Source organism: Nocardia camponoti, from assembly GCF_014646135.1.
GTDB lineage: Bacteria > Actinomycetota > Actinomycetes > Mycobacteriales > Mycobacteriaceae > Nocardia > Nocardia camponoti.
In genome coordinates this window covers 458,321-689,006 of the sequence record NZ_BMMW01000002.1, presented here as the reverse complement: position 1 = coordinate 689,006, position 230,686 = coordinate 458,321, and the positions used below count along the sequence as shown (strand labels likewise).

Below are 230,686 nucleotides of genomic sequence, written 5' to 3'. Positions count from 1 at the left end.
AGGGCCTACTCGCCCCGCTCACGTTCATTTCCCTCGCCGGCTTGCTCGCCCAGCGCAAGTTGTTCGAACAGGTTGTCACCGGTTACGACCTGAGCCAGGTCATGCACACCGATCAGATTCTTGAGTTCCACCGACCCGTTCACGTTGGCGACAAACTCACCTGCGATGTGTATCTGCATTCCTTCCGCCAAGCCTTCGGCGGCGACATCATTGTGACGAAGAACATCGTCACTGCCCAAGACGATGAGCTGGTGCTCACGACCTACACCACGCTGGTCGGGCGCAGCGGTGGCGACATCGACCCGGAAATGTCGACCGCGGTTCGCAATGTGCTCATGCACGGCCTTGGCGAACAGAACGCGACGCCGGTCATCCCCATCGACGAGCACGCCGCTATCACGCCCGATCCGGTCACCAAAGAACCGGCGCCGACCGTCACAACGCACGCGCGCGCCTTCGACAGCGTCGCCGTCGGTGACGAGCTGCCACCGCGCAAAGTCCGCATCTCGCGCGGCGATTTGGTCAACTACGCGGGCGTCTCCGGCGACGCCAACCCCATCCACTGGTCCGATGAGGTCGTCAAGCTCGTCGGCCTCGACGACGTTGTCGCCCACGGCATGCTCACGATGGGCATTGGCGGCGGATTCGTCAGCTCGTGGCTTGGCGACCCGGGCGCGGTTCGCGAGTACAACGTGCGCTTCACGAGCCCGGTTTACGTCGGCGCGCAGACGCCAGCTGAGGTGGAATTCACTGGCAAGGTGAAGTCGATCGACCCGGAAACGCGCACGGCCGTCATCGCCATCGTCGCGAAGTCGGCGGGCAAAAAGATCTTTGGTCGCGCGACAGCCACCGTCGCGCTGTCGGCTTAGCCCGCTGACCAGGGTTTCGGCGAGCACGCGGCATCGGATTGGCAATTTCGGCGTCGCGTGCTCTACACTCGGAAATCTGGGGTCGAGCTCCTGCGCAGTACAAGCGCGGGTGCGAAGTCCCAGAAGCTGAGGCTGGATTTACCGCAAGCGGTTTATCCGTCCAAAGGGGCGTAGCTCAATTGGCAGAGCAGCGGTCTCCAAAACCGCAGGTTGCAGGTTCAAGTCCTGTCGCCCCTGCAACAATGCCTAGCGACGAGAAGGGATCGACGTGAGCGACGAGCGGGATACCGACGCCGAACAAGGCGACGACACCGCCGCTGCCACTCGGCCGAGCGGCAAGCGTGGCACCCGGCGGGTGCGCGGCTCCGCGTCATCGGACGCTGCGGATTCCGGCGCGGTCGCCACTCTCGACCGGCCAGCGCGGGCCAAGTCCGCTTCGCGCAAGGCCGCGAAAGACAAAGCAGCGCGCCGCAATCCGTTCGCGGCCCTCCTTGAGTTCCTGAAGCAAGTTGTCTCGGAACTGCGCAAGGTCATCTGGCCCAACCGCAAGCAGATGGTCACCTACACGACCGTCGTTTTGGTGTTCGTGGTCTTCATGGTCGCGTTCATCTACGGGATTGATGTGGCGTTCATCTCGGGTGTCGACTGGCTGTTCGGCTAACTGCCGAGCCCCGCGCACCGCCCGGTTCGCGATTTTCACGCGGATAATTGATGGAACTAGCGCGCCCGAAACCCAACGACGTACGCAGACGACACAGGAAGCGAGTGCCTCAGTGAGCACCCCGGAGAACGAAACCAACGACGAGTTCCCGGTCGACGACACCCTGGCCGACAACGCACTCCCTGAGGTGGAGACCACCGACGTGGTCGCCGAAGCCGAAGCGATCGAAGAAGAGGCCGCCCTCGTCGAGGACGTGCCGACCGAGGAAGATCCCGAAGCGGATCCGATCGCGTCGATGAAGCTCAAGCTGCGCCGCCTGCCCGGCGACTGGTACGTCGTGCACTCCTACGCCGGTTACGAGAACAAGGTCAAGACCAACCTTGAGACCCGCGTGCAGAACCTCGGTCTTGAGGACTACATCTTCCAGGTCGAGGTCCCGACCGAAGAGGTCACCGAGATCAAGAACGGTCAGCGCAAGAACATCAACCGCAAGGTGCTGCCGGGCTACATCCTCGTTCGCATGGAACTCAACAACGAGTCGTGGGGCGCGGTTCGCAACACCCCCGGCGTCACCGGCTTCGTCGGCATGACCGGCGGCGGTCCCGGCGCGAAGCCGACCCCGCTCACCATCACCGAGGTCGTGAAGTTCCTTGTCCCGGCTGCCAAGCAGGTCAAGAAGACCGCTGGCGCTACCGCTGGTGCCACCAACGAGTCCGGCGATGTGGCTGCCAAGCCGATCATCGAGGTCGACTTCGAGGTTGGCGAGTCGGTCACCGTCATGGACGGCCCGTTCGCGACGCTGCCCGCTTCGATCTCCGAGGTCAACGCCGAGCAGCAGAAGCTCAAGGTGCTCGTTTCGATCTTCGGTCGCGAGACGCCAGTCGAGCTCGGCTTCAACCAGGTCTCCAAGATCTAGTTTTTCCAAACTCCGCAAACGGCACCGCTTTTCGGCGGTGCCGTTTCGCGTTGCAAGACCCGATTGCTGGGTTTATGCCGTCATTCGGTAGAGTGTGATGGTTCGTGCTCTGATTCCCCGCACTTTTAGGCGGGTCCTGTCGTGCGCGGATACGAGGCTTACGGCACCCGTAAGGAACCGACCCAAGAAAGCCAAGGAAGAAAGATGCCCCCCAAGAAGAAGAAGCTCGCCGGGATCATCAAGCTGCAGATCCAGGCCGGCGCCGCTAACCCGGCTCCGCCGGTTGGTCCCGCGCTTGGTCAGCACGGCGTGAACATCATGGAGTTCTGCAAGGCGTACAACGCCGCGACCGAGTCGCAGCGTGGCAACGTCATCCCGGTCGAGATCTCGGTTTACGAAGACCGCACGTTCGACTTCAAGCTGAAGACCCCGCCTGCCGCTCGCCTGCTGCTCAAGGCCGCTGGTGTGCAGAAGGGCTCGGCTGAGCCGCACAAGACCAAGGTCGCCAAGGTCACGATGGACCAGGTCCGCGAGATCGCCAAGACCAAGGCCGAGGATCTCAACGCCACTGATCTCGATCAGGCCGCCAAGATCATCGCTGGTACCGCGCGTTCGATGGGTATCACCGTCGAAGGCTGAGCCTCGCGCTCATGTGGGAGGGCCGGCCAGGCCCGACGCAACCACGTCTGAACTCGAAACATTAAGGACAGAAAATCATGGCAAAACGAAGCAAGGCGTACCTCGCCGCTGCTGAGAAGGTCGACCGCGACGCGCTGTACTCGCCGCTCGCTGCCGCCCGTCTCGCCAAGGAGACCTCCTCCACCAAGACCGACGCCACCGTTGAGGTTGCCGTCCGTCTCGGCGTTGATCCCCGCAAGGCCGATCAGATGGTCCGTGGCACCGTCAACCTGCCGCACGGCACCGGTAAGACCGCCCGCGTCATCGTCTTCGCCGCTGGCGAAAAGGCGTCCGAGGCTGAGGCCGCTGGCGCCGACGCCGTTGGCGCTGAGGACCTGATCGAGCGCATCCAGGGCGGCTGGCTCGACTTCGACGCCGCGATCGCCACCCCGGATCAGATGGCCAAGGTCGGCCGCATCGCGCGTGTCCTCGGCCCGCGTGGTCTGATGCCGAACCCCAAGACGGGCACCGTCACCAACGATGTGACCAAGGCCGTCAACGAGATCAAGGGCGGCAAGATCAACTTCCGCGTCGACAAGCAGGCCAACCTGCACTTCGTCATCGGCAAGGCGTCCTTCGACGATGCCAAGCTGGTGGAGAACTACGGTGCCGCGCTTGAGGAGATCCTGCGTGTGAAGCCGTCGACCGCTAAGGGTCGCTACGTCAAGAAGATCACGGTTTCGACCAACACCGGCCCGGGCATCCCGGTGGACCCGAACCGCACCCGCAACCTCCTCGACGAGGATGCGTGAGCTTCTAGCTAGCGCCTAGCGTGAGCAGCGGAGCGGGCATGTGCTTTCGAGCACGTGCCCGCTTTCGCTTTCTCGGCGACGCACCAATCACGTTGTCGCGCATCAGTTTTCGCTAACGCGACCCCCGTTTTGGCAGATGGGGGTAGGTGCGGGTACAGTAGTCCATGGTCATACGGGATGTGCATACATCCTCGGAGACCAACCCATCGTTCTACCGAAGACCGTAGGTCGTTGATGTTCGGGTTCGCCCGAGATCAATCGAAGGTCCAGCGACATTGCTGGCGGCCCACGCAGGTTGAGCTGAGGCCGAGAATATTTCTTATTTTCACGCCCCGGTACGCCCTGCGTCCGGGGCGTTCGTTTTGTCGCTGGCCCCTGAAACTCGGTAGTGCACCACGAACCGACATCAGAGAGGAGGCGAAGTATGGCTAAGCCTGAAAAGGTCACCGCTGTCGCGGAGATCGCGGAGCAGTTCAAGAACTCGACGGCCACCGTTGTCACGGAATACCGTGGTCTTTCGGTCGGCAAGCTCACGGAGCTGCGTCGCGCGCTCGGCGCGGGGGCTACCTACTCCGTCGCCAAGAACACCCTGGTCAAGCTCGCTGCCGGTGAAGCCGGCGTCGTGGGCCTTGACGAGCTGTTCGTCGGCCCGACCGCTATCACCTTCATCGAGGGTGAGCCGGTCGACGCTGCCAAGGCGATCAAGCAGTTCGCCAAGGAGAACAAGGCCCTCATCATCAAGGGCGGGTACATGGACGGCAAAGCGCTGTCCGTGGCCGAGGTCGAGCGTATCGCTGACCTCGACTCGCGCGAGGTGCTGCTTGCCAAGCTCGCTGGCGCGTTCAAGGCCAAGCCCGCACAGGCCGCAGGCCTGTTCAACGCTCCTGCTTCGCAGATCGCCCGGCTCGCCCAGGCCCTGCTTGAGAAGCGCACGAGCGAGGGTGGCGCCCCTGCGGCCGAGCCCGCCGCGGCCGAATAAGACCACTAATACCCGCTTTGGGCCGTGTGTAGCGGCCCGAAGTACCACATCGGAAGGAACACCATCATGGCTAAGCTGAGCACCGAAGAACTGATTGGCGCTTTCAAGGAGCTGACCCTGCTCGAGCTCGCTGAGTTCGTCAAGGTCTTCGAGGAGACCTTCGAGGTCACCGCCGCTGCCCCCGTGGCCGTCGCCGTTGCCGGTGGCGCTGCCCCGGCCGAGGCCGCCGAAGAGCAGGACGAGTTCGACGTGATCCTCGAGTCGGCTGGCGACAAGAAGATCCAGGTCATCAAGGTCGTCCGTGAGATCGTCTCGGGCCTGGGCCTCAAGGAAGCCAAGGACCTCGTCGAGGGCGCCCCGAAGCCGATCCTCGAGAAGGTTGCCAAGGACGCCGCCGAGGCTGCCAAGGCCAAGCTCGAAGAGGCCGGCGCCAAGGTTGCGGTCAAGTAATTCCGCGCTTCGCGTTTTTCAAACAGGCGGTCCCATTTTTGGGGCCGCCTGTTTGTTATTCACCCCAACGTGCGAAAGTGATACACGCTGTACCGACCGGTTGGGGTTACCCTTGCGTCAAGTAGGGGTGTGCCGCGTCTCACCGATGGGTTACAGTGACCCGACCCACAGAGTCGTGACGCATCTTCATGATGTGAGCGCGCGGATGCAGGGTGGGGTGCTCGCAGGGATCAATGGAGGTAGTCGTGGGCGTCGAGGTCAGGACTGAGGGCGTAACTAAGTCCTTCGGTTCGCAGCGTATTTGGCAGGACGTGTCCATCACGCTCCCATCGGGTGAGGTGAGCGCGCTGCTCGGCCCATCGGGTACGGGTAAGTCCGTGTTCTTGAAGTCGCTTATCGGGCTGTTGCGTCCGGAGCGTGGGTCGATTTTCATCGACGGAACCGATATCACCACTTGTTCGAACAAAGAGTTGTACGAGATCCGTAAGTTGTTCGGCGTGCTGTTCCAGGACGGCGCGCTCTTCGGCTCGATGCACCTGTTCGACAATGTGGCGTTCCCGCTTCGGGAACACACTAAGAAGTCGGAGAGCGAAATCCGTCGCATTGTGATGGAGAAGCTTGAGCTAACCGGTCTGCTCGGTGCTGAGCACAAGCTGCCCGGCGAGATCTCCGGTGGTATGCGCAAGCGTGCCGGGCTGGCTCGCGCGCTTGTTCTCGACCCGCAGATCATCCTGGTCGACGAGCCTGACTCGGGCCTCGACCCGGTGCGTACGTCGTACCTGGCACAGCTGTTGATCGACATCAACGCCCAGATCGACGCGACGATCCTCATCGTCACGCACAACATCAACCTGGCTCGTACCGTGCCCGACAACATCGGCATGCTCTTCCGTCGCCAGCTGGTCATGTTCGGCCCGCGCGAGGTGCTGCTCACCTCCGAAGAGCCGGTGGTCAAGCAGTTCCTCAACGGCCGCATGATCGGCCCGATCGGTATGTCCGAGGAGAAGGACGAAGCTCAGATGGCCCGCGAGCAGGCCATGGTCGACGCCGGTCACCACCACGGTGGTGCCGAGGAGATCGAGGGCATCATCCCGCAGATGAAGGCAACGCCGGGTATGCCGGTTCGACAGGCGGTCATCCGTCGTCGGGCGCGTGTGCGCGAAGCGCTGCACACCCTGCCGCACGCCGCTCAGGTCGCGATCCGCGAGTCGCTTGAAGAAGACAACGACGACACGCAGGTGATGGCCGCTTACGGTAGCGACCAGTCGAGCATCTTGAACAAGGGTCACTAGTACCCGCTCATCGCCTCGCAGGCGCGTTTTCGCACGCGAAGGGCCCGTCGGTCACCAACCGGCGGGCCCTTCGCTGTGGGCGGCGTCTGTGTGAATTGCTCCGCCACTTGACGCGCCGCGCTGTAACCGTCACCCTATTCACAACAGCGACAGCTGTTAGCAGGGGTTCGGCGCCAAGATTCCTCAACGCAGCCAGCGATAGAGGACTTCGGCGCGTTAGCCGTGTGCTCGGCCACACGGATGGTATGTTGACACGCTCGTGTCAATAGGTGTAAGTTTGGACGTTGCGCTGGCTGCCTCCTGTCCACACCTTTATTCGCACACGAAAGTTCCACCCTTCCGGTGTTACTTCCGTTGCTGCTTGTTCTGGTTTCGTTCGGGCTGTCACCAGCGAGAATCTCAACAAAGTAGCAGGTAAGCGACGGTCGCGGACCACCACGCGACGCGCGTGAGGTGCTGGAAGGACGCATCTTGGCAGTCTCCACCCAGACCAAGGCTGGAATCCCCGGAGCCCCTGAGCGGGTTTCTTTCGCGAAAATCCGTGAGCCCTTGGAGGTGCCCGGACTTCTCGACCTACAAACAGATTCATTCGCCTGGCTGGTCGGTTCTCCCGACTGGCGTGAGAAGGCTGCCGCACGCGGCGACGTCGGCCTCGCCGGCGGCCTCGAGGAGGTGCTCGAGGAGCTCTCCCCGATTGAGGACTTCTCCGGCTCAATGTCGCTGTCATTCTCTGACCCTCGTTTTGAAGAGGTCAAGGCCTCGATTGACGAGTGCAAAGAGAAGGACATGACCTACGCGGCGCCGTTGTTCGTCACCGCGGAATTCATTAACAACAACACCGGCGAGATCAAGAGCCAGACGGTGTTCATGGGCGATTTCCCCATGATGACCGACAAGGGCACCTTCATCATCAACGGCACCGAGCGTGTCGTTGTCTCGCAGCTGGTCCGTTCCCCGGGCGTCTACTTCGATCACAGCATCGACAAGACCACCGAGAAGGACCTGCATTCGGTTCGAGTTATCCCGTCGCGTGGCGCGTGGCTCGAATTCGATGTCGATAAGCGCGACACCGTTGGTGTCCGTATCGACCGCAAGCGTCGTCAGCCGGTCACCGTGCTGCTCAAGGCCCTCGGCCTCACGTCGGAAGAGATTGTCGAGCGTTTCGGCTTCTCCGAGATCATGATGTCGACCCTGGAGAAGGACAGCACTCCCGGCCAGGACGAGGCGCTGCTCGATATCTACCGCAAGCTGCGTCCGGGCGAGCCGCCGACGAAGGAGTCGGCGCAGACCCTCTTGGAGAACCTGTTCTTCAAGGAGAAGCGCTACGACCTGGCGCGAGTCGGTCGCTACAAGATCAATAAGAAGCTCGGCATCAACCTCGACAAGCCGGTCACTTCCTCGGTGCTTACCAAGGAAGACATCGTCGACACGATCGAATACCTCGTGCGTCTGCACGCGGGTGATCGCACGATGACCGCGCCTGGCGGCGAAGAGGTTCCCGTCGAGGTCGACGACATCGACCACTTCGGTAACCGTCGTCTTCGTACCGTCGGCGAGCTGATCCAGAACCAGATCCGCGTCGGCCTTTCGCGCATGGAGCGCGTTGTCCGCGAGCGTATGACCACTCAGGACGTCGAGGCGATCACGCCGCAGACCCTGATCAACATTCGCCCGGTCGTCGCCGCGATCAAGGAGTTCTTCGGAACTTCGCAGCTGTCGCAGTTCATGGACCAGAACAACCCGCTTTCGGGTCTCACCCACAAGCGTCGTCTTTCGGCGCTTGGCCCCGGCGGTCTGTCCCGTGAGCGCGCTGGCCTTGAGGTTCGTGACGTTCACCCGTCGCACTACGGCCGCATGTGCCCGATTGAGACCCCGGAAGGCCCGAACATCGGCCTGATCGGTTCGCTTTCGGTGTACGCGCGGGTCAACCCGTTCGGCTTCATCGAGACGCCGTACCGCAAGGTTGTCGACGGCAAGGTCACTGATGAGGTCAAGTACCTCACCGCTGACGAAGAAGACCGTTACGTTCGTGCGCAGGCCAACTCGCCGGTCGACTCCGAGGGTCGCTTCATCGAGGAGAAGGTCCTCGTCCGTCGTGCGGGCGAAGAGGTCGAGTTCGTCACCCCGGCTCAGGTCGATTACATGGACATCTCGCCGCGCCAGATGGTGTCGGTCGCGACGGCCATGATTCCGTTCCTTGAGCACGACGACGCCAACCGTGCCCTCATGGGCGCGAACATGCAGCGTCAGGCTGTCCCGCTGATCCGTTCCGAGTCCCCGATCGTGGGTACCGGTATGGAACTGCGTGCCGCTGTCGACGCTGGCGACGTTGTCGTCAACGAGAAGTCGGGCGTTGTCGAAGAGGTCTCGGCCGATTACGTCACCGTGATGGCCGACGACGGCAGCCGCAAGTCCTACCGGATGCGCAAGTTCAACCGCTCTAACCAGGGCACCTGCTCCAACCAGCGCCCCATCGTCGATGAGGGTCAGCGCGTGGAGAAGGGCCAGGTTCTGGCCGACGGTCCGTGCACCGAAAACGGTGAGATGGCCCTTGGTAAGAACCTGCTCGTCGCGGTTATGCCGTGGGAAGGTCACAACTACGAGGACGCGATCATCCTGTCGCAGCGCCTCGTTGAAGACGACGTGCTCACCTCGATTCACATCGAAGAGCACGAGATCGATGCCCGCGACACCAAGCTTGGTGCCGAGGAAATCACCCGTGACATCCCCAACGTCTCCGATGAGGTCCTCGCTGACCTCGACGAGCGCGGCATCATCCGTATCGGTGCTGAGGTCCGCGACGGCGACATCCTCGTCGGCAAGGTCACGCCTAAGGGCGAGACCGAGCTCACCCCCGAGGAGCGCCTGCTGCGCGCGATCTTCGGTGAGAAGGCGCGCGAAGTGCGCGACACCTCGCTGAAGGTTCCGCACGGTGAGTCGGGCAAGGTCATCGGCATTCGCGTGTTCTCGCGTGAAGACGACGACGATCTGCCTCCCGGCGTCAACGAACTGGTCCGTGTTTACGTTGCCCAGAAGCGCAAGATCCAGGACGGCGACAAGCTCGCCGGTCGCCACGGCAACAAGGGCGTTATCGGCAAGATCCTCCCCGTTGAGGACATGCCGTTCATGCCTGACGGCACCCCCGTCGACATCATCCTGAACACCCACGGTGTTCCGCGTCGTATGAACATCGGCCAGATCCTGGAAACCCACCTGGGTTGGATTGGTAAGGCCGGTTGGGAAGTGCCGATCGGCGAAGACGGCTCGCGTCCCGAATGGGCCGCGTCGCTGCCCGAGGAAATGCTTGGCGCTCCTGCCGACAGCAACATCGCCACCCCGGTGTTCGATGGTGCCAAGGACAACGAGCTCACCGGTCTGCTCGGCTCGACCCTGCCGAACCGTGACGGTGAGCGCATGGTCAACGAGAACGGCAAGGCCACGCTGTTCGACGGTCGTTCGGGTGAACCGTTCCCGTACCCGGTCGCGGTCGGTTACATGTACATCCTGAAGCTGCACCACCTGGTCGACGACAAGATCCACGCCCGTTCGACCGGCCCGTACTCGATGATCACGCAGCAGCCGCTGGGTGGTAAGGCGCAGTTCGGTGGTCAGCGTTTCGGCGAAATGGAGTGCTGGGCCATGCAGGCCTACGGCGCGGCGTACACGCTGCAGGAACTCCTGACCATCAAGTCCGACGACGTTGTCGGTCGCGTGAAGGTTTACGAGGCCATCGTCAAGGGCGAGAACATTCCGGAGCCGGGCATTCCGGAGTCGTTCAAGGTGCTCCTGAAGGAACTTCAGTCGCTGTGCCTCAACGTGGAAGTGCTGTCTTCGGACGGCGCCGCGATCGAGATGCGTGATGGCGATGATGAGGATCTGGAGCGCGCCGCGGCGAACCTGGGCATCAACTTGTCCAGGAACGAAGCGGCAACCGTCGACGATCTGGCGAACTAGTTAGGCAACCGGGTCGGTGCGCGCAGGGATGTGAGCACCGACCCGACGCCGGGCCCCGAGCACGTGTTGCTCGGTGAGAATCTTATGAATGACGACCCGAATAGGGGAAAGGAAGTTACGTGCTAGACGTCAACTTCTTCGACGAACTCCGGATCGGCCTTGCCTCCGCCGACGACATCCGCCAGTGGTCCTACGGCGAGGTCAAGAAGCCGGAGACCATCAACTACCGCACGCTCAAGCCAGAGAAGGACGGCCTGTTCTGCGAGAAGATCTTCGGACCTACTCGCGACTGGGAGTGCTACTGCGGCAAGTACAAGCGCGTTCGCTTCAAGGGCATTATCTGTGAGCGTTGTGGCGTCGAGGTGACTCGCGCCAAGGTGCGTCGTGAGCGGATGGGCCACATTGAGCTCGCCGCGCCGGTCACCCACATCTGGTACTTCAAGGGCGTTCCTTCGCGCTTGGGTTACCTGCTCGACCTTGCGCCGAAGGATCTGGAAAAGATCATCTACTTCGCCGCTTACGTCATCGTCGGTGTCGACGAGGAGCTGCGTCACAACGAGCTCTCCACGCTCGAAGCCGAGATGGAGGTCGAGAAGAAGGCTGTCGCCGATCAGCGCGACGCCGACCTCGAGGCTCGTGCGCAGAAGCTCGAAGGCGACCTGGCTGAGCTTGAGGCCGAGGGTGCCAAGTCCGACGTCCGCCGCAAGGTCAAGGACGGCGGTGAGCGCGAAATGCGTCAGATCCGCGACCGCGCCCAGCGTGAGCTGGACCGGCTCGACGAGATCTGGACCACCTTCACCAAGCTGTCGGTGCAGCAGCTCATCGTTGATGAGGTGCTTTACCGTGAGCTCGTCGACCGTTATGGCGAGTACTTCACCGGCGCGATGGGCGCGGAGTCCATCCAGAAGCTGATGGAGAACTTCGACATCGACGCCGAGGCCGAAAAGCTGCGCGAGACCATTCGTAGCGGCAAGGGCCAGAAGAAGCTGCGCGCGCTCAAGCGACTCAAGGTCGTCGCGGCGTTCCAGGCCAACGGCAACTCGCCGATGGGCATGGTCCTCGACGCTGTTCCGGTGATCCCGCCGGAGCTTCGTCCGATGGTGCAGCTCGACGGTGGACGTTTCGCGACGTCGGACCTCAACGATCTCTACCGTCGCGTCATCAACCGCAACAACCGGTTGAAGCGACTCATCGACCTCGGTGCGCCCGAGATCATCGTCAACAACGAGAAGCGCATGCTTCAGGAGTCGGTTGACGCGCTGTTCGACAACGGTCGTCGTGGTCGTCCGGTTACCGGTCCCGGTAACCGTCCGCTCAAGTCGCTGTCGGATCTGCTCAAGGGCAAGCAGGGTCGTTTCCGTCAGAACCTGCTCGGCAAGCGTGTCGACTACTCGGGCCGTTCGGTCATTGTTGTCGGTCCGCAGCTGAAGCTGCACCAGTGTGGTCTGCCGAAGCTGATGGCGCTTGAGCTGTTCAAGCCCTTCGTCATGAAGCGTCTTGTCGACCTCAACCACGCGCAGAACATCAAGTCGGCTAAGCGCATGGTCGAGCGTCAGCGTCCCCAGGTGTGGGATGTCCTCGAAGAGGTCATCGCCGAGCACCCGGTGCTGCTGAACCGCGCGCCCACGCTGCACCGCCTTGGTATTCAGGCGTTCGAGCCCCAGCTGGTTGAAGGCAAGGCCATTCAGCTGCACCCGCTCGTGTGTGAGGCGTTCAACGCCGACTTCGACGGTGACCAGATGGCCGTGCACCTTCCGCTTTCGGCGGAGGCGCAGGCTGAGGCGCGCATCCTGATGCTGTCGTCGAACAACATCTTGTCGCCCGCGTCGGGTCGTCCGCTCGCCATGCCGCGTCTTGACATGGTCACGGGCCTGTTCTACCTGACTCGTCTCGACGAGAACGGTGCTGGCACGTACAAGCCTGCCAGCACGGATGAGCCGGAGCAGGGCGTTTACTCGTCGCCTGCCGAAGCGCAGATGGCGGTCGACCGCGGTGAGCTCACCGTGCGTTCGCTGATCAAGGTTCGCCTTACCGATCAGCGTCCGCCGCGGGAAATCGAAGCGGAACTGTTCCCTGACGGCTGGAACCGTGGCGACGCGTGGCTTGCCGAAACGACGCTGGGTCGCGTGATCTTCAACGATCTGCTCCCGGCCGACTACCCGTTCATCAACGAGCCGATGCCGAAGAAGCGTCAGGCAACGATCATCAACGACCTCGCTGAGCGTTACCCGATGATCGTCGTCGCGCAGACCGTCGACAAGCTCAAGGACGCTGGCTTCCACTGGGCTACGCGTTCGGGTGTCACCGTCTCCATGTCGGACGTTCTCGTTCCGCCGGAGAAGGCCGACATCATGGAGCGGTACGAGGGCATGGCCGATCAGATCGAGAAGAAGTACCAGCGTGGTGCTCTCGATCACCAGGAGCGCAACAACGCCCTGGTCAAGATCTGGCAGGAGGCCACCGAAGAGGTTGGTCAGGCGCTGCGCTCGCACTACCCGCCGGACAACCCGATCATCACGATCGTCGACTCCGGTGCGACGGGTAACTTCACCCAGACTCGTACCCTCGCGGGTATGAAGGGCCTGGTGACGAACCCGAAGGGCGAGTTCATCCCGCGTCCGATCAAGTCCTCGTTCCGTGAGGGCCTGACCGTGCTTGAGTACTTCATTAACACGCACGGTGCTCGTAAGGGTCTCGCCGATACCGCGCTTCGTACCGCGGACTCGGGCTACCTGACCCGTCGTCTTGTCGACGTGTCGCAGGACGTCATCGTTCGCGAAGAGGACTGTGGCACTGAGCGCGGCATTGTTGTGCCGATCGCTGAGAAGGCCGCTGACGGCACGATCATTCGTGACCCGCACGTGGAAACCTCGACCTACGCCCGCACGTTGGCGCAGGACGCGGTCGACGCGAACGGCAACGTCATCGTCGCGAAGGGCGCCGACCTCGGCGACCCCGCGCTCGAAGCGCTGCTTGAGGCCGGTATCACCGAGGTGAAGGTGCGCTCCGTGCTTACCTGCACCACCGGCACCGGCGTTTGCGCCACCTGCTACGGCCGCTCGATGGCCACCGGCAAGCTCGTCGACATCGGCGAGGCTGTCGGTATCGTCGCCGCGCAGTCGATTGGTGAGCCTGGCACCCAGCTGACCATGCGTACCTTCCACCAGGGTGGCGTCGCTGGCGACGACATCACCGGCGGTCTGCCGCGTGTTCAGGAGCTCTTCGAAGCCCGCGTTCCCAAGGGCAAGGCACCTATTGCCGAGGTCTCGGGTCGCGTGCGTCTCGAAGACGACGACCGCTTCTACAAGATCACGATCATCCCTGATGACGGGTCGGACGAAGTTGTCTACGACAAGCTCTCGAAGCGTCAGCGTCTGCGTGTCTTCAAGCACGACGACGGCACCGAACGCCTGTTGGCCGACGGTGACCACGTTGAGGTTGGTCAGCAGCTGCTCGAAGGTGCTGCCGACCCGCACGAGGTGCTGCGTGTGATGGGTCCGCGTCAGGTGCAGGTCCACTTGGTCCACGAGGTCCAAGAGGTCTACCGGTCGCAGGGCGTGTCGATTCACGACAAGCACATCGAGGTCATCGTGCGTCAGATGCTGCGTCGCGTCACGATCATCGACTCGGGTTCGACGGAGTTCCTGCCCGGTTCGCTCACTGAGCGTGCCGAGTTCGAGAACTCGAACCGTCGCGTTGTCGCTGAGGGTGGCGAGCCCGCTTCGGGTCGCCCGGTGCTGATGGGTATCACGAAGGCGTCGCTCGCGACGGATTCGTGGCTGTCGGCAGCGTCCTTCCAGGAAACGACTCGTGTCTTGACGGACGCGGCAATCAACTGCCGTTCCGACAAGCTGATCGGCCTGAAGGAAAACGTGATCATCGGCAAGCTGATCCCGGCCGGTACCGGCATCAACCGTTACCGCAACATCCAGGTTCAGCCCACCGAGGAAGCACGCGCCGCCGCTTACGCGGTGCCGTCGTACGACGACACGTACTACAGCCCCGACAGCTTCGGCTCGTCGACCGGCGCCGCAGTGCCGTTGGACGACTACGGCTTTAGCGATTACCGCTAACTAGGTCGTGCGAACGCCCCGCTCTTGCATCCGAAGAGCGGGGCGTTTGTCGTTTGTGGGTTCGGTATCGTTGGTGCTATGACAGCGGCATACGACCACTACCCCGAGCTGCACCGACTGGTGGAGCAGCTTCGGCCTGAGTCGGCACCCGCCGCGCGCGCGGCATTGCTGCGGTTAGTGAAAGAGCCTTCCACGGATCGGCTAGCTGCGTTGCCGATGTTCGATGGTCCTGAAGATCTAAGTGAGCGAATGGATGACGACCTCTTCGATGCGCGGTGACGCTCATCGTGGACGCCAATGTGCTTGTGGCGGTCATGAATCGCAAGGACAAGCGTCATAGCGAGATGCAGGCACTTCTGTCGGCCCGCACCGATGACTTCGTGGTAACGCCTTATGTCGTAGCTGAGGTCACGTATCTTCTGCAGAAATATGCGGGCGCACAGGCGGAGATCCAGTTTATGGAGGCGGTACGCGACGGGGTGTTCCGGGAAGAGTTCCACCCGGATGACGCGACACGCATCATTGAGCTGATGAAGCAGTTCGCGAGTTTCCCACTCGGTGCTGCGGATGCGTCTGTTATCGCAGTCGCCGAGCGCTTGCATGTGTCGGATATCGCCACGGCTGATCAGCACTTTCGGGCAGTCCGCACGGCGGGCCTGGACTACATCAACGTCATCCCTTAGAGGTTTGATCGTCGCGCTAGCCCCGAGTTGGGGCGCCAGCGGGCTTGAGGACTAGCGCACTCGGGGGCAGGGTTTGCCTACTACCGCGCAGCGGTCTTCGAAGCCTGCGGGGAGCCATACGCCCGACAGGAGTTGGGGGTGGTGGGGGAAGTGGGCGTGGGCGGCGACCAGGAACATCGTTGCCGCTAGTGGGCTCGCGATTTCCAGGTGGTGCAGCGTGCCCGCCGCGTCGGTGAAGTCGCAGCGTAGGCGGTCGGGGCGGGTGAGTTCCACGCGTTCGACGTCGGCCAAGGGGATGGGGGAGGAGCGGTGTGAGTTCGACAGGTGGAAGCGGTCTGTCGTCACAGTGACGCTGCCAGCGGGCTCGGGAATCCAGCGCGCGTCCATCGACCTGCGCTGTTCCGCCGCCGCTGCCGCGCTCGCGTAGTGCGCCGCTTGAGCCGCCGCCCAGGTGAGGCGGACCGCGGTGAGTTCGGCGCGGCGCTGCTGGTGGTAGGCGGCCGTGGCTTGCATGGTCTGCGCGCGACGAGCCGAATACCGCCCACGCGAGGCGTAAACGGCGGCCGATGCGGTGTTGATGGCGATCGGCATCACGGGCGGCGCGACCGGCGCGGGCGCGACTGGTTGCGGACTCGGTCGGCGAAACACCGCCCACGCGCCCGGCGCTTCGCCAACGCACACCTCGCTGGGTGACGTGCGAATGGCGGTGGCGACAGGGCGCAGCGCTTGGGTGCCGCCGTCGCGCAGCGCGGCACGCACGCCGCAGGCGTAGAGCAGATGGTCGTCGAGCCACGTCCACCCGACCTGGGCCGCGAGCACCCGATCGACCTCACCCATCGGATCAAACATCGCAACCACCACCTAGCCACCACGTAGCCATTCCCAATCGGAACTCCACGGTATCGGATGCCACCGACACGGGGCTAGGGTGGGAAATTACCTAGTCAGCCCGGTCAACGGGCTGTCCGGCGGCCAGCGGAACGGCAATCGCGACCGGTTCGCTCGGCTCGCCCAGTCGCACCGCGATCACGCCCGCGAGGATCAGCACGCCGCCTAGCAGCTGGATGAGTCCGGGTGCTTCACCGAGCAAAATCCAGGCGAACCCAAGCGCCGCAAGCACTTCCGTGAGTGCGATGAACGCCGCGAGGCGCGAGCCGAGTAGGCGTGTTGCTGCGATGCCGGTTGAGTAGGCGATGGCGGCGGTCACGATGCCGATCGTCAAAACCGGTGCCCACCACGGTGTTTCGAATGACTCGAACACCACGGTTGTCGTGGTTGCTTGAAGCGGGACAATCCCAACTAGCCCAGCGATGAGCAGCGTGACCCCGCCGACCAGCAAGCCGCCTGCGGCGAGCACGGTGGCCGGGAGTGTCGTCGGATGCGCTGACAGCACGAAATACGTTGCCGCTCCGAGCATTGCGAGCAGCCCCCACCCAACGCCAACCGCGCTCGCCGACATCCCAGCGCCCACGTCGAGCACAAGCAACAACCCGACAACGCCAAGCACGGCCCCCGCGACGGTCGCCGCCCCTGGCCGCTGCCGATGCCGCACCCACAACCACCCAACGACGGCGATGGGCGCGGTGTATTCGATGAGCAACGCCGCGCCAACCTGCATGTTCGCGACCGCGTTGAAATAGGCGAGCTGTGTCCCCGCGACGGCAATCAATCCGTAGGCGACGACAAGCGAGGCATTCGCGCGCAACAGTTCCCAGCGCCTGTCGAGCTGTCGAATTGCGAAGGGCAACAACACTATCCCCGCGAGCAACACGCGAACCACAACCACGGCGGCCGCACTCCACCCCGCGTCCATCAACCCACTCGCGAGCGCCCCCGACATCCCGAACGACCCGGCGGAAATGAGCGCGAGCCCAACCCCGACCCGCACCCGTCCACTCGTAGCGTCATGAGTCAACGTATCCATGAGTAATGACGGTAAGCGCTACCAGGTAAGGTGTCAATGTGGTTTTCGCTCATGACACCGAAGCAGCACTGCTTGCCGCCGTTGAGTTGGTCAATTCCGCCGAATCGCCGGATACGCTCACCGAGCCCGCGCAGCTCGCCGAGTTCTTCCGCAGGCACGACTACACCGGCGCGCATGGCGGTGACCGGCGCGAACTCGACGCCGTCCGCGCCCTGCGCCCAGCGCTGCGCGAGTTGCTCACCGCCGACCGCGACCGCGCGGTCGAGCTGGTGAACCAGACGCTGGCGATCAACCGCGCTCTCCCGCAACTCACCCGCCACGGCGACGTCGACTATCACGTCCACGCGGTCGCCGCCGACGCCCCGCTCCCGGTCCGCATCGCGGTGGAAACGGCGATGGCGATGATTGACGTGATCCGCGCCAACGACCTCACCCGCATCGCGACCTGCGCCGACGACACGTGCGACGGCATCGTCTTAGACCTGTCCCGCAACCGCTCGCGCCGCTACTGCAGCACAGCTTGCGGCAACCGCAACGCTGTCGCGGCGTATCGGGCGAGGCAAAAGTAGTTCGCTAGCCCCTTGATCAGGCCCGACGAACGCGCAATACTGAACTAGATGGTTCAGTATGACTTCCTAGACGCCTCCTTTGGAGCGCTCGCGGATCGCACTCGGCGCGACATCCTCGAGCACCTCGGACGTGGGCCTGCCAGTATCAGCGCGCTTGCTGAAAGGTTTGAGATGACGCTCACCGGCATCAAAAAACACATAGGCATCCTCGAAGCCGCGGGCATGGTCGTCACCGAGAAACGCGGGCGGGTGCGCGAATGTCGCATCAATGGCGACGTTTTCGATCGGGAGGTGGCGTGGATGCAGAGCTACCGGCGCATGCTTGAAGCGCGGATGGACCGTCTCGGAGAATTCCTCGAACGAACGGAGCCAGAGCAATGAGTACAGCAACCACCGACGTTGTGGTCACCCCCGTTTCTGACCGCGAGATCCACATGGAACGCGATTTCGACGCGCCCGTCGCCAAAGTCTGGGACGCGTTCAGTCGCATTGAGAAGCTGTCGCGGTGGTGGGGCCGTGGCCACACTCTCGACGTTGAGCGTTGGGAATTCCGTAAAGGTGGCCACTGGCGTTTCGTTGAACGCGTTGGCGACGAGGCATGGGGATTCGAGGGCCGCTTCGCCGAAATCACGCCCGAAAAGCGCATCGTGCAGACCTTCGAATACGACGGCGCACCAGGCCATGTTTCCGTTGACACAACAACATTCGTCGACCTGGGCGACGGCCGAACCCGCGTCCTTACCGACACCAGTTTCCATACGCCAGAAGACTGCAAGGCGATGGTTGACGCGGGTATGGCGACTGGCCTCAGTGAGGGCTACCGCGTGCTTGACGGCATTCTGGCGGAAAAGAATTAACCCCGTTTGCGCGGTTTCATCCGCAATGGCGGAATAGGTGGCGCGGGAATTCGCTGGTCGACCGTGTGCCCCGCGATATCGGGAAATCGGTCAATATCGTGGGCCTCCCACGCTAACCGCGCCGCGAGAATCTCCTCGTGACTTCGCGCGACGAAGTTCCACCACATCACCATTTCCTCCTCGAATGGCTCGCCGCCAATTAGTACGAAATGTGTACCGCCAGTGGTGGATACCGGAAGCGATGTGCGGCCCGGTTCGAGATACAGCAGTGGACCGGGACGTACCGGCAATCCGTCCACAACAACAGTGCCGTCAATAACAAGAACCGCGTATTCGAAGTCGGACCGCAGCGGAATATCAACGGCCGCACCGGGTTCCACCACCACATCGGCACCAACTAGCGGCGTGTACGCGGCGGCGGGCGACGTGACGGGTCCAAGTGAGCCCATCAACACCGTCGCCCGCAACCCCGGCAATTCGAAAACCGGAAGGTCCCGATGCTGTTCAAAGTGCGGCACCTGGTCGCGCGCCGACGACGGCAGCGCGATCCACAATTGCAAGCCATTCCCACTCGCCGCGCCCGGCACGCGATATTCCGAATGCGCGATCCCGCGCCCCGCCGTCATCAAATTCAGCTGACCGGGCGCGATTTCCACATCAGAACCAACAGAATCGCGATGCCGAATTCGACCATCGAAAGGCCAAGTGACGGTTTGCAATCCGATGTGCGGGTGCGGGTCAATGTCGTGGCTGGCACCTGGCGCGTCCGCCACCGAGCCAAATCGGTCGAGAAAACACCACGCGCCAACCGTCGGAAGTCCCATTTGCGGCAGGGTGCGTTCAACGTAAACGCCACGCACCCCGCCGAGCGGTACCTCGCGTTCGGGATAAAGCTTCACGACCCCGATGCTAGTCCCAGGCGCGCTATTCGCGGCCGGCCGAACTGAACGACATATCCGGGTAGCGCGTTCCCGCGACCTGCTCGGCGATCGGTTCGAGCAACGCCAGCTCTTCGGCGCTCAACACCACCGATGCCGCTGCCACGTTCTCATCGAGTCGGCTGCGCTTGCGCGTGCCGGGGATCGGCACAACCGAAAGCCCGTGTACCTCAGCCCGCGCGTGCACCCACGCCAACGCGACTTGCGCCTTGCTAATCCCGCGTGTCTCGGCAATGGCCGCGATCGGGGCCAGCAATGCGGCGTTGTGCTCAGCGTTCGACCCGGAGAAGCGCGGCTGATGCCGACGGAAGTCGTTGCTGGCCAGGTTGTCCGCGGTAAACGAGCCGGTCAAAAACCCGCGACCCAGCGGCGAGTACGGCACGAACGCGACGCCCAGTTCTGCGGCGGCAGGCACCGCGGTGCGCTCAACGTCGCGCGAGAACAGCGACCACTCCGACTGCACCGCCGCGATCGGCGCGACCGCATGAGCGGCGCGCAACTCGTCGCCGGTTACCTCCGACAGCCCAAGCTCGCGCACCTTGCCCGCTTCGACAAGCGACGCCATCGCCGCGACGGTCTCTTCGATCGGCACGCGCACGTCGCGTCGGTGCATGTAGTACAGGTCGATCGTGTCGATACCGAGCCTGCGCAAACTCGCATCTACGGCAGAGCGAATGTAGGAAGCGGAGTTATCGAAGCCGCGATAAGTCGGGTCGTCGGCCTTGCGCACAATGCCGAACTTCGTCGCGATAACCACCTTCTCCCTATTGGCCCGCACAAAATCAGCGAGAAACTCTTCGTTGTGCCCGTCGCCGTACATGTCAGCGGTGTCGAACATCGTGACGCCAGCGTCGAGCGCGTGATCGAGCGTCGCGCGCGATTCCGCCAGGTCAGAGTCGCCATAGAACTCGCTAATGCCCATGCAGCCGAGGCCCTGGGTGCCGACGGTAAGCGAGCCGATTTTCGTAGTGCGCATTACACAATTCCTTCGGTGTAGGCGGTAAGTGTTGCCGGTTTCGCGACGTCGGTTCGCCCTTCGTAGGTGGCGATCTTGTAGTCGAGAACGGCAACGGTCTGATGCAGTTCGGCGATTTTCTCCAGGACCTCGGCGCGCGTCTGACGGAACATGTCGAGGCGTGCGGGGAACGTCGCTGGCCCGCCGCGCACGAGTTCGGCGTAGCGGATCATGTCGGCGACCGGCATGCCGGTGAGTCGCAGCCGCCCGATCAGTGCGAGCCATTCGAGGTCTCGATCGGAAAATCGGCGGTTGCCGGTGTGGTCGCGGCCGATGTAATTCATCAGCCCGATGCGCTCGTACCAGCGCAGGGTGTCGCGACTCATGCCAACTCGGTCGGCGACTTCACCGATGGAGTAGCGGGGGCGCTCCCATTCGGTAGTTGCTGGCGCGATCACGTCGGGGTCCATGACTAAAACGGTAATCACCTGGAGTGCACTCCAAGCAAGCCGAGAACCGCTCCGAATGTCAGTGACTTTCCGTAGGCTGGATCACATGGCTGGTAAGGAGATCGACCGCATGCGGGCACGTTCTGCCTGGGAGACGGTCAAGGAAAGTCCGGTGATCACCGCCATCGCGGTCGCACCGGTTGTGCTCGTGCTCGGCGTGGTGTGGCTGCTCACCAATGGTTGGGTTGCGTTTTTGCTACTCGTGCTGCTTGGCGTCGGCGTTGTTGTTGGCGGCAAGTTCCTCCGCTGACGGTTCAACGGGCTGACGCTCAGCGCGGCACGTGGAAGTGGGTCAGCTCGCCCACGCCCTGGCGTAGCTGTGCCCATTCCCCGCCGAAGGTCAGCACCGCAAGCGCCGATGTCGGGAACTTACGCGACAACTCGATGGCCGCTTCGGAATCGTGATTAGCCGCGAGATCGTATGCGGTCCAAGGTATTCCGGGTACGTGCCCGACCATCAGCAAAGTTGAGACAGCTTCGTCGGTCAGGGTGATGAGTTCGATGAGCGCGGGCGCGTCCGCGTCGTAAATATCGTCGGTGAACACCGTCGGCGCGGTGATGCCGGTGGCCGCGAGGGTGTCGCGAGTGCGACGCGCGGTCGAGCAATAGACCGCGTCGATGGGTGGCTGGGTCGCGCGCAACCAGTCGCCTGCCAGCGTGGCTTCGCGTTCGCCGCGCGGCGCGAGCGGACGCGCGTGGTCAGCGACGTTGTCGGGATATGCCGATTTGCCGTGCCGCATCATGATCAGCGTTTTCACCATGGATTCCACCGTAATGTTGCCGCCCGGTGAGGGGGCGATCACACTCGAGGCACACTGAAACCTACGTCACATTCACAACCGTCTTCAGAGGATCCGCATCTATGGCCTACGTCATCACGCAGCGTTGTTGCAACGACGCCAGCTGCGTAACCGAGTGCCCAGTCGACTGCATTCGCCCAACGCCCGACGACCCCGCGTTCGTCAGCACGGAAATGCTCTACATCGACCCGGACACGTGCATCGATTGCGGCGCTTGCGTCGACGCATGCCCGGTTGACGCGATTTTCCCCGAAGACGACCTCACGGCGTCGCTGGCGCGCTACCGCGACATCAACGCCGCGTACTTCCAACGTCACCCGCTTGAGTCGAACTTCGACCCGCTCAAAGCGCCCGCGCGCCCGCCGAAAGAGCTGGGCACGCTGCGTGTCGCGATCGTCGGTGCCGGTCCTGCCGCCTGCTACGCCGCCGACGAACTGCTGCGCCGCAGCACGGTCGAGGTCGAGATGTTCGACCGACTGCCAACGCCGTGGGGCCTTGTGCGCGCGGGTGTCGCGCCCGACCACGCCCGCACGAAGGGCGTCGCCGAAATGTTCGACACGGCGTTCCGTCGCGACACGTTGCAGTACTACCTCAACGTCGAAGTGGGCAGCCACGTCACGCTCGACGAATTGCTCGCGCACCACCACGCGGTCATTTACGCCGTCGGCGCTTCGTCGGACCGCAAGCTCGACGTGCCGGGCGAAGACCTACCGGGCAGCCATTCGGCCACCGAATTCGTGGCTTGGTACAACGGCCACCCCGACTTCGCCGACCACACCTTCGACCTGTCGGGCGAGCGCGCGGTGATCATCGGCAATGGCAACGTCGCGCTCGACGTCGCGCGGGTGCTCACGACCGACCCCGACCAGCTCGCCAAGACCGACATCGCCGATCACGCGCTGGAAGCGTTGCGCGCGAGCAACATTCGCGAGGTGGTCGTCGTCGGTCGCCGTGGACCGCTGCAAGCCGCGTATTCGTCGCCGGAGTTCCTCGCGCTCGCGCACGTGCCGGGGCTCGACGTAATCATCGACGAAGCCGAACTCGCACTCGATCCGGTGAGCCAGGCCGAACTCGACGACCCGAACATCGAACCGTCGCTTCGCTTGAAATACGAACTGGCGAAAGAGTATTCGGCGAAGTCACCGGACCCGGTCAACAAGCGAATTGTGTTCCGCTACTTGGCAACTCCCACGCAGATTCTTGAGGAAGACGGCCGAGTCGGCGCGATCGAACTGGTCAGCAACGAATTGGTCGAAAGCAACGGGCAGTTGGTCGCTCAAGCAACCGACCGCACCGAAACCATCCCGACCGGACTTGTCCTCCGCTCGATCGGTTATCGCGGCCAGCCCGTCGCCGACCTGCCCTTCGCCGAGCGTCGCGCCGTTGTTCCCAGCGAGCACGGTCGCGTGCAGGACAAGCCGGGCGTGTACGTGTCGGGCTGGATCAAGCGTGGTCCGCGCGGCGTGATCGGGTCCAACCGAATCGATGCCGAGGAGACGGTCGAAGCGCTGCTCGCCGACTTCGTCGCTGGCAAGCTCGCAACGCCTTCGGGCGACCGCGCGGCCTTGCAAGCGCTTGTCGCCGAACGTCAACCCGACGTCGTCGATCGCAAGGGCTGGAAGACCATCGACCAGGCCGAGAAGGTCGCTGGTAAAGCCGCCGGTCGGCCTCGGGTGAAGTTCACGTCACTGGCCGACCTGCTCAAAGCGGCGAAAGGCTAGCTCGCTGGAAGCGGCATCACCCGCACCACCGTCGTGGTGATGCCGCCAACAACGAACCACAGTCGAAGCACGGGCGTGCCGTTGCGGTCGCCCGGCTCGTAGCGGCCGCGCACGGTGATGTGTTCGCGGGCAAGTACCGGCGCGACGTATTCGATGACCGCGCGGTGTGGGCTCGCGAGCAGTTTCGGATAGTCGACGAGGAACTGTTCGACGGCCTGCCAGTAGCACGCGCTGTCGACGTGGTTGTACTGGTCAATGTCGGTGGCGCGCACCGGGAATGGCAGGTCGGTGTCGGATTCGCGCGGCGCGGGGTCGGTGAGATACGGCCGCCACCGTAGTCGGTGTTCGTTGGTGGTGCGGGCCAGGTAGGCGAGGCCGTCGTCGCTGATGCGCGCCGGCAGGTTCGACAGTTCTGACAGGTTGATCCAGAACCCCTCGGTCTCGATCAGGCCGCCGCCGGGCGAGGTGATGCGAGTGCGCATGTTGGTCCAGCGCGTCGACATCGCCGAGCACCACCGGTGCAGCTGGACCTCGTCGGGCCACACCACCGGACGGTGCACATCGATGACGGTGCGGCGCACAATCCAGGTTGGGTCGGAGTCGTACAAACCGCTGGCGCGGGCCTCGTCGAAGGCGATGTCGGTGAGGTAGCGCGCGATCGCGTCGAGCCGGAGGCGGTGATAAGGGTCGACGTCGCCCGCCCGGACCGGCCACGACGCCGCGAAACCGCCACCTGATTCGGGCGGCAAGACCAGTGGCTGATCAAGTGACACATGTGCTCCTTGCAAGTTCTCCCATCGACTTTACGGGGCGGTGACGCGGGTCTCTCGCTGGTAACCTGCTTTAAATGGCGGGCGGCGCGTTATCGGGCTCGATGTTCGGGCGCTACGAGTTACGCAGACTCCTCGGAGTCGGCGGTATGGGCGAGGTCTACGAGGCGTTCGACACCTCAAAGAACCGAACGGTCGCACTCAAAGTGCTCAACCGTGAGTTCGCCGTCGACCCCACCTATGTTGAGCGATTTCGACGTGAGTCCTACGCGATGGCGTCGGTGTCGGAACCGCATGTGATTCCCGTGCATGACTGGGGTGAAGTCGACGGGATTCTCTACATCGACATGCGCCTCGTTGACGGTGGCGACCTCAAGGAACGCATCGGCCATCACGGCAAACTCACGCCGACCGAATCGGTGCAGGTGATTGAGCAGATCGCATCGGCACTCGACGCCGCGCACCGGCAGGGGCTCGTGCACCGCGACGTCAAGCCGGGCAACATCTTGCTCACCGGCGACCTCTTCGCCTACCTCGTCGACTTCGGTATCGCCCACGCTGTCGCCGATCCGCAGCTCACGTCCACCGGCAGCGCGGTGGGTTCGATGGCCTACATGGCACCCGAACGCTTCGACGACGTGCCGATGTCGGGCACCGTCGACACCTACTCACTGGCGTGCGTGCTCTACGAATGCCTCGTCGGCAGGGTGCCGTTTCCGGTGAATTCGCTTGCGGCAGCGATCGGTTCGCATCAAATGGCACCGCCGCCGCGCCCGAGTGCGGTTGATGAAGCGCTGTGGCCGTTCGACGCGGTGATCGAACGTGGCATGGCGAAGCGGCCGGAGGCGCGGTACGCGACAAGCGGGGATTTAGCCCGCGCGGCGCGAGCGGCGCTGGTGCAGATCGACCGTGCGTCGCCGAGCACGGTCGCTTCGCCCGCGATCGCGTCGTTGGAGCAGCGGCCGCATATTGAGGCCCCGGCGGTGCACCCGGCGAGCCCCCTCCCGACGGCCCCGAGCCCGGCGGTCGACGCGAGCGATGCGCGGCTTGACCTCACCAAACAGTCGGGACCACACGCCACTTCACGGCCAAGCGATGTACGCGGATCAGGTCCAATTCCTGTCTCCGCGTTCAGTCCCGTCGCGAATCTAGGTGTGCACCAACAAGATTCGCGTGCCGCCGCCACCAACCGTTGGACCGGCTCAGGTCCGGTTCCCGGTACCCGCGCCTACTCCGGCGACCACCCCTACGGCAGCAACTCCGGCGGTTTCCCAACGCACCCGTCGGCACCGTTTCCCGTTCGGCAGCAACGTGGTTCCGCAACGCCGATCCTCGCCGGTGCACTCGGCGCGTTGATCGTGATCGCGGTGGTTGGGCTCGTCGTCTGGGTCATGATGCTGAACTCCCAGGACAAAAAGGCGCAGGTCACCCCGACGATCGCGGGCCCAGGTCCGACGATTGTCACGGCGAGCCAGGAGACGCCGGGCACCTACCCGCAGGCACCGCCAGCACAGCAACCGCCGAAGGCGACGCAACCGGCGAAAACCACTGTGCCCGCGATGCAAGGTGCGGTCAGTGGTGCCGACGGCCAAGGCTTCACCGCCGGACCACGCTGCAACGACGACGATGCCGCGTTCACCGTTGCCCGCACAAGCAGTTCGCGGATCGTCATCTGCCACACCGGCGTCGGCCGCTACTACTACAAGGGCCTGCGCACCAGCGACAGCGCGGGCATCGAACTCGACGATCCGGTCCCCACCGGCGGCGGCGGATTCACCGCGACAAACACCACCGACAACACGCAATACCAGGTCACCGCAAGTGGACTCACGATCATGCGAGGCTCATCGGTGCTGGCCAGCGAGCCAATGGTGGAATTCGCCCACCGCTGACGCGCGGCCGCACTATGTTCGGTGCCAGTTCGATAGTGAAGGAAAGAGCATGCGCGCAGCACAGGTTTCTCGGCTGGATGGCCCGTCGGCGATCGAGATTGTCGACGTCGCCGAACCAACCGCGTACCCGGGCGGTGTCCTCATCGACGTGCACGCGGCGGGCATCGCCTTCCCCGACGTGCTGATGACGCGCGGGCACTATCAGATGAAGCCGGGCCTGCCCTACATCATCGGCGGCGAGGTCGCGGGGATTGTGCGCAGCGCGCCGGAAGGGTCGTCGCTCAAGCCAGGCGACCGGGTCGCGGCACTGACGATGCTTGGCAACGGTGTCGCTGAGGTGGCGGTCGCGCCGGAACAGGCCGTTTTCGTCCTACCCGACAACGTTTCGCTCGAAGCCGGCGCTGGCATTCTGTTCAACGACCTCACCGTCGAATTTTGCCTGGTCAAGCGTGGTCGCCTTGCCGAAGGCGAGACCGTCCTCGTCCACGGCGCTGCCGGTGGCATCGGCACGTCAACCCTGCGGATGGCGAAGGCCCTTGGTGCGGGCCGCGTGATCGCGGTGGTGAGCACCGAAGAAAAAGCGGGCATCGCGAAGGCGAACGGCGCGACCGACGTTGTGCTCGCCGACGGCTGGCTCGCAGCGGTGAAGGAACTCGGCGGCGGCGTTGACATCGTGGTTGACCCGGTTGGTGGCGACCGATTCACCGATAGCATCCGCTCGCTCAACCAGGGCGGTCGCCTGCTCGTCGTCGGTTTCACCGCGGGCGAGATTCCGACGGTGAAGGTAAACCGCTTGCTGCTCAACAACGTTGAGGTGGTCGGCGCGGCGTGGGGCGAGTGGATCATGACGCACCCGGGCTATCTCGCCGAGCAGTGGGCACGTGTGGCACCGCTGTTGGCGTCAGGTGCGATCACCGCTCCCGAGCCGACAACGTATCCGCTTGAGCAGGCAGCGGAGGCGGTCGCCGCGTTGGACAACCGCACCGCGCTGGGCAAAGTGGTCGTCAGCCTGCGCTAATGCAGGCGTGACGGCACATTAACTCCGCCGAAACACTCGTTGCCTAACTTAGCTACCACGACGTTCATGGCTGCAACGGACGACGTGTCACGCTGATGATGGCGGGCGAACCAGCCGCATCTACCGATAGGTGCGCGCATGCGAAGTTTCGTCCTGACCAATATCACCGCCTATCTCGAAAAGGAGTGGGCGCCAACCGAAGTCGTCGTGATCGACGGTGTGATCGCGGCCTTCAAAGCGGGTCCCGAGCACGCTGATCTGCCCCGCATCGACGGCGGCGACGGCCACCTCATCCCCGGTTTCGTCAACTCCCACACCCACCTCCAGCAGGCCATCCTGCGCGGGGTGGGGGAGGGGCTGCCGCTGCTTGAGTGGCTGCGCTGCGTCGGCGAACACACCGTCGCCGCCACCCCCGAGCAGACCTACCTTTCCGCGCTCGCTGGCGGTCTCGAACTGCTGCGCAGCGGCGTCACGACCGTGGTCGAGCACATGTGGCCCAACCCGTCCGATGACGTGCATCAGGCCATGATCCGCGCGCTCGACGAGCTTGGCATCCGCGTTGTCCTCGGTCGTGGTGTCGCCGATCGCGCCGACATCACCCGCAAATGGGGCCTCGACCCGCGCCTGATGCAGCCGCTCGACGAGGTGCTCACCCACATCGACGCCCTCGACAAACAGCTCACCGGCACTCGCATCTCGACCGCGCTCGCCGTGCCCAACCCGCGCTGCCTCACGCCCGACGGCATGGTGCAAGTGGGCGAATACGCAAGGGCCGCAGGCAAAACCGTGTCGATCCACGTGCTGGAAACGACAACCGACGACGACATGTGCCGTGCGAACGCGGGCCTGTCGGCCGTCGATTACCTCGACGCCAGCGGCTTCCTCACCGACCGCACCCTCGCCGTGCACTGCGTGAACCTCGACGCGCACGGGCAGCGGGTTTTCGCCGAACGTGGTGTCGCGGTTTCGTATAACCCGCTGTCGAACATGCGCCTTGGTAGCGGTGTCGCGCCCGTTCCCGCGATGCTCGCGGCGGGCATCGACGTGACGCTCGGCGTCGACGGCGCGGCAAGCAACGACACCCAAGACATGCTGCTCGCCCTGCGCATGGGCGCGTATCTGCAACGTGCCGCGCATAAGAAGGCCGACCTGCTCGGCATCGACGCGATGCTGCACATGGCAACCCAGGCATCGTCGCGCGTGCTCAATGCCAAGTCCGGCATCGCGATTGGCAACCCTGCCGATTTCACCCTGCTGCGCTTCGACCGCGACTTCGCGTGCCTGCCGGTGCTGCATCCGGGCGCGACCCTGCTGACCGCGGCGTCGTCGCGCGTTGTCGACACCGTCTGGGTCGACGGCGAGGCCGTGATCCGCGACGGCAACAGCACGCGCGTGGATGTCGCGGACCTCGTGCAGCGACTGCGTCACATGCGCTGACTGTTAATAAGGCCGAAACCAATCAAACATTGCATGTAATTCGGCGCGTTCACACTGTGAATATCCAGTAATTGCACGCAAGACTCGCAGGAGAAGGTGAACCACGGTGACGCTTCTGGACACCACCAACGACGCCGATGCGCGCACGCTGCTCACGGGCATGGAAGTGTCGTTCGCCGGCGTGAGCAAGCGCTTCGGCGAAGACACCCTCGCGCTGACCGACATCAACCTCGACATTCGCGAGGGCGAGTTCGTCGCGGTTGTTGGCCCGTCGGGCTGCGGCAAGTCGACGCTGCTGCGCTTGGCCGCCGGGCTTGAGCCGACATCGTCGGGAGCCGTTGCGGTACGGACGAATTCGATCGGCTTCATCTTCCAAGAGGCAACCCTGTTGCCCTGGCGCAAGGTGCGTAGCAACGTCGAACTGTCCGCCGAGCTGGCTGGCATCGACCGCAAGGTGCGTAAGGAACGCGTCGCCAAAGCCATCGAGGCGGTCGGCCTTGCCGATTTCGCCAACAAGCTGCCGAAACAGCTTTCCGGCGGCATGCGAATGCGCGTCTCGCTCGCCCGTGCGCTCACCCTCGAACCGCGACTGATGCTGCTCGACGAACCCTTCGGCGCGCTCGACGAGATGACGCGTCTGAACATGCAAGAGGAATTGCTCAAGCTCTACCGCGACAACGCCTTTACCGCGCTGTTCATCACGCACTCGGTTTCCGAAGCGGTATTCCTCGCGTCGCGCGTCGTTGTGATGTCGGCCCGACCGGGCCGCATACACGAGGTGATCGACATCGACCTGCCCTACCCACGCGACCGCGAACTGCGCTTCACGCCCGCGTTCACCGACCTTGTCGCGCGCATCTCGCGCACTCTGAAAGAGGCCGCATGATGGTGTCTGTTGCCGCTCTCCCCAAGACGCTGACCATTTCTCTGCCGACGGACCGGTTGAAGTCGGTTGGCAAATCACTTCTCGCCCCGGCTATTTCGCTCACCCTCGCCTTGGCTGCCTGGTACGCGGTCTCGATGTTCATGCTCAGCGAGAGTCGCCGCTTCCTGCTCCCGCCACCGCACGTGGTTTTCACTGAGGCGCTTGCCAATCCGGCCAAGCTTGAGGTGATGATGCGGGCGCTTGGCGTCACGGCGCGCGTCGCGCTTACCGGGCTCGTTTTCTCGGCGGTGCTCGGTGTCGCGATCGCGGTGCTGATGAGCCAGGCGAAGCCGATCGAGAACATCGTCTACCCGTATGCGGTTGTGCTCCAAGCTATTCCGGTGCTCGCTGTTGTTCCGCTCATCGGGCTCTGGCTCGGTTACGGTTTCTCCGCGCGAACCACCGTCTGCGTGCTGATCGCCATTCACCCCATCATCGCGATGACGCTGTTCGGCATTAAATCCGTCGACACGAACCTGCAAGAACTGTTCACGCTCGGTCGCGCTGGTCGGCTGCGTCGCCTGTGGTCGCTGCAACTGCCCGCCGCGCTGCCGTCGATCATGACCGGATTGCGCACTGCAGCAGGGCTTTCCGTCACCGGCGCGATCATCGGCGACATGTTCTTCTCGCAGGGCAAACCCGGCATCGGCACCCTGCTCGACACTTACCGCGCCCGACTGCAATCCGAAGACCTGATCGGCGCGCTGCTGCTTGCCGCCCTCTTCGGCGTCGCCGTGTTCACCGTTTTCACCGTCGTTCAGCGCATCACCGTCGGGCGCTGGCACACCTCCGCGCAGTAGCACCCTCACCACGCTCAAAGGATCGAACATGAGAAAACCCCTCCGCCGCTTAGGTTTTGCCGCCGCTGCGCTGCTCGTCGCGGCAACGGCAGCCTGTTCGGATGACGCGACCGAAACCGCCGCTGTCGCACTGGAGCCCGCGCCCGCCGAGCAGCAGCTCGCAGGCGTGTGTCCAAGCACCGTCGTCGTGCAGTTGCAGTGGTCGCCGGAAACCGATTCGGGCCCGATCTTCGGACTGCTCGGCCCCGGTTACAAGGTTGACCCCGACAACAACAAGACCACCGGCCCGCTCGTCATCAACGGCAAAGACACCGGCGTGAAGCTGGAAATCCGCGCGGGTGGCGCCGCGATTGGCTTCCAGACCGTGCCGTCGCAGATGTATGTCGACCCGAGCATCACCCTCGGCCTCGCCCACAGCGAGCAGGCCATCGCCGCCGCTGGTACCCAGCCGATCACCGCCGTCACCACGCTGCTGCGCAACAGCCCGCAGATCCTGATGTGGGACCCCAAGACCCACCCGGACTGGAAGTCGATCGCCGACATCGGCAAGTCGGGCAAGCCCGTCGTCGTGTCGAAGGGGCAGCTGTTCCCCGACTGGCTCGTCGCGCGTGGGCTGATCAAGAAGGACCAGATCGACGTTTCCTACGACAGCTCACCGTCGCGGTTCGTCGCTGACCCGTCGATCGCGCAGCAGGGTTTCGTCAACGATGAGCCCTTCATCTACGAGCACGAGGTCAAGGCGTGGAACAAGCCCGTCGCCTACCAGCTGCTCAAGGACCTCGGTTACGAGAACTACGCACGCACCGTGAACGTGCGCGCCGACAAGGTCGCTGAGCTGCGGCCATGCCTGAAGAAGCTGGTTCCGATGATCCAGCAGTCGACCGCGGCGTTCATCGCCGACCCGACGCCGGTTGACGCCAAGGTCGTCGACGTGGTCGCCAAGAACCCCAAGATGAGCCCCTACGGTGCCGAACTGGCCAAGTCCGGCTCGCGCGCCCTCATCGACGGTGGCCTGATGGGTCCCGACACCGACGGCGTGATCGGCAGCTTCGACGAGCCTCGCGTGCAGCGCATCATCGACGAATTCGTCCCGATTCTCCGTGCCGGTGGCGCGAACATCCCGGCGACGCTGGATGCGAAGACGCTGGTCACCAAGGAATTCCTCGACACCACCGTCACCAAGTAGGGAGACGCACATGACATCGAGTTACGACCTCGCTGAGGTCTCGCGCGAGAAGCAGATGGGCGGCCTTGGTCGCGAGACAACCGACCGCGAGATTCGCGTAATCGACCTGTCGGACTTCGAGAACCGTCGCGCCGAGATCACCGACGAATTGTGGTCGGCGGCAACCGAAATCGGCTTCTTCCAGCTGTCGGGTCACGGCATCCCGCAGGAACTGATCGACGCGATGTTCGCCTCAACGGCATCGTTCTTCGCGTTGCCCGAGGAGACGAAGGGCCAGTACCCGCTGGTCAAGCGCAACAACGCGGGCTGGGAGTCGCTCACGCAGGTGCGGCCGTCGATCGGGGTGCCCGATCAAAAGGAGTCGTACCAGGTCACTCGGCCGCACATGGACGGGTTGTGGCCGACCGACGACGAGCTGCCCGGATTCCGTTCGCGCGTACTGGATTTCGAGGAGCGGGCGTGGGAGGTCGCGATGCGGGTGCTTTCCTGCTTCGCCGACCGACTCGGGTTTGATCGCGAATACTTCACCGCCGCGCACAATCCCGAGTCCCCGCAGTACCAGAGCGCACTGCGTCTGCTGCACTACTTCGCCGTTCCCGAGGAACTGCGTGGGGTGCCCGGACGTTGGCGAGCGGGCGCGCACACCGACTTCGACTGCCTCACTTTACTTTTCCAGCGCGACGGTCAGGGCGGACTGCAAGTGTGCCCTGGCAAGGAAATGGACGAGCAGGAGTGGACGTCGATCACGCCGTCGTCGAGCCTGATCACCTGCAACATCGGCGACATGCTCACCCGCTGGAGCGACGACGCGCTGCCGTCGAACTTCCACCGCGTGCGCAGCCCGGGCGAAGGGGAGTACCAGGGCGAGCGTTACAGCATCGCCTACTTCGCCCAAGCTGATCGGGACGCGGTCATCGAGGGCCCAGCGGGCAAATACCCGCCGGTGTCGGCCGCTGACTTCCTTGCCCAGCGGGTCGCCGCTAACTATCAGGGATAATCACGCGGGAACTTAGGGAAAGGATGTGGCGATGAGCGCGGCGGCACTGCTCGGCGAATCGGTTTACCGGCAGCTCAGACAGCTCATCCTTTCCCGCGAACTCGCCCCGGGCCAGTCGTTGAGCGTGCCGGCGCTCGCGACCAGGCTCGGGGTGAGCCGCAGCCCGGTCCGCGAGGCCGTGCAGCAGTTGATTTATGAGGGCCTCGCGGTCAGCGTGCCGCATGCGGGCGCGAAGGTCGCCACCGTCGACGCAGCCCGCGTGCGTGACGTTTTCGCGGTACGCGCGGTGCTCGACGGCCTCGCCGCGTCGGCAGCGGCGACCCGCGTGACCGAGGGTGACCTCGACAAACTGGCGATGATCTTGGCCGCGCAGGAAGCGAACCTCGACGGTGGGACCGACGCGGCACGCGATGCGGCGTTGGACGTGGAATTTCACACCTTCATCCGCGAGGCGTCGGGAAACGTGTGCGTCGTTGACGAACTGTCGCGCTTGGAAGTGCAGGCACACCTGTACCGAGGCGACCTGTGGTGCTCGGCCCGCAACCGCCGAGTCGCGTTGCGCGAGCACCGCCGGATCGTTGAGGCATTGGAGTCCGGCGATAGCGCGTCGGCGCGAGTGGCGGCCGAGGCCCATGTGCACGGATTGTTGACCCGGCTCGACCGCGCGTGAGGCGGGGTGCGTGCTAGCCCGGAGTTGAGGCATAGCGGCCTGGAGGGCGGGTCGCATGCGGGCGGCGGCGTAGGCGGGAGTGGCATAACATCTGCGTGAAGCTGGGATAGTGAGGGATTCGATGAGTTCGGATGAGACTGATGCAGAACTGTGGGCCAAGGTAGTTGCGGCTGAACGAAATTATACTGACGCTAAGGCTGCCTTCTATCAGAACGTGAGTTCCAGGCGAGCACTGCTGAGTTCGGCGTTGCGTGGGCGGTCGGCGGCCGAGCGGGCAGCGGCGCTGGACTTCCTCGACGGGATACCGAAGGACGTTCCCCTGCTGGTCGATGAACTGATCGACCTTGCTACGCATACCGGATGGGCTCTGTACGCAAAGCGTGCAATCGGGCTCAATCGGGCCCGGCGTGAGGTTCGACGAAGTATCGAAGATCGGCTGCGCTCCGCCGATTCGATCGACTTTCGAAGGCTGGCCGAATTGCTGTGGCACATGGAGGATTGGGCGACCCTCCGCTACCTGACGACACAGGCCGCAGCGAGTTCGGACCCCGAAACCAGAGAGGTGGGGGAGGATTTCGACCGCCGATTGTCAGGTGAATGGTTTCGCCAGTAGTGAGCCCTTTTTATCCTCACGCAGCGGTCCGGAGTTCACGATGAACGAGACGATCATTGTGAATGTAATCCGATGAACGCCAACTACGTTCAGATCCAGGCGCGAATTCAGTTCATTCCCGATACGTGGGCGCGTTGGGGTGTGCGGGCCGACGTTGACTACCGCTTATGGCCAAACGTTCGTCGGTGCCTAAAGATGTTGACTGCATGGCAATCCGGATGACATCGACGATGCGGCTCTTGCTGCGGCACGGTATCTGTGTGCTTCGGGTGGGGATCTATCAACGGCGGCGTCGGGGTATAGCAAGAAGTGATATCACGGCAGCACAATGCGTTCGTATTCAGCCGATAACCGGTAGCTCCTTGCCCTCCGGGACGGATTTTCGCACATCAAGAATCCCGTCTCGGTCCAGCGGCGGGCCAGGGTGCTTGCCGTTCGCGGGGAAACGGCGAGGTGGGATGCGATGTCGGCGGTGGTGACTTCCCTACTCGCACGGAACAGTTCGAGGACGCGGCGTTGGCGCGGGTCGAGGGTGCGTCGTACAGCAGCGTCGTCGGCATGCCGCGCGGTTGGTGTGTTCGCAACCTCTGTCGCGCGGGCGCGCACTGAACCGAGGGCCGCTGCCATGCTCGTGCAGAAATAGTCGACGAACTCAGTGAGGTCGGCGTCGGCGCGACCGAGGTAGTAATTGTGCGAAGGCCCGACTGTCAGCGCTGTGTAGTAGTTAGTTAGATTTCGTGCGTAGTGCTCATCTAGCGAATAGATCCCTTTGAGCCCGTAGCCAGCCCGGTGCAGCACCAAGGTGGTGAGCAGCCGCGCGGTTCGGCCATTTCCGTCGTAATACGGGTGAATTGTGGCGTATTGGTAATGAATTAGCGCGGCGATCAGCGGGGCGGGTAGCACCCTCGCCGCTAGCTGCTCATTGAGCCAGTCGAACATTCCCGCCATCAGGCCGGGTACGTCCGCCGCTTCCGGCGGCATGTAAACAACTCGTCCGGTCGAGGCTTCGCGGATCACATTCTGCCCGTCACGGTAAGGTGTGGCCTTCGCCTTCCCGTGCATGACCAACCCGTGAATACGGCGAATCATCTCTTCGCTAATTGGGCCGGATTCTGTCGCGGCGGCTTCAATGTGCTCAAGCGCTCGGTAGTAATTTCGGACCTCGGCCTCGTCACGCTCCCTGCCAGGGAAGTGAGTGCCAGCGATTGCCTCGACCACCTGTGCCTGCGTGAGCCGGTTGCCTTCGATCTGGGTCGAGTAATGCGTTGCGATCAGGCGGGCGGTTTCGCGCAACCCTGCCAGAACGTCGACGTTGATGGGCAATTCCATGATCATTTGCCGGTCAGCTTCGATTGCCATGAGCGCGGTAGCGGTGGCAGGGCTGATCTGGAAGTTCGGCGCGAACATGCGTTGATCGTACAAGAAGGGGTAGATAAAGTGCGATTAACTGGTCATTAATTGCCGCAAGAAGCGCGGTAAGCCGCATGTCGCTACCGGCTTCGCGACGCGGAGGTGCTCAGGAGGTCGGTAGGAGACTGTGGGTGAATGCCGGTGGGGGCCAGTAATCTCTGCTCCATGCAGCTGTCGAATCGGGTGCTTAATCGCACGTTGCTTGCGCGTCAGCACCTGCTCGCGCGGTCGCAGCTTTCGGTCGCGCAGATGTGCGATCACCTTGTTGGGCTGCAAGCGCAAGATGTTCCGCCGCCGTTCATCGGATTGTGGAGTCGGATAAGCGAATTCGAGCCAGCCACCGTTTCCGACGGGCTCCTCGATCGGTCGCTCGTACGAATTACCTTGATGCGCGGCACAATTCACCTCGTCACCCCGCCCGACGCACTGCGCATCGCACCGCACATTCAGCCGGAGCTAGAGAAAATCCCGTTCCGCAAAGGGTTCAACTACGGCGGGATGGTCGGGCTTGATCCCGACGAGGTGCGCGCGCACGGCGAAGCGGTGCTCGGCGATGAACCCATGTCGGCAGCCGCTATGCGTGACGAGGCGGCCAAGCTGTACCCCGATCGCGACCCGGGCGCTGTTGTCCAAACCTGGCTCTACCAACTCCCCGTCCTGCAAACCCCGCCGCGCGGGCGGTGGCGCGACAACAGCCGTCCGGTGTGGTCACGCATCGAACCGTGGTTGGGCGCGCCGATCGAAACCGATTACCCCGTGGCCGAATTGATCATGCGGTACCTGCGCGCGTTCGGCCCGGCGACCACGATGGACATGCAGACGTGGTCGAAATTGCCCGCGATGAAGTCGGCGGTCAGCGCGCTCGGCGACCGCGTTCGCACCTACACCGACGAGCGCGGCCGCACGCTGTACGACGCAGCCGACCTCCCGCTGGCAGACCCCGATGAACCCGCGCCGGTGCGTCTCCTTGGCTGGTTCGACAACGCGTTCCTTTCCCACCAGGACCGCTCGCGCATCGTCGGCGCTGACGACGCCGTGCCCATCCGCTCGTTCGCATCATCGGTTTCGCCCGTGCTTGTCGACGGTTTCCTCGCCGGGATGTACAAGGTTTTCGTGAAGGGCGGAACGGCACGTTTACGCATCAGCCCGTTGCGGAAGTGGACTGCTGCTGAGGTTTCCGAGGTGGAAGCCGAGGCATCCGCCCTTCTCGCCTTCCTAGAACCGGAATCGACCCCGTCGGTCGAGATTCTCGCCGTTGGCGCGGACGTGCGACCCTAGCGATGCCGATACGCAGGCGCTTTCGCCGTCCCTTTCGGCGTCAGCGTCTGCAATAGCGGCAGCGTTCGGCGCGGCACAACCGTCGAAAGCACAACAACGCTGTGCGAACGCACCACCGACGGAATTCGGTCGATCGTCAGCAACACCGCTTGCAGCCCCGCATGCGAATCCGCGGCGATGCGGCACCAAATGTCGCCCGAACCCGTCGTCGCGTACGCCTCAAGAATCCCCGGCACGCCAGCCAATTCGGCAGCCACGTCGTCGAGCGCGCCCTGCGCGATTTCCAACGTCGCAAAAGCGTGCACATCGAATCCCGCTGCGGCGAAGTCGATTTGCGGGTCGTAGGAGGCGATCACTCCCGACTCTTCCATTCGGGTAATCCGCGCCTGCACAGTCGCGCGCGCCACCTGCGTTCGCCGAGATAGTTCGAGGATCCCCGCGCGCTGATACCGATGCATCGCGGACAGAATCGCGAGGTCAAGCTCATCCATATCGACTCTCAGACTCCCAGATCGACAACGCGCAGCTATTCACATTGTCTACCTTTTCGCTGATCAGCCGAGCAGGTTGTGTCGGTGTGTTCAGCAGTTCGGACACTGCTTGCCGGAGCGGTATCGGCGGCGTTTTGCTTAATCATGACCATCGAGCAGACAACTGAGCGCGAGCTGGTCGGCCTGATCGACCACGACGACAGCACCGACCCCTTCCCAGTGCTCGGCTTCGACAGCCTGGGCTGGGTTGTCGGCAACGCCACCCAAACCGCGCACTTTCTGCGCTCAGCGTTCGGCATGGAATTGGTCGCCTATTCCGGTCCCGAAACCGGTAATCGCGACCACAAGGCGTTCGTCCTGCGCAGCGGCGACGCGCGGTTCGTGATTCGCGGCGCGGTCGACCCCGACAGTGAACTGGTCGGTCACCACACCCGCCACGGCGACGGCGTTGTCGACGTGGCGCTCACGGTGCCCGACGTCGACCGATGCGTCGCGCAAGCACGCAAAGCGGGCGCGCGCATCGTGGTCGAACCGCATGACGAGACAGACGAATTCGGCACGATCCGCACTGCCGCATTGGCAACCTACGGCGAAACACGACACACGCTTGTCGACCGGTCGAACTATCACGGCCCATATTGGCCGGGCTTCGCCGCGACGCAAAGCACAAGCACCACACCAACTTTCGTCGCAATAGACCACGTAGTTGGGAACGTGGAACTCGGCATGATGGACCGCTGGGTCGAGTTCTATCAACGCGTCATGGGCTTCGAGAACATGGCCGAATTCGTCGGCGCCGACATCGCCACCCAATACTCAGCGCTGATGAGCAAGGTCGTCGCCAACGGCAACCACCGCGTGAAATTCCCGCTCAACGAACCGGCGGTCGGCCGCAAACGCTCCCAGATCGACGAATATCTCCAGTTCTATCGCGGCCCGGGCGTGCAACACATCGCGCTGGCAACCCCCGACATTCTCGCGACGGTCGACGCACTCAAAGCCCAGGGCGTCGAATTCCTGCCAACCCCCGCGAGCTATTACGAAGACCCCGAACTGCGCGCCCGCATCGGTCACGTCCGCGTGCCCATCGACGAACTCCACGAACGCGGCATCCTCGTCGACCGCGACGAAGACGGCTACCTCCTGCAAATCTTCACCCGCCCACTCGGTGATCGCCCCACCGTCTTCTTCGAACTCATTGAGCGACACGGCTCACTCGGCTTCGGGAAAGGCAACTTCAAGGCCCTTTTTCAGGCGATCGAACGGGAGCAGGAGGCTCGCGGGAACCTGTGAGCATGCGCGCGTTGCCATTACAGTTGCGAACATGCGGACCCCATCGGCGCTCATCGGCAGCGCCGTCAAAGGACTAGCCATCGTGGCAACGATCTCAGTGCTGTCGGCCTGCGGGTCGTCCTCCGACGATTCGCCCGGGCCGGTTCGGCAACCGCCCAAGGTGGCATCGCTTGGCCCGTTCGTCGGCGAGTGCGGACACGTCACCGACGACGAGGTGCGCTCGCTCGCCGGCATCGGCAGCATCGCCCGTTCGTTCAAAAATTCAACCGGGTGCAACTGGCAGGCCGCGGGGATGACGTCACCGAGCGTCACCTTCGCGTCCTACCGAGGTTCGCCAATCGAACGCGAGCGCGCGTGGGTTTCGAACGCGCAGCGCACCCCGAAAGCCATCCAGGTCGCTGGCAAGCCGGGCTTCGAGGGCCTCGACCCGAGCGGCGCGATCTGCGACTTGGCCGTGCAACTCGACGACGACTTCTTTGAGTGGTCGATGTCGTACGGGGCGTTCGGCAAGACCGGCAATCCCTGCGACAACGCGCGCAAGCTCGCCGAACTCACCATCGGGCGGCTGGGATGAAGCTGCGGCTAGCTAAGGCGGTCATCGTTGGGTCGGCGTGCGCGCTTGCCATCGCGGGCTGCGGCCAGACCATCGACGGCAACCCGAAGGCGTTAGGCGAAGGCGGCGGCCCGAGCGCCCCGATCAACACCAAGTTCGACAAGCTCATGCGCGAATGCGACGCCGTCGACGAGGCCAAGATCGGCGAGGTCGTCGGCAACGCCAAGCTCGTGCAAACCTCGTTTAGCGGCGCGGTCTGCATGTGGGACGTCGAAGATGCGCCTGGCGGGACCGCCATGGTCTCGCTCAACTGGTACGAGATGGGTACGCTGAACAACGAGAAGACCAATAACGACAGGTTGGGCTACCTCACCGGCGACGTCACCGTGCAGGGTCGGCGCGCGTTGCAAGTCCGTCGCCCTGGCGACAACGATTCCTGCGGAGTCACGGCACCGGCAGCCGATGTCGGCATTATCGGATGGTGGATCAACTATCGGCCGGGCTCTTCACACCCCGATCCGTGCGTTGGCGCGCAGAAGCTCGTCGAACTTACTTTGGATCTTGCCCGGTAGAAGCCTTGTTTAACCACCCCGCTTTGACCCTGATTCGCCATCGCGGGTAGTCTCGAACCCTGTGCCCGGATTGCTACGGGCAAGTTCGTGCGTGAACTTAGGCCAGCGAGAGCGGCCGATACGTTCCAGCGTGCCCTGAAAAGGGTTACGCAGCTGCGCCCGACACGCCCGACCGCGGGTCAATGGAAACGTGGCTGGACGTGCAGGTTAACAACGACCAACACTGAAATAGGGTCCCCAGCTCAAGTGGGGATGAGCCAGAAAGCCGGTATATGCCAACGATCAACCAGCTGGTCCGCAAGGGTCGCCAGGACAAGGTCTCCAAGACCAAGACCGCGGCCCTTAAGGGCAGCCCGCAGCGTCGTGGCGTGTGCACTCGCGTGTACACCACGACCCCGAAGAAGCCGAACTCCGCGCTGCGTAAGGTCGCGCGTGTTCGCCTGACCAGCCAGGTCGAGGTCACCGCCTACATCCCCGGTGAAGGCCACAACCTCCAGGAGCACTCGATGGTGCTTGTGCGTGGCGGTCGTGTGAAGGACCTCCCCGGTGTGCGCTACAAGATCATCCGCGGCTCGCTTGACACCCAGGGTGTGAAGAACCGCAAGCAGGCACGCAGCCGTTACGGCGCGAAGAAGGAGAAGAGCTGATATGCCACGCAAGGGCCCCGCACCCAAGCGTCCGCTGATCAACGACCCGGTTTACGGGTCCCCGCTGGTCACTCAGCTGGTGAACAAGATCCTGCTGGACGGCAAGAAGAGCACCGCCGAGCGCATCGTCTACGGTGCCCTCGAGCAGGCGCGCGAGAAGACCGGCACCGACCCGGTCGTCACCCTCAAGCGTGCGCTCGACAACGTCAAGCCCGCACTCGAGGTCAAGCCTCGTCGCGTTGGTGGCGCCACCTACCAGGTGCCCGTCGAGGTCCGTCCGGGCCGCGCCAACACCCTCGCGCTGCGCTGGCTGGTCAGCTACTCCCGCGCCCGTCGTGAGAAGACGATGATCGAGCGTCTCGCCCACGAGCTGCTCGACGCGAGCAACGGCCTCGGTGCTTCGGTGAAGCGTCGCGAGGACACCCACAAGATGGCCGAGTCGAACCGGGCCTTCGCGCACTACCGCTGGTAGCCCCAGTCCCGTCGCTTACAAGGGAGATTTTCGTGGCACAGGACGTGCTCACCGACCTGAACAAGGTCCGCAACATCGGCATCATGGCCCACATCGATGCGGGCAAGACCACAACGACCGAACGCATCCTGTTCTACACCGGTATCACGTACAAGATCGGTGAAGTTCACGATGGCGCGGCCACGATGGACTGGATGGAGCAGGAGCAGGAGCGTGGTATCACCATCACCTCCGCGGCTACCACTTGCTTCTGGAAAGACAACCAGATCAACATCATCGACACCCCCGGGCACGTCGACTTCACCGTTGAGGTGGAGCGTTCGCTCCGCGTCCTCGACGGCGCTGTCGCGGTGTTCGACGGCAAAGAAGGTGTCGAGCCTCAGTCCGAGCAGGTGTGGCGTCAGGCCGACAAGTACGACGTGCCGCGTATCTGCTTCGTGAACAAGATGGACAAGCTCGGTGCGGATTTCTACTTCACCGTGCAGACCATCAAGGATCGTCTTGGCGCGAAGCCGCTGGTCATCCAGCTGCCCATCGGCGCTGAGAACGACTTCGAGGGCATCGTCGACCTGGTCGAGAACAACGCCAAGGTCTGGAAGGGCGAGACCAAGCTCGGCGAAGAGTACGAGGTCATCGAGATCCCTGAGGATCTCAAGGAGAAGGCCGAGCAGTACCGTCAGGAACTGCTTGAGACCGTCGCCGAGTCCGACGAAGCGCTTCTTGAGAAGTTCTTCGGTGGCGAAGAGCTCTCGATCGATGAGATCAAGAGCGCCATCCGCAAGATGACGGTCAACTCGGAGCTCTACCCCGTGCTCTGCGGTTCGGCGTTCAAGAACAAGGGCGTTCAGCCCATGCTCGACGCCGTGATCGACTACCTGCCTTCCCCGCTGGACGTTGAGGCCACCACCGGCCACATCCCCGGCAAGGAAGAGGAGCTCGTCACCCGCAAGCCGAACGTCGACGAGCCGTTCGCGGCCCTCGCGTTCAAGATCGCGGTGCACCCGTTCTTCGGTGAGCTCACCTACGTCCGCGTTTACTCGGGCAAGGTCGACTCCGGCTCGCAGGTCGTCAACTCGACCAAGGGCAAGAAGGAGCGTCTGGGCAAGCTGTTCCAGATGCACTCCAACAAGGAGAACCCGGTCACCACGGCTTCGGCTGGTCACATCTACGCCGTGATCGGTCTGAAGGACACCACCACCGGTGACACCCTTTCGGACCCGCAGAACCAGGTCGTCCTTGAGTCGATGACGTTCCCGGACCCGGTCATCGAGGTCTCGATCGAGCCCAAGACCAAGTCCGACCAGGAGAAGCTCGGTACAGCTATCCAGAAGCTGGCCCGCGAAGATCCGACGTTCTCGGTCAAGCTCGACGCTGAGACCGGCCAGACCGTCATCGGCGGCATGGGCGAGCTCCACCTCGACATCCTTGTCGACCGCATGAAGCGCGAATTCAAGGTTGAGGCGAACGTCGGTAAGCCGCAGGTTGCTTACCGTGAGACGATCACCAAGCCGGTCGAGAAGCTTGAGTTCACCCACAAGAAGCAGACGGGTGGCTCCGGCCAGTTCGCGAAGGTCATCATCGCCGTCGAGCCGTTCGTTGGCGAAGATGGCGCGCAGTACGAGTTCGAGAACAAGGTCAGCGGTGGCCGCGTTCCTCGTGAGTACATCCCGTCGGTCGACGCGGGTGCTCAGGACGCCATGCAGTACGGCGTGCTCGCTGGCTACCCGCTGGTGAACCTGAAGGTCACCCTGCTCGACGGCGCGTACCACGATGTTGACTCGTCGGAAATGGCGTTCAAGATCGCGGGCTCGCAGGCCCTCAAGGAAGCGGCCCGCAAGGCCGGTCCGGTGATCCTCGAACCGCTTATGGCGGTTGAGGTCATCACGCCCGAGGATTACATGGGCGACGTGATCGGCGACCTCAACTCCCGCCGTGGCCAGATCCAGGCCATGGAGGAACGCAGTGGTGCCCGTGTCGTCAAGGCGCTGGTTCCGCTCTCGGAGATGTTCGGCTACATCGGTGACCTGCGGTCCAAGACCCAGGGCCGGGCCAACTACTCCATGGTGTTCGCCCAGTACGCGGAGGTTCCGGCCAACGTGTCCAAGGAGATCATCGCGAAGGCGACCGGCGAGTAATTCGCTTGCGGGGGCCAAGTACGCTAACTGCGGCTTGGCCCCGGCAAACCGGCGTCAGTACGACCCCCTTAATAACCGCACTGCTGCAAAAAAGCACGCACAAACTAGTCCAGGAGGACAACAGTGGCGAAGGCGAAGTTCGAGCGGACGAAGCCCCACGTCAACATCGGCACCATTGGTCACGTTGACCATGGCAAGACCACGCTGACGGCGGCGATCACCAAGGTTCTGGCCGACAAGTACCCCGACCTGAACGACGCGTTCGCGTTCGATCAGATCGACAAGGCGCCGGAGGAGAAGGCTCGTGGTATCACGATCAACATCTCCCACGTCGAGTACCAGACCGAGAAGCGCCACTACGCGCACGTCGACGCCCCCGGTCACGCCGACTACATCAAGAACATGATCACCGGTGCCGCGCAGATGGACGGCGCCATCCTCGTGGTCGCCGCCACCGACGGCCCGATGCCGCAGACCCGCGAGCACGTGCTGCTCGCCCGTCAGGTCGGCGTGCCCTACATCCTGGTCGCGCTGAACAAGTCGGACATGGTCGACGACGAGGAAATCCTCGAGCTCGTCGAGATGGAGGTCCGCGAACTGCTGGCCTCGCAGGAATTCGACGAGGATGCGCCGGTCGTGCGCGTCTCCGGCCTCAAGGCTCTTGAGGGCGACGCCGAGTGGGCCGAGCGCATCGTTGAGCTCATGAACGCTGTCGACGAGTCGATCCCGGACCCGGTCCGTGAGACCGAGCTCCCCTTCCTCATGCCCGTCGAGGACGTGTTCACCATCACCGGTCGTGGCACCGTCGTCACCGGTCGTGTCGAGCGCGGCATCGTCAACGTGAACGAGGAAGTCGAGATCGTCGGCATCCGCGAGAAGAGCACCAAGACCACCGTCACCGGTATCGAGATGTTCCGCAAGCTGCTCGACCAGGGCCAGGCTGGCGACAACGTCGGTCTGCTGGTTCGTGGCATCAAGCGCGAAGATGTCGAGCGTGGCCAGGTTGTCGTCAAGCCCGGCACCACCACCCCGCACACCGAGTTCGAGGGCCAGGCGTACATCCTGTCGAAGGACGAGGGCGGCCGCCACACCCCGTTCTTCAACAACTACCGCCCGCAGTTCTACTTCCGCACCACGGACGTGACCGGCGTTGTGACCCTCCCCGAGGGCACCGAAATGGTCATGCCCGGCGACAACACCGAGATGAGCGTCAAGCTCATCCAGCCGGTCGCCATGGACGAGGGCCTGCGCTTCGCGATCCGCGAGGGTGGCCGTACCGTCGGCGCCGGTCGCGTGACGAAGATCAACAAGTAATTCCTGCTTTTTAGGATTTACTGACGCAGACGGCGTCACTCCTTCGGGAGTGACGCCGTTTGTCGTTTGCGTGCACGACGGGATCGATAAGCGGGTTGCAGGACTGGTTGGTACTGACTGGGGTGAGAATGGACTCTTCTAGCGATGAACATGCTCTGCGCAGCCTTTTCAGCTCTGCGGAGTTGGCTGAAATAGACAGCCGATCTATCAAGCGGGAAAGCGATGGCTCTAAGGATGCGCTGTCGCTGTTGATCAATTGGCGTTCTCACATTGAAAAGATCGATCGCGATAGGGCATTGAGCTGGGATGATCGATCGGTCTGGAACCAGTATGATCTAGTAGCTGCCCTTACTATCAGGGATCATCTCCAGTGTGCATTGGAAGTGCTTCCAGCAGATGTACGGTCAAAGATTGAGAACTGGGTTCTCAAGGTTGACGAGAAATTCTCTGACTTTACGGTTTCCGACTCCGGTGAACGCATACAACGGGTGGTTGGCCAATCGATTAACGGCAGGCAGTGGTGGTGGTTTCGAATTCCTGCTGACGGCCCGATAGCGACTGATTTCGAGAGAATGGCGAAACAGGGCTGGAGCTAGTTATGGTTTCCTTCGCCTGACATGTTCGCTGATTGGCAGCCGGTGCGGCACCGTGAGGTGGATCAGTGGTTGCCGGGCGAGCCGGTCGCCATGGACGGGAGTCTGCGATTCGCGATCGGCATGGGGGTGACGCTGCTTACCGTTTTCACCCATAAAATCGCGCTGTGTCCACCAATTCAAGGATTACCTTCGACCCGAACCAACTAGGCGGCCGCCCGTGTATTCGAGGCATGCGCATCCGGGTCAAAGATGTTCTTGAGCTGCTCGCCGCGGGTGACAGTGAGGACGCGATCCTTGAGGACTATCCCTATCTTGGGCGCGAAGACATCCGCGCGTGTCTTACCTTCGCGGCAGCGTTAACGGATCAAGAGCGGTTGTAATTCGGTCGACAGCGAGTGCTTCGTCGCGTAGAACTTGTCGCATGGTTACAGCACCTCCGCAGCCGCGGTTCTAGTTCGCATCGGGTCCTCGGGCGCCGTTGCGGCGCCGCGTGATCCGACGCCCGTGCCGTTTCCGGAACGCCCAACTGGCGAGCGTCGATTCATCGACAAGAACCAGCCTGGGGGATTCCCATGACCAGAATCGATCTGGCCCGAATACGCAATATCGGCATCGCCGCCCACATCGACGCGGGCAAAACAACAACCACCGAGCGCGTGCTGTTCTACACCGGCGTCACTCGCACCATCGGCGAAGTACACGACGGCACTGCCGTGATGGATCGGATGATCCAAGAGCGCGAACACGGCATCACCATCGCCGCGGCGGCGACTACCTGCTCGTGGAACGAACACCAGATCACCATCATCGACACCCCCGGTCACGTCGACTTCACCGTCGAGGTGGAGCGTTCGCTGCGGGTGCTCGACGGTGCGGTCGCGGTGTTCGATGCCAAAGAGGGCGTTGAGCCGCAGTCGGAACAGGTGTGGCGGCAAGCCGACTCCTACGGCGTCCCACGCATCTGCTTCGTGAACAAGATGGACAAGCTCGGTGCCGATTTCGCGTTCACCGTGCGAACCATCGCGGAGCGACTTCGGGTGCGGCCGTTGGTTATTCAACTGCCGATCGGTGCTGAGCGCGAGTTCGAAGGAATCATCGACCTGGTCGGGATGAACGCGAAGGTGTGGCGTGGCGACACCGATCGCGGTTCGCATTTCGAGACGATCGACATTCCAGAAGACTTGCGCACCAAGGCGTTCCAGCATCGGGACGCGCTGGAAGCGGCAGTGGCCGAGGCTGACGAGGAAGTCCTTGAACGCTACCTCGCGGGCCAACCGATCACCGTCGACATCCTGAAGGCCGCCATCCGACGGATGACGATCGACGCAAGGGCCTACCCGGTCCTGTGTGGCTCGGCGCTGGCGAACATCGGCGTGCAACCGCTGCTGGACGCTGTCGTCGACTACCTGCCGTCGCCATTGGATGTGGTTGCGGTGCACGGCTTTTCGCCGGACGGTGAGCGCATCCACCGCGCGCCCGACGTCGCAGAGCCGTTCGCGGCGCTTGCGTTCAAGGTCGCGCTGCATCCGTTCTTCGGCAAGCTCGTGTATCTGCGGGTTTACTCCGGCGCCGCCGAACCCGGTGCGGCCGTTCTCAATTCAACCAACGGACGAAAGGAGCGTTTGGGCAAACTGTTCCAGATGCATTCGAGCACCGAGATCGCCGTCGAGCGGGTGCAGGCCGGGCAGATCTGTGCCGTGATCGGCCTGAAGGCGACGGGAACCGGCGACACCCTGTGCGATCGGGCCAACCCGGTCGTGCTGGAGTCGATGACGTTCCCCGACCCCGTACTCGCCGTCTCGATCGAACCGAGGACCCGCGCCGACCAGGACAAATTGAGCACAGCACTGGCTCGCCTTGCCGACGAGGACCCGACGTTCACCGTGGCTGTCGACGCCGAAACCGGCCAGACGGTCATTGGCGGCATGGGCGAACTGCACCTGGAAATCCTGGTCGACCGCATGAAACGCGAGTTCCGAGTCGACGCCGACATCGGCGCGCCACGCGTTGCCTACCGCGAAACCATCACTGCCGCAGTCGAATTGTTCGAGTACACCCACCGCAAGCAACAGGGTGGCAATGGGCAGTTCGCCAAGGTGGTGATCGCGGTTGAACCGCACGTGGCCGACGACGACGCCAGCTACGAATTCGAAAGCCGGGTCACCGGTGGACGGGTGCCGCGGGAATACATCCCCGCGGTGGACGCGGGCGCGCAGGACGCGCTGCGCGTCGGCCCGCTCGCCGGCTTCGGGCTGGTGAACGTGAAGGTCACGCTGCTCGACGGTGCCGCCCACGTGCAGGATTCGTCGGAATTGGCGTTCCGTCTCGCGGGTGCGGCGGCGGTGCGCGCTGCGGTCGCGAAGGCGAAGCCGGTGCTGCTCGAACCGGTGATGGCGGTCGAGGTCGTCACGCCGGAGGAGTACGTCGGCGACGTAATCGGTGACCTCAACGCCCGTCGTGGCCGGGTCACCGAACTCACGGAACGAGGTGGCGCGCATGTGATTCGCGCACTGACCCCGCTCCAGGAGATGTTCGGCTATATCGGGGATTTGCGGTCGAAAACCCGTGGCCGAGCGAACTATTCGATGGTGTTCGACTCGTACGCCCCGGTGCCACCGGGCGTGGCGGCGTCGATCATCGCGGGTAGCTGATCGAAACCGGTGACGTCGCGAGTGCGGCGTCACCGGCCGAACTAGCTGGCGTTCCGCTCGTAAACCTCGTCGAGCACCGCCGGGAGCGGAGTACCGATCGCTTCGCTCACCGCGACAAGCACCTGGAAGGACGGATTCGCCGGTTCGCGCGGATTCCGAGCCCGCAACCCCGATTCGAGCAGTTGGTAGTACTGCCTGCTCACCCCGGCCGCGTGCGCGACTTGCTCTTGCGTGAGCCCCTTCGCCCGACGTAACTCAGCCAAGTGCTGTCCCAAAATCGCCACGAGCGCGTTCTCAGCGGCGGATTCGGACACCACGTTGAGGTTTCCGACCGATCGCGTTCGCGTCGACCATCTATAGATGGCATTGTGTCGAGCTCGCGACGAAGCCCGACGTTGCGCCCTGCGTTGAATGAGCCTCTGGCGCATGACATGTATAGATGGCATCATTCTCGGCGTCGTAGTTATGCCATCTATAGATGGCTCGGGCGCTCGGAGGGTGGATGTCGGCGGGGGAGTGGCGGCCAGACGCCAGCGAAGAAGCGCGCATTGAGCAGGTCAACGCGCAGATGGACGCCATTCGCGGGTCGGCGTTCGCCGCCGACGGCAGCCTGAGCATCGAAACCGACCTCACCGGGCGCATCACCAGCCTGTGGATTGCCGAGTGGGCGATGGATCAGCACGGGCCGGGCGCGCTCGCCCGGTTGCTGCGGGAACGGCATTCGGCCGCGCTTCGCGATGCGCGGCAAACAGCGGAGAACACGTTTGAAGGGGTGCGTGGTGTCTGAATTCAATGTTGACCCAACGGAAATGCGGAGTTTGGCGCGAGAGTTGCGAGTGCATTCGGGAGTGCTGTCGGGCAAGCAGCCAATCGCTCAGTTGGGGCGCGATGCGGCGCGGCAGAAGATGATCGACTCCAATCTCGCGACAAAGGTAGAAGAGTCGCTCAGAGGGATGGATTCCGTCGTCAGATATCACGCCAAGCGAATGACGGAACAGGCGGACTTTCTGGACGCCGCAGCGACTGCTATCGAGCAGACCGACTCTGCATCGGCAACAAGCATCGCTCGGGTGGGTCGCTAATGCCAGAGCCGCTTACGGTCCCAGTCGTTCTGGCTTGGGAGACCAACTATCTCAGCGACTGTGTCGGGATCATGCTGGAAACGGCAAAGGCTATTGACACCGAAGCTATCGCCGCTGCCGGAAAGGTCGAGCGATCGACCGCCTACTTCGCAAGTGAGGCGGGCAATACTTCGCGGCAACGTGGCGCAGCAGACAAAATAGATACCCTTAAATCAGCAGATGTGCTTGAGGCGCTTGCTACGTCGCTGCGAACGTATGTGGCGGAGTTCGATTCCAATATCAAAATTATTCGTGAGCAGAAGAAGGAAGCGGAAGAGTCTGTCTGGGACCTTTACGTGACTGACGATGGTCAGGTGAAGTCGCGAAAATCTAACTGGGAGACCGGTCTCGAGTATGGATCGTTCGGTGCTGGCGCGATCGCGGCTAAAGAGTTCTGGATGACCCGTTACCAGAATCTAATTTCGGCAGCTTTGACGTGGATCAAACGCGTTGATCAGGAAGGTGCCGAGATATATGTCAAGAACCTCGAAGGGCTCACGGACCAGGTTAAGACTTCGGTCACGACGACGCCGAACGATCCCGAACTAGCGCGTATTCTGCGCGAGTATCAGACCGATGCGTCAAAAGACGCGCCGAGGCTCTGGCCGGTCGGTGCCGTCGCTGACGCGCTTAAGGCGATAGGAGTTAACCAGTCACCGTCTCTCCTGACAGCAGAGGAGATCGCTGCGATGGAGAAGCTGTATGCGACTCACGGCATCGGCGCGGTTGGTCAGGCGCTGACGTTGCCAGATGTCGCCAACGCCGCCGCTGACGAATACTCGCGAGGCACCAGAGCTGACGGTCAAGGCGATGCGTACCGCCACATGTATTGGAATGCGATGATGACGCAAAAGTTCGGCGAGGACTGGGCCCAAACCTACGCGACCGCACACGAGAAGTCAGCGGCCAATGACCCGCAGCGTGAAGCAATGGATCTTTGGAACAATGAGTTGGGCAGAAAGATCGGTGCAGCAAATCCCAACGCAAGCCCAGAAGAGTTGCAGGCGCTCGTCAGGCAGGAAGTGGAAAGTGGGCGTGCCGTTGTGATTACCGCAAAAGACACGAACGGGGATCCGCTCCCAGCGGAACAAACGCAGATTACCTGGAGTAGGAGTACTGATCAGAAAGTAACTGGGCCCCCGGCAGGCGTTGGTATTCCACTGCCCGGAAGGAAGTAAGTGAGCATCAAAAATCGACGTTGTCGGGCGGCAGTCGTGGCCTCTGCGCTACTCGCTGCAATTTCGCTCACGGGTTGTGGGGCCGACAGACCAATTGCGAAACCTGGCGATTGCCCCACATCGTTTGATTTCAAGTCGACCGATGCCCCACTCGGCAAAGTGACAAGTCTGCGTGCGACGGTCCGGACGTTGGCCCTTAGCGACGGACCGCTCGCAATGCGCGAAGTGACTAGCGCGGCCGGGCTTCGTGACGATTGGGACAAGATGCTGGTAGCAACGCCGGGAGTTAAGGGCCCGGAGTTAGAAGCGGGATTGGGCGGGACAAAGGTTTGCTGGAAGAACCTGCCCCGAAGCTACAACGACGATGTGCCACAAACCGCGTACTACTTATTCGCGCGGGGTGGAAAACCGCTTCAGGCGGTCAGATGGCTTTTTCCCACCGACAAAGAATTCGACAGCTCGGTCACTCGGAGCAGCGTGCTCACACCAGAAACCATGCTGGTCCCGGTGAAGGTTCCTGGCGTTGAGCCCTGCCTAAAGCTCGCCGAGCAACCCTAATCCCGTCGCAGATGAGACGGGACGTAAGTGAAGGTTTCGGATGAATCCGCGTCATCGCGCTCGTACGCGGAAGGCGAAGGGGCTGTCGATGTTTCGACTCGCCTATGCTGAAACGCAGCGAAAACCTGCGCAGCCCGTTCGTCGACGATATTCATCGCAACTCGATGCCGGTCGATGATCGTCGCCGCGAGGTGATCAGCCCCATCATCCATCGCATAATCCGCTAAATAGAGCCGAGTAATCTCACCGGTGGCATCCGTTTCAATCGAAACACTTCCGTCGGCCGCCCGTGCGATCCCGCGCAATGGCGCCAATTGTGCGGTGAGTTCATCCATTTGGGTCACGATGGACAGCCTATCGACGGCAGGCTGCCCATCGCCACCAATGTCGCGAAGAGATTTACTTCGTCGGGGTGACCAGTACCGTCACCGCGCCCTTCTCATTCTTGCGGGAAGTGGCATGCCCGGGAATGTCTTTCCCGTCGATACGCAAGGTGATCGGTGCGCCTTCGCCCGAAAAGTTGCGCCACCACTGCTTCTTGTCCGGCATCGCGACGCCGATCAAGTAGTTGTCACCTTTGCGCCGGTAATTCACCGGTGTTGTGAACGTTTGCCCGGAGCGTCGCCCCGTGTAGGTGATTTGGGCGAAAGCCTTGCCAAGCAGCCCGCTTAGGACAGGCAGCTCGGTGAGCTTCGCGACCACCTTGTTAATGCCTTCTGCGACCGGTCCGCCGAACTTCTTCGCCATGCGTGTCTCCTCCGTTGCGGTTTGTTAGCGAATCTACCTGTGCCGCAGCGTGATTGACTAGCGCAAACTCTCGCCGTACACCCGCTCGACGGACAGTTTTAACAGCACGCGGCGGTCGCTGACCATCACTTCGCGGTACTCCTGCCAGTCGGGGTGCTCGCCAGCGGCGGCGCGGTAGTAATCGACGAGCGCCTCAACCTCGGGGCCGTTTGGGTCGGTGCTCGGACCGATCAGCGTGGCGCTGCCTTCGGCGGTGGCCCACGACCAACCGTCAGGCGCGGTCGCTTCAAGTGCGGCTCGCGGATCGCGACGCAGGTTTGCCACTTTCGCGCGACCCTCGGTCATCGAGACATAAATGGTCTCGGATTCGAGGTCGTAATAGTGCGTGACCGGGGAAAGTTGCGGCATTCCGGTGCGCTTGATCGTGGCGAGGATGCCCAGTTTGGCGGTAGCGAGCAACGTGCGCGGATCGAACTCGGACATAGTTCTCCTAGGCGATTGAGGTCTTCACGCAGTAACTCCGCCTCGCGCCGATTTATGCCGGTTCGCAGACATCGGACAGAGCGGGCTTCCGGCTGGTACAAACAACAAGGGCCGGTCAGGCTCGTTATACGGCAGAAGGATTGAGCTATGAGCGCGCCCATCGTCATTGTCGGAGCCGGGTTGGCCGGATTGCGGACCGCTGAGGAACTGCGGCGTGCTGGCTACGAAGGCGACGTCGTGCTGGTCGGCGACGAGCCACGCCTGCCCTACGACCGCCCACCGCTGTCGAAGCAGTTCGTGCGCGGCGAAACCGACGACACCACCTTGCGCCCCGCCGAGTTCTTCGCCGAAAAAGCCATCGATGTGCGCGTCGGCAACGCGGTGACCAGCGTGGACACCGCAGCGAAGACGCTCACCCTCGCTGATGGCGACACCCTCGCCTACGACCAACTCATCATCGCGACGGGCCTGCGCCCCCGCACATTGCCCAGCCTGCCGCTGGTTCCCGGCGTGCACGTGCTGCGCGCGCACACCGACGCCGAAGCCCTGCGCACCGAACTCGCGACCGCGACCCGCGCCCTGATCATCGGCGCGGGCTTCATCGGCTGCGAGCTGGCCGCGAGCTTCCGCGCGGCCGGAGTCGACGTGACGCTCGTCGAACCGCAACCCACCCCGCTCGCCTCGGTGCTCGGCGCGGAAGTTGGTGAGCTGGTCGCGCGACTACATCGCGCCGAGGGCGTCGACCTGCGGACGGGCGTGGGCGTCGAAAGCTTGGTAGTCGAAGACGACCGCGTCCGCGGCGCGGTCCTCACCGACGGGACCGAAATCGCCGCTGACCTGGTGGTCCTGGGCGTCGGGTCCGTGCCGGTCACCGAGTGGCTCACCGACTCCGGTATCGACCTCGCCGAGCCCGCGAACGGGGGTGGCGTGCTCGCCGACGTTTCCGGTCGCACCAGCGTCGACGGTGTGTGGGCCGTCGGTGACGTCGCCGCATGGCAGCATCCCTCCGGCGCCCAGAAGCGCGTCGAGCATTGGACGAGCGCGGGCGAGCAGGCGAAACTGCTGGTCACGGCCCTGGTCGGCGGTGCGGCCCCCATCGCGCGCGGCGTCCCGTACCTGTGGAGCGACCAGTACGACCTCAAAATCCAGGCCCTCGGCACCCCATCGGCCGACGATGACGTCACGGTTGTCACCGACGACGGCCGCAAGTTCCTCGCGTACTACTCGCGTGACGGCGTTCTGACGGCGGTTCTCGGCGCCGGTATGACCGCGCAGGTCATGAAGCTGCGCGCGAAACTGGCAACCCCGACCCAGGTGGCCGAACTCCTGACGAACGCCTAGCGATTAATCAAGATCATCAGGCTCTCAGGGATTTTTCCACTCGACGTTTATTTACCTGAGAGCCTGATGATCACGTGTCCAGGTCGGCTAGCGGCTTCGTCTCGCCGTCGTTGCGTGTAATACGGTGGAGCGGTGATCGTCGCGCTCATCGATTCCGGCCTCGGCATGCTGCCTACGGCTGCTTGGTTGCGCCAATCGCGGCCTGAAGTCGACCTGTTGCTCCTGCTCGATCCAGAAGGCGCGCCGTGGGGCCCCAAGCCCGAGGATTGGGTTGTCGAGCGGGTCGTCTCCACCGCTCAGCAGGCCATTGAGCTCGGCGCCGAGGTGATCGTGTTGCCGTGTAATACGGCCAGCGTCACCGCCCTCGACGAGGTGCGCGCCGCGGTAGGCGACGGGGTTCCGGTGATCGGCACGGTTCCCGCAATCAAACCTGCTGCCGCGCAATGCAATTCGATCGCGGTCTGGGCCACAGCCGCGACCACCGCGAGTCGATACCAAGCCGACCTCATCGCCCGATTCGCAGGCGACGCGAAAGTTGTCGGGGTCGCCTGCCACGGGCTTGCCGACGCGATCGACCGAGGCGACCTCCCCGCGATCAGCGAATCCATCGCCGACGCCGCCGCGCGCACCCCTGCCGACGTTGAAGGCGTTGTCCTTGGCTGCACGCACTATCCGCTGGTCATCGACGCGATTGTCGCCGCGCTGCCGGCTGGCGTTCGGCTTTTCGACAGCGCGCAGGCCGTCGCCGCGCAGACGGTGCGCAAGATGGAAGGGCTTGGCCGCCCGACGGCCGGGACTGGCTCGGTCGCGGTGCGCAACAGCGGTAAACCGGGCGAATTGCCTTCGAGCGCGGCAGCTTTCGCGCCGGGACGACTACTCGGCGCTTTCGCGCACTAACCCGGTCGGGGCGGGGCGCGGCACCCACCAGCGTGCCCGAAATCTCCGACTGCGAAACTTGTCGTACCCCTGGTGTTGAATCGTAGATACCAGCTGACCTGCGAAATCTCGGAGGTGTGCGATCAACCCCAAACCTACGGCAGCGCAAGTTCGCAATGCGCTCGCCAAACGTGCCAATTCCACCGATGCCCACAACCTCCAGCGGTTCTTCAAAACCGGGGAGGGTGAGTACGGCGAGGGCGACGAGTTCATCGGCGTGCGCGTGCCCGCCACACGTGAGGTTGTTCGTGATTTCACCGAACTGCCGCCTGCCGAGGTAGACGAGCTGCTCGACAGCCCCATTCATGAGCACCGCCTTGCCGCGCTGCTCATCCTCAACGCACAGCAGAAACGGGCCGTGCAAGCGAAAGACCAACGGGCGCAGAAGGTTAACGTCGACCGCTATCTCGCCGCGCTCAAACGTGGTCGCATCAACAACTGGGATCTAGTCGACGCATCAGCCGAACACGTGATTGGCGTCTGGCTGCTCGACAAGCCGCGCACCCTGCTTTTCGAACTGGCGGAACAGGATTCGCTCTGGGACCGTCGCGTCGCGCTGTTGTCGACCTTCGCGTTTATCAAAAAGGGCGACCCGTCAACCACGTTCGAGCTCGCTACCCAGCTCATCGATGACCGCCGCGACCTCGTCCAGAAGGCCGTTGGCTGGATGCTTCGTGAAGTGGGCAAGCGGGTCGATCAAGAACAGTTAGCGAAGTTCCTCGACGCGAACGCGGCCGAAATGGGCCGCACCGCACTGAGTTACGCAACCGAACATCTCGACCCTGCCGAGCGTGCCGTCTATCGAGCCAAACGTTAGAACTGGATGCGCAGATGATCCGTCACTGGACGCGCCTGGCAGCCGAGAATGTAGCCATTCTCAATATCCTCAGGGTCAAGGATGTCGCATTGCGCCATCTCAACCTTGCCTTCAAGTACCGTGCACGCGCACGAACCGCATTCGCCTTCCTGGCACGAATACGGCACGTCAAGGCCCTTGTCGAGCATGATGTCGACGAGCGTTTGCTTACGCGGCCAAGCCAATTCGTGCAGTTGCCCGTCGAGTTCAACTTCCACGGTCGCGGCGTCGGCGGCTTCGGCGGCGGTCACCTCGACAACCTCGTGGTCGGCGAACGGGTCGCCGGAAAGCGAGTTGAACACCTCGGCGTGCGTGCGCGCGCGCGGCACGTCGAGGGCGGCCAGCGCGTCGTGTACAAGGTCCATGAACGGCTTCGGCCCGCACATGAAGGCCTCGTAGCCCGCGTACGGCGCGACAAGAGTGGCGACCATATCGGCCGACGGCAGCCCGAGCAGCGGCTCAAGCCAGTGCAGCACGGTCAGGCGCTGCGGGAACTTGCCGACGAGTTCACGCAGTTCAGCGGCGAAAATCACCGATGCAACGTCGCGGTTGGCGTAAACGAGCACCACCTTGCCCGTGCCCTGCGACAGCGCCGACTTGAGAATCGACATCACCGGCGTGATCCCGCTGCCCGCGCCGAAAAGCAGCAGGTCAGCGTCGAGATCGCGCGGGGTAAAGACGCCCGAAGGAGGCAGCACTTCCAACTCGTCGCCCGCGGTCACATTGTCGCAAAGCCAGTTGGAGCCGTAGCCGCCCTCGGTGCGCTTCACGGTCACCTTGGGTGCGTCGTCGGTGAACGGCGAGCTGGCGAGCGAGTAGCAGCGCGCGACGGACCCGGTCTGCTCGCTTGGCACCCGAATGGTGAGGAACTGGCCGGGGGAGTAGCTGAAACGGTCGCGCAGCTCGGCGGGCACATCGAAGACCAGTGAGTGGGCGTCGCCCGTTTCGGCGATCACCTCGGCAACGCGCAGCACGACGGAACGGCTACCGTGCGGAACCTCTGTGGTCATGGCGTCCTTTCGAGCAGGGGCAAAATTAGAACGTGTTTCAGTTTTAGGATAGTTCTGGCCGCGCTTGCAGGGCAAGCTGTGCTTCAAGTCCCGCGACCATGACCTCCATCCCGAAGTCATAGGCATATGCCCCGCGCAGGTCAGCAAGGTACTTCGTGGCCCGCGACACCGCCTCGGGAAGGCGCACATCGGCGGGCGCGCTCCGCTCGCGCGGGTTCACCCGGCTGCGGCCGAACAGGTAGGTGTGGATGGTCGCGTACGCAGAAAGCACGTTGCGCTCGCTAAACCCCGCGTCGAACAGGATCTCCATCACCGCGTCGATCAGGTCGAGCTGCTTGCCGAACATCCGCTCAAGCAAAATGTCGCCAAGGCCGGGGTGCCGTCGCAGTTTATCGTCAATCTGATCGATGAGTTCACGCAGCCGTTCCTGCCACGGACCCGACTCGGGCGCCGGTTTGCGCACGCCGATCAGCGCCGCGCTCGCGACAAGATCAAGTAACTCGCGTTTGTCCGCCACGTAGTAGTAGGGCGCCATCGGGGAGACGCCGAGCTCGCGCGAAAGCCTGCGCATCGACAGTTTCTCGACTCCGTCTTCGCGAACAACGCGCAGCGCCGCTTCGACGATCTCTGCCTCCGACAATGTGCTGCTGGCGCTATTCGACTGCATCCGCCCGACCACTCCCATGTCACCTCTACCGCCTGGGCCCGCCTGGCCCGTCGCCGTCCTGCCCCGGAAAGTCTAGAGCGGCTGTGGGAATGGAGGGGTGGTGTTCGTCCGAGCAGCGAATTTGCCGAAACCTCTTCTTTTTGTCAGTCCCTGACGTTAAAGTTCTACGTGACCGGCAACACATGAGGAGGCAGTCATGAATGAACGCAACGGCACCGCAGATGGCTCCGATATCGCTGAGGCGGAACTGGTTACCGAGACGCTGATCGAAGAGGTCAGCATCGACGGCATGTGCGGCGTGTACTAGCCATGCTCGACCTTGATGCTCGCTGGCAGCTGCACCCCCGAGTGGCGTTGCGGCCCGAGTCTTTTGGTGCGCTGCTCTATCACTTCGGCACGCGCAAGCTCTCGTTCCTCAAGAATCGCGAGCTAGTCGATGTGGTGCGGGCGTTGCCGTCGCATGTGTCGGCGCGAGAGGCATTGCGCGCCAATGGCTTAGGTGACGACTTCGCGAAGGCACTGGCGCAGCTGGCCGACACCGACATGATCGTGCCGTCGAGCGCGCCGATGTCCGCGCCGGTCGAGCCGTTGGCTGGTCCCCGCGACGCGGTGCAGGGTGGTCGACTCATCGACCGGTTCGAATCAGGTTTGGCCGCACCGATTTGCCTCACGTGGGAGCTCACGTACGCGTGCAATCTGGCTTGCGTGCACTGTCTTTCGTCGTCGGGCCGGCGTGATCCGCGTGAACTCAGCACCGAACAGTGCAAGGCGCTCATTGATGAGTTCGAGCGCATGCAGATCTTCTACGTCAACATCGGCGGCGGTGAGCCGACGGTGCGTCCCGATTTCTGGGAGTTGGTCGACTACGCAACGGCCCACAACGTGGGAGTCAAGTTCTCAACCAACGGAGTTCGCATCACTCCCGAGGTGGCGCAGCGGCTGGCGGCTAGCGACTACGTCGATGTGCAGATCTCGATCGACGGCGCAACGCCTGAGGTGAACGACGCGGTACGTGGTCCCGGTTCGTTCGACACCGCCATTCGCGCACTGGAAAACCTGGCGAACGCGGGGTTCACCGACGCGAAGCTGTCGGTCGTCGCCACTCGGCACAACATCGCTCAGCTCGACGAGTTCAAGGCCATCGCCGACCGGTATGGTGCCACGCTGCGGCTTACCCGGTTGCGGCCGTCGGGTCGCGGTGCGGACGTGTGGGACGAACTGCACCCGCTTCCCGAGCAGCAACGCGAGCTTTACGACTGGCTCGTGCGCAATGGCGAAGGCGTGCTGACTGGCGACTCGTTCTTCCACTTGTCCGCGTTTGGTTCCGCACTGCCGGGGCTCAACATGTGTGGCGCGGGTCGAGTGGTGTGCCTTGTCGACCCGGTTGGCGACGTGTACGCGTGCCCGTTCGCGATTCACGACAAGTTCAAGGCTGGGAACATCGTCGCCGACGGCGGCTTCGCCGAGGTGTGGGAGCAGTCCGCGCTCTTCGCCGAACTGCGCGAACCCGTTGATGGCGGCGCGTGCAATTCGTGCGCGCATTACGACTCGTGTCGTGGTGGGTGCATGGCGGCGAAGTTCTTCACGGGCCTGCCTGCCGACGGGCCCGACCCGGAATGCGTACAGGGCTACGGCGAGGCCGCGCTTTCGGCTCCGGGCCGCACCATTCCGCGTGCGGCAGTCGACCATTCACGACCGGTTTCGGCGCGGGCGCGAGTGGCGCTTCCGCTGTCGGTTCGCAAGCCGCCAGCGCGGGCGTGTGAACAGAGTCCGGTGGGGTAACCGAAAGTGCGCTGGCGCTCCGATTTTGGCGCGTCGGCGCACCGTAGGGCGGTCAATTCAGGGGGATTTTCCTCCTTTTTTCTGGGGTGATGGAGTCAGCGACCGCAGTGGGGCCTAGCATGCGAGGAATGCGCCATGATCGTCTGCCCGACGGCTTCGGGGTACGAATCGACCCTCGGGTGCGCGCATTTTCCGGTGGACGAATCCTGATTGGCGGGTCGCCTGCACGGATGCTGCGCCTGGCTCCCGAAGCTGCTGAACTCATCGGCGATGGGTATCTGGAAGTCACTGATCCGAAGTCGGCGATGGTGGCACGCAGGCTGCTCGATTCGGGGGTGGCAAACCCGCGACCGCAGTTGTTGCCTTCGATTGAAGACGTCACCATCGTTGTCCCGCTTTACAACAATGCTGATGGATTACTACGACTGCTTGGGAGCTTGCGCGCGCACAACGTGATCGTGGTCGACGACGGTTCCGACGAGCCGGTTCGCGTCCCCTCGCGGCCTGGGCGCGGGCAGATCACGGTGTTGCGGCACGAAACACCGCTTGGGCCAGCTGCGGCGCGCAATGCTGGATTACATGCTGCGACAACAGAATTCGTTGCGTTCCTAGATTCCGATGTGGTTCCGCGTACGGGTTGGCTTGAAGTGATGCTCGGCCATTTCAGCGACCCGCAGGTGGCGCTCGTCGCGCCGCGCATCATCGCGCTCGATTCTGAGTCGAATGCGCTCGCGCGCTATGAGCACACGCGTTCGTCGCTCGACCTCGGTCGTAGGGAAGCGGCGGTGCACGCGCGCGGGACGGTGTCCTATGTGCCGAGCGCTGCGCTGCTCGCTCGGCGCAGTGCGCTGCTTGATGTTGGTGGGTTCGACGAGTCAATGCAGGTGGCCGAGGATGTCGACCTGTGCTGGCGCATGGATGGGGCAGGGTGGCGGCTGCGGTATGAGCCTGCCGCGCACGTCGCGCACGATCATCGCGTCGCGTTTCGGGCTTGGTTTGGGCGAAAGCTGTTTTATGGGACCGGGGCAGCGCCGTTAGGTAAGCGGCATCAGGGGCTGGTTACGCCGCTCTCCGTGCCAACGTGGACGGTGTTGGCCACGTTGCTCTTCGCGACGCTGTCGCGGTGGGGAGTGCTCGGCGGGCTCGTCACTTTGGCGACGGCGTTGGTGCGGTTGCGTCGGGCTTTCACTGAACTCGACAATCCGACGCGAGTAGCGGCGGTGTATTTGGCACGCGGATTCTTCGCCGGACTATGGCGATTGGCTTCGGCAACCTGCCGAGACTATTGGCCGGTCACGTTGCTCGCGGTGATGTTGTCGAGGCGCATTAGGCATATCGCGTTGGCGATGGCGTTGGCCGATGGAGTCGCGGACTGGTTTACGCACCGCGATTCGGGCGGGTTGGATCCGGTGCGCTACGTGGCTTTTAAACGTCTCGACGACTTGGCGTATGGGTCGGGGTTGTGGATTGGTGCTTGGCGTGCGCGGAGTTTCGCGGCGTTGAAGCCGCAGGTGCGGCAGGGGTAAGCGGAAGTCCGGGGGCTCAGCGGAACGAAAACAATTGGGGGAGGGGCACATTCGTGACATCTGGATGCAACACGCTAATCGTTGGTGCCGGGTCCGCCGGGTGCGTACTGGCCGCTGAACTGAGCGCCAACCCCGACCATGAAGTTGTCATGCTCGAAGCCGGGCAAGTATGGGCGCGCCCCGCCGACATACCCGCACACCTGCTCGACCCCGCGCACCTTCCCCTCGGTCCTGAGTCAGCAGTGGTCAAGCGCTATGCCGATGGCGTGCTGCGCGGACACGTCGTCGGCGGTTCGGGTGCGATTAACGGCAGCGCGTTCGTCCGTGCCACCCCCGCAGACTTCGCCGAATGGGAAGCGATCGCGGGCCCGCGCTGGAGTTACGCCGCGATGCTGCCGTATTACGCACGCATCGAACGCGACCTGGACTTCGGAACGCATCCCGGTCACGGTTCGACCGGCCCGATCCCGGTGAGCCGCACAGCAGCTCCAACGGAGTTCACCACGAGTTTCGCCGCCGCCTGTCGCGCGATGGGCCTTCGCGAGGACCCCGACCTCAACGCCGCACAGTTAGCCGCCACGGGGAACTGGCCACCAGCTGATGGGTTCGACGCGCCGGCGACGGCAGGGCGTCCGTCGCACCTGGGCCCCAACGCCGAGCGGGCGGGGGACGCAGAGGGTTGGTCGCCAGCCGATGGGCTCGGCATGCCCGCTACGACAGCGCGTCCGTCGCACCTGGGCCCCAACGCTGCGCGGGCGGGGAACGCCGAGGATTGGCCGCCAGCCGATCGGCTGGACACGTCAGCTAAGGCAGGGCAGGCCCGGTCGCTTGACCTCAATGCCGCATCGATGGTCGACGCCGGGAATTCGACACTAGCCCACGGGCTCGATGCGCCAGCCAGCCCATGGCCTCCGCTGCCACGTGACCTCGATGCCTCGCGGACGGTCGGCGCGGGGAGCTGGCCGCCAGTCGATGGGCTCGACCCGCTGGCGGCGGCAGGGCGTCCGTTGCATATGGGCCCCAACGCCGCGCGGGCGGGGGACGCGGAGGATTGGTCGCCAGCCGACGGGCTCGACGCGTCACCTACGACGGGGCCGCCGCTGCGGGTGGACGCCGGTCGTTCGAGGCACACTCGCGCAACCTTCGATGCACACGCCGACCACGGCACGCCCGCGTCGGTTCCCCCCGCCAACCGGTTTGGGCCAGTTCCACTCGCGATCGAGAACGGGAAACGCGCTGGGCCAGCGCTCACGCATCTGTATCCGGCGCTCACCCGCCCCAACCTGCGCGTTTACGGGCACACGGGAGTAACCAGGCTCATCCTTCGCGGACGCAAAGTGATCGGGGTCGAGTGGGCGCGCGGACGGGAAAGGGGTGTCACTTACGCCGACCGGGTGATCCTCAGCGCTGGTGCGATCGAGTCGGCGGCCCTACTGATCCGCTCAGGGATTGGCCCCGAAAACCTCATTCGGTCGCTCGGCGTCCCGGTAATTCAGCCTGCTCCCGTCGGTCAATTCTGCACTGACCATCCCGAGATCGGCGTCGAAGTCCCGGCATCAACCACGCTCGGGGATGCGAGAACCCATCCGCGCGCCCGACCGACGAATAACGCGACAAAGGCCGAGAACGCGGGGCCGACCCACGACAGCGCGCCCATCCTCGAATACCTCGCCCACCTCAACGGCATTGAGGTCCGCCCCTACACCCCAACCACCTGGCGACCCGGCTACCACCGCATCGGCCTAGCCCTCATGCGCCCAACTACTTACGACCAGCTCACCCTTACCTCGGCGGACCCCGCCACCCCGGCACGCATCCACCGCAACACCTTCACGAGCGCCGCCGACCGCGAATCCCTGCGTGACGCCATCGAATGGACCGCCGACCTCCTCACCACTCTTCGCACCAGACCAACCGCTGGCCTGATTACGACCCAGGCCCCCGAAGCCACCACCCCCGCGCACGCATTCCGCATCGCGCATGACCGCGAATCCGCGACACCGGCCGCCGACCTACTCGGTCCCGTGGGCCCTGGATCACCCGCCGATCCGATCACGACCCCGGCGGCTGGGCCAACCGCGCACGGCCGCGAATCCACGACAACGGCCGACGACCCGCTCGGCCCCGTGAGCCCTAGACCAACCACCGATCCGCTCACGGCTCAAGCCACCGCACCAACCACGCATGACCACGACCCCAGCGCGCAAACCACCGACCTACGCGCAACGCCACTCGCACAATCGGACGACCGTTCCACCGCGAAACCCGCCCTCACCCTGCGCGAAACGATCGCCGCGCTCACCAACCTCCATACCTCGATCGCCCCCACGACCGCATCCCAACACCTAGCAGGCAGCTGTCGGATGGGCGCGGAAGATGATCCCCGTGCCGTCGTCGACGAGTTCGGTCGCGTTTATGGGATCGATGGCCTGTCGATAGCCGACCTTTCGATCGTCCCCGTACCGTTGAGCACCGGTCCGTATGCCACCGTCGTGACCCTCGCCGCACGCATAGCTGATCAACACAGAATGTGACGGGTTGACGTTTCATAACACTGTGTGACCTGCCGGACAAACCCACACTTCTGGGGTTTCGCCCAATAGCTGACCGGTACAGTTTGTAGCGGGAAAGAAAGGCAAATGGTCAGCAATCTTGCAGGTGGGAGGCCCCCACGGCAGGCACCGGAGTCGGGCGCGCAGCTCGGCGCTCTGGAAGCCTATGCCGCACAGGCCCATGGTTATCTCAGTGCCGGTGGTGAACAGCTGACTCAGCTGGCCGGTCTGCTGCGTCCGCTGGTTCTCGAATCGTGGTTACGCAGCATGCGCGGTGGCGTCGATCCTTCCGATGCCATCGATGGTCGCGGCTTGCGTGGTGCCGATCTCGCGCGCTATCGCGACGCCCATCCCATCGCAACGTTGATGCCGCTGATCGACAAACTGCTGGTCCAGGACGCGGCGCATGCCGGACTTATCGTCACGATCGCCGACCAGTTCGGTCGCGTGCTTTCCATTCATGGCAATGACGAGCAGATCGCGGCCGTCGCTGACATCGGCTTGCGCGAAGGCGACGACCTTTCCGAACGCCGGATCGGCACCAACGCGGTTGGCCTTGTCGTGCGCACGGGCCGCGCAACGTGGATTCACGGCCCCGAGCATTTCCTGCATCGCATGCACCAAATCACCGGTGCCGCAGCCCCGATTCACGAGCCAGATGGCCGCCTTGTTGGCGTGCTGATGATTGCCGGCGGGATGCGGGTGGCGAAGCCCGAAATCCTCGCTTTGGTGAAGGCGGCGGCAACGGCTGCCGAAATGGACCTGGTTTTGCGGGCGATGCGCGCGAGCCACGGCGCAAAACCTGAACCAACACCGAATGAGGAACCCGCGCGACTGGGCCTTGACGTGCTGGGTCTCGGCCAACCGCAGCTCAGCATCGGTGGCGACCGCGTGCAGGTGTCGCAACGGCATGCCGAGATCCTGTTGCTGCTCGCCGAACATCCCGAGGGACTTGGTGCCGACCACCTCGCCCTCCTGCTCGACGACACCGACCTCGACAACGGAACGATCCGCGCGGCGATGTCGCGATTGCGGTCGGTTGTTGGCGCGTCGGTGCTCGCGTCGCGCCCTTACCGTCTGCGGGTGCATGTCGCAACCGATGTGGAGGCGTTGCGTGCCGCGCTCGACTCCGGTGATGTTGATTCGGCATTACGCTTGTACGCCGGTCCGGCACTGCCACGCTCGACCGCACCGGGCATTTGCGACATCCGCGACGAGCTTCGCGTGCGCTTACGCACCGCGGTCCTCGCTTCCGGCGACGGCACGGTCCTACGCAAGTGGACATCGACGGCAGAAGGTCGCGACGACGCCGCCGCATGGTCGGCATATCGGGCCGCCGTCGACCGCGATTCACCCCTATATGCGCAGATCGAGGCCAAGATCCGGGTGCTCGACCGCCGCCTCGGTGCGGATGCAACGCAGATGCAACGTTTCGGCCAATAGTGTCACGTTCTGAAAGTGTGGTAGGTCACAACTCGCGCCGAAACGTGGTGTGAGCCACACTTGTGCCCTGGTTGCGGCAATGTTTCAAAACCTTCTGGACGCTCGTCCGAAGTTTTTGGGGGAAAAAGTTTCTTTTTATTAACTGAGCGCCTACTGTCCTCAATGCGTGGCGGGCAGCCATGTGATGCAAGTGACAATGCTGAGGGTGGCTAACCGCCTCAGCCGCGATGTTGGAGGAACGATCAAAAGCTAGGCCGACGACCCACAGCGGGTTCGTCCACATCTCGTCCACATGATCTGTCGGGGATCTTCGCGCGGACGTTGGCCATCGGTGCCCACCGCGCTCATATCGAAAACTCTCAGGCTCGCCGAGGTCTATTTCGTGCTGCCTAAAAGTGTTCGATCAGCTGTTTTTGCGATACGAGGAGGCTCTGGTGCACGGTACGGAGTTGGGTGGGTTCAGCGCGCTACCGCAGGACGTCGAGGTGTCGACACCATTCCCGCTGACGCCAGCGCAGCTTGGCGTTTGGTACGCGCAACTGCTCGATCCCGACGTCCCGATCACCATCGCCCAGTACGTTGACCTGGTCGGCGACCTCGATGTCGACCTGTTCCGTGCCGTCTCAACCGAAGCCGCTCACAGCTACGGCTCTTCGCTCATTCGCCTCGGTGAAGCCGACGGTGTGCCGTTCCAGTACATCGACCACACCATTCGCATCGAAGATGACCTCCCGCTGATCGACCTGCGCGATTACGCCGACCCCATCGCCGCCGCCCACGACTGGATGCGCGCCGAGTTCGGTGCCCCGATCGACATGCTGGTTGACCGCCTCGTCACTGGCGCGATCCTGCGCGTCGCCGACCAGCGCTGGTTCTGGTACCTGCGTGGCCACCACATCGTGCTCGACGGATACGGCGCGTTCACGAACTCATCGCGCATCGCCGAGCTTTACACCGCCCGCACGCTTGGCGTTGACCCGGCGCACGTGGTTCCCGGCGCGCTTGCCGACCTCGTCGACGGTGAACAGCGCTACCGCGATTCGACGCGTTTCGTCGCCGACCGCGCGCACTGGGCTGAGCGCATCGCTGGCGTCGACAGCCCGACGTCACTCGACCTGCGCACGGCCCCGCGCTCGGCGAACAACATCGTTTCCGGTGGCGTGCTGAGCACCCGACTGGTTGAGCGACTAGAAACCATTGCGGCAAGCGATGATTCCGCGCTGTCAGTTGTGCTGCTCGCGGCCTTCGCCGCCTACCTCGGTCGACTAACCGACCGCCCCGACGCCGTGTTGAGCCTGCCGGTGACCGCGCGCACCACCGCGGTGATGCGTCGTTCGGCTGGCATGTTGTCCAACATCGTCCCGCTGCGACTACCCACCGGTGGCGCTGGCGACGAAACGACGTGGCGCGAACTACTGCGCGCCGCACGCGTCGAGGTTGCTGGAGCGTTGCGGCACCAGCGTTACCGCGCCGAAGACATCCGCCGCGACGCCGAAGACGACGGTCGCCCGGCCCGCCGCGCGCTGTTCGGCCCGCTCGCCAACTTCATGCTTTTCCGCAGCGATCTGACGCTCGGCGACGTGACCGGCCGCTACCACGTGCTGTCGACCGGCCCGATCGAAGACCTGAGTCTCAACGTCTATTACGGCGACCGCGACCGCGTCCACCTCGACTTCGAAGCCAACCCCAACCTCTACGACGCCGACACCCTCGCGCGTCACCACAGCCGCTTCCTCGCGTTCCTTGACCGCCTCGCCGCCGCCGACCTGGCTACCCCGCTTGCCGACATCGCCGTCGCGACCGAGCTTGAGTCGCTGGTCAGCACGCGAATCTGGAACGCGACGAACTTCGACGTCGCCGCCGCCCTCGACGCTGACGGGGTCGCTGACCAAACCCTCGCAGCGATGTTCGTCGCGCAGGTCGCACGCACGCCGGACGCCGTCGCGATCCGCATGGGTGACGAAAACCTCACCTACCGCGAACTCGACGCCCGCGCGAACCAGCTCTCCCGACACCTACGTGATTCGGGAATCGGCCCGGAATCGCTTGTCGCGCTGAGCATTCGACGTTCGGTCGACCTCGTTGTCGCCATGTACGCGGTGGTCGCCGCTGGCGCTGCTTACGTCCCGATCGACCCGGACCACCCCGCCGACCGCATCGGTCACATCCTCACCACCGCCGCGCCTGCCGCCGTGCTTACGACCACCCGCGACGGACTCCCGGTCGAAACCTCCGCGCCGGTCATCGCCGTCGACGCCGTCGACCTGACCGCGTACGCGACCACCCCGCTCAACGTCGCGCTGCATCCCGACAACACCGCCTACGTCATCTTCACCTCCGGTTCGACCGGTATGCCGAAGGGCGTCGCCGTCACGCACGCCGCGATCGTCAACCGGCTGGTGTGGATGCAGCGCGCGTACCGCCTTGGCGGCAACGACGTGGTGTTGCAGAAGACCCCGATGACCTTCGACGTTTCGGTGTGGGAGTTCTTCTGGCCCTTGCAGATTGGCGCGACGCTCGCGCTCGCCGAGCATGACGGCCACCGCGACCCCGCGTACCTGCGTCAGGCCATCGCCGACTACGGCGTCACCGTCGCGCACTTCGTTCCGTCGATGCTTGATGCCTTCCTCGCCCAGGGTGAGATCGGCGAAACCTCTTCGCTGCACACGGTTTTCGCGTCCGGCGAAGCCCTGCCCGCACCGCTCGCGCAGCGCCTCCGGTTGCTGACCGGCGCGCGACTACACAACCTGTACGGACCGACCGAAGCCGCCGTCGACGTGACCTTCCACGAGGTCACCGACGCCGACCGCGTCACCGTGCCCATTGGCGCGCCCGTGTACAACACGCGCCTCCATGTTCTCGACTCGCGGCTGCGGCCGGTTCCGATCGGGGCTCCGGGTGAGCTGTATCTGTCGGGGGTACAGCTCGCTCGGGGATACTTCGGCCGACCCGACCTTACCGCTGGTCGTTTTATCGCCGATCCAAGCGACGCGTCAGCGCGCATGTACCGCACCGGCGACCTCGTTCGCTGGACCGCCACCGGCGAGCTGGAATACCTGGGCCGCACCGACTTTCAGGTGAAGTTGCGTGGCTTGCGCATCGAACTTGGTGAGATCGAAGCGGTGCTTGAGAGCGTCGACGGTGCGGCCCGCGCGGTCGTGCTCGTGCGTGACGACGCTGGCGTCGGCGAGCAACTTGTCGCCTACGTCGTGGCTGCCGAACCCGGCGCGGTGACGGTCGATGAGTTGCGTGACGCGGGCCTGCGCGCCCTGCCCGCCTACATGGTTCCCGCCGCGTTTGTGCTGCTTGACGCGCTGCCGGTGAGCGCGGCGGGCAAGCTCGACCGCAAGGCGTTGCCCGCGCCTGAGCGTGTTGTCGTCGCGTACGCCGAGCCGGTTGGTCCGGTGGAAGAGGCCGTCGCGAGGGTGTTCGCCGAGGTGCTTGGTGCTGAGCGAATCGGTCGCGAAGACGATTTCTTCGTCCTCGGTGGCAACAGCCTTGTCGCCACTCAGGTCGCCGCGCGACTCGGCGCTGACCTTGGCTGCCAGCTTGGCGTTCGTGACCTGTTCGGTGCGCCGACCGTCACGCGACTCGCCGCCGTGCTCGCTGAGCGTCTCGCCGACGGAGTCACGGCCGACCTGCCCGCGCTCGTCGCCGGTCCGCGCCCCGCGCTCATCCCGCTTTCCCCTGCACAGCAACGCATTTGGTTCATCAACCGCTTCGATCCGTCCGCGCCCGGCTACAACATGCCGTTCGTCGTGCGGATCAAGGGCAGCACTGACCTGAGCGCGCTCAACGCCGCGCTCGCCCAGGTCGTCGCTCGCCACGAGGCGTTGCGGACGGTGTTCCCTGCCGTGACCGGTCCCGAGGTCGCGGAACAGGTTGTGCTGCCTGCCGATTCGATGAGTTTCGGTGCGCCGATTGTCGCGGAAGACCTCGATGCCGAGCTGACTCGGTTCGCGAATCGTGGCTTCGATCTGGCCGTCGAATCCCCGTTCCGGGCACAGGTTTTCGTCACCGACTCCGAGTGCGCCCTCGCTGTCGTGTTGCATCACATTGCGGCAGACGGTGTTTCGCTCCAGGTGCTAGTGCGTGATGTGCTCACCGCCTATCGCGCCGTCGTCGACGGGGTCGCGCCCGCGTGGGCTCCGCTGAGCGTCCAGTACGCCGACTACTCCCTCTGGCAGCGCGCGCTGCTCGGTTCGGAAGCTGACGCTGGCTCGCTTGCTTCGCGCGAAATCGCTTTCTGGGAGCGCACTCTCGCGCACCTGCCCGATCAGCTTGAGCTTCCGTCGGCGCGCACCCGCCCGACCGAGCCGACGCTGCGTGGCGCACGCCACCACTTCACCATCGACGTCGACCTCCACCGCGACCTCGCCGCACTCGCCGCCCGCGAAGGCGCGTCGCTGTTCATGGTCCTGCACACCGCGCTCGCCGTGCTGCTCTCGCGCATGAGCGGCACCGCCGACATCGCGATCGGCACCGGCGTCGCAGGCCGTGGTGACCGGGCGATCGACGACCTGATCGGCATGTTCGTCAACACCCTCGTGCTGCGCACGGAAGTCGACCCTGCCGCGCCGTTCACTACCGCGCTCGGGCACACGCGAGAGGTCGATTTGGCCGCGTTCGCGCACGCGACCGTGCCGTTCGACCGGCTCGTCGACGTCGTTAACCCGGCCCGTTCGCAGTCGCGGCACCCGCTGTTCCAGGTCGCGTTGAACTTCCAGGCCGTGCTCGATACCAGCTTCGACATCGACGGTGTTCCGGCGCAGGTGCACGAGATCGCGCTGGACACAACGAAGTTCGACTTGCAGTTCACGCTTGCCGAGCATCGCACCGACGTGCCATCGGGTATCGATGCTGAAGTCCTTTACGCCACAGACCTTTTCGATTGCGACGACGTTGCCGCGCTCGGCACGCGCTTCGTCGAGCTGCTGACGGCGGCCGCCGCCGCACCGCACACCGCGGTTGGTGACCTCGCGCTGCTCTCGGAAGGCGAGTACGCGCGACTCACCGCGATGAGCGGCGGCCCCGTCAGCGCCACCGGTCTGCTTCCTGACCTACTCGCGGCTGCTGTCGCCGCCGATCCCGAGCGCGTCGCGGTGACCGACGGGGTGCGTTCGCTGAGTTACCGCGAACTCGACCGCGCATCGTCGCGTCTTGCCCGCGTCCTCATCGATGGCGGTATCGGGCCCGATGACATTGTCGCCGTTGGGGTTCCGCGGTCGATCGAGTCGGTGCTCGCGGTGTGGGCGGTCGCGAAGTCGGGTGCCGCGTGGCTGCCCGTTGATCCGAGCTACCCGCTCGACCGGATCACGCACATGATCACCGATTCCGGTGCGCGCGTTGGACTTACGGTGCTTGTGTCGGCAGGTTCGCTGCCGGACTCGATCGAGTGGCTTGTGCTCGATGAGCTCAAGCTGATGGCTGAATGTGCCGCTCGCGCAAGCGATCCGGTTGCCGATGCCGAGCGGGTGCGCCCGCTGCGCGCAGGACAGCTCGCTTACGTCATCTACACGTCCGGCTCCACCGGGCTGCCCAAGGGCGTGCTGGTCACGCAGGCCGGTATCGCCGGGTTCGCCGCCGAAGAATCCGACCGCATGTTCGGCACCCCCGACGCGCGCGTGTTGCAGGTCGGGTCCCCGTCGTTCGACATCTCGGTGATGGAACTGCTGCTCGCGGTGAACTCCGCTGCGACGCTGGTGATCGCGCCTACCGGTCAGCACGTGGGTGCTGAACTGGCGCAACTACTTTCGACGCAGCGCGTGACGCACGTGCTGATCACGCCGTCGGCGTTGTCGGTGCTTGACCCGGCGACGCTGCCCGACCTGCGGATGATCATGGTCGGTGGCGAAGCGTGCCCGCGTGAGCTGGTTGGGCGCTGGACCTCCGGTGGGGTTGAGCGCGCGTTCGTGAACGCGTACGGGCCGTCGGAGACGACGATCGCGACGAACATCTCCGCCCCGTTGACCGCGGATGCCGAACTGACACTTGGTCTTCCGCTTCGCGGCATTCGCGAGTGGGTACTCGACAGCCGTTTGCAGCCGGTCCCGGTTGGTGTGGCGGGAGAGCTGTACGTGGCGGGCGCGCAGCTCGCACGTGGTTACCGCGACCGCGCCGACCTGACCTTCGGTCGCTTCGTCGCGTGCCCGTGGGCACCGGGCGAGCGGATGTACCGCACCGGCGACCTGGTCCGCTGGACCACCGAAGGGACGCTCGAATACCTCGGCCGCAACGACGACCAGGTGAAACTGCGCGGCTTCCGTATTGAGCTGGGCGAGATCGAGGGTGTGCTCGCGGCCCAGGATGCGGTGCGCTCGGCGGTCGTGGTCGTGCGCAGCGACGCGCACCGAGGCGACCACTTGGTTGCGTACGTGGTGCCGAATGCGCGCGGGTCGCGCATCGCTCGGCCTGATCGCGTGGCGTTGGTGGACACGGTCGACGGCAGCACGCGCGTCACGGCGGGCGTTGACGGCGTGATGTCCGTGGACACGGTCGACGGCAGCACGCGCGTCACGGCGGGTGTTGACGGCGTGGCGTCCGTGGATACGGTCGACGTCAGCACGCGCGTCACGGCGGGCGTTGACGGCGTGATGTCCGTGGACACGGTCGACGGCAGCACGCGCGTCACGGCAGGTGTTGACGGCGTGGCGTCCGCGGACACGGTCGACGTCAGCGCGCGCATCACCGCCGGTGCTGGGTCGGCTGGCGGTGCGGAAGCCGCGGGCAGCGGTTCGCTCGACGTCGATGCTCTGCTCACCGCCGTGCGTGGCCGTCTCGCCGCGCACATGGTCCCGTCGGCGGTCGTCGTGCTCGACGAACTGCCGCTTACGCCCAACGGCAAGCTCGATCGTCGCGCGCTGCCCGAACCCGTCTATGCCGCAACGGAATTCCGTGCGCCCGCGCCCGGTGTTGAGACCGTTGTCGCCTCCGTGTTCGCCGACGTGCTCGGCGTTGAGCTCGTCGGTGCTGACGATGACTTCTTCGCCCTCGGCGGCAACTCGCTGATCGCGACCCAGGTCGCTTCGCGCCTCGGTGCCGCACTGAACCAAAACGTGTCGCTCCGTACGCTTTTCGAAGCGCCGACTGTCGCCGGTCTCGCTGCCGCAGTGCAGATTCAGGACGCGACAGCCGCCCGTCGCCCGCTGGTCGCGGGGGAGCGGCCCGCGCATGTGCCGCTGTCGTACGCCCAGCAGCGCATGTGGTTCATGAACCAGTTCGACGCCGATTCGGTCGCCGACAACATCGCCGCCGCGATCCGCCTCACCGGCCAGCTCAACGAGCAGGCGTTGCGTTCGGCGATCGCCGACGTTGTCGCGCGTCATGAGTCGCTGCGCACGCGCTACCCGTCTGTCAATGGCATCGGGTATCAGGAAGTGTTGTCGCCCGACGAGGTTGGCATTGAGCTCATCGCTGAATCGCTGATCGGCGACGCTGACTCGACCGGTCTGGTTGCATCGGCCGAGGCAACGAATCCTTCGAACGACGCGACCCTCGCGGCGGCCGACGCGAGCGCACACGCCGATGCCGGGCGCGTCAACGCCCAGCTCATCGCCCGCATCCGCGAACTCGCCGCGCAGCCCTTCGCCGTCGGCGAGGCCGCACCCGTTCGCCTGCACCTGATCGCTACGGCCGAAGACGAGCACGTCCTCGTCCTCGTCGTGCACCACATCGCCGCCGACGGCTGGTCGGTCGCGCCGCTCACCCGCGACGTGATGGTCGCCTACGCCGCCCACCTCACCGGCGACGCCACCCCCATCGCCCCGCTCGCCGTGCAGTACGCCGACTTCACCCTCTGGCAGCGCGAAACACTTGGCGACGAGGATGACCCGCAGTCGCTCCTTTCGCGCCAAATCGATTTCTGGACAACCGAACTCGCCGAACTTCCCGACCTGCTCGAACTCCCCACTGACCGCCCGCGCCCCGCCGTCGCGACCGGCCGCGGCGCACGCACCACCTTCGACGTCACCGCTGACCTCGCAACCTCCCTGCGCGGCATCGCGACCAGCAATGGCGCGTCGCTGTTCATGGTCATGCACGCGGCGTTCGCGGCCACCCTCGCGAAGCTGTCGGGGCAGCGCGACATTGCCGTCGGCACCCCGGTCGCCGGTCGCGGTGACCAGGCGCTCGACGGGCTCGTCGGCATGTTCGTCAACACCCTGGTGCTCCGCAGCGCCGTCGCCCCGTCGGCCACGTTCGCCGAGCTGCTGACCCAGGTCCGCGACGGTGACCTGCGCGCACTCGCCAACGCCGACGTCACCTTCGACCGCCTCGTCGAGGTGCTCAACCCCGTGCGCTCCACCGCGCGCCACCCGCTGTTCCAGGTGCTGATCGACTTCCAGAACAACTCGGTGACCGAGCTGGCCTTGGCTGGCCTCACCGCGTCGGAAATCGAAATCGACACGCAGACAGCCAAATTCGATCTGCAACTCACCCTGCGCGAGACCGATTCGGGCATCGCGGGCCGGTTCGAGTACGCGACCGACCTGTTCGACGCGCAGACCGTCACAAGTTTCGGCACCCGCTTCGTGCGGATGCTGGAGGAGGTGGCCGCCGATCCCAGCGTCGTGATCGGCGACATCGACCTGCTTAGCGACACCGAGCGCGCGGACCTGACCCACAACTGGGCGCAGTCCGCTCCTGACGGTGGCACCGGACTGTTCGCCAACCCCGAAGCGACCCTGGCTGACCTGGTTGACGCGATGGTTGCCGAGCACGGCGACCGGACCGCCGTGAAGTTTGGTGATGAGTCGCTGACCTACTCCGAGCTTGACCGTCGCGCGAACACCTTGGCGCGCAAGCTTATTGGCGAAGGCGCTGGCCCTGGCCAGTTGGTCGCGGTAATCCTGCCGCGTTCGCTCGACCTCGTTGTCGCGCTGCTCGCGGTGGTCAAGTCGGGTGCCGGCTACGTCCCGATCGACCCGACCTACCCGGCCGATCGCATCGCCTACGTGCTGTCCGATGCCGCGCCGGCGAGCGTGATTGTCGACGGCACTGTCGATGTTGAACTGCCCGCGAACCTCACGGTTGTGTCGATGGCTGGGTTCGGTGTTGAAACGGGCGACCTGGTTGACGCGGGTGAAGGCCCGATCACCGACGCTGACCGCATCGCGCCGCTGCATTCGGCGAACACCGCCTACGTCATCTACACCTCCGGCTCGACTGGCCGCCCCAAGGGTGTCGTGGTCGCGCACTCCAATGTGGTCAAGCTGTTCGCTAATACCGATCGCGAGTTCGGGTTCGGGCCTGACGACGTGTGGACGATGTTCCACTCCAGCGCCTTCGACTTCTCCGTCTGGGAACTCTGGGGTGCGCTGCTCTACGGCGGCACCGTCGTCGTCGTTGACTACTACGTCTCCCGTTCGCCAGAACAGTTCCTCGAACTGCTCTCGCGTGAAAACGTGACCGTGCTCAACCAAACGCCGTCGGCGTTCTACCAGCTTGCTGAGGTGGAACGCACGAACCCGACGCCACTTGCGTTGCGGTACGTCGTCTTTGGTGGTGAAGCGCTCGAACTTTCACGTCTGCGCGACTGGATGGTCCGCAACGGCGACGGTTCCAACGGTTCGACCGGCCCGCAGCTGGTCAACATGTACGGCATCACCGAAACCACCGTGCACGTCACACACCGCGTCCTCGACCTCGAAACCGTCACCAACGCAACGGGTTCGGTGATCGGCAAGGCCATCGCGGGACTGTCGGTCTACGTGCTCGACACGCGCCTGAACCCGGTCCCGGTCGGCGTTCCTGGCGAGATTTACGTGGCCGGTCCGCAGCTGACGAACGGCTACCTGGGTCGTGAAGAACTCAGCATTGCCCGCTTCGTCGCGAACCCGTTCACCAACACCGGCGAACGCCTGTACCGTTCCGGCGACCTCGGCCGCTGGAACGCCGCGGGCGAACTCGAACACCTCGGTCGCGCTGACGACCAGGTCAAGGTTCGTGGTTTCCGTATCGAACTCGGCGAAATCGAAGCCGCGCTCCTCGCGATCGACGCCGTCACCCACGCCGCGGTGATCGTCCGCAACGACAACCGCGTCAGCGACCAGCTCGTCGGCTACGTCGTCACCACGGAACCTGTTGATACCGAACAGCTTCGGGCCCAGTTGGGCGAGTCGTTGCCCGCGTACATGGTTCCGTCGGTGCTCATGGTCCTCGACGCGCTGCCGCTGACCGTGAACGGCAAGCTCGATCGCAAGGCCCTGCCCGTTCCCACGTTCGCGACCGCGACCTTCCGTGCGCCGCAAACCCCGACCGAACAGCTCGTCGCGCAAACCTTCGCCGACCTGCTCGCTTTCCCCGCCGACCGCGAAGTCGGCCTCGACGATGACTTCTTCGCCATCGGTGGCAACTCGCTCACCGCGACGCAGGTGATGGCGCGCCTCGGTGCCGCCCTCGACACCCAGCTCCCGGTCCGCGTCCTCTTCGAAGCCCCGACCGTCGCCGCACTCGCCGCCGAATGCGCGGCGCGCAGCGGTAGCGGTGGCCGCGCCGCACTGGTCGCAAGCCCGCGCCCCGAGCGCATCCCGCTGTCGGCCGCTCAGCGCCGCATGTGGTTCCTCAACCGCTACTTCGCCGACGCCGACATCGACGGCCCCGGCGACGCGGTCGACAACATCCCGGTGGCGCTACGCCTGACCGGCACTGTCGACGCGGAGGCGTTGGGCGTGGCTTGGTCCGACGTCCTGACCCGCCACGAAATCCTCCGCACGACGTACCCGGATGGCCCCGCGGGCCCGGAACAGGTAATCCTCCCGGTCCAAGCAATCCGCAACGCATGCTCGGCAGTCGTCGCCGCGTCGCCCGACGCAACCTGCGACGGCACGGCGAGCAGCGCATCTGTCGCGGATGCGGCTCCTGCTACCGCGACAGATGACTCGGCCGAACCCGCCAGCGCTCTCGCGACAACCGCGCTGCACACCAGCACAGTCCCAGCCGACGCCGTCGAAGCACACGTACTCTCCTGCGCCGCAACCCGTTTCGATCTCACCACCGACGTCCCCGTCCGCGCCAACCTCCTCTCCGTCGACGGCACCAACGAGCACGTCCTCGTCCTCGTCATCCACCACATCTCCGCCGACGGCTTCTCCCTCGGCCCGCTGGCCGCCGACCTCATGGCCGCCTACGCCGCGCGCACCACCGGCACCGCCCCAACCTGGGCCGAACTACCCGTCCAGTACGCCGACTACGCGCTCTGGCAGGCCGAAACCCTCGGTGACGCAACCGATCCCGACAGCGAAGCCGCAACGCAGCTCGCCCACTGGACCACCGCGCTCGCCGGCCTCCCCGAGCAGCTCGAACTGCCGACCGACCGCCCACGCCCGGTCGAGTCGACCTTCCGTGGCGCGACGCACCGCTTCACCGTCGACTCCGACCTGCACAGCGAACTGCGCGAACTGGCACGCAAGTACGACGCGACCCTGTTCTCCACCATCCACGCCGCCCTCGCCGTGCTACTCGCGCGGCTGTCCGGCGGTAGCGACATCGCGATCGGCACGCCGGTCGCCGGACGTGGTGATCAGGCGCTCGACGGGCTCGTCGGCATGTTCGTCAACACCCTCGTTTTGCGTTCGCAGATCGACCCGCGCGCCGAATTCGAGTCGACGCTCGACGCCGTCCGCGCCGCCGACATCGACGCCCTTTCGCACGCTGACCTGCCGTTCGAGCAGATCGTCGACGCGATGAACATCTCGCGCGCACGCAACCGCCACCCGCTGTTCCAGGTGGCGCTCGTGCTGCAGAACTTCACCGTGCCGACCCTCGAACTGCCCGAACTTACCGTCGCCCCAATCGATTTCGACGCGCAGGTCGCCAAGTTCGACCTCCAGTTCACCGTCAACGAGAACGCCGATGTCGATGGCCGCGCCAACGGCATGTCGATCGAAATCGGTTACGCCACCGACCTTTACGACAACGCGAGCGTCGCCACTCTCGCCCGCCGTTTCACCCAGGTGCTCTCGGCTGTCGTCGCTGACCCGACCGTCGTCGTTGGCGACATCCAACTCCTCAGCGCCGAAGAACAGCAGCGCGCGCTCTACGACTGGGCGAGCACGGGCGAAGCGGTCACCGCTGACGAAACCGAGACGCTCGTCGCCCGGTTCGCGAAAGCGGCAGCTGCCAACCCTGACGCCGTCGCGGTCAAGGCAGGCGAAAACCAGCTCACCTACGCTGAACTCGACGTGTGGTCCAACCGCCTCGCCCGTCGCCTCATCGGCGCTGGCGTTGGCCCGGAAACCCTTGTCGCCGTTGCGATGCCGCGCACCATCGAACTCGCGGTCGCACTGCTGTCGGTCCTGAAAGCGGGCGCGGGTTACCTCCCGATCGACCCCAACTACCCGGCTGACCGCATCGAATACCTGATCGACGACGCCCGCCCGCTCTGCGCGATCGCCAACACCGAGTCGGGCCTCCCGCGCGACTGGTTCGGCGGCCCCGTCCTCGACCCCGCGTGCGGCAACCTGCTCGACTTCGCGGGCAACCCCATCACCGACGCCGACCGTCGCACCCCGCTGACCCCGGGCAACACCGCCTACGTCATCTACACCTCGGGTTCGACCGGTCGCCCCAAGGGTGTGGTGATCCCGCACGCGAATGTCATTGCGCTGCTTGATAACACCGCGCGCCACTTCGCATTCGGCCCTGACGACGTGTGGACGATGTTCCACTCCTACGCCTTCGACTTCTCGGTGTGGGAGCTGTGGGGCGCGCTGCTGCACGGCAGTTCGGTCGTGCTCGTCGACTACTTCACCTCGCGCTCGCCCGAGCAGTTCCGCGACCTGCTGCGCACCGAAGGCGTGACGGTTCTCAACCAGACCCCGTCGGCCTTCTACCAGCTCATCGCTGCCGACTTGGCAAGTGAGCCAACCGAATACGCGCTGCGCACGGTGATCTTCGGCGGCGAAGCGCTGGAACCACAGCGGCTCGCCCCGTGGTTCGCGCGCTACGGCACAACGCCGCAGCTGGTGAACATGTACGGCATCACCGAAACCACGGTGCACGTCTCGTATCGCGAGATCACCCCCGAAACCGGGTCGGCAAGCGTGATCGGTGGTGCGATCGCGGGTTTGACTGTGCGCGTGCTTGATTCGCGCCTGCGTCCGGTCCCGGTCGGCGTGCCCGGCGAGATCTACGTCTCCGGCACCCAGCTGGCACGCGGCTACCTTGCCCGCCCCGACCTCACCGCAAGCCGCTTCGTCGCCGACCCGTACGGCGCGGCGGGCACCCTCACCTACCGCACCGGCGACCTCGCGCGCTGGACCGCCGACGGCGACCTTGAGTATCTGGGCCGCGCCGATCAGCAGGTGAACCTGCGCGGTTTCCGCATCGAACTCGGCGAGATCGAGGCCGCGTTGCTCACGTCGTCGCTCGCGCCGCGTGAGGTCGCGGTGATCGTGCGTACCGACTTGGTCGACGAGCCGCGCATCGTCGCGTACGCGGTCGCCGACACCCAAATCGACACCGCAGCACTGAAACTCGAACTCGCGCGCACGCTGCCCGAGCACATGCTGCCCGCCGCGATCGTGTCGGTCGACCGCATCCCGCTCACGGTCAACGGCAAGCTCGACCGCGCCGCGCTGCCCGCGCCGGTGTTTGAAACCACCGCCTACCGCAAGCCGACCGGCGTCGCGGAGGAAATCGTCGCTGGCGTTTTCGCCGAGGTCCTCGGCCTTGACCTTGTTGGCGCTGACGACGACTTCTTCGCTATCGGCGGCAGCTCGCTGCTCGCCGCGAAGGCCGCCGCCCGCATCGGTTCGGCGCTCGACCGTCGCGTCGGTGTCCGGACGCTGTTCGAATCGCCGCGGGTCGCCGACCTCGCCGCCGCCGTCGCCGCGTTGGCATCGGGTGATCGACCGGCGCTCGTTGGGAGGGAACGCCCTGCGGCACTTCCGCTTTCTCCCGCGCAGCAGCGCATGTGGTTCCTGAACCGCTTCGATCGCGCGTCGGTCGCGTACAACATCCCGTTCGCGCTGCGCCTGACCGGTGACCTCAACGTCGCCGCGTTCACCGCTGCCGTTGGCGACGTGATCGCGCGACACGAGTCGCTGCGCACGCACTACCCCGAGGTCGACGGGTCGCCGGTCCAGGTGATCATGCCGACAACAACGCCCGACCTCACGCCGATGAGTGTCTCGGCGGAGGAATTGCCAAGCGCCATCGGCGAAGTCGCGATGACGACCTTCGACGTGACTAGCGAAGTGCCGGTCCTGCTTCGCCTGTTCCAGCTCGACGAAACCGAATTCGTCCTCGCTGCCGTCCTGCATCACATCGCCGCGGACGGTTCGTCGATCACCCCGTTCGTCGCGGACCTTATGCGCGCCTACACCGCGCGCCTCGCCGACACCGCACCCGGCTGGACCCCGCCCGCCGTGCAGTTCGCCGACTACGCGCTGTGGCAGCGCGAGATGCTTGGCGAAGAGTCTGACGCGAACTCGGTTGCCGCGCAGCAGGTTAACTACTGGGCGAACCAGCTCAAGGGCCTGCCCGACCAGCTCGCTCTCCCGACCGACCGCCCGCGCCCCGCGCGCCAGAGCATGCGCGGCGACAAGGTCACCTTCACGCTCGACGCGGACGTCCACGCCGCGCTGGTCGCCGTCGGTCGCCGCAGTGGCGCGACGCTGTTCATGGTCGTGCACGCCGCGTTCGCCGCGCTGCTTGCTCGCCTGTCGGGCACCACCGACATCGCGGTCGGCACGCCGATCGCTGGTCGCGGTGAACCGGAACTTGACGAGGTCATCGGCATGTTCGCGAACACCATCGTGCTTCGTACGGAAGTCGATGCGGCACAGCCGTTTACCGAGCTGCTCGAATCCGCACGCGGCTCGGACATCGCGGCGTTGGGCCACGCTGACGTGCCGTTCGAACGGCTCGTCGAGGTGCTCAACCCGGCCCGCTCGACCGCGCGACACCCGCTGTTCCAGGTTGGCTACTCCTTCCAGAACCACGAACGTCGCGCGCTTGAACTGCCCGGTTTGACCGTGGAAGAGGTCGAATTTGATGCTGGCGTAGCACAATTCGATCTGCACCTTTTCGCGAAGGACAACTACAGCTTCGATGGCTCGGCCGCCGGAATCGAGCTCGTTTTCGGTTACGCGACCGACCTGTTCGACGCGATGTCGGCGCGGCGGTTCGCGGCACAGTTGACGCGGATCTTCGAAACGGTCGCGGCAACGCCGGAAACCGTTGTCGGCGATCTTGATCTGCTCGGCCCGGACGCCGCCCAGTTCGCGCAATGGAACGAAACCGCGCGCCCGGTCGAACCGGCAACGCTCGCATCGATGGTCGCTGACCAGGCCGCGCGCACCCCGGCCGCGACGGCACTGGCGACCAACGAGGGCGCCCTCGATTACGCGACGTTCGACGCGCGCGTCAACACCCTCGCGCACCACCTCATCGGCGCGGGTGTCGGCCCGGAACGCACGGTCGTGCTGTCGATGCAGCGCAGCGTTGACCTGGTGATCGCGATGCACGCGGTGGTCCGCGCCGGCGGCGCGTACGTGCCGATCGACCCGACGCACCCGGCCGACCGCATCGCCTACATCATCGAAACCTCGTCTCCTGTCTGCGTTTTGACGACGGTGGCCGAGGGCGTTCCCGTCGCGGTGAACGTGCCGGTCATTGAGGTCGACGGCCTTGGCGACGCGCTCACCACGGCACCCATCACCGATGCCGACCGCATCGCCCCGCTGCGTCCAGAGCACCCCGCCTACGTGATCTTCACGTCCGGGTCAACGGGCCTGCCCAAGGGCGTCGCCATCCCGCACAACGCGATCGTCAACCAAATCGCTTGGTTGCATTCACGTTTCGAGATGACCGCGCGCGATCGCGTTGTCCTCAAGACCCCATCGACGTTCGACGTCTCGGTCTGGGAATTTTGGGGACCGCTCACCATCGGTGCCACGCTCGTCGTCGCTGAACTGGGTGCCGAGCGTGACCCCGACCTGCTCCGGGCAACGATGGCCGCGCACGACATCACCATCCTGTGCGCGGTTCCGTCGCTGGTCACGATGCTGCTCGCCAACGGCGACCGGCTGCCGGAGTCCCTGCGCGCGGTGCTCGCGATCGGCGAAGCGCTGCCGGTCGCGACGGCACACCAGTTCCGGCTGGCCACCGACACCGCGACGCTCTACAACACGTACGGGCCGACGGAAGCGGCCGTGTCGATCACCGAATACGCGGTCGAAGAAGAGCCGACCAACTTCGTTTCGATCGGCGGTCCGCTCTGGAACAGCGCGGTTCACGTGCTCGATTCGCGCCTGCGTCCGGTGCCCGTGGGTGTCGCTGGCGAGCTCTATCTCGCTGGTGTGCAGCTCGCGCGCGGCTACTTCGGTCGGCACGCGCTGACGTCCGACCGCTTCGTCGCGAACCCGTTCGGCGAGCCGGGCGAGCGCATGTACCGCACCGGCGACGTCGTCCGCTGGCATGCCGACGGCACCCTTGAGTACCTCGGCCGCGTCGACTTCCAGGTCAAGATCGGCGGATTCCGCATCGAACTTGGCGAAATCGAAACCGCGATGCTGCGCTGCCCGAACGTGCGCGCCGCCGTTGCTGTTGCCAAACAGGACGACAACGGTGCCCGACTCGTCGCCTACGCGACCGTCGATAACCCGGCCGCGCCTGGCATCGTCGAAGAAATTCGCGCCCAGCTCACCGCCGACCTGCCCGCGTACATGGTGCCGAGCGCGCTGGTGATCCTCGACGAGTTCCCGTTCAACTCAAGCGGCAAGGTCGACCGTGGTCAGCTGCCCGAGCCCGAGTTCGCGAACGCGGAGTTCCGCGCACCGGTGACCGAGCTTGAGCAGTTGGTCGCCGCGACCTTCATTGAGGTAATCGGTTGTGCGACAGCCGGTCTCGATGACGACTTCTTCGCTGTTGGCGGTAATTCACTCACCGCGACCCGTGTCGCCGGTCGACTCAGCGCTGCCCTTGGCGCTCAGGTGCCGGTGGCCGCCGTCTTCGAAACACCGACCGTCGCCGCGCTGGCCGCCCGGCTCGAAACGCTCGACCGCGGAGACAAGCGGCCTGCCCTGGTCAAGCGGACCGAAACCGGCCCTGCCGTCCTTTCACCAGCCCAGCAGCGCATGTGGGTGCTGCATCAGCTCGCGCAGAACTCGGCCGCCTATCACATCCCTGCCGCGATCCGCCTGACCGGCGACCTCAACCTGGCCGCGCTGCGCGGTGCCGTCGCCGACGTGCTCGCCCGGCACGACACGCTGCGCACCCGCTACCCCGACACGGCCGACGGCCCGGTGCAGCAGGTGATGCCCGCGTGGTCGAATTCGGTTGACCTCGAACCAATTTCGGTTTCGCACGACGACATCATGGCTCGCGTCAGCGCGCTCGTCGCCCAGCCGTTCGACATCACCGCTGCCCCGCCGGTTCGCGTCGCGCTGTATCGCCTCGCACCGGATGAGCACGCGCTCGTCGTCGTCGTGCACCACATCAGCGCCGACGGGTACTCGGTCGCGCCGCTGGTCACCGACCTCGTTCGCGCTTACGTCGCGCGGAACGCGGGCGTCGACCCCGAGTGGACGCCGCTGGAAATCCAGTACGCCGACTTCAGCGTCTGGCAGCGCGACCTGCTCGGCGACGAAGCAGATCCCGACAGCGTGGTGAGCCGTCAGCTCACGTACTGGACCCGCGAACTCGCTGGCGCGCCCGAACTGCTCGCGCTCCCGACCGACCGTCCGCGTGCCGCGCGACGGGAAATGCGGGCGGCGGCAATCGAATTCGATATCGATGCGCAGCTAACCCATCGCCTCGACGAGGTCGCTCGCGACAACGGAACGACCCTGTTCACCGTTGTGCACAGCGCGCTCGCGGTGCTGCTCGCCAAGCTGTCGGGCAGCTCCGACATCACCATCGGCGTACCGGTCGCCGGACGTGGTGCGCGCGAACTTGACGATCTGGTCGGCATGTTCGTCAACACCGTCGCCCTGCGGACCGAGATCGAGTCGCGTGGCCCGTTCACCGACCTGCTCGCCCAGGCAAAGCGACGCGACCTCGCCGCGCTCGCCAATGCCGACGTGCCATTCGAGCAGATCGTCGACGCGATGGGTCGCCCGCGCACCGGCGCGTTCACCCCGCTGTTCCAGGTGATGCTCACCTTCCAGAACATGCCGCCGACCAGCATCGAACTGCCTGGGCTGACCGTCGAACCGCTCGACCCCGGCCTCGCCGAAGCGAAGTTCGACCTGCACCCGACGATCTTGCAGCGCTACGACACCGACGGCGTGCTTGACGGTCTCGACGTCGCGTTTGGCTACGCGACCGACATCTTCGATGAGTCGACGATCGTCGCGATGACCGAGCGGTTCCGCTCCGTGCTCACCGCGATCGCCGCCGACCCGACCGTCGCCGTTCGCGCGATCGACGTGCGCACGGCAGCGGAGAAGACGCCGCCGAAACCGCGGTTGTCGATCGCTGACCTGCCGACCCTTGTTGGTTCGGCGGCCCGCATCGCACCCCAGGTCGTCGCCTTCACGCACGGCGACCACGAGGTGTCCTACGGCGCGCTCGACGCCAAGCTCACCGCGGTGCGCAGGTCGATGGGTGCGGCGATGAAGCCCGAAGCGCTGGTCAACGTCGCCCTCGCTGGCTTGGTGCCGGGCGTGCTCGCCGCCCTCGGCGCGACCGGGCTCACCAACACCTTGCAGACCCTCATCACCGATGCCGCCGCAGTGACAGCGGGCTCGGGACCAGTCGACGACTCGGAAGGAACCCGGTGATCTCTCCGCAGCACACCGATTCGCCCCTGTTGGACCCAAGCCAGAGCTTCGGTGCCGAACCCGGCACCCTACTCGCTGAGTTCGCCGCCCAACTCGCGCTCGACCCGGACGCACTTGCGGTCCGCCACGGCGAAACCCCGCTCAGCTACGGCGAACTCGCCGAGCTGGTCGCGGCTAAAGCCGCCGCGCTCGTTGCGCGTGGGGTCGGGCTGGAAACGACGGTCGCCATCGCGATGACCCGGTCGATCGACCTTGTCGTCGCGGTACACGCGGTGCTCGCCGCAGGCGGCGCGTTCGTGCTGCTCGACCCGGCCGCGCCGCGCGAAACCCGTGAGCGGGCGATCGAACTGGCCGCGCCGAGTTTGGTCTTGACCGATTCGGGGAACGAAAGTGGCATCGCCGCTGAACCAGTTCGACTACCCAGGCCGGGTGCCGACAACCCCGCCTACCTCGTCGTCGATGTCCCCGCCGCCTCCGCCGTCGTGATCGGTCACCGTGCCGCACGCGCCAATGCGCTTTGGCGGCAACGTCTTTGCGGTCTCAGCGCTGGCGACTCCGTGCTGTGGCGCGCGCCGCTCGACACCCAGCACGCCGTCGGCGAACTGTTACTCGCCCTGCAAACCGGGGCCGCGCTCGTGCTCGCCGACGAACCCGAACTCGGTGACGCCGTCGCCGACAACGCCGTCACCACCGTGTGCGTTTCCCCGGACGACCTCGCCGGACTCGTCGCCCACCCGGACGCCGAATCTCGACTCGACTCGCTGCGCGTCATCCTCAGCAGCGGCGCGCCACTGCCCACGCAGACCGCAGCTGAGCTGCGCGCGGTCAGCGGAGCGACGCTGTGGCACCTGTACGGTCGCGCCGAAACCGCTGGCGAGGTTGTCGCGCATGAGGTCACCGGCGCGGACACCGCCGTTATCCCGCTCGGGCTTGCCGCCGACGACGTGGAACTGCTTGTCCTTGACGAACACCTTGCCCCCGTCGCTGACGGCGAGGTGGGCCAGCTTTACGTCTCCGGCGTGCAGCTCGCGCGCGGTTACCTCGGCCGTCAGTCGACCGCCGCGACCTTCCTCGCCAATCCCGCTGGGCCCGTTGAGGATCGGATGTTCGCGACCGGCGAACTCGTTCGCTTGCGCGACGCCCCGTACGGACCTGGTGCTGAGCTGGAATTCGTCGGTCGCGTCGAAAGTTCGCCGTTGGCAGGTGAACTCGTGCTCGACGAGTTCGAAGCTCAAGCCCAAACGACGCCGTTCGATCCGGCCGTTGTCCACATCCCCGGCGGCAGCGCGCCGACCGCGATCATCACCTACGGCGATCTTGACCGGCGAACCAACCAGCTCGCGCGCCACCTCAACGCCATCGGTATCGGTCCGGAATCGGCCGTCGTCATCGACGTGCCCCGTTCGATCGAACTGATCATCGCCATCTACGCCGTGCTCAAAGCGGGCGGCGCGGTGGTCCCGACCGACAGCGGGGTCGCCCTGCCGGAAATCCTGCGCGCCGCCGATCCCGCCGCGCTGCTGACTGTCGACGATCGCGTGCCGTTCATCGCCGACGAGTTCCCGGTTGTCGTGCTCGACCGCGTGCACCTGTCGCACTACTCCGACGAACCGCTCGCCGCGAGTGACCGCGAAACCGCCGTACTGCCATCGCATCCCGCGTTTATCTTGTTCGGCCCCGGCTCGGCGCGCGCGACACACGTCACGCACGCGGCCGCCGTAAACCGGCTCGTTGACGAGCCCGGCCGACACTTCACCGCGCGCGACGTGCACTTACAACCCGACATTGGCAGCGTGACCACCCAGTGGCGCGGCTACCTTGCCCCGCTGCGCGTCGGCGCGACGCTTGTCCTCACCGAAGCGACGCCAGACCCAAACCACCGCGCCGACGTGCTCGCGTCGGCGACCCACATTCTCGACCGCCGACTGCAACCGACCGGCCCGGGCGTCGCCGGTGAGGTTTACCTGGCAGGCGACCAACTCGCCATCGGCTACCGCGCCGACCCGGCGACCACAGCGGCCCGCTTCATCGCGAACCCCTTTGGTCGCCCGGGCGAACGACTTTTCCGAACGGGCGGCTACGGGCGATGGGACGTCGACGGCCACGCCGCGACACTCGTCCGACTGCCCGCCCCCGCAACCGCTGCCTGACAGCTCAACCTGAGAGGACAACCATGTCTAATCCATTCGATGACGAAAACGCCACCTTCTACGTGCTGATCAACAGCGAAGGCGAGCACTCCCTATGGCCGACCTTCGCCGCCGTCCCCGGTGGGTGGACCGTCGCGTTCGGGGCGGCGTCGCGCAGCGACTGTCTGCAATACGTGGAATCGCACTGGCTCGACATGCGCCCCAACTCGTTGATCGCCGCGATGGCACGCGAAGGTGCCGCTTAACCAAGCAGCACCTTATGCACGAGGTGGCTTGCCCTCGCACGGCACGCGATCGGGTCATCACCGTAGGCCTGACCAAGATCGATCACCATCGCGAACGCCGCGTGCACAAGGAATCTCGCCTCCGCAGGGGATAGTTCGGGCCGCACGTCGCGAACCAGCCGTGCCCATTCCTGCACACTCAACCGCTGGATATTGCGCAGTACCGCCCGCTCATCGGCGGGAACGTGCCCAAACTCGGCGTAATAGACCACCGCCAACGCGCGCTCGTCGAAGGTGTCGCTGACGAATTGATCGATCAGCACCGCAAGCGCGCCCCTGCTGTCGCTTGTGCTGGCGATCGCGCGGCCGATCGCACTGGAAACGCCCTCGGCGGCACGCCGGAACGCGGCGGCGAGAATGTCGCTCTTGCCGCGATAGAACCGGTAAACCGCCGACGCGGCCGAAAGCCCAGCCGCGGTTGCGATGTCCTCCACGCTCACATTCGGGTACCCGCGCTCGTGAAACAGTTCAACCGCTTTGCGAAGCAGCAGTTCATGTTTGAACGATGGCGGGATCTGGACCCGAGTTGACGGGCCCGAACACGGTGCGGCAGGAGGCAATCCGGGTCGGGCGAGGGCGACACAGGCCGCGCCGAGTAGTCGCCCGACCGAGCGCGCGGGTAGTGCGGTGTGATGGTCGGCGATGGAAATGATCACGCCGAACATCGCGGTGGAAAGCATGCGGTGATCGGCGGGGGAGAGTTCGGGACGGAGGATGCTGAGTTGTTCGTCGAGTGCGACGAGGACGGCGGCGCGTTGTTCGTCGAGCACAACGCGGTCGGCAGGTTCGAGGTAGCGACCTTCCCAGCGCACGAGCGCGACCGTCGCGCGATTTTCGACCGTTGTCGCGGCGAGCCCATCGAGCATGCGTCGCAGGCATTCCGCTGGCGCATCATCCGCTGTGTCCGCCGCGTTCGACAGTTCGATTGCGGCAGTGAACGATTCGCTCACCCTGAGCAACTCGGTCCGGAATAACGCGTACTTGCTGGGGAAGTGCCGATATAGCGCGGCCGAAGAAATCCCAAGCCCGGCCGCGATGTCTTCCATGCTCACACCGTGATAACCGGACGCGCCGAACGCGATTGCCGATGTGGCGGCAATTTGGGCCCGCCTATTTTTGGGTCGTCGTCGCACTCCTTCGGTTGCCACCGCGCCGACCCCACGTACTCCACGAGACTCGCCGACATTCATGTGCAGAGTGTATTAGGCAACCCTCCCTGGACGGATCAGGGCGTACCAGTCAAGCAAGTTCGGGTCGTCAACCGCGCTGCGTTCCACCACCCGTGCGGGGTCGGCACCTTGGAACAATTTCTTGATCGGAATCTCGAGTTTCTTTCCGGTGCGCGTGTGCGGAATACCTGGTGCGACCTGGATTTCGTCCGGTACGTGGCGTGGGGAGACCGCAGTGCGAATCGTGGTGTTGATGCGATTCTTGAGGTCGTCGGTGAGCTCGAAACCTGGTGCGAGTACGACGAAGAGCGGCATCCAATAGCCGCCGTCGGGAAGTTCGACGCCGATCACAAGTGCCTCGGCAATCTCGGGCAACGCCTCGACCGCCTGATAGATGTCGGCACTGCCCATCCGAATGCCGTTGCGGTTCAGCGTGGAATCCGAACGGCCGTGTACGACTACGCTGCCGCGCTCGGTGATGGTGATCCAGTCGCCGTGTCGCCACACGCCGGGGTAGGTAGCGAAATAGGCGTCGTGGTAGCGACTTCCGTCTTCATCCCGCCAAAACCGCACGGGCATTGATGGCATCGGTGCGGTGACGACCAGTTCGCCGACCTCACCCTTGACCGACTCGCCTTGCTCGTCGAACGCGTCGAGCGCGACGCCGAGGTAGGGCGCGGACAGCTCACCCGGCCACACCGGCACTGTCGGTGCGCCACCGATGAACGCCGAAACCACATCGGTGCCACCGCTAATCGAGCTGACCTGCACGTGTTCGCCAGCGTTGTCGGCGAGCCAGCGCGCTGATGATTCGGGCAGTGCGGAGCCGGTGATGCCGACGGTGCGTAGTTTCGACAGGTCGTGATCAGTGCGGGGCGCCGAGCCTGCCTTAATGCAGCCGAGCACGTAACCGGGGCTTGTCCCCAGCACGGTTGCCTCAGTGTCGGCGGCCAAGCGCCACAGCGTGTCTGGGCCCTGCGCGGTTGGGCTGCCGTCGTAGGTGACGATGGTCGCGCCGGTGAGGAGTCCCGCGACCTGGAAGTTCCACATCATCCAGCTCGGGCTGGTGTACCAGAAGAACGTGTCGTCGGGCCCGATGTCGGATTGGAGCGCGACGGCTTTCAGGTGTTCGAGGATCACGCCGCCGTGGCCGTGCACGATGCCCTTGGGCAAACCCGTTGTGCCCGAAGAGAACACGATCCAGAGCGGATGGTCGAAGTCGACCGGGGTGGTTTCGATAATGGAGGCTTCGCCCGCATCGGCGGCGGCATCCGCCCACGCGATCGCGTCGGGGACGTCGAGGCCAAGTTGGTTGATGACGACGGTCGCACGCAGATCGGGGAGCCCAGCACGCAGGTCGGCGATGTCTTGGCGCTTGTCGTGGTCCTTACCGCCAAAGCGGTAGCCATCGGCGGTGACGAGCACGGTCGGGTCGAGCTGCCCGAGTCGGTCGAGGGCGGCCTTCGCCGAATAGTCCTGTCCGCACGCACTCCAGATGGCGCCGATGCTCGCGGTCGCGAGGAACGCGACGATCGCTTCGGGAACGTTGGGCAGGTATCCGACAACCCGGTCGCCCGCTTCGACCCCGTTATCTTTGAGCGTCTGCGCGAACGCCTTCACCGCGACGATCAGGTCGGTCCACGACACCTCCGTTGGCTCGGCATCTTCATGCAGCGCGAGGATGGCGGGTCGGTCGAACTGGGCCATCCGCACGACCTGGTCGACATAGTTCAGTTTCGTGCCAGGAAACCAGTTCGCCCCCGGCATCGTTGGTGCGTCGAGTACCTGGCCCGCTGTCTCGCCCAACTCGAAGTAGTCCCACAGTGCTTGCCAAAAGCCCGCGATGTCGTCGACCGACCACTGCCACAGCGACCGGTAGTCGGGGTAGGCGACGCCGGTGCGCCGACTCACGAACTCGGCGAAATCAGTGATGCGCGCCGATGCGACGTCGTCGGCGGTTGGTTCCCAGATTGGTTCGCATTGCGGCTGCACCGAACTGTTCTCCTCGCTGTTTGCTGCTTGTTGGTTACGTTGCCCGGCGCAGGATGCGTTCGGCATGGCGCAGCACGGGGGCGTCGACCATTGTGCCTTCGAACGCGAAAACACCCCGATGGTGCGGCACTTGTGCGAGTACCCGTTCTGCCCACGCTAACTCGTCGGGATCGGGCGCGTACGCGGCGCGGATCACCGGTACCTGACTGGGATGGATCGCGACTTTGGCGTCGAACCCAACCGCGACAGCGTCGTCGCTTTCCTCGGCGAGACCGTCGAGATCTTTGATGTTCAGGTACACCGAATCGAGGGCGAACCGACCAAAAGCTTTGGCCGCCAGCAGACTTGTGGCCCGGACGTGCTTGGCGACGTCGCGGTAGGTGCCGTCGGCGTGGCGGGACGAGTTGCCGCCAAGGCCGGCGACGAGGTCTTCGGCACCCCACATGACGCCGATGGCATTGTCGACCGCGACCGTCTCGGTGACCTTGATGGCACCGAGTGGTGATTCGACGAGCACGATGACCTCGTAGTCGCCGAGTTGCCGAACCTGTTGTGCTGCTTCACATTTCGGCAACATCACGCGGCGATACGGGGTTTGCTTGAGCGTTTCCAGATCGCGAGCGTAGTCGTCGGTGTCGGCGGCATTGACCCTGATAACGGTGTTGTCGGGGTCGAGCGTGGTAGCGAGAAGGGCTTCCCGCGCGGCGGCTTTGTCGGCTGCGGCGACGCCGTCTTCAAGATCAAGAATGACGACGTCGGCGGCAGCGGCAGCTTTGCCGAACCGTTCGGGCCGATCGGCGGGGCAGAACATCCAGGCGGGCCCGGTTGGCTGCCACGAGTTGGTGCTCATTCGCTCACCTCCGCCGGGGCGAGGCGGACCAAGGTTTGGCGGGCGGCCTCGGCGACCACTACGCCGTCCTGGTTGCGGGCGGTGTGGGTGAGGCTCACTACTCCCTCGCCCGGCCTGCTCTTCGACACCCGTTTGTCGGTGATGAGCGTTTCGGCGTAAAGGGTGTCGCCGATGAAGACCGGGGCAGGGAAGCGGATGTCCGAGAAGCCGAGGTTCGCGACGAGGGTGCCCTGTGTAAGCTGCGCGACCGACAGTCCGACCAGCGTCGACAGCGTGAACATCGAATTCACGAGTCGCTGGTTGAACGGCGGTTGCGCGTCGGCGAACGCTGCATCGAGATGCAGCGGTTGCGGGTTCATCGTGAGCGTCGTGAACAGCACGTTGTCGGCCTCGGTGACCGTGCGACCAGGCCGGTGCTCATAAATGGCGCCGACCTCGAACTCTTCGAACCACAATCCGCGCTGCACGATCCTGCGCACGTCGCTCATTTCGCGACCCCTTCCAATTCGGTTGAGGCGTTGGGCTTTTCGTCAGACTCGGCAATGATGCGAACGAGCACCTGGTCAAGCTTCACCTGGGTGCCCGGCTGTACGAGCACTTCAACGACACCGGCGACGGGCGCGGTGAGCATGTGCTCCATCTTCATCGCTTCGATCGCGACAACACGATCGCCGACGGAAACCGTCTGCCCGTTAGCGACCGGCAGCGCGACAACCGCGCCCGGCATCGGACTGCGCACCTCAGCATCGCCTACATGCCCGACGGCAGCGCGCGTGCTCGACGCGAGATCCTCAACGAGCGAAACAACGCGCCCGTCGGCGCCGAGCCAGATCCGCCCATCGGCGGATTCGGCAACGCGATAAACCTGCCGCAGCCCGTTGATGGTGAGGGCAAGCTCGTTTGCCTCGCTGCTGAGGAAGCGCGGGGAGAAAAAGACCGCGCCAGCCGCTGCCGTTTGTGCCGCGCCAACCGGGGCCGCTCCGGCGGGGTCAAGCACACTCACCACCGCTGACTCGGGCGTGCCGGTGATCGCGACGCGACGGGTGAGGTCGCCGACCCGCAAGGTGAGCACTGTCGGTGCGTGTTCGCCGAGCCGCCAACCCGACGGGATGGCCCACAGGTCGCCGCCGGGTGAGCTGGGCCAACGGCGCAACCATCGGGCTGCCGCTGCGGCGATGAAGTCGGCGTCGGTTGCCTCGGCCGGGCGGAAATCAGCGACGCGACGATCGAGCAGTTCGGTGTCGAGCCGACCCGCCTGCACATTGGCATCCGCGAGCAGGAAGCGCAGGAACTCGATATTTGTTGTGACACCGAGTAATTCAGTGCTGGCTAACGCGGAATCGAGCGTGCGCAACGCTTCGGCGCGGGTGTCGCCAAACGCGATGACCTTCGACAACATCGGGTCGTAGTCACTGCCGACAACCGTGCCTGCCGCGAGTCCCGAGTCAACGCGCACGCGTGCACGCGCGGGCTCAGCCAAACTCAGCACCGTGCCGCCTGTCGGCAGGAAGCCGCGACCCGGATCTTCGGCGTACACACGCGCTTCGATGGCGTGACCAGTGAGCTTGATGTCGTCCTGGTTGAGCGTGAGCGGCTGCCCGGCCGCGATCCGCACCTGCCATTGGACGAGGTCGACACCGGTGACCATCTCGGTAACCGGATGCTCAACCTGTAGGCGCGTATTCATCTCCATGAAAAAGAACTCGTCGGGTCGGTCGGCCGAGACGATGAACTCAACGGTGCCCGCGCCGACGTAATCGACACTGCGCGCGGTCGCGACGGCGGCGGCACCGATGCGCGCACGCGTTTCAGCGTCGAGCAGCGGCGACGGCGCTTCCTCGATGACCTTCTGATGCCTGCGTTGCAAGCTGCATTCCCGCTCACCAAGGTGCACGACAGCGCCGGATTGGTCGGCGAGAACCTGCACTTCGATATGACGCGGCCGAGTGACGAACCGTTCGATGAACAGCGTGTCGTCACCGAAGGCAGCACCGGCTTCGCGACGCGCACTCTGCAATGCGGCGGGAAGGTCGGCCGGGTTCTCGACCCTGCGCATGCCCTTGCCGCCGCCACCCGCCGACGGCTTGACCAGGACGGGATAGCCGATGTCGTGCGCGGCGACGATGAGTTGTTCATCGGTAAGCCCTGGTTCCGCGATGCCGGGAACAACTGGAACGCCGAACGCGGTGACGGTGTTTTTCGCGGTGATCTTGTCGCCCATGACCTCAATGGCCTTGGCCGACGGGCCGATAAAGCTGATCCCAGCTTTGGCGAGCGCGGCGGCGAACGCCGGATTCTCCGACAGGAACCCATAACCCGGGTGCACGGCTTGCGCACCGGAGCGCACGGCAGCGTCAACGAGCTTGTCGATCGACAGATAACTTTCGCGCGCGGGGGCTGGCCCGAGCCGCACAGCGACGTCGGCGGCGCGCACGTGACGTGCATCCGCGTCGGCATCGCTATAAACGGCGACCGAGCGAATGCCCATGTCGCGCAACGTCTTAATGACGCGCACCGCGATCTCGCCACGGTTCGCGACAAGGACAGTGTGGAACGTGCCGGTGACTGGAGAGTTGTTCATCAGACTCACATCCGGAAGACGCCGTAGGAAACGGGTTCGAGTGGCGCCTGCGCGCACACCGAAAGGGCAAGGCCAAGAACAGTTCTCGTGTCTGTCGGCTCGATGATGCCGTCGTCCCACAGTCGTGCGGTCGCGTAGTACGGGTTGCCTTGGGTTTCGTACTGCTCGCGAATCGGTGCCTTGAACGTTTCGGCTTCTTCGGCTGTCCACGGTGTGCCGGACTTCTCCAGCTGCTCGCCGCGCACGGTAGCAAGCACGGAGGCAGCCTGTTCGCCACCCATCACCGAGATGCGGGCATTGGGCCACATCCACAGGAAGCGAGGGGAGTAGGCGCGACCGCACATCGAGTAGTTGCCCGCGCCATACGAGCCGCCAATCACCACAGTGAGCTTCGGGACCCGCGCGCAAGCGACGGCGGTGACCATCTTGGCTCCGTGCTTGGCGATACCGCCGGCCTCGTAATCGCGCCCGACCATGAAGCCGGTGATGTTCTGGAGGAAAAGCAGCGGGATCTTGCGCTTATCGCACAGTTCGATGAAGTGCGCGCCCTTCATCGCTGACTCGCTGAACAGCACGCCGTTGTTGGCGACGATGCCGACCGGATGACCGTGGATACGTGCGAAACCGGTGACGAGGGTCTTGCCGTATTCGGCCTTGAACTCGTGAAAGCCGTTCTCGCCGTCGATGATTCGATCGATGACCTCATGCACGTCGTAGGGCGTGCGCGCGTCGACGGGCACTACGTCGTACAGCTCCTCTTCGGACTTGGCCGGTGGGGTACTCGGCTCGACCGCCCACGGCGCTTCCGGCCGAGGTCCAAGCGTGCCGACGATCTCGCGCACAATGCGCAGCGCGTCGGCATCGTCTTCCGCAAGGTGATCGGTAACGCCCGACGTCCGTGAATGCAGCAGGCCGCCACCGAGCTCCTCGGCCGAAACCACTTCGCCGGTCGCGGCTTTCACCAGCGGTGGTCCGCCAAGAAAGATGGTGCCCTGGTCGCGCACGATGACAGCCTCGTCGGCCATCGCGGGCACATACGCGCCGCCAGCGGTGCACGAGCCGAGCACCGCGGCGATTTGGGCGATGCCGCGCGCGCTCATATTTGCCTGATTGAAGAAGATGCGACCGAAGTGTTCGCGGTCGGGAAACACCTCGTCCTGCCTCGGCAGGAAGCCGCCCCCTGACTCGACGAGGTACACGCACGGCAGGTTGTTTTGCGAAGCGACTTCCTGTGCGCGCAGGTGCTTCTTGACCGTGATGGGGTAGTACGTGCCGCCCTTGACGGTTGGGTCGTTGGCGAGAACAAGGCATTCGCGGCCGGCGATACGGCCGATGCCCGCGATAACGCCAGCGCCGGGGCATTCGTCGTTGTACATCCCGTTCGCCGCCAGCGGGGCAAGCTCAAGGAACGGGCTGCCCGGATCGAGCAGGCGCTCGACGCGCTCGCGCGGCAGCAGTTTGCCGCGCGCGACGTGGCGCTCCCGCGACTTCTCCGGCCCGCCAAGCGCGGCCTGCGCGGTGACGGTGCGCAACTCGGCAACCAACGCCGCGTGCGCCGCGCGGTTGGCTGCTACGGGGTCGGCAATGGGCGTATCGGCACCGGCTGCCGAATCCGGTGTTGCCGCGTTGTACGTGCGCGTCATCTCGCGATCCTGTCGATTCGGTTAACGGTCGATAACTGAAAATCAGGTTAATCTTGACTAACCAACTTGTCCAGAGTCGTGGAGGTTTCCGCCAGTGGAAACGCAAGCGCCGACCACCGGTACCAAGCGTGAACAAGCCAAGGCGCAGCGGCGCGAGCAACTACTCGATGCGGGCGCGCGGCTGATCGCCGACCGAGGCTTTCTTGGGGTTCGCCTCGATGACCTCGGTGCTGCCGTAGGCATCAGCGGCCCCGCCGTCTACCGCCACTTCGTGAACAAGGAAGCTTTACTCGTTGAGCTGTTGGTTGGCGTGAGCGAGAAGCTGCTCGCCGGCGGCCGCGAGGTGATCACCGAATCTCCGACGGCCACCGCCGCACTCGCGGCCCTAGTGGAATTTCATCTCGACTTCGCGTTTGGCAACCCCGACCTGATCCGCATTCAAGATCGCGACCTGGAAAGCGTGCCCCCTGCTGAGCGGCGCGTACTTCGCCGCACCCAGCGTCAATACGTTGAACTGTGGGTGGAACTGCTGCGCGAGTTGCACCCCGGGTTAGCCGAAGAAGCCGCGCGCATCCGTGCCCACGCGACTTTCGGCCTGATCAATTCCACCCCCCACAGCGCGTCCGCCGCCACCGCCGCGAAGGCGCGCCCGGTGTTGCGGGCGATGGCACTAGCCGCCCTCGCCGCCGACTAACTACGCGCGCCGCTCACGCTGTGAGCGGTACCGGGTGTACCTGCGAGAGGTGCCCGTCGACCATGCGGTAAACGCTGTCCATCCGGTCCAGATGTGTGGTGTCGTGCGTGACCAGAAGCGTGGCCGTGTGGTGCTGCCGCGCGACGGTGGTGATGAGGTCGAGGATGGCCGCGCCGCGTTCAGAATCGAGCGCGCTCGTCGGCTCGTCGATGACCATCAGCGCGGGTTCGTTCATGAGTGCGCGCGCGATATTGACGCGTTGACGCTGACCGCCCGACAGCTGTGCGGGACGTTTGTCGGAATGCGCGGCGAGGCCGACGGTATCGAGCAATTCCAGTGCTCGTGCGTGAGTGTCCTTGCGCGAGCGGCGCTTTCGAATTTCAAGATGGTCGGTAACGGTCAACTGTTCGACGGCCGTAAGCGCGGGAATGAGGTTGGGCTGTTGGAAGACGATGCCCATCGAAGTGCGCCGCACCTGCGCTGCGGCGCGCCTGTTCAACTGTGCCAAATTGATTGGCCCGCAATCCGTTTCGAGGATGATGGAGCCCGAATCAGGGCGGATCAGGGTGGCCGCGACGGCCAGCAGGCTCGATTTCCCTGAGCCCGACGGCCCGGTAATCGCGGCGACAGCGCCGCCCGGCACATGCAGGTTTACGCGGTTCAACGCGGTAAGCCGGTCGACGCCATCGGGATAGGTGAGCGTGACATCGGTGATGGTGAGAGCGTTTGGCATGGTCGTGACTCCTTAGCGGCTTGCCCCAAGGGCGGTCAGCGGATCAGTGGTGAACAGGAAACGCAGGGAGAGCGCGGCCCCAATAAGGCCAAGAACAATGAGCGCGACAGCGGGCACGAGCGTGGTGGTTATCGAGAGCACGAACGGAACGGCATCGCCCATCAGCGTCGCGCTGAGCGCGGTGATGCCGAGCCCGGCGGCGACTCCGACCGCGAGCACGATCGCCGCCTGCGCGAGCGCGTCGACGACAAGCGACGACGTTGTTGCGCCGAGCGCTTTCAGCACCGCGATATCGGGCTGACGTTGCACGGTCCACACGGTGAAGAACGCGCCAATGACCAGCGCGGAGATCGCGAAAAGCAACACCGTCATGAGCGTGAGCGAACTGTTTTCGGCCTTGTACGAACCGATCGCCTCGACGGCGTCGCCCGCTGCGACCGTTTTCGTGCCAGCCGCCGCATCGAGACTTGCCAGATCAGTTCCGTCGCGCACCTCGCCCGACACCGCGAGCACCGTCGCCGCACCCGAGCGTGGACTGATGGCCTGCCAGTCGCCAAGCGCAGCCCAGATGACCGGGGTGTGGCTGTACCATTCGTCGCCCGACACCGCGGCGACGGTGAATTCGCGACCGGACAGCGATACCCGTTCGCCTGTCGCCGCACCTAGCCCCTTGGCCGCTGCCGAGCTGAGTACCACCGCGCCCAGTGCGGTTGCGGGACGTTTGCTGAATGCTGACGCGTCGCCACCGAAAACCGCGACCTGCAGCGGGGCGGACCCGGCGTGCTCGGCTCGCGAACGAGAAATGCCGATCGCGTTGACCGAGGCGGCCGATGACCACTGCGCGACCTGGGCTTCGGTCAGTGATGACGCGTCGAACGACGGGTCGGTACCCGAATCAGCGAAGACGATGGACTTAGCGGAAACGCCCTGAATAGCGGAGATGTTCTGGTGTGCGAGGCCAGCGGTGAGCCCACTGAGGAAGCTCACCAACACCGCGACTAAGCCGACGACGACGGTGATGAGCAGAAAGCGACCTCGGGCGGCCCGCAGGTCTCGGAGTGCGACGAACATGCATCAACAATGCGGCCTCCGCGACCCGTTTTCATCGCACGAGGGATGTATTCACGATCCATCAAAAGTGCGAGCGGATTTACAACTTTTGATGGATGCGCAACCGATTGCCCGGCATAAGCTGATTTTGTGCACAGCTCGCGCCTGACCCCCGTCGTCACCACGATGCGGTGGGTGCTGTTCGGTGTGATGACGGTGCTCGCGATCGTGATCGCGGTGCGGGCGGTGGTAACGCCGGATCCGCATCCCATAGCGGTGGTCGTCGTGACCATCGTCTGGTTGATGACCTATTTTGCTGGGGGGCAGATCATGCGGTGGGGGAATATAGCGGCGCGGCGCTGGTGGCTCGTGCTGTTAACCGTGGCGTGGGCAGTGCTTGTCGCGCTCACGCCGGAAGCGGTGTATTTGGCGTTCGGGCTGTTCTTTCTTTATCTCAACCTGCTCGACCCGCCGTGGAATCTACTCATCACCGGCGTCGTCACGGCCACCACGATCATCGCCTATGCCGAGCATCGCGGATGGTCGGTCGGCGGCATTCTCGGACCGATACTCGGCGTTGTTGTCGCTCTCGCTGGCAGCTACTGCTACCGGCTCATCACCGATGAATCGCGGGCGTATCAAACGCTGATCTTCGACCTCCTTCGCACGCAGGATGAGCTGGGAAAACAGGAGCAGGAAGCGGGCCGGTTGGCCGAGCGTGAACGGCTGGCTAAGGAAATCCACGACACCGTCGCGCAGGGCCTGTCGAGCATTCAGCTGCTGCTGCATGCCGCCGAGCAGGCAGCACCCGATCACCCAGCTGTCGACCGCATCCGCCTTGCCCGCGAGACCGCGGCAGACGACCTAGCCGAGACACGGCGACTCATCGCCGAGCTGGCTCCCGCGGCCCTCGACGGGAAATCGCTCAGCCAGGCGCTTGAACGCATCTGTGCCAGCGCGCGGTCGCCAAATCTCGCGACGCAGTTCGTTGTCGACGGTGATGTCGGCCCACTGCCTATGCCGGTCGAGGCGGCGCTCGTGCGCATCGCCCAGAGCGCGGTCGCCAACGTGGTGCAGCACGCGGCGGCCAGCCAAATGCGCGTCACCCTCACCTACGACGGGGCCGAAGTGCATCTTGACGTCGTCGACGACGGCGTCGGCATCCCTGAGGACGAACTGCTTCGACCACGGTCGGGCTCGCTCGGCTTAGTCGGAATGCGCAGTCGGGTTGAGGAACGCGGCGGCGCGATGACCGTCGACTCCGAGCCCGGCCACACCGCCGTCACCGTCACCTTCCCGATGGGTGCCGCCGCATGATCCGACTACTGCTGGCCGACGACCACGCCATCGTGCGCGCCGGGTTGCGTGCCTTGCTCGACCACGCCACCGACATCACCGTCGTCGGCGACGTTGCCGATGGCATGGCCGCTGTCGACTTCTGTAAAACCACCGAGGTCGACCTGGTCCTGATGGACCTGCGCTTCCGGGCTGGCGCGTCGGGCGTCGACGCGACAGCGGGCTTGCGTGCGCTGCCGAACCCGCCCAACGTGCTGGTTGTCACCAACTACGACACCGACGCCGACATTCTCGGCGCGATCGAGGCAGGAGCCTGCGGATACCTACTTAAAGACACTCCACCAGAGGAACTGCTCGGCGCGGTGCGCTCAGCCGCACTGGGCGAAAGCGTGCTTTCGCCGACCATCGCATCGCGATTAATGACAAGGGTGCGCAAGTCCGACACCACATTGAGCCAACGCGAGATCGAGGTATTGCGGATGGTTGCGCGTGGCATGTCCAACCGCGACATCGCGCGCGACCTGTTCCTGAGTGAGCTGACGGTGAAATCGCACCTGGTCCACATCTACGGCAAGCTCGGCGTGCGGTCTCGCTCGGCGGCGGTCGCCGAAGCACGCGCGCTTCGGGCGATCTGAGCCATGTCGCCCATAGAGTGGCGGGCATGGCATCTCTCGCTGATCCCAAAGTCCGCGATTTCCTTTCGGCCGGAACACGTACTGGCAAAGTCGCTTTCACTGCTAGCGACGGTCGCCCGCTTGTTGTGCCGATCTGGTTCGTCATTGATGGCGAAGAATTGGTGTTCAATACCGGCAAAGAATCGGCGAAAGGGCGGGCGTTCGCGCGCGACCCGCGCGTCGCCCTCTGCGTCGACCTGGAAAAGCCGCCCTATGCGTTCGTCGAGGTCCAAGGCACGGTCACCCTGTCGGAAGACATCGATGAACTCGTGCGCACGGCAACCATCATTGCCGCTCGCTACGTCGGCGCCGACAAGGCGGCCGAGTACGGCAAGCGCAACGGTGTGCCGGGCGAACTGGTTGTCCGGATCAAGCCGACCAAGGTCATCGCGCACTTCGACATGATCGGTTAGCGCTACTGCCAGGTCCGTAGACTCGCGCGCATGACGGTTCACTTCATTGGGGCTGGGCCGGGCGCGGCCGATCTACTGACCGTGCGCGCGGTGAACCTATTGCGGGCAAGCCAGGTGTGTCTGTACGCGGGCACCTACCTCGATCCTGAGGTGCTCGCGCACTGTGCGCCTGGCACTGAACTCATCGACACTCAGCGGCTCGACCTCGACCAGATCACTGACCAGCTGGTTCAGGCGCATCGCGCGGGCAAAGAAGTCGCGCGACTGTGCTCGGGCGACCCGTCGCTGTACTCGGCGCTCACCGAACAAACCCGTCGCCTCGACGCGCACGGCGTCCCGTGGGACATCACCCCTGGTGTTCCCGCGTACGCCGCGGCGGCGGCGGCGGTCGGTGCCGAACTCACCGTGCCCGAGGTCGTTCAGTCAGTTGTGCTCACCCGCACGCAAGCGCGCTCGACCGCGATGCCGTCCACCGAAGCGTTGGCGAACTTCGCCGCGACCCGGGCCACACTCGTGCTCCACCTCGCGATCACGCGAGTTCGGGAACTTGCCGCCGAACTCACGAGCGAATACGGCCCCGACTGTCCAACGGTTGTCGTTTATCGCGCGAGCCAGCCCGAACAGTTGATCTTGCGCGGCACGTTATCCACGATCGCCGACCAGGTCGAAGCGGCTGGGTTGCGACAGGCAGCGGTGATCCTGGTTGGCCGGGCGCTGGGCGGCGTTGTCGACTGCGCGGGATCGCATCTCTACGACCCCGCGCGGTCCCGCTAAGTCGCTAGCGCGCGGCCGGATTCGCCGGTGGTGCGGGGAAAAAGCCGGTCTCGATGAAGTAGTCGAAGTAGCGCGACAGGATCTCGGGCGTCAGCGGGGGCAGCGTCATCTCGGCTTCGGCCCTGGTCGGCACATGCTGCGGTGCATCCGCGCCTTCCGTCGGTTCGCCGTTGCCGACTTCGGCGTAGTGGATGATGAGCGCGATCGCACGCACCAGCTCGGCGTCGTCGGCGGCGATGGCCTTTTCGGCGGCAGCGGAGACCACCTCAACCACCCTCGTCGGATCGACCACCTGAAGCGGGTAGCCCCGACGCTGCGCCTCGATGGCGATGGCATCCCAGACTCCGTCGCTCGGGCCGCACAACGGGTATGTCACCCCCGCCGAATCCGGCTTCAACGAGAACCGAACGAGCTCGCCCGCGAGCTGGTCGACCGGTGCCATGGGCTGGTTAACATCGCGGAAGCCCGGCCACACGCCGAGAACAAGCATGGCGCGCAGCAGGGTAGTTGCCGCGTCATCAACGGGGGCGGCGCCGGTGCGCGAGTCGCCCGTGACCAGGCCGAGTCGGTAAATCGTGGTCGGAATGCCACGCTCGATGCCGGTCGAAACCAGCTGCTCAGCGACCCACTTGCTGAGCGGATAGCCGACCTTGCCGACGGGAACGCCGTCTTCGCCTAGCCTATTTCCGGCCACCGACCTTGTCGAAACATAGTGCAGCACTTTGAGTTTCGTCGTTGTCGCAAGCCGCATCACCTCGATGGTGCCGCCCACGTTGGCCGCCCGCATTCGCGAGTACGGCTCAATGTGGTTGACCTGCGCGCCATTGTGGTAGATCGCGTCGATCCGCTCGGCCAGCATCGCGTACTGCGCCGGTTCGATGCCGAGGAACGGGCGCGCGAGGTCGCCGGGAACCGGGACGATCCGGTCGCGGTAGTCGGAGAAGTCGATCTTGAACTGTTGACCGGTCGCGTCGATCCGGTCGCGCGCGGCGGCCTCGTCGGTAGCGCGGACCAGGCAGTACACAGTGGCGTTGGTCTGTTCGAGCAGTTCGCGCAGCAGGAAGCTACCGAGGAAGCCAGTCGCACCGGTGAGTAGCACTGACTCGGCTTCGCCCGTTCGCTCCGGCGCGATGCCGTCCACGCTGATCGCCGGATCGAGCGCGAGATCGGCTGCGGCCAAAGCACTTTCCGACTCATCGGGCTCGGCGCCATCACGCAGGACCGTGGCGAGTGACTCGACCGACGAGTTCCCGAACAGTACTCGAATCGAAATCGGTTGCCCCAGTGCGGAAGTCAATCCCGCGCAAGCCCGAATGCCCGATAGCGAGTTGCCGCCTAGGTCGAAGAAGTCGTCGTCGAGGCCAACCCGCTCAACACCAAGCACGTCGGCGAATACGCCCGCGATGGTCTGCTCGGTCTCGGTGACGGGCGCGCGGTATTCGCGGGTCGGGCCCTCGGGCGCGGGCAGGGCCGCACGGTCGAGCTTGCCGTTGGCGTTCACCGGGATCGCGTCGAGCACAACGAACGCCGACGGCACCATGTAGCTCGGCAGCCGATCTGCCACGCTCGCGCGCACGTCAGGAACCGCGACCGGGCCGCTTGGCACGAGGTAGGCGACGATCCGGTCGTCGCGGACCACAACGACAGCCTGCGCGACATCGTCATGTTCGGTGAGCGCGGCCTCGATTTCCCCAAGTTCGATACGCAGTCCACGAACCTTGACTTGGAAGTCGGACCGGCCGATGTATTCGAGTTCGCCAGCGCGGGTCCAGCGCACGAGGTCGCCGGTGCGGTACATCCGCTCGCCTGGGGCGAACGGGTTGGCGACGAATCGGTCGGCGGTGAGGTCGGGCCGGTCGAGGTACCCGCGCGCGAGTTGGCTGCCAGCCAGGTACAGCTCGCCAACGACACCTGCGGGGACCGGCCGCAGACGCGCGTCGAGGACGAAGGTTTGGGTGTTGAACACCGGGCGACCGATCGGCACCGCACCGCTCACCGACGCCGCGACGGGCGCGCTCGTCGCATGCACGGTGGCCTCGGTCGGGCCGTAGAGGTTGTGCAGTTCGGCACCCGACGTGCGACGGATCGCGGTCACCGTCGGCGCGGTGAGCGCTTCGCCCGCGATCAACAGCGCGCGCAACGACGTGAGCGCGGACGCGTCGACAGTGGTCGCGAATACCGCGAGCATCGACGGCACGAACGAGGTGATCGTGACGCCTTCGCGCGCGATCACCTCAGCGAGGTACAGCGGGTCGCGGTGACCGTCGGCGTCGGCGATCACGAGTCGGCCGCCGCTGGCGAGCGGTGCGAACAGCTCCCATACCGAAACGTCGAACGTCGCGGGAGTCTTCCACAACACGACATCGTCAGCATTGATGCGGTATTCGCTTGCGATCCAGCGAATTTGGTTCACCGCCGCAGCGTGCGACACCGCGACGCCCTTGGGTCGACCGGTCGAGCCCGAGGTGAAAATGACGTAGGCGGTGTTGTCCGCACGCAACGGTGCGACGCGCTCGGCGTCGGTGATCGGCGCGGCCGAGTAGCCCGACAGGTCGAGGGTATCGACGGTGATCACCGGAGCCACGTGCTCGACGGTCGCGGCGGCACTAGTTGTCAAAACCGCGACGGGACGGGCGGTTTCGAGCACGTAGGCGGTGCGATCGGCGGGATGGTCGGGGTCGAGCGGCACGTACGCGCCACCGGCCGCGTTGATCGCGTAGATGCCGACAAGGAGGTCGAGCGAGCGCCGCATGTCGAGCGCGACCCGACTTTCCGGGCCGACCCCAATCGAAATGAGGTGCCGGGCAAGCTGATTCACGCGGGCGGCGAACTGCGCATACGTCAGCGAGTCGCCGTCAAAAGTGACGGCGACCGCATCGGGCGTCCGCTGGGCGTCAAACAGGGAAACCAACGTAGCTGCGGGATCGATCGCAACCACGGAACCCTCACCAGCAGACAGCAATTCAGCGCGAGCGGCATCATCAATGAGGTCGATATCGCCGACGACCACGCTCGGATCTGCGGCAACGATGCAAAGCACCCGACCGAACTGCGAGGCAAACGTCTCGATGGTCGCCGCGTCGAAAATGTCGGTCGCGTAGTTGAACCCGATCGCCAGCTCACCGAACGTGCGGTCGTCGCGCACGATCGGGGTCACGTCGACGCTGAGGTCAAACTTCGCGGTGACCGCGTCATTGGCGACGGCAGCGACGGTCAGCTCAGGCAGTTCAAACGCCGCGGCTTCGAGGTTTTGGAACGCCAAAAGCACCTGGAACAGCGGGTTTTGTTCGCGACCACGGTTCGGTGCGACCTCGTCAACGACGCGTTCGAACGGCACGTCAGCGTTGTCGAGCGCAGCCAGATCGGCATCACGGACCTGGCGGAGCAGGCTGTCGAACCGGCTCGAGCCAGCGACCTCAGTCCGCAACGCGAGGGTGTTGACGAACATGCCGACGAGGTCGTCGAGCGCGCGTTCGCCACGACCAGCGACCGGCGTGCCGATCGCGACGTCGGTGCGACCGCTGAGCCTGCCGACAAGCACCGCGAGCGCGGCATGAACGACCATGAACAGCGACGCGCTGTGCTCGCGAGCGAGTTGGTCGAGCGCGTGATGGGCTTCGGCGGGCAGGCGGATCGAGGTCACGGCACCGCGCTGCGATGCGATCTCAGGATGCGGACGGTCCTGTGGCAGGCCGGGTTGGGCGGACAGCCCGGACAGAGACTCGCGCCAGAAGCCCAATTGCTGTGCGGCGAGCGAACTTTGGTCGGCTTCGTCGCCGAGCACGTTCTGCTGCCACAGCGCGTAGTCGGCGTATTGAACCGCGAGCGGGGCCCACGCGGGTGCCTGGTCGGTCGTGCGCGCGTAGTACGCGGTCATCAGGTCGCGCGCCAACGGGGCGATCGACGATCCATCGCCGGTGATGTGGTGAATCACGATCGTGAGCACGTGCTCGTCGCCGGACGGCAAGGCGAACAGCGCGGCGCGAATCGGAACACCTTGCGTCACATCGAATCCCGCCGACATCAGCGCGGTCGCGGCGGTCAGCGGATCGGACGTAACGTCAACGCGGAGACCGTCGGGCAGCGCATCGGTGACCGAATGAATCCGCTGATACGGCACCCCGTCATGCGTCGGGTAGCTGGTGCGCAGCGACTCGTGGCGTTCGAGTACGTCGGCGATCGCCGCCCGCATCGCGTCGACGTCGAGAGTGCCGGTGAGCCGCATCGCGAGGGGAATGTTGTAGGCGGCGGAGGTGGGGTCGAGCTGGTTGAGCGTCCACATGCGTTGCTGCGCAAGGGAAAGCGGTAGACGATCCGGGCGCGGACCGGCAACCAACTTAGGTCGTTGCGCACCACCGCGCCCCGAATCGATGCGCGCCGCGAGTTCCCCGACCGTCGGCGCTTCGAACAGTTCGCGGACCGCGACGCTCGCATCGATCGACTCGCCGATGCGAGCGGCCGCGCGGGCGGCGAGCAGCGAGTTGCCACCAATGGCGAAGAAGTCGTCGTCAATGCCGACCTGTTCGATGCCGAGCAATTCGGCGAAAACACCAGCGACCAGTTCCTGACTGGCTGACTCCGGCGCACGGAATTCGCGAACCTGAAAAACCGGTTCCGGCAGTGCTTTTCGATCGAGCTTGCCCGACGCGTTCACCGGGAACTCCGACAGCACAAGCACCGCCGACGGCACCATGTAACTGGGCAAGCGGTCAGCGGTGAACCGAGTCAGCCCATGCGTATCGACCGTCGATCCGGGCGTCGGGACAACGTAGGCGGTGAGTTGCTGGCCGGTTTTGGTGTCGAGTACGAGCACGACAGCCTGGGCAACGGCCGGGTGGTCAAGCAGCGCGGCTTCGATCTCGCCCAGCTCGATGCGCTGCCCGCGCAGCTTCACCTGGAAGTCGGTGCGGCCGACGTATTCCAGCTCGCCTGCGGCGTTCCAGGAAACGAGGTCGCCGGTGCGATACATGCGCTGACCAGGGGTGAAAGGGTTGGCGACGAACCGGTCTGCCGTGAGCGTTGGCTGCCGTGTGTAGCCGCGCGCCAGCTGGGTGCCAGCCAAATACAGCTCGCCCCGCACTCCAACCGGCACTGGCCGCAAGGTGGCATCGAGGACGTAAACCTGGGTGTTGAAGACCGGCTTGCCGATCGGCACCGTGGCCACGTCCGCGTCGGTGACCTCGTGATACGTCACGTCGACGGCGGCCTCGGTCGGCCCATACAGGTTGTGGACGGGGGTGAGTTCACGCAGTTGGTGCGCGGTCTGCGGCGGCAGCGCTTCACCCGAAGTGAAGACGCTGCGCAAGCTAATACAGTGCTTGACCTGCGGTTCGGTGACGAACACCGCAAGCATCGACGGCACAAAGTGCGCGGTGGTGACACCGTTGTCGATGATCGCGCGCGCGAGGTAGGCCGGGTCGCGATGACCGTCGGGCTTGGCGATCACGAGTCGCGCGCCAACCTGCAAGGGCCAGAAGAACTCCCACACCGAAACGTCGAAAGTGGCCGGGGTCTTTTGCAATACGACGTCGCTGGTAGTGAGGTCGTATTCGGCCTGCATCCAGATCAGGCGGTTGATGATCGCGGCATGCGAAACGGCGACGCCCTTGGGGCGGCCGGTCGAGCCGGACGTGAAGATCACGTAGGCCGTGTTGTCCGAGCGCAGCGGAGCGCGGCGGTCAGCGTCGGTGACCGGCGCGGTTGAGTACGCGCTCAGGTCGAGTTCATCGATCAGTAACGTGCGTCCGGCGGTGACCTGCTTGTCGCGGCTGGTCGTCAACGTGACGACCGGGCGCGCGGTGTCGATGACGTGATTGATGCGCTCGGCAGGGTGGTCGGGGTCGATCGGCACGTATGCGCCACCCGCGGTGATGGTCGCGTAAAGGGCGACGAGCAGGTCGATTGACCGGTGCATCGCGACCGCGACAAGGTCGTCGGGACCGACGCCTTCCGCGATCAGGTGGCGAGTCAATTGGTTTACGCGACCGGCGAATTCGGCGTACGTGAGGTGTTCGCCCTGGTCGAAAGACAGGGCGATCGCATCGGGACGCGTGCGCGCCATGATCTCGAACTGGTCGAGAACGCTGACCAGCTGCGGCAGCACCCGATCGGTCGAATTCCATTCGCGCAGAACGGTTTCGCGCTCAGTGTCGGCGAGGAGGTCGATATCCCGGAGACGCTGGTGCTGGTCGGTCGCGATGGCATCGAGGATGCGCACGTAGCGCTCAGCGAAACTGGCGATCGTGCTCGCGTCGAAAAGATCGGTGGCATAGGAGAACTCGGCAGCGAGGCCGCCCGTCGCGGACTCTGCGACAGTCACCGAAAGGTCGAATTTCTCTGTCACACCGTCGAATTCGATGCCCGATAGCTCCAGGTTTGGAAGCTCAAGCGTCGTCGCTGGCATGTTCTGGAAAGCGAGCATGGTCTGGAAGAGCGGGTTGCGATTCGTCGCGCGCTGCGGGTCGATGAGGTCGACGAGGCGCTCGAACGGGATGTCGGTGTGGGCGAACGCGGCGATGTCGCTGTCGCGGGTGGTCGCCAGGAGGTCGGTGACGCTCGCGTCGCCGCGCACAGTGGTGCGTAAGACGAGCGTGTTGACGAACATGCCGATCAGGTTGTCGAGGGCGGCGTCACCACGGCCCGCGACGGGCGTGCCGATGGCGATGTCGTCGGTGCCCGACATGCCCGCGAGCAGGATCGCGAGTGCGGTGTGGAGCACCATGAACAGCGAGCCTTGGTGCTGGCGCGCGACGTCTTGCAGTCGCTGATGCAGCTCAGGGCCCATATCGACGGCCAGCCGCGCGCCAGCGAACGACCGCGTCGCCGGGCGGGGCCGGTCGAAGGGGAGCGGGAGTTCGTCGGGAAGGCCAGCGAGGGTGGTCGACCAGAAGTCGGCCTGCGCGGAAATCAGGCTGGTCGGGTCGTCTTCGGTACCAAGCACCGTGCGCTGCCACAGGCTGAAATCGGCGTATTGCACCGGAAGCGGTGCCCACGCCGGTGCCGTCCCGCTGACGCGCGCGAGGTAGGCGGTCATCAAGTCCGCGGTGAGCGGACGCATCGACCAGCCGTCGCCCGCGATGTGATGAACGACGGCGACCAGGACGTGTTCGTTGGCGTTGACGCGGAGCAGGCGAAGGCGCAGTGGCGGTTTCGTTGTGACGTCGAACGGCGTTGCGATGGTGTCGATGATCTGCGCGGGCACATCAGCGAGATCGGTTGCGACAGTGGGGAAGTCGGGGATCGCGTCACCGACCGGCAGCACGACCTGGTGCCCTTCGCCGTCGGCGGCGGGGTAGATCGTGCGAAGGACCTCGTGGCGGTCGACGAGATCGGTGACTGCCGCATGCAGGGCGGCGATGTCGAGTGGGCCGGTCAGCCGCACGGCCATCGGAATGTTGTCAACGACGCTGTCGGGGTTAAACCGGTTCAGGAACCACATGCGCTGTTGGGCGTAGGACAGCGGGACGAGGTCGGGGCGCGGCATCGGCGCAAGGGGGAGTGCGGCGTCCACGCTGGTTGTGTCAGCAAGTTCTGCGGCCAAGTCGGCGACGGTCGGCGATTCAAACAGCAGATGTAGCGGGACGCGCGTACCGAGCGCGGCGCTCAACCGCGCGGTGACCTGGGTCGCGAGCAGTGAGTTGCCGCCTAGATCGAAGAAGTTGTCGTCGGCACCGATGGCATCTTCGGGCTGCAAGACGGCGGCGAAGACTTCGGCGACAAGCTTTTCCGTCGTGGTCGACGGTGCCCGGAATTCACGGGTGGCGAAGACAGGTTCGGGCAGCGCGGCACGGTCGAGCTTGCCGACGGGAGTCAACGGGAGCGTGTCGAGAATGGTGATCGAGGCGGGCACCATGTAGCTCGGTAGCGAGGCACCGAGGAACTCAGCCAGTTCGGTCGGGGCGACGGTAGCCGATGGCTGCGGCAACACGTAGGAAACCAAAGCTGTTGCGCCCGAAGTCAATTCCTTGCCGAGGGTGATGGCGAAGGCGATGTCGGGATGGCCGGTAAGTGCGGCATCGATCTCGCCGAGTTCAATGCGCAGACCACGAATCTTGACCTGAAAGTCGGTGCGGCCCAGGTATTCCAAGCTGCCGTCAGCGGTGCGGCGTACGAGGTCGCCGGTGCGGTACATGCGGGTGCCGGGCACGCCGAGTTCGGCGGCGAACGGGTTCGCGACAAACCGTTCGGCGGTGAGTTCCGGTCGACCCAAATAGCCCTGGGCGAGCCCGGTGCCCGCGATGTAGAGCTCGCCAGCGGTGCCGGTCGGCAACATCCGCAGGTGCGAGTCGAGGATCAGCGGCCGTGCGCCTTCGGTGATCTTGCCGAGGGTGATGGAGGCGTCGAGCGCCATCGGCCCGGTGGTCACAATGACGGTGGTTTCGGTTGGACCGTAGGCGTTGTAGACGGGCCGGTCGGGGGTAGTCCAACGCTCAACTAGCCCGGCGGGCAGTGCTTCACCAGCGCAAATGACCGTGCGTAGGTCGGGGTAGTCGGCAAGCGGGACCGATTCGAGTGCGCCCGGCGTGATGGTCAGGTGGGTGACGCGTTCACGGGTGATCAGCGAAGCGAGCTCTTCGCCACCGAAGGTGGTCGGCGGCACGATGACCAGCGTCGCGCCCTTGGGGAAGGTGTGGAGAAATTCGAGGATCGAGAAGTCGAAGCTTGGCGAACTCAGGTGCGTGACGCGCGAGTCGGCCGTAATGCCGTAATCGGCGGCGGCGACGCGGGCGAAACCGTCGTGGGTCACCACGACAGCTTTGGGTCGGCCGGTCGAGCCGGAGGTGTAGATCAGGTACGCCGGGTGGTTCGGGGTGAGCGGGCGGATGCGGTCGCCGTACCAGAACGGGTGCGTTGGCTGGGCGGCGATCTGGGCCTGAACGGCGGGGTCGTCTAGTTCGAGCCACGTCACCGTGTCGCCGAGCCCGCTGCGGTGGGCGCTCGTGGTGAGTCCAAGCGTCGCGTTCGAATCGGCGAGCATGAACTCGATGCGGTCGGCCGGATACATCGGGTCGACCGGCACGAACGTTGCCCCGGTCCGCGCGACCGCCCACACCGCGAGGACCGACTCGATACTGCGCGTGATGGCGATAGCGACAGTATTGCCCGGGCCGATATTGCGAGCGATGAGTTCGCGGGCGAGCTGGGTGGCCTGCTCATCGAGCTGCTGGTAGGTGAGCTCGCTGCCGTTGAAACGAACGGCAACATTGTCCGGCGAGGTCTTGACAGCCGCCGTCAGCAAATCCGTGAAAAGTTGGGCGGTTGAGCTTCCCCGACGACGAGTTGTTCGTCCTTCACGGCGTGCGTTCGGCATTTGCAGTTCCTCACTCCCCAGACTGTGGGAGCGGGATGGCGGCGTCCACCCTTGACAGGCGTTAATGGAGGAATCCGCCCTCCACACAGGTCAGGGCATAGACATGTGCTTCTTCAGTTCGGCAGCGATCACTGCCAGCGCGGCGCCATCGGACATGCGCCAGTGACTAGCCGGAACCGGATAATCGTGAACCGTACCAGTCACCACGTTTTCCCACGTGTGAACGCCAAGAGTGGTTGCTCCATCGGCTTGGGTAGCGCTGAAGTAGACCACGTCGCCATCATACGGGGTAGCTGGTGAGTAGCTGGAAGTCAACGCGTTCATCTCGATATTGGCCTGCATGAATCGCCCGATCCGCTCGGCACCGAGTGAACCAAACGGTTCCGGCAGGTTCGCTAGCTGCGCGGCGATCGTCGAAATATCCGACTGATCATCGAGTTGTACCTCGTCGGCGCGATCGCCGAGGAGGCCACCAAGCAGCTCGTTGAGCGGGATAGCCGCATCGCCCGACGGCTCGGTTGCGCGTGCCATCGCCGTTTCGAGGTAGCTATCCATCATCGACAAGAGGGCAACCTGTTCGCCCTCACGCTGGAGCTGTACGGCCATCGCATGGGCGAGTACGCCACCGAGGGACCAGCCAATCAGGTGGTAGGGACCGCTCGGCTGGACCGACCGAATGGCCTTCACGTAGATGCGCGCCCAGTCTTCGACCGAAGTCGGCAACGCGATGTCATCGCCCGCGAGGGCGGGTGACTGCAACCCGTAGATCGGCCGGTCGTCGACGTGGGCGGCAAGCCCGGCGAACGACCATGCGATGCCGCCGAAGGGGTGGACGCAGAAGAGTGGTTCTGCCGAACCTGAGGTACGCAGCGGCAGCAGGACGTCGAACGGTGATGACAGTTCGGACTGGCCAGTCCGTCGGTTATCCAACTCAGCCGCGAGCTCGCCCGGCGTCGATGCGGTGAACAGCAACACCATCGGCACCTTCTCGCCGAACGCGTCGCTCAGGCGCGCTGCCGCGCGGGCCGCAATGAGGGAGTTGCCGCCCAGGTCGAACAGGGAATCGTCGCGACCGACGCGCTCAACGTCAAGCAGGTCGGCGAACACGCTCGCGATGGTCTGCTCGGTTTCGGTGACGGGAGCGCGGTATTCGCGAGTGACGCCTGCGGGCTCGGGCAGGGCGGCGCGGTCGAGTTTGCCGTTGGCATTGACCGGGATCGCGTCGAGGACGACGAAAGCTGCCGGGACCATGTAGTTGGGCAGTAGCCGTGCCGCGTTCGCGCGCACATCGTCGACCGACAGCTCATCCGTTGCGGGCACCAGATACGCGACGATCTGGTCGCCAAGGTCGTCGCGGACAACGACGACCGCTTGGGCGACGCCGTCGTGCTCGGTCAGTGCGGCTTCAATCTCGCCGAGTTCGATCCGAAGACCACGGACCTTGACCTGGAAGTCGGAACGGCCGAGGTATTCGAGTTCGCCCGCGCGGGTCCAGCGCACGAGGTCGCCGGTGCGATACATCCGCTCGCCGGGGGCGAACGGGTTGGCGAGGAACCGGTCGGCGGTCAGGTCGGGGCGGTCGAGGTACCCGCGCGCGAGCTGGGTGCCAGCGAGGTAAAGCTCGCCAACGACGCCCGATGGAACTGGGCGCAGTCGGGAGTCGAGGACGAAGGTTTGGGTGTTGAACACCGGGCGGCCGATCGGGACCGCACCGCTCACCGATGCTGCGACGGGCGCGCTTGTGGCATGGACCGTTGCTTCGGTTGGGCCGTAGAGGTTGTGCAGTTCGGCACCGGAGGTGCGACGGATCGCGGTGACCGTCGGCGCGGTCAGCGCTTCGCCCGCAATCAACAACGCGCGCAGCGACGTGAGCACGGACGCGTCGACGTCGGCGGCGAAGGCCGACAGCATTGACGGAACGAACGACGTGATCGTGACCTGCTCGGCGGCGATGATGTCGGCCAAATAGCGTGGGTCGCGGTGACCGTCGGCATCGGCGATGACCAGACGAGCGCCGGTGCTGAGTGCGCTGAACAGCTCCCACACTGAGACGTCGAAGGTCGCCGGGGTCTTGAACAGGACAACATCGTGAGCATTGATGCTGTATTCGCTTGTGATCCAGCGGATTTGGTTGACCGCTGAGGCGTGCGAAACCGCGACGCCCTTCGGTCGACCGGTTGAGCCCGAGGTGAAGATGACGTAGGCGGTGTTGTCTGGGCGCAACGGTGCCAGTCGATCGGCGTCGGTGACCGGCGCGGCCGAATACCTCGAAAGCTCAAGGGAATTCACGTCGATAAGCGGGAACCTGTGGTCGGCTACGGCAGTCGCGTCAACCGAGGTGGTCAGCACGCAAACCGGGTTGGCGGTGTCGAGCACATGCGCGATGCGGTCGGCCGGGTGATCGGGGTCGAGCGGCACGTACGCCGCGCCTGCCGCGTTGATCGCGTAGATGCCGATGAGCAGGTCGAGCGAGCGACGCATCCCGAGCGCTACCCGACTCTCCGGTCGCACCCCGATCGAAATCAGGTGCCGCGCAAGACGATTCACCCGCGCGGCGAACGCGCCGTAGGGCAGCGAGATGCCGTCGAAGGTCACCGCGACGGCTGTCGGGGTCTGCTGAGCCTGAGCTTCGAACAGTGAAACCAGCGTGGCGCCCGATTCGATCTCAAGAGCCGAGCCGGTGCCGACCCGCAACAGTTCGGCCCGCGCGTCGGCATCGACCAGGTCGATATCGCCAACGACGGCGGTCGGGTCAGCGGCCACCGCGGTCAAGACTCGACTGAATTGCTCGGCCAGCGTTTCGACGGTCGATGCGTCGAAAATGTCGGTGGCGTAATTGAATCCGATGGTGATCTCACCGAGCGTGCGGTCGGCGTTCACGATCGGGCTAACCCCGACACTCAGATCGAACTTCGCGCTCGTTGCACCGCCATCGACGCCCACGATGGTCAGGCCGGGCAATTCGAACGAGGCGGCTTCGATGTTTTCGAAGGCGAGCAGGACCTGGAAAAGCGGGTTCTGTTCGCGAACTCGGTTGGGCGCTACCTCATCGACGACCCGCTCAAAGGGGACGTCGGCGTTCTCCAGTGCGGCCAAGTCGGCTTCGCTGACCTGCTTAAGCAGCTCAGCGAAGCTAGCCGATCCCGGCACCTCAGTGCGCAGAGTAAGCGTATTGACGAACATGCCGACGAGGTCGTCGAGCGCGCGTTCGCCACGGCCCGCGACCGGGGTGCCAATCGCGACATCGGTTCGGCCGCTGAGTCGACCAACCAGCACCGCGAGCGCGGCATGGACGACCTGGAACAGCGACGCGTTGTGGTCGCGGGCGAGCTGGTCGAGCGACTGGTGAACATCAGCCGACAGGCTGAGCGAGGTCGTTGCCCCGCGTGCCGATGGCATCGCGGGATACGGGCGATCCTGCGGCAGGCCGGGTTGGGCGGAAAGCCCCGCAAGGGTGCCCCGCCAGAACGCCAATTGCTTTGCCACGAGGGAAGTTTCGTCGGCTTCGTCGCCGAGCACGGCTTGCTGCCACAGTGCGTAGTCGGCATATTGCACCGAAAGGGGTGCCCACGCGGGTGCTTCGCCGGTGGAACGCGCGTAGTAGGCGGTCATCAGATCGCGAGCCAGCGGAGCGACTGACGCGCCGTCGCCGGTGATGTGGTGAATGACAAGCACGACGAGATACTCACCGTTTGCCGCACCGGTGAACAGTGCAGCGCGCACCGGAACCTGTTGCGTCACATCAAATCCGGTGGACATGAGCGCGACGGCTTCGGCGAGCGGATCAACGGACGACCGCACAACCAGCCCACCAGGTAGCGCGTCGGCTGCCGAATGGAGCTGTTGGTACGGCAGGCCGGTGGCGTCGGTGGGGTAACTCGTCCGCAGTGATTCGTGGCGCTCAAGCACGTCAACCACGGCCTCGCGCAACGCGTTTACGTCAAGGTTGCCGGTCAGGCGTAGCGCGAGCGGGATGTTGTACGCGGGCGATTCGGGGTTGAGCTGGTTGAGCGTCCACATCCGCTGTTGCGCTTGCGACAACGGCACGAGTTCAGGTCGCGGTCCGGCAACGAGCTTGGGACGATTCGCCGTTCCACCGCGGTTGGCAAGTCGCTCAGCGAGTTCGGCGACGGTGGGTGCTTCGAAGAATTCGCGCACCGGGATGCTCGCGTCGATTGCCGCACCGATACGCGCTGCCGCGCGGGCTGCGAGCAGCGAGTTGCCGCCGATGGCGAAGAAATCGTCGTCAAGGCCAACTCGGTCGGCACCGAGCAGCTCAGCAAACGTCGCCGCTACCAGCACCTCGGTCGGGGTTACCGGCGCACGGAACTCGCGGGTCTTGAACACCGGTTGCGGCAGCGCCCGGCGGTCCAGCTTGCCCGAAGGGTTGAGCGGGAACTCGTCGAGTGCAACAACGGCGGTCGGCACCATGTAGGACGGCAAACGTTGGGCGGCGTGCCGGGTCAATTCCGCAGGATCGATGGACGATCCGGGCGTGGGAATCACGTAGGCGACCAGATGCTGAGTTGCCGCGGCCTCGACGATCTGTACGGTCGCGCGCCAAACGGCAGGGTGGTCGATCAGTGCCGTTTCGATCTCACCGAGCTCGATGCGTTGACCACGCAACTTCACCTGAAAGTCGGTGCGGCCCAGGAACTCCAGCTCGCCCGCAGTCGACCAACGGACGAGGTCGCCGGTGCGATACATCCGTGCGTGCGGCGGCCCGAAGGGGTCGGCGACGAAACGGTCAGCGGTCAAGTCGGGGCGTGCGTGGTAACCACGCGCCAACTGCGCTCCCGCGAGGTACAGCTCACCGCGCACGCCCACCGGCGCTGGCCGCAACGCGGCGTCGAGAACGTAGGCGCGGGCGTTCCACACCGGGCGACCGATGGGCACCGAATCGCCCGCCGTCCGCGCCGCGCGCGCAAGGGTCGCGGTGATCGTGAACTCCGTCGGCCCGTAGGAGTTGACCACCGCGGCGTCGGAAACCCGCCCAACGGCGTCGACCAGCGTCGGCGGAAGCGCTTCTCCGCCAACGAAGATCACTCGAAGGGACCTGCACGCTCGCGCGGTGGCCGCGGTGACGAACACCGCGAGCAGGGAGGGCACGAACGCGGTGACAGTGACGCCGAACCGTTCGATGGCCGCTGACAGGTACTGCGGGTCGCGGTGCCCGTCGTGGGTGGCGATGACCGTGCGCGCGCCAACCATCAAGGGCGCGAACAACTCTCGGACCGAGGGGTCGAAGGTAACCGGCGTCTTGTGCAGCACGATGTCGGACGCGTCCAGATTCACCTCGTCAACGAGCCAGCTCAGCTGGTTCAGGAGTGCGCTGTGACTGACCGCGACGCCCTTCGGTCGACCGGTCGAACCGGAGGTAAAGATGACGTAGGCGGTGTTTTCGGACCGCAGCGACCCTAATCGTTCGGCGTCGGTGACCGGCTCGCTCGACAGGTGTGACAGCTCAAGGGTGTCGATGTCGATTCGACGCGCTGTCACCGGCAATTCCAGCGGCTCGTCTGAGGTCATCAACAGGTGCGCCGGGCGTGCGGTGTCGAGAATATGACCGATGCGGGCGACGGGGTGGTCAAGATCAATCGGCACGTAGGCACCGCCTGCGGCCAGCACGGCATGCACCGCGACCAGGGTGTCAACCGAGCGGCGAATGCCGATGGCAACGCGGGTTTCGGGGCCGACGCCGCCCTCTATTAGCTTGCGCGCCAAGCGATTAACCCCTGCGGAGAACTCCGCGTAGGTGAGTTGCTGAACCGTCCCCGAACCAGTGTCGGCAAGTAGCGCGACAGCATCCGGGCGGCTGCGTACCTGTGCCTGGATCAGGTCAAGCACGCCGACGACATCGGGAACGGGATGCGTTGTGCGGTTCCAGGTTTCGAGGACGTCGGCCCGTTCCGCCGGGGAGAGCAGGTCGATTTCGCGGATTCGCTGTTGCTGGTTCGCAACGATCGATTCGAGCACAACCTGAAAACGGTCAACGAACGCGGCGACGGTCTCTTCATTGAAAAGGTCTGTGGCGTAAGAGAACTGGGCGTAGAGGCCGACCGTGTCGGCGGGGTCTTGCGATTCGCTGATGGTGAGGGAAAGGTCGAACTTCTCGGTGGCCTGGTCGAATTCGACGCCCGAGACCCGCAAGCTGGGCAGTTCGAGACTGCCCGATGGCATGTTCTGGAACGACAGCATGACCTGGAACAGCGGGTTCCTGCGGGTCGAGCGCTCGGGTGCGAGCAGTTCGACGAGGCGTTCGAACGGGATGTCGGTATGGGCGAAGGCCTGGATGTCGTTGTCGCGGGTGGTCGCGAGCAGTTCGCCGAGGGTGGCGTTGGGATCGACTCGGGTCCGCAGCACCGCCGTGTTGACGAACATGCCGATGAGGTCGTCTAGGGCGGCGTCGCCACGTCCGGCAACCGGCGTCCCGATCGCGATGTCGTCGGTGCCCGACATCCCGGCGAGAAGGACGGCGAGGGCGGCGTGGAGAACCATAAACAGCGAACCGTTGTGGTCACGGGCAACGTCGTTGAGTTGGTCGCGGAGTTCGGCGCTGATAGTGAAGGCCGTTTTCGCGCCGGCGAATGTCGGGGTGTGCGGCCGGGGCAGGTCAAAGGGGAGGGTGAGCTCGTCGGGCAACTCTGCCAAGGTGGTTCGCCAGAAGTCGGCTTGTGCGGCGATCGGGCTCGTCGGGTCGTCCTCAGCGCCGAGTACGCCGCGTTGCCACAGGCTGAAGTCGGCGTATTGCACCGGCAGTGGGGCCCAGGCCGGGGCAGTGCCGTTGGCGCGCGCGAGGTACGCGGTCATCAGGTCCGTGGTGAGTGGTCGCATCGACCAGCCGTCACCCGCGATGTGGTGGACAACGCAGACAAGAACGTGTTCGTTCTCGGAAAGACGCAGGACCCGGATACGGAGGGGCGGGGCGGTCGTTACGTCGAACGGGGTTGCCAGCGTTTCGATGACGTCGGCGCGTACGCGGTCGGCGTCGGTGTCGTCAACCGCGAAACGGGGGACTGCCCGGGGATCGTCGACATCGAGAATGAGTTGACTGCCCTCGCCGTCGAGACTTGGGTAGATCGTGCGCAAGACTTCGTGCCGGGCGATCAGGTCAGTGACGGCGGCGCGCATAGCGGTCAGATCGAGCGGGCCGGTGAGGCGCACAGCCATCGGGATGTTGTTGACAACGCTGTCGGGGTTGAAGCGGTTCAAGAACCACATGCGCTGCTGGGCGTAGGAAAGCGGGATGCGGTCGGGGCGCGGCATCGGGGCCAACGGGAGCGTGGCTTCGGTGTCGGTCGCGCCGGTGTGGGCGGCGAGCGCTGTGGCGAGGTCAGCGACGCTTGGTGCTTCAAAGAGCAGGTGTAGTGGAACGCGGGTGCCAACGGCGGCGCTGAGCCGAGCGGAAACCTGGGTCGCGAGCAACGAGTTGCCGCCAAGATCGAAGAAGTTGTCGTCCGCGCCAACGGGTTCGGCATCGTCGTCGTCCGGATGCAAAACGGCGGCGAAAATCTCGGCGACGAGTTTCTCGGTTTCCGTTGACGGTGCGCGGAATTCGCGCGTGGCGAAGACGGGTTCGGGCAGAGCGGCGCGGTCCAGCTTGCCGACAGGGGTTAGCGGTAGTTCGTCCAGCACCGTGATTGCCGAAGGCACCATGTAGGCGGGCAGCGACGTGCCGAGGAAGTCGGCCAGTTCAGCCGGGGTAACCACGGCAGATGGGTGCGGCAGCACGTAAGCAACCAAAGCCGTTGCGCCGGACGGCAATTCCTTACCGAGTGTCACCGCGAAGGCGATGTCGGGGTGGTTGGTAAGCGCGGCGTCGATCTCGCCAAGCTCGATACGCAAACCACGAATCTTCACCTGGAAGTCGGTGCGACCCAAGTATTCGAGGTCGCCGTCGGGAGTACGGCGGACGAGGTCGCCCGTGCGATACATCCGTGCGCCGGTTCGGCCAAGCTCGCTCGCGTACGGGTTAGCGATAAACCGATCAGCGGTAAGTTCGGGACGGCCAAGGTAGCCCTGCGCCAAGCCGCTGCCCGCGATGTAAAGCTCACCAGCGACGCCGATCGGGACAATGCGCAAACCCGGGTCAAGGATCAACGGGTGCGAGCCATCGGTGATGCGGCCCAAGGTAATTGGTGTATCAAGTGCCATTGGTCCGGTCGTCACGATGACGGTGGTTTCGGTCGGGCCGTAAGCATTAAAAACCGGGCGATCCGGGGTGGTCCAACGTTGCACGAGTCCCGCAGGCAGGGCTTCGCCAGCGCAAATAACCGTGCGCAGATCGGGGTAATCAGCAAGCGGCACGGATTCGAGTGCACCCGGGGTGATCGTCAGGTGGGTGACACGTTCCCGGGTCACCAATGCGGCAAGTTCTTCGCCACCAAAGGTGGTGGGCGGCACGATAACTAGCGTCGCACCCTTGGGAAAGGTGTGGAGAAACTCAAGAATGGAAAAATCGAAGCTCGGCGAACTCAGGTGCGTGACGCGCGAATCCGACGTAATCCCGTAATCAGCGGCGGCGACGCGGGCGAAACCGTCGTGGGTGACCACGACTGCCTTCGGGCGGCCAGTCGACCCAGAGGTGTAAATCAAATACGCGGGATGGTTCGCGGTGAGCGGGCGCACACGGTCGCCGTACCAAAACGCATGGGTCGGCTGAGCGGCGATCTGCGCTTGCACAGACGGTTCGTCGAGTTCCAACCACGTAGCGGTATTTCCGAGACCGCCACGGTGGGCACTAGTCGTAAGACCAAGCGTCGCCTGAGAATCGGCGAGCATGAACTCGATGCGGTCGGCCGGGTACATCGGGTCGACGGGGACGAATGTCGCACCGGTTCGCGAGACCGCCCACACCGCAAGGACGGATTCGATGCTGCGAGTAATCGCGATAGCGACAGTGTCGCCGGGGCCGATGCCACGGCCGATCAGCTCGCGAGCTAGCTGAGTGGCTTGATCATCAAGCTGTTGGTAGGTGAGTTCGCGGTTTTCGAAGCGTACGGCGATGTTGTCGGGGAAGGTTTTGACAGCTGCGGTGAGGAGGTCGGTGAACAGTTGGGTGGTCGATCCCCCACGGCGACGACCCGATCGACCTTCACGACGCGCACTCAACATGTGTACTTCCCCGCTCCTTAGGCAAGCAGCCCAAACCAAGAGTGAAGCGGGCGGCACGGATTTCCGTGCCGACCCGCTTCGTCGACTTACACCTCTATTTGTACCTGGTTACGCGGGCACACCCATACCCCGTGCCAGCAGCGGCCACGACTCGCGGAAAGCGGTGTCCCAGTATTCCCACCGGTGCGTACCAACAGCATTGAAGTTGTACTGCGCCGGGATGCCGAGCGAATCCAGCTTGTTGCGCAGATTGGTCGTGCACGCGTTGGTCGCGCCCTCGATGATCGCGCCGACGGTGGTGTTGACCATGCCAACCGGGCCGGGCGCGTTCTGCTGGTACCACTCGAAGTCGTCGGGGGTCGGCACGCCGCTACCCGTCGAGACGTAAAGCTCGGTGCCGCGCAGCTTCTCCGCGTTGATCACCGCGTCGTTGGCCGCCCAGTTCGGGCTGTCCGGCGGGCCGTACATGTTGTCGAGGTTGCCGCCACCCCAGTTCTCCACCGACAGCTTGATCGCGGCGCGACCAAGCGGGTCAGCGATCTGCGCGCAGCCGCTGTAGGAGGCAACCGACTGCCACAGGCCCGGCTTCGCTTCGGCCATCTGCAGCACCGACGTGGCCGACGTCGAAACGCCAGCGAGCGAGTTGCGACCGGTTGACCCGAGGGTCTGGTCGAGCAGCGGGGGCAGTTCCTGGGTGAAGAAGGTTTGCCACTTGTTCACACCGAGCTTGGGATCGGTGTTGATCCAGTCGGCGTAGTAGCTGCCACGGCCACCGATGGGCTCGATGACATTGACCTGCTTGTCGGCGAGGAACGGGATCACGTCGGTCTGGCCACGCCAGCTCGCCGAGCTCTCGCCCGCGTCAAGACCGCTGAGCAGGTAAAGGTTGGGTGCTGGCTTCGACTCATCGACCGGGCGCTGGACGTCGATGGTGATTTCCTTGTCCATCGCCGCCGAGTACACCTTCAGGTGCCAGGTGCGCCCGTCCTTGACGACGGAGGTGACAGCGGGGGCCTGTGCCGCATCGGCAAGACCGACGCTGCTGATGCCCGCGACCGTCATCGCGGCCGCGCAAACCGCGACCATGCCGCGACGCATGCTGGCCCTGTCTAGTACAGAACGCTTCATCGAAAAGTCGACTCCCTCTTGCTTGACCGTGGCCGGGCTCGCCCGAAGTGTGTGGCCCGCCCGGAAGAAGCATCGTCGCCAAGACCAACTTTGCTACAGCGAAGCTGGCCCCGGCGGCCCGGCCGGGTGAACCTAGCCTGCGACGATACGCGACTCACCCGGGTCGGTTCCCTTCTCCTCGGCCGTGATGAACCAATGCGTTACCTCGCCATCGGCCCGGTCAGCGGCAGAGTCGCTGGTCGGCAGCACCGAAAGCGCACCCGCGGTCGCCGCCACGATGAACTCGTTGAACGCGACATCGCCCGCCGACGCGGTGGTATATGTCACCGCTTCGTAGTCGATGTCATGCTCGGCACACAGCGCGGCGGCCCGCGCAAGGGCCTGGTCCTGCGACAGCGTTTCCGCACCGACAACGAACGCCGGGTCTTCGCCGCGCAGCGGACGCAACCGGTCGGCGTCGGACACCGGGTGGGCCGCTGCCGCTGAGACGGCCGCCTGGGTGTCAGCGTCCATCGCGATCGCGTTCGGGAACGCGGTCGATGCGGTCGCGGTGATCACGTGATCGGCTTGAACCTCAGCGACGTCGCCAGCGAAAAGTGCTGCGGCACCGGCCTTTTGGATCGCCCACACCGCAAGCACCTGCTCAAGCGAATGCGGCATCGCAAGCGCGACCACATCGCCGGACCCAACCCCGCGCCCGATCAGGACACGCGCCAACTGCGACGAACGCGAATCCAGCTCCGAGTACGCGACCTCAGCGTCGCCGATCAGCAACGCCGCGGCGAACGGATCGGCCTCAGCCGCCGCGCTCAACGCTGCGGCGACCGAACCAGCCGACGTGCCAGCCGGCGCGACCGACGGCGCTGCCACCGAACCGCCACCACCAAGCAACGCGGCCCGCTCATCGGCATCGAGGATGTCGATGTCGGCGACCGGGGTTGCCGGATCGCCAAGCAGCGCGCCGAGCACGCGGTGCATGCGCGCGGCGATGGTCTGCACCTCAGCCTCGGTGAAGTGGCTGCCACGGTAGGTCCACGCCAGTTCCATCGTCGACTCGGCGCTCACGACCAGCGTTAGCGGGTAGCTGGTGACCGTGTCAGCGACGCTGATGCCGGTCACGGCCATGCCGTCGATCGAGTTCGCCGCCGCGATGGCGTCGGCGTCGACCGGGTAGGACTCGAAAACCAACAGCGTGTCGAACTGCGCGCCAGCACCGGCGACCCGCTGAATCGCGGTCAGGTTCGCGTAGTGGTGGTCCAACAGTTCAGCCTGCTCAAGCTGCAGCCCGCGCAGGTAGTCGCCGATCGAGCCGTTATCGGTGACGCGAACGTGGACAGGCAGCGTGTTGATGAACAGGCCGACCATCGACTCAACGCCAGGCAGTTCGGCGGGACGGCCCGAGACCGTCGCACCGAAGACCACGTCCGAACGGCCGGTCAAGCGACCGAGGACGATGCCCCACGCGGCCTGGACCAGCGTGTTCACCGTGACCCCAAGCGCGGCGGCGTGCTTGCCGATGCGCACGGTGTCCTCAACGTCGAACGCGGTGAGCACCTTGCCAACCGCATCGATATCGGCGTTGCGTGGCTGCGGCACCAACTGCGTCGGCTCGTTGACGTGGGCGAGCGCACGCTGCCACACCTCAAGCGACGCTTCCTCGTCGCGGCTGCCGAGCCACGAAAGGAAGTGCCGGTAGGAAGGCACCGTCGGCAACGCGGTCGTGTCGCCATGCACCGCGTACAGGACGAGCAGGTCACGCATCAGCAGCGGCAGCGACCAACCGTCGAGCAGGATGTGGTGCGTCGTGACCGCGAGTTCCCAGCTGGTCTCGCCGGTGCGGTACAGGGTGAAGCGAATCAGCGAACCAGCGGCCATGTCGAAGCGGGTCTCGCGATCCACCCCGACCAGTCGGTCCAGTTCACCGGCGCGCTCGGAAACCGGGAGCACCGTCAAATCGACTGTGCACCACGGGATTTCGACATTGTCCTGAATCAACTGCACCGGACGACCATCCGCGTCAGCGGCGAACGCGGCGAGCAGGTTCGGGTACCGGTGCGCGATGCCGTTAGCTGCCGCGTGCAGGCGTTCCTCGTCGAGCGTGCCGCCGAGCGCGATCACCGCTTGCAGCGTGTAACCGTCGATCGACGAACGACTCGACGCCGATTCAACAAGCAGACCCGACTGCAACGGCGAAAGCGGCCAGACCTCGCTCAAGGTTGGGTAATCGCGTTCCCACAGGTCGATGTCGGACTGGGTCGCTGAAACCAGCGGCAGATCCGACGGCGTGCGACCGCCGGCCTCCGGGTGCTGCGCGTGCGCGGCAAGCGCGGTCAGCGCGGCAACCCACAGTTCGGCAAGCTCGTGCACCTGCGCGTGGGTCAGCAGACCCGACGGGTAGGCGAACGACGTGCGCAAACGCGGGCCGTCGGCACCGTCGGTGACGCTCGCGGTGATGTCGAGCGTCGCGGCGGCAGCCGTGTTGGGATCCTGCTCGGTCGCGGGCAAACCCAGTTCGGCAACCGGCATCCAGCCGACCTCAACCGGCTGATCGGCGTACTCGGTCGGCGAAGCACCGGTCGGCAGATGGCCGGTGTAACCGAACCTGATCTGGCCAGCATCGCCAAGCTGAGCCGCGGTTTCAGGGTTGCAGTGCCGCAGCAGGCCGTAGCCAAGCCCGTGACTGGGCACCGCGAGCAGCTGTTCCTTGACCGACTTCACGACGTCGCCAAGCACGGTGTCGCCTGCGAACGCGGCAGCGAGATCGGCCGAGCCGAGGTCAACCCGAGTCGGTGCCTCGCTGGCGAACAAACCGACGGTGTGGGCGAGGTCAGCGCCGGCGACCGAGTTGGCGTCGCGATCGGTGTTGACGACGCGAACCAGCGCGGTTCCGCCGGTCGTTTCGCCACGCCAACGCGCGACCGCCATCGCGAGCGCGGCAAGCAGGCTGTCGACCTCGGCGCCACGGTAGAGGCCGGGCAGCGTTGAAAGGACGGCGTCGGTGACGTGCGCGGGCACGCTCACCTCAACCCGCTCGACGGTGGCGACCGTGTCGGTTGCCGGATCGAACGCGCGTGACCCAAGCAGCGGGTCGGGCGTCGCGACGATGTCGCGCCAGAACGGCAGTTCTTCGACGCGCGACGGATCGTGCGCGGCCTCGGTCAACGCGTGCGCCCAGCGACGCAGCGACGTGCCGGTGGCAGGCAGCGTGACGGGTCGGCCAGCGACCAACTGCGACCACGCCATCGCCAGGTCGGCGATCACGATGCGCCACGACGCGTCGTCGCCGACGAAGCTGTGCCCAACGACGAGCAGCACGTCAGGCTGCGTGCCGCCGAACGCGAACCACAGGAACTGGGTCAGCACGGCACCCTGTGCGGCGATGCGGTCGAGTGCCGCCTCGTATTCCGCCCGAGCAAGCTGCGAAAGCCCAACGGCCCCAATACCACTCGGCACATCGACGCGATGCACGAGTGCGTCAACGTCGACCGAACCGCGACCCAGCGTCTCGAACACGGACTCGTCGCGCAGTCGAGCACGCAGCGCGTCGTGATGATCGACAACAGCACCGATCATCGCGACCAGGGTCGTGCGCTCGATGTCGTCGGGCAGGCGCAGCGCGACCGCGTGCGCGGATCGACGGGCTGAGCCCTTCGCCAACGCGGCAAGTGCCAACGGCGACAACGGAATCTCACCGACGCCGCCACCTGGCAACTCAGGCAGCATCGGCTGCGCGGTCTCGATCAGCGTCGCGACCTCAGCGAGCGCGGAAACGCTGCGGTGTTCGAACACGTCGCGCGGGGTGAACCGCACGCCGCGATCCTTGGCGCGAGCGACCAACTGGATCGTGCGAATCGAGTCGCCACCGAGGCCGAAGAAGTCGTCTGCGGCGCCGACACGCTCGATGCCGAGCACCTCAGCGACCACATCGGCGACGATCTTCTCCACCGGCGTCGACGGCGCGCGGAAGGCCGCGACCTCGAACTCCGGCTCGGGCAGTGCCTTGCGGTCGAGCTTGCCGTTCGGGTTGAGCGGCAACGCGCTGAGCACGACGAACGCGGCGGGCACCATGTACGACGGGAGCCCGGCCGTCAGCGCCGACTTCACCTGCGCGAGGTCGATGTCACCGTGGGCGGGCACAAGGTAGGCGACAAGACGGTCACCCACGCGCGGATCGGACTTGGCGATCACCGCGGTCTGGGCGATCTGCGGCAGCGCGAGCAGCGCGGCCTCGATCTCGCCAAGCTCGATACGGAAACCACGGATCTTGACCTGGAAGTCGGTGCGGCCACGGTATTCCAGCTCGCCCGACTCACGCCAGGTGACGAGGTCGCCGGTGCGGTACATGCGCTCGCCCGCGCTGAACGGGTTGGCGACGAACCGGTCGGCGGTCAGGTCGCTACGGCCGAAGTACCCGCGCGCCAACTGCGCGCCAGCGAGGTAAAGCTCGCCGGAAACGCCGACCGGAACCGGCCGCAGTCGCGCGTCGAGGACGTAGACCTTGCTGTTCCATTCCGGTGCGCCGATGGAGACCGAAACCTGGTCGGCGTCGGTGACGAGGTGGTTGGTGATCGACACCGCCGCCTCGGTCGGGCCGTACAGGTTGAACAGTTCAGCGGCATTTGTCGCCCGGAAGCGACGTGCGACCGCGGTAGGCAGTGCCTCACCGATGGCGAGCACGCGACGCAGCGAGGTGCTGAGCGTGCCGTCGGATTCGATGAGCAGCGCGTCGAGCATCGACGGAACGACGTGCAGCGTGGTGACGCCGGTCGTGCGCATCAGCTCGTTGAGGTAGCCCGGATCGCGATGACCGTCGGCCGCCGCGATGACAAGGCGACCACCGCTCACCGCGGCCGACCAGAATTCCCACACCGAAAGGTCGAACGTCGCCGCCGTCTTCAACAGCACGGCATCGTCGGAACCAAGGTCGAATTCGGCTGTCTTCCACAGCAATTGGTTAACCACAGCGCCGTGCGGCAGCGCGACACCCTTCGGTCGACCCGTGGAACCGGACGTGAAGATCACGTACGCGGTGTTGGCGGGACCGAACTCGCGGACGAGCTCAGCGGGCGCGAGCGGGGTGCTCGCGTGCGCCGAAAGGTCGAGCTCGTCAATGGCAACCCAGTCACTCGGGCGGTCGGTGACCGTTGCCGTGGTGAGCACGGTCGCCGGGGCGGCCGTCTCGATGATGTATTCCAGGCGTTCGGCGGGCTGGCTCGGGTCGAGCGGCACGTACGCCGCACCCGTGCGCGCCACCGCGTACATCGCGACAACGAGGTCGACCGAACGGCCGATGGCGAGCGCGACGCGATCCTCAGCGCCGATTCCGCGCGCGATCAACCAGCGCGCGAGCTGGTTGACCCGGGCGTCGAGTTCGGCGTAGGTGATTGCCACCCGCGCGTCGTCGATGTCGGCGACAAGCGCGACCGCCGCAGGATCAGCCGCGACGGTGGCGTCGAGGAGCGAAACCAACGTCGCCGACGAATCGACGGCGTGTGCGGTGTCGTTCCACTCATCCACGATCTGGGCGCGCTCGGCGTCATCGAGCAGGTCGATGTCACCAATGACCACCGACTCGTCGGCGAGCACTGCCTCAAGGACACGCACGAAGCGGTCAGCGAAGCCCTGCACGGTCGACTCATCGAAAAGGTCGATGGCGTAACCGATTTCGGTTGCCAGCTCGGCCGGGGTGCCGTCCTCGGCGTACTGATCGATGAGCGTGAAGTGCAGGTCGGTCTTGGCGAGCTGGGAGTCGAACTTGACGCCAGCAACCGAAAGGCCGGGCAACTCCAACGCCGTCTCGGTCAGGTTCTGGAACGAGAAACCAACCTGGAACAGCGGGTTGTGCGCGGTCGAACGAACCGGGTTGAGCACCTCAACCAGGCGTTCGAACGGCACGTCGGCGTTCGCGAACGCCTCAAGGTCGCGTTCCTTCACGTCGGTGAGCAGGTCGACGAAGCGTTCGTCGGTGCCAACCTGGGTGCGGAACACCAGCGTGTTCACGAACATGCCGATCATGTCGTCGAGTTCGCGTTCACCACGACCCGCGATCGGGGTGCCGACGGCGATGTCGTCGGTACCCGAAAGGCGGGCGAGCAGTGCGGCGAGCGCGGCGTGCACAACCATGAACAGCGACGCGTTGTGCGCGCGGGCGAGGTCGTGCAGACGGGCGTGCGTCTCCGGCGGGATCGAGAAGCGAATCGCCTTGCCCTGGAACGACTGTGTCGGTGGACGCGGTCGGTCGACGGGCAGTTCGATGCGATCGGGCAGGTCGGCGAGCACGGTCTGCCAGTAGGCGACCTGACGGGCACCAAGCGATTCCGGATCGTCCTCGTCGCCGAGCAGCGCGTGCTGCCACAGCGCGTAGTCGGCGTACTGCACCGGCAGCGGTTGCCACTGCGGCGCGTCGCCACCGACGCGAGCGACGTAGGCCGTCATCACGTCGCGGGCGAGCGGCGCGAGCGAGAAACCGTCGGCGGAAACGTGATGCACCGTCATGGCGAGCACGTGTTCCTCCGGCGCGATGCGCAGCAGGCTGATCGCCAACGGCACTTCGACGGTGACGTCGAACGACGTCAGCGCGAATTCGATGACCTTGCCGACGAGTTCGTCCTCGGTGATCTGCACCGGCGTCAAGCGGGTCGACGTCGAGCCGACCGGCAGGATCACCTGGTGCGGGCCCTGCTCGGACTGCGGGTAGATCGTGCGCAGCACTTCGTGACGCGCGATCAGGTCGCCGATGGCCAGCTCGAGCGCCGACACGTCGAGCGCGCCGGACAGTCGAACCGCGAGCGGGATGTTGTCGACGGCCGATGCGGTCGGGTCGAACTGGTTGAGGAACCAGTAGCGACGCTGCGCCGACGACAGCGGAATCCGATGTGGACGTTCGCCTGCGACGAGCGCCGGGCGCGCACCGCTCATGCCGCCGCTCTGCTCAAGGCGAGCCGCGAGCTTTTCGACACTGGACGCTTCGAACAGGTCGCGCACCGAAAGCTGACGGTCGAGCGCGGCACCGAGTCGGGCGTTGACGCGGGTCGCGATGAGCGAGTTGCCGCCGAGCGCGAAGAAATCGTCATCGAGGCCGACGCGCTCGACGCCGAGGACGTCGGCGAAGACGCCTGCGACGATCTCTTCGATCGGGGTGACGGGCGCGCGGAACGCGACCGCTTCGACAACCGGCGCGGGCAGTGCCTTGCGGTCGAGCTTGCCGTTGACCGTCAGCGGGAGCGCGTCGAGGACCATGAGCACCGACGGGACCATGTACGCGGGCAGCGATTCGCCCAACTGGGCCCGAAGCTGTTCGGTATCAACAGGTTCCGTGGTGACGACGTAGCCGACGAGCTGGTCGCTGACGCGGTTGTCATTGCGGACAATCACCGCGGCGTGGGTCACGGCGTCGATCGCCAACAGCGCGGCTTCGATTTCACCGAGCTCGATACGGAAACCACGGACCTTGACCTGGTCGTCAGCGCGACCGAGGTGTTCGAGTTCGCCTGCGGCGTTCCAGCGGCCGAGGTCGCCGGAACGGTACAACCGCTCGCCGGTGTTGGTGAACGGGTTGGCGACGAAGCGGGCAATGCTCAGTTCTTCACGGCCAAGGTAGCCGTGAGTCAGCTGCGGGCCGGTGACGTAAATCTCGCCGGGCACGCCAACCGGGACCGGGTTGAGGCGGGTGTCGAGCACGTACACAGACAGCCCTGCGATGGCCTTACCGATCACCGAACCTGTTGCGTTAGTGACGGTTTCGAGGTCGAGGACGCGGTGTGTGACGTGGACGGTGGTTTCGGTGATGCCGTACATGTTGACCAACTGCGGACCGGTCGAACCGTTGGAACCGTCACCGTTGCGGACCATCCAGTCGCGCAGACGCGAAAGCTCAAGCGCTTCACCACCAAAGACCACATAGCGCAACACAAGTGGTGTCGGGTTGGTGCGTTCGACTTCAGCGAGCTGGTAGAACGCCGACGGCGTCTGGTTCAACACAGTCACGTTCTCGCGCGAGAGCAGCTCAAGGAACTGTTCCGGCGAACGCGAGACGTAGTAGTCGACAACGACGACGGTGCCGCCGTAAAGCAGCGCACCCCAGAGTTCCCAGACGGAGAAGTCGAAGGCGCTTGAGTGGAACATCGTCCACACGTCATCAGGTCCGAACCCGAACTCGCGATCGGTATTAGCGAACAGCTTGACCACATTGGAGTGCGCGACGACGACACCCTTGGGGCGGCCGGTCGAGCCGGAGGTGTAGATGACGTAGGCGGTGTTGGCCGCGTGCAGCGGGCTGATCCGGTCAGCGTCAGTGATCGGGTTCGCGTCACCGACCTCGTCGAAGATGCCAGCCGTCGACATCACGGTGACGTCGGCGGGCAGTTCAACCTCGACACTGTCGTTGACGATCACGCTCGCGGGCGCGGCATCAGACAGCACGTAGGCGATGCGGTCGGCCGGGTAGGCCGGGTCGATCGGCACGTAACCGGCACCGGACTTGACCACCGCGAGCAGCGCGACAACGAGGTCGAGCGAACGCGGCAAGATCACTGCGACCAACTGGCCAGGGCCAGCGCCTTCGCCAATAAGCTTGCGCGCCAACGCGTTTGCGCGGGCGTCCAGCTCGGCGTACGTCAGCGACTCGTCAACGAACTTCACCGCGGTCAGGTCGCCGTGCTCGGCAACCATCGCGTCAACGAGGTCCGACAGCGTCACATCGTGGTTGGCGAATAGGCCGGTGCCACCGTCGGGAGCGGCCATCGCCCAGTTCTGGGTGAGGTTCGCGCGCTCGGTCGCGCCGAGCAGGTCGATGTCGCCAACCGCGATCGTCGGATTGGCGGTCACCTGGGCCAGGATCGCGACCAGGCGCTGCGACAGCGTGTCGATCGTCGCCTGATCGAACAGGTCGGTCGCGTAGTTCCACGCCATCGCGAGACCACCGTCGACGGGGTCCGAAACCGCAAGTTGCAGATCGAACTTCGCCGTACCCGGATCGAAGTCGACCGTGGCGATTTCCAACCCGGGCAACGTCATCCGCGCACTACCAGCGGCACCGGACGCCTCGAACGACAGCGCGACCTGGAACAACGGGTGATGCGACTGCGAACGCTCAGGGCTGAGCACGTCAACGAGCCGTTCGAACGGCACGTCAGCGTGGGCGAACGCGCCGAGGTCGGCGTCCTTGGCCTGGTTGAGCAGCGCGGTGAACGGCACCTGGTCATCTACCTCGGTCCGCAGCACAAGGGTGTTGACGAACATGCCGATGAGGTTGTCGAGCTCAGCCTCACCGCGACCGGCGACCGGGGTGCCGATCGCGATATCGGAGGTGCCCGACAGTCGACTCAGCAGCACAGCGAGCGCGGCGTGGACGACCATGAACATGCTCGCGCCGTTGGCACGGGCCAGTTCGGTGAGCTGACGGGCAAGCGCCGGGTCGACCGGGAACTGGTAAACCGAACCCTTGTTGGTCGCGACGGCAGGACGCGGGCGGTCGGTCGGCAGGTCGATACGACCTGGCAGCGACGCGAGCGTGCGAGTCCAGTACGCGGTCTGCTCGGCGATGAGCGAGGTCGAATCCTCTTCTTCGCCAAGGGTTTCGCGCTGCCACAGCGTGTAGTCGGCGTACTGCACCGGCAGCGGCGTCCACGCGGGAGCCTCACCCTGCGAACGCGCGACGTAGGCGGTCATCACGTCCTGGGCGAGCGGTCGCATCGACCAACCGTCACCGCTGATGTGGTGAACGACGACGACGAGCACGTGCTCGTTCGCGGTCACGCGCAGCAGTTCGACGCGGACCGGAACAGCGGTCGTGAGGTCGAAGCCGGTGAGCACGGTTTCGCTGATGCGGGCGAGCAATTCGGACTCGGGGACCGGAATCGCCGCGAGTTCGGGCGCGACCTCGTCGACCGGCACGATCACCTGCACGCCCTGACCGTCTTCGGTCTCGGGGTAGTAGGTGCGCAGGACCTCGTGGCGCGAAAGCACGTCACGCACGGCTTGGCGCAGCGCGTCGATGTCGAGTTCGCCGATCATGCGAATCGCGAGCGGCAAGTTGTTCGCCGCGCTCGTCATGTCGAAGCGGTTCAGGAACCACATGCGCTGCTGAGCGAGCGACAGTGGAATCTGCTCGGGCCGCGGTCCGGCGACGAGCGCGCGGTGACCGCCGCTGCCAACATGCGTCGACAGTCGTGCGGCGAGCGCGCCAACCGTTGACGCTTCGAACAGGGTCCGCACCGGGATGCGGGTGTCGAGGGCCGTGCCAAGGCGAGCGATGACCTGCGTCGCGATCAGCGAGTTACCGCCAAGCTCGAAGAAGTCGTCATCGAGACCGATCTCAGTGCCACTTTCGCGGGTGGCGAGCACGTCGGCGAAGGTGCTCGCGACGATTTCCTCGATCGGGGTGACCGGCCTGCGGTAGGCGCGCGCTTCGAACACCGGCGCGGGCAGCGCCTTGCGGTCGAGCTTGCCCGACGCGTTGAGCGGGAACGCGGCCAAGATCACGAAGGCCGACGGAACCATATACGCGGGCAGGGCACGCGCGAGGTCGATGCGCAGGTCTTCCAGATCGATGGTCGCGCCCGGTGCCGCGATCAGGTAGCCGACGAGTTGGTCACCGAACCGGTCGTCGCCGCGCACGACGACAACCGCCTGGGCGACCGTGTCGAGCGCGGTGAGCGCCGCCTCGATCTCGCCAAGTTCGATACGCAGACCACGCAACTTCACCTGGAAGTCGGTGCGGCCCAGGTAATCCAGCTCGCCCGGTGTGCCAGGCAGGTGGTCGGGTCCGGTCGTCCAGCGCACGAGGTCGCCGGTGCGGTACATGCGCTCGCCCGGGGTGAACGGGTTAGCGACGAAGCGCTCAGCGCTCAGATCGGCACGGCCAACGTAGCCGCGCGCGAGCTGCACGCCAGCGAGGTAAAGCTCACCGGCAACACCAACGGGGACCGGGTGCAGTCGCGCGTCGAGCACGTAGACCTGGGTGTTGGCGACCGGCGCGCCGATCGGCACCGAGACGGTGTCGGCGTCGACAACCTCGTGATAGGTCACGTCGACGGCCGCTTCGGTTGGGCCGTACAGGTTGTGCAGGGCGGCACCGGTCAGTTCGCGCAACTGATGCGCGGTCGCGGCGGGCAGTGCTTCACCCGATGCGAAGACCTGACGCAGCGAAACACACCGTGCCGCAGACGGTTCGGCGACGAACACCGACATCATCGCGGGAACGAAGTGGGCGGTCGTGACCTGCTCGGCCTCGATGACCTCGGCCAAGTACGCCGGATCGCGATGGCCGTCGGGCCGGGCAATGACCAGACGTGCGCCAATCTGCAAGGGCCAGAAGAACTCCCACACCGAAACGTCGAAGGTCGACGGCGTCTTCTGCAACACGACATCGGCGGTGGTGAGGCCGTACTCGGCCTGCATCCACACCAGACGGTTGACGATCGCGGCGTGCGAAACAGCGACACCCTTCGGGCGACCGGTCGAGCCGGACGTGAAGATCACGTACGCGGTGTTGTGCGGCCGCAGCGGGGCGCGCAGCTCCGACGCGGCGATCGGGCCGTCGTCGTAACCGGAAAGGTCGAGGTGGTCGATGCGCACCTGCGCGGTGTCGATCGGCAGGTCATCGCCGCTGGTCAGGACACACACCGGGTCGGCGGTGTCGAGGACATAGGCGGTGCGCTCGGCCGGGTGGTCGGGGTCGAGCGGCACGTAGCCACCGCCCGCCGCCACCGTCGCGTACATGCCGACCAACAGGTCGACCGACCGTCGCATGCCAAGGGCGACAAGCGATTCCGGGCCAACGCCGCGTTCGATGAGCCAGCGAGTAAGCAGCCGGACCCGGCTCGCGAACTCGGCGTAGGACAGACTCGTCCCCTCGAACGTGAGCGCGGTCGCGTTCGGCGTCGCGGCGACCTGGGCTTCGAACATCGAAACCAGCGTCGCCGTGTGGTCGACCGGGTAGTCGGTTGCGTTCCAGTCGCGCGACAACACCATGTGCTCGGTGATGTCGAGCATCGGCAGGTCGCCGATCGGGCGGTTCGGCGTCGCGGTGATCGCGCGCAGAATCATGCTGAAGCGACGGATGAAGTCATCGATCGTCGCGGCGTCGAACAGGTCGGTCGCGTAGATGAACTCCGCGCCGATCCCGGCATTGCCCGGCTCTTCGGCAAGCACCAACTGCAAGTCGAATTTGGCTGTCTCGCTTGGCAACTCGACGGGGCTCACGGTGAGCTCCGGCAGTGTCAGCGCGGTCTGGCCGGTGTTTTGCAGCGTGAGCATCACCTGGAACAGCGGGTTGCGTGCCTGCGAGCGGGCGGGGTTGATGATCTCAACCAGTCGCTCGAACGGCAGGTCAGCGTGGCCGAACGCGGCGATGTCGGTGGTGCGTGCCGCGCCGAGCAGGTCGCTGAAGCTGTGCGCGGCGTCGACCTCGGTGCGCAGCACGAGGGTGTTGACGAACATGCCGACGAGGTCGTCGAGTTCGCGCTCACCACGACCGGCGACCGGGGTGCCGATCGCGATGTCGGATTCGCCGCTCAAGCGAGCGAGCAGCACGGCGAGTGCGGCGTGCACAACCATGAACAGCGTCGCGCCGTGTGCCTGACCGAGTTCGGTCAGCGCGGCCTGAGTCGCGGCGTCGATGGTGAAGCGCGTGCGCGCACCACGACCCGAAGCGACGGCAGGGCGCGGGCGGTCAGCGGGCAGGTCGAGCTGATCGGGCAGGCCGGCGAGGGTGTCGCGCCAGTAGGAAACCTGCTGTGCGATAACTGATTCCGCGTCGTCTTCGGCACCAAGCGCCGCGCGCTGCCACAGCGCGTAGTCGGCGTACTGCACCGCGAGCGGCTCCCACATCGGCTCGCCGCCTTCGACGCGCGCGGCGTACGCCGTCATCACGTCGCGGGCGAGCGGGCCCATCGAGAAACCGTCAGCGCTGATGTGGTGGGCGACGAGCACGAGCACGTGTTCGGTCGGGCTGGTCTCGAACAGTTGCGCGCGCAGCGGCACCTCTTCGGTGACGTCGAAGCCGCGCAGGATCACGCGGGCGAGCGCGCCGGGCAGCTCGTCCTCGGTCACCTCGACCGGCGTCAGGTCGGGGATCACCTGCGCGGTCGGGACGATCTCCTGATGCGCGGCACCGTCGACCTCGGGGTAGCGGGTGCGCAGCGACTCGTGCCGCGCGAGCACGTCGGCAACGGCGATTTGCAGCGCCTGCCGATCGAGCAGACCCGACATCCGAACGGCAAGCGGGATGTTGTCGACAGCCGATTCGGGGTCGAATCGGTTGAGGAACCACATGCGCTGCTGTGCCATCGACAGCGGAACGATGGTCGGACGCTGCTGCGGAACGAGCGCGGGACGCGTGTTGATTTCGCCTGCCGAATCGGCGCGGGCGGCAAGGCCTGCGACGGTCGACGCTTCGAAAATCTCGCGCACCCCGACGCGCGCGTCGAGCGCGGTCGAAAGGCGAGCGGCGACGCGGGTCGCGATGAGCGAGTTGCCGCCGAGGGCGAAGAAGTCGTCATCAAGGCCGACCCGCTCGACGCCGAGAACGTCGGCGAAGACAGCGGCGACGAGTTCTTCGACCGGCGTCGTCGGCGCGCGGAACGCGACCGCTTCGACAACCGGCGCGGGCAGTGCCCTGCGGTCGAGCTTGCCGTTGACCGTCAGCGGCAGCGCGTCGAGGACCATGAGCACCGACGGGACCATGTACGTCGGAAGGGTTTCCGACAGAACTGTCTTGATTTCTTCGGTGTCGATGGTGTTGTCGCTGGTCACGAGGTAGCCAACGAGCTGGTCGGTGACGCGGTTGTCGTTGCGGACAATCACGGCAGCATGGGTCACGGCGTCGATCGCCAACAGCGCGGCTTCGATTTCGCCAAGCTCGATACGGAAACCACGGACCTTGACCTGGTCGTCAGCGCGACCGAGATGTTCGAGTTCGCCTGCGGCGTTCCAGCGGCCGAGGTCGCCGGAACGGTACAAACGCTCCCCGGTAGTGGCGAACGGGTTAGCGACGAAGCGGGCGATCGACAGTTCTTCACGGCCAAGGTAGCCGTGCGTCAGCTGCGGACCGGCGACGTAAATCTCGCCGGGCACGCCAACCGGGACCGGGTTGAGGCGAGTGTCGAGCACGTAGACCGACAGTGCTGCGATGGCCTTACCGATCACCGAACCTGTTGCGTTAGTGACAGTTTCGAGGTCAAGGACGCGGTGAGTCACATGGACGGTGGTCTCGGTGATGCCGTACATGTTGACCAGCTGCGGGCCGGTCGACCCGTTGGCACCGTCGCCGTTGCGGACCATCCAGTCGCGCAAGCGAGCCAGATCGAGCGCTTCGCCACCAAAGACCACGTAGCGCAACGCAAGTGGTGTCGGGTTGGTGCGTTCGACTTCAGCGAGCTGGTAGAACGCCGACGGCGTCTGGTTGAGGACCGTCACGTTTTCGCGTGAGAGCAGCTCAAGGAACTGTTCCGGCGAACGCGACACGTAGTAGTCGACAACGACGACGGTGCCGCCGTAAAGCAGCGCACCCCAGAGTTCCCAGACCGAGAAGTCGAAGGCGCTTGAGTGGAACATCGTCCACACGTCATCGGGACCGAACCCGAACTCGCGGTCGGTGTTAGCGAACAGCTTGACCACGTTCGAGTGCGCCACAACAACGCCCTTGGGGCGACCGGTCGAACCGGAGGTGTAGATGACGTAGGCCGTGTTCGCTGAATGCAGCGGTGCGATGCGGTCGGCGTCGGTGATCGGGCCTTCACCCGCGTCAACCAGGTCACCGGTCTCGACACCGAACCCGGCCATCGACACGACCGTCAGGTTCGAAGGCAGGTCAAGATCAACAGTGCCGTCGACGATCACACTCGCGGGCGCGGCATCAGACAGCACGTAAGCGATGCGATCGGCCGGGTAGGTCGGGTCGATCGGCACGTAACCGGCACCCGACTTGACCACCGCGAGCAGCGCGACAACAAGGTCGAGCGAACGCGGCAGGATCACCGCGACCAACTGGCCGGGGCCAGCGCCTTCGCGAATCAGCTTGCGCGCCAACTGGTTAGCGCGCTGATCGAGCTCGGAGTAGGTCAGCGAATCGTCGCCGAAGCGCACCGCGGTGCGGTCGCCGTGCTCGACAACCATCGCGTCAACCAGATCCGACAGCGTCACGTCGGGCTCGGCGAACAGGCCGGTGCCGCCGTCGAGACCCGCCGAAACCCAGTTCTGCGTGAGGTTCGCGCGTTCGGTCGCACCGAGCAGGTTGATGTCGCCAACCGGCGTTTCGGGTGCGGCGGCGATCGCCGTCAGCGCGCGCACGAGACGGTCAGCGACACGCTCGACGCTGTCGGCGTCGATCAGGTCGTTGAGGTAGCTCGCGCGGATACGCAGCTGTGAATCAAGTCGCGCGATCAGCGTGAGCGGGTAGTGCGTCGCGTCGGCGACGTCGAGACCCGCGACGGCCATGCCGTCGATGTCGGCGGCCTGGGCCTGAATGCCTTCGGCGTCAACGGGATACGACTCGAAGACCATGAGCGTGTCGAACAGGCCGCCGAGGTCGGCGGTCGCCTGGATGTCGGCAAGCCCGATGTGGTGGTGGTCAAGCAGGTCGGCCTGCTCACCCTGCACGCGCGTGAGCAGCGTGCGCGCCGATTCGGCCTGGTCGAATGTCACCCGCACCGGAATGGTGTTGATGAAAAGACCAACCATGTTCTCGACGCCGTTGAGGTCGGCGGGACGACCCGAAACCGTGGTACCGAAGACCACGTCTTCCTGGCCGATCGAGCGGCCAAGCACGAGACCCCACGCCGTCTGCAACACCGTGTTCACGGTGATACCGAGACGCGCGGCGAGCGCGACAACCTGAGCCGTCGTCGCCTCGTCAAGGTCGAACGCGTACTCACCCGAAAGCGCGGTGATCTCGCGCCCAACCTGCGGACGAGCAAGCAGCGTCGGCTCGGAAACGCCCTGCAACGCCTGACGCCACGCTTCCAGCGACGCAGCGGGGTTCTGCTTGGCGACCCAGTCGAGGAAGTAACGGTAGGACCGCACCGGCGGCAGGCCAGCCGGATCGGCATGCGTCGCGTACAGCACGAGCAGGTCGCGCATCAGCAGCGGCATCGACCAGCCGTCGAGCAGGATGTGGTGGTTGGTGATCGCGAGCGACCACACGTCGTCGGCGAGCTGGACCAGCGTGAACCGGATCAGTGGCGGAGCGGCGAGGTCGAACTGACGCAGGCGATCGCCTTCGATCAGGTCGGTCGCGTCGCCGGTCGCGCGGCGGTCGTATTCGGTCCACGGCACGTCGACGCCGTCGATCACCAGCTGCACCGGGGTGCCGTTGGCGTCGGTGACGAACGCGGTGCGCAGGCTGTCGTAGCGGTTGACCAGCGCTTGCGCGGCTGCGCGCAGTCGAGGTGCGGAAACGCGACCGGTGAGCGTCAGTACCGCCTGCGAGGTGTAGACGTCGACCGACGACTCAGCGAGCTGCGCGTGGAAGAGCAGACCAGCCTGCAACGGCGAAAGCGACCACGCGTCGGTGAGCCCGGCGAACTGCCGTTCCCAACCGTCGATGTCGAGCTGGCTTGTGCGCACGAGCGGGAAGTCCGACGGTGTGAAGCCGCCAGCGTTCGCCGTTTCGGCATGCAGCGCGACAGCTTCGAGCGCGCGCACCCACAGGTCGCCGAACGCGCGGACGCGGTCGGTTTCCAGCAGGGTCGCCGGGTAGGTGATGCGGGCGCTGAGCTGCTCGCCGCCAACACCGGCGTTGATGTCGAGCGGTGCCATCGCGGGCATGTCAGCGTCGGCGGTACCGATGAGCTGGGACAGCTCGGGCGCGGGCACCCAACCGAAGCCACGCATGGCGTCGGCGGAAGCGCCTTCGGTGAAGCGACCGAGGTAGTTGAAGCTGATCTGGCCGGGCATCCGCGCGGGCAGCGCGTGCGCGGTGTCGGCGTTGAGGTAGCGCAGCAGGCCGTAGCCGATGCCGTGGTCAGGCACCGCGAGCAGCTGTTCCTTGACCGCCTTGATCGCGCGGCCCATCTCTTCGCCGCCAGCCATCGCGGCGTCGATGTCGATGCCGGTCAGGTCGAAGCGGACCGGGAACATCGAGGTGAACCAGCCGACCGTGCTCGACAGGTCAGCGCCGGGCACAACAGCTTCTTCGCGGCCGTGGCCTTCGAGGCGAATCAGCGCGGAGTTCTCCGCGACGCCAAGCTGCGCGCGCCACGACGCGACAGCCAGCGCCAACGCGGTCAGCAGACCGTCGTTCGCACCACCGTGGAACAGCGCGGGCACCGTGTTGAGCAGCGAACGCGTGACCTCGGCAGAAACCTCAACGCGAATGGTGTCGAGCAGGTCGGTGACGTCGATGGTCGGGTCGAACGCGCGCGGCGAAAGCAGCGGGTCGGGCCCGTCGACAACGTCGCGCCAGAACGCGAGCTCATCGGTGCGATCGGCGGCGACGCGCTCAAGCGCGTGTGCCCAGGTCCGCATGCTCGTGCCGGTTGGCGCGAGACGAGGCTGCTGGCCGGAAGCGAACTGGCCCCATGCGGAGACGAAGTCGGGGACAAGGATGCGCCACGAAACACCGTCAACGACGAGGTGATGCGCGACGACGATCAGGTAACCGGTGCGGTCATCGCCGCCAACCGGCTCAAGCCACGCGAAGCGGATGACAACGCCGGACTCGGGATCCAGCCGTGACAGGCTGTCGTCGAGGGCAAGTGAAGCGATGCGACCGACCGCGGAATGCGGTGCTGCCGAATCGAATTCGTGGTGGTCGATCAGCGCGTCGACGTCGATCGTGCCGGGTGCCGCCGTTTCGACAACACCGTTGGTGAGATCGAGACGTGCGCGCAGCATGTCGTGGCGATCGATGACGGCGGCGATCGTCGCGGCGACGCCCGCACGGTCGATGCCGGCGGGCAGGCCGAGCGTCACGGCCTGGTGGAAGCGACGGAACGAGCCCGGCCGGTCAACCATGAACCGCTCGACCGGGGTGAGCGGCCGTTCACCAACGCCACCACCGGGCAGCTCGGCGAGGATCGAATCACCCTGTCCGCCAGCGGTTTCGGCGACCATCGCCAAGCCGGCGACGGTGCGCTGCTCGAACACCTGGCGAGCCGTGAAGATGACCCCGCGCGCCTTGGCACGCGAAACCAGCTGAATCGACACGATCGAGTCGCCACCGAGGGCGAAGAACGAGTCATCGACACCAACGCGCTCAATGCCAAGCACCTCGGCGAACAGGTCAGCGATCACCTGCTCAAGCGGGGTGCGCGGCGCACGGAACTCGACCTCGGTGGTAAACACCGGCTCGGGCAGTGCGCGACGGTCCAACTTGCCATTCGCGTTGAGCGGCAACGCTTCTAGCACCATGAGCACCGACGGCACCATGTGCGACTGGAGTCGACCCGCGAGGTAGGTACGCAGCTCGGCAACGTCCACCGGGAGCTGGTTGCCGTCAGCATCGACGGCAGGGACCACGTAGCCGACAAGCTGATCGGCACTGGCCTGCGCGCTCACGAGCACGACGGCTTGGGCGACCGCATCGTGCGCGGTGAGCGCGGCCTCGATCTCGCCAAGCTCGATGCGCATACCGCGCAACTTCACCTGGAAGTCGGTGCGGCCAAGGTAGGTGATCGCACCGTCGGCACCGCGACGTACGAGGTCGCCGGTGCGGTACATGCGCGCACCCGCTTCCCCGAACGGCGCGGCGACGAACCGGTCAGCGGTGAGGTCGGGGCGGCCGAGGTAGCCGCGCGCGACCTGGTCGCCTGCCAGATACAGCTCGCCAGCGACGCCGGTCGGCACCGGATGCAGACGGGCGTCGAGCACGTACGCCTGCGCGTTCCAAACCGGCTTGCCGATCGGGACGGCGGCAGTGGTCACGCCAGCGGCGGGCGCGTGCGTTGCGTGGACGGTGAATTCGGTCGGGCCGTACAGGTTGAACAGCTCGGCCGAGCTCACGCGACCGAACGCGGCAGCGGTGTCGGAGGTGAACGCTTCACCGGCGACGAGGACCGAGCGCAAGCTCGTCAGGTCCGCGCCGTCGACAGCGCCAGCGAACACCGCGAGCATCGACGGAACGAACGACGTCATCGTCACGCCGCGTGCCGCGATCGTGGTCGCGAGGTACTGCGGATCGCGATGACCATCCGGTGCGGCGATGACAACCTGACCACCAACGGCCAATGGCCCGAACAACTCCCACACCGAAACGTCGAACGTGACGGGGGTCTTGAACAGCACAACATCGTTGCTACCAATGCCGTATTCGCCGGTGATCCAGCGAATCTGGTTCACCACCGCCGAGTGCGCGACGCCAACGCCCTTCGGGCGGCCGGTCGAACCCGAGGTGAAGATCGCGTAGGCGAGGTGGGCCGGGAGCAGCGGGGCGATGCGATCGGCATCGGTGAGCGGCGCGTCGGAGTACTCAGACAGGTCGAGCGCATCGATCGCGAGCGTCGGGCGTTCGGTGCCGAAGTCGACGCCGCTGCTCGCCGCGGTGACGAGCACGCAGGCCGGGTTGGCCGCGTCGAGCACGTAGGCGATGCGGTCGGCGGGCTGTTCCAGGTCGAGCGGCACGTAACCGCCGCCCGCTTCAAGGATCGCGTAGATCGCGATGAACAGGTCAAGCGAACGCGGAATGCCAACGGCGACAAGCGTTTCCGGACCAACGCCAGCTTCAACGAGGCGATGGGCCAGCTTGTGTACGCGGCTAGCCAGCTCGGCGTAGGTCAGCGTCTCGAAGGTCGCGTCGCTGGTCTCGTAGGCGACAGCGACCGCGTCCGGCGTCGCGTTGACCTGCGCGTCGAACAGCTCAACCAGGGTCGACCCTTGACCCAGCTCACGCCGGGTCTCGTTCCAACCAGCCAGTTCGCGCTCGGTTTCGGCGGCATCGAGCAGCGCGATATCACCAACGGCCACATCGGCATTGGCGGCGATCGCGGTCAGCACGCGGGTCAGCTGGACGAGGATCGTCTCGGCGCTCGACTCGTCGAACAGGTCGGTCGCATAGGTCATCCCGACCGACATGCCAGCCGCAGCGCCAGCTTCCGGGGCGACCTCAGACAGCGTGAACTGCAAGTCGAACCGCGACGTCGTCGTGTCGACGTCCACCTCAGCGACCGTGAGCCCCGGCAGTTCGAGCGTCGCGCGTTCCATGTTCTGGAACGCGAGCATCACCTGGAACAGCGGGTTACGTGCCTGCGAGCGCTCCGGCGCGAGCAGTTCAACCAGTCGCTCGAAGGGCACGTCGGCGTTGCCGAACGCGTCGAGGTCGGAGCTGCGGGTGCGGGCGAGCAGGTCGGCGAACGATTCGCCAAGGTTGAGCTCGCTGCGCAGCACGAGGGTGTTGACGAACATGCCGACGAGGTCGTCGAGCGCGGCAGCGCCACGACCGGCGACCGGCGTACCGATCGCGACGTCGTTGGTGCCCGCGAGGCGACCAAGCAGCACAGCGAGCGCTGCGTGGGTGACCATGAACAGCGACGTGCCATGCGTGCGGGCGACGCGCTCAAGCTCGGCAACAAGCTCCGCGGACAGCGTGGTCGACACATCAGCGCCACGGTAGGACGCGATGGTCGGGCGCGGCCGGTCGCTCGGCAGAGTCAGCTCGTCCGGGCTATCGGCAAGTGCCGACTGCCAGTACGCGACCTGCTTGGCCAGCAGCGACTCCGAATCCTCTTCCGCGCCAAGCACTTCGCGCTGCCAGATCGCGAAGTCGGCGTACTGCACCGGCAGCGGTGCCCAGCTCGGTGCTTCGCCCTGGGTGCGGGCGAGGTAGGCGGCCATCACGTCACGCGCGAGCGGACGCATGGAAACACCGTCGGCGGCGATGTGGTGGACGACAACGACGAGCACATGCTCGGTCGGCGACACCGCGAACAGCTTGGCCCGCACGGGTGCCTGCTCGGCGACATCGAAACCAATGCCGACGAACTCGGTGACCGCGCCGATCAGCGCATGCTCGGCGATCGGCTGGCTGACCAGCGCGAGGTCGAGCTGCTCGGCGGCGACAACAAGCTGCATCGGCGTGCCACCGTGATCGGGGTAGCGGGTGCGCAGCGACTCATGGCGACGGGCGACGTCGAGCAGCGCCGCTTCGAGCGCGACGGTATCGAGCTCACCGGTCAGTCGGATCGCGAGCGGCAGGCTGTACGCCGCCGATGCCTTGTCGAACTGGTTGAGGAACCACATGCGCTGCTGCGCGAACGACAGCGGAACAAGCTCGCCAACCCCACGCTCACGCGGCAACAACTGCGCGCGCGAACCGTTGGTCGTCTGCGATTCGATGCGCGCGGCGAGCGCTTCCACCGTCGCGGCGTCGAACAGCGCGCGCAGCGGCACGTCGGTGTCGAGGGCTGCACCGAGACGGGCGGTCGCGCGGGTCGCGATGAGCGAGTTGCCGCCGAGGGCGAAGAAGTCGTCATCGAGGCCAACGCGGTCAACGCCGAGCAGGTCGGCGAAGATGCCAGCGACGATTTCCTGCACCGGCGTGACCGGCGCACGGAAGCCACGTGCCTGGAACACCGGCTGCGGCAACGCCTTTCGATCGAGCTTGCCCGACGCGTTGGTCGGGAAGGCGTCGAGCACCATGAACGTCGCGGGCACCATGTAGGCGGGCAGTTGCGCGCTAAGGGACACGCGCAGCGCGTCGGTGTCGACCGAGCCTGCCGCGACTAGGTAGGCCACAAGCTGCTGACCGGTGTGCTCGTCGTCGTGGACGAGCACGACCGCCTGGGCAACCGAATCGTCGCCGACGAGCGCGGCTTCGATGTCACCAAGTTCGATACGCAGACCACGCACCTTCACCTGGAAGTCGGTGCGGCCCAGGTAATCAAGCTCGCCGTCGGCGGTCCAGCGCACGAGGTCGCCGGTGCGGTACATCCGCGCGCCCTCGGTGAACGGGTTGGCGATGAAGCGGTCGGCCGTGAGGACCGGCTGCTCAACGTAACCGCGCGCAAGCTGGGTGCCAGCCAGATACAGCTCACCCGGCACACCCGGCGTGACCGGGCGCAGGCGAGCGTCGAGGACATAAACCTGGGTGTTGAACACCGGCGCACCAATCGGCACCGAAACGGTGTCGGTGTCGATGACCTCGTGGAAGGTCACGTCGACGGCGGCTTCGGTCGGGCCGTACAGGTTGTGCAGCGCGGCACCGGTGAGTTCACGCAGCTGGTGCGCGGGCGGTGCGGGCAGTGCTTCACCCGAGGCGAACACGTTGCGCAGGCTCACGCAGTCGCGCACGCGCTCGTCGGTGACGAACACCGCGAGCATCGATGGAACGAAGTGGGCGGTGGTGACGCCCTGGTCGATGATCAGCTGCGCGAGGTAGGCCGGATCGCGATGACCATCCGGCTTCGCGACAACGAGTCGCGCGCCAACCTGCAAGGGCCAGAAGAACTCCCACACCGAAACGTCGAACGTGGCCGGGGTCTTCTGCAACACCACATCGCTCGCGGTGAGGCCGTACTCGGCGTGCATCCACACGAGACGGTTGACGATCGCGGCGTGCGAGACGGCAACACCCTTGGGTCGACCGGTCGAGCCCGAGGTGAAGATGACGTAGGCGGTGTTGTCCGGGTGTAGCGGCGCGATTCGATCGGCGTCGGTGATCGGTTCGGTCGAGTATCCCGAAACGTCGAGGGTGTCGATCTGGACCTGGCGAATGTGGTCGGGTAGGTCAAGCTCGTCGTTCACCGTGGTCAGGACGCAGACCGGACGCGCGGTGTCGAGGATGTGGGCGATGCGCTCGGCCGGGTGATCGGGATCGATCGGGACGTAGGCGCCACCGGCGGCGACGACGGCGTACATGCCGACGAGCAGGTCGAGCGAGCGTCGCATACCAAGGGCGACAAGCGATTCCGGGCCAACGCCGGACTCGGTCAGCCAGCGGGCGAGCTGGTGGACGCGATCGGCGAAGGTGGCATAGGACAGACTCGTCCCCTCGAACGTGAGGGCGATTTCGTCGGGCGTGCGTTCGACCTGGGCTTCGAAGAGCGCGACGAGCGTGGTGGGGTCGATCGTGTACTCGGTCGCGTTCCAGCGGTGCAGCACAAGCGAACGTTCTTGCGCGCCAAGCAAATCGATGTCACCAACGGCGACATCCGGCTGCGCGATCAGCGCGGCGAGCAGGCGGTCCAACCGGTTGGCGAAGTCAGCGACGGTCGCCGGATCGAACAGGTCGGTGGCATAGGCGAACGCGGCCGACATGCCAGCGGGCGCGCCGGTTTCGTCGGTGAGTTCCTGCACCATCAGTTGCAGGTCGAACTTGGCGAGGCTGGTCTCGTAATCGACTGCGGCAACGGTGAGGTCGGGCAGTTCGAAGCTGAGCTGGCCAAGGTTCTGGAACGACAGCATCACCTGGAACAGCGGGTGTCGCGCCTGCGAACGGGCCGGGTTGAGCACCTCGACAAGCCGCTCGAACGGCACGTCGGCGTTGGCGAACGCGGCCAGGTCGGTTTCGCGAACCTGGGCGAGCAGGTCGCCGATGGTTTCGCCACCGGCAACGCGCGTGCGCAGGACGAGGGTGTTGACGAACATGCCGATCAGGTCGTCGATCGCGGCCTCACCACGACCGGCGACGGGCGTGCCGATCGCGATGTCGTCGGTGCCGGACATGCGCGCGAGCAGCACGGCGAGCGCGCTGTGCATGACCATGAACAGTGACGCGTTGTGTTCGCGACCCAGTTCGATCAAGCCGCGCTGGGTTTCGGCCGAGATCGTGAACGGGTGCGTCGCACCGGCGTAGCTGGCGACGGCGGGTCGCTGGCGGTCGGCGGGGAGCACGAGTTCGTCTGGCAGCTCGGCCAATTCGTCGGCCCAGTAGCGAATCTGGTTGGCGATCACCGAGTTCGCGTCGTCCTCGGCACCGAGCACCGCGCGCTGCCACAGCGCGTAGTCGGCGTACTGGACGGCCAGTGGCGTCCAGCCGGGCGCGCCGCCGCCAACGCGGGCGGTGTAGGCGACCATCACGTCGCGGGTCAGCGGGCCCATCGAGAAACCGTCGGCCGCGATGTGGTGGGCGACCAGGGTTAGGACGTGCTCGGTCGGGCTCAGCTCGAACAGTGCGACACGCAACGGCACCTCGGTGGTGACGTCGAAGCGCGACAGCATCAGTTCGGTAAGTCGTTGCGGCAGTTCGCTTTCCGTGACGGTGACCGGCGTGAGGTCGACCGGCGCGACGGCAACGACTTCCTGATACGGCTGCCCGTCCACCTCGGGGTAGCGCGTGCGCAGCGATTCGTGGCGCTCGATCACGTCGAGCACGGCAGCGCGCATCGCGGCCACGTCGAGCGTGCCGGTGAGACGGATCGCGATCGGGATGTTGTTGACGGCCGACTCGGTCGCATCCGCGCTGTCAGCGGAGAAGCGGTTGAGGAACCACATGCGCTGCTGCGCGAGCGACAACGGCACGAGCGCGGGTCGCTCAGCGGCGACGAGTTCGGGGCGGGCCCCGGCACCGACGTGCGCTTCCACGCGCGCCGCGAGCGACTCGACCGTCGACGCTTCGAACAGCATTCGCACCGGAACGCGCGTGTCGAGCGCGGCACCAAGACGCGACGCGACCTGGGTCGCGATCAGCGAGTTGCCGCCGAGGGTGAAGAAGTCGTCATCGGCACCGACGCGATCGAGTTCGAGCACGTCACCGAAAATGCCAGCGACGATCTCTTCGATCGGTGTCGACGGCGCACGGAACTGACGCGCTTCGAACACCGGCGCGGGCAGCGCGCGACGGTCAAGCTTGCCGGTGGGCGTCAACGGCACCTGATCGATCACGATCAGCGCCGACGGCACCATGTAGCTCGGGAGGCGACGGCCGAGGTCGGCGGTCACATCGGCGATATCGATCGAATAGCCCGGGACGAGAACAAGATACGAAACGAGTGACGTGACGCCGGTGGTGCCGGTGTGGCCGACGGTGACGGCGAAGTCGATGCTCGGGTCAACGGTCAGGGCGGCGTCGATCTCGCCAAGTTCGATGCGGAAACCGCGCACCTTCACCTGGAAGTCGGAGCGGCCGACGTATTCGACAGTGCCGTCGGTGGTCCAGCGCACGACGTCGCCGGTGCGGTACATGCGCTCGCCATCGGCGAACGGGTTGGCGACGAAGCGGTCGGCGGTCAGCGCGGCGCGGTCGAGGTAACCGCGCGCGAGCTGGATGCCCGACAGATAGAGCTCACCTGTCGCACCCACCGGAACGGGCTGCAACCGGCCGTCGAGGACGAACGCGCGCATGCCGCGAATCGGGGCACCAACGGTCACGCGGTCGCCCGGAACGAGCTCATCGCTCATGTTCGACGCGATGGTCGCCTCGGTCGGGCCGTAGGCGTTGAAGAACCGACGGTCACCGGTGGAGAACTTGGTGACCAGGTCGGCCGAGACAGCTTCACCACCGGCGATGACAACGCGCAGGCCAGCGAGCGCCGACGCGTCCATCGACGCGAGCACCGACGGGGTCAGCATCGCGTGCGTGACCTGCTCGTCGCGGATCAGCTCGGCAAGTTCGGCACCGCCGTACACGCCCGGCGGCACGATGACGAGCGCGCCAGCGCCGCCGACCGCGAGCAGGGATTCCAGGATCGACGCGTCGAAGCTCGGCGACGCGAAATGCAGTGCGCGAGTACCGGTATCGAGCCCGTAGCGCTCGTTCTGCTCGGCCCGGAAGTTCGCCAGACCGGCATGGCTGACGACGACACCCTTGGGCAGACCGGTCGTGCCGGACGTGTAGATGACGTAGGCGGGATGCTGCGGCTGCAGCGACCGCGTGCGGGTCCAATCTGTCACTGCCGCATCGGAATACGCGTCGAGGTCAAGCTCATCGAGCACGAGCCAGTCGACCGAGTCGGGCAGCTGGTCGCGCACCGAGGAAACGGTCACGCCGATGCGCGCGCCGGAGTCGGCGAGCATGTATTCGATGCGCTCGCTCGGCAGGTCGGCGGCGATCGGCAGGAACGCGCCGCCGGACTTGGTGATACCCCAGGTGGCGAGGTACGACCAGGTCGAGCGCGGGACGGTGACCGCGACGATGTCTTCGGCGCGGACGCCACGCTCAATCAGCAAGCGCGCCAAGCGATTCGAGCGCGTGTCGACATCGGCGTAAGACAGGGTTGTCCCGTCGAACACCACCGCGGGGCCGTCCGGAGCCGTCGCGACGGCTTCGGCGAGCAGCTCAGGAAGGGTCCACGCGGGCTCGGCGGCAGGGCCGCGATGGTCGAGCAGCGCGGCGCGTTCGTCGGTGCCGAGGATGGGCACGTCGCCAACCGCGACCGACGGGTCAGCCGCGATCGCTTCGAGCACGCGAACCCAGCGACGGCCGAGTTCGGCGACGGTCGACTCATCGAACAGGTCAGTCGCGTAGGCGAGGTCGAGGGTCCAGCCGCCGCCGTCGATCTCACGCAGGGCGAACTGGAGGTCGAACTTGGCGAGTTCAACGTCGAGCGGTTCCGCCGAGACCGTGAGACCGTCGAGTTCGAGTACGGGCTGGGTCACGTTCTGGACAGCGAGCACCACCTGGAACAACGGGTGGCGAGCCTGTGAACGCGCGGGCTTGAGCACGTCAACGAGACGTTCGAACGGCACGTCGGCATGGCCGAAGGCAGCAAGGTCGGTTTCGCGGACCTGCTTGAGGAACTCGGTGAACGACTGACCGCCATCGACCTGGGAACGCAGCACCAGCGTGTTGACGAACATGCCGACGAGGTCGTCGAGCGCCTGCTCACCACGGCCCGCGATCGGGGTGCCGATCGCGACGTCGTCCGAACCCGACAGTCGCGAAAGCAGCACGGCGAGCGCGCCGTGCAGCACCATGAACACCGAAGCGTTGTGCTTGCGGCTCAGCTCAACTAGCCGCTGCTGCGTATCGGCCGAAATTTCGGTTGTCACCTGGCCGCCGCGGAAGCTGGCGACCGGCGGACGGGGACGATCGGCGGGCAGCACCAGCTCGTCGGGTAGACCGGCCAATTGTGTTGCCCAGTACTGGGTTTGCGCCGAAATCACCGATTCCGGATCGTCTTCAGCGCCAAGCACAGCGCGCTGCCACACGGCGTAGTCGGCGTACTGCACGGCGAGCGGAGCCCACTCGGGTGCGTGCCCGGCATTGCGCGCGGCGTAAGCGACCATGATGTCGCGCGCGAGCGGTGCGAGCGACCAACCGTCGGCCGCGATGTGGTGAAGCACAAGGGCGAGAACGTATTCCGAGCTCGAAAGCTGGAACAGGCGAACGCGAATCGGGGCTTCGGCGGTCACGTCGAAGCCCGACGAAGCCAACGTGATCATCTGCTCGATGACGTTGCCGCCGACGACCGAGAGCGGGCGCAGCTCGCCGACGATGCCGTCAGCGTCGAGCACGACCTGGGTTGGTCCGTTGTCGGAGTCGGGGAAGATCGTGCGCAGCGACTCATGCCGCTCCACAACGTCAGCGATCGCGGCTTGCAGCGCGGCGATGTTGAGCGAGCCGCTGAGGCGAATCGCGAACGGCAGGCTGTAGATCGCCGATTCGGCGTCCATGCGGTTGAGGAACCACATGCGCTGCTGCGCGAACGACAGCGGCGCGAGCTCGTCGCGGTCCCGTCGCCGCAGCGGCAGCCGCCCGCCCTGCCCGGCCTCGCTGGCGAGGCGCTGTGCGAGCGCTTCGACCGTCGACGCTTCGAACAGGGTGCGTACGCGCACGTCGGTGTCGAGCGCCGCGCCGAGTCGCGCGGTGACCTGGGTAGCGACAAGCGAATTGCCGCCGAGGGAGAAGAAGTCGTCATCGAGGCCAACACGGGCGACGCCGAGCAGGTCGGCGAAAACGCCAGCGACAATCTCCTGAATCGGGGTGACCGGCGCACGGAACTCACGCACCTCAAATGAGGGCGCGGGCAACGCTTTTCGATCCAACTTGCCCGAGGTGTTGAGCGGGAACTCAGCGAGCACCATCATCGCGGTCGGCACCATGTAGGTCGGCAACCGGTCAGCGGCGAAGCGCGTCAGCTCGGCAGGGTCGACGCCGGCACCGACCACGTAAGCGACGAGCTGCTGGCCGTTCGGGGTGTCGACAACAAGCACGACGGCCTGCGAAACGTCGGCGAAGTCGAGCAACACCGTCTCGATCTCGCCCAACTCAATACGCTGACCGCGCAGCTTGACCTGGAAGTCGGTGCGGCCGACGTATTCCAGCTCGCCAGCGGCGTTCCAGGAAACGAGGTCGCCGGTGCGGTACATGCGCTCGCCGGGGCTGAACGGGTTCGCGACGAAGCGGTCAGCGGTCAGCGTTGGCTGGCGTGTGTAACCGCGAGCCAGCTGCGTGCCAGCGAGGTAAAGCTCGCCGCGCACCCCGACCGGCGTCGGGCGCAGGCTGCCATCGAGGACATAGACCTGCGTGTTGAAGACGGGCTTGCCGATCGGCACCGCGATGGCGTCGGTGTCGACAACCTCGTGATAGGTCACGTCGACGGCCGCTTCGGTCGGGCCGTAAAGGTTGTGCAGCGCGGTGCCGGTGAGTTCGCGCAACTGATGTGCGGTCTGCGCGGGCAGCGCTTCACCGGACGCGAAGACATTGCGCAGACTGACGCAGTTGCCCACGTTGGGCGCGGTGACGAAGGCCGCGAGCATCGACGGAACGAAGTGCGCGGTGGTGACGCCCTTGTCGATGATCACCTGGGTCAGGTAGGCGGGGTCGCGGTGGCCATCGGGGGTCGCGATGACGAGTTCCGCGCCAATCTGCAAGGGCCAGAAGAACTCCCACACCGAAACGTCGAACGTGGCAGGGGTCTTCTGCAGCACGACATCGTTGGTGGTGAGTCCGTACTCGGCCTGCATCCAGACGAGGCGGTTGATGATCGCCGAATGCGTGACCGCGACACCCTTCGGGCGGCCGGTCGAACCGGACGTGAAGATCACGTAGGCGGTGTTGTCGGACCGCAGCGGCGCGCGTCGATCGGCATCGGTGACCGGCGCGGTTGAGTACGCGGTGAGGTCGAGTTCGTCGATCAGCAAGGTGCGCGCCGAACCGTCACCGAGTTCGGTCGCGTTGTCGTGACCGGTGGTCAGGATCGCGGCCGGACGTGCGGTGTTGATGACGTGGTTGATGCGCTCGACCGGGTGGTCGGGGTCGATCGGCACGTACGCGCCGCCCGCGGTGATGGTCGCGTAAATCGCGACGAGCAGGTCGAGCGAGCGGTGCATCGCGACGGCGACCAGGTCGTCGGGGCCGACGCCCTCGGCGATCAGGTGCCGCGCGAGCTGATTCACCCGCGCGGCAAATTCGCCGTAGGTCAGCTGCTGTGCGGGCGCGTCATCGCCGGGATCGAAGGTCAACGCGATGGCGTCGGGGCTGGTGCGAACCACGGTCTCGAACTGGTCGAGCACGCTCACCTGCGCGGGCACCGCGTAGTCCGTCTGGTTCCACTCACGCAGCACAAGCGCGCGTTCCGCGTCGTCGAGCAGGTCGATTTCGCGCAAGCTCGCCGCCGGGTTCTCCGCGATCAAGGCGAGTACGCGCTGGTAGCGCTCGGCGAACTGGGCGACCGTGGCCGCATCGAAAAGGTCTGTCGCGTAAGCGAATTCGGCAAGCATGCCCGCCTGCTCATCATCCGATTCGCGGATGGTCAGCGACAGGTCGAATTTCGCCGTGCCCGACTGGTAGTCCAGCGGCGTCACGCGCAGGCCGGGGAGTTCGAAGGTGCTGTCCGGCAGGTTCTGGAACGACAGCATCACCTGGAAAAGGGGATGGCGAGCCTGGGAACGCGGCGGGTTGAGCGCGTCCATGACACGTTCGAACGGCACGTCAGCGTGGGCGAACGCGTGCAGGTCGGTGTCGCGGACGTCGGCGAGCAGGTCGGCGATGGTTGCCTCGCCGCGAAGGCGCGTGCGCAGCACAAGGGTGTTGACGAACATGCCGACGAGGTCGTCGAGTGCGGCTTCACCACGACCGGCGACCGGGGTGCCGATCGCGATGTCGTCGGTGCCCGAAAGCTGGGCGAGCAGCACAGCCAACGCGCTGTGCATCACCATGAACAGCGACGCGTTGTGCTCGCGACCGATGTCGGTGAGGCGACGTTGCGTCTGTTCGGAAATCACGAACGGGTAGCTGCCGCCTCGGTAGCTCGCGACGGCGGGACGCGGGCGATCCGACGGCAGGACAAGCTCAACCGGCAGTTCGGCGAGCTGGTTGGTCCAGTAGCGAATCTGGTTGGACAGCAACGAGTTCGGGTCGTCTTCGGACCCGAGCACCTCACGCTGCCACAGCGCGTAGTCGGCGTACTGCACCGGCAGCTTGGCCCACGCTGGCTGCTCCCACAGGGCGCGCGCGGCGTAGGCGACCATCACGTCGCGGGCGAGCGGGGTCATCGACCAACCATCGGTCGAGATGTGATGCACGACCATCGCGAGCACGTATTCCGACTCGTTGAGCTCGAAAAGGCGGGCGTGCAACGGCACTTCGCTGGTCACGTCGAAGGCAAGGCCAGCAAGCTCAATCAGCTCGCTGACGAGGTTGGCCTCGCTGACCGGGACCGGCGTGAGGTCGGGGGTAATGCGGGCGGCGTCGAGGATCACCTGGACCGGGCCGTCGGCGGTTTCCGGGAACACCGTGCGCAGCGACTCGTGCCGGTCGATCACGTCGATCACCGCGATCTGCAGTGCGGCGATGTCGAGTTCGCCGGAGAGTCGGATCGCGATCGGGATGTTGTTGACCGCCGACTCAGCGGCTTCGGCGCTGTCGACGGAGAAGCGGTTGAGGAACCACATGCGCTGCTGGGCGAGCGAAAGCGGAACGCGCTGCGGACGTTCGCGCGCGACCAGCTCACGCCATGCGCCAGCGCCTGCACGCGACTCAACGCGCGCGGCGAGCGCGGCAACCGTCGACGCTTCGAACAGCATCCGCACCGGCACGCGCGTGTCGAGCGCGGTGCCAAGGCGCGACGCGACCTGCGTCGCGATCAGCGAGTTACCGCCGAGGGTGAAGAAGTCGTCGTCGGAACCAACGCGCTCGATGCCCAGCACCTCGCCGAAGATCTGGGCGACGATCTCTTCGATCGGCGTCGACGGCGCACGGAACTGCCGCACTTCGAACACCGGCTCGGGCAGGGCGCGACGGTCGAGTTTGCCCGTCGGGGTGAGCGGAACTCCGTCGATCACCATGATCGACGACGGCACCATGTAGGCGGGCAGGCGACGCGTCAGGTCGCTCGTCACCTCGGCAACGTCGATCGAATGATCTTGCGCCGCAACGACATACGACACGAGCGCGGTCACGCCAGTGCTGCCGGTGTGGCCGATGGTGACGGCGAAGTCGATGCTTGGGTCGCTGGTGAGCGCGGCGTCGATTTCGCCAAGTTCGATGCGGAAACCGCGGACCTTCACCTGGAAGTCGGAGCGGCCGACGTATTCGACGGTGCCGTCGGCGGTCCAGCGCACGACGTCGCCGGTGCGGTACATGCGGGTGCCGTCGCCGTAGGGGTTAGCGACGAACCGGTCAGCGGTGAGCGCGGCGCGGTCGAGGTAGCCGCGCGCCAACTGCACGCCCGACAGATAGAGCTCACCCGCGACGCCCACCGGAACGGGCCGCAAGCGGGCATCGAGCACGAGCGCGTGCATGCCGCGAATCGCCGCGCCGATGGTCACCTGATCGCCGGGGGACAGGGCGTCGGAGATGTTGGATGCGACGGTCGCCTCGGTCGGGCCGTACGCGTTGAAGAACTGACGGCCGTCAGCGGCGAACTTGGCGATGAGGTCGGCCGAAACCGCTTCACCACCGGCGATTACCACCCGCAGGCCGGTCAGCGTGGTCGCGTCCATCGACGCCAACACCGACGGTGTCAGCATCGCGTGGGTGACGTGCTCTTCGCGGATCAGGTCGGCAAGTTCAGCACCGCCGTACATGCCCGGCGGGACGACGACGAGCGCGCCGCCGCCAGCAATGGCGAGCAGGAATTCCAGGATCGACGCGTCGAAGCTTGGCGACGCGAAATGCAGTGCGCGCGTTGAACTATCGAGACCGTAGCGGTCGCGCTGCTCGGCGGCGAAGTTCGCGAGACCGGAGTGGGGAAGAACAACGCCCTTGGGCTGACCGGTGGTACCCGACGTGTAGATCACGTACGCGCGGTTCTCCGGCGTCAGCGTGCGCAGACGGTCCGAATCGGTAACGGGCGCAGGCGAATACGCGGTCAGGTCGAGTTCGTCGAGCACGACCCAGTCGACCGAATCGGGCAGCTGGTCACGCACCGCCGACACCGTCACGCCAACGCGGGTGCCCGAGTCGGTGAGCATGTAGTCGATGCGGTCGCTCGGCAGATCGGCGGCGACGGGCAAGAACGCGGCACCGGACTTGGTGATGCCCCAGGTCGCCAGGTACGACCACGTCGAACGGGGCACGGTAACCGCGACAACGTCCTCGGTACCGATCCCACGCTCAATAAGCAAGCGCGCCAAGCGGTTTGAGTGCGCGTCAACCTCGGCATAAGACAGACTTCGCCCGTCAAACACCACCGCGGGTGCCATCGGGTCGACCGCGGCGGCGTCAGCGAGCAGCGCGGGCAGGGTGCGCTCGGGCTCGGCGGGCAGTCCGACACGCGCGATCAGGTCGTCGTGCTCGGTCTCGTCGAGGATGTCGATGTCGGCGACCGGAATGGTGACGTCGGCGGCGACGGTACGCAGCACCTGAATCCAGCGGCGCATGATCTGCGTCGCGGTCGCCTCATCGAAGAGGTCGGTCGCGTAGGTCAGGACAAGCGACATGCCGCCAGCCGCCGATTCGGCGTCAGCGATCTCGGAAACGGCGAACTGTAAATCGAACTGGGCGACGTCGACGGCCAGTTCTTCAGCGCGGACGGTGAGCCCGTCCAAGTCGACGTTGACCTGGTGGAAGTCCTGCACCGTGAGCATCACCTGGAAAAGGGGATGACGGGCCTGGGACCGGCGCGGGTTAAGCACCTCAACGAGCCGCTCGAACGGCACCTGCGCGTGCGAGAACGCGCCAAGGTCGGATTCGCGGGTGTTGGCAAGGAATTCGGCGAAGGAGACAGCGCTGTCGACCTCGGTACGCAACACCAGCGTGTTGACGAACATGCCGATCAGGTTGTCGAGCGCGGCTTCACCACGACCGGCGACCGGGGTGCCGACCGCGATGTCGGTGGTGCCGGACAGTCGCGCGAGCAGCACGGCAAGCGCGCTGTGCAGCAGCATGAACATCGACGTCCCGCGCGCACGCGAAACCCCGAGCAGCAGGGCGTGCAGGTCGGCGGGGATTTCGCCGTTGACGCGACCACCACGGAAGCTCTGCACCGCAGGGCGCGGGCGGTCGGTAGGCAGGTCGAGCTGATCGGGCAGCTCGGCGAGCGCGGACTTCCAGTACGCGATTTCGCGCGACGCCGTCGACTGCTCGTCCTGCTCTGACCCGAGCAATTCGCGCTGCCACAGCGTGTAGTCGCGGTACTGCACCGGCAGCGGAGCCCAGCTCGGCTCAAGCTTCGCGTTGCGAACCAGGTATGCCTGCGCCATGTCCTGGGCGAGCGGCCCGAACGAGAAACCGTCGACGGCGATGTGATGTAGCACGACGGCCACAACGTATTCGCGCTTGCCAGCGACTTCCCAGATCCGCACGCGAATCGGCAGGTCGCGGGTCACGTCGAAGCCCTGGCGCGCGAAGTCAAGCAGTTCGGCGGGCAGTTCGGCTTCAGCGACCCGGTCGACGTCGATGCCCAGTTCAACCTGCGACATCGGCAGGACGTGCTGGTAGCCAGCGTCACCGGACTGCGGGTAGATCGTGCGCAGCGATTCCTGGCGTTCGATCACGTCGGTGAGCGCGGCGGCGAACGCGTCGATATTGACCGCGCCGTTGACGCGGACGATGAACGGCACGTTGTAGGCGGGGGAGTTCGGGTCGAACTGGTTGAGGAACCACATGCGCTGCTGCGCTGGCGAAAGCGGAACTTGCGCATGCAGTTTCCGCGCGACGAGCGGCGTCGCGGCGGACGGGACAGCGGTGGCGAGGCGCGCGGCGATCCCGGCGACGGTCGGCGCTTCGAACAGCGCGCGCACTCCGAGTCGCACGCCGAACGCGGCCGAAATACGGGCCATGACCTGGGTGGCGACCAGCGAGTTGCCGCCCAGCTCGAAGAAGCTGTCGTCGATGCCGACCATGTCCTGGGCGAGCACGTCGGCGAAAATGCCAGCGACGATCTCTTCCGCGTGATCGCGCGGGGCGCGGTAGTCGGTTGTCCGCGCGGCGAAGATCGGCGTCGGCAGCGCTTTGCGATCCAACTTGCCCGACGCGTTAAGCGGCAGTTCGTCGAGCACCATGATCGACGCGGGCACCATGTACGCCGAAAGCTGCGTGCCAGCGAAACGCGTTGTCTCAACCTGATCAACGGTCATGCCAGCGGTCGGCACGACATAGGCAACGAGCTGCTGGCCGGTCGCGGTGTCGACAACGAGAACGACGGCCTGGTTGATCGCCGGATGCGCGAGCAACACGGTTTCGATCTCGCCGAGTTCGATGCGCTGACCACGGAACTTCACCTGGAAGTCGGTGCGGCCGATGTACTCAAGCACGCCGACGCCGTCCGGACGCTCAGCCCAGCGGACGAGGTCGCCGGTGCGGTACATGCGCTCGCCGGGCTGGAAGGGGTTGGCGACGAAGCGGTCCGCGGTCAGGTCAGGGCGGCCGTGGTAGGCGCGCGCAAGCTGGCGGCCACTCAGGTACAGCTCGCCGGACGCACCGATCGGCGTCGGGCGCAGGCGCGAATCAAGTACGTAGACTTCGACATTCCACTCGGGCACACCGATCGGGACAACAGCGGCGTCGAAATCGGTTGGCGTCCAATGGGTTACCGAGACAGCGGCCTCGGTCGGGCCGTACAGGTTGTGCAGCCCGGCGTCGCTGATCGCGGCGAAGGCGGCGCAGGTCTGCGGCGGCAGCGCTTCGCCGATCACGAAGATCTCGCGCAGCGAGGCGCACTGCTCGGGTGTGGCCTGGGCGGCGAACAGCGTGAGCATCGACGGAACGAAGTCGGTGACCGTCACGCTGGTGCGGTGAATCAGCTCGGCGACGTACGCCGGGTCGCGATGGCCGTCCGCGCCAGCGACAACGAGCTTGGCACCGGCGAGCAGCGGCAGGTAATAACCCCACACCGAAAGGTCGAACGTGGCCGCCGACTTCTGCAGGTACACATCGTCAGCGGTGAAGCGGTACTCGTCGAGCATCCAGCGCAGCTGGTTGACGATCGCGTGGTGGCTGACGGCAACGCCCTTGGGGCGGCCGGTCGAGCCGGAGGTGAAGATGACGTAGGCGGTGTTGGTTGTCCGCAGCGGCGCGCGTCGTTCCGCGTCGGTGACCGGTTCGGCCGAAAAACCGGAAAGCTCAACGGAATCCAGGTCGTCGCGACGCAAGCCCGACGGCAGTTCAAGCTCGGTCTGCGACTTGCTGAGCACGAGCACCGGCGTGCTCGACTCAAGAATGTACGCGTTGCGCTCGGCAGGCTGGTCCGGGTCGATCGGCACGTAAGCGCCACCGGCACGCAGCACGGCCTGGCTCGCGACAACGAAGTCGGCCGAACGGGAAATGGCAACGCCGACAAGGGATTCGGGGCCAACGCCAGCGGCGATGAGGTGACGGGCGAGCTGATTCGCGCGGGCACCCAGCTCGGCGTACGTCAGCGTCTCGCCATCGAATTCGACAGCAACGCGATCGGGGGTGTTGCTGACCTGGGCGTCAAGCAGTTCGGTCAGTGTGACGTCGGGCACCGAATGCTCAGTGTTGTTCCAGCCCAACGTGGTTCGCTCAAGCTCGGCAGCGCCGGTGAGCGGCAGCGTCCACACCGTGCGGTCATCGGCGGCAGCGAGGAAGCGATCGAAGAACTCAAGGAAGCGGCCGTGATGACGGCTCGCCTCGTCTTCGGTGTAGTTATCCGGGTTGGTCTGCAGGTCGACGTGGGTGCGCACGCCGCCCTGGGAGCGGTAGAGGTTCACCGACAGGTCGGCGACCGCGCCCGTTGCGAGGATGTGGATGTTGCCGGTCGTCGAACCGAGGGTCACCTCGTCGTTGAACAGCATGATGTTGACAAGCGGGCCGAAGAAGCCAGCGTCAATCACGCCGGACGCGTCGGCGGTGCGGCGGATGTCTTCGTGGCGGTACCGCTGGTGACGCAGCGCGCCCGACACCGCGACGGTCACGTCCTTCAGCAGCGCGGCAACCGTGGTTTCGGGGGCGACCGTCAGCCGCAGCGGCACGATGTTCGACGCGACCATGCCTGCCCGGCGCATCGCGACCGTGGTGCGCGCGGTGACCGGCAGACTCAGCGTCACGTCTTCGGTGCCGGTCCACTGGGCCAGGTACGCGGCGACGGCGGCGAGCAGCAGCGCGGCCGGGGTCGAATCAAGGCGATCGCACGCCGCTTGCAGCAGGTCGCCCTGATCGGGCGTCAGCGCCGCGCTGTGGGTCTGATGCAGCAGGCCAGCCGACGGGGTGCGGGTCGCGAGGGTGTTGCCCGAGTTGGCGAGACCGATGATGCGCTCGGTCCAGTACTCCTCGTCAGCCTTGGCGCGGCTGGACGTGCGGTAGTCGAACTCGGCGTTGACCAACTCAGGCAGGCTGCCCGGCTTGGACGTCGGCGCTTGTGTGCCGGTGACGGCGGCGGTGTAAAGCTCGGTGATGCGGGTAACGAAGGTACTAGCCGAAAAACCGTCGAGGACGATGTGGTGAGCACGCAGGTACCAGAACCAGCGGTTGTCGGCCAACTGCAGGGCGGCCGACTGCACGAGGCGATCGGAAAGCAGGTCGAGCGGGCGGCCGTACTCGGCACGCATCCACGCCTGGGCGGCGGCGTCGGGGTCGGCTTCGGCACGCAGATCGACGTAGATCAGCTCTTCGTGCGCGGCAAGCGAGCGGTCGACGCGCTGCATCGCCTCGCCGTCGTGCTCGGTGATCACGAGGAAGCCAGCGCCCATCTCGGCGGCGGCGTCGACGCTGGCCTGCAGCAGGGCATCGCGGTCTAGGTCGCCATGAAGCTCGACATACTGGGCGATGTTGATCGGCGTCGCGGGATCAAGGTGCTGGGCATACCAGATGCCAAGCTGCGCCGGCGACAGCGGAAAGAGATCCTCGTCCGAAACCGGCACGACCACGTTCTCCATCTCACCCTTACCGTCGAAATTCATCCAAAAACCTCACTTTGGGAGCGCTGTGACGCGCTACGCCACCCATCAACATATCTTCAGCTCACGGTTGAGCACCCGCGCGAGCGAGGCCACCCCGTCGACGCCGAGATAGGAATCGACATACGGTTTCGTCAACAACACGGCACTCAGTTCGTTGAGTTCCGTGCTGCGTGAATCCCACATTCGCAGTCCGAAGGGGAACTTCCTCAGCTGCTCGCGGACATCAGCGTCCACGAGCCGCCTTGCCCACCCGACCATCTGTTCCTCGGTCGACAGCTCAGCGTATTCGCACGCTTCCGCGGTCATTCGCAGTGCGCTGTCGACCGGCAACGCGGTCGTCAGGTCGCCGCTGGTTGCCACCCAATACGTCGGAACAAGCCCAACCGAGCGCTGGCCGAGGATGCCGTGCCCGCCCGGATCGGTCCCGATCGACATGCCCGCTGGACGGTACGGGTCCGAGATCAGCGCGCACCCGACGATCTCGACACTGTGCGACGAATCACCGCACACTTGGGCGGCGACGTCGCCAACAATCGCGGCCCCCTGGGCGTATCCGGCGAGTACTACCGGCCCGCTGCGGCGAGCGAGTTCGCTCAGCAACGCGGTGCGTGCGGTCGTTCCGATGCCGGAATTGCCAAGCAGACGCGGTCGGAAGCGCGCCGGATCGAGGGCGGCGGCGAACGCACTGGTGACGCGGTGACGCGGCGAAGCCCAGCTCGCGCCCATGATGAGCACATCGATCATAAAAGCGCCACGATCGGGGCCAATTCCCCGCGCGGTATGGCAGCGGGCATTGGCCCTCCTCTCGAGTTCTGTGCCGAGCGCATCAGACAGCATGCACCAGCGGCAGGGGTGAGCGCATCGCCGTACGGGGTGAGATGGGCGCCTTCTCGCGTTGACAAGGCCGCATCGGCTGGGGTCTAGTTGACGGATGCACGCAGTCGGGATGTCAGCTTTGCCATGCTCTGGCAACCCCGACGATCGCCGCGCTTCCCCCGCTCGAAAAGACGAGGTCAGCGAAGCTGTGCACGCCGAACGGGCGCGCATGGCCCGCGAAGTGCACGACGTGCTCGCCGGTTCGCTCGGGCTAATCGGGATCCAACTCGAAGTGCTGCGCGCGGTGCTCGCCGACCTTGGCGATGTGGAAAGCGCGTTGAAACTGCTCGATGACCTGCAGCGCACGGCACGCGACGGGCTGCGCGAGACCCATCACGCGGTCAAGGGGTTGCGCGCCGACGCCGGGCCACTTGACGAGGAAATCGCCGCGCTCGTTGAGCGTCATCGTGCTGGGGTGCCGGTCGCGTTCACGGTCGACGGGTCGGTGCGGCCGGTTTCGTCGGAAATCGCTATCGCCCTGGTTCGCGTCGCTGGCGAAGCGCTGGTCAACGCCGCTAAACACGCGCCTGAGCAGCCGATCGACGTCGTGCTCGCCTATGCCGACGGCGACGTCGTGCTCACCGTCACTAACCCGATCGACGCGAGCGTGCCCGGTCAGCAGTACCGCACCAGCGACGGCGGTTATGGCCTGGTCGGCATGCGCGAGCGGCTGGTACCCCTCGGTGGCACGGTCAGCGCTGGGGTGCGCGGACAAGAGTGGGTCGTCACCGCGCGAGCGTAACGAAACGGCTACGGCAACCGACTATGCTGACTGAGCCCTAACCGGAGGAGAGTGTCAGTTGTCGTCAGCCACACTGGCCGCGCCTATGGCCGACCGGCCTGTGCGCGAACTGTTCGGCTCGAAGGGAGGCTACGTGGACGCGGCGATGGATGCCGATAAGCCGTTACGCATCGTTGTCGCCGACGATCAGGCGAGCGTTCGCGAAGGCATCGCACTGATGCTCAACGTGCTTCCTGACATTGACGTAGTCGCTACCGCCGCCGACGGGCAGCAGGCCCTCGACCGAGTGGCGGAGCAGCGCCCCGACGCGATCCTGCTCGATCTTCGGATGCCCGTGCTCGACGGCGTGGAAACCGCCGCCCGGTTGGCTGTTGAGCACCCCGAGGTCGCGGTCGTGATCTTGTCCACCTACGCCGACGACGAGACCGCGCTTTCGGCATTGCGTGCCGGTGCGCGCAGCTTCCTCACCAAGGATGTCGACCGTGCGGGCATCGTGCGCGCCCTGCACTCGGCGGCAAGTGGCATGGCCGTGATCGACGCGCGAGTGCAAGACTCGCTGCTCGCCGCCGCCCGTGGGGTTCCCGAGCCCGCCACGCTGCCCGACGGTCTCACACGCCGTGAAGGCGAGATCCTCGTGCTTGTCGCGCGGGGGATGACGAACGCGGAAATCTGTGAGGAACTGTTCCTCACCGTGAACACGGTCAAGACGCATATCAACCGCATCTTCGCGAAGACATCGTCGCGCGATCGGGTTGCCGCGATCGACTACGCGCGACGCAACGGGCTCGTTTAACCGTCCGGTTTTCGCGGTCAGGGAACCGCGGTTGTTCTCGAAATGTGCAAGTGGGCGAATCGGGTTATGGTCTGCGCACTGGTGCTGGAGAGAAGGGTGCGTCGTCATCGCGCTTCGAGTTTGGTTAAGTAGTGCTGGGGCGGCGTCAGTACAGGTCATGCGGTTGCTACGGGAGAACCCCGATGGGGTCGACGTGGTTGTGTACGCCAGCAATGTCGACCCGGACGCGGTCGCGTTGCGGGCCGCCGACGTCGCTGCCGTTGAGCCCCAACATGTTTCGGATCCCGAGTACGCGCGGTTCGCGCTGGAGTTTTGTCGACGGCATGCGATCGACGTACTCATCGCGCCGCGTCGGTTGACGGCGTTGGCGGGGCGGATTGGCGAATTCGCTGCTGTCGGAACAACATTGACGTGCTCGCCGCTCGCCTCGATCCGCGCGCTGACCAACAAGGCGCGCACCTACGAATTAGCTACTGCCGCGGGTGTTCCCGTTCCACCGTGGCGGGTGGCCAGCGATTCGGTGAGCTTGCGTGCTGCCGTTGCTGAGCTGTCGGCTGATCCCCTGTGCATCAAGCCGAGCGGTGAGTACTCCGCGTTCGGCTTCCGCATCCTCGATGATCGACCGTTGAGCGTGGCCGGATTGCGTTCCGCGCCAAGGCCGGTCGCGAGCGTTGACGCGGTGGCGAACGCGCTCGACCGGGCGGCGGCGGAAGGCGAGAAGGTACCTGAACTGCTTGTGATGCCGTTCCTCGACGAGCCTGAGGTGAGCATCGACTGTTTGTCGACGCGGGCAGGCGACTTGATCGTCGGCATCGCCCGCGCCAAACAGGGCCGCTACCGCATGCTGCTTGACGACCCGACGTTGGTCGACATCGCCGCCCGCCTTGTCGCCCACTTCGAGCTTGCGTACCTGACCAACGTCCAATTGCGTTACTACCGGGGCGAACCGGTGCTGTTGGAAGTGAACGCGCGCCCCTCAGCAGGTTTGTTCCAGACCGCGTACGCGGGGGTAAACCTGCCGTGGGCGGCAGTGCGCATGGCATTGGGAAGCGACGCTGGTTTGGTAGGCAAGCCGAGACTTGGCGTGCGCCTTGCCGTTTCGGAAGCAGTAATGGAAGTGCCACTGGCCGCAGCCCCGGATTGGGCAACGGCAGACACCCTGATCGCGAGCTAGCGGGACTCGCGGCCTTCGTTCACGGCAGCTTCCGTCAGCGCGGTGGCCTCCCAGGATGTTGATGGAGATGGCGGCTGGGGCGACTCCGGGCTAACCCCCCACGTTGACCGATCGATTAGGTCGGACACATCGGTGGTGTCGTAGTAGGCCGCGAGTGCTTCGAGCTCTTCAAGAGTCATGCGACGCGGACGCTCCAGTCTCCTACCCTCGCGACAACGTCGAGGGTGCCGCCAAGGGCGAGGATATATTCGCGAACCGAGTCAATAGACGTGATCTGCCCATGCTCGATTTGCGACACCCGCGCCTGGCTGACACCCATCTGGTCCGCAATCTGCGCTTGAGTCGCACCGCACTGCTTGCGGAGCTCGGCCAGTTGGTAGCCCCGCTGTTCGGCTCGCAGTCGTTCCAAGCTCTCCTCACGTGCGGCTACCCGCTCATCGCTATCCCACTCGGGATCGAGTTCGCGGGCACGGCGCTTGGTCTCTTCCCAGGGCACGCCTTTCATGACTCCTCCTCGGTCTTTCGGTATTCGTGGTACCGCTGCTCTGCCATTGGGATGGCTTCCTTGTACCAGCGGGTCCATTGTCCCGTCTTGTCGCCCGCAACCAGGACGATTGCTTCTCGTGTTGGGTCAAAGACGAACAACATTCGAATCTCTGAACCGGCCGGAGTTCGTGGGCGAAGTTCTTTCAAGTTGTGCAGAGTTCTACTGGACTGAATCCGGTCAACCAGCGGGCGGCCCAGTTCGGGACCACGTAAGGCGAGTTCGTCGAGCGCCTCCTCAATTTTGTCGGCGATCCTCGGCTCCGATTTCACGAGCTCAAGGAACCAGTCGTTGACGGGTTCGAGTAGCACGATGTTCCAGCGCACGACTTCTATTATAACGAATCCTTATACTGATGCACAGATTGCTAATCCGTCAGTTCCCCGCTCGACTTCCATGACAAGCGTTCCTCGGTGAAAGCCTCGGACTGGGTTGCTCGGAAAGTCGCGATGTCGGTGGCGTTCGTTGTCAAGAAGTCGCGGTAGGCGGCGAGGTTGAATTCGCCCGGGGTCGTGTCGATCGAGACCTTTCCCGCCGCGAAGTCGGCACGCAGGTCGAGCAGTTCTTCCGCCGACACCGGGTGCCAGCGGATCCGGTCGAAATAGCGCAGGAGCCAAGGGGTTTCGTCGTCGGTCGCGAAGCGGTCTACGCCCGGGCCCGCCGTGCTTGTTGGGCGGGCGCGGTGGTTCCACACCTGGGTGGTTCTGCCGACGAACTGGTAGCCGCCGGGGCCCTCCATGCCGTAAATGCACAGGTACGCGCCGCCGATGCCGACCGCGTTCTCCGGGGTCCATGTGCGGGCCGGGTTGTACTTCGTCGTCACGAGGCGGTGGCGTGGGTCGGTTGGGGTCGCCACCGGCGCGCCCAAATACACGTCGCCTAGGCCGAGGACCAGGTATTCGGCGTCGAAAACCGTGCGGTACACGTCGTCGACCGAGCCGAGCCCGTTCATGCGACGAATGAACTCGATGTTCCACGGGCACCACGGCGCGTCCGCGCGCACGCCGTGCATGTAGCGGGTGATCGCCTCGCGCGTCGACGGGTCGTCCCACGACAGCGGCAGGTGCACGGTCCTGCTCGGGACAACGAGCTGCGACGAATCAGGAAGCAGCGCTTCAGCTTCCGTGAGCACCGTGAGCAGCGAAGTGATGCCGAGGACCGCAGGATCGACGCGAACCTGAAGCGAGCGAATCCCCGGCGTGAGTTCGATGATCCCGCGCGGGGCGGTCGCGATGAGGTGCTGATGCAACGCGTGTACCCGGGCGCGCAGGCCCAAATCCAAAGTGAGCGCGCCATATTCGATGAGGACGCCGTCGTCGCCTTGCCGCCGGTAGGTCACGCGGGTCTCATCGTCGACCTCGGTGCGCAGCAGGACCCCGTCGTCGCCATCGCGTCCCGCCGACAGCACGCTGCCAAGCGAAGCGCGTCGCTCGCGACCGAGGGCCCGCGCGGGCGCGGCATCGGCCGACCGTACCGCGACGAACCGCAGCTTGTCGCCGGGGGCGAGCTGCCCGAGCTTCCACCGATCCGCAGCGACCACGGTCACCGGACAGACGAATCCGCCAAGGCTCGGCCCGTCCGGTCCGAGGAGGATCGGGGTGTCACCGGTGAAGTCAAGCGCGCCAATCGAATACGCGTTGTCGTGAATGTTCGACGGGTGCAGTCCCGCTTCGCCCCCGTCCGTGCGCGCCCACTCCGGTTTCGGCCCGATCAGCCGGACACCGGTGCGATCGGAATTGAAATGCACCTCATAATCCGTGCCGAGAATCGTGTCAAAGTCATTGCGCGTGAAGAACTCTGGAGCCCCGTGCGGCCCCTCGGTGACGGCAAGTTCCCAGCGCCGCCCGAAGGAAGGGATGCTATCCATTGGCACAGCAGCGGCAACGCGCGCGTTCGGGGCCCCCAGCGTTAGTCGCTGACCAGCCGCAAGCGGCGCACCGGTGTTCCCGCCGAACTTACCCAGCGTGAAAGTGGCTGCGCTGCCAAGAAATTCGTCGACTTCGAGCCCGCCGGAAACCAGAACGTAGGTCCGCATCCCGGGCCCCCGAATCGCCCCAACGGAGAGCTCACCACCAGCGGGGACCTCCACAGTCCGCCACTGCTCGACGGGCACCCCGTCCACCCGGACATCAGCAACAGCACCGGTCACGCAAACCCAGGTAGCCGCCGCGAACCGCAGGGTGGGCCCACTGAGCGTGCACTCCAGCCCGGCCGCCCCTTCGTTGTTACCAAGCACCCGATTCCCCAGCCGAAACGAGAGATCATCCATGGGCCCGGAAGGCGGAACCCCGATGTGCCAGTACCCAATTCGACCGGGCCAGTCCTGAATGGTGGTCTGCATGCCGGGCGCAACGACCTCGACCGTCGTCGCGCGCGTAGTACCCACGGGTTCTGGGGCAGTCAAGGTCGCGCTCATCGCGTCACCACCATGCGCACCGGCGTCGGGTCAAAACCGTTGCACGGGTTGTTGATCTGTGGGCAGTTCGACACCAAAACCAGCGTGTCGACCTCCGCCCGCAAGCTCACTTTCTTGCCCGGGGCGGACAGGCCGTCGACGATGCCCAATGTCCCGTCGGCCTCAACCGGCACGTTCATGAACCAGTTGATGTTCGACACCAAATCCCGCTTCCCCAAACCCCATTCGAGCGCCGCCGTCAGGAAGTTCTCCACGCACGCGTGCTGGTGGACGGTGTGGTGGCCGTAGCGCAGCGTGTTCGACTCCTGCGAACACGCGCCCGCGATGGTGTCGTGGTTGCCAACCTCGTCGGCGACCACCGTCATCAGCGGCGTCCCATTCTCGCTCAGCAGCATACTGCCGGTGGTGAGGAAAATATTGCCCTGAGCGGCGACGGTCGCTTGGGCGCTGTATCGGTCGGTGTGGTCGGCGGCGGAATAGAGGAGGCAGTCGACGGCCTGGTTGCCATGCAGGTCGATGATGTCGAGGATGTCGCCCGCCCGCACAATCGCCGACCACGGCGCGTTCGCGGGGACAACCTCGTCGAGGACGGTGGTCGCGGTGACGTTCATGCGGAAACCTCCGTGTTCTGCGCCGCCGTCCACGCGGCTTCGGTGTTGACAAGGGCACGCTGATATTCGGGATCATCATTGGCGGCAACGAAATCCATGGCGTGCCAAGCCACTACGTCGACCGGCCCGGTTTCCTCACCCCCGAGCGCTCCCGGCGCATTCGCGATCAAGACGGTCAGCGGAAGGTGCAAGTACAACTCGACGTATCCACCAGCGGGCCCATTCCCCGTCGACGTCAACGCCCCATCGGCCTCGACCCGAACCCCGCGAAACAGTGCGACGGTCGGCCCAACATCACGCGGCGCAAGCCCCTGCTTCGCGGCCGCGAGCCGCAACCGCGCCCGCCCAGCCGCCGACGGCCCACACAGCGCGTCGTGGTGTCCCGACGTGTCCGCGACCACCGTCGCCAACACCCGCCCCTGATCCGAAAGCAACGGATGCCCAACTCCGAGATACGCCTGCCACGGCACCTTCACCGTGTCGGCGACATTGAGCCGCTCCCACGGCGCGCCCGTCCGCACGAGCAACAGATGCGCGCACCCGGTGCCGGTTGGGTCGGCGATACGAAGTCGCGTGCCGCGCCCGAGCACAAGATTCGCGTACCCACCTGCGGGAATGCGATCGGCGACGGTGGGCGTGACCCCTTCGGGCACCGACGGCCGTTCGAGAATCGCGGCCGCCGCTTGCGCCCGGGCATGGGCGCGAGCTCCATCAGTGGACTGCGTTGTCATTCGAGGATTTCCTCACTGCGATGGCGTCGAGTTAACGCGAATTGACTTGCTTGACCGGGCCCGGCGACCTACGCCACGGACGACTTGCGGCGTCCCACAAGGGGATAGACGACCGCCCCAACCCCAACGATCACCGCGACCGACAGCGGCCCAGCCCACAACTGCCACCACGAACCACCAGCGGGCGTGTACACCTCAGCGCGCGGCCACGCCAGGTTGATCGCCATCGCGACACCCCACACCACCGCGATCGCGTTGATCGGCAGCCCCCAGCGCCCGAGCGAAAACAGCGTCGAATCGGTGTCGTGCACTGGCGGCATCCCGGTAATTCGACGGACCAGCAGCGGCACCGTGACCAGCAGATACGCAAGGTAAAGGCTCACAATGCACACGCTGGCCAACGTCGCGAAGATCGCCGGGTTGCCCAGGTTGAGCACGAGCAGCCCGATGCCAAGCGCACCAATCACGATCGCGGGCCACACTGGGGTGCCAAAGCGCGGGTGCACGCGCGAAAGGGCTTGGGCGAAGGGCAGCTTCCCGTCGCGCGCCATCGAGAACATCAGCCGCGAACCAGCGGTCTGAATTGCCAAGGTGCACACCATAATCGCGACAGCGACGCAGCCGAGCAGCACCGTTCCCGCCGGACTGATGAGCTTCGACATGATCACGTACGCGAGCCCGCCGCTGGCAAGCTCGCCGTCGTCAAGGCTGGGCGCGGCCATGAGCGCGCCAAGAAGCATCAGCCCGCCGCCAAGCGCGGACACCGCCAACGCGAGCAAAATCGTGCGCGGTGCGACCCGACGCGGGTTCTTCGTTTCCTCGGAAAGCTCACCGGCGGAATCGAATCCAACCATCACATACGCGGCCATCAGTCCGGAAACAAGGAACGCAGCCCAGTACGGCCCAGGCACGGCGGTCGCGGTGTCGAGCACAACGCGCGGACCACGTTCGGCAGTGGTGAAGAACAGCGCGATGATCGCAAGCACGCCGACGATCTCAATGGTCACGCCAATCGAATTGATCTTGGCCATGAGGTCGATGCCGATCACGTTGATCGTCGTTGTGACAACCAGCAGGATGCTGCCGAGCAGCACCGCGTTGGTCGCCCCGTCGCGCGAGGTGAGTGCGGTGTCGGTGCCGATGAACTGGAATCCGCTCCAGATCGACGGCAGCACAACCTGCAACGCGATCGCGGCAGCGGCGGCGGTCACGACCTGCGCGAGCACCATCATCCAGCCCGCGAACCACCCGATCAGCGACCCGGCGAGCCGCGTCGACCACTGGTAGATACAGCCCGAAATCGGGTACCGCGCGGCCAATTCAGCGAAGTTCAGCGCGACGAGGAACTGGCCTGCGAAGACCAGCGGCCACGTCCAGAAGAACGCACCACCGCCGAACGAGTAGCCGAAACCGAAGAACTGGAAGATCGTCGTGAGGATCGAGACGAACGAGAAGCCCGCGGCGAACGACGCGTAGCGCCCGAGCTTGCGATGCAGGACGGGCTCGTAGCCGAAGCCAGCGAGGTCGGCGGAGTCTGACCCGGGGGAGGAAGTTGCGCTCGGTGGCGCGACGGTGGTGGCCATGTCGGTGTCCTTCGGCGGTGCGGCCAATATCTGTCAGTCGATAGTTTTGCGTGGCCGATCGCGCGAACGGTGACGTAGATGTATCTACTCTGCGACGGCCGGTTACTTCTGGATTGCGTCGATTTCTATCAAGTGACAGGAATTAGACCGATCGGCATCGTCGCAGGTGAACACGGCCGCCGACGTGCGTTGTCAACGGAACTGAACGGCAGTGACAGAATTGGGCGCGTGAGCAATCTTGGTCCCGGGCGACCCCGGCTCGAACAACGCAGTCGGCGAGCCGAGACCCCGCGCGCGGAAATCCTCGACGCGGCAGGCGAACTGTTCACCACGAAGGGCTACGCGAACACCTCAACGCGCGCGGTCGCAGATGCGGTCGGCATCCGGCAGGCGTCGCTCTACCACCACTTCAGTTCCAAAGACGACATCCTCGACGCGCTGCTTGCCGAAACCATTGCTGGCCCAGTGGAATTCGCGCAGCGCTTGGCCGACGAGACGGTCGCCGCGGCAGTGCGGCTCTACGCGCTAGCGCTGTTCGACCTAGGCCAATTGCGCACCGCGCGCTGGAACCTGGGCGCGCTGTATTTGCTCCCGGAATTGCGGACGGAACGGTTCGAAGCGTTCCGTCGCCGTCGGGATGAGTTGCGCGAGCACTATGAGCGACTGGCAGGCGAATCCCTCAGTGCCGCATCACTTTCCGACGAAGCTCGCGTGCTGCCTTTCCGCATGGTCGAAACCATGATCGGCATTAGATCGGATGCGGGAACCGCACCGGCCGACCTCGACCAGGTGATCGCCGACGGCATCGCGCGCGTGGTCGGCGAAGCGGGCGACCTCACCGCATTGCGCGCCGAAGCAACTGCCCTGCTCGCTCGCCTGACCTAGCCCGCGCCCGCGCCTTCCGCACCGACGGGGACCTGCGCCACCCGTGCCGATGCGGGGCCAGTTCGAGCGGCGCGAACGGCGACGCCCCCTTACCGCGACGTAGGCGGCGCGATCTGCCAATGCTGGTTCAACGCCCCCGCGATCTGCGGCAACACCGTGATCGGAATCCGCTTGGCCCGCAACAACTCTCGAATCTCAGTGACCTGCTCGCGCTTACGCATGTCGTAAGCACCGGCAACCGGGCGACGCACCGGCGGGATCGATAGCAACACCAGTTCCTCGGTATCGGCGAGGTCGAGCGCCAGCGCCCATCGTGACTGTTCGTCGAGCGCGAACCGGCCAGCGACCACCGAATCCCACGGCACCGTCTTCGACCGGAACGGGGTGCGCGCGTAAATGGCGTGCTCGGTTAGCTCGACAACATCGCGCACAAACAGCGCGGCACCGGCCGCGATCCCGGCGATGGTGCCAACAAGCAGCCCGGTAACGACGCGGTTGAGCCCGAACATCGCGAGGAAAAGGCCGACCATGCCCGCGAGGACACCCAGCCCGACGACAACGTAAAGCAAACTTCGTCGGGTTGGCACAACGCCCGCGCGCACAGTCGACATCTTCGTCACTCCCTCATCCGTGTTTCGCGGTCAAAGCTAGCCGAGGGAGACAGCGGCTTCGGTGGTGTCCATGTAGAACGTGAACGACTCCCAGAAGTACAGCTCGACAGTGTCGGCGGTGTGCGACGAGTAGCCGATCGAGACGTCGCCACCGAGCGCCAGCGTGTAGTCGCCACCGCGAGTGGTGACCGCGAAGCCACCAGTGATGGCGGGCGCCCAGATGATCTTGCCGTCGATGAGCCGCTCGATGTGCGTGCGAATCGGGTAGCCGTGGTCGGACGTCTCGCTGACCTTGGTGTAAAGATCGGCGCTGAGCACGATCGAGTACGGCCCGTTCACGCCTGCGAGGCGCAGTTCGGTGAGCGAGTGCTCGATGGCGTCGGGGATGTCAATCACGTTGTCGGGCAAGGTAATTGCCGGATTGGAGTTGGCTTCGCGGATGCCGACGATGCCCGCGGCCTTGTACCCCTCGAAGATCGCGCGGTCCTCAGCGAACGCGATCTTCTGCGCGGCGGCCTTGAGCGAATCGAAGTTGGGGTCGGGCGCGCCACGGTCGATATCGTTGAGCTCTTCGCGCGACATCGTGAACGGCACGGTGAGTTCGATCACCGGCAATACGATGCGCTGCGTCGCGGCAACACCGTCGCCGGGCGATTCGATGCGGTGAATGCGCCCACGGTTGTAGGCCGAGTAGGTGTCGCCGTGTGGCCCCGAAACGTCGACAACGCGCCGACCAGCGATATTGCGCTTGAAGGTGCGCGCGCCTTCCTCATCGATCTGCGCCCACGCTTCGGACGTGACCGGCGCGAGTTCGCGATAAAGGTTGTTCATGCCTGACTTCCTTTCATGGAGCCGATACCGAGGGAACCTGCTGCGGGCCCAGATCCTTCCGCGGCGGCGTTGGCTCTGATCACTGGCTCGAATGCGGGGATGACGACAGGGTCGCTCTCGTTGGCGACGTCCGCGGGCGCTGCGGGCAGGTTGCCGAAGAACTCGATGGGCGGAACGAAGAACAGCGAACCCGACTGTGCGACGGAGAAGTCGAGGATGCGGTCGTAGGGCGCGTCGGCGGTGCCAAGGAACATGCGCTCAAGCATGCGTTCGATGACCGAAGGCGTATTGCAGTAGGCGATGTAAAAGGTGCCGAAATAGGCCGTTCCCACGGTACCGAACGGCATGTTCGCGCGCACGATCTGACGCTGCACACCGTCGGGATCGTTGATGGTGTTCATGATGATGTGGCTGCTCGGCGGCTTGACGCTGTCGGGAAGCTCGTAGTCGGAGAGCTTCGTGCGCCCGATGACGCGTTCCTGCTCCTCGATGGTGAGCGCTTCCCACTTTTCCAGCGGATGCGTGTACTTCTGCGTGACGACGTAGCTGCCGCCGACGAAATCGGGGTCGAGCTCGGGGCAGATGTAGACCGATTGGACAGCTTCATCGCCAATTGGGTTGGCGGTGCCGTCGACGAAACCGAGTAGGTCGCGTTTGTCGTAGTAGCGGAAGCCCGCGGTTTCCTCGACCACCGTCGCGTACCCGCGCAGCGAGGTCGCGATCATTTTCGCGAGTTCGAAACACGGCCCGTGGTCCTCGCCACGAATGTGGAAAAGCAGGTCGCCAGGCGTGGACGGTGCGGTGTGCTTGGGGCCGTCGTAGGCCGGAAGCTTGTGCAGCTCACGGGGTTTGGTGCCGGTGAAGAGGCGATCCCATGCGTCGGAGCCAATGCCGATGACCAGGTTGAGTTCGGTGTCGGGGTTGCGGAAACCGACCGACTTTTGCAGAGCGGGGTGCTGGGTTAGGAGGTCGCGTACGGCGGCCTCGCCGCCCTCGTCGATAGTGACGACGAGAAAGATCGCGGCCGCGGTGAGCGGTTCGAGGACACGCTGGGGCTCAGCCATGTGATCAAGAATACTGGCCCGTACCGACAGGTTCGCTCAGTGCGCGGGTGTGTCCTTGCCGCGCAACTGATTTGCCGGATTTGTCTAAATTGCGACGGTCAGCAGAAACGCGACGTCGTCAATGGCCTTCACGCTGTGGCGCACGCGCGGCACGACCAATAGGTCGCCTGCTGAGCCCTTCCACTCATCGGTTCCCGCGATCAGGACGAGCGTGCCGGTGAGCACCTGAATCGTGGCGTCGGAATGGCCGTCGTGCTCAGCCAGGCTTTGTCCCTCGGTGAGCGCGACGAGAGTCTGGCGCAGCGCGTGCGTGTGCCCGCCGTACACCGTCGACGAACTGCGTCCGCTCGATGAGCCTGCGGCCAGCTTGAGCTGCTGACGAGCCACCGCGATCAGCGATTTCTTGTCCATACAGGCGAGTATGCACGACGGCACCGGCCGGTCATCGGCATTTCCCGCGACCGATAACCAGTCGTTTCCCTAGTCGCGCGTATAACGGAGAATTCGAAATCGAATGCCGGTTTTCGACGTCTGCCACGGCGTGTCGACGGCGTGCCATTCGGGGCCGATGGCCGGCGCGTAGGCGTCGCCCGCAACGGTGATGTCGACTTCTGTGACGAGCAGCACGGTCGAATACGGCATCGCCTCGGCGTAGATCTGGCCGCCGCCGATGATCCAGGTGTCGTCGGGTGCGCTCAGGTCAAGCGCCTCTTTCACCGACGACGCGCGTTCGGCACCTTCGGCCGACCAGTCGTTCTGCCTGGTCACGACGATATTGCGCCGGTCGGCAAGCGGGCGGAAGCGCACCGGGAGCGAATCCCAGGTACGCCTGCCCATGATCACCGGGTGGCCCGTCGTGACTTCGCGAAACATCGCCATGTCCTCGGGCAGCTGCCAGGGGATACCGCCATCGACGCCGATCACACCGTCACGTGACTGTGCCCAGATCTGTCCGACCAGCCGACTCACACCGCCACCGGGGCCTTAATCGTGGGGTGATGCTGATAGTCGCTGAGTTCGAAGTCTTCGAAGGTGTAGTCGAACAGACTCGTCGCAGGCCGCAGATGCATCGTCGGGAATGGGTAGGGATCGCGCGTGAGTTGCTCGCGCACCTGGTCAACGTGGTTGTCGTAGATGTGAATGTCGCCGCCGGACCAGATGAATTCGCCTGGTTCCAGTTCGGTCTGCTGCGCGACCATCAACGTGAGCAGCGCGTAGCTCGCGATGTTGAACGGGACGCCGAGGAACAGGTCAGCGCTGCGCTGGTAGAGCTGGCACGACAGTTTGCCGTCGGCAACGTAGAACTGGAAAAACGCGTGGCAGGGGGCAAGCGCCATCTTGTCGAGATCGGCCACATTCCACGCCGAAACGATCATGCGACGTGAGTCGGGATCGGTGCGCAGCGTGTGCAAAACCTGGGCGATCTGGTCGATGTGGGTGCCGTCGGGCGTCGGCCACGAACGCCACTGCACGCCGTAAACCGGACCGAGTTCGCCGTTGGCGTCGGCCCACTCATCCCAAATGGAAACCCCGTGCTCACGCAACCACGAGACGTTCGAGTCGCCGCGCAAAAACCACAGCAGTTCGTAGCCGATTGATTTCAAATGGACCCGCTTGGTGGTGATCAACGGGAAGCTTTTCGCCAGGTCATAGCGCAGCTGATGTCCGAAAATGCTGCGGGTTCCGGTGCCGGTCCGATCGGCTTTGGGTGTGCCGTGCTCCAGGACGTGCCGGAGCAGGTCCTCGTACTGGGTATCAGGGGTGGCCACGCCTGGCGATTCTACTTAGGTACGCACCTGGCAAAGTCTGGCAGTATGCGCAAGCTCTATGTGATCGGTATCGGCGCGGGCGACCCCGACCAGGTGACCATGCAGGCGATCAAGGCAATGCGGGCCGCCGACGGGTTCTTCGTGATCGGGAAAGGTGCCGAGAAGCAGGAGCTTGTCGACGTGCGAACCGCGATTCTCACCGAGCATGTCCCCGGCCCGCACCGGCTAATCGAGCTCACCGATCCGCCGCGTGACCGCACCCCAAGCGACTACACCGAAACCGTGCGTGACTGGCATGCGCGCCGCGCTGAGCTGCTCGAATCCGCGTTTGCCGATCTCGACGGCGTCGGCGCGATCCTCGTGTGGGGCGACCCAGCGCTCTATGACAGCACGCTGCGGATGGTCGAAAACGTGCTTGCGCGCGGCAACATCGACTTCGAGTACGAGGTGATTCCCGGCGTGACAAGCGTGTCGTCGCTGGCGGCGCAGCATCGGATGGTCCTGCATCGGATCGGTGAACCCGTCCACGTGACGACCGGGCGCAACCTGCGCGAATCGGGACTGGGACCGGGCTCGACGGTCGTGATGCTCGACGGCGAATGCTCGTTTACTCAGCTCACCGATCCTGACGTGTGGATTTGGTGGGGTGCGTACCTCGGGATGCCCGACGAGGTGTTGATTTCGGGGCCGCTGCGCGAAGTGGAAGCCGAGATCGTCGCGCGACGGGCCCGATTGCGTGCCGCGAAGGGCTGGATCATGGACGTGTATTGCCTGCGTGCGGGGCTAGACTGACCGGGTGCCTGAACTACCCGAGGTCACGGCCCTCGCACAGTTCCTTCGCGACAACGCCGTTGGCGCGGTGATCGGCCGGGTCGACGTGCCCGCGGTGAGCGCGGTGAAAACGTTCACGCCGCCGGTGAGCGCGCTGTCTGGTCGCGATGTCACCGGAGCTGATCGGTGGGGCAAATTCCTTGGCCTCGAAGCCGACGGGCTCTGGCTCATCACACACCTTTCGCGCGGTGGTTGGTTGCGGTGGATCGACGAGCCGAGCCAGATTCCGCCGAAACCGGGCGGGAAAAGTCCGCTCGCGCTTCGCATGCACTTCTTCACGCCCGAAGGCGCGACGCCCGCGATCGACCTCACCGAGGCGGGCACGAAAAAGCGGTTGGCGGTGTACGTGACCGACGACCCGCTGACGGTGCCGGGCATCGCTCGGCTGGGGCCGGACGCGCTCGCGGTCACCGAGGACGAGTTCGCGGCGTTACTGAAAGGAACGTCGCAGCGGGTGAAAACCGCGCTGGTCGACCAGACGGTGATCGCTGGGATTGGCAACGCTTACTCCGACGAGATCCTGCACACCGCCCAGGTTTCGCCGTTCGCGAATACGAAAACCCTTTCGGCAGAGAAGGTTTCGCGACTCTATTCGGCGATGCGCACGGTTTTGCTTGACGCGGTTGATCGGTCGGTTGGGCAGGCGGCGGCACGACTTAAAGGTGAGAAGCATTCGGGCATGCGGGTGCATGCGCAGACCGGGAAGAAGTGCCCGGTGTGCGGGGATGTGGTGCGCGAAGTGTCGTATGCGGAGCGGTCGTTTCAGTACTGCGCGACCTGCCAGACCGGCGGCAAGGTGCTCGCTGACCGTCGAATGTCGCGGCTGCTCAAGTAGTTTCGCTCTTTTCTCTGCGAGCTTCCAAGAGACGAAGCCAGAACTCGCTTACCGTGGGGAACGCCGGGATCGCGTGCCAGAGTGTTTCCAGCGGAACCTGGCCGACGATGGCGATGGTTGCCGCGTGCAGTTGTTCGCCAGTTTCGGGGCCGACGAAAGTTGCGCCGAGCAGGCGGTCGGTTGCGGCGTCGATCACCAGCTTCGCGCGACCGTGAAATCCCTTGCGAGACAGGGCAGATCCCGCAACAGCGATGTCGACTTCGACGGTTTCGACCGCGTGTCCGGCTTCACGTGCCTCATCTTCGGTGAGGCCAACCCAGGCGACTTCCGGGTTTGTGTAAACGACTTGCGGTACGTGTTGATGGTCGGCACTCGCGACGTAGCGCGGGGCGTCGAGTGGGCGGCCTTCGGCTCGTGCGGCGATCACGTCGCCTGCTACGCGCGCCTGATATTTGCCCATATGCGTAAGGGGCGCACGGTTATTCACGTCGCCGACGGCGTAGAGCCAGTCGCCTTCGACGCCCTTGACCGTTAGTTGGTCGTCGACGTCGATGTACTCACCTGGGGTGAGATTGACGGTTTCGAGGCCGAGGGATGTGGTGGCGGGGGAGCGGCCGATCGCTACGACAAGTTCGTCGACTTCTACGGGCTCGCCTTTGCTGAGGGTGAGCGTGACTTTGCCGCCGTGAAGGTCACCAATCCCATTGTCCTGTGGGTTAATTCGGCTGATAGCCGCTGGTTTCGTATGTAAGCGCACGTCTACGCCCGCTTTGCTCAGCCCGTTCAGCACCCATTCCGAAGCGAAGGGTTCGGCGCGGGGGAGTAGGCGTTCGCCGCGCACGATGAGGGTGACGTGCGCGCCCAACTCCGTGAGCCACGTCGCGGCTTCGCACGCGACCACGCCGCCGCCGAGGATCGCCACGCGCGGCGGGACGGTTTTGAGGTTGGTCGCGTCGCGGGAAGTCCACGGTAGAGCTTCGCGTAGGCCGGGGACCGGGGCGTCGAGTGTCGCGGTTGTGCCGGTGGCAATGACAACCGCTTGGCGTGCACGCAGGGTGGTTGTTGTGCCGTCCGGCTGGGTGACGGCGACGGTTCGTTCGCCCGTCAGGCGTGCCGATCCGCGAATCGGCGTGATCCCGGCCGACTCCACCCATTCGACCTGATTCTCGTCGTCGTGGTTGTGGACGAACCTGTCGCGGCGCGCGAGGACGGCCGCGAGGTCCAAGCCGGTGGCGTCGACGCCGGGCATGGCCTTGGCTTCGGCGAGTACCGCGCCTGGACGCAGCAACGCCTTGCTTGGGATGCACGCCCAATAACTGCACTCCCCGCCGAAAAGCTCATGTTCGACGATCGCTGCGGTGCGGCTGCTGCCCGCGATCGCGAACGCGGCGGCGTTTTCGCCCGCGGGACCACCGCCGATCACGATCACGTCGTATTCGGCGTCGACATGCGAGGTCACTGCCAGTAGCTCTCGACCTGACGAGGTGAGTTGGGCAGCGCGTCGTCGACCGGTTCGTCGAACTCGGCGAGGGCGCGACGGTGCCTGAGCAGGTCCCACGCTTGGTCGAGCATCACCTCAAGCTGGGCAAGCTGCTGCCGCTCGGCCACATGGTCGATGTCGCCAGCGACGGCCTTGGCCCGCAGTTCGCGCTCGTCTTCGACAAGCTGTTTGATGCGGGCCAAAATCTCTTGATCACTCATAACTGCCACCACTTCGCACACTCGCAGGGGTAGGGCTGTGGAAACCATGCTACGGATGGGGACCGACAAGTTCGCCCGTCCTTCGTAAAGTTCAGTGGTGCAATCTGATTCGTCGCGCGATGATCTTGGGATGAGCTCTACTGAACCTGTTCCGTTGTCGCCGACGCCGCGCAGCACGCTCACTCGGTCGAAGGAGCGAGGTCGCGTTGAGCGTGCCGAACTCGACGCTGTGCTCGACACCGGACTGATCTGCCACCTTGGGGTGGTACTCGGGGACTCGCCAGTCGTCATTCCGACCGTGTACGGACGCGACGGAAATACCCTCTACCTGCATGGATCGACCGGTGCTGGCAACCTGCGCGCTGCGGTAGACGCCGAAATCTCGGTCGCGGTCACCCACGTTGATGGGCTCGTTTACGCCCGGTCAGCGATGCATTTTTCGATGAATTACCGCAGCGCGGTGGTGCGCGGACGGGCCGCGCTCATCACCGATGAGGATGAGCGGATGCACGCGCTTCGCGTGATCGTCGAGCATTCCGCGCCGGGTGCGTGGGATCGGGTGCGCCCGCCCAACCGCAAGGAAATGGCGGCGACGATGGTGCTCGCGGTCGACCTCACCGAAGCGTCGGTGAAGGTGCGCGCGGGTGGCCCGGTCGACGATCCTGCCGATGTCGCCGCCGGTGTCGCGTGGTCGGGAGTGTTGCCGCTGCGGCAGGTTTTCAACGCGCCGATCCCGTCGCCTGACCTTGGGCCGGACATCGAAACTCCGGCGGATGTGACGGCACGGGTGAGCGGCGGGGTCGTTACGGGCTGATGCGCCTCGGCGTGTTCGGCGTGGCCGACGCCGCGCCGAACACTAGCGTCCACACCCATGCCGGAGGGTACGAAATCGGACGCGAAGAAGTCGGGGGCTGCTGCGCGGACGGGTGTGGGGAAAGCGGATGCTGGCCAGTCCGGGGGCAAGGGGGCGGTTGGCGCGAAGGCGGGAGCTGGGCGGGCTGCGGCCACGAAGTCGGGGGCGGCGAAGTCGGCTGCTGCGGATTCGAGCGCTAAGCAGTCGGGCGCGGCGGCTGGGCAAACGAGCGCCGCGAAGTCGGGTGCGGGGAAGGGCGGCGGTGGGGAAGCGGGCGACTCGAAGTCGGGCGCGCCGGGGGCTGATGGGAAGGCTGGGGCTAAGCGCGGGGTTACTGCTGAGCAGATCGTTGAGGCTGGCCTTGCGCTGATTGATCGTGGTGAGAAGCTGTCGATTCGTGCGGTCGCGGAGAAGTTGGGCATCTCGCCGAGCACCGTGTACGCGCGATTCCCGACGCGCCACCACCTTGAGCAGGCCATCGTCGAGTACGTGCTCAAGCCGGTGCCGCTCGGCCCGCTCACCGACCCGGGCGTTGAATGGACCGCTGCGGTGATCCAGTTCGCGCTGGCACTGCGCGACCAACTGCTAGCTCATCCGCGCGTGATGATGTACATGATCTCGGGCCCATTGCAGGGCCCGGTCGCGACCACGATCAGCGAAGCGATGTTCACCGCCCTCGCACGAGGAGGTTTGCGTCGGCAGGCGCGCGCGCACGGCGTGTACGCGGTGCTGGTGCAGGTGGTTGGCGACGTCCTATTGGAAGCTGGCGAAACCGACGGCGTACCCCCACTCCCACCGGAGTCGGACCTGGTGAAGAAGCGCCGCTCGCGCTTGGCCGGAATTGACCGCAAACGCTATCCGCGCACGGCAGCGCACGTGGACGAGATCGCGGAGTGGGTGTCGGTAGACCAGTTCGTTTGGGCGCTGCGCGCGCTGTTGGTTGGAATGACAGCGGGGTAGGCGGTGGCCTGCTTAGCGATCGGGGTGCGTGGTGGTTAAACCCATTGCCGCACACAGAGATTCAAGGCCACTGGCAGCGTTATCCGATTCCGTGCTCGTTAACGCCAGCGTGTACGTGTCGCCAATGCCGGTGAGGTAGCCCGACAAACGCGTGCGGGGGTATTCACGCAGACCAGGGTGAATCGCGCGGGCCGCGACTCCCGTGCACTTGTGGGAGCCGACCACGTCCAGCTCGGCAGGGAAGCGACCAATGTTGGAGCACAAGATGTCTCGCTCGCCGGCCCCTTTGCTCAGCCGGTACGCGAGGCGATCGCCGACCAGGTGCAGAATCTCTTCCGGCAATCCCGCTGGTGCTGACATCCGGCGCTGATACGCGTCGCGTGCCTTCGCGCGCACGGTCGCGGGAGTGTCGGCGCGGACGATGTCGATTTCGGTGACGGAGAGATCGTTGTTGACCCGGGGTTCGTCGCGGGTGTCGACGGGCAGACTCGCTTGGATCACCTCCCGCGCAAACCCAGTGCGCCACAACGTGTTCGCGACAATCCAGATGAACAGACTGTTGGGAGTACCACCCATTTCCCGAGCGACCCTGTCGAACCGCGCGGCATCGAACACATGCAGCGAGGAATACACCCCGCACCGCCCCGCCGCCCCTGTCCCAGACTCTTGAGGGCGAGCCCGAACCGCGCACCGTAAGTGGTCCAGCCGGGTCATCTCGCGCCACACTGCCCGCACGGTCCCGCGCAGGACTGCCACCGATTGCCGTTGCGCATCAACCCAATCCGATTCCGAATGTTGCCCGGGAATGAGTGCAAGCGCGCCGACCTCGCCCAAGTCGTTGTCCCGCGTGCCCGCGTAGCCCGCACCCGACTCCACGAGCGCAGCACGCACCGCGCCCTCAACCGCGATCAACAAGCCACGGGCGTCTGCCAACACGTGCGAGCACGTCAGGGCGATAACCGTTCCACCATTTGCCAAGGCGGCCACCGACATTCGCCAACCCGGGAAGAACTCAGGGTCGAGGTCGGTGCCCAATCCGTCGGCCCACTCCAAAACCTCGGCGGGCGCGAGGGTGCCTGCGCGCACATCAAGCGGGTGCGCGCGCACGGTAGGCACCCACCCTCGGCGCGCTCCGGGCACCCGCGCGCCAACGACCCGACGGCCAAGTTGACCAGCACTCAAACGCGCGTGAATGCGCGCCAACAACTCCGGCGACATCACCCCGTCGGTGAGCCACAACCCCTGCAAAACCGTCGGTGTCCCCATCCCGCGATGGGCGCGCAGGAAGATCTCGTCGACCACCGTCAGCCGTTCCATCGCTCGACCATAGCCCCCTTGCGTGAAGCAGTGAATTGGTGGTTCACTTTTTGACATGGTCTACCGACGCACGCCCGCCGTCCAGGCGCGACTCGACGCCCAACGCGTCCAACTCGTCGCGTCGGCCACGCGCGTGCTGTCCCAGGCGGGCTACGGGGGCCTGTCGGTTGCGGCCGTCGCCGCCGAAGCGGGCGTGGCGACCGGCACGGTCTACAAGCAGTTCGCCAACAAAGCCGAGCTGGTCGCCGCCGTATTCGACACGGTCGTCGCGCGCGAAGTCGACGCCGTCCGCGCCGCGTCGGCGAGCGGCCAAGACGTCGTCACCCGAGTAACCGCCGCCGTCGAAACCTTCGCGGGCCGCGCCCTCAAAAACCCGAAGCTCGCCTACGTCCTGCTCGCCGAACCGGTCGACGCCGCCGTCGACGCGCAACGCCTCGAATTCCGCCGCGCGTTCGCCGCGAGCTTCGCTGACGCCATCGCCGACGGCATCGCTACCGGTCAACTGCCCCCACAGGACGTCGCGATGAGCGCCGCCGCACTAGTCGGCGCGATCGGCGAGGTCCTCGTCGGCCCGCTCGCTACCCAACCACAGGCTGAGTCGGTGATCCCCGGCCTCGTCGCCTTCGCCGTCCGAGCCCTCGGGCTCCCGAATTCGCGTTAACCCCAAGGAGTTTCGCCATGCGCACGCACGAGGTGTTCAACCAGGCACCCCCGCTCGTCCCGTTCGACACCTCGCGCAACCCCGCGCTCATCGAAGGGCTACACCGGGAAGGTGCGGGCTGGGCCGAGCCTGAAGTGCGCGAACTCGGTGTGCTCGCGGGTGCGGAAACCGCGCAAGAGTGGGGTCGCTTCGCCAACGACTATCCGCCGGTCCTGCACACGCACGACCGCTGGGGCAACCGCGTTGACGAGGTGGAATTCCACCCGCACTGGCACGACCTGATGCGCGTCGCGGTCGAACACGGACTCCACGGCAGCCCGTGGCTCGACGACCGACCCGGCGCCCACACCGCCCGCGCCGCGAAATTCTTCACCTGGGGCGCGGCCGACGCTGGCCACATGTGTCCGATCTCGATGACCTACGCGGTGATCCCCGCACTCCGCCACAACCCCGAACTCGCGAAGCGCTTCGAACCCCTATTAGGTTCGCGCACATACGATTTCGGCTTGCGCGAGCCGTCGACCAAAGCCGGGCTGATCGCGGGCATGTCGATGACCGAGAAGCAGGGCGGCTCCGACGTACGCGCCAACACAACAACCGCGACCCCGCAGCCCGACGGTTCCTACCGCATCGTCGGGCACAAGTGGTTCACGTCAGCGCCGATGTCGGACATGTTCCTCACCCTCGCGCAAAGCCCAGAAGGCTTGTCCTGCTTCCTTTTACCGCGCGTCCTGCCCGACGGAACACGCAACCCGATCCGCATCCAGCGGCTCAAAGACAAGCTCGGCAACAAGTCGAACGCATCGTCGGAAATCGAATACGAGAACGCGACGGGCTGGCTCGTCGGCACGCCCGGCGCTGGCGTCAAAACCATCATCGAGATGGTGAATATGACCCGGCTCGACTGCGTAATCGGTTCCGCGACCGGCATGCGCATGGGTGCGGTCCAAGCGGTGCATCACGCACGTCACCGCGCCGCCTTCGGGGCCAATCTCGTTGACCAACCAGCAATGCGAAATGTGCTGGCCGACTTGGTGATTGAATCCGACGCGGCAACCACCGTCATGATGCGACTGGCAGGCGCAACCGACCGCGCGAGCACCGACGAAGGCGAAGCCGCACTGCGCCGCATCGCGCTAGCCGTCACCAAGTACTGGGTATGCAAACGCGCGCCCGCGCACGCCGCGGAAGCGCTGGAATGCTTGGGCGGCAACGGATATGCCGAGGAATCGGGCATGCCGCGCCTGTATCGGGAAGCGCCGCTGATGTCGATTTGGGAAGGCTCGGGCAACGTCGCCGCGCTCGACGCGCTGCGGGCAATGGGCCGCCAGCCCGAAACCGTCGAAGCGTTCTTCGCCGAAGTCACCCGAGCTCGCGGTGGCGACGCCCGTCTCGACGACGCCATCGACAGGCTCGGCAAAGAGCTCACCGACCTCGCCGACATCGAATACCGGGCGCGTCGCGTTGTCGAACTGATGGCACTCGTCTTGCAAGGCGCGCAACTCGTGCGCCACGGTCACCCGGCCGTCGCCGACGCGTTCTGCGCGACCCGACTCGGCGGCGACCACGGCATCGCGTTCGGCACGCTGCCCGTCGGGGTGAACACCGCGGCGATCCTCGAACGGGCGTACCAGTAATTCGCCGTTCCGGGCGGCACGTTCTCGCTAGGGTGTGGACGTGACCTGGGCGAGTGGCGTGCTTTCGGTGGGAGAATTGGCCCAGCTAGTGCGAAGACGCGCGCGCAAACAACCAGGTAACCGGCGGTTTTTGCTCGGGCTGGCCGGGCCGCCCGGTGCGGGCAAGTCGACGCTCGCCCGCCGATTGGTCGACGAACTCGGCGACGCGGTCGTCGCGCCGATGGACGGCTACCACCTGCGCAACGAGGTGCTCATCGAACGCGACGCACGCGCACGCAAGGGCGAGCCCGACACCTTCGACGCCGCCGGTTTCGTCGCTGACCTGCGCACGCTGCGGGCGAGCGCGATCGGCGACGAAGTGCCGTGGCCGACGTTCGATCGGGCGATCGACGAGCCAACGCCAGCGGGCGTGATCGTGCGCGACGAGCCGATCGTGATTGTCGAAGGCAACTACCTGCTGCTCAACGACCCAGCGTGGGCGCCGGTGCGCGGGCTGCTCGACGGGTGCTGGTACGTCGACGCCCCGCACCACGTGCTCGCCGAGCGCCTGCGCCACCGGCACGTCGTTGGCGGTCGGACGCCCGACGAGGCGGAAGCGAAGGTGCGCAACAGCGACCTACGCAACGCCGACCTCATCGCGAGCAGTCGCCACCGCGCGGACCAGGTGCTCGTCGCGGTGGGTTCGCAGTACCGGATGAGTTAGCACCCACGGGCGAGCTTGTTCGGCGCAGGCCGCCGCGCCAGTTCGCAACGTCGGCATCGCGCGTCGCGAACTCGGCGTGGCGGGCCCCGCGATGCACGGCAGCTCACCGATCATGGACCGGTGAGCCGAATTCCCAGCGCGTTCCGGCGCGTCGCGCGTAACGTGACGGCCGCCGCGTGCGCGCTGCTTTTCTTCTACGGCGTCCCGCTCACCTGGGATTTCGGGCTCAACGACGGCCCGCGCGCACTAATTGGCTTGGGTTGCTTCGTGATTGGTGTCGCTGGCCTAGGTGCGCTTGTCTGGCGGCAAGTTGTGCGCCTCACGGCTAACGGCGACTCCGCTGAAGGCCGCGTCGACGGCGTACTGCTCGTCATCTGCATCGTCGTCGTGTTCTTCGCGCTCTTCTACGACCGCCTAGAAACCGCGAATCCTGGCGAATTCAACGGCATGAGCACCCGCACTGACGCGCTGTACTACACGCTGGTGACGCTCGGCACCGTTGGCTATGGCGACGTCAACGCGGTCGGTCAGATCGCGCGTGTCGCCACGATGGTGCAGATCGTTTTCGACTTTGTCGTACTCGGCACCCTCGTTGCGATCCTCGGCTCGACCGTCACCCAACGACTAGCCAAAGCCCAACCCAAAGCCAACGTCAGCGATGCCCGCGATACCAGCGAATCAAATTCTCCGTCGACGAATCCAGTTGCACCTCAGGAGGATTCGCCGAACTGAGCAGCGGAACAAGCTCTTGGGCTTGGGCCTTGCCCAACTCGACACCCCACTGATCGAAGCTGTCGATGCCCCAAATCACGCCTTCGACAAACACCTGGTGCTCGTACAGCGCGATCAGCTGACCAACCGCTGACGGCGTCAGGCGCGGCGCCATGATCGTGGTGCTCGGCCGGTTACCCGGCATTACCTTGTGCGGCACCAACTTTGGGTCGGTGCCGGCAGCTTCGAGTTCTTCGGCCGTCATCCCGAACGCGAGCACCTTGCTTTGGGCGAGCATGTTCGCGATGAGGATGTTGTGCATCGTTGTTTTGTCGTCAGGTGTCGGCAGGTCATCGTTCGCCTCGGCAAAACCGATGAAGTCGGCGGGGATCAGCCTCGTACCCTGGTGCAGCAGTTGATAAAACGCGTGCTGTCCGTTGGTTCCTGGTTCGCCCCAAAAGATTTCGCCCGTCGACGACGTGACGGGCGTGCCGTCGGCGCGAACGGACTTGCCGTTCGACTCCATCGTCAACTGCTGCAAATACGCGGGGAACCGTTGCAGATCGTTGGCGTACGGCAGCACCGCGCGCGACTCCGCGCCGAAGAAGTTCGAATACCAAATGCCAAGCATCGCAAGGATTACCGGCGCGTTCTGCTCGAGCGGAGCAAGCGCGAAATGCCGGTCCATCGTGTGCATTCCGCCGAGGAACTCCGCGAAACGCTCCTTGCCGATGGTGACCATCACCGCGAGCCCGATTGCCGAACCAACCGAGTACCGCCCGCCGACCCAATCCCAGAACTCGAACATGTGCGTCGGGTCAATGCCGAACGCCTTCACGCGCTCGGCATTGGTCGACACCGCGACGAAGTGCTTAGCGACGGCGTCCTCGCCGAGCGCGGCGACGAGCCACGCCCGCGCCGCGGTGGCATTGCACAGAGTTTCCAAGGTGGAGAACGTCTTTGACGCGACGATGAACAGCGTGGTCGCGGGATCGAGACCACTGAGCTTCGCGACCAGATCGGCTGGATCGACGTTGGAAACGAACCGCGCTTGAAGTTCGGGATCGGTGTAAAAGCGCAGGGCGCGATACACCATGTCGGGCCCAAGGTCGGAACCACCGATGCCGATGTTCACGACGGTTTTGATGCGCTCGCCGGTTGCGCCACGCCAGGCACCGCCGCGCACCGAATCGGCGAACGCGCCCATCTTGGCGAGCACCTCGTGGACCTCGGCGTCGGCGTCGGCACCGTCGATCGACAACTCGGCGCCCGGCGGCAACCGCAGCGCGATATGGCCCACAGCGCGGTTCTCCGACGTGTTGATGTGCGCGCCGGAATACATCGCGTCGCGTCGCTCTGGTACGTCGGCCGCGCGCGCGAGATCGATAAGGAGACTGAGGGTTTCGCGCGTCACGCGCTGCTTGCTGTAGTCGACAAAGAGATCACCCGCCTGCGCGGTGAGTTCGGTGCCGCGGGCGGGGTCGTCGGCGAAAAGTTTCCGCAGGTGCAGATCCGCGATGGAGCGATGATTTTCGCGCAACGCCTGCCAGGCTGCCGATTCAGTGATATCGCTGCTCACGGTGGATGAGACTACAGCCTTACCGACTCACAAGCGTGGCACCCGAAACGGTGAGACCGCGCCGCACCGCGCCTAGGGTGAAGGGCATGGTCTCTGTGGCTGAGGTATCTGAGGTAGTCAAAAAGGTGCCAACCGGTTTGTGGATCGGTGGGCGCGCCGTCCCTGCGACGGGCGGCGCGACATTCGCGGTGTTCAATCCCGCTGATGGGTCGGAAATCGCGCAGGTCGCCGACGCGACGCCAGCCGACGCGGTTCGCGCGCTCGACACCGCGGTCGCCGCGCAAGCCGAATGGGCCGCGACGCCAGCACGTGAACGGGCCGAGTTATTGCGGAAAATGTTCGAATTGCTGACCGAGCGCGCCGAAGAATTCGCCGTGCTGATGACCCTGGAAATGGGCAAGGCGATCGGGGAGAGTCGCAACGAAGTGCGCTACGGCGCGGAATTCTTCCGGTGGTTCAGCGAGGAAGCGGTGCGCGTACATGGCCGATTCCAGCAGGCACCGTCAGGGACTGGGCGCATTATCGTCGCGAAAGATCCGGTTGGGCCAGCGCTGGCGATTACGCCGTGGAATTTCCCGCTCGCGATGGGCACGCGCAAGATCGGTCCCGCGCTCGCCGCTGGCTGCACGATGATCGTGAAACCGGCGTCGATTACCCCGCTCACCATGCTCGCGCTCGCCCAACTCGCCACCGAGGCTGGAGTGCCGGACGGGGTGCTTTCGGTGATCACGTCGAGCCACTCGGGTGCGGTCACCGCGCCGCTCTTCGACGACGACCGCCTGCGCAAACTCACCTTCACCGGCTCGACCGAGGTCGGCAAGAAGCTTGTCGTTTCGTCGGCGAAGAAGTTGCTGCGCACGTCAATGGAATTGGGCGGCAACGCGCCGTTCGTCGTCTTCGATGACGCCGACATCGACGCCGCCGTCGCGGGTGCGATGCAGGCCAAGCTCCGCAACGGCGGCGAGGCCTGCACGGCAGCGAACCGGTTCCTCGTGCAGCGGCCGGTGCTTGCCGAATTCACCGAGAAGCTGGTCGCCGCGATGGCTGATTCAGTGCGACTTGGACCGGGACTCGACCCGACGACCACGCTCGGTCCGCTCGTGAGCGCCGAGCAGCGCGACATTGTCGCGGCGCTTGTTGACGACGCGGTCGCGGCAGGTGCGAAGGTGCTGATCGGCGGTGAAGTACCTGATGGTCCGGGCTGGTTTTACCCGGCGACGGTGCTCGCCGATGTGCCACCCAACGCCCGGATTCTGCACGAGGAAGTGTTTGGTCCGGTCGCCCCGATCGTCGCGTTCGATACCGAGCAAGAGGGCATCGCGGCGGCGAACAACACCGAATTCGGCCTGGTCGGCTACTTCTACACCCGCGACCTTGACCGCACGATGCGCGTTTCGTCGGCAATGCGGACGGGCATGGTTGGCGTGAACCGCGGGGTGATTTCCGATCCGGCAGCACCGTTTGGTGGCGTGAAGGAATCCGGCTTCGGACGTGAGGGTGGCGTCGAGGGCATTGAGGAATACCTGAACACGAAGTACGTGGCCCTGACGTGAAAGTAGGCCGCCTTGGTTGTTAGCGGCCGAGGCGGCCACGACCCAATCGCAGCAGCAGCATCGCGAGCGTGTGGCCTTCCTGGCCAAGCTCGCTGAAGCGCTCAAGCACCTTCATTTCGCGACTGTGCACCAAGCGAGGACCACCCGAAGCCATTCGGGTCCGACCGATGATGCGCGAGATCTCGCTTCGACGCTTAATCGAGGCGAGGATGGTCGCGTCGAGCTGGTCGATCTCCAACCGGAGCTTTTCGATCTCGGCTTCAGACTGCGGCAGCGCCGAATCGGACCCGGTGGTCGTAGCTGGGATGCTCATCATTCATCTCCTCGTGTCAGAACTTGGATCGGCCGGCTAACACGACCTGTTACCCGATCTGTTCCTTCACTGTGAAAACTTCCCCGATGGGCCGAAAAGTCCCCCGGGCGTCGCGCGCTGATCTAGTCGTCCCAGTCTGCCACGCCGTCGTAGTGAGACAAAACAGTCGCGACAGCAAACCTGTCGGTGGGCGGCGGTAGCGTGGACAGACCATGAACACTCTCGCCCAAACCGCAGCCCGCAACAGCGCCGAACAGGAAAAGCGTCGCGCCGAGCGCGAGCAGGAACGCGTCGCCGAGACTGAGCGCCTGCTAGCCGGGCTCAATCCGCAGCAGCGTGCCGCCGTCGTGCATGAAGGCACGCCGCTGCTCATTGTCGCGGGCGCGGGGTCGGGCAAGACGTCGGTGCTCACCAAACGCATCGCCTACCTGCTCGCCGCGCGTGGGGTGCAGACCGGCCAAATCCTTGCCATCACCTTCACCAACAAGGCTGCCGCCGAAATGCGTGAGCGCGTGGGTGCGCTTGTCGGTCCGCGTGCGGCGAGCATGTGGGTTTCGACGTTCCATTCCAGTTGTGTGCGCATTCTGCGCACCCAAGCGGCGCTGCTGCCGGGGCTCAACTCGAATTTCTCGATTTACGATGCCGACGATTCGCGGCGCCTGCTTGGCATGATTAGTCGCGATTTTGAGATCGATCCCAAGAAATACACTCCGCGCTTGCTCGCCACCGCGATTTCGAACTTGAAGAATGAGCTCATTAGCCCCGAGCAGGCAGTTTCCGATGCCGAGAAAGACGACACGGAATTAGCTGGGATTGTCGCGCGGGTTTACACCGAATATCAGCGCAGGTTGCGCACGGCCAACGCGCTCGATTTCGACGACCTCATTGGCGAGACGGTCGCGCTGCTGCAAAACCATCCCCAGGTTGCCGACTTCTACCGCCGCCGGTTCCGGCATGTGCTTGTCGACGAGTACCAGGACACCAACCACGCGCAGTACGTGCTGGTCCGCGAACTGGTTGGGCACCCGATCACCGCCGCCGAAGCCGCGGAAGGCGCGTTGCCGCCGGGCGAGTTGTGCGTTGTTGGCGACGCCGATCAGTCGATTTACGCGTTCCGCGGTGCGACCATTCGCAATATCGAGGAGTTCGAACGCGACTTCCCGAACGCGGAAACGATTCTGCTCGAACAGAATTACCGGTCGACCCAACACATTTTGTCTGCGGCCAACGCCGTCATCGCCCGCAACGAGAATCGCCGCGAGAAGAAGCTGTGGACCGATTCCGGTGAAGGTGAACTGATCACCGGCTACGTCGCCGACAACGAACACGACGAGGCTTCGTTCGTCGCGAAGGAGATCGACCGGCTCGTCGACGCTGGTGAAATCACCTACGGGGACGTCGCGGTGTTCTACCGAACCAACAACAATTCGCGTGCCCTCGAAGAGATTTTCATTCGAATGGGCTTGCCGTACAAGGTTGTTGGTGGGGTCCGGTTCTACGAGCGCAAGGAAGTACGCGATATCGTCGCCTACCTGCGCGTGCTGCAAAACCCCGACGACGCGGTCAGCATGCGCCGCATTCTCAACACGCCACGGCGTGGGATTGGCGATCGCGCCGAAGCGTGCGTCGCTGTACATGCCGAGCAGCGGGGGATTGGTTTCGCCGAGGCGTTGCGCGACGCGGCCGAAGGCAAAGTGGCGCTGTTGAATACGCGTGCGCAACGGGCCATCTCAGGGTTCGTTGAGCTGCTCGACGAGATTCGCGCCGCGGGTGTACAGCCCGACAGCGAGTACCCCGATGTGGGCAATGTCGTTGAAGCCGTGCTCGATCGCACGGGGTATCGGGCCGAGTTGGAAGCCTCCGACGATCCACAAGATGGGGCTCGACTCGATAACCTCAACGAATTGGTCAGTGTCGCAAGGGAATTCAGCTCCGAAGCGTTCAATAACGCGCAGGCTGCTGCCGAAGAAGGCATTGTGCCCGAGGCCGCTGAGGGTGAACCGGAACCCGGATCGCTCGCCTCGTTCCTTGAGCGCGTTTCGCTTGTCGCCGACACCGACCAGATTCCCGATGAGGGCACCGGCGTTGTCACGATGATGACGCTGCACACGGCTAAGGGACTTGAGTTCCCGGCGGTTTTCGTCACCGGCTGGGAAGACGGGCAGTTCCCGCACATGCGTGCGCTTGGCGACGCCAATGAGCTCGCCGAAGAACGCAGGCTCGCCTACGTCGGCATCACGCGTGCGCGTCAGCGGCTGTACCTGTCGCGGGCCATCGTGCGGTCGGGGTGGGGGCAGCCGGTGTCGAACCCGGAATCACGCTTCTTGCAAGAGATTCCGCAGCATCTGCTCGATTGGCGACGCCTCGAACCCATCGCGTCGTCGCCGTTGCGCGGTGGTCGACGGCGTGGGGAAGACAGCAGCAGCGGCTTCGACCGCGACTGGACCCGCAGCGAAGGGTCACGCCCCGGATTACGTGGCGGACCGTCGCGGCCCGCGCCCGGTGGTGCGGCGAAGCGCAACAACACCGACCTGGTGCTGGCCGTCGGCGACCGCGTGAGTGACGACAAGTACGGCCTCGGTCGCGTTGTCGCCGCCGACGGGGTTGGCCCGCTTGCGACGGTCACGATCGACTTCGGTTCGGCGGGCAAGATCCGCCTTATCCCGCAGTTCAGTCGGACGATTGTGAAGTTGTAGGCGGCGACGCCGACGATCGTCCCTGGAGTGGTCGTCGGCGTCGCGCTAGTGCGGAAGCAAGTCGGCTAAGGCTTCGTAGTTGTAGGCGTCGAAGCCGACGATCGTCCCCGGGCGGCCGGGCGTCGCGCTAGTGCGGAAGCAAGTCGGTCAAGGCTTCGTCGAGGGTCGGGTACTTGAACGTGAAGCCCGCGTTGGGCAGCACTTCCGATGTTGCGTGACGGCCGGTCAGGCCCAGCGCGGCGTCGGTTCGTAACGCCACCGCGCCCACCTTCAGCAGCGCTTTCGGGGTGGGCAACGCGGGCGGGCGGTGCAGCAGGCGACGCAGAGTGGCCATCAGCTCAGTGTTGCGCACCGGAAAGTCGGTGGCGGCGACCAGGATTCCGTCCGGCAGGCTCACTTCGGGGTCGAGGCCAAGCGCCGCGCGCACGATCGCGAGCCAATCGTCGAGGTGAATCCAGCTGAACCACTGGTCGCCCGGCCCGACGCGCCCACCGAGCCCGCCCTTGGTGAGCCCGACGAGTCGACGCAGCGCGGGCGATTCGGGATCGAGCACGATCGACGTGCGCAGCACGGTCGAATGCTTCGCGACCGACGGGTCGAACGCCTCTTCCCAAGGTGCGGCAACACCGGTCATCTGTGGCAGTGCGGCATCGCCGACAGGCAGGGGAGTGCTTTCGGTACAACGAGTTTCGCCCGCGTCGGACCAAATCGCGGTGGTGCTCGCTTGAATCCAGTAGTCGACCGGCGTCGCGCGCTCGCGCGCGGCAGCAACCAATGCGGCAGTCGAATCCACGCGGCTGCTTCGCAATTCAGCAATATTGCGCTCGGTTGGCCGACAATCAACGAGCTTGCCAGCGAGATTAATGACGGCAATCCGCCCGGGTTCACGCAACTCACTGGCCCACGCCCCAACCGACCGCCCATCCCAAAGCACTTGCCGAAACGGCACTTTCGCGTTCACGCCGCGAGTAAGCAAGGTGACCCGCTGACCACGACACACCAGGTCGGCGGCGACCTGCTGCCCAAGCGCCCCACTGCCGCCCGCGACCACAACGCTGAGTGCGTCGTTAGCGGGCACAAGTCCGGCGAGTCGGGCGAGACGGGAAAACGCTACGCGCGCGCCAGCTTCGAAGTACTTCGCGACAACCTGGCGTGCGACGCCAGCTGACGGGCCGCTGAACCGCAGCTCCTGGCTCAGCTCGGTGCCACCGTCACGGGCCACCAGGCGCCAGGCGAGCGTCATCGCACCGGCAGGCTCGGGCGCGGCGATCGCCAGTTCGTAGTTTGGCGTGAACGCGGTGACAGTGAACGAATCAGCAAGACGCGCATGAATTTTCGACGTGATCGTGTCGTTTGGGAGGTAGTCGCCCTTTGCGCCGAGCGCGACAGGGGAATGCATCCGCACAGAGGTGACGCCAGGGTTCCATTCCGGCAAGCGGGTGAGATCGGCAAGCACCGGCCACACCGATTCCGGCGGGAGAGCGATGAACTGCGTGTACTTCGTTGTACCGGCCATGGCTTGACGCTAGCCCGGCAAAAGGCTGCCCGAAAGGTGGGTTAGGCCACGTTGATGCCGGTGGATCGGGGGAGCGAATCAGTCGCGCTGGGCGCCGAGGCTGATGCCACGGGTGGCGAGCCACGGTACCGGGTCGATCTTGTCGGAACCGTTGAGCCACACTTCGAAATGCACGTGTGGGCCGGTGGAGAAGCCGCGGTTGCCCATCGTCGCGATCTGGTCGCCCGCGAGCACGCGCTGGCCCTGCGAGACGGTTGCGGTGTCGATGTGGCCGTAGATGGTGATGGTGCCGTCGTCGTGCAGCACACGCACCCACATGCCGAAACCGGATGCGGGACCGGCCTCGACGATCGTGCCATCGGCAACGGCGTAGATGGGGGTGCCGATCGGACCGGCGACGTCGATGCCCAAATGCTGGACGCCCCACCGGGCTCCGAAGCCCGAGGTGTAGCTGCCCGAGGTGAACTTCGCGAAAAGCGGGCGCAGCTTGGCCGACTCTTGCTCGGCCAGTTCCTCGGCGTACTTGGCACCCTTGGCGAGGATGTCGTCGAAATGGTTCTTGTCGGCGATGGCGGTGGCTTCGAGTACCGAAGCACCGCCGGAAGCGGCTGCCGCGGCATCGGCCGTGTTCATTGACTGCGCCGCGATCTCGTGAATCTGACCAGCGGCTTCGTAATCAACGCCGTGCGTTGCGCTTTCCGCGTCGGCCACTGCTGCCTGGCCTGCCGCGACAACCGCGCCAGCGGCGACGGCGAAAACGGCGGCGCGACCCTTGAGGGCGGCGGGGGGAGCGGGAACGCGGTGCGCACCACCGCGACGTTCGGCGCGACGCGAAGTGGGGGCCGAATGCGTGGAATTGGGCTGTGCCCAAGCGGGAGCGTAAGACTCGTACTCGTCGACTTCTTCGAAGGTCTCGTCGGCGGTCCACTCGTCTTCGGCGGGCGTCCACGCGCCGCCATCGGACCAGCTATTTTCCTGATCAGACCAGGTATTGGGTGATTCGGCGACCGGGACCCGACTGCCCTGCGGATACGTGCCAGTGCTGACGTGCCTCAAAACTTGTCGTCCTCCTCAGTCCTGACGTGCCAGTCGTAGCCGGGTTGTCGTGACCTGGTTGTGACTTCGACCTCATGACGGTAACGAAGCGATTGCACCGAGGCAAGCGCTGCCCCGAAACCCAGGGTCCGGTGTGATATTCATCACCGTAACGCACTGGAGTGCTCACTGACGCTGATGTCGGCGAGTGAGGAATGTCGACGACAAAGTGTAGTAGATCGTGAGGTTCCTCGATATTTGCCCGCCTACCTGGAACGGGCGAAAAGCTACTCGCCAGTAGCGTTTTCCAGCGGTTTTGCCGACCTCGCCCAACCCGTCGTGACCTGCGCCACTTAGGATGAATGTGGTCGATTGTCCCTCCCCGTGACTGGTTAAAGTCCGCACCGACCCGCAAGCTGACCATCACGAGCGACCCGCAAGCAGTCGCTACGGCGTGCCGGGCCTACATAAAAGACGTTGCTATCGCAACGCAGACGAGACGGTGAGTACATGGATCTCTTCGAATACCAGGCGAAGGAGCTCTTCGTTAAGCACGGAGTGCCTTCGTCCGAGGGTCGTGTTTGCGACACGGCCGAAGAAGCGCGCGCGATTGCCGAGGAAATCGGCAAGCCCGTGATGGTTAAGGCGCAGGTCAAGGTTGGCGGCCGTGGCAAGGCTGGCGGCGTCAAGTACGCGGCCACCCCCGAAGACGCGTTCACCCACGCGCAGAACATCCTTGGCCTCGACATCAAGGGCCACATCGTCAAGAAGCTGCTTGTCGCCGAGGCGAAGGACATCGCCGAGGAGTACTACATCTCCTTCCTGCTCGATCGCTCCAACCGCACCTACCTGGCCATGTGTTCGGTCGAGGGCGGCATGGAAATCGAAGAGGTCGCCGAGAAGACCCCCGAGCGCCTCGCGAAGATTCCCGTCGACGCCGTCAAGGGTGTCGACCTGGCCTTCGCGCGTGAGATCGCCGAAGCTGGCCACCTGCCCGCCGAGGTGCTCGACGCCGCTGCCGTGACGATTCAGAAGCTGTGGGAGGTCTTCACCAAGGAAGACACCACCCTGGTTGAGGTCAACCCGCTGGTGCGCACCCCCGGCGACGAAATCCTCGCCCTCGATGGCAAGGTCACCCTCGACGAGAACGCCGAGTTCCGTCAGCCCGGCCACCTTGAGTTCGCGGATGTCGACGCCACCGACCCGCTTGAGCTCAAGGCCAAGGAAAACGACCTCAACTACGTGAAGCTCGACGGCGAGGTCGGCATCATCGGCAACGGCGCTGGCCTTGTCATGTCGACCCTCGACGTTGTCGCCTACGCCGGTGAGAACCACGGCGGCGTGAAGCCCGCCAACTTCCTCGACATCGGCGGCGGCGCTTCGGCGGCCGTGATGGCCGCTGGCCTCGACGTCATCCTTGGTGACTCGCAGGTCAAGAGCGTGTTCGTGAACGTCTTCGGTGGCATCACCGCGTGCGACGCGGTCGCTAACGGCATCGTCGGCGCGCTTGAGGTGCTCGGCGACGCCGCGACCAAGCCGCTGGTCGTCCGCCTGGACGGCAACAACGTCGAAGAGGGTCGTCGCATCCTCGCCGAGGCCAACCACCCCCTGGTGACGCTGGCTCAGACCATGGACGAAGGCGCCGATAAGGCCGCCGAACTGGCCAACGCCTAAGTCGAGTAAGGAATTCACTGACATGTCCATCTTCCTGAACAAGGACAACAAGGTCATCGTCCAGGGCATCACCGGCGGCGAGGGCACCAAGCACACCGCGCTGATGCTGAAGGCGGGCACCAACGTCGTCGGCGGTGTCAACGCGCGCAAGGCCGGAACCACGGTCAAGCATGTCGACGCCAATGGCAACGACATCGAGCTGCCCGTTTTCGCCACTGTCGCTGAGGCGATGGAGAAGACCGGTGCCGACACCTCGATCGCGTTCGTGCCGCCCGCGTTCTCCAAGGACGCCATCATCGAGGCCATCGATGCCGAGATCCCGCTGCTCGTCGTGATCACCGAGGGCATCCCGGTGCAGGACTCCGCGTTCGCGTGGGCCTACAACGTCGATAAGGGTGAGAAGACCCGCATCATCGGCCCGAACTGCCCCGGCATCATCACCCCGGGTGAGGCGCTTGTCGGCATCACGCCGAACAACATCACCGGCAAGGGCCCGATCGGTCTGGTCTCGAAGTCGGGCACCCTGACCTACCAGATGATGTACGAGCTGCGCGATTTCGGTTTCTCGACCGCGATCGGCATCGGCGGCGACCCGGTCATCGGCACCACCCACATCGACGCCATCGAGGCGTTCGAGAAGGATCCCGAGACCAAGATCATCGTCATGATTGGCGAGATCGGTGGCGACGCCGAAGAGCGCGCCGCGGCCTACATCAAGGAGCACGTGACGAAGCCGGTCGTCGGCTACGTCGCCGGTTTCACCGCGCCCGAAGGCAAGACGATGGGCCACGCTGGCGCGATCGTCTCCTCCGGCGGCGGTACCGCGCAGGCCAAGCAGGAAGCGCTTGAGGCCGCTGGCGTGAAGGTCGGCAAGACGCCGTCGGCCACCGCCGCGCTCGCTCGCGAGATTCTGGAGAAGGCGTCTATCGCCTCTGCGTGATCCTCAGTGATTGTCGAAGGCCGCCGCAGGGAATACTCCCCTCGGCGGCCTTCGCCAGTTATCCACAGGCGCAAAGTTATCCACAGGCTGGCTCAGTGAGTGATGCCTACCCTCGTCGTGTGCAGTAGCGTCAGGGACGGAACAGCGCACGACTCGACAAGGAGACGACGACATGTCCTACCCGACCGGGGGCTCCGGGTATAACGCACCCGCCGCACCCCAAGCGCCTGCCGCACCCACGCCAGGTGCCTCCGCGACCGGTGGCGTCTCCACGCCCGATGCGAATGACGGTGGGTTCAAAGGACTCCCGTTCATCCTCACCGCGGCCACCGCTGGCCTCGCACTGCTCACCTTCCTGCTCGGCTTCGCGCCGTTCTGGGGCGTAGAGCCGGTCACCATCGGTGCGACCACGGTCACCAGCGACAAGACGTTCAACCTGTTCGAAACCGGTGGTTCGGCGACGCTGATCATCGTGCTGCTAGCCGGGCTTTTCGCGGCGGTTTCGTTGCTGCCCAAGCAGGAACTGCTCGGCGCTGCCGCGGCTACCGCGGTCGCGGGCTTCATTGGCCTGCTCGTTGTCGCGTTCCTTGTCAATGACGAGGCAGTGCTGAAGTTCGGTGCCTACCTTGGCATCTTCTTCTCGCTGCTCACCGCCGTCGCCGCGATCGTTGGATTGCTGTTCAAGCTCGGCATCATCAAGGCGCCTGCGCCGAAACCCGCAGCGCCGCAGCAGCAGTCGGGTGGCTACCCGGGCTACCAGCAGGGTCAGCAGGGTTACGGCCAGCCGGGTCAGCAGTACGGTCAGCCCGGACAGCAGGGTTACGGGCAGCAGGGCTTCGGCGGTTCGTCGACCGGCGGTCAGTACCCGACGCAGTCGCCGTACGGCCAGTCGGCACCGGCCCAGCCAGGTCAGCAGTACGGTCAGCCAGGCCAGCCGGGTCAGCAGGCCGGTTACGGTCAGCCCGGCCCGCAGGCTGGGTACCCGCAAGCCGGTTACCCGCAGCAGGGTTCGCCCTATGGTTCGCCGCAGCAGCAGCCGCGTCCCGATGAGAGCGCGACGCAGCACTTCGGTGGTTCGCAGGCCGGTCAGCAGTCGGGTCAGTCCTACGGCGGTTCGCCCTACGGCGGTCAGTCCGCGCCCGCAGCACCTGGCGCTCCTGCCGCGCCCGCTCAGCCGTTCGGTGGCGAGCAGGCCGCCGACCCGGCTGCCGACGCGACAACGGCGTTCCGCCCGTCTGACGACAAGAAGTAATCGATCGACGGTCACCGCGCATGCGTGAGCTGCCCCGCGAGCCCATCGACGGGTCACCCGTCGGTGGGCTCGCGGCGCGCCTGCGGAGCGCACGCCGGGGAAGCTGCCACGCTGAATCGTCATGAGCTCCCGTAACGCCCCCGTTCGCGAACGCGTACCCCGCGAAGCGACGGTTCCGCTAGGCGCACGCATCAATAAGCTTTCGCCGCCACCGGATTTGGCACGTTCGCTGCTGCTTGTCGCGGTTCGGCCCACCCTGCTCAGCCTCACCGCGACTATCGCGGTTGTCTTGGTCGTGATGCTCACCAGCGGCACCGACCTCACCAATGCTCCGGGCGCGATCGCCGCGAGTTGGCTTGCCGCACACCAGGTTTCGGTGACCGTTGGGGCAACGACGCTGGGCTTGCTCCCACTCGTACCAACCGCGCTCGTGCTGTGGTTCGCCGGACGCGAATGCGCGCGAGCGGTGCCCGAACGACCAGCGCCGATCGAATTGGCGTGGCTCGCAGGCGCGACCGTCGCCGGTCCGTTCGTGATGACCGCCGTCTGCGCTGCCGTCATGGGCGACGCCGCTGGCGTCACCGCGCTCGAAGTGCCAAGTCTGCCAAGGGCTTTCGCGTGGATGGTGTTGCTGTACCTGGCGACGGCTGCCGTCGCGATCGTCGCGCGTGCTGGCGAAACCGTCTGCGCGCTGATTCCCGTCGAGCTGCCGGAGTGGGTCGCGCCGGGTGCGCGCGCCGCTCGTCGGACGGTGCTCCGGGTGCTTGGCTGCGCGTTGATCGCCGCGGTCGTTTCGTTTTGCCTGCATCTTTCGCGGGTCGGCGGTGTGTATAGCCACGCGCACGGCATCGCCGATGTGCTTGGCATGACGGTACTTTCGCTGCTTTACCTGCCCAATGTGGTTGTCGCGACGGCCAGTCTGCTCGCGGGTTCGCCCATCCAATTCGGGGTTGGCTCAGTCGGCTTGTTCGACGTCACGGGCGCTGGCCTGCCCGCGTTGCCCGCGCTCATTCCCGTGCCAGCCGGTCCCGCGCAGGCGTGGTGGCCGGTGCTGTTGCTCGTTCCCGTCGCCATTGGCGTACTCGCTGGTGTCGAGCTGGGTCGCAGCACCGATGACCGCGCGGGCGCACCGTGGGCCACGCTCACCAGCGCCGGACTGTCGACGGTGATGCTGACCGTGCTCGCGGTGCTCGCTAGCGGCCAACTCGGCGCGGTCGGCTGGGTCGGGCCCGACCTGCTCGTCCTGCCCGCGTTGCTCATGAGCTGGCTTGGCCTCGGCGGCTTCGCTGGCATGGTGCTCGCGCGACGCTTCCTCACCCGCACCACGCCCGGCGCATACGACTTTTATGACGACGAGTACTACGAAGACGATGACGACTACGCGTACTCGCCGAGCGCAACGTCCGAATACACCCCAGGCGCGACGAGCAACGAATCCGACGACACGTCAACCGAACTCGACGCGGAACTGATCGACGACATCAACGACGCACCCGAGGTGAGCGTCGCCGCCCCCGGTTCGACGTCGCCACCGGCCGACGACATCGTCGACGTTGAGGTCGTCGAGGCGGACCTGCCCGAAGGTGGGCCGGTCACCGGCCGTTAAACTCAGCGTCGGCGGTATCGCTATTTCCGCCAGCCCACGGCCCCCGCACCGCAGGAGTAGAGCGCTGACGTCGAACTTGGCCACGTATAAGCCCAAGCCCGCGGGGACCCCGACGAGGGTGGTTGTCCTCGCGTCGGGCACCGGTTCGCTGCTCAACACTCTGCTCGAAGCGTCGAGCGCGCCGGACTTTCCCGCCAAAGTTGTCGCTGTCGGCGTAGATCGACCGTGTGTCGCCACTAAGCATGCCGAAGCAGCGGCCGTTCCGCATTTCGAAATCGCGGTTCGTGATTACCCCGACCGTGCGAGCTGGGACGCCGCCCTCACCGCAGCTGTCGCCGCACACGAGCCTGACCTGGTCGTCTCCGCCGGTTTCATGAAAATTCTCGGCCCCGAATTCCTCGCCCGCTTCGCTGGTCGCGTGATCAACACCCATCCCGCGCTGCTGCCGTCGTTCCCCGGCGCGCACGGAGTGCGTGACGCGCTGGCCTACGGCGCGAAAGTCACCGGGTCAACGGTGCATCTCGTTGACGCTGGCGTCGATACCGGGCCCATTCTCGCGCAGGAGGCGGTGACGATCGCCGCTGACGACGACGAAGCCACCCTCCACGAGCGCATCAAGGTTGTCGAGCGCAGATTGCTGACCGAGGTGGTCGCCGCGGTCGCGACGCGCGGCATTGTCTCCGACGGACGAAAGGCAGAAATACCAGATGAGCGAGCACGCCGGTGAGTGAACGCAAGCCGATCCGCAGGGCGCTGGTAAGCGTGTACGACAAGACCGGACTCGAAGAGTTGGCAACCGGCCTGCACGCGGCGGGCATTGAGCTCGTCTCGACGGGGTCGACCGCAGCCAAGATTGCCGACGCTGGCATTCCGGTGACCAAGGTGGAGAACCTAACCGGGTTCCCCGAAACCCTCGACGGTCGCGTCAAGACGCTGCACCCGCGCGTGCACGCTGGCATCTTGGCCGACACCCGTCGCGACGAGCACGTCGACCAGCTCGTTGAGCTTGGCGTCGAGCCGTTCGAACTCGTTGTGGTGAACCTGTACCCGTTCACCCAGACCGTCGCGAGCGGCGCGAGCGTCGACGAGTGCGTCGAGCAGATCGACATCGGCGGCCCGTCGATGGTGCGTGCCGCCGCCAAAAACCACCCGTCGGTCGGTGTCGTTGTCGACACTCGCGACTATGACGACGTGCTGAACGCGGTGAAGTCGGGCGGGTTCACCCTCGCTGAGCGAACCGCGTTGGCCGCCAAGGCTTTCCAGCACACCGCGAGCTATGACATCGCGGTTGCCAGCTGGATGGGCTCGGTCGCGGTGCCCGCTGTCGCCGACGCCGACACCGATACCGAAGCCTTCCCGGAGTGGACCGCTGGCTCGTGGGAGCGCGCCGCGGTGCTTCGCTACGGCGAGAACCCGCATCAGTCGGCCGCGCTGTACACGGCCAACGACGGCATCGTGGGTCTTGCGCAGGCGCAGCAGTTGCACGGCAAGGAAATGTCGTACAACAACTACACCGACGCTGACGCCGCATGGCGTGCCGCGTACGACTTCGACCTGCCCGCTGTCGCGGTGATTAAGCACGCCAACCCGTGCGGTATCGCGACCGGTGCCGACATCGCCGAAGCGCACCGCAAGGCGCACGCGACCGACCCGGTGAGCGCCTACGGCGGCGTGATCGCGGCCAACCGCGAGGTGAGTGTCGAGATGGCTGAACAGGTCGCCGACATCTTCACCGAGGTGATTGTCGCCCCGTCGTACGCGCCGGGCGCGGTAGACGTGTTGGCGCGCAAGAAGAATGTGCGCGTGCTTGTCGCGGAAGCGCCGCAGCGCAAGGGCATTGAGCTTCGCCCGATCAGCGGCGGTGCGCTGCTTCAGGAGCGTGACGTGATCGACGCCCCCGGCGACGATCCGGCCAACTGGACGCTCGCCGCTGGCGATCCCGCCGACGCGACCACCCTCGCCGACCTCGAATTCGCTTGGCGCGCATGCCGTGCCGTGAAGTCGAACGCGATCCTGCTCGCCAATGACGGTGCCGCCGTTGGTGTTGGCATGGGTCAGGTGAACCGGGTCGACTCGTGCAAGCTTGCCGTCGACCGCGCGGGGGAGCGCGCCGCCGGTTCCGTCGCCGCGTCCGATGCCTTCTTCCCCTTCTCCGACGGTCCGGAAATCCTTGTCGGAGCCGGGGTTCGGGCGATCGTGCAGCCGGGCGGTTCGATTCGCGACAAGGACACCATCGAACTGTGCCGCGAAGCGGGCGTCACGCTGTACCTCACCGGCGCGCGTCACTTCGCGCACTGACGGTTACCCCTCGGGGTAAGCCAGCAAACATCTAGTAGCGACTCGGGTCCGTTGCCGACAAGGCAACGGGCCCTTGTTGTTTCGTCAACTTCGTTGCGCGTAGTGAACTTTTCGCTAACCCTGCGCCAAACTCTCCCATTTCCCTTGCGAGACGACTACATTCGCTGGAGCAACACAAGCTAGGTACAAGCTCTGCAACTGGATCTTCGAAAGGACGGATCGTGGGCGACACGCTGCGCGTAGGCGAAGAACTGGGACTGGGACAGTCCCTCACCGGTGGTGCGTACACCCTGGCCCTGCAGCCGGACGGCAACCTTGTGCTGACCGAGCCTGACGGCAACGTCGTGTGGGCCGCGCAAACTCATGGGCAGAACGTGCAGCGCGCGGCTCTGCAGATCGATGGCGATTTCGTCATCTACCGTGGCGACGGCACCCAGGCATGGTCCACCGACACCGCGGGCAAGAACGTGGAACGGCTCGTCGTGCAGCCCGACCGCAACGTCGTGCTTTACGGCACCGACGACTCGGTCGCGTGGGCCACAGCAACCAACACCGACAACCCGCTGCCCGCACCGGAGTTGGTTGCCGAGCAGGTCGCGGCACCGGTTGCTGAAGAGGTGCCCGCTGCTCCCGAGATCCGCACCTACGTTGTCGAAGATGGCGACACCCTGTGGGCCATCTCGGAGCGTTTCTACGGCGATGGCAGCCGTTACCAGGAGATCGCGTCGGCTTCGGGTATCGACAACCCGGATCTGATCAACGCCGGTCAGGTGCTCACCATCCCGTAAGGGCTCGCACAAAGCGAAAGGCGCTCCAAACCCATTGGGTTGGAGCGCCTTTCGTGCGTTATCGACCTACTTGGTCGTGGTGAACGGCAGCAACGCCATTTCGCGCGCGTTCTTCACCGCGACAGCAACCTGACGCTGCTGCTGCGGCGTGAGGCCCGTGACGCGACGGCTGCGGATCTTGCCGCGATCGGAGATGAACGTGCGAAGCAGGTTCACATCTTTGTAGTCGACGGTCTCGATGCCCGCGGCGATGAGCGGGTTCTTCTTGGGCTTGCGGCCCTGCTCAGCGCGGGACTTCTTGGACGGTGCTCGCTTCACTGCCATTGGGAATTCCTTCTCACGAGATCAGTGGATGACTACCAGCTCGATTTTCTGACCCCGGGCAGCTCGCCCCGGTGGGCCATCTCGCGTACACGCACTCGGGAGAGACCGAATTTGCGTAGATGACCACGAGGTCTTCCATCGGCGGCGTCCCGATTGCGCAATCGTACCGGACTCGCGTCGCGCGGTTGTTTGCGCAGTTCCGCTAGAGCTTCGGCGCGCACGGCTTCGTCGGTGCTCGGCTTGCGGATGAGTTCTTTGAGCACCGCCCGACGGGCCGCGTATCGCGCGACGACCTCGCGGCGCTGCTCATTGCGCGCGATCTTGGATTTCTTCGCCATTAGCGCTCCTCCCGAAACTCGACGTGACGACGTACGACGGGGTCGTACTTGCGCAAGGTCATGCGGTCGGGGTCGTTGCGGCGGTTCTTGCGGGTTACGTAGGTGTAGCCGGTGCCCGCGGTTGACCTGAGCTTGATGATCGGCCGGATCTCGGTCGACTTGGATGCCACGAGTGCTCCTTAAATCTTGTCGCCCCGGGCGCGAATCCGCGCGATGACGGCTTCGATTCCGTCCCGGTCGATGGTCTTGATGCCCTTGGCCGACAGCGTCAGCGTGACGCGTCGGCCTTCGCTTGGCAGGTAGTAGGTCTTGCGCTGAATGTTGGGGTTCCAGCGTCGGTTAGTGCGCCGATGCGAGTGCGAGACGGCCTTTCCGAAGCCGGGTTTGCGTCCGGTGACTTGGCAGTGCGCCGACATACGAACTCCTTACCGGTGATGACAACCAGTTTCGACAACGAGGTATTCCGCACTGTACCGTCACTCTGGCAGTAAATGAAAATCATTACCGAAAGGGGTTTGCGGTGCTAGCCAAGTCCGACCGAAAAACGCCCGTCGTGCTCCTGACCGGGTTCGCCGGCCGACCGATGACCGCGATGACGGCGCTCGCCGCCGCACTCGGCGCGCAGCCGGGGACCGTCGTCGTGCATCACGACCTCGCTGAACTGCGCGAAGGGGTGGTCCGGCGCACGGTGACCACCGCTGGCTCGACAACGACGACCATCCTTGAGTTGGCGCACGGCTGCGTGTCGTGCACCTTGCGTGCTGACCTGCTTCCGCTGCTGTGCAAGCTGGCGACGCGCGGCCACATCCGTCGCATCGTGTTGTTGCTTGATCCCGCGATCGAAGCCGAAGCGCTGTGCCACGCGATCGACACCGTCGAGGTTGACGGCGTTGCCGACCGCGTCGACGGGCCTGCGGGCCGCAACGTCGCGATTGAGGCGACCGTCGCGTTCCTTGACGGCACGACCTGGCTCGCTGACGCGACCGGCGACGAGGCGCTCGCCGATCGCGGTGTCGCCGTCGCTGACGACGAACGGACAGTCGCTCAAGTTGCCCTTGGGCAGGCTGAATTCGCCGATGCGCTGGTCGTGCTAGGTGCCGATGTCGACCCGCTTGACCACGCCCGAACCGACGCGGTGCTGTCGCGGTTGAACCCGAGCGTGCCGATCGCCTGGCGTGCTGACATGACCGACTTCGACGCTGTCGAGTTCGGTGTGCTCCTCGCCGGACTGCCCGCCGACGCGCGGCGCGGCCAACGCTTCGACGCGCACGCGCCGCTGCTGCGCGGTCAGCCGCCGTTGACCGTCGAACATGGCGTGAGCGTCTTCGAATTCGCCGCGCGCAGGCCGTTTCACCCCGAGCGACTCCACGACGCGCTCGACGTGCTGTTCGACGGTGTCGTCACCGCGCGCGGTCGCATGTGGCTGGCGACCCAGCCCGATCACGTGCTCTGGCTTGAGTCGGCGGGCGGCGGTCTGCGCGTTGGTCACGCCGGTCGCTGGCTCGCCGCGATGGACGAGGACGAGCGCGCCGACGTCGCCGACGAACGGGCCGCGATGGCCGCGCTGCGCTGGGACGACACCGCTGGCGACCGCGAGGTTTCGCTGGTGATCCTCGCCCACGATGCCGATCCCGCCGAGATCCGGCACGCGCTGCACTGGGCGCTCGTCGAAGACGACGAACTACGACTGGTCGAAACCGCGCCTGATGAGGTCGCGCGCTGGACCGATCCGTTCGGCGAATGGCACGAGGACCCCTGCGTTGACGACCCGACGACGGTGCAGGCCGTTGTTGATCCAGGAAAGAAAGAAGGCTGAAATCATGGCAGTTCCCAAGCGCCGCATGTCGCGGTCGAATACGCGCAGTCGGCGGTCACAGTGGAAAGCGACTGTGCCGCAGCTTGTTCCGGTGACCGTCGCTGGCACCGAATATCAGGTGCCGCGGCGCATCGTCGCGGCGGTTCGTCGTGGGCTCATTGACCCGAATCGCCTGTAGGCCGCCGGTAACTGACAGTCAGCGCCATCGTGGGCAAACGTCGTTTAGGGGACTTGTCGCGTGCCCGTTATGCCTGTTCAGGGCGATTGGGCGATGAGGTCAGCAATCGACCCGCTACCGATGTGACTTGAGTCACTTGGGGTTTCGGGGTGTAAATGCTTGCGATGGGATTGCTGACGTCCGGAAAGCGAACTGTCAGTTTGGTTTTCCCGACAAGAAAAATCCGTGACAACTAATGCGCGCCACGGAACGGGTATGTACTCTCGTGCACGAGGGCGGGTTCTCCTAACGGAGAACCCGCTCATCGCCACTTCAGGGGCCCTTTTCGCCGGGGATTATCCCGCGTGCTGCGGCTCAAGCTGAGCGATCGCGTACTCGGTCACCGCGGCGAGTGCCTGCCGCACCTCGACCGGGTTGCGCGCGTCGATATCGACGATCGGAATGCCCTCACGCACCGAAAGCGCTTCGCGCAGTTCGGCGATGGGGAAGCGCGGCGCGTCGGGGAAACGGTTCACCGCGATCAGGAACGGCAGCCCGCGCGCTTCAAAGAAGTCGACGGCGGCGAAGCTGTCTTCCAACCTGCGGGTATCGATGAGCACGACAGCGCCAATCGCCCCGCGAATCAGGTCGTCCCACATGAACCAGAACCGCTTCTGGCCCGGGGTGCCGAACAGGTAAAGCACCAGGTTGCCTGGCAAAACGATGCGACCGAAGTCCATCGCGACCGTGGTCGTCTCCTTCTCCGGCGTCTCGGCGAGATCGTCGATGCCGTCGGAGAAGTGGGTAACCATCGCCTCGGTGCGCAACGGAACGATTTCCGAAACCGCGCCAACGAACGTGGTTTTGCCCGCGCCGAATCCGCCGGCCACCACGATCTTCGTCGACGCGACCCGCTGATCGGTGCCGCTATATGCCACGGAGTCCACGCAAAGTCCTCTCCATCAGTGAACGGCGCTCGTCATAACTCGCTTGCTCGGTCAGCGTCGAGTGCACTCGTACAATTCCGCCGACCACCAGATCGCCGATCATCACCCGGACCATACCCAGTGGACGACCAAGGTATGCGGCGATTTCGGCGACCGATAGCCGGTGGGTACCGAGTCGGAGGATCTCAGTGCGTAAGTCGCCTGCGGGCCACTCCAAGTGTGCTGTGTAGGAAACGGTCTCGATCACCGCTTCCATGGGTAAAACAACCGCTGGTTCAGTGCGCCCAGAGGTCAGCGCGTACGGCCGAACGCGGGTGGTCGGCCGGTTCTCAGCTCCCTGCGGACTTGACATCTCACCTCTAGCTGGCGGTACGGGCGGTGGCCGTGACAGCCGAACCAACCCGATCGACGAGCAGCGCCATCTCGTAGCCGATGCGGCCGATGTCGTGGCTCTTGTTGGCCAAAACCGCCAGGTGCGAGCCGTTTCCGACGCTCATCACCAGCAGGTAGCCGCGCTGCATCTCAACGATCGACTGCATCACTTTGCCGCCGTCGAACAGGTGCGCGGCCCCCGCCGACAGACTGGCTAGGCCCGCGGTGACCGCGGCTAGCTGCTCGGCCCGATCTGACGGTAAGTGCGGGCTCGTTGCTTGTAAGAGGCCGTCGGCGGAGACGAGCACGGCATGCGAAACGCCGGGCACATCCCGGGTGAAGCGGGCGACCAGCCAGTTCAGATTCTCGTCCGTGGGGTGCGCGTTGCTCATTCGGGGCCTCCGTCGTTGTACTGGATCTCGGCACGACCGCTGCGGACGCCGCTGAGATGTCGGGTCAGGTTGTTGCGGATCTCCTCGGGATCGCGAGGGCCCGTGTCCTCGGCAGTGGTGAGCCCGCCTGGCACCAACTGCGCGCCCGGCTTGCGGATCGGCAATCCGCCGCTAGTGCGCGACGAGGTGGCAGGTGCGCCCGCGTTTGCCGCGGCTGACCAGCCATCGTCGCCTGGTGCACTCCAACTCTGAGCTTTACCGCCGTTTTCGCCCGAATTGTTACCGCCGGATTCGGGCTCGACCAGCCACTCCGAAACCATGCGCTGGTAAATCGGCGTTGGCGCGGGCGGTCCCGTTGGGGTTGGGTCGGTGCCGTTGGGCGTTTCGGCGGCCGACAGGCGCACAGGCGTTACCTTGCGCGGCATCGTCGCGACCGCGGCGACCGCGTGGAACGCCGCGTCTTGACGCTGCGGTTCGTCGTCGATGTCGGCCTGCGCGTCGGCATCGAGGTCGGCATCTGTGTCGTGCTCGGCCCACAGTCCGGACGGCTTCTCGTCGTCGACCGGTCCGGTGGCCTGCGACGGGATCGGTTGCGGGCTCGCGGCACCGCCAGGTCGACGCTGCGGCAGCCCCGACGTCGACTCGGGCACCGAAATGCCAAGGGGATTCGGCCCGGTCGCCGTTGACGGCAGCGAGCCGACCGGTGGGCTAAACGGTGCGGGCGTGACGGGGCTGAGTCCGGCGGCAGCAAGCGGAGCGACGGGTCCGACCAGCGCCGGGAACGGCACCGAATTCGCCTGCGACTGAACGGGATTCGGCCCAGTTACGTCGGGGGCGGGGACCTTGGGCAGCGCGAGCGGCGAAGGAACCAAGGGTATCGGGCCCGTATTGCCCGGTCCCACAATGGGATTCGGGCCGGTGATGTGCTGCTGCTGCGGCGGAATCGCGACGAGCGCGCCCGGCAGATGCACGGCGGCGGTGATGCCCGGCTGCGGAGTCGGACCCGACGTGCGGCGCAAACTGACCGTGATCGTATGGCGCTTCGCAAGGCGACCAACAACGAAAAGGCCCATGCGACGGGCGGTTTCGACCGTCACCTCGCCACCCGACGCGAGGCGATCGTTCGTTGTTTGCAGGTCTTCGGGCGACATACCAAGGCCACGGTCGGTGATCTCGATCAGGTAGCCACCGTCGACCGCGCGACCAACGATCACCGCGACCGACGTGCTCGGCGGTGAATAGCGCAGCGCGTTGTCGATCAATTCGGCGAGCAAATGCTCGATGTCGACGGCCGACTCACCGGCGACGACACCGTCAGGCACCGCGCCGATTTCAACCCGCTGGTAATCCTCAACCTGCGAAACCGCACTCCAAAGCATGTCCGAAAGCGGAACGGGCGGAAGGTGCCCGCGCCGCAGCGCCGTACCGGCGAGCACGAGCAGGTTGTCACCATTACGCCGCATGCGAGTGGCGAGGTGGTCGAGACGGAACAGCGTTTGCAATCGCGTCGGGTTGTCTTCGTCGTGTTCGAGTTCTTCGATGAGCGAAAGCTGTTGCTCGACAAGCGACTGGCTGCGGCGCGACAGCGTCTCGAACATGTTGCCGATTTGCAGGCGCAGTCGGGCCTGGTCGGCGGCCAGCGTCAGCGCCTGTTCGTGCATCTCGTCGACGGCGCGGGCGAGTTGGCCGATCTCGTCGGTCGAATGCACGCCGATCGGCGTGATTTCGGGTGCGGGCGCGCCGCTTCGCACGACGGCGAGTTCGTCGGGCAGCGTCACATGCGCGACCTCAAGCGCGTCGCGACGAAGTCGACGGACCGGAACAACGAGCGTGCGCGCGACGGCGAGGGCCAGCGTGAGGCCGCCGAGCAGCATCGCGAGCACAAGCGTGGTTTCGCGCAGCGCCGACGACTGGGCGGCCTGGGTATTCGCGGCGAGGGTTTTGTCGATGTTGTCCAGCAGCGACGACAGCGTTGTCGAGTAGGTATCGGCGCTGACCTGCAACGTGTTCAGGACCGCCGCGTTACGCGTTGGGTCGCCGGTGTTTTGGCTGAACACGCTAATCCGGGTCTGCACCGCGTCGAGCAGCGCGGCCATCGTGCCCGCGTTGCTCGGCATCACCATCGCGTAGGTTTTGATCATGTTGGCTTCGGAGCCAAGCTCAACGAGCATCTTGGACCGCACGCTTGAGGCGTTGGTCGCGGCTTCCGGCGCGACAACCAGCATGCGTTCGCGGGTCAGGACCCTGCGCGCCTGGTGAACCGCCGTGAGCTGCAAGAAGTATCGCTGCACTTCGAAGTTGTCGACCTGCGGCGTTTTCGACAGTGCGCTGCCGATTCGGTCGCTGATCTCATCGGTCTGTTCGCTCACCATCGCTGGCGAACCGCTGCGGACCGTGTTGCGCAGCGTATTGCCGGTCACCGTCGCCGCGGTCAGGTCGGCGGCGACGGCACGGTCGAGGCGTGCGGTGCGCAGTGCGTTTTGCACCTCGGTGAGTGCCGTGTCGTAGGTGGTCAGGGCCGCGTCGGTCTTCGGGTCGGCGATCGCACCCCAGTTAGCGGTAGCCGCGACGGCGAGTTGTTCGGTGGCGGTGGCGAATTTGACCACGGGTCGGATGACGTCGGCCTGCTCGGTGGCAGCACCGAGATGAGTCATTGTCTGCAATTCGTTGTTGATGCGCAGCACCGCGAACGCAGTCGCAAGCATCACCGGCAGCACGAGAACCACACCGACTTTGCGCGTGACCGACCAGTTGGACAGGCTGAATTGCCAGGAGCGCGATGCAGGTTCCATCCGCGTGCGTTGCCTCTGCTTCCACGTGTGACCCCGGCCCGCGCGGGGAGGTCGCGGAGCGATGCGAGCGCAGAACCAACGAAAGGTCTTGTTTTACCGCTCGAAAGATACCGTGCTCGCTTGGCATCGGCAATTGGCACCAGCACAGTCTTTCCCGCGCACCCTCTCAGTACGTTCTCAGTCGGTCACGGCAAACTGTGCGCATGCGCATTCTGGTAGTCGACGACGACCGCGCCGTGCGGGAATCCCTGCGCCGGTCGCTGAGCTTCAACGGCTACACCATCGACCTGGCTGTTGATGGTGTCGACGCGTTGGAAAAAGTGGCAGCTGCCCGGCCTGACGCGTTAGTGCTCGACGTGATGATGCCGCGCCTCGACGGCCTTGAAGTGTGCCGTCGCCTGCGCAGCACCGGCGATGATCTGCCCATTCTCGTTTTGACCGCGCGTGATTCGGTTTCCGAACGAGTCGCCGGTTTGGACGCCGGTGCCGACGATTATTTGCCAAAACCCTTCGCTTTGGAAGAATTGTTGGCGCGTTTGCGCGCGCTGTTACGTCGCCGCACTCCCGACCTTGGCGAAGGGTCCGAAGCGATGGCTTTCGCGGATTTGTCACTTGACCCAGTCACGCGTGAGGTTTCTCGTGGCGATCGACAAATCAGCCTCACTCGCACCGAATTTTCGTTGCTTGAGATGTTGATGGCCAATCCGCGTCGCGTGCTGTCGCGTGGACGCATTCTCGAAGAGGTCTGGGGATACGATTTCCCCACGTCAGGCAACGCGCTTGAGGTCTATATCGGCTATCTACGCCGCAAAACCGAAGCCGACGGCGAAGACCGACTCATTCACACCGTGCGCGGCGTCGGCTATGTGCTGCGCGAAACGCCGCCCTAGCGGGGAGAAATGGCTACTAAACATTCCGGCGTCGCCGACTTACGCATTTCTCCCGACAGCACGCAGCTGCGGCCGCCGATGCCGTTGACGCGGTCGGTTTCGCTGCGGTGGCGCGTCACGCTGCTTGCCGCGTCGGTGGTGCTCATCGCGGTCGCTGTCACCTCGATCGCGGCATACGCGATGGTCGCGCGTGCCCTTTACGCCGACGTCGACGCGCAGCTAGAAGCGCGTGCCGCGACGATGATCAACAACAATTTCGAGACCCTTGGTTTTCAGTCGATTGTGTTGGCCGGGCTTTTCTCCAACGATGTTGGCGTCGCGTTGATTTTCGCCGACCACAAGCCGTATATGCCGCCGCAGCAAACTATTCCGCCGGTGGGTAGCCAGGAACTCGCCGTCGCCGATGGCAAGAACAGTTCGTCGTTGCGCACGGTTGGCGATCAACGAGTGCTCGCCGCGCGAACGAATTCGGGTGCCACACTGATCATTTCGCAAAAACTCACTCGCACGCGCGAAGTGCTCGACCGACTCGCGTGGTTGCTCTTCGTTGTTGGCGCGTGTGGCGTTGTGCTTGCCGCTGCCGCCGGTACCGCGGTTGGTCGAACGGGCCTGCGGCCGATCGCGCGGCTCACCGCCGCTGCCGAGCGGGTCGCGCGCACCGACGACCTCACGCCCATCCCGGTCACCGGCGACGACGAACTCGCGCGACTCACCGAAAGTTTCAACACCATGCTGCGCGCCCTTGCTGAGTCGCGTGACCGGCAACGTCGCCTTGTCGCCGACGCCGGTCACGAGCTGCGCACACCGCTCACGTCGTTGCGCACCAACATGGAACTGCTCATCGCATCGGGTCGCCCGGGCGCGCCGCAACTGCCCGACGAGGACATGGCCGAACTGCGCGCCGACGTTGTCGCCCAAATCGAAGAACTGTCGACGCTGGTCGGCGACCTGGTCGACCTCGCGCGGGAAGACGCGCCCGAAACGGTATACGACCGGATCGACCTCGGCGACGTCGCCGAACGCGCGCTTGAGCGCGTCCGTAGGCGCCGCAGCAACGTCGATTTCGTCGCCGAGCTACAGCCGTGGTTTGTCTACGGCCACGAGGCTGGCCTCGAACGCGCGGTGCTCAACGTGTTGGACAACGCGGCCAAGTGGAGTCCGCCCGACGCCGAAGTGCGCATCACGATGCGGCCGACGGGCGAAGGACTGCTCGAACTGGTCGTCACCGACGCGGGCCCGGGCATTCCGGCAGCTGAGCGCGAGCTGGTATTCGAACGGTTCTACCGGACCACCGCGTCGCGGTCGATGCCCGGTTCTGGGCTGGGTTTGGCCATCGTCAAACAGGTCGTTACCAAGCACGGTGGCACGATTGTTGTCGATACCTCCGACCGTGGCGGCGCGTTGGTGCGCATCGTGCTCCCCGGTGAGCCACCATCAGCACCGGAAGTCACGGCTAACTGACGGGGCGATCTCAGCGCTCTCTCAGTAGTCACGGTGAAGCTGGTCAGCGAGCGTGAGGAGAGAGTCAACATGACCGACGATCAGCAGCGGCCCACCGATTCGGGAGCCGCGCCGCAGGGTGTTCCGGGTACTCCGCAGCAGGGCGGTTCGGGTGCCGCGCCGCAGGGCAACCCCGCACCGGGCAACCCCGCACCGGGCCATCCGGCACAGGCCCATCCGGCGCAGAGCGGTTCGGCGCACGGAGTTTCGGTGCAGGGCGGCGCGGCTACGCAGGGCGTTCCGCAGCAAGGCGGTTTCGGGCACGGAGTTGCCCCGGCTCAGGGCGGCTTCGGTCAGGCCGGCGGGCACCCGGGCGCGGTTGGGGAGCATTCGGGCGGATACGGACCCCAAGGTGGGTTCGCTGGGCCGCACGGGCAGCCGCATCCTGACACCGCGCAGTTCCCCGTTCAGGGGCACGGTCCGCAGTACGCGGCGATGCCGCTCGGTGCCGCTCCCCAACGCAAACCGGTTCGCCTTGGCCTTGTCGCTGGCGCGGTCGCGTTAGCGCTCGTTTCCGGTGGGATCGGTGGCGTTGTCGGCGCGCTCGCGGTCGACCACGACGGCGCCGCGGTCACCAACTCGCTCGACGCACCCAAGCCCGAGGTCAACAACGCCGTCAACGCGCCGCCAGGGTCCACGCAGGCCGTCGCCAAGCAGGTATTGCCGAGCGTCGTGATGATCAAGGTCGCCGGGTCGCGGGCATCGGGAGAGGGGTCGGGCGTTGTGCTCTCGACCGACGGGCTAATCCTCACCAACAACCACGTAGCGTCCGGCGCGGGTAACGGCGCGAAGATGGAAGTTGTCTTCGCCGACGGCACAACCGCGCCCGCGACGATGGTGGGCGCCGACCCGGTTTCCGACCTTGCCGTGATCAAGGTCAGCGGCAAGTCGGGGCTCACGCCGATCGAACTCGGCACGTCGACCGGGCTCGCTGTCGGTCAGCCGGTGATCGCGATCGGTTCGCCACTGGGACTCGCGGGCACCGTCACCACCGGCATTGTTTCCGCGCTCAACCGGCCCGTTTCGACCAGCGGCGAAGGCACGCCAAGCCAGGTCAACCCGGTCATCGACGCGATCCAGACCGACGCGGCAATCAACCCTGGCAACTCCGGCGGCGCGCTCGTCGACACCCAGGGCAAGCTCATCGGAATCAACACGGCCATCGCGAGTCTCGGCGGTGAAGCCGCGGGCGGCGCGCAAAGTGGTTCCATCGGACTCGGTTTCGCGATCCCCGTCGACCAGGCGCGTCGCGTCGCCGACGAACTCATCAAGACCGGGCATGCGACCTACGCCCAAATCGGCGTGAAACTGCGCCCACAAGACACTGCGGCGCGGGTGCTCGAATCCACCCCCGACGGCCCAGCCGCGAAGGCGGGCATTCCCGCTGGCGCGGTGATCACTCGAATCGACGACCGGCCAATCGACTCCGGCGACGCGCTCATCGCCGCCGTCCGCTCGCATCAACCAGGAGACAAGGTGAAGGTGACCTACACCGACGAACAGGGCAACAACCCCAAGACCGTCGAGGTAACGCTCACGGCCGCACCAGCGGACGGTGGCCGGTGATGCGCTCTGACATCGCTACATCCTGCGTAGGCGCTACGGTGATGAGCATGGATATCGATGCTCCCGTGGCAGGGCGTGCGCTCGTTGTTGTCGTAGATGACCGCACCGCGCATGGCGGTGTGGACTCGTTCGGTCCCCTTGTCACCGAATTGCTCAGTGAGGCGGGCTTTCTCGTCGACGCGTCGGTCACGGTGCAGGCCGAAGAGGTCGAAATTCGCAACGCGCTCAACACCGCGGTCATCGGTGGCGTCGACTTGGTGATCTCGGTTGGCGGCACCGGAATGTCGCCGCGCGATGTCACGCCCGAGGCCACCGAGCAGGTACTCGACCGCGGGCTGCCGGGCATCACCGAGGCGTTGCGCGCGTCGGGTCGGGTCGCCGGGTCGCTCGACGCTGGCCTGTCGCGTGGGGTCGCTGGTATCTCGGGCAGCACGCTCGTAGTGAACCTGCCTGGCTCGCGTTCGGCGATTCGCGACGGGATGGCCACGCTGGGTCCGCTCGCGAGTCGGGTGATTGGCGAACTTTCGGGTCTCGATGAGTGAGAGCGAAGACTCGGTTGAGCCGTACGCCGCTGCCGCGCGGCGTGCGGCTGAGGCCGCTCGACTCGCTCGCATCTTCGGCGACGTCCTGCCCGAGACCACATCGGATGAACGTGGCCGAGAGTCGGGAATCGCAGATAACGACGAATGGTTACGGTCCCAGATACCTCCCCATCACGGGTGAACGACACCTAAACTACGTAGCAGCTACGTAATTACTCGCGAGTAATGCCGCAATTCAGCTGTTGCGAATCAATGACAATTTCTTCGAGGACCACGTTTCGGCGTGGTCCTTTGTCGTATAAACGCCCGTTTCGGGCAATCGTCCATCTGCGGTCCAGTCCCGTTGACGAAACCATGCGCGGATGCATCTATGCACGTCAAAGCATGTAGGCATGTGTCAGCGTGTGCCAGGCGTCACCGTGAAATTTACGAACTCCTTTCTTGCTGTAATGGCTTTGAAGCGTTTAATGTTCGCCATCGAGTCAGTAAAGAAATTGGTCCCTACTAGTTCCCGTACCTGTGTGTTGATTCATCCGGCGAAGCCATGACTCAAGCCCGCCACCCCCACTTTCGGACGTATCGCCGAAATAACAGTTGGTTACGCAACGGCAACAAAGGGGCGACACACTGAAGCGGGCCTGTGAGGGCCCAAACGTCCGATCTCGAGAGTCGAGACCGGCAAGTTAGAAACTGATGAGGGGAAGTATGAGCGAGAACCGCACCACCGGTGTGCGCCGCAGCGTGGCCCGCGCGGGCGTCGGCGCTGCCGCTGCCGCAGTGGCATTCGGCCTGCTGTCGACCGGTGCCGCAAACGCCGACACCTTCGTGCCGTTGCCGGATGGCCAGAAGGCCAGCCCGGCGGGCGTGACCATCACCCGCACTGGCGAACACGCCCTGATCTCGCCGTCGCTGGCGGCCAATGGCGCCGGTCGCGTCGTCTGGGTCTCGGGTACCGCCATCGCCGAAGTTACCGAAACCCCGGAAGGCGAAGCTGGTCCGTGGAACGGCCCGACCGGCCGCCCGGGCTCGAACAACTCGTCGACGCACGGCACTTCGCAGCTCAACACCGGCTACATCGTCGGCTGCCAGGTCAGCATTGCTGACGACGCGGTCAGCGCGGGTGTTTCCGGCGGCCTCAGCACCAGCGGCGTGTCCGCTGGCGGTTCGATCGGCGTTGGCCTCGGCCCCGGTGAAGTGAAGTTCGTGCAGATCAGCTCGAAGGACATCACCAAGGCTGGCACCTACGCGATCGATTACCAGGACGCGGAGATCGAGATCCAGGGCTGCGCCGGTTACGCGCAGGCCCGCGCCTACACCGTCGTCGAGATCATCGGCGACAACTACTCGAAGACCACCCTCTACGGTGCGCCGTTCAGCATCGGCTGACCTTCTTCGATCCGGCACGAATCTTCTTCTCGCTGCGGCGAACTCAATCCTTGAGGGACATTCCTATGATCAACCGTAAGTTCATGGCGAAGGTGGCAGGCGTCAGCGCTGCCGCCACCGTGGCCGTCGGCCTGTTCTCGACGGGCGCGGCCAACGCCGATACCTTCGTTCCCCTGCCGGGCGGTGACATCACCAAGGTGCTGTCCGACGGCACGGTCGTCAACATCAAGCTGGTCGGCGAGTCGGCCAACATCAACCCCTCGCTCGGCTCGACCCCGGTGCACCGCAACGCGTGGGTGTCCGGTAGCGCGCAGGTCAGCGTTTCCGACGGCGGCTCGGGCAGGATCTACCCGGGTTACACCGTCGGTTGCCAGGTGAACATCGCTGGCGGCGACATGGGTGGCGAAGTCACCGGCGAGAGCGACTGGGAAGGCAACGCGACGGTCGGTGTCGGCACCGGTGGCAACCTGTCGCTTGGCCCCGGCCAGTCGAAGTCGTTCTACATTCTCGACATTGAGAAGGCTGACGACTACGGCTCGGAGTCGCACGGCAAGTCGAACAAGTTCAAGAACGGCTCGGGTTCGGTTACCTGGGCCGACTCGACCATCGGCCTCACCGGCTGCGGCGGTTACGCGCAGGCGCGTGCCTTCGTGAGCGTCGAGGTTGAGACCGACAACGTGATCAGCTGGGTCACCCTGTGGGGCCAGCCGTTCAGCCTCGGCTGATCGTTCACACCTAGCAGTACCCCGAAACGGACCGGTCGCAAATGTGACCGGTCCGTTTTGTGTCGCGTTGCCCACCTTCGCTTGGGGCGCTGGACAATAACCTCGCGGCTCACTATCTTTATGGCGATTTCTCGCTCCACCTCCCGGCAGGCTGTTCTTGCCTGATGCCAGTCATGCGTTGTGTCACGACGCATTTCGACTGGGGCCGGCTGCGTCGCACACTATCGACCCCGACAGTCGGGGTCGCTTTGCGTACCTCGAGGGGAACAATGAGCACCAACCGCACCAACCAAGCGCGTTATGGCGCCTACTGCGTGGGTGTCGCGGTGTCCGTGACGCTCGGCTTGCTTTCCGCCGGTGCCGCCAACGCCGACACCTATGTTCCATTGCCTGACGGCCACAAGGCCGGACCAGGCGTTACCGTGTCTCGCACTGGCGAACACGCCCTGATTTCTCCTTCACTCGCCGCCAATGGTGCCGGCCGCGTTGTCTGGGTTACGGGCAACGCCCGCGCCGACGTACAGGTCACGCCTGAAGGCGAGGTTGGCCCAAACAACGGTCCACTCAACCGTCCCGGTTCCAACAATTCATCGACTCATGGTGCCTCCCAATTGAATACGGGCTACATCGTTGGTTGTCAGGTGAGCATCGGTGACGACGCGGTGAGCGCGGGCCTCGGTGCGGGCATCTCGACCGCTGGCGTTGCCGCGAACGGTTCGATCGGCCTCAACCTCGGCCCCGGCGAAGTAGCTTTTGTGCAGATCGACGCGAAAGACATTCTCAAACCAGGTGTTTACTCAGTTGAGTACCAGGACGCCGAAATTCAGATCCAAGGCTGTGCGGGCTACGCGCAAGCGCGCGCGTACACCGTCGTTGAGATCATCGGCGACCACTACTCAAAGACCACGCTGTACGGGATGCCGTTCAGCATCGGCTGAGCGCGAAACTCACCCTTGAGGGGTCAACTTTCATGACGATTCAGCGAAAACTCTGGCGTTCCTGCGGTATTGGCGCGGCATCGACTCTTGCATTCGGGCTCTTCTCCGTTGGCGCGGCCAATGCCGACACGTTCGTTCCGCTCCCCGGTGGCGACATCACCAAGGTGCTTTCCGATGGCACTGTCGTCAATATCAAGCTCGTTGGGGAATCCGCCGATATCAATCCCTCCATGGGTGCTACGCCCGCGCACCGTAATGCGTGGGTTTCCGGTTCGGCGCAGGTCACCGTTTCTGGCGACGGTGGGGGAAAGATCTTCCCCGGCTACACCGTTGGGTGTCAGGTGAACATCGCTGGTGGGGGCGTGACCGGTGGTGCCGAGGGTGCGCAGGCACCCCCGAATGCGGACGGCACGCCCGGTGCGTCCGAAGCCGGGGCCGACGTCGGAGGCGAACTGTCCCTTGGTCCGGGGCAAGCTCGCTCGTTCTACATTCTCGATCTCGAAATGCCCGACGACTATGGCAACGAATCGCACAAGACCCGCAACGCTTTCAAGGGCGGTTCGGGTTCGGTGACCTGGGCCGACGAAACAATCGGCCTGTCGGGCTGTGGTGGTTACGCGCAGGCGCGCTCGTTCGTGAGTGTGGAAGTGGAAACCGACAACGTGATCAGCTGGGTGACCCTGTGGGGACAGCCATTTAGCCTCGGCTAGCTGATTGCTGGAGAGGTGGCCGGGTATCTGCGGACCCGGCCACTGCCATGTCAGCGAATCGCGCGCTACACCTTGGGATTACCGTTCCGTTCGGCAAGGAGGTCGCGAATTTCGGTGAGGAGTTCGGCTTCGGTGACTGTTTCGTCGATACCGAGCCGCTTGCGCGCGGCCTTGGCTGGCAGCACCAAGATGAAGTACAAGATCGCGGCAATCAGAATGAAATTGATCGTCGCGGTGATGATGGGACCGACTTCGATGAAGGTCGCTGGCTTATCCGCGACCAGTTGAAAGCCGAGTCCCGCGGTATTGGTTCCGCCGAAGACGGCGAGCAACGGGTTGATGATGCCATCGCTGAACGCGGTGACAATCGCGACGAAGGCGGTACCGATAACGACGGCGACCGCGAGGTCGACAACGTCACCGCGCAAGATGAAGTCTTTGAATCCTTTGAGCATCTCCGGTATCTCCTTCGGACCTAGCGCGCGGCCGTAGCTGCGCGCGGTATGCGAATGAATCACTTCGGTTGTGCTGGATCGGCTCTGATGCTAACGACGCGGCTGGCAAATGTCTCGCACTCGCAGTGCGGCATCAATGGAGAACAACGGTCAGCGCGGTTCGCAGTGACGCGCCAGCGACTTCGGTCGCGGGACCGCCGCCTAGCGCGAGCAGCACAACACGCTCCGGACCAGCCCGTTTATCGACGCCGCCAGAAACGAGCACGACCGCCGCATCCGTCGCAAGGGTGCGCGCCGGCTTACTCGAATTCGGACCACCTGTTTCTTCAACGCCAATGACATCAACACGGTCGCCCGCTCGCAACACTTCGGCGACCGCTGAATCAGCAAGGCGGATCGGCACAATGCGCGCGGCTTCGGTGCCTGACGCGACGGCGGCGAGACGCGGCCCAACGATGCGGAGGTCGGTGAAGGTCTCGCCCGCGCGCATCGCGCCGGTGAGTGTCGCGCCAACTAGCGGAGTGCTGTCGGCAATGAATCCCTCAGGGAGAGAACGGGATTCGAGTTGCACGAGCTTGAGGTCGGCGTCGGAAAGGGTGCGCCCAGGCGTGAGATCACGTGCCGCGACAACCACTTCCCTGCGCGACGCTGTCGGGTCGCCGCGCACGAAAAGCGCAACAGCGAGGACGGCAAGGAGCGCGGCGGCGACGCGGCGGATCAGCAGCGCGTCGGCCCATGCCGGGCGGTTATCGAGTCGGAAGCGCAACGCGCTGGGGCGGCCAAGGTCGGGGATTCGGCGAGTCATGTGGCGAGCGTATGCACACGCATCGACAGCAATGTCCGAATTATCCCGAAATAAAATTGCCCTGTGGATAACTCTGTGCCTGTGGATAACTTTCGGTCACAGGCACATTCGCTGGCGTCAGTTGGCGGTGGACGTGCTACTACTCGAAGGAGTCGACGACGAGGTCGAACTCGATGACGAACTGCCGTTGCTATCCGAAGAAGTGGACTTCGCGGGCTCGCTCGCGGTAGACGCGCCACCACGGCTATCGGTGCGGTAGAAGCCGCTGCCCTTGAAGACGATGCCAACCGAGTTGAACAGCTTGCGCAGCTTGCCCGAGCACTGTGGGCACTCCGTCAACGCATCGTCAGAGAAAGACTGAACGGTATCGAAGCGATTGTCACACTGGGTGCACGCGTACGAATAAGTGGGCACAGGTTCCTCCGCAAGTGTGTCGTCGGTCTAGCACTCTACCGCCGACAGTGCCAACGTCGCCAATCGCCTTTTCATTCCGGGGAAAATGGGAGGTCAAACGTGCAGTTGTTGAAGGCCATCGCCGGGAGTCAGCGCCCAGGTCATCCGCCGGTCGTGCGGCTCTTCTGGGAGCTCGTCGACAAATTCATCGTCGCGCACAACCGCGATCAACTTGGTATCGGGGTCGGCCGCGCCGAGGCTACGGTCGTAGTAGCCGGCGCCACGCCCGAGTCGCACGCCGCGCCGGTCAACGCCAAGCGCGGGCACCAAGATCGCGCTCGCTTCGGCGACCGTCGATGGGGGAAGCGCTTGCGACGTTGGTTCGAGCAGTCCGAAGCGCGCGGGGCGCAGCGAGTCTGGGCCCAGATAGCGCGCCCAACTCAGCGGGCCGGGTGCACCAGTCACGGGCAACATGACCGTGGCCCCGCCCACAACGAGCGCGTCGAGCATGGCCAGATCGCCCGGTTCGGTGCGCATCGGCACATACGCGCACACCACGTTTCCGGGTTGCGCGACGGTAGCGGCGGCAACGGCAAGCGCGGCGGCCTCACGCGCATGTTGCGCAACGCTCACCTGCGCCCGAGCAGCAAGGATGGCCTTTCGCCACGCATATTTAGTGCGCTCATCGGGCATGTCCACAGCGACCACCCTAAGCTCTTGCCGACGCCGGATCGTCGCCAGAGCGAGTCGGACGCCCACGTTGAATGGATAGGGTACGCACATGACAGACAAGACTTCCGGTTTCCGCACTGCGGTTGTGCCCGCGGCCGGACTCGGGACAAGGTTCCTGCCTGCCACCAAAACGGTGCCCAAGGAGTTGCTGCCCGTCGTCGACACACCCGGCATCGAACTCGTTGCCGCCGAAGCCGCCGAATCCGGGGCCGACCGCCTCGTCATCGTCACCTCACCTGGCAAGGATGGCGTTGTCGCGCACTTCGTCGAAGACCTTGTCCTTGAGTCGACCCTCGCCGAGCGCGGCAAGTTCGCGCTGCTTGAGAAGGTGCGTAAGGCACCGGGCCTGCTCGACGTCACGTCGGTAGTGCAGGAAGAGCCGCTTGGGCTCGGTCACGCGGTCGCCCAAGCCGAGTCGGTGCTCGATGCCGACGAGGAAGCCATCGCGGTGCTGCTGCCGGATGACCTCGTGCTGCCCTGCGGCGTGCTCGATGCGATGAGCCGCGTGCGTGCCGAACTCGGCGGGTCGGTGCTCTGCGCGATCGACGTGCCGAAGGAGCAGGTCAGCGCGTATGGCGTGTTCGACGTTGAGGCTGTCGAGGGTGCCGACGCCGACGTGCTTCGGGTGCGTGGCATGGTCGAAAAGCCCGCGCTCGCCGACGCGCCGTCGACGTTGGCGGCTGCTGGTCGCTACCTGCTCGACCGCGCGGTGTTCGACGCGCTGCGGCGCATCACCCCAGGCGCGGGCGGCGAACTCCAGCTCACCGACGCGATCGCCTTGCTGATCGCCGAGGGTCACCCCGTACACGTCGTCGTTCATCGTGGGTCGCGCCACGACTTGGGCAACCCGGGCGGTTATCTTCGAGCTGCGGTCGATTTCGCTCTTGAGCGGGAGGAATATGGTCCTCAGCTGCGTGAGTGGCTTGAGTTCCGGCTCAGCGAGAACTGGGACCCGACCGCGCCCGCGAGGTAAGCCCAGGTGCGGCGGCATAGCCGTCGCCATGAGACACAGGAGCTCAAGTGCGCTCGGTTGAGGATCAGCTGATCAAGGTCACCGCCGCCGCGGTAGCGCCCCGGCCGGTCCGGGTCGCGATTTCCGAGGCGCAAGGTTTGTTGTGCGCCGAAGATGTGATTACCGAGCGTCCGCTGCCCGGGTTTGATCAGGCCGCCATCGACGGTTACGCGGTGCGCAGCGTGGATGTCAGTGCGGCGGGCGTCGACGTGCGCGACGAGGACGGCGAACTCATCGACCTCACTCTGCCCGTCGTTGGTGAGGTGGTCGCGGGTTCGCGGCAGCCAATTCGGTTGCAGCCCAGGCAAACTGTGCGTGTCGATACCGGCGCGCCGTTGCCCACGCTTGCCGACGCTGTCTTGCCGTTGGACTTCACCGACGGTGGGCGTGCGCGGATCAAGGTGTTCGAAGCGGTCCGCTCAGGCGACTACGTGCGGCGCGTTGGCGACGATGTGCAGCCGGGCGACGTCGCGGTTCGCGCGGGCACGATTATCGGTGCCGCGCAGGTGGGTTTGCTTGCCGCCGTTGGGCAAGACAAGGTGCTCGTGCACCCACGTCCCCGCATTTCGATCATCTCGATTGGCGGCGAGCTCATCGATATTGATCGCACGCCCGGCCCCGGTCAGGTCTATGACGTGAACTCCTACGCGCTCGCTGCCGCCGCGCGTGATGCGGGCGCGGATGTGAATCGCGTTGGCATCGTGAGCGCCGATCCGCGCGCGTTGCGTGACGTTGTCGAAGGTCAACTCGTGCGCTCCGAAGTGGTCGTTATCGCTGGCGCGGTTGGCGGTTGGGCTTCCGAACAGGTGCGCGAGGCGCTCGACGGTCTTGGTGAACTCGAAGTTGCCCGTGTCGCGATGCATCCCGGCTCGGTCCAGGGTTTCGGCAGGCTCGGCCGCGACGAGGTTCCGACGTTTTTGCTGCCATCGAATCCGGTTAGCGCGCTTGTGGTTTTCGAGATCATGGTGCGGCCGCTGATTCGCATCGCACTCGGTCGTCGGCAGCCGATGCGGCGAATTATCAACGCGCGCACCATTACTCCCATCAACTCGATGCCTGGTCGCAAGGGGTACCTGCGCGCGCAACTGCTGCGTGACGAGACCACCGGCGACTATCTTGTGCAGCCGCTCGGCAGCAATAATGGCGGCTCGTCGCATCTTTTGGTCACGCTCGCGGAGGCGAATAGTTTGATTGTTGTCGAGCCCGACGACACCGAGTTCCGTACGGGAGACGAAGTGCGGGTTGCTTTCTTGGCGCAGCGCGGCTGAAACGTGGAGTCGGTGAACGTATTCCGCTCGGGACAACATCCGGGGTGGCCAGCTCGACTTGGGCCCGTTGTCGTTCCCGCGGGCCGAATTACCTTGCGCCCGGTGCGTTTTCGTGACGCGTCGGCGTGGAGTCGCATTAGGTTGCGTGACCGCGCGCATCTTGAGCCGTGGGAGCCAACCGGGCGTGGAGCGTGGGAGGCGCGCAATCACGCGTCGAACTGGCCTTCGTTGTGGACGAGTTTGAAGGCCGAAGCGCGTCGTGGCGCGATGATTCCGCTTGTCATTGAAGTCGACGGACAGTTCAGCGGGCAGTTGACGATTGGCAATATCACCCGAGGCGCGCTTCGTTCTGCGTGGATCGGGTATTGGGTAGCAAAGGATTTGGGCGGTCAAGGGGTCGCGACCGCCGCGCTCGCCCTTGGACTCGACCACTGTTTTGGGCCCGTCGGGCTGCATCGCGTTGAAGCGACGGTGCGGCCGGAAAACCACGCCAGCCAAGCGGTTTTGCGCAATGTTGGGTTCCGTGAAGAGGGCGTTTTGCGCCGCTACCTCGACGTTGATGGAGCTTGGCGCGATCATTTGCTTGTTGGTTTGACGATCGAAGAAGTGCAGTCAACGGTGGTCGGTCGGCTCGTTCTGGAGGGTCGAGCGGCGCTGCCGTGAAATTTCTGTTACTCATGTGGCAGGTGTGCACGGCGCGCCTGTCACATTGTCGGGCGCGTCCGAATTAACCTACGGACGTCGGTGGTGTGTCCACAGATGGTTAACGTGCAGGCGGGGACGGGAGGTGATGACCGCGATGCCCAATTCGATCCTGTGGATCGGACTGGTAGTGCTGTGGGTCTTCGTCCTGTTCCCGATCATGGCCGACCGTCATCCCCGCATCCGCCGGACCACCGACGCTGCCCTTGCCACGCGCGTATTGCACCGTGGCGACGCGCGGCGACGGATTCGGATCGGTGCGGGTAGCCATGACAGCGACCCCGACTACCGCCCGCGCGTCTTGAGTAGGCGGCCCCACCGTAGTGATTCGGAGGACTCGATGACGACCTCGGCCGATGATGTCGGCAGCGACAATGAGAAGTCCAGTGCCGCAACCGAACTCGAAGAGGGTGTTGCTGCCGAGCAGAGTGTGTCGGCTGATGTCGATGAGTCGGCACGCGAAGCTGCCGCTGATGAATCCGTGAGCACGCCCGAGCCGTCGGACTCGCGCGACGCGAGTAGCGACGAGGCGAAGTCGCGTGTTCCCGCCCGCTTGGGTGACCTTGGCAAGGAGCGTCGCCGCACGGTCGATGATCCCGACTTCGTGCCCGACCGCCGCGGCCGTGGCGGCTTCGACCCTGAAGCCGACGCGATGGCCCGCGCCGCCCGCTACACGTTCCGGCAGCGCGCGGTACTCGCGTTGGTCATCGGCGCCACGCTGTTCGCCGCGCTCGGGCTGATCATCAACGCCATGTTCTGGTGGGCATGCGGGCTCAGCGTGGTCGCGCTGGCGAGCTACCTGGCATACCTGCGCAAGCAGGTGACGGTTGAGGAGGAAATCCGCCGCCGCCGCGCCGCACGTCTGCACCGTGGACGGTATGTGGAAGGCGACGACGAAGAGGTTCCGACCACCGCGAGCACCGGTCGCACGATGGACCGCGACACCGCGCGCGCCCTGCGTCGTCGGTCGACGCTGCTCGACAGCGACGACGAGGACCCGATGTTCCGTAACCTTCCGATCTTCGATCCGGCAACCGCACGAGCGGTCCGCAACCGGGTAGCGGATCTGGACCGCGCTGTAGGCGAGTAGCCGCGATTAAGTCTAATAAACTTGCAGGTCAGGGTACCGATTGGGAACTTGGGCGCACCGCCTGATACAGTTTCACAGCGCGGTTCGGAAACGCACCGCACGGGGCTATAGCGCAGTTGGTAGCGCGTCTCGTTCGCATCGAGAAGGTCAGGGGTTCGATTCCCCTTAGCTCCACTTCAAGACCCGGTCAGCAGGCCGGGTCTTTTTTCGTCAAAAGACCAGGGTGCGTAGTGCGGCGAAGCGCAGTAGGCCCACTGCTGCGCTCAGCGCCAAGACCGCTGTTGCCTGGGCAAGCGCGGGCAACGCGGGGGCTGCGGTGGATAACAGGGTCAAGCCTGCTGTGCTGATCAATAAGCCGATTAAGGCCGTCGCGCCGCCCTGTAGCTGCGCGCGCAGCCATGTCACCGATTCGCGCGCTCGGAAGGTCAGATGACGGTGGAGTTCGTTGGCGACCACCGTGCTCACTACTGAGCCGATCACGTTCGCCCACAGTGGGCCCAAAGCGTCGCAGGCTACGAACGCAAGTAAGTAGGCCACGTTGCTCGTACCGCCCACGGCCGCGAAGCGGAGCAACTGCGCCAACGGGTGGTCGCCCCGCAAGAAAGCAGGCAATGCGAAGGTCGGCATGGCGACGGGCTGCGGGACGAACATGGTGGCGGTCATGAGCCAAACTCTCGCCAAAGGCGCTGACACCACGCTGATTTCGCCCTGACACACAACCCGCACCGAGCCGTGTCGGCGGTGTCAGGCGATGCGTCAGGTTCGCGTCGGACGGTGGCGCGAAAGTCATTCCCATGAAAACTGCAGCAATCGGCGCAGCCGGACGCGAAAGGCATACGGCGACAAGAAAGTTCTTGATGGCGTCGACATCACCGTCGCACACGGAATGCTCGCTAAGGGACGCCCCGAATTTCCCTGGCTTGATCTTTGATTGGACAGCGTTCTCATCATCGAATCGCCGGACCCGAATCTATTCTGTGGGCACGAATTCTCTGGAGTCGTTCTAGAGGATGATCGGCCCGGCCTCATCGGAACCCGCGGTCTGGTCCGCTACGCCAACCGTCCTTCGGTTCAAGTAGCGAATAGCGCGGATGTCCGACGCGTCAGTTCGAGAATGCACCCGGGAGTCTCCAGACTCACCGGGACGACCCAGTCAGCGATGTGGTTATGGTTGACGAATGTCGGTGTGGGCGCACAGTGTTAATCCTTATGGTGCTCGTCACGGTCTGGCCGAACATTGCCGGTCGACGGCAGCGACGGCTCGCCTGTTCGCTGCAGGCTTTGGCGCAGGGGATTTGGCCTACGCGTTGGGCCTGGTTCATGACGCGGGCAAGGCCGCGTGCGCGTGGCAGTCGAGGCTGCTCATAGTCGAGGGGACCAGGAACGCTGTCGGAGTCCCCCATAAGGAAACGGGTGCCCGGATGGTGCATCCGGCGGCCGATTACGCGTCGATGGCGGTGTTGGGTCATCACGGTGGATTGACCGCACTTGACGATCTTGAGGACCTACTCGATGCCGACCCTGAGGGCGAATACGGCGAGGTCGTGCATCGATTTCTTGATGAGGTTCCCGAAGCACTGGGGATAATTGAGGGCGATAAGCTCGTGCCCGCAGGGTGGAACAAGGACCCGATGACGCGGGAAGTCGGTGTGCGGCTCGTGTTTTCAGCGTTGGTTGACGCCGATCACCTCGATACTGGCGCGCACCAGCGCGGCCTTTCCGGACCGCAGGTGGCGCCGCCAGCGGATATGGTGGCTTTGGCTGATCGGTTTGAACAGCGTCGCCTGGCGCGGATAGCTGCGCGTAACCCTGGCGTTGTCGTGCCGTCGCGGACTGATCAGTTGCGGGCACAGGTATACGAGGCGACTATGGCGGCAGCCGACCGCGCGCCTGGCATTTTCCGATTGGCCGCGCCGACCGGCCTGGGCAAGACCTTCGCACAGGGCATCTTTGGGCTGCGGCACGCGGCGCGCTGGGGCAAGTCGAGAGTGATTGTGGCTGTCCCGTTCACCACCGTGACCGAGCAGAACGCGGCGACCTATCGCGACTTGCTCGACACCGACGACGATCCCGTGGTGCTTGAGCATCACTCCAGCGTCCGGTTCGACGCAGAAGACGATGCCCAGACGCCCACGCAAGCGACTCGAAACGATCGCTGGACCCGCCTCGCAGCGGAGAATTGGGATGCGCCGTTCGTCGTGACGACCAACGTGCAGTTGTTCGAATCGTTGTTCGGGCGCAAACCTTCGCAGATACGCAAGGTCCATCGGCTCGCCAACAGTGTGTTGATCTTGGATGAGGTGCAAGCGCTCCCACCGCACTTGCTGCTGCCAATGCTGAGCGCGCTGCGCACATTGGTCGAACAGTTCGGGACTACGGTGCTGCTCACCTCGGCCACTCAGCCCGAGTTTCAGTCACTTTCGGTGTGGAAGTACGGCACCGACGGCGGACCGCTCGTCATTGACGAGATCATCGAGGATCCGCAGTCATTGTTCGAGCGGGCCCGGCGAGTAACCTACGACCTTCGACTTACGACCAGGATGGCCTGGCCAGAGGTTGCGCACGAACTCGCGGGCAAGAAACAGGTACTGACCATCGTCAATTCGATCGCCGATGCCAGGACCCTCTACCAGCTACTCACGGGCGCGGATATCGACACTTTCCACCTGTCGAAAAGGCTGGCACCAGCGCATCGCCGGGCGGTGCTCGACAGAGTAATCACGCAGCTTTCAGCCCAGCTACCCGCTGTTGTCGTGGCTACCACCCTGGTAGAGGCTGGCGTGGACGTCAGTTTTCCGGAGGTGTGGCGAGCACTCGGGCCCGCCGACTCTATCCAGCAGGCTGGCGGCCGAGCCAACCGCAATGGAGAGATCGCTGAGGGCGGACGAGTCGTGGTGTTCGATCCCGTCGACGGCAAGCGACCGAGGGAATATGAAGCGGCTTGCGGGCTCACCTCGATCCATTTCGGGCAGGGAGCTGCGGAACTCGATGACCAACGTGTCCTGGCTCGCTACTACACCGAGCTCTACGCCCAACTCCAGCTCGACCACCGACCAACCAACCGCAGGTATTGGAACGCGGGGCAGACGATCCAGCATTATCGGCAGAAGCTGGACTACAGGTCGGTCGCGGACGGTCCGCTCATTGACCCGGGCAGGGGCGGGAAACGCAACCGGAAGAAGGCCTTCCGGATGATCGACGATGACTCGGTGCCGGTCGTTGTGCCCGACGAGGCGCACCAGCCCGCGATAGATGCCATGGTGGCCCAATTGTCTAGCGGCACAGTCATATCCGCTGGCACGTTGCGGGAATTGCAGCCGTGGATCGTCGAATTGCCTCGTATTATCGCCGCGCGCACGGATGTGCGCGCGCAGATCACACCCGTGGTTGGCGATCTGGGCGTGTGGCATGGCAGCTACGATTGGGACGCACAAACATGCCGGGGAGTCGGTATTGACGAAGGCGACTTCGACTCGGTTCTCTGACGTGCGTGCCCACGTGGCACGCGGCAGCGCCGACTAAGCATGGCCGGCGGGGATCTCAACGCTTTGCTCGTTGCGCGGCTGAACACGATCGGACCCGGCTAGCCGCCGGGCCGACCCGTGCGCTCGCTCATGCCACAGTTACGTCATTCGCTGTCGCGGCTCCTTGACTACACCCGCCGAAACTTGTCGGTGGCGTCCTGCATCATGTCGTGCAGTGCATCGGGGATGAAAGACGGTGCGCTAGAGGAATTTTCGAACCAATACCGAGAGGCGATGCTACGCTGTCGCCCAGCGCTGTAGCGCTACGAGTAAAGCGAAGTACAGAAGGAGGAATGGTGGCGCTCGTGGTTGACGTATCGGGTCCGGCTGCGCTGTTCACGAGGCCGGAGCTGGCGGTGGAACGGGTGTCTTATCCGCTGATGACGCCCACTGCTGCGGTTGGAGTGCTGGAGGCGATTTATTGGAAACCCGAGTTCCGCTATCGGGTTACGCGGATCGAGGTACTCAAACCGATCCGCCAATTCAGCCTTAGGCGCAACGAGACAACGGATTTGGTGTCGTTGGACGAGGCAGTGCGGGGACGGCGTCGGGTTGACACCGCCAGTCACCGAGTCCAGCGAAACGCGCTGTGCCTGCGTGATGTGGCCTATCGCATCAACGCGCACATCGACCGGCGCCCGCACGCTGACAAACCTGAAGCTGCCTATCGGGATCAATTCCGCCGCAGAGTTGCTCGTGGGCAATGCTTTTCACGTCCATATCTGGGAACACGGGAGTTCCCTGCCGATTTCGCCGAGCCCGGCGATGCGGTTCCGATTGATATGTCCGCCGACTTCGGGCTGATGCTGCACGGGATCACGCACGGCCCACAAGGTAAGTCGTTCACGTGGTTTCAAGCCGTGCTCGATCACGGCGTCATGGAAGTTCCTCGTCACGGGATCGCGGTTGCCTCGGCGGAGGTCGGCTGATGTTGCTCACACGGTTGGTCGAACAGGCGGCGATTAATGGTGATTCGCCCGCGTTCTTTGGCGAGCGTAGATACCGGCACCTTCTCGACGTTCGAACGCGTGAGGGTGTCATCGTCTCCGTCGTGTTGACCCGCGCAGGAGACTCCGGGGCTGGGGTCGTGCACACCACACCGACCTCGGACCGGACAGTGAATGTGTTGGCGCACTTGGGTGCTGATGACGCCCAATATGTTCTCGGACGAACCGAGGACCCCGCGAAGGTTGCAAGGGCTGCACGGTGTCATGCCGAGTTTGTCGAGCTGATTCGTCGGTGGGCGCAGTCGGTGGAGCACGCGGTAGATCCTGTACCGCACCTCTTGGTCGAGCTGTATCGATCGTCCTGGTTGTCTGGCATTGATATGACCGAGGTAAACGGTAAGGATGGCGTTCTCCTCGTGGTCGACGGGGTGCCGGCCTATCAGAGCCCGACCGCCGCGACGTTCTGGGCAGCTGACGTCGCCGCCCGCAAGTCGACCGGGGCGCCTGGAGTTTGTTTGGTGTGTGGACAGGTCCGTGACCTCGCCCGCAATATCCCAGTCAAAGTCCCACAGTCGCTAGTGCCTGGCGCGACCAACGAAGCCACACTCGTTAGCGTTAATGCGCGAGTATTCGGTTATGACCTGACTGAGCATCAACTCGCCTACACGCCAATCTGCTTGACGTGCGCTGACCGCGCGATGGCGGGGCTGAAATCGGTCCTGTCCTCGGAACATTCCCTCACCTACTCGGGTCAGGACACCCGTCTGGCCTGGTGGGTGAGCAACCCCGACGAAACGTCCTACGCCGGTGAGCTACGCGATCCCAATCCTGATCGCGTGCTGAAACTCATGAATTCCGTCCATCAGGGCAAGCCGACTCGAACTCGCGCCAACACGAGGTTTTGTTGGATGGCGGTTAGCGGCAACGTATCCCGTGTCATGGTGCGGCAATGGGTCGACATGGCATTGGCCAGCGAATCACCCGAAGCCGCCAGCCACGACCGCAATATCGCCGACTGGTTCGAGGACCACCGCATCGCTCCACGCTTCCCGAACCCGAAGATCAAGAGCGACGGCACCCTCATCGAGGCTGGCCGTCAGTGGCATCCACTCGGTGCTTTTGCGCGTGTACTGGGACGTTGGGACAACAGCACGAACCGGTACGCCGAATTCGGCGTCAAGAACGCTGACCGATTCGACAAGGCGCTCATCGAACTCACCCAGGCCGCTCTGATGGGAAGTCCGATCTCGATCGGAATGCGCACCCACCTTTTACATCGGATTCGCAACGACGGCCGAGTCGACGACGTGCGCGCGTCGCTGATCAAACTCGCACTCAACCGCAGCCCACAGCACGCCCAGGAGAAACCAATGTCGCCAGGTCTGGATCTCGAACGTCGCGACCCCGCTTATCTTGCGGGACGACTGTTTGCGCTACTGGAAGACACCCAGCGCGCGGCACACAGTACGTGGACACCGCCAGACGCCGAGGCCACATCCTCGACGACAGAACAGGACACCGACACCCAGGACCGCGACGGCGTCAACAGCACCTTCGCCAATCGGTACTTCCGCAGTGCCGTCGCGGCACCGCGCGTAGCGCTGGTTCAAGGCCGTATTGAGGCCGACGCCTGGATTTCGAAGATCAAACGGCGCAAGAAGCCTGCGATCGCCTACTACTACGCGAATCGATTGACTGCCCTGTACAACGTCGTCGACGCGGCAGAGGAACTTCCCGCCCGCAACAACCTCCGCCAACAAGAGCAGTTCATCCTCGGCTACCACCACCAACGCGCGTTCCGCCCCACGCCGCGCACAACGACCCAGTCCACAGATTGAAAAGGCGCCTCACATGACGAAATCCCTCGCCGCGGCTCACCTGGATCCATCGGTTCGCCACGACATGCTGTTGCTGTTCGACGTCACTGACGGCAACCCCAACGGCAACCCCGACGCAGGCAACCAGCCGCGCGTCGATATCGAGTCCGGGCACGGTCTGGTGACCGATGTCTGCATCAAGCGCAAGATCCGCGACACCTTCGCGCTGGCCGCGGAAGGCGATCCGCGGTATGGGATCTTCGTGGAAGCGGGTCACGCGCTCAACACACGCCTGGACGAGTCCTATCAAGCCACCGGGCTCCCCCTCAAGTCCAAGACCAAGATCACTCGAGAGCAGGCAGACACCGCACGGGCGTGGCTGTGTGACCGGTATGCCGATATCCGACTGTTCGGGGCGGTCCTGTCCACCGGAAACACCAACGCGCTCGGGCAGATTCGCGGCCCTATTCAGGTCGGCATGGCTCGCTCCATCGACCCGGTGACCCCGACTGAGCACGCGATCACCCGGGTGACTCAGACCCGCGCGGCCGACATCGACAAGGGCGAATCAACGGAGATGGGTTCCAAGTGGACTGTGCCCTACGGCCTCTACGCCGCCGAGATCTCGTATTCCGCTAACCGTGGCGTGCAGACCGGCACCGACAGTCGCGACTTCGAGTTGCTCTACCGCGTGCTGGAAATGATGTTCGACCACGACCGCTCGGCCGCGCGCGGCGCCATGGTCACCCGCAAACTGGTCGTTTTCAGCCACGACAACAAGTTCGGCAACGCTCCCGCCCGCAAACTCTACGACCGGATCACCATCACCCGCCCTGGCGCGGACATTGACAGCGTGCCCCGCCACTTCAGCGACTACAAGATCGAGATCGATGTCGAGGACTTGCCCGCTGGAGTGACTGTCACTGAGGTGATCAGCTGAGCGAGTTCAGTGAGGTCGGGGCGTCCCAGACACGGTGGAGCGTCCCGATCTCAGCGCTTGAGCATTTCGCCTACTGCCCCCGCCAGGCGGTGTTGATCTGGCAAGAAGGCTATTTCGAATCCAACGTCGACACGGTGCGCGGCGATATCGCCCATCAAGCTGTCGACCGTGGCGGGGCGGTGACGGGCCGCGATGGAACCAAGATCTGGAAATCGCTACCGGTCTATAGCGATCAACTCGGTATGCACGGTATCTGCGACACAGTGCACTGGATCGACGGAACACCAACGCCGATCGAGCATAAGTCGGGAAGCTATCGACCGGGCAGCGCGGCTGACCTGCAGGTCGCCGCGCAAGCGTTGTGTCTGGCCGAGATGTTCTCCGCAGATGTTCGGCTTGGCCAGATCTTCGCGGGTAAGGCACGGCGCCGCTACAACGTACCGATCACCGACGACTTGATCGCCGCGGTCCATGCGGCCGTCACCGCGCTCCGCGAAGCTGTCGCCGCCCCAACTTTGCCGCCAGCGGTCAATGACAAACGCTGCGAACGCTGTTCGCTTCGTCCGGGATGCGTTCCCGAGACGGCAACCCAGCCCATCGACGATCTGTTTCGACCGCGAGGAAGCGGAAACTGGCAATGACCGAACTTCTCCGTACCTTGTACGTCACCACCCCCGGCACGAGCCTGCACCTCGATGGCGACGCGCTACGCGCCTACCACCCCGATCGCCCGGGGCGAAAACTGCTGCCCCTCATCCGAATTGATGCGATCGTTGCTTTCAACGGGGTCACAGTCTCCGACGATCTTGTGCATCGATGCGCCGGTGATGGACGGCCGATCACCTGGCTCACACGAAACGGGAAATTCTTGGCGCGAACCAGCGGACCGACTGCGGGAAATCCTCATCTGCGCATACAACAGGTCCGCATTCACGACGACCCGCTTCGTCGACTTGAACTTGCCAAGGCGATGGTCGCGGGCAAACTGCACAACTATCGACAGCTGTTGTTGCGTTCGGCGCGCGACCTCACCGGCGACCGCCAGACCCGGCTGCGCGAAATATCGAGCCGCCATGCTGATTCCCTTACATCGGTCCGTGACGCGGGAAATCTCAGCGAACTGATGGGAATCGAAGGCCGTGCCGCGCGGGAGTACTTCCAGAGCTTCCCTGCGACCTGTCCTGGCACACAACCTGGGCGCAGCCGCCGCCCTCCCCGTGACCAAGCGAACTGCCTGCTGTCTTTTGGCTACGGGATGCTCCGAGCAAGCGTGCACGGCGCACTGGAACAAGTAGGACTAGACCCGTATATCGGCTTCTTGCACGGGATCCCGCCCGCGAAACCCGCGTTGGCGCTTGACCTGATGGAGGAGTTCCGGCCGCTTCTCGTCGACCGGCTCGTGCTCACACTGCTGAATAGGTCCCAGATCACCGACCGACATACTGTCGCTCTGCCGACCGGCGAGGTGCAACTCACCGACGACGGTCGAAAGTTCTTCCTTGAGCAATGGTCAAATGCACGGGAGCGCACCTGGCCACACGCTTACCTTGATCAAGAGATCCCCGCCGCGTTGCTGCCCCTAGTCCAGGCGCGCATTCTGGCTCGGCACCTGCGCGGGGACATGCCAAGCTACATCCCCTGGACGGTCACCTAATGGAACTGCTCGTTACCTACGACGTCGAAACGGTCACCCCTGAGGGCGCAGCCCGCTTACGGCGGGTGGCGAAGATCTGCGAGGGCTATGGCCACCGCGTCCAGAAGTCAGTCTTCGAGGTGACTTGCACGGCGATCACACGTCAGCAACTTGAAGCGGCCCTGGCTAGCACGATCAATGCGGCCAGCGATAGCATCCGGATCTATCGACTCGACGCAGGTACCTTCGCTGCGGCCCAACATCTCGGCGCCGCGCCCGCAGCACCGCATGGTGGCGCGCTGATCCTGTAGCCGACCAGGTTCGGAACCCCAAGTGCGATCGATTTCTCTGTTCGGTTCCCAACCTTTATCTTGGAGTAACAGTGCGGCATGTTGATAATCGGCGCTCAGATTGCCGACGTGATCAGCATGTATGCAGGTCAGGCAGGGCAGCGCCGGTCCGAAGGGATCGGCGAGGATCTCAACCCATGTGCGGCCAGTTGCCACTGCAGAGCCGCCGCCAGCAGCGCCGGTCCGAAGGGATCGGCGAGGATCTCAACCCGGATGTGGGCCCCTGGCGGGGTCACACCGACGGGCAGCGCCGGTCCGAAGGGATCGGCGAGGATCTCAACATCCGGTAAGCGCCTCGACCGCACCGGGTTCCCGCGGCAGCGCCGGTCCGAAGGGATCGGCGAGGATCTCAACAACCCGCTACCGCTGCGGACCGCATCGGGGGCGCGGCAGCGCCGGTCCGAAGGGATCGGCGAGGATCTCAACATCGAGACCTTGACCGGAGCGTCGTATAAGCCCTGGGCAGCGCCGGTCCGAAGGGATCGGCGAGGATCTCAACCGAGGATAGGGAGTGGTCGCGTTGGGGCCGGATCGGCAGCGCCGGTCCGAAGGGATCGGCGAGGATCTCAACGGATTTGTGCTCAGCGATAAACTCGCCGAGCGTTAGGGCAGCGCCGGTCCGAAGGGATCGGCGAGGATCTCAACTGGAACGCCTCGATGGTTGCCGGACCGGTGAGCGGCAGCGCCGGTCCGAAGGGATCGGCGAGGATCTCAACGGGCCCCGAAACGGGTGTTTTCCCAGGTCGCCCAGCAGCGCCGGTCCGAAGGGATCGGCGAGGATCTCAACCGACATCCAGTCCAGGATGCGCGCGGCGGCCTCGGCGGGCAGCGCCGGTCCGAAGGGATCGGCGAGGATCTCAACCACACCCCGACCGGCAAGCACCCGAGGTCAGGTGCGGCAGCGCCGGTCCGAAGGGATCGGCGAGGATCTCAACGATTGTCTTGAACGTGGGATTATCAGCCGCGATCGAGGCAGCGCCGGTCCGAAGGGATCGGCGAGGATCTCAACGGTGGGACTTACGCGGCGACGCGGGATGCGGTCGAGCAGCGCCGGTCCGAAGGGATCGGCGAGGATCTCAACTGTGGCGTCCATAGCGGCTCCAGCGTCTCGACGGCCGCAGCGCCGGTCCGAAGGGATCGGCGAGGATCTCAACGTCCTCGACGCAACCGACCGCGAACAGTTCGACCGCAGCGCCGGTCCGAAGGGATCGGCGAGGATCTCAACGGTGTTGCCGCGCCAGTATTGTTCGACGTCGCCGAGGCAGCGCCGGTCCGAAGGGATCGGCGAGGATCTCAACGGTTGCCGGAGAACGCAACCATCACATGACCATTGGGCAGCGCCGGTCCGAAGGGATCGGCGAGGATCTCAACGGCCAATGGGTTGTTATACGTCTCGTGCGCGGTGGCAGCGCCGGTCCGAAGGGATCGGCGAGGATCTCAACGGCACGGGCACGCGCGGCTTTCGCGCGGGCAGCGCGGCAGCGCCGGTCCGAAGGGATCGGCGAGGATCTCAACCCTCAAATGCAGTCCGCTGGCGTAATGCTATGAAGGGGCAGCGCCGGTCCGAAGGGATCGGCGAGGATCTCAACCGTGATGGCAAATGCGACGGCGGCACACCTGTTCGGGCAGCGCCGGTCCGAAGGGATCGGCGAGGATCTCAACAGCGGACTCGACTTGCTTGGATGCGGCAGCGATGCAGCGCCGGTCCGAAGGGATCGGCGAGGATCTCAACTGCGCCGGGAATGCGTGCAACGCCATCGGGTAGCGCAGCGCCGGTCCGAAGGGATCGGCGAGGATCTCAACGGGTGTGGTGGGGCCGACCACACCGTGTTGGTGCCAGCAGCGCCGGTCCGAAGGGATCGGCGAGGATCTCAACGTGGAGGGCGTGCCCGACGCATGGGAACGCCGAAGGCAGCGCCGGTCCGAAGGGATCGGCGAGGATCTCAACCCACCCGACCGCCTCAAGCGCTTCGGCCGCGTCCGCGCAGCGCCGGTCCGAAGGGATCGGCGAGGATCTCAACAGGCGGGCGTCGGGATTGCCGCGGCGATGCCGGTGCAGCGCCGGTCCGAAGGGATCGGCGAGGATCTCAACGGCGGCGTTGCTACCAGTCGCGAAAGTTCACGGTGCAGCGCCGGTCCGAAGGGATCGGCGAGGATCTCAACAACTGGTCAAGGCGCATCGGCTGCACCACGCTGTCGGCAGCGCCGGTCCGAAGGGATCGGCGAGGATCTCAACTTGTGCCCCACGCGCGCCATGACGAGGCGGGGGCTGCAGCGCCGGTCCGAAGGGATCGGCGAGGATCTCAACCTTTGGGGAGGCGGTGGATGGCGACGACTT

The 230,686-nt window shown here is 65.0% G+C and carries 159 protein-coding genes, 2 tRNA genes, 3 pseudogenes and 1 CRISPR repeat array (2 of these 165 cut by a window edge); of the genes and pseudogenes, 104 read left to right on the top strand and 60 right to left on the bottom strand.

All coding sequences use genetic code 11. The features are described from left to right. The 13 genes from IEX78_RS11150 to IEX78_RS11090 all read left to right on the top strand — a co-directional run. A protein-coding gene (locus tag IEX78_RS11150) for a fused (3R)-hydroxyacyl-ACP dehydratase subunits HadA/HadB (RefSeq protein ID WP_308426532.1) crosses the window boundary here: on the top strand, window positions 1-869 show its 3' portion. 214 nt of this gene lie to the left of the window's left edge; 869 of the gene's 1,083 nt are visible here — the last part of the coding sequence; its start codon lies beyond the left edge, outside the window; its stop codon occupies window positions 867-869. A gap of 164 nt (window positions 870-1,033) precedes the next feature. Then, a tRNA-Trp gene (locus IEX78_RS11145) sits at window positions 1,034-1,106 on the top strand. A gap of 31 nt (window positions 1,107-1,137) precedes the next feature. After that, the gene (gene secE, locus IEX78_RS11140; protein ID WP_188828832.1) at window positions 1,138-1,530 is read left to right on the top strand and encodes a preprotein translocase subunit SecE; all 393 of its coding nucleotides are present in this window, start codon (window positions 1,138-1,140) and stop codon (window positions 1,528-1,530) included. A 112-nt stretch (window positions 1,531-1,642) separates the two neighbouring features. Further along, a complete protein-coding gene (gene nusG, locus IEX78_RS11135; protein ID WP_188828831.1) occupies window positions 1,643-2,446 on the top strand; it encodes a transcription termination/antitermination protein NusG in 804 nt (267 codons plus the stop codon). A gap of 204 nt (window positions 2,447-2,650) precedes the next feature. Then, window positions 2,651-3,085: a 50S ribosomal protein L11 gene (gene rplK / locus IEX78_RS11130; RefSeq protein WP_019049397.1), complete on the top strand. Its 435-nt coding sequence runs from the start codon at window positions 2,651-2,653 to the stop codon at window positions 3,083-3,085. Window positions 3,086-3,162: 77 nt separating this feature from the next. Further along, a complete protein-coding gene (gene rplA, locus IEX78_RS11125; protein WP_188828830.1) occupies window positions 3,163-3,876 on the top strand; it encodes a 50S ribosomal protein L1 in 714 nt (237 codons plus the stop codon). 424 nt (window positions 3,877-4,300) lie between these two features. Next, window positions 4,301-4,855 (top strand): 50S ribosomal protein L10, encoded by a 555-nt coding sequence (gene rplJ / locus IEX78_RS11120; RefSeq protein WP_188828829.1) that lies wholly within the window; start codon window positions 4,301-4,303, stop codon window positions 4,853-4,855. A gap of 66 nt (window positions 4,856-4,921) precedes the next feature. Next, window positions 4,922-5,305: a 50S ribosomal protein L7/L12 gene (rplL, locus tag IEX78_RS11115; RefSeq protein WP_188828828.1), complete on the top strand. Its 384-nt coding sequence runs from the start codon at window positions 4,922-4,924 to the stop codon at window positions 5,303-5,305. 233 nt (window positions 5,306-5,538) lie between these two features. Then, window positions 5,539-6,597, top strand: a complete 1,059-nt coding sequence (locus IEX78_RS11110) for an ABC transporter ATP-binding protein (protein ID WP_308426531.1) — start codon at window positions 5,539-5,541, stop codon at window positions 6,595-6,597. A gap of 453 nt (window positions 6,598-7,050) precedes the next feature. Then, on the top strand, window positions 7,051-10,551 hold the full coding sequence (gene rpoB / locus IEX78_RS11105) for a DNA-directed RNA polymerase subunit beta (protein WP_188828827.1): 3,501 nt from the start codon (window positions 7,051-7,053) through the stop codon (window positions 10,549-10,551). A gap of 119 nt (window positions 10,552-10,670) precedes the next feature. Continuing rightward, window positions 10,671-14,624, top strand: a complete 3,954-nt coding sequence (locus IEX78_RS11100) for a DNA-directed RNA polymerase subunit beta' (RefSeq protein WP_188828826.1) — start codon at window positions 10,671-10,673, stop codon at window positions 14,622-14,624. 78 nt (window positions 14,625-14,702) lie between these two features. Continuing rightward, window positions 14,703-14,903 carry a hypothetical protein gene (locus IEX78_RS11095; RefSeq protein WP_188828825.1) on the top strand — a complete coding sequence of 67 codons (201 nt, stop codon included), beginning with the start codon at window positions 14,703-14,705 and terminating at the stop codon, window positions 14,901-14,903. Then, window positions 14,900-15,307, top strand: a complete 408-nt coding sequence (locus IEX78_RS11090; protein ID WP_188828824.1) for a type II toxin-antitoxin system VapC family toxin — start codon at window positions 14,900-14,902, stop codon at window positions 15,305-15,307. The genes IEX78_RS11095 and IEX78_RS11090 overlap by 4 nt, the downstream gene beginning before the upstream one ends. Before the next feature lie 51 nt (window positions 15,308-15,358). Here the strand turns inward: IEX78_RS11090 and IEX78_RS11085 are convergent, their stop codons facing one another. Further along, window positions 15,359-16,156 carry a hypothetical protein gene (locus IEX78_RS11085; protein ID WP_188828823.1) on the bottom strand — a complete coding sequence of 266 codons (798 nt, stop codon included), beginning with the start codon at window positions 16,154-16,156 and terminating at the stop codon, window positions 15,359-15,361. A gap of 91 nt (window positions 16,157-16,247) precedes the next feature. Continuing rightward, complete coding sequence (locus IEX78_RS11080; RefSeq protein WP_188828822.1) at window positions 16,248-17,231, bottom strand: EamA family transporter; 984 nt, start codon at window positions 17,229-17,231, stop codon at window positions 16,248-16,250. Between the two features lie 38 nt (window positions 17,232-17,269). Here IEX78_RS11080 and IEX78_RS11075 point away from each other — a divergent pair, with 38 nt between their 5' ends. Genes IEX78_RS11075 through IEX78_RS11065 form a run of 3 tightly spaced genes read left to right on the top strand, consistent with a single transcriptional unit; the run spans window position 17,270 to window position 18,657 of the window. Beyond that, window positions 17,270-17,800: a CGNR zinc finger domain-containing protein gene (locus IEX78_RS11075; RefSeq protein ID WP_188828821.1), complete on the top strand. Its 531-nt coding sequence runs from the start codon at window positions 17,270-17,272 to the stop codon at window positions 17,798-17,800. Window positions 17,801-17,848: 48 nt separating this feature from the next. Further along, the gene (locus IEX78_RS11070) at window positions 17,849-18,181 is read left to right on the top strand and encodes an ArsR/SmtB family transcription factor (RefSeq protein WP_188828820.1); all 333 of its coding nucleotides are present in this window, start codon (window positions 17,849-17,851) and stop codon (window positions 18,179-18,181) included. Then, the gene (locus IEX78_RS11065; protein WP_188828819.1) at window positions 18,178-18,657 is read left to right on the top strand and encodes an SRPBCC family protein; all 480 of its coding nucleotides are present in this window, start codon (window positions 18,178-18,180) and stop codon (window positions 18,655-18,657) included. Before IEX78_RS11070 ends, IEX78_RS11065 begins: the two co-directional genes overlap by 4 nt. On the opposite strand, the gene IEX78_RS11060 is transcribed toward IEX78_RS11065, so the two are convergent. From IEX78_RS11060 to IEX78_RS11050, 3 genes are read right to left on the bottom strand one after another with little or no spacing between them, the layout of a single operon-like run. Beyond that, window positions 18,654-19,556 carry a pirin family protein gene (locus IEX78_RS11060; RefSeq protein ID WP_229683877.1) on the bottom strand — a complete coding sequence of 301 codons (903 nt, stop codon included), beginning with the start codon at window positions 19,554-19,556 and terminating at the stop codon, window positions 18,654-18,656. The genes IEX78_RS11065 and IEX78_RS11060 overlap by 4 nt on opposite strands. A gap of 25 nt (window positions 19,557-19,581) precedes the next feature. Continuing rightward, window positions 19,582-20,571, bottom strand: coding sequence for an aldo/keto reductase (locus tag IEX78_RS11055; protein ID WP_188828818.1), 990 nt, complete (start codon window positions 20,569-20,571; stop codon window positions 19,582-19,584). Beyond that, a complete protein-coding gene (locus tag IEX78_RS11050; protein ID WP_188828817.1) occupies window positions 20,571-21,020 on the bottom strand; it encodes a MerR family transcriptional regulator in 450 nt (149 codons plus the stop codon). Before IEX78_RS11050 ends, IEX78_RS11055 begins: the two co-directional genes overlap by 1 nt. A gap of 85 nt (window positions 21,021-21,105) precedes the next feature. Between IEX78_RS11050 and IEX78_RS11045 the strand changes: the two genes are divergently transcribed. Then, a complete protein-coding gene (locus IEX78_RS11045) occupies window positions 21,106-21,309 on the top strand; it encodes a hypothetical protein (protein ID WP_188828816.1) in 204 nt (67 codons plus the stop codon). A gap of 19 nt (window positions 21,310-21,328) precedes the next feature. Here IEX78_RS11045 and IEX78_RS11040 read toward each other — a convergent pair whose 3' ends face one another. Further along, complete coding sequence (locus IEX78_RS11040; protein WP_188828815.1) at window positions 21,329-21,820, bottom strand: SixA phosphatase family protein; 492 nt, start codon at window positions 21,818-21,820, stop codon at window positions 21,329-21,331. A 101-nt stretch (window positions 21,821-21,921) separates the two neighbouring features. On the opposite strand from IEX78_RS11040, the gene IEX78_RS11035 reads away from it, so the two are divergent. Next, window positions 21,922-23,580, top strand: a complete 1,659-nt coding sequence (locus IEX78_RS11035; protein WP_188828814.1) for an FAD-dependent oxidoreductase — start codon at window positions 21,922-21,924, stop codon at window positions 23,578-23,580. Here the strand turns inward: IEX78_RS11035 and IEX78_RS11030 are convergent. Then, the gene (locus IEX78_RS11030; protein WP_188828813.1) at window positions 23,577-24,353 is read right to left on the bottom strand and encodes an acyl-[acyl-carrier-protein] thioesterase; all 777 of its coding nucleotides are present in this window, start codon (window positions 24,351-24,353) and stop codon (window positions 23,577-23,579) included. The two genes, IEX78_RS11035 and IEX78_RS11030, sit on opposite strands and share 4 nt — an antisense overlap. Before the next feature lie 74 nt (window positions 24,354-24,427). On the opposite strand from IEX78_RS11030, the gene IEX78_RS24215 reads away from it, so the two are divergent. The 10 genes and pseudogenes from IEX78_RS24215 to IEX78_RS24210 all read left to right on the top strand — a co-directional run. Next, window positions 24,428-26,242 carry a serine/threonine-protein kinase gene (locus tag IEX78_RS24215; RefSeq protein ID WP_229683876.1) on the top strand — a complete coding sequence of 605 codons (1,815 nt, stop codon included), beginning with the start codon at window positions 24,428-24,430 and terminating at the stop codon, window positions 26,240-26,242. 49 nt (window positions 26,243-26,291) lie between these two features. Then, entirely contained in the window at window positions 26,292-27,260 is a 969-nt protein-coding gene (locus IEX78_RS11020) for an NADPH:quinone oxidoreductase family protein (RefSeq protein WP_188828812.1), read from the top strand. A gap of 138 nt (window positions 27,261-27,398) precedes the next feature. Further along, window positions 27,399-28,697: an amidohydrolase family protein gene (locus tag IEX78_RS11015; protein WP_188828811.1), complete on the top strand. Its 1,299-nt coding sequence runs from the start codon at window positions 27,399-27,401 to the stop codon at window positions 28,695-28,697. A 106-nt stretch (window positions 28,698-28,803) separates the two neighbouring features. Further along, entirely contained in the window at window positions 28,804-29,583 is a 780-nt protein-coding gene (locus IEX78_RS11010; protein WP_188828810.1) for an ABC transporter ATP-binding protein, read from the top strand. Beyond that, window positions 29,580-30,422 carry an ABC transporter permease gene (locus tag IEX78_RS11005; RefSeq protein ID WP_188828809.1) on the top strand — a complete coding sequence of 281 codons (843 nt, stop codon included), beginning with the start codon at window positions 29,580-29,582 and terminating at the stop codon, window positions 30,420-30,422. The genes IEX78_RS11010 and IEX78_RS11005 overlap by 4 nt, the downstream gene beginning before the upstream one ends. 28 nt (window positions 30,423-30,450) lie before the next feature. Then, window positions 30,451-31,608, top strand: coding sequence for a nitrate ABC transporter substrate-binding protein (locus IEX78_RS11000; protein WP_188828808.1), 1,158 nt, complete (start codon window positions 30,451-30,453; stop codon window positions 31,606-31,608). Between the two features lie 10 nt (window positions 31,609-31,618). Continuing rightward, window positions 31,619-32,605 (top strand): isopenicillin N synthase family dioxygenase, encoded by a 987-nt coding sequence (locus IEX78_RS10995; protein ID WP_188828807.1) that lies wholly within the window; start codon window positions 31,619-31,621, stop codon window positions 32,603-32,605. A 31-nt stretch (window positions 32,606-32,636) separates the two neighbouring features. Continuing rightward, the gene (locus IEX78_RS10990; protein WP_188828806.1) at window positions 32,637-33,275 is read left to right on the top strand and encodes a GntR family transcriptional regulator; all 639 of its coding nucleotides are present in this window, start codon (window positions 32,637-32,639) and stop codon (window positions 33,273-33,275) included. A gap of 121 nt (window positions 33,276-33,396) precedes the next feature. After that, window positions 33,397-33,888 carry a hypothetical protein gene (locus IEX78_RS10985; RefSeq protein ID WP_188828805.1) on the top strand — a complete coding sequence of 164 codons (492 nt, stop codon included), beginning with the start codon at window positions 33,397-33,399 and terminating at the stop codon, window positions 33,886-33,888. 105 nt (window positions 33,889-33,993) lie between these two features. Next, window positions 33,994-34,177 (top strand): annotated as a pseudogene (locus IEX78_RS24210) (hypothetical protein); the annotation flags it as partial. Window positions 34,178-34,203: 26 nt separating this feature from the next. Here the strand turns inward: IEX78_RS24210 and IEX78_RS10980 are convergent. Further along, the gene (locus IEX78_RS10980) at window positions 34,204-35,295 is read right to left on the bottom strand and encodes a Fic family protein (RefSeq protein WP_188828804.1); all 1,092 of its coding nucleotides are present in this window, start codon (window positions 35,293-35,295) and stop codon (window positions 34,204-34,206) included. 168 nt (window positions 35,296-35,463) lie between these two features. Here IEX78_RS10980 and IEX78_RS10975 point away from each other — a divergent pair, with 168 nt between their 5' ends. Next, window positions 35,464-36,576, top strand: coding sequence for a winged helix DNA-binding domain-containing protein (locus IEX78_RS10975; protein WP_188828803.1), 1,113 nt, complete (start codon window positions 35,464-35,466; stop codon window positions 36,574-36,576). On the opposite strand, the gene IEX78_RS10970 is transcribed toward IEX78_RS10975, so the two are convergent. Further along, window positions 36,573-37,067: an Lrp/AsnC family transcriptional regulator gene (locus IEX78_RS10970; RefSeq protein ID WP_188828802.1), complete on the bottom strand. Its 495-nt coding sequence runs from the start codon at window positions 37,065-37,067 to the stop codon at window positions 36,573-36,575. The two genes, IEX78_RS10975 and IEX78_RS10970, sit on opposite strands and share 4 nt — an antisense overlap. 144 nt (window positions 37,068-37,211) lie before the next feature. Here IEX78_RS10970 and hppD point away from each other — a divergent pair, with 144 nt between their 5' ends. The 10 genes from hppD to fusA (IEX78_RS10920) all read left to right on the top strand — a co-directional run bounded on the left by hppD (window position 37,212) and on the right by fusA (IEX78_RS10920) (window position 47,300). Next, entirely contained in the window at window positions 37,212-38,360 is a 1,149-nt protein-coding gene (gene hppD, locus IEX78_RS10965) for a 4-hydroxyphenylpyruvate dioxygenase (protein WP_188829520.1), read from the top strand. Window positions 38,361-38,391: 31 nt separating this feature from the next. Next, the gene (locus IEX78_RS10960) at window positions 38,392-38,934 is read left to right on the top strand and encodes a DUF3558 domain-containing protein (RefSeq protein WP_188828801.1); all 543 of its coding nucleotides are present in this window, start codon (window positions 38,392-38,394) and stop codon (window positions 38,932-38,934) included. After that, entirely contained in the window at window positions 38,931-39,485 is a 555-nt protein-coding gene (locus IEX78_RS10955) for a DUF3558 domain-containing protein (RefSeq protein WP_188828800.1), read from the top strand. Before IEX78_RS10960 ends, IEX78_RS10955 begins: the two co-directional genes overlap by 4 nt. Window positions 39,486-39,757: 272 nt before the next feature. Beyond that, the gene (rpsL, locus tag IEX78_RS10950; RefSeq protein ID WP_188828799.1) at window positions 39,758-40,132 is read left to right on the top strand and encodes a 30S ribosomal protein S12; all 375 of its coding nucleotides are present in this window, start codon (window positions 39,758-39,760) and stop codon (window positions 40,130-40,132) included. A 1-nt stretch (window position 40,133) separates the two neighbouring features. Continuing rightward, on the top strand, window positions 40,134-40,604 hold the full coding sequence (rpsG, locus tag IEX78_RS10945; protein WP_188828798.1) for a 30S ribosomal protein S7: 471 nt from the start codon (window positions 40,134-40,136) through the stop codon (window positions 40,602-40,604). A 32-nt stretch (window positions 40,605-40,636) separates the two neighbouring features. Then, a complete protein-coding gene (gene fusA / locus IEX78_RS10940; RefSeq protein ID WP_188828797.1) occupies window positions 40,637-42,739 on the top strand; it encodes an elongation factor G in 2,103 nt (700 codons plus the stop codon). 123 nt (window positions 42,740-42,862) lie between these two features. Further along, window positions 42,863-44,053: an elongation factor Tu gene (tuf, locus tag IEX78_RS10935; RefSeq protein WP_188828796.1), complete on the top strand. Its 1,191-nt coding sequence runs from the start codon at window positions 42,863-42,865 to the stop codon at window positions 44,051-44,053. 128 nt (window positions 44,054-44,181) lie between these two features. Continuing rightward, on the top strand, window positions 44,182-44,649 hold the full coding sequence (locus IEX78_RS10930) for a hypothetical protein (RefSeq protein WP_188828795.1): 468 nt from the start codon (window positions 44,182-44,184) through the stop codon (window positions 44,647-44,649). 164 nt (window positions 44,650-44,813) lie between these two features. Continuing rightward, on the top strand, window positions 44,814-45,029 hold the full coding sequence (locus IEX78_RS10925) for a DUF433 domain-containing protein (protein ID WP_188828794.1): 216 nt from the start codon (window positions 44,814-44,816) through the stop codon (window positions 45,027-45,029). 192 nt (window positions 45,030-45,221) lie between these two features. Then, window positions 45,222-47,300, top strand: a complete 2,079-nt coding sequence (gene fusA, locus IEX78_RS10920) for an elongation factor G (protein ID WP_188828793.1) — start codon at window positions 45,222-45,224, stop codon at window positions 47,298-47,300. A gap of 41 nt (window positions 47,301-47,341) precedes the next feature. On the opposite strand, the gene IEX78_RS10915 is transcribed toward fusA (IEX78_RS10920), so the two are convergent. Continuing rightward, a complete protein-coding gene (locus IEX78_RS10915; protein WP_229683875.1) occupies window positions 47,342-47,614 on the bottom strand; it encodes a helix-turn-helix domain-containing protein in 273 nt (90 codons plus the stop codon). Window positions 47,615-47,778: 164 nt separating this feature from the next. Between IEX78_RS10915 and IEX78_RS10910 the strand changes: the two genes are divergently transcribed. From IEX78_RS10910 to IEX78_RS10895, 4 genes are all read left to right on the top strand, one after another. After that, entirely contained in the window at window positions 47,779-48,087 is a 309-nt protein-coding gene (locus tag IEX78_RS10910; protein WP_188828791.1) for a YbaB/EbfC family nucleoid-associated protein, read from the top strand. After that, a complete protein-coding gene (locus IEX78_RS10905) occupies window positions 48,077-48,382 on the top strand; it encodes a type VII secretion target (RefSeq protein WP_188828790.1) in 306 nt (101 codons plus the stop codon). Before IEX78_RS10910 ends, IEX78_RS10905 begins: the two co-directional genes overlap by 11 nt. Then, the gene (locus tag IEX78_RS10900) at window positions 48,382-49,599 is read left to right on the top strand and encodes a DUF6973 domain-containing protein (protein WP_188828789.1); all 1,218 of its coding nucleotides are present in this window, start codon (window positions 48,382-48,384) and stop codon (window positions 49,597-49,599) included. Before IEX78_RS10905 ends, IEX78_RS10900 begins: the two co-directional genes overlap by 1 nt. Window positions 49,600-49,815: 216 nt before the next feature. Next, on the top strand, window positions 49,816-50,157 hold the full coding sequence (locus IEX78_RS10895) for a hypothetical protein (protein WP_188828788.1): 342 nt from the start codon (window positions 49,816-49,818) through the stop codon (window positions 50,155-50,157). Here the strand turns inward: IEX78_RS10895 and IEX78_RS10890 are convergent. The 3 genes from IEX78_RS10890 to IEX78_RS10880 all read right to left on the bottom strand — a co-directional run bounded on the left by IEX78_RS10890 (window position 50,154) and on the right by IEX78_RS10880 (window position 51,387). After that, entirely contained in the window at window positions 50,154-50,492 is a 339-nt protein-coding gene (locus IEX78_RS10890) for a YbaB/EbfC family nucleoid-associated protein (RefSeq protein ID WP_188828787.1), read from the bottom strand. The genes IEX78_RS10895 and IEX78_RS10890 overlap by 4 nt on opposite strands. Before the next feature lie 64 nt (window positions 50,493-50,556). Then, window positions 50,557-50,904 carry a nitroreductase/quinone reductase family protein gene (locus IEX78_RS10885; RefSeq protein WP_188828786.1) on the bottom strand — a complete coding sequence of 116 codons (348 nt, stop codon included), beginning with the start codon at window positions 50,902-50,904 and terminating at the stop codon, window positions 50,557-50,559. 57 nt (window positions 50,905-50,961) lie between these two features. Further along, a complete protein-coding gene (locus IEX78_RS10880; RefSeq protein ID WP_188828785.1) occupies window positions 50,962-51,387 on the bottom strand; it encodes a PPOX class F420-dependent oxidoreductase in 426 nt (141 codons plus the stop codon). Between the two features lie 147 nt (window positions 51,388-51,534). On the opposite strand from IEX78_RS10880, the gene IEX78_RS10875 reads away from it, so the two are divergent. The 3 genes from IEX78_RS10875 to IEX78_RS10865 all read left to right on the top strand — a co-directional run bounded on the left by IEX78_RS10875 (window position 51,535) and on the right by IEX78_RS10865 (window position 54,481). Continuing rightward, on the top strand, window positions 51,535-52,728 hold the full coding sequence (locus tag IEX78_RS10875; protein WP_188828784.1) for an NAD(P)/FAD-dependent oxidoreductase: 1,194 nt from the start codon (window positions 51,535-51,537) through the stop codon (window positions 52,726-52,728). Between the two features lie 132 nt (window positions 52,729-52,860). Continuing rightward, window positions 52,861-53,625, top strand: coding sequence for a glutamate racemase (locus IEX78_RS10870; RefSeq protein ID WP_188828783.1), 765 nt, complete (start codon window positions 52,861-52,863; stop codon window positions 53,623-53,625). A 121-nt stretch (window positions 53,626-53,746) separates the two neighbouring features. Then, window positions 53,747-54,481 carry a DNA alkylation repair protein gene (locus IEX78_RS10865; RefSeq protein ID WP_188829519.1) on the top strand — a complete coding sequence of 245 codons (735 nt, stop codon included), beginning with the start codon at window positions 53,747-53,749 and terminating at the stop codon, window positions 54,479-54,481. Here the strand turns inward: IEX78_RS10865 and IEX78_RS10860 are convergent. Together IEX78_RS10860 and mftR2 are read right to left on the bottom strand one after the other, a co-directional pair. Next, window positions 54,478-55,530 (bottom strand): ferredoxin--NADP reductase, encoded by a 1,053-nt coding sequence (locus IEX78_RS10860; protein ID WP_188828782.1) that lies wholly within the window; start codon window positions 55,528-55,530, stop codon window positions 54,478-54,480. The two genes, IEX78_RS10865 and IEX78_RS10860, sit on opposite strands and share 4 nt — an antisense overlap. A 43-nt stretch (window positions 55,531-55,573) precedes the next feature. Further along, window positions 55,574-56,215, bottom strand: a complete 642-nt coding sequence (gene mftR2, locus IEX78_RS10855) for a mycofactocin system transcriptional regulator MftR2 (protein ID WP_229683874.1) — start codon at window positions 56,213-56,215, stop codon at window positions 55,574-55,576. A gap of 178 nt (window positions 56,216-56,393) precedes the next feature. Between mftR2 and mftA the strand changes: the two genes are divergently transcribed. From mftA to IEX78_RS10810, 8 genes are all read left to right on the top strand, one after another. Next, window positions 56,394-56,504, top strand: coding sequence for a mycofactocin precursor MftA (gene mftA, locus IEX78_RS10850; RefSeq protein WP_188828781.1), 111 nt, complete (start codon window positions 56,394-56,396; stop codon window positions 56,502-56,504). A 2-nt stretch (window positions 56,505-56,506) separates the two neighbouring features. Continuing rightward, window positions 56,507-57,979 carry a mycofactocin radical SAM maturase gene (gene mftC / locus IEX78_RS10845; protein ID WP_188829517.1) on the top strand — a complete coding sequence of 491 codons (1,473 nt, stop codon included), beginning with the start codon at window positions 56,507-56,509 and terminating at the stop codon, window positions 57,977-57,979. Between the two features lie 128 nt (window positions 57,980-58,107). After that, the gene (gene mftF / locus IEX78_RS10840) at window positions 58,108-59,505 is read left to right on the top strand and encodes a mycofactocin biosynthesis glycosyltransferase MftF (RefSeq protein ID WP_188828780.1); all 1,398 of its coding nucleotides are present in this window, start codon (window positions 58,108-58,110) and stop codon (window positions 59,503-59,505) included. Window positions 59,506-59,558: 53 nt separating this feature from the next. Next, complete coding sequence (locus IEX78_RS10835; protein ID WP_188828779.1) at window positions 59,559-62,039, top strand: GMC family oxidoreductase N-terminal domain-containing protein; 2,481 nt, start codon at window positions 59,559-59,561, stop codon at window positions 62,037-62,039. A 105-nt stretch (window positions 62,040-62,144) separates the two neighbouring features. Then, window positions 62,145-63,500, top strand: a complete 1,356-nt coding sequence (locus IEX78_RS10830; protein ID WP_188828778.1) for a GAF domain-containing protein — start codon at window positions 62,145-62,147, stop codon at window positions 63,498-63,500. A 434-nt stretch (window positions 63,501-63,934) separates the two neighbouring features. Then, a complete protein-coding gene (locus IEX78_RS10820; RefSeq protein WP_229683873.1) occupies window positions 63,935-82,225 on the top strand; it encodes a non-ribosomal peptide synthase/polyketide synthase in 18,291 nt (6,096 codons plus the stop codon). Further along, the gene (locus IEX78_RS10815) at window positions 82,222-84,375 is read left to right on the top strand and encodes an AMP-binding protein (protein ID WP_188828777.1); all 2,154 of its coding nucleotides are present in this window, start codon (window positions 82,222-82,224) and stop codon (window positions 84,373-84,375) included. Before IEX78_RS10820 ends, IEX78_RS10815 begins: the two co-directional genes overlap by 4 nt. A gap of 23 nt (window positions 84,376-84,398) precedes the next feature. Then, window positions 84,399-84,620 carry an MbtH family protein gene (locus IEX78_RS10810; RefSeq protein WP_188828776.1) on the top strand — a complete coding sequence of 74 codons (222 nt, stop codon included), beginning with the start codon at window positions 84,399-84,401 and terminating at the stop codon, window positions 84,618-84,620. Here IEX78_RS10810 and IEX78_RS10805 read toward each other — a convergent pair. From IEX78_RS10805 to IEX78_RS10780, 6 genes are read right to left on the bottom strand one after another with little or no spacing between them, the layout of a single operon-like run. Continuing rightward, window positions 84,617-85,849: a TetR/AcrR family transcriptional regulator gene (locus tag IEX78_RS10805; RefSeq protein WP_188828775.1), complete on the bottom strand. Its 1,233-nt coding sequence runs from the start codon at window positions 85,847-85,849 to the stop codon at window positions 84,617-84,619. The two genes, IEX78_RS10810 and IEX78_RS10805, sit on opposite strands and share 4 nt — an antisense overlap. Before the next feature lie 12 nt (window positions 85,850-85,861). After that, the gene (locus IEX78_RS10800) at window positions 85,862-87,820 is read right to left on the bottom strand and encodes an acetoacetate--CoA ligase (protein WP_229683872.1); all 1,959 of its coding nucleotides are present in this window, start codon (window positions 87,818-87,820) and stop codon (window positions 85,862-85,864) included. Between the two features lie 34 nt (window positions 87,821-87,854). Continuing rightward, window positions 87,855-88,670 carry an HpcH/HpaI aldolase/citrate lyase family protein gene (locus IEX78_RS10795; protein ID WP_188828773.1) on the bottom strand — a complete coding sequence of 272 codons (816 nt, stop codon included), beginning with the start codon at window positions 88,668-88,670 and terminating at the stop codon, window positions 87,855-87,857. Further along, entirely contained in the window at window positions 88,667-89,158 is a 492-nt protein-coding gene (locus IEX78_RS10790) for a MaoC family dehydratase (protein WP_188828772.1), read from the bottom strand. Before IEX78_RS10790 ends, IEX78_RS10795 begins: the two co-directional genes overlap by 4 nt. Next, a complete protein-coding gene (locus IEX78_RS10785) occupies window positions 89,155-91,251 on the bottom strand; it encodes an acetyl/propionyl/methylcrotonyl-CoA carboxylase subunit alpha (RefSeq protein ID WP_188828771.1) in 2,097 nt (698 codons plus the stop codon). The genes IEX78_RS10790 and IEX78_RS10785 overlap by 4 nt, the downstream gene beginning before the upstream one ends. 5 nt (window positions 91,252-91,256) lie before the next feature. Further along, the gene (locus tag IEX78_RS10780; protein ID WP_188828770.1) at window positions 91,257-92,894 is read right to left on the bottom strand and encodes a carboxyl transferase domain-containing protein; all 1,638 of its coding nucleotides are present in this window, start codon (window positions 92,892-92,894) and stop codon (window positions 91,257-91,259) included. Between the two features lie 94 nt (window positions 92,895-92,988). On the opposite strand from IEX78_RS10780, the gene IEX78_RS10775 reads away from it, so the two are divergent. Beyond that, window positions 92,989-93,588: an SACE_7040 family transcriptional regulator gene (locus IEX78_RS10775; RefSeq protein WP_188828769.1), complete on the top strand. Its 600-nt coding sequence runs from the start codon at window positions 92,989-92,991 to the stop codon at window positions 93,586-93,588. 13 nt (window positions 93,589-93,601) lie between these two features. Here the strand turns inward: IEX78_RS10775 and IEX78_RS10770 are convergent, their stop codons facing one another. Together IEX78_RS10770 and IEX78_RS10765 are read right to left on the bottom strand one after the other, a co-directional pair. Beyond that, window positions 93,602-94,321, bottom strand: a complete 720-nt coding sequence (locus IEX78_RS10770) for an ABC transporter ATP-binding protein (RefSeq protein WP_188828768.1) — start codon at window positions 94,319-94,321, stop codon at window positions 93,602-93,604. A 12-nt stretch (window positions 94,322-94,333) separates the two neighbouring features. Next, window positions 94,334-95,392 carry an ABC transporter permease gene (locus IEX78_RS10765; RefSeq protein WP_188828767.1) on the bottom strand — a complete coding sequence of 353 codons (1,059 nt, stop codon included), beginning with the start codon at window positions 95,390-95,392 and terminating at the stop codon, window positions 94,334-94,336. A gap of 129 nt (window positions 95,393-95,521) precedes the next feature. On the opposite strand from IEX78_RS10765, the gene IEX78_RS10760 reads away from it, so the two are divergent. Genes IEX78_RS10760 through cobM form a run of 4 tightly spaced genes read left to right on the top strand, consistent with a single transcriptional unit; the run spans window position 95,522 to window position 98,528 of the window. Continuing rightward, a complete protein-coding gene (locus IEX78_RS10760; RefSeq protein WP_188828766.1) occupies window positions 95,522-96,688 on the top strand; it encodes a sensor histidine kinase in 1,167 nt (388 codons plus the stop codon). Beyond that, window positions 96,685-97,302 carry a response regulator gene (locus IEX78_RS10755; RefSeq protein ID WP_188828765.1) on the top strand — a complete coding sequence of 206 codons (618 nt, stop codon included), beginning with the start codon at window positions 96,685-96,687 and terminating at the stop codon, window positions 97,300-97,302. The genes IEX78_RS10760 and IEX78_RS10755 overlap by 4 nt, the downstream gene beginning before the upstream one ends. A 26-nt stretch (window positions 97,303-97,328) precedes the next feature. Then, complete coding sequence (locus IEX78_RS10750; protein WP_188828764.1) at window positions 97,329-97,754, top strand: PPOX class F420-dependent oxidoreductase; 426 nt, start codon at window positions 97,329-97,331, stop codon at window positions 97,752-97,754. Between the two features lie 30 nt (window positions 97,755-97,784). Further along, entirely contained in the window at window positions 97,785-98,528 is a 744-nt protein-coding gene (cobM, locus tag IEX78_RS10745) for a precorrin-4 C(11)-methyltransferase (RefSeq protein ID WP_188828763.1), read from the top strand. A gap of 52 nt (window positions 98,529-98,580) precedes the next feature. On the opposite strand, the pseudogene IEX78_RS10740 reads toward cobM, so the two are convergent. The 5 genes and pseudogenes from IEX78_RS10740 to IEX78_RS10720 all read right to left on the bottom strand — a co-directional run. Continuing rightward, window positions 98,581-107,838, bottom strand: a pseudogene (locus IEX78_RS10740) (non-ribosomal peptide synthetase); the annotation flags it as partial. A gap of 90 nt (window positions 107,839-107,928) precedes the next feature. Next, the gene (locus IEX78_RS10735) at window positions 107,929-116,952 is read right to left on the bottom strand and encodes a non-ribosomal peptide synthetase (protein WP_188828761.1); all 9,024 of its coding nucleotides are present in this window, start codon (window positions 116,950-116,952) and stop codon (window positions 107,929-107,931) included. A 108-nt stretch (window positions 116,953-117,060) separates the two neighbouring features. Next, a complete protein-coding gene (locus IEX78_RS10730) occupies window positions 117,061-118,080 on the bottom strand; it encodes an alpha/beta hydrolase (RefSeq protein ID WP_229683871.1) in 1,020 nt (339 codons plus the stop codon). A gap of 132 nt (window positions 118,081-118,212) precedes the next feature. Further along, window positions 118,213-155,196: a non-ribosomal peptide synthase/polyketide synthase gene (locus IEX78_RS10725; protein WP_188828760.1), complete on the bottom strand. Its 36,984-nt coding sequence runs from the start codon at window positions 155,194-155,196 to the stop codon at window positions 118,213-118,215. A gap of 45 nt (window positions 155,197-155,241) precedes the next feature. Beyond that, window positions 155,242-155,940 carry a hypothetical protein gene (locus IEX78_RS10720; protein WP_188828759.1) on the bottom strand — a complete coding sequence of 233 codons (699 nt, stop codon included), beginning with the start codon at window positions 155,938-155,940 and terminating at the stop codon, window positions 155,242-155,244. A 202-nt stretch (window positions 155,941-156,142) separates the two neighbouring features. Between IEX78_RS10720 and IEX78_RS10715 the strand changes: the two genes are divergently transcribed. The 3 genes from IEX78_RS10715 to IEX78_RS10705 all read left to right on the top strand — a co-directional run bounded on the left by IEX78_RS10715 (window position 156,143) and on the right by IEX78_RS10705 (window position 158,781). Next, window positions 156,143-156,814, top strand: a complete 672-nt coding sequence (locus IEX78_RS10715) for a sensor histidine kinase (protein ID WP_188828758.1) — start codon at window positions 156,143-156,145, stop codon at window positions 156,812-156,814. 85 nt (window positions 156,815-156,899) lie between these two features. Continuing rightward, the gene (locus IEX78_RS10710; protein ID WP_229683870.1) at window positions 156,900-157,607 is read left to right on the top strand and encodes a response regulator; all 708 of its coding nucleotides are present in this window, start codon (window positions 156,900-156,902) and stop codon (window positions 157,605-157,607) included. A gap of 157 nt (window positions 157,608-157,764) precedes the next feature. Continuing rightward, window positions 157,765-158,781, top strand: coding sequence for an ATP-grasp domain-containing protein (locus tag IEX78_RS10705; RefSeq protein ID WP_229683869.1), 1,017 nt, complete (start codon window positions 157,765-157,767; stop codon window positions 158,779-158,781). Between the two features lie 175 nt (window positions 158,782-158,956). Here IEX78_RS10705 and IEX78_RS10700 read toward each other — a convergent pair whose 3' ends face one another. From IEX78_RS10700 to IEX78_RS10675, 6 genes are all read right to left on the bottom strand, one after another. Beyond that, the gene (locus IEX78_RS10700) at window positions 158,957-159,286 is read right to left on the bottom strand and encodes a helix-turn-helix domain-containing protein (RefSeq protein ID WP_188828757.1); all 330 of its coding nucleotides are present in this window, start codon (window positions 159,284-159,286) and stop codon (window positions 158,957-158,959) included. Beyond that, window positions 159,283-159,651: a type II toxin-antitoxin system RelE/ParE family toxin gene (locus IEX78_RS10695; RefSeq protein WP_188828756.1), complete on the bottom strand. Its 369-nt coding sequence runs from the start codon at window positions 159,649-159,651 to the stop codon at window positions 159,283-159,285. Before IEX78_RS10695 ends, IEX78_RS10700 begins: the two co-directional genes overlap by 4 nt. A 41-nt stretch (window positions 159,652-159,692) precedes the next feature. Then, window positions 159,693-161,741, bottom strand: coding sequence for a 5-oxoprolinase/urea amidolyase family protein (locus tag IEX78_RS10690; RefSeq protein ID WP_188828755.1), 2,049 nt, complete (start codon window positions 161,739-161,741; stop codon window positions 159,693-159,695). After that, window positions 161,738-162,352 carry an urea amidolyase associated protein UAAP2 gene (locus tag IEX78_RS10685; protein WP_188828754.1) on the bottom strand — a complete coding sequence of 205 codons (615 nt, stop codon included), beginning with the start codon at window positions 162,350-162,352 and terminating at the stop codon, window positions 161,738-161,740. The genes IEX78_RS10690 and IEX78_RS10685 overlap by 4 nt, the downstream gene beginning before the upstream one ends. After that, window positions 162,349-163,083, bottom strand: a complete 735-nt coding sequence (locus IEX78_RS10680) for a DUF1989 domain-containing protein (protein WP_188828753.1) — start codon at window positions 163,081-163,083, stop codon at window positions 162,349-162,351. Before IEX78_RS10680 ends, IEX78_RS10685 begins: the two co-directional genes overlap by 4 nt. 68 nt (window positions 163,084-163,151) lie before the next feature. Next, window positions 163,152-164,666 (bottom strand): amino acid permease, encoded by a 1,515-nt coding sequence (locus tag IEX78_RS10675; protein WP_188828752.1) that lies wholly within the window; start codon window positions 164,664-164,666, stop codon window positions 163,152-163,154. A 228-nt stretch (window positions 164,667-164,894) separates the two neighbouring features. Between IEX78_RS10675 and IEX78_RS10670 the strand changes: the two genes are divergently transcribed. Beyond that, entirely contained in the window at window positions 164,895-165,551 is a 657-nt protein-coding gene (locus tag IEX78_RS10670) for a TetR/AcrR family transcriptional regulator (RefSeq protein ID WP_188828751.1), read from the top strand. An 89-nt stretch (window positions 165,552-165,640) separates the two neighbouring features. Here the strand turns inward: IEX78_RS10670 and IEX78_RS10665 are convergent, their stop codons facing one another. The 6 genes from IEX78_RS10665 to IEX78_RS10640 all read right to left on the bottom strand — a co-directional run bounded on the left by IEX78_RS10665 (window position 165,641) and on the right by IEX78_RS10640 (window position 169,826). Next, window positions 165,641-166,162: a PH domain-containing protein gene (locus tag IEX78_RS10665; RefSeq protein ID WP_188828750.1), complete on the bottom strand. Its 522-nt coding sequence runs from the start codon at window positions 166,160-166,162 to the stop codon at window positions 165,641-165,643. Window positions 166,163-166,198: 36 nt separating this feature from the next. Next, on the bottom strand, window positions 166,199-166,993 hold the full coding sequence (locus tag IEX78_RS10660) for a family 1 encapsulin nanocompartment shell protein (RefSeq protein ID WP_188828749.1): 795 nt from the start codon (window positions 166,991-166,993) through the stop codon (window positions 166,199-166,201). Continuing rightward, complete coding sequence (locus tag IEX78_RS10655) at window positions 166,990-168,057, bottom strand: Dyp-type peroxidase (RefSeq protein WP_188828748.1); 1,068 nt, start codon at window positions 168,055-168,057, stop codon at window positions 166,990-166,992. The genes IEX78_RS10660 and IEX78_RS10655 overlap by 4 nt, the downstream gene beginning before the upstream one ends. A gap of 84 nt (window positions 168,058-168,141) precedes the next feature. Then, entirely contained in the window at window positions 168,142-168,468 is a 327-nt protein-coding gene (locus tag IEX78_RS10650) for a cupin domain-containing protein (RefSeq protein WP_188828747.1), read from the bottom strand. A gap of 69 nt (window positions 168,469-168,537) precedes the next feature. Next, window positions 168,538-169,026: a dihydrofolate reductase gene (locus IEX78_RS10645; RefSeq protein ID WP_308426530.1), complete on the bottom strand. Its 489-nt coding sequence runs from the start codon at window positions 169,024-169,026 to the stop codon at window positions 168,538-168,540. Further along, window positions 169,023-169,826 (bottom strand): thymidylate synthase, encoded by an 804-nt coding sequence (locus IEX78_RS10640; protein ID WP_188828746.1) that lies wholly within the window; start codon window positions 169,824-169,826, stop codon window positions 169,023-169,025. The genes IEX78_RS10645 and IEX78_RS10640 overlap by 4 nt, the downstream gene beginning before the upstream one ends. Window positions 169,827-169,871: 45 nt before the next feature. On the opposite strand from IEX78_RS10640, the gene cobF reads away from it, so the two are divergent. Continuing rightward, window positions 169,872-170,618: a precorrin-6A synthase (deacetylating) gene (gene cobF, locus IEX78_RS10635; protein WP_188828745.1), complete on the top strand. Its 747-nt coding sequence runs from the start codon at window positions 169,872-169,874 to the stop codon at window positions 170,616-170,618. Between the two features lie 4 nt (window positions 170,619-170,622). Beyond that, entirely contained in the window at window positions 170,623-171,492 is an 870-nt protein-coding gene (locus IEX78_RS10630; RefSeq protein ID WP_188828744.1) for an Fpg/Nei family DNA glycosylase, read from the top strand. On the opposite strand, the gene IEX78_RS10625 is transcribed toward IEX78_RS10630, so the two are convergent. Further along, window positions 171,485-172,951 (bottom strand): dihydrolipoyl dehydrogenase family protein, encoded by a 1,467-nt coding sequence (locus IEX78_RS10625; RefSeq protein ID WP_229683868.1) that lies wholly within the window; start codon window positions 172,949-172,951, stop codon window positions 171,485-171,487. The genes IEX78_RS10630 and IEX78_RS10625 overlap by 8 nt on opposite strands. After that, complete coding sequence (locus IEX78_RS10620) at window positions 172,948-173,193, bottom strand: DUF2630 family protein (RefSeq protein WP_188828743.1); 246 nt, start codon at window positions 173,191-173,193, stop codon at window positions 172,948-172,950. The genes IEX78_RS10625 and IEX78_RS10620 overlap by 4 nt, the downstream gene beginning before the upstream one ends. 130 nt (window positions 173,194-173,323) lie before the next feature. On the opposite strand from IEX78_RS10620, the gene IEX78_RS10615 reads away from it, so the two are divergent. Together IEX78_RS10615 and IEX78_RS10610 are read left to right on the top strand one after the other, a co-directional pair. After that, the gene (locus tag IEX78_RS10615; RefSeq protein ID WP_188828742.1) at window positions 173,324-174,007 is read left to right on the top strand and encodes a pyridoxamine 5'-phosphate oxidase family protein; all 684 of its coding nucleotides are present in this window, start codon (window positions 173,324-173,326) and stop codon (window positions 174,005-174,007) included. 57 nt (window positions 174,008-174,064) lie between these two features. After that, window positions 174,065-175,006, top strand: coding sequence for a TetR/AcrR family transcriptional regulator (locus tag IEX78_RS10610; protein ID WP_229683867.1), 942 nt, complete (start codon window positions 174,065-174,067; stop codon window positions 175,004-175,006). Between the two features lie 12 nt (window positions 175,007-175,018). Here IEX78_RS10610 and IEX78_RS10605 read toward each other — a convergent pair whose 3' ends face one another. Then, the gene (locus tag IEX78_RS10605; protein WP_188828741.1) at window positions 175,019-176,323 is read right to left on the bottom strand and encodes a hypothetical protein; all 1,305 of its coding nucleotides are present in this window, start codon (window positions 176,321-176,323) and stop codon (window positions 175,019-175,021) included. 55 nt (window positions 176,324-176,378) lie between these two features. On the opposite strand from IEX78_RS10605, the gene IEX78_RS10600 reads away from it, so the two are divergent. The 4 genes from IEX78_RS10600 to IEX78_RS10585 all read left to right on the top strand — a co-directional run bounded on the left by IEX78_RS10600 (window position 176,379) and on the right by IEX78_RS10585 (window position 180,056). Further along, window positions 176,379-176,984 (top strand): TetR/AcrR family transcriptional regulator, encoded by a 606-nt coding sequence (locus tag IEX78_RS10600; protein ID WP_188828740.1) that lies wholly within the window; start codon window positions 176,379-176,381, stop codon window positions 176,982-176,984. Between the two features lie 17 nt (window positions 176,985-177,001). Then, on the top strand, window positions 177,002-178,621 hold the full coding sequence (locus IEX78_RS10595; RefSeq protein WP_188828739.1) for an acyl-CoA dehydrogenase family protein: 1,620 nt from the start codon (window positions 177,002-177,004) through the stop codon (window positions 178,619-178,621). Between the two features lie 40 nt (window positions 178,622-178,661). Then, window positions 178,662-179,324 carry a nucleoside/nucleotide kinase family protein gene (locus tag IEX78_RS10590; protein ID WP_229683866.1) on the top strand — a complete coding sequence of 221 codons (663 nt, stop codon included), beginning with the start codon at window positions 178,662-178,664 and terminating at the stop codon, window positions 179,322-179,324. A gap of 120 nt (window positions 179,325-179,444) precedes the next feature. Then, a complete protein-coding gene (locus tag IEX78_RS10585) occupies window positions 179,445-180,056 on the top strand; it encodes a potassium channel family protein (RefSeq protein WP_229683865.1) in 612 nt (203 codons plus the stop codon). Here the strand turns inward: IEX78_RS10585 and pgi are convergent. After that, complete coding sequence (pgi, locus tag IEX78_RS10580) at window positions 179,977-181,614, bottom strand: glucose-6-phosphate isomerase (protein WP_188828738.1); 1,638 nt, start codon at window positions 181,612-181,614, stop codon at window positions 179,977-179,979. The two genes, IEX78_RS10585 and pgi, sit on opposite strands and share 80 nt — an antisense overlap. Window positions 181,615-181,700: 86 nt before the next feature. On the opposite strand from pgi, the gene IEX78_RS10575 reads away from it, so the two are divergent. Further along, window positions 181,701-183,167 carry an NAD-dependent succinate-semialdehyde dehydrogenase gene (locus IEX78_RS10575; RefSeq protein ID WP_188828737.1) on the top strand — a complete coding sequence of 489 codons (1,467 nt, stop codon included), beginning with the start codon at window positions 181,701-181,703 and terminating at the stop codon, window positions 183,165-183,167. Window positions 183,168-183,186: 19 nt separating this feature from the next. Here IEX78_RS10575 and IEX78_RS10570 read toward each other — a convergent pair whose 3' ends face one another. After that, the gene (locus IEX78_RS10570; RefSeq protein ID WP_188828736.1) at window positions 183,187-183,480 is read right to left on the bottom strand and encodes a chorismate mutase; all 294 of its coding nucleotides are present in this window, start codon (window positions 183,478-183,480) and stop codon (window positions 183,187-183,189) included. A 212-nt stretch (window positions 183,481-183,692) separates the two neighbouring features. On the opposite strand from IEX78_RS10570, the gene pcrA reads away from it, so the two are divergent. Then, window positions 183,693-186,176: a DNA helicase PcrA gene (gene pcrA, locus IEX78_RS10565; RefSeq protein WP_188828735.1), complete on the top strand. Its 2,484-nt coding sequence runs from the start codon at window positions 183,693-183,695 to the stop codon at window positions 186,174-186,176. Between the two features lie 127 nt (window positions 186,177-186,303). Here pcrA and IEX78_RS10560 read toward each other — a convergent pair whose 3' ends face one another. Both IEX78_RS10560 and IEX78_RS10555 read right to left on the bottom strand, forming a co-directional pair. Further along, window positions 186,304-187,692 (bottom strand): DUF1731 domain-containing protein, encoded by a 1,389-nt coding sequence (locus tag IEX78_RS10560; protein ID WP_188828734.1) that lies wholly within the window; start codon window positions 187,690-187,692, stop codon window positions 186,304-186,306. Between the two features lie 78 nt (window positions 187,693-187,770). Beyond that, a complete protein-coding gene (locus tag IEX78_RS10555) occupies window positions 187,771-188,748 on the bottom strand; it encodes a M23 family metallopeptidase (protein ID WP_188828733.1) in 978 nt (325 codons plus the stop codon). Window positions 188,749-189,237: 489 nt separating this feature from the next. On the opposite strand from IEX78_RS10555, the gene sucC reads away from it, so the two are divergent. From sucC to IEX78_RS10520, 7 genes are all read left to right on the top strand, one after another. Beyond that, window positions 189,238-190,401 carry an ADP-forming succinate--CoA ligase subunit beta gene (gene sucC / locus IEX78_RS10550; protein ID WP_188828732.1) on the top strand — a complete coding sequence of 388 codons (1,164 nt, stop codon included), beginning with the start codon at window positions 189,238-189,240 and terminating at the stop codon, window positions 190,399-190,401. 22 nt (window positions 190,402-190,423) lie between these two features. Further along, window positions 190,424-191,341 (top strand): succinate--CoA ligase subunit alpha, encoded by a 918-nt coding sequence (sucD, locus tag IEX78_RS10545; RefSeq protein ID WP_188828731.1) that lies wholly within the window; start codon window positions 190,424-190,426, stop codon window positions 191,339-191,341. A gap of 172 nt (window positions 191,342-191,513) precedes the next feature. Further along, window positions 191,514-192,593 (top strand): DUF5336 domain-containing protein, encoded by a 1,080-nt coding sequence (locus IEX78_RS10540; protein ID WP_188828730.1) that lies wholly within the window; start codon window positions 191,514-191,516, stop codon window positions 192,591-192,593. A 121-nt stretch (window positions 192,594-192,714) separates the two neighbouring features. Then, window positions 192,715-194,199, top strand: a complete 1,485-nt coding sequence (locus IEX78_RS10535; RefSeq protein ID WP_188828729.1) for a cell division protein PerM — start codon at window positions 192,715-192,717, stop codon at window positions 194,197-194,199. 64 nt (window positions 194,200-194,263) lie between these two features. Then, a complete protein-coding gene (gene purN / locus IEX78_RS10530) occupies window positions 194,264-194,926 on the top strand; it encodes a phosphoribosylglycinamide formyltransferase (protein ID WP_229683991.1) in 663 nt (220 codons plus the stop codon). Beyond that, window positions 194,923-196,497 (top strand): bifunctional phosphoribosylaminoimidazolecarboxamide formyltransferase/IMP cyclohydrolase, encoded by a 1,575-nt coding sequence (gene purH, locus IEX78_RS10525; RefSeq protein ID WP_188828728.1) that lies wholly within the window; start codon window positions 194,923-194,925, stop codon window positions 196,495-196,497. Before purN ends, purH begins: the two co-directional genes overlap by 4 nt. 221 nt (window positions 196,498-196,718) lie before the next feature. Then, window positions 196,719-197,285 carry a LysM peptidoglycan-binding domain-containing protein gene (locus IEX78_RS10520; protein WP_188828727.1) on the top strand — a complete coding sequence of 189 codons (567 nt, stop codon included), beginning with the start codon at window positions 196,719-196,721 and terminating at the stop codon, window positions 197,283-197,285. Between the two features lie 66 nt (window positions 197,286-197,351). Here the strand turns inward: IEX78_RS10520 and rpsR are convergent, their stop codons facing one another. Genes rpsR through rpmB form a run of 4 tightly spaced genes read right to left on the bottom strand, consistent with a single transcriptional unit; the run spans window position 197,352 to window position 198,363 of the window. Next, window positions 197,352-197,609, bottom strand: a complete 258-nt coding sequence (rpsR, locus tag IEX78_RS10515) for a 30S ribosomal protein S18 (RefSeq protein ID WP_188828726.1) — start codon at window positions 197,607-197,609, stop codon at window positions 197,352-197,354. 32 nt (window positions 197,610-197,641) lie between these two features. After that, window positions 197,642-197,947: a 30S ribosomal protein S14 gene (gene rpsN, locus IEX78_RS10510; RefSeq protein WP_188828725.1), complete on the bottom strand. Its 306-nt coding sequence runs from the start codon at window positions 197,945-197,947 to the stop codon at window positions 197,642-197,644. Then, entirely contained in the window at window positions 197,947-198,117 is a 171-nt protein-coding gene (gene rpmG / locus IEX78_RS10505) for a 50S ribosomal protein L33 (RefSeq protein ID WP_188828724.1), read from the bottom strand. Before rpmG ends, rpsN begins: the two co-directional genes overlap by 1 nt. A 9-nt stretch (window positions 198,118-198,126) precedes the next feature. Next, window positions 198,127-198,363 (bottom strand): 50S ribosomal protein L28, encoded by a 237-nt coding sequence (gene rpmB / locus IEX78_RS10500; protein ID WP_188828723.1) that lies wholly within the window; start codon window positions 198,361-198,363, stop codon window positions 198,127-198,129. Window positions 198,364-198,467: 104 nt separating this feature from the next. Here rpmB and mrf point away from each other — a divergent pair, with 104 nt between their 5' ends. Continuing rightward, window positions 198,468-199,763: a ribosome hibernation factor-recruiting GTPase MRF gene (mrf, locus tag IEX78_RS10495; RefSeq protein ID WP_188828722.1), complete on the top strand. Its 1,296-nt coding sequence runs from the start codon at window positions 198,468-198,470 to the stop codon at window positions 199,761-199,763. A 4-nt stretch (window positions 199,764-199,767) separates the two neighbouring features. Continuing rightward, window positions 199,768-199,941 (top strand): 50S ribosomal protein L32, encoded by a 174-nt coding sequence (gene rpmF, locus IEX78_RS10490; RefSeq protein ID WP_188828721.1) that lies wholly within the window; start codon window positions 199,768-199,770, stop codon window positions 199,939-199,941. A 335-nt stretch (window positions 199,942-200,276) separates the two neighbouring features. On the opposite strand, the gene IEX78_RS10485 is transcribed toward rpmF, so the two are convergent. The 4 genes from IEX78_RS10485 to IEX78_RS10470 all read right to left on the bottom strand — a co-directional run bounded on the left by IEX78_RS10485 (window position 200,277) and on the right by IEX78_RS10470 (window position 204,423). Further along, window positions 200,277-200,867 (bottom strand): GTP-binding protein, encoded by a 591-nt coding sequence (locus tag IEX78_RS10485; RefSeq protein ID WP_229683864.1) that lies wholly within the window; start codon window positions 200,865-200,867, stop codon window positions 200,277-200,279. After that, the gene (locus IEX78_RS10480; protein ID WP_373291559.1) at window positions 200,848-201,123 is read right to left on the bottom strand and encodes a DUF742 domain-containing protein; all 276 of its coding nucleotides are present in this window, start codon (window positions 201,121-201,123) and stop codon (window positions 200,848-200,850) included. Before IEX78_RS10480 ends, IEX78_RS10485 begins: the two co-directional genes overlap by 20 nt. A 103-nt stretch (window positions 201,124-201,226) precedes the next feature. Beyond that, window positions 201,227-201,631, bottom strand: coding sequence for a roadblock/LC7 domain-containing protein (locus IEX78_RS10475; RefSeq protein ID WP_188828719.1), 405 nt, complete (start codon window positions 201,629-201,631; stop codon window positions 201,227-201,229). Beyond that, window positions 201,628-204,423 carry a sensor histidine kinase gene (locus tag IEX78_RS10470; RefSeq protein WP_188828718.1) on the bottom strand — a complete coding sequence of 932 codons (2,796 nt, stop codon included), beginning with the start codon at window positions 204,421-204,423 and terminating at the stop codon, window positions 201,628-201,630. The genes IEX78_RS10475 and IEX78_RS10470 overlap by 4 nt, the downstream gene beginning before the upstream one ends. Window positions 204,424-204,626: 203 nt before the next feature. Between IEX78_RS10470 and IEX78_RS10465 the strand changes: the two genes are divergently transcribed. The 9 genes from IEX78_RS10465 to IEX78_RS10425 all read left to right on the top strand — a co-directional run bounded on the left by IEX78_RS10465 (window position 204,627) and on the right by IEX78_RS10425 (window position 212,680). Next, window positions 204,627-205,313: a response regulator transcription factor gene (locus IEX78_RS10465; protein ID WP_188828717.1), complete on the top strand. Its 687-nt coding sequence runs from the start codon at window positions 204,627-204,629 to the stop codon at window positions 205,311-205,313. A gap of 9 nt (window positions 205,314-205,322) precedes the next feature. Next, a complete protein-coding gene (locus IEX78_RS10460; protein WP_188828716.1) occupies window positions 205,323-206,774 on the top strand; it encodes a HAMP domain-containing sensor histidine kinase in 1,452 nt (483 codons plus the stop codon). Between the two features lie 69 nt (window positions 206,775-206,843). Then, window positions 206,844-208,379, top strand: coding sequence for a S1C family serine protease (locus IEX78_RS10455; protein ID WP_229683863.1), 1,536 nt, complete (start codon window positions 206,844-206,846; stop codon window positions 208,377-208,379). Between the two features lie 47 nt (window positions 208,380-208,426). Then, window positions 208,427-208,921 (top strand): MogA/MoaB family molybdenum cofactor biosynthesis protein, encoded by a 495-nt coding sequence (locus tag IEX78_RS10450; RefSeq protein ID WP_188828715.1) that lies wholly within the window; start codon window positions 208,427-208,429, stop codon window positions 208,919-208,921. Beyond that, entirely contained in the window at window positions 208,914-209,102 is a 189-nt protein-coding gene (locus IEX78_RS10445; RefSeq protein WP_188828714.1) for a hypothetical protein, read from the top strand. Before IEX78_RS10450 ends, IEX78_RS10445 begins: the two co-directional genes overlap by 8 nt. Before the next feature lie 524 nt (window positions 209,103-209,626). Then, window positions 209,627-210,307: an MspA family porin gene (locus IEX78_RS10440; protein ID WP_188828713.1), complete on the top strand. Its 681-nt coding sequence runs from the start codon at window positions 209,627-209,629 to the stop codon at window positions 210,305-210,307. A 65-nt stretch (window positions 210,308-210,372) separates the two neighbouring features. Continuing rightward, on the top strand, window positions 210,373-211,032 hold the full coding sequence (locus IEX78_RS10435) for an MspA family porin (protein WP_188828712.1): 660 nt from the start codon (window positions 210,373-210,375) through the stop codon (window positions 211,030-211,032). 269 nt (window positions 211,033-211,301) lie between these two features. Then, entirely contained in the window at window positions 211,302-211,970 is a 669-nt protein-coding gene (locus tag IEX78_RS10430; protein ID WP_188828711.1) for an MspA family porin, read from the top strand. 32 nt (window positions 211,971-212,002) lie between these two features. Then, window positions 212,003-212,680, top strand: a complete 678-nt coding sequence (locus IEX78_RS10425) for an MspA family porin (protein WP_188828710.1) — start codon at window positions 212,003-212,005, stop codon at window positions 212,678-212,680. Between the two features lie 65 nt (window positions 212,681-212,745). Here the strand turns inward: IEX78_RS10425 and mscL are convergent, their stop codons facing one another. The 4 genes from mscL to IEX78_RS10405 form a co-directional block, all read right to left on the bottom strand. Continuing rightward, complete coding sequence (gene mscL, locus IEX78_RS10420; RefSeq protein WP_188828709.1) at window positions 212,746-213,135, bottom strand: large conductance mechanosensitive channel protein MscL; 390 nt, start codon at window positions 213,133-213,135, stop codon at window positions 212,746-212,748. Window positions 213,136-213,268: 133 nt separating this feature from the next. Then, on the bottom strand, window positions 213,269-213,940 hold the full coding sequence (locus IEX78_RS10415) for an SAF domain-containing protein (protein ID WP_188828708.1): 672 nt from the start codon (window positions 213,938-213,940) through the stop codon (window positions 213,269-213,271). A 117-nt stretch (window positions 213,941-214,057) separates the two neighbouring features. After that, window positions 214,058-214,354, bottom strand: a complete 297-nt coding sequence (locus IEX78_RS10410) for an FmdB family zinc ribbon protein (protein WP_188828707.1) — start codon at window positions 214,352-214,354, stop codon at window positions 214,058-214,060. A gap of 93 nt (window positions 214,355-214,447) precedes the next feature. Continuing rightward, window positions 214,448-215,026, bottom strand: coding sequence for a 5-formyltetrahydrofolate cyclo-ligase (locus IEX78_RS10405; RefSeq protein WP_229683989.1), 579 nt, complete (start codon window positions 215,024-215,026; stop codon window positions 214,448-214,450). A gap of 88 nt (window positions 215,027-215,114) precedes the next feature. On the opposite strand from IEX78_RS10405, the gene IEX78_RS10400 reads away from it, so the two are divergent. The 5 genes from IEX78_RS10400 to IEX78_RS10380 all read left to right on the top strand — a co-directional run bounded on the left by IEX78_RS10400 (window position 215,115) and on the right by IEX78_RS10380 (window position 219,311). After that, window positions 215,115-216,038, top strand: a complete 924-nt coding sequence (locus tag IEX78_RS10400; RefSeq protein WP_188828705.1) for a UTP--glucose-1-phosphate uridylyltransferase — start codon at window positions 215,115-215,117, stop codon at window positions 216,036-216,038. A 47-nt stretch (window positions 216,039-216,085) separates the two neighbouring features. Then, window positions 216,086-217,345: a molybdotransferase-like divisome protein Glp gene (gene glp / locus IEX78_RS10395; protein WP_188828704.1), complete on the top strand. Its 1,260-nt coding sequence runs from the start codon at window positions 216,086-216,088 to the stop codon at window positions 217,343-217,345. Between the two features lie 12 nt (window positions 217,346-217,357). Then, complete coding sequence (locus IEX78_RS10390; RefSeq protein ID WP_188828703.1) at window positions 217,358-218,008, top strand: GNAT family N-acetyltransferase; 651 nt, start codon at window positions 217,358-217,360, stop codon at window positions 218,006-218,008. 136 nt (window positions 218,009-218,144) lie between these two features. Then, entirely contained in the window at window positions 218,145-219,137 is a 993-nt protein-coding gene (gene sepX / locus IEX78_RS10385) for a divisome protein SepX/GlpR (RefSeq protein ID WP_188828702.1), read from the top strand. 101 nt (window positions 219,138-219,238) lie between these two features. Further along, window positions 219,239-219,311: transfer RNA gene (locus tag IEX78_RS10380), tRNA-Ala, on the top strand. 36 nt (window positions 219,312-219,347) lie between these two features. On the opposite strand, the gene IEX78_RS10375 is transcribed toward IEX78_RS10380, so the two are convergent. Beyond that, window positions 219,348-219,800: a GtrA family protein gene (locus IEX78_RS10375; protein WP_188828701.1), complete on the bottom strand. Its 453-nt coding sequence runs from the start codon at window positions 219,798-219,800 to the stop codon at window positions 219,348-219,350. A gap of 515 nt (window positions 219,801-220,315) precedes the next feature. Between IEX78_RS10375 and IEX78_RS24725 the strand changes: the two are divergent. The 8 genes and pseudogenes from IEX78_RS24725 to cas2 all read left to right on the top strand — a co-directional run. Beyond that, a pseudogene (locus IEX78_RS24725) lies at window positions 220,316-220,822 on the top strand (CRISPR-associated endonuclease Cas3''); the annotation flags it as partial. 219 nt (window positions 220,823-221,041) lie between these two features. Continuing rightward, complete coding sequence (gene cas3 / locus IEX78_RS10370) at window positions 221,042-222,622, top strand: CRISPR-associated helicase Cas3' (protein WP_229683862.1); 1,581 nt, start codon at window positions 221,042-221,044, stop codon at window positions 222,620-222,622. Window positions 222,623-222,954: 332 nt separating this feature from the next. Then, entirely contained in the window at window positions 222,955-223,590 is a 636-nt protein-coding gene (gene cas5c, locus IEX78_RS10365) for a type I-C CRISPR-associated protein Cas5c (protein ID WP_188828699.1), read from the top strand. Further along, on the top strand, window positions 223,590-225,446 hold the full coding sequence (locus IEX78_RS10360; protein ID WP_188828698.1) for a type I-C CRISPR-associated protein Cas8c/Csd1: 1,857 nt from the start codon (window positions 223,590-223,592) through the stop codon (window positions 225,444-225,446). Before cas5c ends, IEX78_RS10360 begins: the two co-directional genes overlap by 1 nt. 13 nt (window positions 225,447-225,459) lie before the next feature. After that, complete coding sequence (cas7c, locus tag IEX78_RS10355) at window positions 225,460-226,365, top strand: type I-C CRISPR-associated protein Cas7/Csd2 (protein ID WP_188828697.1); 906 nt, start codon at window positions 225,460-225,462, stop codon at window positions 226,363-226,365. Then, a complete protein-coding gene (gene cas4, locus IEX78_RS10350; RefSeq protein ID WP_188829504.1) occupies window positions 226,362-227,006 on the top strand; it encodes a CRISPR-associated protein Cas4 in 645 nt (214 codons plus the stop codon). The genes cas7c and cas4 overlap by 4 nt, the downstream gene beginning before the upstream one ends. Further along, window positions 227,003-228,019 carry a type I-C CRISPR-associated endonuclease Cas1c gene (gene cas1c / locus IEX78_RS10345; protein ID WP_188828696.1) on the top strand — a complete coding sequence of 339 codons (1,017 nt, stop codon included), beginning with the start codon at window positions 227,003-227,005 and terminating at the stop codon, window positions 228,017-228,019. Before cas4 ends, cas1c begins: the two co-directional genes overlap by 4 nt. After that, window positions 228,019-228,309, top strand: coding sequence for a CRISPR-associated endonuclease Cas2 (gene cas2 / locus IEX78_RS10340; protein WP_188828695.1), 291 nt, complete (start codon window positions 228,019-228,021; stop codon window positions 228,307-228,309). Before cas1c ends, cas2 begins: the two co-directional genes overlap by 1 nt. Before the next feature lie 137 nt (window positions 228,310-228,446). Next, a CRISPR array of direct repeats spans window positions 228,447-230,686; the repeat unit is 37 nt; unit sequence GCAGCGCCGGTCCGAAGGGATCGGCGAGGATCTCAAC; it runs 1,706 nt beyond the window's last position.

Coding starts and splice junctions, on each gene's coding strand:
- rplK (WP_019049397.1), top strand. CDS start 2,651: ATGCCCCCCAAGAAGAAGAAGCTCGCCGGGATCATCAAGCTGCAGATC.
- rplA (WP_188828830.1), top strand. CDS start 3,163: ATGGCAAAACGAAGCAAGGCGTACCTCGCCGCTGCTGAGAAGGTCGAC.
- rplJ (WP_188828829.1), top strand. CDS start 4,301: ATGGCTAAGCCTGAAAAGGTCACCGCTGTCGCGGAGATCGCGGAGCAG.
- rplL (WP_188828828.1), top strand. CDS start 4,922: ATGGCTAAGCTGAGCACCGAAGAACTGATTGGCGCTTTCAAGGAGCTG.
- IEX78_RS11110 (WP_308426531.1), top strand. CDS start 5,539: ATGGAGGTAGTCGTGGGCGTCGAGGTCAGGACTGAGGGCGTAACTAAG.
- IEX78_RS11095 (WP_188828825.1), top strand. CDS start 14,703: ATGACAGCGGCATACGACCACTACCCCGAGCTGCACCGACTGGTGGAG.
- IEX78_RS11085 (WP_188828823.1), bottom strand. CDS start 16,156: ATGTTTGATCCGATGGGTGAGGTCGATCGGGTGCTCGCGGCCCAGGTC.
- IEX78_RS11080 (WP_188828822.1), bottom strand. CDS start 17,231: ATGGATACGTTGACTCATGACGCTACGAGTGGACGGGTGCGGGTCGGG.
- IEX78_RS11070 (WP_188828820.1), top strand. CDS start 17,849: ATGGTTCAGTATGACTTCCTAGACGCCTCCTTTGGAGCGCTCGCGGAT.
- IEX78_RS11065 (WP_188828819.1), top strand. CDS start 18,178: ATGAGTACAGCAACCACCGACGTTGTGGTCACCCCCGTTTCTGACCGC.
- IEX78_RS11055 (WP_188828818.1), bottom strand. CDS start 20,571: ATGCGCACTACGAAAATCGGCTCGCTTACCGTCGGCACCCAGGGCCTC.
- IEX78_RS11050 (WP_188828817.1), bottom strand. CDS start 21,020: ATGGACCCCGACGTGATCGCGCCAGCAACTACCGAATGGGAGCGCCCC.
- IEX78_RS11045 (WP_188828816.1), top strand. CDS start 21,106: ATGGCTGGTAAGGAGATCGACCGCATGCGGGCACGTTCTGCCTGGGAG.
- IEX78_RS11040 (WP_188828815.1), bottom strand. CDS start 21,820: ATGGTGAAAACGCTGATCATGATGCGGCACGGCAAATCGGCATATCCC.
- IEX78_RS11035 (WP_188828814.1), top strand. CDS start 21,922: ATGGCCTACGTCATCACGCAGCGTTGTTGCAACGACGCCAGCTGCGTA.
- IEX78_RS24215 (WP_229683876.1), top strand. CDS start 24,428: ATGGCGGGCGGCGCGTTATCGGGCTCGATGTTCGGGCGCTACGAGTTA.
- IEX78_RS11020 (WP_188828812.1), top strand. CDS start 26,292: ATGCGCGCAGCACAGGTTTCTCGGCTGGATGGCCCGTCGGCGATCGAG.
- IEX78_RS11015 (WP_188828811.1), top strand. CDS start 27,399: ATGCGAAGTTTCGTCCTGACCAATATCACCGCCTATCTCGAAAAGGAG.
- IEX78_RS11005 (WP_188828809.1), top strand. CDS start 29,580: ATGATGGTGTCTGTTGCCGCTCTCCCCAAGACGCTGACCATTTCTCTG.
- IEX78_RS11000 (WP_188828808.1), top strand. CDS start 30,451: ATGAGAAAACCCCTCCGCCGCTTAGGTTTTGCCGCCGCTGCGCTGCTC.
- IEX78_RS10995 (WP_188828807.1), top strand. CDS start 31,619: ATGACATCGAGTTACGACCTCGCTGAGGTCTCGCGCGAGAAGCAGATG.
- IEX78_RS10990 (WP_188828806.1), top strand. CDS start 32,637: ATGAGCGCGGCGGCACTGCTCGGCGAATCGGTTTACCGGCAGCTCAGA.
- IEX78_RS10985 (WP_188828805.1), top strand. CDS start 33,397: ATGAGTTCGGATGAGACTGATGCAGAACTGTGGGCCAAGGTAGTTGCG.
- IEX78_RS10980 (WP_188828804.1), bottom strand. CDS start 35,295: ATGTTCGCGCCGAACTTCCAGATCAGCCCTGCCACCGCTACCGCGCTC.
- IEX78_RS10975 (WP_188828803.1), top strand. CDS start 35,464: ATGCAGCTGTCGAATCGGGTGCTTAATCGCACGTTGCTTGCGCGTCAG.
- IEX78_RS10970 (WP_188828802.1), bottom strand. CDS start 37,067: ATGGATGAGCTTGACCTCGCGATTCTGTCCGCGATGCATCGGTATCAG.
- hppD (WP_188829520.1), top strand. CDS start 37,212: ATGACCATCGAGCAGACAACTGAGCGCGAGCTGGTCGGCCTGATCGAC.
- IEX78_RS10960 (WP_188828801.1), top strand. CDS start 38,392: ATGCGGACCCCATCGGCGCTCATCGGCAGCGCCGTCAAAGGACTAGCC.
- IEX78_RS10955 (WP_188828800.1), top strand. CDS start 38,931: ATGAAGCTGCGGCTAGCTAAGGCGGTCATCGTTGGGTCGGCGTGCGCG.
- rpsL (WP_188828799.1), top strand. CDS start 39,758: ATGCCAACGATCAACCAGCTGGTCCGCAAGGGTCGCCAGGACAAGGTC.
- rpsG (WP_188828798.1), top strand. CDS start 40,134: ATGCCACGCAAGGGCCCCGCACCCAAGCGTCCGCTGATCAACGACCCG.
- IEX78_RS10930 (WP_188828795.1), top strand. CDS start 44,182: ATGGACTCTTCTAGCGATGAACATGCTCTGCGCAGCCTTTTCAGCTCT.
- fusA (WP_188828793.1), top strand. CDS start 45,222: ATGACCAGAATCGATCTGGCCCGAATACGCAATATCGGCATCGCCGCC.
- IEX78_RS10910 (WP_188828791.1), top strand. CDS start 47,779: ATGGCTCGGGCGCTCGGAGGGTGGATGTCGGCGGGGGAGTGGCGGCCA.
- IEX78_RS10900 (WP_188828789.1), top strand. CDS start 48,382: ATGCCAGAGCCGCTTACGGTCCCAGTCGTTCTGGCTTGGGAGACCAAC.
- IEX78_RS10895 (WP_188828788.1), top strand. CDS start 49,816: ATGCGCGAAGTGACTAGCGCGGCCGGGCTTCGTGACGATTGGGACAAG.
- IEX78_RS10890 (WP_188828787.1), bottom strand. CDS start 50,492: ATGGATGAACTCACCGCACAATTGGCGCCATTGCGCGGGATCGCACGG.
- IEX78_RS10885 (WP_188828786.1), bottom strand. CDS start 50,904: ATGGCGAAGAAGTTCGGCGGACCGGTCGCAGAAGGCATTAACAAGGTG.
- IEX78_RS10880 (WP_188828785.1), bottom strand. CDS start 51,387: ATGTCCGAGTTCGATCCGCGCACGTTGCTCGCTACCGCCAAACTGGGC.
- IEX78_RS10875 (WP_188828784.1), top strand. CDS start 51,535: ATGAGCGCGCCCATCGTCATTGTCGGAGCCGGGTTGGCCGGATTGCGG.
- IEX78_RS10860 (WP_188828782.1), bottom strand. CDS start 55,530: ATGACCACAGAGGTTCCGCACGGTAGCCGTTCCGTCGTGCTGCGCGTT.
- mftR2 (WP_229683874.1), bottom strand. CDS start 56,215: ATGGGAGTGGTCGGGCGGATGCAGTCGAATAGCGCCAGCAGCACATTG.
- mftA (WP_188828781.1), top strand. CDS start 56,394: ATGAATGAACGCAACGGCACCGCAGATGGCTCCGATATCGCTGAGGCG.
- mftC (WP_188829517.1), top strand. CDS start 56,507: ATGCTCGACCTTGATGCTCGCTGGCAGCTGCACCCCCGAGTGGCGTTG.
- mftF (WP_188828780.1), top strand. CDS start 58,108: ATGCGCCATGATCGTCTGCCCGACGGCTTCGGGGTACGAATCGACCCT.
- IEX78_RS10830 (WP_188828778.1), top strand. CDS start 62,145: ATGGTCAGCAATCTTGCAGGTGGGAGGCCCCCACGGCAGGCACCGGAG.
- IEX78_RS10810 (WP_188828776.1), top strand. CDS start 84,399: ATGTCTAATCCATTCGATGACGAAAACGCCACCTTCTACGTGCTGATC.
- IEX78_RS10805 (WP_188828775.1), bottom strand. CDS start 85,849: ATGAATGTCGGCGAGTCTCGTGGAGTACGTGGGGTCGGCGCGGTGGCA.
- IEX78_RS10795 (WP_188828773.1), bottom strand. CDS start 88,670: ATGAGCACCAACTCGTGGCAGCCAACCGGGCCCGCCTGGATGTTCTGC.
- IEX78_RS10790 (WP_188828772.1), bottom strand. CDS start 89,158: ATGAGCGACGTGCGCAGGATCGTGCAGCGCGGATTGTGGTTCGAAGAG.
- IEX78_RS10785 (WP_188828771.1), bottom strand. CDS start 91,251: ATGAACAACTCTCCAGTCACCGGCACGTTCCACACTGTCCTTGTCGCG.
- IEX78_RS10780 (WP_188828770.1), bottom strand. CDS start 92,894: ATGACGCGCACGTACAACGCGGCAACACCGGATTCGGCAGCCGGTGCC.
- IEX78_RS10770 (WP_188828768.1), bottom strand. CDS start 94,321: ATGCCAAACGCTCTCACCATCACCGATGTCACGCTCACCTATCCCGAT.
- IEX78_RS10765 (WP_188828767.1), bottom strand. CDS start 95,392: ATGTTCGTCGCACTCCGAGACCTGCGGGCCGCCCGAGGTCGCTTTCTG.
- IEX78_RS10755 (WP_188828765.1), top strand. CDS start 96,685: ATGATCCGACTACTGCTGGCCGACGACCACGCCATCGTGCGCGCCGGG.
- IEX78_RS10750 (WP_188828764.1), top strand. CDS start 97,329: ATGGCATCTCTCGCTGATCCCAAAGTCCGCGATTTCCTTTCGGCCGGA.
- cobM (WP_188828763.1), top strand. CDS start 97,785: ATGACGGTTCACTTCATTGGGGCTGGGCCGGGCGCGGCCGATCTACTG.
- IEX78_RS10735 (WP_188828761.1), bottom strand. CDS start 116,952: ATGTTGAGTGCGCGTCGTGAAGGTCGATCGGGTCGTCGCCGTGGGGGA.
- IEX78_RS10730 (WP_229683871.1), bottom strand. CDS start 118,080: ATGAAGCGTTCTGTACTAGACAGGGCCAGCATGCGTCGCGGCATGGTC.
- IEX78_RS10725 (WP_188828760.1), bottom strand. CDS start 155,196: ATGAATTTCGACGGTAAGGGTGAGATGGAGAACGTGGTCGTGCCGGTT.
- IEX78_RS10720 (WP_188828759.1), bottom strand. CDS start 155,940: ATGATCGATGTGCTCATCATGGGCGCGAGCTGGGCTTCGCCGCGTCAC.
- IEX78_RS10715 (WP_188828758.1), top strand. CDS start 156,143: ATGTCAGCTTTGCCATGCTCTGGCAACCCCGACGATCGCCGCGCTTCC.
- IEX78_RS10710 (WP_229683870.1), top strand. CDS start 156,900: ATGGCCGACCGGCCTGTGCGCGAACTGTTCGGCTCGAAGGGAGGCTAC.
- IEX78_RS10705 (WP_229683869.1), top strand. CDS start 157,765: ATGCGGTTGCTACGGGAGAACCCCGATGGGGTCGACGTGGTTGTGTAC.
- IEX78_RS10700 (WP_188828757.1), bottom strand. CDS start 159,286: ATGAAAGGCGTGCCCTGGGAAGAGACCAAGCGCCGTGCCCGCGAACTC.
- IEX78_RS10690 (WP_188828755.1), bottom strand. CDS start 161,741: ATGAGCGCGACCTTGACTGCCCCAGAACCCGTGGGTACTACGCGCGCG.
- IEX78_RS10685 (WP_188828754.1), bottom strand. CDS start 162,352: ATGAACGTCACCGCGACCACCGTCCTCGACGAGGTTGTCCCCGCGAAC.
- IEX78_RS10680 (WP_188828753.1), bottom strand. CDS start 163,083: ATGACAACGCAGTCCACTGATGGAGCTCGCGCCCATGCCCGGGCGCAA.
- IEX78_RS10675 (WP_188828752.1), bottom strand. CDS start 164,666: ATGGCCACCACCGTCGCGCCACCGAGCGCAACTTCCTCCCCCGGGTCA.
- IEX78_RS10665 (WP_188828750.1), bottom strand. CDS start 166,162: ATGTCGACTGTGCGCGCGGGCGTTGTGCCAACCCGACGAAGTTTGCTT.
- IEX78_RS10660 (WP_188828749.1), bottom strand. CDS start 166,993: ATGAACAACCTTTATCGCGAACTCGCGCCGGTCACGTCCGAAGCGTGG.
- IEX78_RS10655 (WP_188828748.1), bottom strand. CDS start 168,057: ATGGCTGAGCCCCAGCGTGTCCTCGAACCGCTCACCGCGGCCGCGATC.
- IEX78_RS10650 (WP_188828747.1), bottom strand. CDS start 168,468: ATGGACAAGAAATCGCTGATCGCGGTGGCTCGTCAGCAGCTCAAGCTG.
- cobF (WP_188828745.1), top strand. CDS start 169,872: ATGCGCAAGCTCTATGTGATCGGTATCGGCGCGGGCGACCCCGACCAG.
- IEX78_RS10620 (WP_188828743.1), bottom strand. CDS start 173,193: ATGAGTGATCAAGAGATTTTGGCCCGCATCAAACAGCTTGTCGAAGAC.
- IEX78_RS10615 (WP_188828742.1), top strand. CDS start 173,324: ATGAGCTCTACTGAACCTGTTCCGTTGTCGCCGACGCCGCGCAGCACG.
- IEX78_RS10610 (WP_229683867.1), top strand. CDS start 174,065: ATGCCGGAGGGTACGAAATCGGACGCGAAGAAGTCGGGGGCTGCTGCG.
- IEX78_RS10605 (WP_188828741.1), bottom strand. CDS start 176,323: ATGGAACGGCTGACGGTGGTCGACGAGATCTTCCTGCGCGCCCATCGC.
- IEX78_RS10600 (WP_188828740.1), top strand. CDS start 176,379: ATGGTCTACCGACGCACGCCCGCCGTCCAGGCGCGACTCGACGCCCAA.
- IEX78_RS10595 (WP_188828739.1), top strand. CDS start 177,002: ATGCGCACGCACGAGGTGTTCAACCAGGCACCCCCGCTCGTCCCGTTC.
- IEX78_RS10575 (WP_188828737.1), top strand. CDS start 181,701: ATGGTCTCTGTGGCTGAGGTATCTGAGGTAGTCAAAAAGGTGCCAACC.
- IEX78_RS10570 (WP_188828736.1), bottom strand. CDS start 183,480: ATGAGCATCCCAGCTACGACCACCGGGTCCGATTCGGCGCTGCCGCAG.
- pcrA (WP_188828735.1), top strand. CDS start 183,693: ATGAACACTCTCGCCCAAACCGCAGCCCGCAACAGCGCCGAACAGGAA.
- IEX78_RS10560 (WP_188828734.1), bottom strand. CDS start 187,692: ATGGCCGGTACAACGAAGTACACGCAGTTCATCGCTCTCCCGCCGGAA.
- sucC (WP_188828732.1), top strand. CDS start 189,238: ATGGATCTCTTCGAATACCAGGCGAAGGAGCTCTTCGTTAAGCACGGA.
- sucD (WP_188828731.1), top strand. CDS start 190,424: ATGTCCATCTTCCTGAACAAGGACAACAAGGTCATCGTCCAGGGCATC.
- IEX78_RS10540 (WP_188828730.1), top strand. CDS start 191,514: ATGTCCTACCCGACCGGGGGCTCCGGGTATAACGCACCCGCCGCACCC.
- IEX78_RS10535 (WP_188828729.1), top strand. CDS start 192,715: ATGAGCTCCCGTAACGCCCCCGTTCGCGAACGCGTACCCCGCGAAGCG.
- rpsR (WP_188828726.1), bottom strand. CDS start 197,609: ATGGCAGTGAAGCGAGCACCGTCCAAGAAGTCCCGCGCTGAGCAGGGC.
- rpsN (WP_188828725.1), bottom strand. CDS start 197,947: ATGGCGAAGAAATCCAAGATCGCGCGCAATGAGCAGCGCCGCGAGGTC.
- rpmB (WP_188828723.1), bottom strand. CDS start 198,363: ATGTCGGCGCACTGCCAAGTCACCGGACGCAAACCCGGCTTCGGAAAG.
- rpmF (WP_188828721.1), top strand. CDS start 199,768: ATGGCAGTTCCCAAGCGCCGCATGTCGCGGTCGAATACGCGCAGTCGG.
- IEX78_RS10480 (WP_373291559.1), bottom strand. CDS start 201,123: ATGGAAGCGGTGATCGAGACCGTTTCCTACACAGCACACTTGGAGTGG.
- IEX78_RS10475 (WP_188828719.1), bottom strand. CDS start 201,631: ATGAGCAACGCGCACCCCACGGACGAGAATCTGAACTGGCTGGTCGCC.
- IEX78_RS10470 (WP_188828718.1), bottom strand. CDS start 204,423: ATGGAACCTGCATCGCGCTCCTGGCAATTCAGCCTGTCCAACTGGTCG.
- IEX78_RS10465 (WP_188828717.1), top strand. CDS start 204,627: ATGCGCATTCTGGTAGTCGACGACGACCGCGCCGTGCGGGAATCCCTG.
- IEX78_RS10460 (WP_188828716.1), top strand. CDS start 205,323: ATGGCTACTAAACATTCCGGCGTCGCCGACTTACGCATTTCTCCCGAC.
- IEX78_RS10455 (WP_229683863.1), top strand. CDS start 206,844: ATGACCGACGATCAGCAGCGGCCCACCGATTCGGGAGCCGCGCCGCAG.
- IEX78_RS10450 (WP_188828715.1), top strand. CDS start 208,427: ATGGATATCGATGCTCCCGTGGCAGGGCGTGCGCTCGTTGTTGTCGTA.
- IEX78_RS10445 (WP_188828714.1), top strand. CDS start 208,914: ATGAGTGAGAGCGAAGACTCGGTTGAGCCGTACGCCGCTGCCGCGCGG.
- IEX78_RS10440 (WP_188828713.1), top strand. CDS start 209,627: ATGAGCGAGAACCGCACCACCGGTGTGCGCCGCAGCGTGGCCCGCGCG.
- IEX78_RS10435 (WP_188828712.1), top strand. CDS start 210,373: ATGATCAACCGTAAGTTCATGGCGAAGGTGGCAGGCGTCAGCGCTGCC.
- IEX78_RS10430 (WP_188828711.1), top strand. CDS start 211,302: ATGAGCACCAACCGCACCAACCAAGCGCGTTATGGCGCCTACTGCGTG.
- IEX78_RS10425 (WP_188828710.1), top strand. CDS start 212,003: ATGACGATTCAGCGAAAACTCTGGCGTTCCTGCGGTATTGGCGCGGCA.
- mscL (WP_188828709.1), bottom strand. CDS start 213,135: ATGCTCAAAGGATTCAAAGACTTCATCTTGCGCGGTGACGTTGTCGAC.
- IEX78_RS10415 (WP_188828708.1), bottom strand. CDS start 213,940: ATGACTCGCCGAATCCCCGACCTTGGCCGCCCCAGCGCGTTGCGCTTC.
- IEX78_RS10405 (WP_229683989.1), bottom strand. CDS start 215,026: ATGCCCGATGAGCGCACTAAATATGCGTGGCGAAAGGCCATCCTTGCT.
- IEX78_RS10400 (WP_188828705.1), top strand. CDS start 215,115: ATGACAGACAAGACTTCCGGTTTCCGCACTGCGGTTGTGCCCGCGGCC.
- sepX (WP_188828702.1), top strand. CDS start 218,145: ATGCCCAATTCGATCCTGTGGATCGGACTGGTAGTGCTGTGGGTCTTC.
- IEX78_RS10375 (WP_188828701.1), bottom strand. CDS start 219,800: ATGACCGCCACCATGTTCGTCCCGCAGCCCGTCGCCATGCCGACCTTC.
- cas5c (WP_188828699.1), top strand. CDS start 222,955: ATGGTGGCGCTCGTGGTTGACGTATCGGGTCCGGCTGCGCTGTTCACG.
- IEX78_RS10360 (WP_188828698.1), top strand. CDS start 223,590: ATGTTGCTCACACGGTTGGTCGAACAGGCGGCGATTAATGGTGATTCG.
- cas7c (WP_188828697.1), top strand. CDS start 225,460: ATGACGAAATCCCTCGCCGCGGCTCACCTGGATCCATCGGTTCGCCAC.
- cas1c (WP_188828696.1), top strand. CDS start 227,003: ATGACCGAACTTCTCCGTACCTTGTACGTCACCACCCCCGGCACGAGC.
- cas2 (WP_188828695.1), top strand. CDS start 228,019: ATGGAACTGCTCGTTACCTACGACGTCGAAACGGTCACCCCTGAGGGC.